Annotated in this window: 230 protein-coding genes, 1 tRNA gene, 1 rRNA gene and 1 pseudogene (1 of these 233 only partly in view); 103 read left to right on the top strand and 130 right to left on the bottom strand. The window is 69.7% G+C overall.

Features of this window, described 5'->3' with window-relative positions:
- From AVW09_RS05475 to AVW09_RS05455, 5 genes are all read right to left on the bottom strand, one after another.
- Positions 1-1,019, bottom strand: the 5' portion of a protein-coding gene (locus AVW09_RS05475; protein ID WP_063257046.1) for an ABC1 kinase family protein. 679 nt of this gene lie to the left of the window's left edge; 1,019 of the gene's 1,698 nt are visible here — the first part of the coding sequence; the start codon lies at positions 1,017-1,019; its stop codon lies beyond the left edge, outside the window.
- A gap of 52 nt (positions 1,020-1,071) precedes the next feature.
- Positions 1,072-1,650: a PadR family transcriptional regulator gene (locus AVW09_RS05470; protein WP_063257045.1), complete on the bottom strand. Its 579-nt coding sequence runs from the start codon at positions 1,648-1,650 to the stop codon at positions 1,072-1,074.
- Positions 1,651-1,738: 88 nt separating this feature from the next.
- A complete protein-coding gene (locus AVW09_RS05465) occupies positions 1,739-2,683 on the bottom strand; it encodes a phospholipase (protein ID WP_231901776.1) in 945 nt (314 codons plus the stop codon).
- Between the two features lie 385 nt (positions 2,684-3,068).
- The gene (pgi, locus tag AVW09_RS05460) at positions 3,069-4,748 is read right to left on the bottom strand and encodes a glucose-6-phosphate isomerase (protein ID WP_063257068.1); all 1,680 of its coding nucleotides are present in this window, start codon (positions 4,746-4,748) and stop codon (positions 3,069-3,071) included.
- Between the two features lie 63 nt (positions 4,749-4,811).
- Positions 4,812-5,525, bottom strand: coding sequence for an NUDIX hydrolase (locus AVW09_RS05455; RefSeq protein WP_063257043.1), 714 nt, complete (start codon positions 5,523-5,525; stop codon positions 4,812-4,814).
- 79 nt (positions 5,526-5,604) lie between these two features.
- On the opposite strand from AVW09_RS05455, the gene AVW09_RS05450 reads away from it, so the two are divergent.
- The 3 genes from AVW09_RS05450 to AVW09_RS05440 are packed head-to-tail and all read left to right on the top strand — an operon-like array spanning position 5,605 to position 7,570.
- Positions 5,605-5,916 carry a hypothetical protein gene (locus AVW09_RS05450; protein WP_063257042.1) on the top strand — a complete coding sequence of 104 codons (312 nt, stop codon included), beginning with the start codon at positions 5,605-5,607 and terminating at the stop codon, positions 5,914-5,916.
- Positions 5,880-6,590, top strand: coding sequence for a response regulator transcription factor (locus AVW09_RS05445; RefSeq protein ID WP_331709251.1), 711 nt, complete (start codon positions 5,880-5,882; stop codon positions 6,588-6,590). Before AVW09_RS05450 ends, AVW09_RS05445 begins: the two co-directional genes overlap by 37 nt.
- Positions 6,587-7,570 (top strand): sensor histidine kinase, encoded by a 984-nt coding sequence (locus tag AVW09_RS05440; RefSeq protein WP_063257041.1) that lies wholly within the window; start codon positions 6,587-6,589, stop codon positions 7,568-7,570. The genes AVW09_RS05445 and AVW09_RS05440 overlap by 4 nt, the downstream gene beginning before the upstream one ends.
- Here AVW09_RS05440 and AVW09_RS05435 read toward each other — a convergent pair.
- The 4 genes from AVW09_RS05435 to AVW09_RS05420 form a co-directional block, all read right to left on the bottom strand.
- Positions 7,523-8,377 carry an FAD:protein FMN transferase gene (locus tag AVW09_RS05435; protein ID WP_082822830.1) on the bottom strand — a complete coding sequence of 285 codons (855 nt, stop codon included), beginning with the start codon at positions 8,375-8,377 and terminating at the stop codon, positions 7,523-7,525. The genes AVW09_RS05440 and AVW09_RS05435 overlap by 48 nt on opposite strands.
- The gene (locus AVW09_RS05430) at positions 8,374-8,889 is read right to left on the bottom strand and encodes an FMN-binding protein (RefSeq protein ID WP_063257040.1); all 516 of its coding nucleotides are present in this window, start codon (positions 8,887-8,889) and stop codon (positions 8,374-8,376) included. The genes AVW09_RS05435 and AVW09_RS05430 overlap by 4 nt, the downstream gene beginning before the upstream one ends.
- 22 nt (positions 8,890-8,911) lie before the next feature.
- Positions 8,912-10,342: a ferredoxin reductase family protein gene (locus tag AVW09_RS05425; RefSeq protein WP_063257039.1), complete on the bottom strand. Its 1,431-nt coding sequence runs from the start codon at positions 10,340-10,342 to the stop codon at positions 8,912-8,914.
- A gap of 81 nt (positions 10,343-10,423) precedes the next feature.
- Complete coding sequence (locus AVW09_RS05420) at positions 10,424-11,251, bottom strand: SDR family NAD(P)-dependent oxidoreductase (RefSeq protein WP_063257038.1); 828 nt, start codon at positions 11,249-11,251, stop codon at positions 10,424-10,426.
- 185 nt (positions 11,252-11,436) lie between these two features.
- Here AVW09_RS05420 and msrB point away from each other — a divergent pair, with 185 nt between their 5' ends.
- The 6 genes from msrB (at position 11,437) to AVW09_RS05390 (ending at position 15,998) form a co-directional block, all read left to right on the top strand.
- Positions 11,437-11,895 carry a peptide-methionine (R)-S-oxide reductase MsrB gene (gene msrB, locus AVW09_RS05415; RefSeq protein ID WP_063257037.1) on the top strand — a complete coding sequence of 153 codons (459 nt, stop codon included), beginning with the start codon at positions 11,437-11,439 and terminating at the stop codon, positions 11,893-11,895.
- A 38-nt stretch (positions 11,896-11,933) separates the two neighbouring features.
- Positions 11,934-12,488 (top strand): peptide-methionine (S)-S-oxide reductase MsrA, encoded by a 555-nt coding sequence (msrA, locus tag AVW09_RS05410; RefSeq protein ID WP_063257036.1) that lies wholly within the window; start codon positions 11,934-11,936, stop codon positions 12,486-12,488.
- 83 nt (positions 12,489-12,571) lie between these two features.
- Positions 12,572-12,934 carry a GntR family transcriptional regulator gene (locus tag AVW09_RS05405; protein WP_063257035.1) on the top strand — a complete coding sequence of 121 codons (363 nt, stop codon included), beginning with the start codon at positions 12,572-12,574 and terminating at the stop codon, positions 12,932-12,934.
- A 50-nt stretch (positions 12,935-12,984) separates the two neighbouring features.
- On the top strand, positions 12,985-14,217 hold the full coding sequence (locus tag AVW09_RS05400; RefSeq protein WP_063257034.1) for an NAD(P)/FAD-dependent oxidoreductase: 1,233 nt from the start codon (positions 12,985-12,987) through the stop codon (positions 14,215-14,217).
- 43 nt (positions 14,218-14,260) lie between these two features.
- Positions 14,261-14,587 carry a YciI family protein gene (locus AVW09_RS05395; protein WP_063257033.1) on the top strand — a complete coding sequence of 109 codons (327 nt, stop codon included), beginning with the start codon at positions 14,261-14,263 and terminating at the stop codon, positions 14,585-14,587.
- A 1-nt stretch (position 14,588) separates the two neighbouring features.
- Entirely contained in the window at positions 14,589-15,998 is a 1,410-nt protein-coding gene (locus tag AVW09_RS05390) for a hypothetical protein (RefSeq protein WP_063257032.1), read from the top strand.
- Between the two features lie 3 nt (positions 15,999-16,001).
- Here AVW09_RS05390 and AVW09_RS05385 read toward each other — a convergent pair whose 3' ends face one another.
- Genes AVW09_RS05385 through AVW09_RS05375 form a run of 3 tightly spaced genes read right to left on the bottom strand, consistent with a single transcriptional unit; the run spans position 16,002 to position 18,192 of the window.
- The gene (locus tag AVW09_RS05385; RefSeq protein ID WP_063257031.1) at positions 16,002-16,499 is read right to left on the bottom strand and encodes a GNAT family N-acetyltransferase; all 498 of its coding nucleotides are present in this window, start codon (positions 16,497-16,499) and stop codon (positions 16,002-16,004) included.
- A complete protein-coding gene (locus AVW09_RS05380) occupies positions 16,496-17,449 on the bottom strand; it encodes a dipeptidase (RefSeq protein ID WP_063257030.1) in 954 nt (317 codons plus the stop codon). Before AVW09_RS05380 ends, AVW09_RS05385 begins: the two co-directional genes overlap by 4 nt.
- On the bottom strand, positions 17,449-18,192 hold the full coding sequence (locus AVW09_RS05375; protein WP_063257029.1) for a sulfurtransferase: 744 nt from the start codon (positions 18,190-18,192) through the stop codon (positions 17,449-17,451). The genes AVW09_RS05380 and AVW09_RS05375 overlap by 1 nt, the downstream gene beginning before the upstream one ends.
- Positions 18,193-18,259: 67 nt before the next feature.
- Between AVW09_RS05375 and AVW09_RS05370 the strand changes: the two genes are divergently transcribed.
- From AVW09_RS05370 to AVW09_RS05360, 3 genes are read left to right on the top strand one after another with little or no spacing between them, the layout of a single operon-like run.
- Entirely contained in the window at positions 18,260-18,994 is a 735-nt protein-coding gene (locus tag AVW09_RS05370; RefSeq protein WP_063257028.1) for a glycosyltransferase family 2 protein, read from the top strand.
- Positions 18,994-19,821: an endonuclease/exonuclease/phosphatase family protein gene (locus AVW09_RS05365; RefSeq protein WP_156495973.1), complete on the top strand. Its 828-nt coding sequence runs from the start codon at positions 18,994-18,996 to the stop codon at positions 19,819-19,821. The genes AVW09_RS05370 and AVW09_RS05365 overlap by 1 nt, the downstream gene beginning before the upstream one ends.
- Positions 19,818-20,405: a hypothetical protein gene (locus AVW09_RS05360; RefSeq protein ID WP_063257026.1), complete on the top strand. Its 588-nt coding sequence runs from the start codon at positions 19,818-19,820 to the stop codon at positions 20,403-20,405. The genes AVW09_RS05365 and AVW09_RS05360 overlap by 4 nt, the downstream gene beginning before the upstream one ends.
- 24 nt (positions 20,406-20,429) lie before the next feature.
- Here the strand turns inward: AVW09_RS05360 and AVW09_RS05355 are convergent, their stop codons facing one another.
- Positions 20,430-21,959: a catalase gene (locus tag AVW09_RS05355; RefSeq protein WP_063257025.1), complete on the bottom strand. Its 1,530-nt coding sequence runs from the start codon at positions 21,957-21,959 to the stop codon at positions 20,430-20,432.
- Between the two features lie 171 nt (positions 21,960-22,130).
- Between AVW09_RS05355 and AVW09_RS05350 the strand changes: the two genes are divergently transcribed.
- Positions 22,131-22,346, top strand: coding sequence for a DUF2945 domain-containing protein (locus tag AVW09_RS05350; RefSeq protein WP_063257024.1), 216 nt, complete (start codon positions 22,131-22,133; stop codon positions 22,344-22,346).
- On the opposite strand, the gene AVW09_RS05345 is transcribed toward AVW09_RS05350, so the two are convergent.
- A complete protein-coding gene (locus AVW09_RS05345) occupies positions 22,343-23,785 on the bottom strand; it encodes a cryptochrome/photolyase family protein (protein WP_197462566.1) in 1,443 nt (480 codons plus the stop codon). The genes AVW09_RS05350 and AVW09_RS05345 overlap by 4 nt on opposite strands.
- Positions 23,782-23,937: a DUF2256 domain-containing protein gene (locus AVW09_RS17170; protein WP_082822829.1), complete on the bottom strand. Its 156-nt coding sequence runs from the start codon at positions 23,935-23,937 to the stop codon at positions 23,782-23,784. Before AVW09_RS17170 ends, AVW09_RS05345 begins: the two co-directional genes overlap by 4 nt.
- A 777-nt stretch (positions 23,938-24,714) precedes the next feature.
- On the opposite strand from AVW09_RS17170, the gene AVW09_RS05340 reads away from it, so the two are divergent.
- Both AVW09_RS05340 and AVW09_RS05335 read left to right on the top strand, forming a co-directional pair.
- Positions 24,715-24,918: a cold-shock protein gene (locus tag AVW09_RS05340; protein ID WP_026095524.1), complete on the top strand. Its 204-nt coding sequence runs from the start codon at positions 24,715-24,717 to the stop codon at positions 24,916-24,918.
- Positions 24,919-25,138: 220 nt separating this feature from the next.
- Complete coding sequence (locus AVW09_RS05335; protein WP_442922734.1) at positions 25,139-26,266, top strand: fatty acid desaturase family protein; 1,128 nt, start codon at positions 25,139-25,141, stop codon at positions 26,264-26,266.
- A gap of 6 nt (positions 26,267-26,272) precedes the next feature.
- Here AVW09_RS05335 and AVW09_RS05330 read toward each other — a convergent pair whose 3' ends face one another.
- Together AVW09_RS05330 and AVW09_RS05325 are read right to left on the bottom strand one after the other, a co-directional pair.
- On the bottom strand, positions 26,273-26,881 hold the full coding sequence (locus AVW09_RS05330) for a M15 family metallopeptidase (RefSeq protein WP_063257021.1): 609 nt from the start codon (positions 26,879-26,881) through the stop codon (positions 26,273-26,275).
- A 66-nt stretch (positions 26,882-26,947) separates the two neighbouring features.
- Positions 26,948-27,451, bottom strand: a complete 504-nt coding sequence (locus tag AVW09_RS05325; protein WP_063257020.1) for a metallophosphoesterase family protein — start codon at positions 27,449-27,451, stop codon at positions 26,948-26,950.
- A 51-nt stretch (positions 27,452-27,502) separates the two neighbouring features.
- On the opposite strand from AVW09_RS05325, the gene AVW09_RS05320 reads away from it, so the two are divergent.
- Positions 27,503-28,171, top strand: coding sequence for a response regulator transcription factor (locus AVW09_RS05320; protein WP_063257019.1), 669 nt, complete (start codon positions 27,503-27,505; stop codon positions 28,169-28,171).
- Positions 28,164-29,270, top strand: coding sequence for a sensor histidine kinase (locus AVW09_RS05315; protein ID WP_063257018.1), 1,107 nt, complete (start codon positions 28,164-28,166; stop codon positions 29,268-29,270). Before AVW09_RS05320 ends, AVW09_RS05315 begins: the two co-directional genes overlap by 8 nt.
- Here the strand turns inward: AVW09_RS05315 and AVW09_RS05310 are convergent.
- Positions 29,254-29,679, bottom strand: a complete 426-nt coding sequence (locus tag AVW09_RS05310) for a VanZ family protein (RefSeq protein ID WP_063257017.1) — start codon at positions 29,677-29,679, stop codon at positions 29,254-29,256. The genes AVW09_RS05315 and AVW09_RS05310 overlap by 17 nt on opposite strands.
- A gap of 124 nt (positions 29,680-29,803) precedes the next feature.
- On the opposite strand from AVW09_RS05310, the gene AVW09_RS05305 reads away from it, so the two are divergent.
- Positions 29,804-30,193, top strand: coding sequence for a DUF3054 domain-containing protein (locus AVW09_RS05305; protein WP_063257016.1), 390 nt, complete (start codon positions 29,804-29,806; stop codon positions 30,191-30,193).
- Here AVW09_RS05305 and AVW09_RS05300 read toward each other — a convergent pair.
- A complete protein-coding gene (locus AVW09_RS05300; protein WP_063257015.1) occupies positions 30,177-30,686 on the bottom strand; it encodes a glycine cleavage system protein R in 510 nt (169 codons plus the stop codon). The two genes, AVW09_RS05305 and AVW09_RS05300, sit on opposite strands and share 17 nt — an antisense overlap.
- A 65-nt stretch (positions 30,687-30,751) precedes the next feature.
- On the opposite strand from AVW09_RS05300, the gene AVW09_RS05295 reads away from it, so the two are divergent.
- On the top strand, positions 30,752-31,039 hold the full coding sequence (locus tag AVW09_RS05295; RefSeq protein ID WP_063257014.1) for a DUF6412 domain-containing protein: 288 nt from the start codon (positions 30,752-30,754) through the stop codon (positions 31,037-31,039).
- Positions 31,040-31,124: 85 nt separating this feature from the next.
- Positions 31,125-31,883 carry a YidC/Oxa1 family membrane protein insertase gene (locus tag AVW09_RS05290; RefSeq protein WP_063257013.1) on the top strand — a complete coding sequence of 253 codons (759 nt, stop codon included), beginning with the start codon at positions 31,125-31,127 and terminating at the stop codon, positions 31,881-31,883.
- On the opposite strand, the gene AVW09_RS05285 is transcribed toward AVW09_RS05290, so the two are convergent.
- The 3 genes from AVW09_RS05285 to AVW09_RS05275 all read right to left on the bottom strand — a co-directional run bounded on the left by AVW09_RS05285 (position 31,838) and on the right by AVW09_RS05275 (position 33,775).
- The gene (locus AVW09_RS05285; protein WP_063257012.1) at positions 31,838-33,085 is read right to left on the bottom strand and encodes an MFS transporter; all 1,248 of its coding nucleotides are present in this window, start codon (positions 33,083-33,085) and stop codon (positions 31,838-31,840) included. The genes AVW09_RS05290 and AVW09_RS05285 overlap by 46 nt on opposite strands.
- A 111-nt stretch (positions 33,086-33,196) precedes the next feature.
- Positions 33,197-33,412 carry an SCO4848 family membrane protein gene (locus AVW09_RS05280; RefSeq protein WP_063257011.1) on the bottom strand — a complete coding sequence of 72 codons (216 nt, stop codon included), beginning with the start codon at positions 33,410-33,412 and terminating at the stop codon, positions 33,197-33,199.
- Between the two features lie 21 nt (positions 33,413-33,433).
- Positions 33,434-33,775 (bottom strand): TraR/DksA family transcriptional regulator, encoded by a 342-nt coding sequence (locus AVW09_RS05275; protein WP_063257010.1) that lies wholly within the window; start codon positions 33,773-33,775, stop codon positions 33,434-33,436.
- 75 nt (positions 33,776-33,850) lie between these two features.
- Between AVW09_RS05275 and AVW09_RS05270 the strand changes: the two genes are divergently transcribed.
- A complete protein-coding gene (locus AVW09_RS05270; protein WP_063257009.1) occupies positions 33,851-34,201 on the top strand; it encodes a DUF2834 domain-containing protein in 351 nt (116 codons plus the stop codon).
- Between the two features lie 18 nt (positions 34,202-34,219).
- Here the strand turns inward: AVW09_RS05270 and AVW09_RS05265 are convergent, their stop codons facing one another.
- Positions 34,220-35,077 carry an SDR family oxidoreductase gene (locus AVW09_RS05265; protein ID WP_063257008.1) on the bottom strand — a complete coding sequence of 286 codons (858 nt, stop codon included), beginning with the start codon at positions 35,075-35,077 and terminating at the stop codon, positions 34,220-34,222.
- Positions 35,078-35,169: 92 nt separating this feature from the next.
- On the opposite strand from AVW09_RS05265, the gene AVW09_RS05260 reads away from it, so the two are divergent.
- Genes AVW09_RS05260 through AVW09_RS05250 form a run of 3 tightly spaced genes read left to right on the top strand, consistent with a single transcriptional unit; the run spans position 35,170 to position 37,330 of the window.
- On the top strand, positions 35,170-35,538 hold the full coding sequence (locus AVW09_RS05260; protein WP_063257007.1) for a winged helix-turn-helix transcriptional regulator: 369 nt from the start codon (positions 35,170-35,172) through the stop codon (positions 35,536-35,538).
- 26 nt (positions 35,539-35,564) lie between these two features.
- Positions 35,565-36,620: an FUSC family protein gene (locus AVW09_RS05255; protein WP_197462565.1), complete on the top strand. Its 1,056-nt coding sequence runs from the start codon at positions 35,565-35,567 to the stop codon at positions 36,618-36,620.
- Between the two features lie 50 nt (positions 36,621-36,670).
- The gene (locus tag AVW09_RS05250) at positions 36,671-37,330 is read left to right on the top strand and encodes an LON peptidase substrate-binding domain-containing protein (RefSeq protein ID WP_063257006.1); all 660 of its coding nucleotides are present in this window, start codon (positions 36,671-36,673) and stop codon (positions 37,328-37,330) included.
- 12 nt (positions 37,331-37,342) lie between these two features.
- On the opposite strand, the gene AVW09_RS05245 is transcribed toward AVW09_RS05250, so the two are convergent.
- The 3 genes from AVW09_RS05245 to AVW09_RS05235 form a co-directional block, all read right to left on the bottom strand.
- Positions 37,343-38,017, bottom strand: a complete 675-nt coding sequence (locus AVW09_RS05245; protein WP_063257005.1) for an SDR family oxidoreductase — start codon at positions 38,015-38,017, stop codon at positions 37,343-37,345.
- 1 nt (position 38,018) lies between these two features.
- Positions 38,019-38,402 carry a PPOX class F420-dependent oxidoreductase gene (locus tag AVW09_RS05240; protein WP_063257004.1) on the bottom strand — a complete coding sequence of 128 codons (384 nt, stop codon included), beginning with the start codon at positions 38,400-38,402 and terminating at the stop codon, positions 38,019-38,021.
- 72 nt (positions 38,403-38,474) lie between these two features.
- A complete protein-coding gene (locus AVW09_RS05235) occupies positions 38,475-38,873 on the bottom strand; it encodes a YchJ family protein (protein ID WP_082822826.1) in 399 nt (132 codons plus the stop codon).
- A gap of 43 nt (positions 38,874-38,916) precedes the next feature.
- Between AVW09_RS05235 and AVW09_RS05230 the strand changes: the two genes are divergently transcribed.
- Positions 38,917-39,843: a 5'-3' exonuclease gene (locus tag AVW09_RS05230; RefSeq protein WP_063257002.1), complete on the top strand. Its 927-nt coding sequence runs from the start codon at positions 38,917-38,919 to the stop codon at positions 39,841-39,843.
- Between the two features lie 2 nt (positions 39,844-39,845).
- Here the strand turns inward: AVW09_RS05230 and AVW09_RS05225 are convergent, their stop codons facing one another.
- Together AVW09_RS05225 and trpD are read right to left on the bottom strand one after the other, a co-directional pair.
- Complete coding sequence (locus AVW09_RS05225; protein ID WP_082822825.1) at positions 39,846-40,838, bottom strand: PHP domain-containing protein; 993 nt, start codon at positions 40,836-40,838, stop codon at positions 39,846-39,848.
- A gap of 2 nt (positions 40,839-40,840) precedes the next feature.
- The gene (gene trpD, locus AVW09_RS05220) at positions 40,841-41,902 is read right to left on the bottom strand and encodes an anthranilate phosphoribosyltransferase (protein ID WP_063257000.1); all 1,062 of its coding nucleotides are present in this window, start codon (positions 41,900-41,902) and stop codon (positions 40,841-40,843) included.
- A 169-nt stretch (positions 41,903-42,071) separates the two neighbouring features.
- Between trpD and ctaE the strand changes: the two genes are divergently transcribed.
- From ctaE to AVW09_RS05195, 5 genes are all read left to right on the top strand, one after another.
- Complete coding sequence (gene ctaE, locus AVW09_RS05215; RefSeq protein ID WP_063256999.1) at positions 42,072-42,707, top strand: aa3-type cytochrome oxidase subunit III; 636 nt, start codon at positions 42,072-42,074, stop codon at positions 42,705-42,707.
- Positions 42,708-42,722: 15 nt separating this feature from the next.
- Complete coding sequence (gene qcrC, locus AVW09_RS05210) at positions 42,723-43,532, top strand: cytochrome bc1 complex diheme cytochrome c subunit (protein ID WP_022878542.1); 810 nt, start codon at positions 42,723-42,725, stop codon at positions 43,530-43,532.
- Positions 43,533-43,571: 39 nt separating this feature from the next.
- Positions 43,572-44,630, top strand: coding sequence for a cytochrome bc1 complex Rieske iron-sulfur subunit (gene qcrA, locus AVW09_RS05205; protein ID WP_063256998.1), 1,059 nt, complete (start codon positions 43,572-43,574; stop codon positions 44,628-44,630).
- Positions 44,627-46,465, top strand: coding sequence for a cytochrome bc1 complex cytochrome b subunit (qcrB, locus tag AVW09_RS05200; protein WP_063256997.1), 1,839 nt, complete (start codon positions 44,627-44,629; stop codon positions 46,463-46,465). Before qcrA ends, qcrB begins: the two co-directional genes overlap by 4 nt.
- Positions 46,466-46,612: 147 nt before the next feature.
- Positions 46,613-47,032 (top strand): rhodanese-like domain-containing protein, encoded by a 420-nt coding sequence (locus AVW09_RS05195; RefSeq protein WP_063256996.1) that lies wholly within the window; start codon positions 46,613-46,615, stop codon positions 47,030-47,032.
- A 116-nt stretch (positions 47,033-47,148) separates the two neighbouring features.
- Here AVW09_RS05195 and AVW09_RS05190 read toward each other — a convergent pair whose 3' ends face one another.
- The 6 genes from AVW09_RS05190 to AVW09_RS05165 all read right to left on the bottom strand — a co-directional run bounded on the left by AVW09_RS05190 (position 47,149) and on the right by AVW09_RS05165 (position 53,010).
- Entirely contained in the window at positions 47,149-47,937 is a 789-nt protein-coding gene (locus AVW09_RS05190; RefSeq protein ID WP_063256995.1) for a PP2C family protein-serine/threonine phosphatase, read from the bottom strand.
- A 4-nt stretch (positions 47,938-47,941) separates the two neighbouring features.
- A complete protein-coding gene (locus AVW09_RS05185; RefSeq protein WP_063256994.1) occupies positions 47,942-48,358 on the bottom strand; it encodes a cytochrome c oxidase subunit 4 in 417 nt (138 codons plus the stop codon).
- A gap of 3 nt (positions 48,359-48,361) precedes the next feature.
- Complete coding sequence (ctaD, locus tag AVW09_RS05180) at positions 48,362-50,125, bottom strand: aa3-type cytochrome oxidase subunit I (RefSeq protein ID WP_063257065.1); 1,764 nt, start codon at positions 50,123-50,125, stop codon at positions 48,362-48,364.
- Positions 50,126-50,127: 2 nt separating this feature from the next.
- Positions 50,128-51,009 (bottom strand): aa3-type cytochrome oxidase subunit II, encoded by an 882-nt coding sequence (ctaC, locus tag AVW09_RS05175; protein WP_082822824.1) that lies wholly within the window; start codon positions 51,007-51,009, stop codon positions 50,128-50,130.
- A 168-nt stretch (positions 51,010-51,177) separates the two neighbouring features.
- Positions 51,178-51,543: an iron-sulfur cluster insertion protein ErpA gene (gene erpA / locus AVW09_RS05170; protein WP_022878533.1), complete on the bottom strand. Its 366-nt coding sequence runs from the start codon at positions 51,541-51,543 to the stop codon at positions 51,178-51,180.
- Between the two features lie 72 nt (positions 51,544-51,615).
- Positions 51,616-53,010 (bottom strand): dipeptidase, encoded by a 1,395-nt coding sequence (locus tag AVW09_RS05165; RefSeq protein WP_063256992.1) that lies wholly within the window; start codon positions 53,008-53,010, stop codon positions 51,616-51,618.
- 46 nt (positions 53,011-53,056) lie between these two features.
- Here AVW09_RS05165 and AVW09_RS05160 point away from each other — a divergent pair, with 46 nt between their 5' ends.
- Positions 53,057-53,629: a DUF3043 domain-containing protein gene (locus AVW09_RS05160; RefSeq protein WP_022878531.1), complete on the top strand. Its 573-nt coding sequence runs from the start codon at positions 53,057-53,059 to the stop codon at positions 53,627-53,629.
- Between the two features lie 94 nt (positions 53,630-53,723).
- On the opposite strand, the gene AVW09_RS05155 is transcribed toward AVW09_RS05160, so the two are convergent.
- The 5 genes from AVW09_RS05155 to dnaE all read right to left on the bottom strand — a co-directional run bounded on the left by AVW09_RS05155 (position 53,724) and on the right by dnaE (position 61,478).
- A complete protein-coding gene (locus AVW09_RS05155; protein WP_063256991.1) occupies positions 53,724-54,749 on the bottom strand; it encodes a quinone-dependent dihydroorotate dehydrogenase in 1,026 nt (341 codons plus the stop codon).
- Between the two features lie 10 nt (positions 54,750-54,759).
- A complete protein-coding gene (nrdR, locus tag AVW09_RS05150; RefSeq protein ID WP_063256990.1) occupies positions 54,760-55,251 on the bottom strand; it encodes a transcriptional regulator NrdR in 492 nt (163 codons plus the stop codon).
- A 12-nt stretch (positions 55,252-55,263) separates the two neighbouring features.
- Entirely contained in the window at positions 55,264-56,565 is a 1,302-nt protein-coding gene (gene hisD / locus AVW09_RS05145; protein WP_063256989.1) for a histidinol dehydrogenase, read from the bottom strand.
- A 63-nt stretch (positions 56,566-56,628) separates the two neighbouring features.
- Positions 56,629-57,915: a hypothetical protein gene (locus tag AVW09_RS18190; RefSeq protein ID WP_231901775.1), complete on the bottom strand. Its 1,287-nt coding sequence runs from the start codon at positions 57,913-57,915 to the stop codon at positions 56,629-56,631.
- 98 nt (positions 57,916-58,013) lie between these two features.
- Positions 58,014-61,478 (bottom strand): DNA polymerase III subunit alpha, encoded by a 3,465-nt coding sequence (gene dnaE / locus AVW09_RS05135; RefSeq protein ID WP_063257063.1) that lies wholly within the window; start codon positions 61,476-61,478, stop codon positions 58,014-58,016.
- Between the two features lie 110 nt (positions 61,479-61,588).
- Here dnaE and AVW09_RS05130 point away from each other — a divergent pair, with 110 nt between their 5' ends.
- Positions 61,589-62,062: an NUDIX domain-containing protein gene (locus AVW09_RS05130; protein ID WP_063256988.1), complete on the top strand. Its 474-nt coding sequence runs from the start codon at positions 61,589-61,591 to the stop codon at positions 62,060-62,062.
- A 6-nt stretch (positions 62,063-62,068) separates the two neighbouring features.
- Here AVW09_RS05130 and AVW09_RS05125 read toward each other — a convergent pair whose 3' ends face one another.
- From AVW09_RS05125 to AVW09_RS05035, 19 genes are all read right to left on the bottom strand, one after another.
- Positions 62,069-62,992 carry an RluA family pseudouridine synthase gene (locus tag AVW09_RS05125; protein ID WP_063256987.1) on the bottom strand — a complete coding sequence of 308 codons (924 nt, stop codon included), beginning with the start codon at positions 62,990-62,992 and terminating at the stop codon, positions 62,069-62,071.
- A gap of 1 nt (position 62,993) precedes the next feature.
- Entirely contained in the window at positions 62,994-63,578 is a 585-nt protein-coding gene (gene lspA / locus AVW09_RS05120; protein ID WP_063256986.1) for a signal peptidase II, read from the bottom strand.
- A 9-nt stretch (positions 63,579-63,587) separates the two neighbouring features.
- On the bottom strand, positions 63,588-64,199 hold the full coding sequence (locus AVW09_RS05115; protein ID WP_063256985.1) for a DivIVA domain-containing protein: 612 nt from the start codon (positions 64,197-64,199) through the stop codon (positions 63,588-63,590).
- A 123-nt stretch (positions 64,200-64,322) separates the two neighbouring features.
- Positions 64,323-64,625 (bottom strand): YggT family protein, encoded by a 303-nt coding sequence (locus AVW09_RS05110; RefSeq protein ID WP_022877736.1) that lies wholly within the window; start codon positions 64,623-64,625, stop codon positions 64,323-64,325.
- 6 nt (positions 64,626-64,631) lie between these two features.
- Positions 64,632-65,102 (bottom strand): cell division protein SepF, encoded by a 471-nt coding sequence (locus AVW09_RS05105; protein WP_063256984.1) that lies wholly within the window; start codon positions 65,100-65,102, stop codon positions 64,632-64,634.
- Positions 65,103-65,133: 31 nt separating this feature from the next.
- A complete protein-coding gene (locus tag AVW09_RS05100; protein ID WP_063256983.1) occupies positions 65,134-65,817 on the bottom strand; it encodes a YggS family pyridoxal phosphate-dependent enzyme in 684 nt (227 codons plus the stop codon).
- 64 nt (positions 65,818-65,881) lie between these two features.
- A complete protein-coding gene (gene ftsZ, locus AVW09_RS05095) occupies positions 65,882-67,060 on the bottom strand; it encodes a cell division protein FtsZ (RefSeq protein WP_063256982.1) in 1,179 nt (392 codons plus the stop codon).
- 150 nt (positions 67,061-67,210) lie between these two features.
- Positions 67,211-68,134 carry an FtsQ-type POTRA domain-containing protein gene (locus AVW09_RS05090; RefSeq protein WP_082822822.1) on the bottom strand — a complete coding sequence of 308 codons (924 nt, stop codon included), beginning with the start codon at positions 68,132-68,134 and terminating at the stop codon, positions 67,211-67,213.
- Between the two features lie 3 nt (positions 68,135-68,137).
- Positions 68,138-69,544, bottom strand: coding sequence for a UDP-N-acetylmuramate--L-alanine ligase (gene murC, locus AVW09_RS05085; RefSeq protein WP_063256981.1), 1,407 nt, complete (start codon positions 69,542-69,544; stop codon positions 68,138-68,140).
- A gap of 73 nt (positions 69,545-69,617) precedes the next feature.
- Positions 69,618-70,694: a UDP-N-acetylglucosamine--N-acetylmuramyl-(pentapeptide) pyrophosphoryl-undecaprenol N-acetylglucosamine transferase gene (locus AVW09_RS05080; RefSeq protein WP_063256980.1), complete on the bottom strand. Its 1,077-nt coding sequence runs from the start codon at positions 70,692-70,694 to the stop codon at positions 69,618-69,620.
- 174 nt (positions 70,695-70,868) lie between these two features.
- Positions 70,869-72,107, bottom strand: a complete 1,239-nt coding sequence (gene ftsW, locus AVW09_RS05075; protein WP_063256979.1) for a putative lipid II flippase FtsW — start codon at positions 72,105-72,107, stop codon at positions 70,869-70,871.
- 17 nt (positions 72,108-72,124) lie between these two features.
- Positions 72,125-73,645, bottom strand: coding sequence for a UDP-N-acetylmuramoyl-L-alanine--D-glutamate ligase (murD, locus tag AVW09_RS05070; RefSeq protein ID WP_063256978.1), 1,521 nt, complete (start codon positions 73,643-73,645; stop codon positions 72,125-72,127).
- On the bottom strand, positions 73,642-74,748 hold the full coding sequence (gene mraY, locus AVW09_RS05065) for a phospho-N-acetylmuramoyl-pentapeptide-transferase (RefSeq protein WP_063256977.1): 1,107 nt from the start codon (positions 74,746-74,748) through the stop codon (positions 73,642-73,644). The genes murD and mraY overlap by 4 nt, the downstream gene beginning before the upstream one ends.
- The gene (locus AVW09_RS05060) at positions 74,745-76,157 is read right to left on the bottom strand and encodes a UDP-N-acetylmuramoyl-tripeptide--D-alanyl-D-alanine ligase (protein ID WP_063256976.1); all 1,413 of its coding nucleotides are present in this window, start codon (positions 76,155-76,157) and stop codon (positions 74,745-74,747) included. Before AVW09_RS05060 ends, mraY begins: the two co-directional genes overlap by 4 nt.
- A 52-nt stretch (positions 76,158-76,209) precedes the next feature.
- On the bottom strand, positions 76,210-78,018 hold the full coding sequence (locus AVW09_RS05055; RefSeq protein WP_063256975.1) for a peptidoglycan D,D-transpeptidase FtsI family protein: 1,809 nt from the start codon (positions 78,016-78,018) through the stop codon (positions 76,210-76,212).
- 4 nt (positions 78,019-78,022) lie between these two features.
- Positions 78,023-78,625, bottom strand: a complete 603-nt coding sequence (locus AVW09_RS05050) for a hypothetical protein (RefSeq protein WP_063256974.1) — start codon at positions 78,623-78,625, stop codon at positions 78,023-78,025.
- Entirely contained in the window at positions 78,622-79,575 is a 954-nt protein-coding gene (rsmH, locus tag AVW09_RS05045; RefSeq protein ID WP_063256973.1) for a 16S rRNA (cytosine(1402)-N(4))-methyltransferase RsmH, read from the bottom strand. The genes AVW09_RS05050 and rsmH overlap by 4 nt, the downstream gene beginning before the upstream one ends.
- Before the next feature lie 97 nt (positions 79,576-79,672).
- Complete coding sequence (gene mraZ / locus AVW09_RS05040; RefSeq protein WP_022878852.1) at positions 79,673-80,104, bottom strand: division/cell wall cluster transcriptional repressor MraZ; 432 nt, start codon at positions 80,102-80,104, stop codon at positions 79,673-79,675.
- A gap of 329 nt (positions 80,105-80,433) precedes the next feature.
- On the bottom strand, positions 80,434-80,820 hold the full coding sequence (locus AVW09_RS05035; RefSeq protein ID WP_063256972.1) for a DUF3040 domain-containing protein: 387 nt from the start codon (positions 80,818-80,820) through the stop codon (positions 80,434-80,436).
- 65 nt (positions 80,821-80,885) lie between these two features.
- Between AVW09_RS05035 and AVW09_RS05030 the strand changes: the two genes are divergently transcribed.
- Positions 80,886-81,977, top strand: coding sequence for a polyprenyl synthetase family protein (locus AVW09_RS05030; RefSeq protein ID WP_063256971.1), 1,092 nt, complete (start codon positions 80,886-80,888; stop codon positions 81,975-81,977).
- 70 nt (positions 81,978-82,047) lie between these two features.
- Here AVW09_RS05030 and AVW09_RS05025 read toward each other — a convergent pair whose 3' ends face one another.
- Complete coding sequence (locus AVW09_RS05025) at positions 82,048-82,392, bottom strand: Rv2175c family DNA-binding protein (protein WP_022878844.1); 345 nt, start codon at positions 82,390-82,392, stop codon at positions 82,048-82,050.
- Positions 82,393-82,531: 139 nt separating this feature from the next.
- On the opposite strand from AVW09_RS05025, the gene AVW09_RS05020 reads away from it, so the two are divergent.
- A complete protein-coding gene (locus AVW09_RS05020; protein WP_063256970.1) occupies positions 82,532-83,509 on the top strand; it encodes a LysM peptidoglycan-binding domain-containing protein in 978 nt (325 codons plus the stop codon).
- Positions 83,510-83,563: 54 nt separating this feature from the next.
- Complete coding sequence (gene pknB, locus AVW09_RS05015) at positions 83,564-85,510, top strand: Stk1 family PASTA domain-containing Ser/Thr kinase (protein WP_063256969.1); 1,947 nt, start codon at positions 83,564-83,566, stop codon at positions 85,508-85,510.
- 49 nt (positions 85,511-85,559) lie between these two features.
- On the opposite strand, the gene AVW09_RS05010 is transcribed toward pknB, so the two are convergent.
- From AVW09_RS05010 to AVW09_RS05000, 3 genes are read right to left on the bottom strand one after another with little or no spacing between them, the layout of a single operon-like run.
- Positions 85,560-86,897, bottom strand: coding sequence for a class II 3-deoxy-7-phosphoheptulonate synthase (locus AVW09_RS05010; RefSeq protein ID WP_063256968.1), 1,338 nt, complete (start codon positions 86,895-86,897; stop codon positions 85,560-85,562).
- A 9-nt stretch (positions 86,898-86,906) separates the two neighbouring features.
- On the bottom strand, positions 86,907-87,620 hold the full coding sequence (locus AVW09_RS05005; protein WP_063256967.1) for a lysophospholipid acyltransferase family protein: 714 nt from the start codon (positions 87,618-87,620) through the stop codon (positions 86,907-86,909).
- Between the two features lie 2 nt (positions 87,621-87,622).
- Positions 87,623-88,558 carry an ROK family glucokinase gene (locus AVW09_RS05000; protein WP_063256966.1) on the bottom strand — a complete coding sequence of 312 codons (936 nt, stop codon included), beginning with the start codon at positions 88,556-88,558 and terminating at the stop codon, positions 87,623-87,625.
- A gap of 169 nt (positions 88,559-88,727) precedes the next feature.
- Here AVW09_RS05000 and AVW09_RS04995 point away from each other — a divergent pair, with 169 nt between their 5' ends.
- A complete protein-coding gene (locus AVW09_RS04995; protein ID WP_063256965.1) occupies positions 88,728-90,554 on the top strand; it encodes an AMP-dependent synthetase/ligase in 1,827 nt (608 codons plus the stop codon).
- A gap of 78 nt (positions 90,555-90,632) precedes the next feature.
- Here the strand turns inward: AVW09_RS04995 and AVW09_RS04990 are convergent, their stop codons facing one another.
- The 3 genes from AVW09_RS04990 to AVW09_RS04980 are packed head-to-tail and all read right to left on the bottom strand — an operon-like array spanning position 90,633 to position 96,616.
- Entirely contained in the window at positions 90,633-91,124 is a 492-nt protein-coding gene (locus tag AVW09_RS04990; protein ID WP_063256964.1) for a peptide deformylase, read from the bottom strand.
- Positions 91,121-93,160: a MinD/ParA family ATP-binding protein gene (locus tag AVW09_RS04985; protein WP_231901774.1), complete on the bottom strand. Its 2,040-nt coding sequence runs from the start codon at positions 93,158-93,160 to the stop codon at positions 91,121-91,123. The genes AVW09_RS04990 and AVW09_RS04985 overlap by 4 nt, the downstream gene beginning before the upstream one ends.
- A gap of 48 nt (positions 93,161-93,208) precedes the next feature.
- Entirely contained in the window at positions 93,209-96,616 is a 3,408-nt protein-coding gene (locus tag AVW09_RS04980) for a pyruvate carboxylase (protein WP_063256963.1), read from the bottom strand.
- 69 nt (positions 96,617-96,685) lie between these two features.
- Here AVW09_RS04980 and AVW09_RS04975 point away from each other — a divergent pair, with 69 nt between their 5' ends.
- A complete protein-coding gene (locus AVW09_RS04975) occupies positions 96,686-97,498 on the top strand; it encodes a ParA family protein (protein WP_022878003.1) in 813 nt (270 codons plus the stop codon).
- A 130-nt stretch (positions 97,499-97,628) separates the two neighbouring features.
- On the opposite strand, the gene AVW09_RS04970 is transcribed toward AVW09_RS04975, so the two are convergent.
- From AVW09_RS04970 to AVW09_RS04960, 3 genes are all read right to left on the bottom strand, one after another.
- A complete protein-coding gene (locus tag AVW09_RS04970) occupies positions 97,629-98,171 on the bottom strand; it encodes a MerR family transcriptional regulator (protein WP_022878004.1) in 543 nt (180 codons plus the stop codon).
- A 96-nt stretch (positions 98,172-98,267) separates the two neighbouring features.
- The gene (gene ftsR / locus AVW09_RS04965) at positions 98,268-98,954 is read right to left on the bottom strand and encodes a transcriptional regulator FtsR (RefSeq protein WP_063256962.1); all 687 of its coding nucleotides are present in this window, start codon (positions 98,952-98,954) and stop codon (positions 98,268-98,270) included.
- Entirely contained in the window at positions 98,954-99,448 is a 495-nt protein-coding gene (locus AVW09_RS04960; RefSeq protein ID WP_063256961.1) for an FHA domain-containing protein, read from the bottom strand. Before AVW09_RS04960 ends, ftsR begins: the two co-directional genes overlap by 1 nt.
- A gap of 252 nt (positions 99,449-99,700) precedes the next feature.
- Between AVW09_RS04960 and AVW09_RS17885 the strand changes: the two genes are divergently transcribed.
- On the top strand, positions 99,701-100,342 hold the full coding sequence (locus tag AVW09_RS17885; protein ID WP_197462564.1) for a copper resistance CopC family protein: 642 nt from the start codon (positions 99,701-99,703) through the stop codon (positions 100,340-100,342).
- Positions 100,343-100,351: 9 nt separating this feature from the next.
- On the top strand, positions 100,352-101,749 hold the full coding sequence (gene lpdA / locus AVW09_RS04950) for a dihydrolipoyl dehydrogenase (protein ID WP_063256960.1): 1,398 nt from the start codon (positions 100,352-100,354) through the stop codon (positions 101,747-101,749).
- A 59-nt stretch (positions 101,750-101,808) separates the two neighbouring features.
- On the opposite strand, the gene AVW09_RS04945 is transcribed toward lpdA, so the two are convergent.
- Both AVW09_RS04945 and AVW09_RS04940 read right to left on the bottom strand, forming a co-directional pair.
- Positions 101,809-102,450 carry a CYTH domain-containing protein gene (locus AVW09_RS04945; protein WP_063256959.1) on the bottom strand — a complete coding sequence of 214 codons (642 nt, stop codon included), beginning with the start codon at positions 102,448-102,450 and terminating at the stop codon, positions 101,809-101,811.
- Positions 102,447-102,674, bottom strand: a complete 228-nt coding sequence (locus AVW09_RS04940) for a hypothetical protein (protein ID WP_063256958.1) — start codon at positions 102,672-102,674, stop codon at positions 102,447-102,449. Before AVW09_RS04940 ends, AVW09_RS04945 begins: the two co-directional genes overlap by 4 nt.
- 68 nt (positions 102,675-102,742) lie before the next feature.
- On the opposite strand from AVW09_RS04940, the gene AVW09_RS04935 reads away from it, so the two are divergent.
- Positions 102,743-103,498 carry a glutamine amidotransferase gene (locus AVW09_RS04935; protein WP_063256957.1) on the top strand — a complete coding sequence of 252 codons (756 nt, stop codon included), beginning with the start codon at positions 102,743-102,745 and terminating at the stop codon, positions 103,496-103,498.
- A gap of 13 nt (positions 103,499-103,511) precedes the next feature.
- Here AVW09_RS04935 and AVW09_RS04930 read toward each other — a convergent pair whose 3' ends face one another.
- From AVW09_RS04930 to AVW09_RS04910, 5 genes are all read right to left on the bottom strand, one after another.
- Complete coding sequence (locus AVW09_RS04930; RefSeq protein WP_063257060.1) at positions 103,512-104,219, bottom strand: NAD(P)H-hydrate epimerase; 708 nt, start codon at positions 104,217-104,219, stop codon at positions 103,512-103,514.
- Between the two features lie 10 nt (positions 104,220-104,229).
- Entirely contained in the window at positions 104,230-105,249 is a 1,020-nt protein-coding gene (locus AVW09_RS04925) for a YhjD/YihY/BrkB family envelope integrity protein (RefSeq protein WP_063256956.1), read from the bottom strand.
- 135 nt (positions 105,250-105,384) lie between these two features.
- A complete protein-coding gene (locus tag AVW09_RS04920) occupies positions 105,385-105,837 on the bottom strand; it encodes a prepilin peptidase (RefSeq protein WP_063256955.1) in 453 nt (150 codons plus the stop codon).
- Between the two features lie 17 nt (positions 105,838-105,854).
- The gene (locus tag AVW09_RS04915) at positions 105,855-106,151 is read right to left on the bottom strand and encodes a DUF1905 domain-containing protein (protein WP_063256954.1); all 297 of its coding nucleotides are present in this window, start codon (positions 106,149-106,151) and stop codon (positions 105,855-105,857) included.
- Positions 106,152-106,229: 78 nt separating this feature from the next.
- The gene (locus AVW09_RS04910) at positions 106,230-106,799 is read right to left on the bottom strand and encodes a mismatch-specific DNA-glycosylase (protein ID WP_063256953.1); all 570 of its coding nucleotides are present in this window, start codon (positions 106,797-106,799) and stop codon (positions 106,230-106,232) included.
- Positions 106,800-106,856: 57 nt separating this feature from the next.
- On the opposite strand from AVW09_RS04910, the gene AVW09_RS04905 reads away from it, so the two are divergent.
- Entirely contained in the window at positions 106,857-107,654 is a 798-nt protein-coding gene (locus tag AVW09_RS04905; protein ID WP_063256952.1) for an alpha/beta fold hydrolase, read from the top strand.
- A gap of 33 nt (positions 107,655-107,687) precedes the next feature.
- Here AVW09_RS04905 and AVW09_RS04900 read toward each other — a convergent pair whose 3' ends face one another.
- The 3 genes from AVW09_RS04900 to AVW09_RS04890 all read right to left on the bottom strand — a co-directional run bounded on the left by AVW09_RS04900 (position 107,688) and on the right by AVW09_RS04890 (position 113,249).
- Complete coding sequence (locus AVW09_RS04900; RefSeq protein ID WP_063256951.1) at positions 107,688-109,775, bottom strand: glycosyltransferase family 39 protein; 2,088 nt, start codon at positions 109,773-109,775, stop codon at positions 107,688-107,690.
- A gap of 80 nt (positions 109,776-109,855) precedes the next feature.
- Positions 109,856-111,529, bottom strand: a complete 1,674-nt coding sequence (locus tag AVW09_RS04895; protein WP_063256950.1) for a cellulase family glycosylhydrolase — start codon at positions 111,527-111,529, stop codon at positions 109,856-109,858.
- 64 nt (positions 111,530-111,593) lie between these two features.
- Positions 111,594-113,249, bottom strand: a complete 1,656-nt coding sequence (locus tag AVW09_RS04890; RefSeq protein ID WP_082822821.1) for a helix-turn-helix domain-containing protein — start codon at positions 113,247-113,249, stop codon at positions 111,594-111,596.
- 100 nt (positions 113,250-113,349) lie between these two features.
- Between AVW09_RS04890 and AVW09_RS04885 the strand changes: the two genes are divergently transcribed.
- From AVW09_RS04885 to AVW09_RS04875, 3 genes are read left to right on the top strand one after another with little or no spacing between them, the layout of a single operon-like run.
- Positions 113,350-114,837 (top strand): CoA-acylating methylmalonate-semialdehyde dehydrogenase, encoded by a 1,488-nt coding sequence (locus AVW09_RS04885; protein WP_063256948.1) that lies wholly within the window; start codon positions 113,350-113,352, stop codon positions 114,835-114,837.
- Between the two features lie 28 nt (positions 114,838-114,865).
- Positions 114,866-116,239: an aspartate aminotransferase family protein gene (locus tag AVW09_RS04880; RefSeq protein ID WP_063256947.1), complete on the top strand. Its 1,374-nt coding sequence runs from the start codon at positions 114,866-114,868 to the stop codon at positions 116,237-116,239.
- A gap of 5 nt (positions 116,240-116,244) precedes the next feature.
- On the top strand, positions 116,245-117,660 hold the full coding sequence (locus AVW09_RS04875; protein ID WP_442922733.1) for an aminobutyraldehyde dehydrogenase: 1,416 nt from the start codon (positions 116,245-116,247) through the stop codon (positions 117,658-117,660).
- Positions 117,661-117,666: 6 nt separating this feature from the next.
- Here AVW09_RS04875 and AVW09_RS04870 read toward each other — a convergent pair whose 3' ends face one another.
- Positions 117,667-118,392: a HEAT repeat domain-containing protein gene (locus AVW09_RS04870; protein ID WP_082822820.1), complete on the bottom strand. Its 726-nt coding sequence runs from the start codon at positions 118,390-118,392 to the stop codon at positions 117,667-117,669.
- A 170-nt stretch (positions 118,393-118,562) separates the two neighbouring features.
- On the opposite strand from AVW09_RS04870, the gene AVW09_RS04865 reads away from it, so the two are divergent.
- The 7 genes from AVW09_RS04865 to AVW09_RS04835 all read left to right on the top strand — a co-directional run bounded on the left by AVW09_RS04865 (position 118,563) and on the right by AVW09_RS04835 (position 129,791).
- Positions 118,563-119,033, top strand: a complete 471-nt coding sequence (locus AVW09_RS04865; protein WP_022878024.1) for an Lrp/AsnC family transcriptional regulator — start codon at positions 118,563-118,565, stop codon at positions 119,031-119,033.
- On the top strand, positions 119,030-120,424 hold the full coding sequence (locus AVW09_RS04860; RefSeq protein ID WP_063256945.1) for an aspartate aminotransferase family protein: 1,395 nt from the start codon (positions 119,030-119,032) through the stop codon (positions 120,422-120,424). Before AVW09_RS04865 ends, AVW09_RS04860 begins: the two co-directional genes overlap by 4 nt.
- 215 nt (positions 120,425-120,639) lie before the next feature.
- Entirely contained in the window at positions 120,640-121,995 is a 1,356-nt protein-coding gene (locus tag AVW09_RS04855; protein WP_063257059.1) for an APC family permease, read from the top strand.
- A 215-nt stretch (positions 121,996-122,210) separates the two neighbouring features.
- Positions 122,211-124,193, top strand: a complete 1,983-nt coding sequence (locus tag AVW09_RS04850) for a glycosyltransferase family 39 protein (protein ID WP_063256944.1) — start codon at positions 122,211-122,213, stop codon at positions 124,191-124,193.
- 45 nt (positions 124,194-124,238) lie between these two features.
- Entirely contained in the window at positions 124,239-125,714 is a 1,476-nt protein-coding gene (locus AVW09_RS04845; protein WP_063256943.1) for a DUF3375 domain-containing protein, read from the top strand.
- Positions 125,707-126,447, top strand: a complete 741-nt coding sequence (locus AVW09_RS04840) for a DUF4194 domain-containing protein (protein ID WP_063256942.1) — start codon at positions 125,707-125,709, stop codon at positions 126,445-126,447. Before AVW09_RS04845 ends, AVW09_RS04840 begins: the two co-directional genes overlap by 8 nt.
- Complete coding sequence (locus tag AVW09_RS04835) at positions 126,444-129,791, top strand: ATP-binding protein (protein WP_063256941.1); 3,348 nt, start codon at positions 126,444-126,446, stop codon at positions 129,789-129,791. The genes AVW09_RS04840 and AVW09_RS04835 overlap by 4 nt, the downstream gene beginning before the upstream one ends.
- 128 nt (positions 129,792-129,919) lie before the next feature.
- On the opposite strand, the gene AVW09_RS04830 is transcribed toward AVW09_RS04835, so the two are convergent.
- From AVW09_RS04830 to AVW09_RS04820, 3 genes are all read right to left on the bottom strand, one after another.
- Positions 129,920-131,356, bottom strand: a complete 1,437-nt coding sequence (locus AVW09_RS04830; RefSeq protein WP_063256940.1) for an HNH endonuclease signature motif containing protein — start codon at positions 131,354-131,356, stop codon at positions 129,920-129,922.
- Positions 131,357-131,448: 92 nt separating this feature from the next.
- A complete protein-coding gene (locus AVW09_RS04825; protein WP_063256939.1) occupies positions 131,449-131,769 on the bottom strand; it encodes a hypothetical protein in 321 nt (106 codons plus the stop codon).
- A gap of 95 nt (positions 131,770-131,864) precedes the next feature.
- Complete coding sequence (locus tag AVW09_RS04820; RefSeq protein ID WP_063256938.1) at positions 131,865-132,554, bottom strand: TetR/AcrR family transcriptional regulator; 690 nt, start codon at positions 132,552-132,554, stop codon at positions 131,865-131,867.
- Positions 132,555-132,613: 59 nt separating this feature from the next.
- Here AVW09_RS04820 and AVW09_RS04815 point away from each other — a divergent pair, with 59 nt between their 5' ends.
- The 4 genes from AVW09_RS04815 to AVW09_RS04800 all read left to right on the top strand — a co-directional run bounded on the left by AVW09_RS04815 (position 132,614) and on the right by AVW09_RS04800 (position 136,641).
- On the top strand, positions 132,614-133,405 hold the full coding sequence (locus AVW09_RS04815) for an SDR family NAD(P)-dependent oxidoreductase (RefSeq protein ID WP_063256937.1): 792 nt from the start codon (positions 132,614-132,616) through the stop codon (positions 133,403-133,405).
- Positions 133,406-133,834: 429 nt separating this feature from the next.
- Positions 133,835-135,577: a Na+/H+ antiporter gene (locus AVW09_RS04810; protein WP_063256936.1), complete on the top strand. Its 1,743-nt coding sequence runs from the start codon at positions 133,835-133,837 to the stop codon at positions 135,575-135,577.
- A gap of 72 nt (positions 135,578-135,649) precedes the next feature.
- A complete protein-coding gene (locus AVW09_RS04805) occupies positions 135,650-136,417 on the top strand; it encodes a potassium channel family protein (RefSeq protein WP_063256935.1) in 768 nt (255 codons plus the stop codon).
- Positions 136,414-136,641 (top strand): hypothetical protein, encoded by a 228-nt coding sequence (locus tag AVW09_RS04800; RefSeq protein WP_063256934.1) that lies wholly within the window; start codon positions 136,414-136,416, stop codon positions 136,639-136,641. Before AVW09_RS04805 ends, AVW09_RS04800 begins: the two co-directional genes overlap by 4 nt.
- Positions 136,642-136,720: 79 nt before the next feature.
- On the opposite strand, the gene AVW09_RS04795 is transcribed toward AVW09_RS04800, so the two are convergent.
- Positions 136,721-137,167 carry a MarR family winged helix-turn-helix transcriptional regulator gene (locus tag AVW09_RS04795; RefSeq protein ID WP_063256933.1) on the bottom strand — a complete coding sequence of 149 codons (447 nt, stop codon included), beginning with the start codon at positions 137,165-137,167 and terminating at the stop codon, positions 136,721-136,723.
- A 115-nt stretch (positions 137,168-137,282) separates the two neighbouring features.
- Between AVW09_RS04795 and AVW09_RS04790 the strand changes: the two genes are divergently transcribed.
- Positions 137,283-138,482, top strand: a complete 1,200-nt coding sequence (locus tag AVW09_RS04790; RefSeq protein ID WP_063256932.1) for an MFS transporter — start codon at positions 137,283-137,285, stop codon at positions 138,480-138,482.
- A gap of 78 nt (positions 138,483-138,560) precedes the next feature.
- Here the strand turns inward: AVW09_RS04790 and AVW09_RS04785 are convergent, their stop codons facing one another.
- Together AVW09_RS04785 and AVW09_RS04780 are read right to left on the bottom strand one after the other, a co-directional pair.
- Complete coding sequence (locus AVW09_RS04785) at positions 138,561-139,226, bottom strand: response regulator transcription factor (RefSeq protein ID WP_063256931.1); 666 nt, start codon at positions 139,224-139,226, stop codon at positions 138,561-138,563.
- Entirely contained in the window at positions 139,223-140,431 is a 1,209-nt protein-coding gene (locus AVW09_RS04780) for a sensor histidine kinase (RefSeq protein WP_082822834.1), read from the bottom strand. Before AVW09_RS04780 ends, AVW09_RS04785 begins: the two co-directional genes overlap by 4 nt.
- 131 nt (positions 140,432-140,562) lie before the next feature.
- Between AVW09_RS04780 and AVW09_RS04775 the strand changes: the two genes are divergently transcribed.
- Positions 140,563-141,270 (top strand): ABC transporter ATP-binding protein, encoded by a 708-nt coding sequence (locus AVW09_RS04775; protein WP_063256929.1) that lies wholly within the window; start codon positions 140,563-140,565, stop codon positions 141,268-141,270.
- A complete protein-coding gene (locus AVW09_RS04770; protein ID WP_063256928.1) occupies positions 141,267-142,571 on the top strand; it encodes an ABC transporter permease in 1,305 nt (434 codons plus the stop codon). Before AVW09_RS04775 ends, AVW09_RS04770 begins: the two co-directional genes overlap by 4 nt.
- Positions 142,572-142,624: 53 nt before the next feature.
- Here AVW09_RS04770 and AVW09_RS04765 read toward each other — a convergent pair whose 3' ends face one another.
- Entirely contained in the window at positions 142,625-143,437 is an 813-nt protein-coding gene (locus tag AVW09_RS04765) for a shikimate 5-dehydrogenase (protein ID WP_063256927.1), read from the bottom strand.
- Between the two features lie 117 nt (positions 143,438-143,554).
- Here AVW09_RS04765 and AVW09_RS04760 point away from each other — a divergent pair, with 117 nt between their 5' ends.
- Together AVW09_RS04760 and AVW09_RS04755 are read left to right on the top strand one after the other, a co-directional pair.
- Positions 143,555-143,869, top strand: a complete 315-nt coding sequence (locus AVW09_RS04760) for a hypothetical protein (RefSeq protein WP_063256926.1) — start codon at positions 143,555-143,557, stop codon at positions 143,867-143,869.
- 199 nt (positions 143,870-144,068) lie between these two features.
- The gene (locus AVW09_RS04755; RefSeq protein ID WP_063256925.1) at positions 144,069-144,326 is read left to right on the top strand and encodes a hypothetical protein; all 258 of its coding nucleotides are present in this window, start codon (positions 144,069-144,071) and stop codon (positions 144,324-144,326) included.
- A gap of 20 nt (positions 144,327-144,346) precedes the next feature.
- Here the strand turns inward: AVW09_RS04755 and AVW09_RS04750 are convergent, their stop codons facing one another.
- Entirely contained in the window at positions 144,347-144,631 is a 285-nt protein-coding gene (locus AVW09_RS04750; protein ID WP_063256924.1) for a helix-turn-helix domain-containing protein, read from the bottom strand.
- A gap of 547 nt (positions 144,632-145,178) precedes the next feature.
- Here AVW09_RS04750 and AVW09_RS04740 point away from each other — a divergent pair.
- The 4 genes from AVW09_RS04740 (at position 145,179) to AVW09_RS04725 (ending at position 150,779) form a co-directional block, all read left to right on the top strand.
- A complete protein-coding gene (locus AVW09_RS04740) occupies positions 145,179-147,413 on the top strand; it encodes an ATP-binding protein (RefSeq protein ID WP_063256922.1) in 2,235 nt (744 codons plus the stop codon).
- An 83-nt stretch (positions 147,414-147,496) separates the two neighbouring features.
- Entirely contained in the window at positions 147,497-148,213 is a 717-nt protein-coding gene (locus AVW09_RS04735; protein ID WP_063256921.1) for an alpha/beta fold hydrolase, read from the top strand.
- A complete protein-coding gene (locus AVW09_RS04730; protein ID WP_082822818.1) occupies positions 148,210-149,682 on the top strand; it encodes an aldehyde dehydrogenase family protein in 1,473 nt (490 codons plus the stop codon). Before AVW09_RS04735 ends, AVW09_RS04730 begins: the two co-directional genes overlap by 4 nt.
- On the top strand, positions 149,679-150,779 hold the full coding sequence (locus AVW09_RS04725; RefSeq protein WP_063256920.1) for an NAD(P)-dependent alcohol dehydrogenase: 1,101 nt from the start codon (positions 149,679-149,681) through the stop codon (positions 150,777-150,779). The genes AVW09_RS04730 and AVW09_RS04725 overlap by 4 nt, the downstream gene beginning before the upstream one ends.
- A 42-nt stretch (positions 150,780-150,821) precedes the next feature.
- Here AVW09_RS04725 and AVW09_RS04720 read toward each other — a convergent pair whose 3' ends face one another.
- A complete protein-coding gene (locus tag AVW09_RS04720; RefSeq protein WP_063256919.1) occupies positions 150,822-151,598 on the bottom strand; it encodes a helix-turn-helix transcriptional regulator in 777 nt (258 codons plus the stop codon).
- 49 nt (positions 151,599-151,647) lie between these two features.
- Here AVW09_RS04720 and AVW09_RS04715 point away from each other — a divergent pair, with 49 nt between their 5' ends.
- The 3 genes from AVW09_RS04715 (at position 151,648) to AVW09_RS04705 (ending at position 153,746) form a co-directional block, all read left to right on the top strand.
- The gene (locus AVW09_RS04715) at positions 151,648-152,088 is read left to right on the top strand and encodes a DUF2000 family protein (RefSeq protein WP_063256918.1); all 441 of its coding nucleotides are present in this window, start codon (positions 151,648-151,650) and stop codon (positions 152,086-152,088) included.
- A gap of 169 nt (positions 152,089-152,257) precedes the next feature.
- Positions 152,258-153,277 carry a zinc-binding metallopeptidase family protein gene (locus AVW09_RS04710; protein WP_063256917.1) on the top strand — a complete coding sequence of 340 codons (1,020 nt, stop codon included), beginning with the start codon at positions 152,258-152,260 and terminating at the stop codon, positions 153,275-153,277.
- A 10-nt stretch (positions 153,278-153,287) separates the two neighbouring features.
- Positions 153,288-153,746, top strand: a complete 459-nt coding sequence (locus AVW09_RS04705) for an acyl-CoA thioesterase (protein ID WP_082822817.1) — start codon at positions 153,288-153,290, stop codon at positions 153,744-153,746.
- 21 nt (positions 153,747-153,767) lie between these two features.
- Here AVW09_RS04705 and AVW09_RS04700 read toward each other — a convergent pair whose 3' ends face one another.
- Both AVW09_RS04700 and AVW09_RS04695 read right to left on the bottom strand, forming a co-directional pair.
- Positions 153,768-154,160, bottom strand: a complete 393-nt coding sequence (locus AVW09_RS04700; RefSeq protein WP_269454548.1) for a VOC family protein — start codon at positions 154,158-154,160, stop codon at positions 153,768-153,770.
- The gene (locus AVW09_RS04695) at positions 154,157-154,441 is read right to left on the bottom strand and encodes an ArsR/SmtB family transcription factor (protein WP_063256916.1); all 285 of its coding nucleotides are present in this window, start codon (positions 154,439-154,441) and stop codon (positions 154,157-154,159) included. Before AVW09_RS04695 ends, AVW09_RS04700 begins: the two co-directional genes overlap by 4 nt.
- 135 nt (positions 154,442-154,576) lie before the next feature.
- Here AVW09_RS04695 and AVW09_RS04690 point away from each other — a divergent pair, with 135 nt between their 5' ends.
- Complete coding sequence (locus AVW09_RS04690) at positions 154,577-155,365, top strand: dienelactone hydrolase family protein (protein WP_063256915.1); 789 nt, start codon at positions 154,577-154,579, stop codon at positions 155,363-155,365.
- A gap of 112 nt (positions 155,366-155,477) precedes the next feature.
- Complete coding sequence (locus tag AVW09_RS04685; protein ID WP_063256914.1) at positions 155,478-155,879, top strand: hypothetical protein; 402 nt, start codon at positions 155,478-155,480, stop codon at positions 155,877-155,879.
- 4 nt (positions 155,880-155,883) lie between these two features.
- Here AVW09_RS04685 and AVW09_RS04680 read toward each other — a convergent pair whose 3' ends face one another.
- From AVW09_RS04680 to AVW09_RS04670, 3 genes are all read right to left on the bottom strand, one after another.
- Complete coding sequence (locus tag AVW09_RS04680) at positions 155,884-156,141, bottom strand: hypothetical protein (protein WP_063256913.1); 258 nt, start codon at positions 156,139-156,141, stop codon at positions 155,884-155,886.
- Positions 156,142-156,261: 120 nt separating this feature from the next.
- Entirely contained in the window at positions 156,262-156,885 is a 624-nt protein-coding gene (locus AVW09_RS04675) for an NAD(P)-dependent oxidoreductase (RefSeq protein WP_063256912.1), read from the bottom strand.
- On the bottom strand, positions 156,882-157,688 hold the full coding sequence (locus AVW09_RS04670) for an inositol monophosphatase family protein (protein ID WP_063256911.1): 807 nt from the start codon (positions 157,686-157,688) through the stop codon (positions 156,882-156,884). The genes AVW09_RS04675 and AVW09_RS04670 overlap by 4 nt, the downstream gene beginning before the upstream one ends.
- Positions 157,689-157,787: 99 nt before the next feature.
- Here AVW09_RS04670 and AVW09_RS04665 point away from each other — a divergent pair, with 99 nt between their 5' ends.
- Positions 157,788-158,669, top strand: a complete 882-nt coding sequence (locus AVW09_RS04665; protein WP_231901773.1) for a LysR family transcriptional regulator — start codon at positions 157,788-157,790, stop codon at positions 158,667-158,669.
- A 10-nt stretch (positions 158,670-158,679) separates the two neighbouring features.
- On the opposite strand, the gene AVW09_RS04660 is transcribed toward AVW09_RS04665, so the two are convergent.
- Complete coding sequence (locus tag AVW09_RS04660; RefSeq protein WP_063256909.1) at positions 158,680-158,904, bottom strand: hypothetical protein; 225 nt, start codon at positions 158,902-158,904, stop codon at positions 158,680-158,682.
- Between the two features lie 168 nt (positions 158,905-159,072).
- Here AVW09_RS04660 and AVW09_RS04655 point away from each other — a divergent pair, with 168 nt between their 5' ends.
- Entirely contained in the window at positions 159,073-159,486 is a 414-nt protein-coding gene (locus AVW09_RS04655) for a nitroreductase/quinone reductase family protein (protein ID WP_063256908.1), read from the top strand.
- Positions 159,487-159,531: 45 nt separating this feature from the next.
- On the opposite strand, the gene AVW09_RS04650 is transcribed toward AVW09_RS04655, so the two are convergent.
- The gene (locus AVW09_RS04650) at positions 159,532-161,229 is read right to left on the bottom strand and encodes a glycoside hydrolase family 3 protein (RefSeq protein ID WP_063256907.1); all 1,698 of its coding nucleotides are present in this window, start codon (positions 161,227-161,229) and stop codon (positions 159,532-159,534) included.
- 231 nt (positions 161,230-161,460) lie between these two features.
- On the opposite strand from AVW09_RS04650, the gene AVW09_RS04645 reads away from it, so the two are divergent.
- From AVW09_RS04645 to AVW09_RS17575, 6 genes are all read left to right on the top strand, one after another.
- Complete coding sequence (locus tag AVW09_RS04645) at positions 161,461-162,177, top strand: ATP-binding cassette domain-containing protein (RefSeq protein WP_051038818.1); 717 nt, start codon at positions 161,461-161,463, stop codon at positions 162,175-162,177.
- Positions 162,177-163,250: an ABC transporter permease gene (locus AVW09_RS04640; RefSeq protein WP_063256906.1), complete on the top strand. Its 1,074-nt coding sequence runs from the start codon at positions 162,177-162,179 to the stop codon at positions 163,248-163,250. Before AVW09_RS04645 ends, AVW09_RS04640 begins: the two co-directional genes overlap by 1 nt.
- A 43-nt stretch (positions 163,251-163,293) precedes the next feature.
- The gene (locus tag AVW09_RS04635; protein WP_063256905.1) at positions 163,294-164,301 is read left to right on the top strand and encodes a sugar ABC transporter substrate-binding protein; all 1,008 of its coding nucleotides are present in this window, start codon (positions 163,294-163,296) and stop codon (positions 164,299-164,301) included.
- Between the two features lie 66 nt (positions 164,302-164,367).
- The gene (locus tag AVW09_RS04630; RefSeq protein WP_063256904.1) at positions 164,368-165,210 is read left to right on the top strand and encodes a cyclase family protein; all 843 of its coding nucleotides are present in this window, start codon (positions 164,368-164,370) and stop codon (positions 165,208-165,210) included.
- A gap of 31 nt (positions 165,211-165,241) precedes the next feature.
- Entirely contained in the window at positions 165,242-165,913 is a 672-nt protein-coding gene (locus tag AVW09_RS04625) for a TetR/AcrR family transcriptional regulator (RefSeq protein WP_197462563.1), read from the top strand.
- A 239-nt stretch (positions 165,914-166,152) separates the two neighbouring features.
- On the top strand, positions 166,153-166,431 hold the full coding sequence (locus tag AVW09_RS17575) for a hypothetical protein (protein WP_156495971.1): 279 nt from the start codon (positions 166,153-166,155) through the stop codon (positions 166,429-166,431).
- A gap of 75 nt (positions 166,432-166,506) precedes the next feature.
- On the opposite strand, the gene AVW09_RS04620 is transcribed toward AVW09_RS17575, so the two are convergent.
- The 5 genes from AVW09_RS04620 to AVW09_RS04600 form a co-directional block, all read right to left on the bottom strand.
- Positions 166,507-169,482, bottom strand: a complete 2,976-nt coding sequence (locus AVW09_RS04620; RefSeq protein ID WP_063256902.1) for a TrlF family AAA-like ATPase — start codon at positions 169,480-169,482, stop codon at positions 166,507-166,509.
- Positions 169,479-172,409, bottom strand: coding sequence for a DEAD/DEAH box helicase family protein (locus AVW09_RS04615; protein ID WP_063256901.1), 2,931 nt, complete (start codon positions 172,407-172,409; stop codon positions 169,479-169,481). Before AVW09_RS04615 ends, AVW09_RS04620 begins: the two co-directional genes overlap by 4 nt.
- The gene (locus AVW09_RS04610; RefSeq protein ID WP_063256900.1) at positions 172,406-174,457 is read right to left on the bottom strand and encodes a site-specific DNA-methyltransferase; all 2,052 of its coding nucleotides are present in this window, start codon (positions 174,455-174,457) and stop codon (positions 172,406-172,408) included. Before AVW09_RS04610 ends, AVW09_RS04615 begins: the two co-directional genes overlap by 4 nt.
- 524 nt (positions 174,458-174,981) lie before the next feature.
- The gene (locus AVW09_RS04605) at positions 174,982-175,479 is read right to left on the bottom strand and encodes a DUF3846 domain-containing protein (RefSeq protein ID WP_063256899.1); all 498 of its coding nucleotides are present in this window, start codon (positions 175,477-175,479) and stop codon (positions 174,982-174,984) included.
- Positions 175,480-175,629: 150 nt separating this feature from the next.
- The gene (locus AVW09_RS04600; protein ID WP_063256898.1) at positions 175,630-175,899 is read right to left on the bottom strand and encodes a hypothetical protein; all 270 of its coding nucleotides are present in this window, start codon (positions 175,897-175,899) and stop codon (positions 175,630-175,632) included.
- A 284-nt stretch (positions 175,900-176,183) separates the two neighbouring features.
- On the opposite strand from AVW09_RS04600, the gene AVW09_RS04595 reads away from it, so the two are divergent.
- The 4 genes from AVW09_RS04595 to AVW09_RS18180 all read left to right on the top strand — a co-directional run bounded on the left by AVW09_RS04595 (position 176,184) and on the right by AVW09_RS18180 (position 179,743).
- Entirely contained in the window at positions 176,184-178,097 is a 1,914-nt protein-coding gene (locus AVW09_RS04595; RefSeq protein WP_063256897.1) for a hypothetical protein, read from the top strand.
- 68 nt (positions 178,098-178,165) lie between these two features.
- On the top strand, positions 178,166-178,888 hold the full coding sequence (locus AVW09_RS04590; RefSeq protein ID WP_231901772.1) for a hypothetical protein: 723 nt from the start codon (positions 178,166-178,168) through the stop codon (positions 178,886-178,888).
- Between the two features lie 45 nt (positions 178,889-178,933).
- A complete protein-coding gene (locus tag AVW09_RS18185; RefSeq protein WP_231901771.1) occupies positions 178,934-179,317 on the top strand; it encodes a hypothetical protein in 384 nt (127 codons plus the stop codon).
- Positions 179,318-179,422: 105 nt separating this feature from the next.
- Positions 179,423-179,743, top strand: a complete 321-nt coding sequence (locus tag AVW09_RS18180) for a GIY-YIG nuclease family protein (RefSeq protein WP_331709250.1) — start codon at positions 179,423-179,425, stop codon at positions 179,741-179,743.
- Here AVW09_RS18180 and AVW09_RS04580 read toward each other — a convergent pair.
- The 3 genes from AVW09_RS04580 to AVW09_RS04570 form a co-directional block, all read right to left on the bottom strand.
- Complete coding sequence (locus AVW09_RS04580; protein ID WP_063256895.1) at positions 179,740-180,903, bottom strand: helix-turn-helix domain-containing protein; 1,164 nt, start codon at positions 180,901-180,903, stop codon at positions 179,740-179,742. The genes AVW09_RS18180 and AVW09_RS04580 overlap by 4 nt on opposite strands.
- Positions 180,904-180,923: 20 nt before the next feature.
- Positions 180,924-181,562 (bottom strand): hypothetical protein, encoded by a 639-nt coding sequence (locus tag AVW09_RS17570; RefSeq protein WP_063256894.1) that lies wholly within the window; start codon positions 181,560-181,562, stop codon positions 180,924-180,926.
- 759 nt (positions 181,563-182,321) lie between these two features.
- Positions 182,322-182,540 (bottom strand): hypothetical protein, encoded by a 219-nt coding sequence (locus AVW09_RS04570; protein WP_156495970.1) that lies wholly within the window; start codon positions 182,538-182,540, stop codon positions 182,322-182,324.
- 20 nt (positions 182,541-182,560) lie between these two features.
- Between AVW09_RS04570 and AVW09_RS17880 the strand changes: the two genes are divergently transcribed.
- The 4 genes from AVW09_RS17880 (at position 182,561) to AVW09_RS04550 (ending at position 184,875) form a co-directional block, all read left to right on the top strand.
- Positions 182,561-182,860 carry a hypothetical protein gene (locus AVW09_RS17880; RefSeq protein WP_197462562.1) on the top strand — a complete coding sequence of 100 codons (300 nt, stop codon included), beginning with the start codon at positions 182,561-182,563 and terminating at the stop codon, positions 182,858-182,860.
- A gap of 156 nt (positions 182,861-183,016) precedes the next feature.
- Entirely contained in the window at positions 183,017-183,529 is a 513-nt protein-coding gene (locus AVW09_RS17875) for a hypothetical protein (RefSeq protein WP_197462561.1), read from the top strand.
- Positions 183,526-184,065: a GIY-YIG nuclease family protein gene (locus AVW09_RS04555; protein ID WP_063256890.1), complete on the top strand. Its 540-nt coding sequence runs from the start codon at positions 183,526-183,528 to the stop codon at positions 184,063-184,065. Before AVW09_RS17875 ends, AVW09_RS04555 begins: the two co-directional genes overlap by 4 nt.
- A gap of 297 nt (positions 184,066-184,362) precedes the next feature.
- Positions 184,363-184,875 carry a hypothetical protein gene (locus tag AVW09_RS04550; RefSeq protein WP_156495969.1) on the top strand — a complete coding sequence of 171 codons (513 nt, stop codon included), beginning with the start codon at positions 184,363-184,365 and terminating at the stop codon, positions 184,873-184,875.
- 390 nt (positions 184,876-185,265) lie between these two features.
- Here the strand turns inward: AVW09_RS04550 and AVW09_RS04545 are convergent, their stop codons facing one another.
- From AVW09_RS04545 to AVW09_RS04530, 4 genes are all read right to left on the bottom strand, one after another.
- Positions 185,266-185,763 carry a DUF3846 domain-containing protein gene (locus AVW09_RS04545; RefSeq protein WP_063256888.1) on the bottom strand — a complete coding sequence of 166 codons (498 nt, stop codon included), beginning with the start codon at positions 185,761-185,763 and terminating at the stop codon, positions 185,266-185,268.
- A 171-nt stretch (positions 185,764-185,934) separates the two neighbouring features.
- Positions 185,935-186,282, bottom strand: coding sequence for a hypothetical protein (locus AVW09_RS04540; RefSeq protein WP_063256887.1), 348 nt, complete (start codon positions 186,280-186,282; stop codon positions 185,935-185,937).
- Positions 186,283-186,553: 271 nt separating this feature from the next.
- Positions 186,554-187,324, bottom strand: coding sequence for a hypothetical protein (locus AVW09_RS04535; protein ID WP_063256886.1), 771 nt, complete (start codon positions 187,322-187,324; stop codon positions 186,554-186,556).
- A gap of 121 nt (positions 187,325-187,445) precedes the next feature.
- Complete coding sequence (locus AVW09_RS04530) at positions 187,446-188,447, bottom strand: hypothetical protein (protein WP_063256885.1); 1,002 nt, start codon at positions 188,445-188,447, stop codon at positions 187,446-187,448.
- A 138-nt stretch (positions 188,448-188,585) separates the two neighbouring features.
- Between AVW09_RS04530 and AVW09_RS04525 the strand changes: the two genes are divergently transcribed.
- On the top strand, positions 188,586-188,819 hold the full coding sequence (locus AVW09_RS04525; RefSeq protein WP_063256884.1) for a DUF2188 domain-containing protein: 234 nt from the start codon (positions 188,586-188,588) through the stop codon (positions 188,817-188,819).
- A 976-nt stretch (positions 188,820-189,795) separates the two neighbouring features.
- Here the strand turns inward: AVW09_RS04525 and AVW09_RS04520 are convergent.
- Positions 189,796-190,140 (bottom strand): histone-like nucleoid-structuring protein Lsr2, encoded by a 345-nt coding sequence (locus tag AVW09_RS04520; protein ID WP_063256883.1) that lies wholly within the window; start codon positions 190,138-190,140, stop codon positions 189,796-189,798.
- A gap of 205 nt (positions 190,141-190,345) precedes the next feature.
- Positions 190,346-191,566 carry a hypothetical protein gene (locus tag AVW09_RS17565; RefSeq protein ID WP_156495968.1) on the bottom strand — a complete coding sequence of 407 codons (1,221 nt, stop codon included), beginning with the start codon at positions 191,564-191,566 and terminating at the stop codon, positions 190,346-190,348.
- A gap of 142 nt (positions 191,567-191,708) precedes the next feature.
- Between AVW09_RS17565 and AVW09_RS04510 the strand changes: the two genes are divergently transcribed.
- Entirely contained in the window at positions 191,709-191,990 is a 282-nt protein-coding gene (locus AVW09_RS04510; protein WP_156495967.1) for a helix-turn-helix domain-containing protein, read from the top strand.
- Positions 191,991-192,021: 31 nt separating this feature from the next.
- Here the strand turns inward: AVW09_RS04510 and AVW09_RS04505 are convergent, their stop codons facing one another.
- Entirely contained in the window at positions 192,022-192,630 is a 609-nt protein-coding gene (locus tag AVW09_RS04505) for a hypothetical protein (protein WP_063256880.1), read from the bottom strand.
- A gap of 388 nt (positions 192,631-193,018) precedes the next feature.
- Here AVW09_RS04505 and AVW09_RS18425 point away from each other — a divergent pair.
- From AVW09_RS18425 to AVW09_RS17560, 3 genes and pseudogenes are all read left to right on the top strand, one after another.
- Positions 193,019-193,234: pseudogene (locus tag AVW09_RS18425) on the top strand (uL30 family ribosomal protein); the annotation flags it as partial.
- Positions 193,235-193,240: 6 nt separating this feature from the next.
- Positions 193,241-193,789 (top strand): hypothetical protein, encoded by a 549-nt coding sequence (locus tag AVW09_RS04500; RefSeq protein ID WP_231901770.1) that lies wholly within the window; start codon positions 193,241-193,243, stop codon positions 193,787-193,789.
- Positions 193,790-194,201: 412 nt separating this feature from the next.
- Positions 194,202-194,750, top strand: coding sequence for a hypothetical protein (locus tag AVW09_RS17560; protein WP_156495966.1), 549 nt, complete (start codon positions 194,202-194,204; stop codon positions 194,748-194,750).
- Positions 194,751-194,918: 168 nt separating this feature from the next.
- Here the strand turns inward: AVW09_RS17560 and AVW09_RS17555 are convergent, their stop codons facing one another.
- Entirely contained in the window at positions 194,919-196,376 is a 1,458-nt protein-coding gene (locus tag AVW09_RS17555) for a hypothetical protein (protein WP_156495965.1), read from the bottom strand.
- A 91-nt stretch (positions 196,377-196,467) separates the two neighbouring features.
- Between AVW09_RS17555 and AVW09_RS04490 the strand changes: the two genes are divergently transcribed.
- From AVW09_RS04490 to AVW09_RS17150, 11 genes are all read left to right on the top strand, one after another.
- Positions 196,468-196,992, top strand: coding sequence for a hypothetical protein (locus AVW09_RS04490; protein WP_063256877.1), 525 nt, complete (start codon positions 196,468-196,470; stop codon positions 196,990-196,992).
- A 181-nt stretch (positions 196,993-197,173) separates the two neighbouring features.
- Positions 197,174-197,353 carry a hypothetical protein gene (locus AVW09_RS04485; RefSeq protein ID WP_063256876.1) on the top strand — a complete coding sequence of 60 codons (180 nt, stop codon included), beginning with the start codon at positions 197,174-197,176 and terminating at the stop codon, positions 197,351-197,353.
- A gap of 60 nt (positions 197,354-197,413) precedes the next feature.
- On the top strand, positions 197,414-197,722 hold the full coding sequence (locus tag AVW09_RS04480; RefSeq protein ID WP_063256875.1) for a hypothetical protein: 309 nt from the start codon (positions 197,414-197,416) through the stop codon (positions 197,720-197,722).
- A 10-nt stretch (positions 197,723-197,732) separates the two neighbouring features.
- Positions 197,733-198,017 (top strand): hypothetical protein, encoded by a 285-nt coding sequence (locus AVW09_RS04475; protein WP_156495964.1) that lies wholly within the window; start codon positions 197,733-197,735, stop codon positions 198,015-198,017.
- 326 nt (positions 198,018-198,343) lie between these two features.
- Positions 198,344-199,018 (top strand): MT-A70 family methyltransferase, encoded by a 675-nt coding sequence (locus AVW09_RS04470; RefSeq protein WP_082822810.1) that lies wholly within the window; start codon positions 198,344-198,346, stop codon positions 199,016-199,018.
- 50 nt (positions 199,019-199,068) lie between these two features.
- A complete protein-coding gene (locus tag AVW09_RS04465; RefSeq protein ID WP_063256873.1) occupies positions 199,069-199,263 on the top strand; it encodes a hypothetical protein in 195 nt (64 codons plus the stop codon).
- A 28-nt stretch (positions 199,264-199,291) separates the two neighbouring features.
- Entirely contained in the window at positions 199,292-199,543 is a 252-nt protein-coding gene (locus AVW09_RS04460) for a hypothetical protein (RefSeq protein ID WP_063256872.1), read from the top strand.
- Positions 199,536-201,710, top strand: a complete 2,175-nt coding sequence (locus AVW09_RS04455) for a type IV secretory system conjugative DNA transfer family protein (RefSeq protein ID WP_063256871.1) — start codon at positions 199,536-199,538, stop codon at positions 201,708-201,710. Before AVW09_RS04460 ends, AVW09_RS04455 begins: the two co-directional genes overlap by 8 nt.
- A gap of 217 nt (positions 201,711-201,927) precedes the next feature.
- The gene (locus AVW09_RS04450) at positions 201,928-202,785 is read left to right on the top strand and encodes a replication-relaxation family protein (RefSeq protein WP_063256870.1); all 858 of its coding nucleotides are present in this window, start codon (positions 201,928-201,930) and stop codon (positions 202,783-202,785) included.
- Positions 202,782-203,228 (top strand): hypothetical protein, encoded by a 447-nt coding sequence (locus tag AVW09_RS04445; protein ID WP_063256869.1) that lies wholly within the window; start codon positions 202,782-202,784, stop codon positions 203,226-203,228. Before AVW09_RS04450 ends, AVW09_RS04445 begins: the two co-directional genes overlap by 4 nt.
- A 126-nt stretch (positions 203,229-203,354) precedes the next feature.
- Entirely contained in the window at positions 203,355-205,172 is a 1,818-nt protein-coding gene (locus AVW09_RS17150) for a recombinase family protein (protein ID WP_082822809.1), read from the top strand.
- On the opposite strand, the gene AVW09_RS04435 is transcribed toward AVW09_RS17150, so the two are convergent.
- Positions 205,135-205,211 (bottom strand) — tRNA-Pro (locus AVW09_RS04435). The two genes, AVW09_RS17150 and AVW09_RS04435, sit on opposite strands and share 38 nt — an antisense overlap.
- Before the next feature lie 203 nt (positions 205,212-205,414).
- Here AVW09_RS04435 and AVW09_RS04430 point away from each other — a divergent pair.
- Both AVW09_RS04430 and AVW09_RS04425 read left to right on the top strand, forming a co-directional pair.
- A complete protein-coding gene (locus AVW09_RS04430) occupies positions 205,415-205,993 on the top strand; it encodes a GNAT family N-acetyltransferase (protein WP_063256867.1) in 579 nt (192 codons plus the stop codon).
- 38 nt (positions 205,994-206,031) lie between these two features.
- Complete coding sequence (locus tag AVW09_RS04425; protein ID WP_063256866.1) at positions 206,032-206,415, top strand: RNA-binding S4 domain-containing protein; 384 nt, start codon at positions 206,032-206,034, stop codon at positions 206,413-206,415.
- Between the two features lie 367 nt (positions 206,416-206,782).
- Here the strand turns inward: AVW09_RS04425 and AVW09_RS04420 are convergent, their stop codons facing one another.
- The 18 genes from AVW09_RS04420 to rrf all read right to left on the bottom strand — a co-directional run bounded on the left by AVW09_RS04420 (position 206,783) and on the right by rrf (position 224,135).
- Entirely contained in the window at positions 206,783-207,682 is a 900-nt protein-coding gene (locus AVW09_RS04420; RefSeq protein WP_063256865.1) for an NUDIX hydrolase, read from the bottom strand.
- Between the two features lie 234 nt (positions 207,683-207,916).
- A complete protein-coding gene (gene der, locus AVW09_RS04415; protein WP_022880111.1) occupies positions 207,917-209,440 on the bottom strand; it encodes a ribosome biogenesis GTPase Der in 1,524 nt (507 codons plus the stop codon).
- Entirely contained in the window at positions 209,430-210,143 is a 714-nt protein-coding gene (cmk, locus tag AVW09_RS04410) for a (d)CMP kinase (RefSeq protein WP_063256864.1), read from the bottom strand. The genes der and cmk overlap by 11 nt, the downstream gene beginning before the upstream one ends.
- Positions 210,136-211,269, bottom strand: a complete 1,134-nt coding sequence (locus tag AVW09_RS04405; protein WP_063256863.1) for a prephenate dehydrogenase — start codon at positions 211,267-211,269, stop codon at positions 210,136-210,138. Before AVW09_RS04405 ends, cmk begins: the two co-directional genes overlap by 8 nt.
- Positions 211,270-211,321: 52 nt before the next feature.
- Positions 211,322-212,083, bottom strand: coding sequence for a pseudouridine synthase (locus AVW09_RS04400; RefSeq protein WP_063256862.1), 762 nt, complete (start codon positions 212,081-212,083; stop codon positions 211,322-211,324).
- Positions 212,080-212,688 carry an SMC-Scp complex subunit ScpB gene (scpB, locus tag AVW09_RS04395; RefSeq protein ID WP_063256861.1) on the bottom strand — a complete coding sequence of 203 codons (609 nt, stop codon included), beginning with the start codon at positions 212,686-212,688 and terminating at the stop codon, positions 212,080-212,082. Before scpB ends, AVW09_RS04400 begins: the two co-directional genes overlap by 4 nt.
- On the bottom strand, positions 212,678-213,541 hold the full coding sequence (locus AVW09_RS04390; RefSeq protein ID WP_063256860.1) for a segregation and condensation protein A: 864 nt from the start codon (positions 213,539-213,541) through the stop codon (positions 212,678-212,680). Before AVW09_RS04390 ends, scpB begins: the two co-directional genes overlap by 11 nt.
- Entirely contained in the window at positions 213,525-214,427 is a 903-nt protein-coding gene (locus tag AVW09_RS04385) for a ParA family protein (RefSeq protein WP_231901769.1), read from the bottom strand. The genes AVW09_RS04390 and AVW09_RS04385 overlap by 17 nt, the downstream gene beginning before the upstream one ends.
- Before the next feature lie 79 nt (positions 214,428-214,506).
- Positions 214,507-215,436 carry a site-specific tyrosine recombinase XerD gene (gene xerD, locus AVW09_RS04380; RefSeq protein WP_063256859.1) on the bottom strand — a complete coding sequence of 310 codons (930 nt, stop codon included), beginning with the start codon at positions 215,434-215,436 and terminating at the stop codon, positions 214,507-214,509.
- Between the two features lies 1 nt (position 215,437).
- On the bottom strand, positions 215,438-216,016 hold the full coding sequence (locus AVW09_RS04375; RefSeq protein WP_063256858.1) for an NUDIX domain-containing protein: 579 nt from the start codon (positions 216,014-216,016) through the stop codon (positions 215,438-215,440).
- Position 216,017: 1 nt separating this feature from the next.
- Positions 216,018-217,727, bottom strand: coding sequence for a CTP synthase (locus AVW09_RS04370; RefSeq protein WP_063256857.1), 1,710 nt, complete (start codon positions 217,725-217,727; stop codon positions 216,018-216,020).
- Positions 217,728-217,859: 132 nt separating this feature from the next.
- Positions 217,860-219,560: a DNA repair protein RecN gene (gene recN / locus AVW09_RS04365; RefSeq protein WP_063256856.1), complete on the bottom strand. Its 1,701-nt coding sequence runs from the start codon at positions 219,558-219,560 to the stop codon at positions 217,860-217,862.
- The gene (locus AVW09_RS04360; RefSeq protein WP_063256855.1) at positions 219,557-220,477 is read right to left on the bottom strand and encodes an NAD kinase; all 921 of its coding nucleotides are present in this window, start codon (positions 220,475-220,477) and stop codon (positions 219,557-219,559) included. The genes recN and AVW09_RS04360 overlap by 4 nt, the downstream gene beginning before the upstream one ends.
- Complete coding sequence (locus AVW09_RS04355) at positions 220,474-221,274, bottom strand: TlyA family RNA methyltransferase (RefSeq protein WP_063256854.1); 801 nt, start codon at positions 221,272-221,274, stop codon at positions 220,474-220,476. Before AVW09_RS04355 ends, AVW09_RS04360 begins: the two co-directional genes overlap by 4 nt.
- Entirely contained in the window at positions 221,271-221,432 is a 162-nt protein-coding gene (locus AVW09_RS17870) for a hypothetical protein (protein ID WP_197462559.1), read from the bottom strand. The genes AVW09_RS04355 and AVW09_RS17870 overlap by 4 nt, the downstream gene beginning before the upstream one ends.
- A 19-nt stretch (positions 221,433-221,451) precedes the next feature.
- A complete protein-coding gene (locus AVW09_RS04350) occupies positions 221,452-222,489 on the bottom strand; it encodes an HAD-IIA family hydrolase (protein ID WP_063256853.1) in 1,038 nt (345 codons plus the stop codon).
- Complete coding sequence (locus AVW09_RS04345; protein WP_231901768.1) at positions 222,486-223,145, bottom strand: hypothetical protein; 660 nt, start codon at positions 223,143-223,145, stop codon at positions 222,486-222,488. The genes AVW09_RS04350 and AVW09_RS04345 overlap by 4 nt, the downstream gene beginning before the upstream one ends.
- 873 nt (positions 223,146-224,018) lie before the next feature.
- Positions 224,019-224,135 (bottom strand): 5S ribosomal RNA (rrf, locus tag AVW09_RS04340).
- Positions 224,136-224,211: the final 76 nt, after the last annotated feature.

Here is a 224,211-nt window from a genome sequence, read left to right as displayed (position 1 = left end):
ATGAGCACCCGTCGCAGACCTCGCCGCAGGCCCGGGGGGACCTCGCCCATCATCCCGAAGTCGATGAAGGTGAACCGCCACGCCGGGGAGGTGGCATCCACGGGTCCGGGAAGCGGAGTCACGAAGACGTTGCCCGGATGCGGGTCGGCGTGGAAGAACCCGTCGTCGAAGAGCTGGTCGAACATCACCGTGGCGAAGCGCGCCGCCACCTCGGACGGGTCGATGCCCGCCGCGCGGAGCGCGTCGACGTCGTTGATCTTGATCGCCGTGACGTCCTGGAGGGTCAGGACGCGCCGGGTCGTGCGCTCCCAGACGACCTCGGGGACGGCCACTCCCCCGTCGCCGCCGAACTCCTCGGCGAAACGCTCGGAGTTCGCGGCCTCGTGGAGGTAATCGATCTCCTCGAGGCTCGTCGCGGCGAACTCCTCGACGAGCGCCGGCATGTCGACCCGGTCGCGCACGAGGGCGACCCGGCTGAGCCACACGCCGACCTTGCGCAGCGCGCGCAGGTCGACGTCGACGATCCGGTCGATGCCGGGACGCTGGATCTTCACCACGACCTCGCGCAGACCGGTGTCGGCGGCGAGATCGTCGGTCAGCACGGCGCGGTGGGCCTGCCCGAGCGAGGCGGCCGCGAGCGGACGCTCATCGACCGACGCGAAGGCGCGCTCGAGTGGCATCCCGAGCTCTTCCTCGGCACGGGCACGCATCTGCGCGAACGGGACGGAGGGCACCTCGTCCTGGAGCCCCTCGAGCTCCTTCGTGATGACCGGCGGCAGAACGTCGAGGCGCGACGACATGAACTGGCCGACCTTGATCATCAGGCCGCCCAGGTCGATCGCGAGGGCGTGGAACCGGCGGGCGATCAGCTGCAACCGCCGGGTCCGGCCCCGAGCGGAGATGCGCTCGAGGCCGAGCCGCGGCAGGAAGAGTTCGTACCACCACGCCTGGACGAGGTAACGCGCGGCGAACCGCGTGATGCGCCGATAGCGGGCGCACAGAAGGGCGTCGTCGGTCATCGGATCTCCGGGATGCCGATGACCCGGCGATTGCCGTCGGGCTCGGGCACCCTCAGCTCTGGGCGAGGATGGAGTAGAGCTTACGACGCGCGTCGTCGAGGATCTCGACGGCCTGGGCGATCTGCTCCTTGCTGCCCGAACGCGCGACCTGCGCCGTCGCCTGCGCGAGCTCGACGCCCGCCTTCGGCAGCGCGGTCATGCGTCCGCTGTCGCGTGCGGTCGCGGACTCCCAGGGCGCGGTGCGCTCGGTGGTCTCCTCGCCGGCTGCGGCGCGACCCTCCTCGGTGAGCGAGTACGTCTTGCGACCGCCCGATTCCTCGGCACGCACGAGACCCGCGTCGGTGAGCAGCTGCAGCGTGGGGTAGACCGAACCGGGGCTCGGCTTCCACGAGCCGCCGCTGCGCTCCTCGATCTCGCGAATGATCTGGTAGCCGTGCATCGGCTCTTCGAGCAGCAGCGAGAGGACGGCGGAACGCACGTCGCCCTTGTTCATCCGCGAGCCGCTCGACGCCTTCTGCTCGAACTGCGCGCGCAGCTGCTCGACCGCGTCGAGGATGTTCGACATCGGCCAGCCCTGACCGGCGGCACCACCGCGGGCGCCGAAGGCGTCTCCCAGGAACGAACCACTCATGATGACCTCCCGAAAAGCGGACCCCGGATGGGTCCAGCGATATACAACGATATATCGCTGAGAAGGTGTGCGGGCTGAGAATTCGCTCTCAGTACCAGTTCGTCGCCTGGGAGTGACCCCATGCCGCGCACGGGGTCCCGTAGCCGCGGGAGATGTAATCCAGACCCCACTTGATCTGCGTGGCGGCGTTGGTCTGCCAGTCGTCGCCGAACGTCGCCATCTTGCTCCCGGGGAGCGACTGCGGGATACCGGTGGCACCGCTCGGGTTGTACGCCTGGTAGTTCCAGCCGGACTCCTTGGTCCACAGCGACACGAGGCACGAGAACTGGTCGGAGCCCCAGCCGTACTGCTCGGCGGCGTAGGTCGCGGCGAAGTCCTTCGCGCCGTCGGGTGTGTTGACGCGGGCGAGAGCCTCGGCCGCCTCCTTCTGCCGCTGCGCCTCGGCCGCAGCCGCCGCCTCGGCCTGACGCTTCGCCTCCGCGGCGGCATCGGCCGCGGCCTTGGCGGCCACCGCGTCGTTGAGGCTGCCGCGGAGCTCCGTGACGCGGTCGGCGACCCGCTCGGTCTCGGTCGCCGCGTTCTGGCTGAGCGCCGGAACCAGCACGACGGGGAGCAGATCGGATGCCGACAGGCGGTCGGCCGCGGTCTGGAGTGCGGAGGTGTCGACCGAGGTGTCCCCCACCGACAGCGGGAGTCCGGTCTTGGCGATGTCGGCTTCGACCGTCGCGGCATCCGTCAAGGCCGTCTGCGCCCGGGTGAGCGCGGAGTTGGCATCGCCGACCACACCGTCGAGCGTGACCGGGCTGCCGCTCGCGGACACCGCGCGGAACACGGGAGCGGAGAACGAGGATGCCGCAGCCTCGGGCAGCGACACGGGGGCGGCCGCGGCGACGCCGGTCGTGGCGACGATACCCAGCGCGACACCGGCGCACGTGGCGGCGGTGACGAGCGACCGGCGGGCGGAATGGACGTGGCGGAGCTTCTTGCGGAGCTTCAGATCGGAACGCAGCAAAACGGGTGAATCTTTCGTCATCGGCGCGCCTCGTCGGGTACGAGCGCGGGAGCCGTGCCGTCGGGTCGACACGAGTCCCCGAGTGTGGGTGGCCGTTCTGAGCGTTATCTGTTCGTTACCTGGGAGGGCCGTGGATGCGGACGTCACCGCTGCATCACCCGCGCGGGCCCGACGGACCCGCGAACGTCTTCGAACGCAGCGCCACCGACCTGCGCCCGGATATAGCTGCTGGTCAGGCGTTTAGATCTTCGCGCCTACCGCCGCTCCCCAGCCTGGCGCGGGGCGGGAAAGATCTCATCCCGCGCACGAACGACGAACGGGCCGATCCGGCGAGAAAAATCTTGCGAATCGACCCGTTCGTCGCGTTCCACGGCCGCGGCGCCCGCGCGAGGAGCGGCGGGCGCCGTCAGGACCGGTGTGCGCGGTAGTAGTTCAGGAGCGCTGCGGTGGAGGCATCCTGAGACGCGAGAGCGTCGTCGTCGCCCTCGATCGCGGGAGCGATCTGCAGCGCGAGCTGCTTGCCGAGCTCGACACCCCATTGGTCGAAGGAGTTGATGCCCCACACGGTGCCCTGCGTGAACGTGATGTGCTCGTACAGCGCGATGAGCTGGCCGAGCACCGCGGGCGTCAGGGCCGGGGCGAAGATCGACGTCGTCGGCCGGTTGCCGGGGAAGGTGCGAGCGGCCACCAGGGCGCCCGTGGTGCCCTCGGCCTCGACCTCCTCCGCCGTCTTGCCGAAAGCGAGGGCCTTGGTCTGCGCGAGGAAGTTCGCGAGGAACAGACCGTGCACGTCACGTCCGCCGTCGGCGAGCGGGTACGCGGGGTTCACGAACGCGATGAAATCGGCGGGGATGAGGCGCGTGCCCTGGTGGATGAGCTGGTAGAAGGCGTGCTGGCCGTTCGTCCCAGGCTCGCCCCAGAAGATCTCGCCCGTGTCGGTCGTGACCGGCGAGCCGTCCCACCGCACCGACTTGCCGTTGGACTCCATCGTGAGCTGCTGCAGGTACGCGGCGAAGCGGCTCAGCTGCTGCGCGTACGGCAGCACCGCGTGCGACTGCGCGCCGAGGAAGTTGGTGTACCAGACGTTGAGCAGCCCCATGAGGACCGGGACGTTCTGCTCGACCGGCGTGGTGGCGACGTGGACGTCGACGGTGTGGAAGCCGCTCAGGAGCTCACGGAACGCGGCCGGACCGAACGTGATCATGAGCGAGAGCCCGATCGCCGAGTCGACGGAGTAGCGCCCGCCGACCCAATCCCAGAACCCGAACGCGTTCGTGGGGTCGATACCGAAGGCCTCGACCTTGTCGAGAGCCGTGGAGACCGCGACGAAGTGGTGGGCGACCGCGTCGACCCGGGCCGCGTCGGTGTCGTCGATCGCGCCGGCCCCGGCGAGACCGGACCACAGCCAGTCGCGTGCGAGGCGGGCGTTGGTGAGGGTCTCGAGCGTCGTGAACGTCTTCGACGCGACGATGAAGAGGGTGGTCTCGGGATCGAGGTCGGCGGTCTTCTCGGCGATGTCGGTCGGGTCGATGTTGCTGACGAACCGCGCCTGGATGCCGGCATCCGCCAAAGGCTTGAGGGCCTCGTAGACCATCACCGGGCCGAGGTCGGAGCCGCCGATGCCGATGTTGACGACGTGCGTCACCTTCTTGCCGGTCACGCCCTGCCACTCGCCGCTGCGCACACGGTCGGCGAACGCGGACATCGCGGACAAGACGGCCTGGACGTCGTGGTCGACGTCCTGCCCGTCGACGTGCAGCGCGGGCGTGGCGTCCGCGGGACGACGCAGCGCGGTGTGCAGGACCGCGCGGTCCTCCGACGTGTTGAGGTGGGCGCCGCTCAACATCTCGGCGAACCGATCGCGGACACCGGTCTCGTCGGCGAGCGCCACGAGGGCCTCGAGGATCTCGGGCGTGACGAGGTTCTTGGAGAGGTCGACGTGCAGATCGCCCACGGTGCGGGTGAGGCTGTCGACGCGACCCGGGTCGGCGGCGAACCATCCGCGCAGATCGGGGTCGAAGCTCTCGCGCAGGGCCGTGAGGCGGGCCCAGGCGGACGTGGTGGTGGGATCAACGGGAGCAGTCACGGACACCACGCTAGCGACCCCCGGGGGCAGGGGTGCGCGGGGTGACGAACGGAAAGGAAAACGCTAGGGAATGGATGCCTGGGGAGGAGGAGCGCTCACCGCGGGCAGGGGGATCTCGCGCGTCCGATCCCACGGCTCCGTCCAGCCCAGTCGGTCGAACATGCCGTTCAGGAGCATCGCGGTGAAGCCCCACACGACGTGAGCGCCGGCCGCGTGCGGCACCACGAACGCGGGGCCGCGCCACTCGCGGCCGTCCCGCCGGATCACGGTGACTCCGCGACGCTCCGGGTCGAGGAGATCGGCGACCGGAGCGCGGAACACGGCGGCCGATTCCGCGGCATCCACCGCCCGCACCGGGGTCGGCCGCTCCCACCAGGCCACGACCGGGGTGACGAGATGACGGGAGTAGACGAGCGGAACGGGCGGAAGCGTTCCGATGACGCCGACGCCGGCGGGATCCAGGCCCGTCTCCTCGCGGGCCTCGCGCAGGGCCGCGGCGACCGGCCCGTCGTCGCCGGGGTCGACCCGACCACCGGGGAAGGCCACCTGTCCGGGGTGGGCTCGGAGGGTGTCGGCGCGGGCGAGGAGCAGCACGTCGAGGTCGGACGGGACGGCACGCGAGACGTGCGCGCTGGGCACGGCATCCAGGGTTCCGAAGAGGATCAGCACCGCAGCGTCGCGCGCGTCGCCGTCGACGGGGAGCGCCCGCAGCTCCGCGAACATGTCGTCCGTGGCGCCGTCGACGAGGGACTGCAGGTCGTCGCGGGGGGAACGCATGGGGTCGAGGGTAGTCCCGGCGCGCGTTCCCCGCCCGTGTGCGGGTCGCGCGTGTGAGGATGATCGCGGGAGGTGCCCGATGACCGAAGAACTCCACGCCGTGACCCTCGTCGTCGACATGCCCGTCACCAAGATCGACGCGCTCGATGTCATCGCGTTCGCGGCGGACGGCGGGGTCGACGACGCCCGTACGTCGCACCCCCGCGTCTGGCTCGCTCCGCACGCGTGGGCGGAGGTCGAGATCCCGAAGTTCGCCGACCCGCCGCCGTTCGCGATCGATGTCTACTCCGATGTCTCGGGCGAGATCGCGTGGGCGCAGGCGCGTCGCCTGCATGCCGCGCTCGAGCGTCTCGGGTGGACCGTCGAACCGCCGCGCGCGGGCGTGCGATGACCCTCGACCACACGCGACGCCCGCGACTGCTGTACGTCGAGGATGACGGCGAGATCTCCGCCATGACGATCGAGGTGCTGGGCGAGGTCTACGACGTCGCGCACGAGAGCGACGGGCTCGCGGCGCGTGATCGCGCCCTGCGGGAGCGGGTCGACCTCATCGTGCTGGATCGGCGCCTGCCGGGGCTCGACGGCGAGCACGTCGTCGCGGCACTGCGCACGGCGCGCATCACGACGCCCGTCCTCATGCTTACGGCGCTCGGGTCGATCGCCGACCGCGTCGACGGCCTGGACGCCGGGGCCAACGATTACCTGGTGAAGCCGTTCGATTACGACGAGCTCCTCGCGCGCCTGCGCGCCCTCCATCGCGGGTTCCGCGCGGAGGGGCGACGCCGCGCGGTGGCGGAGTGGACGTACGTCCCCGACGCCGCGGCGGTGTACTCCCCCGGCGGCGCGCGCGTGAGCCTGACGACGACCGAGAACGCTCTGCTCGACCTCCTCACGTCCAGCCCCGACCACGTCTTCTCGCGCGAACAGATCGCGCGCGACGTGTTCGCCTCCGCCGACGCCGTCACCACGGTCGACACGTACGTCCACTACCTCCGCCGCAAGTGCTCCCCCGACATCGTCGAAACGGTCCGCGGCCGCGGCTACCGCGCGGGAGGTGCCCGATGACGGCGGCGGACGACCGCCGGGTCGTGCGGCGCGCCGCGGCGCGGGTCGGTCTGCTCGTCGGCGGCGGCTCGGCCATCGCGCTCACGGCGGGCGTCGGCATCCTCGTCGCCGTCCTCCTCTCCAACGCGCGCCGCGAGGCGGGTCATCACGGGGTCCCGGGCGCCGCCCCGGGCGGGCTGCCGGGCGACCGGGTCGTGGTCGACTTCGACGACGTGCTGCCGTGGGTGCTCGGCCTCGGCCTGTTGGGCGTGGTCGTCATGGGGCTCGTGGGGTGGGCGGCATCCCGGTGGTCGGTCCGTCCGCTCGACGACGCGCTCCGCCGTCAGCGCGCCTTCGTCTCGGATGCCAGTCACGAACTCCGCACTCCGCTCACGGCCCTCAACAGCCGCGTGCAGATCGCCCAGCGGCGCCTCGCGCGCGGCGAGCCGCTGGAGGACACGCTCGACCGGCTGCGCGGGGACGCGGACCTGATGGACGACATCCTCACCGACATGCTGCTGTCGGCGGAGGGCGCGGCGTCGGCCGACGGCACCGCGGCGGTCGCCGAGGGCCTCCGAGCCGCGGTGACGGTCGTCGGGCCGCTCGCCGCCGAGGCCGGCGTCGCGATCGACCTCGACAGCGGACCTGCCGGACTCCGCGCCGCGCTGCCGCCGGTGACGCTCACCCGCGTGGGCACCGCGCTGATCGACAACGCCGTGAGTCACGCGCCGAGCGGGAGCACCGTCTCGGTCACGGCACGCGTCGAGGGCGACACGGTCGAGATCCGGGTCGCCGATGCGGGAAGTGGCATCCGTCCCGAGGATCGCGAGCGGATCTTCGAGAGGTTCGCCCGCGGCGCGGAGTCGGGCCGGCGGCGGGGCTTCGGTCTCGGGCTCGCCCTCGTCCGCGAAGCGGCGACCCGTCACGGCGGCACGATCGCGGTGAAGAACACGTCAGCGAGCGGGACGGTTTTCCTCCTGCGGCTCCCCCGCGCGCGCTGACGCGGGGACGGGATCGCGGAAGCGGTCGACCTCGACGCCGCTCGCCCACCGGCGGACGCGTCCGTCGCTCCAGACGATCCCGGATGCCACGGGCGCGGCGCGCACCTCGTCGAGGTCGTCGATCCCGGTGACGGCGGCCACGGTGGCCCAGACGTCCGCGACGGTGAGCGTGTCGGCGACGACCGTCGCGGACACGAGGCCCCGGACCGGACGCTCCGACCGCGGGTCGATGAGGTGCGGCCCGCGCTCGGCGGTGCCCGACGTCGCGACGGCCCCCTCGGGCAGCGAGATCGTGGCCAGGACGCCGGAAGCATCTTCGGGGTCGGCCACACCGACGTTCCACACGTGATCGCTCCCCGGTGCGCGGAGCAGGCGCATGTCTCCGCCCGCGTTGACGGCGGCCGCCTCTATCCCCGGCACGGTCAGCAGCTCGCCGAGTGCCGCCGATGCGGCATCCACCGACCAGCCCTTCACGACCCCGGTCGGGTCGAACCACCCGCGCCACCACGCGTCGAAGACGCCGCCGGTGTCGTCGCGGAGCCGGCGGCACAGCGCCTCGACCTCGCGGACGCGGGGGTCGACGTCGTCGAGGCCGCGCAGTCCGTCGCGCAGCAGACTCACGTCGGAGTCGGGGCGGTAGGTCGAGAAGACGCGTTCGTCGTCCCGCATCCGGGCGACCACCGCCGCCATCGCGGCATCCACCCGCTCCCGGACGGCCGGATCGTCCGTGGCGCGTCCCCGTACCTGCACGGTCACGACGGTGCCCATCACGGGTTCGACCACCGTGGCGGCGGGGAGGCGGGTCATGCGTGTGCCTCGTTCAGCGCCGACTGCAGCGACGTGAGGTACCCGTCGGACGTGTAGGTGGCGCCCGACACCATGTCGATGTCCGCCGACTGCGCGGCGAGCGTCTCCTTCACCAAGACCGGCAGCGCGCGGGAGTTGATCTGCTGGTCGCGACCGTTCTCGGACGGGTACACCGGCACCTGCACGTCGGTGACGACACCACCGGACACCGTGATCTGCACCTGCACCGGGCCGTAGCGCGTGTTCGCGGCGGAGCCGGTGTAGGTGCCGTCCGCGAGACCGGACGACGCGGGCGCGGCCTGCGTCTGGGTCGCGGCAGCAGAGGACGGCGAGGCCGACGCCGACGCGGAGGGCGAGGCCGACGGCGTCGCGCGCTGCGCCGACGCGGGCGCCGGTGTCGTGGCCGGGAGGGCCGCCGCGGTCTCGGTGCCCCCGCCGAGCGAGGTCCGGTAGCTGAACAGCAGCACGAGGCCCGTGACGGTCGCCATCAGGGCGTAGAAGATCTTCTTCATCTCTGTCTCTCCCCCTCGGATCTCAGACGGTGAACGATTCGGCGTGGACGCGGGTGGACGGGACCCCCGCGCGACGGAGGTCGGTGCGCACGGCATCCATCCACGGGCCCGGTCCGCACAGGTAGACGTCGTGCTGCTCGAGGTCGGGGGCGACGTAGCGGAGCAGGTCGGGGCCCTTCCACCCGGAGTGTCCGACCGGCAGCCACGGCGAGGCTCCGGGAGCGCGCGGCCCCACGAGGGCGCCGTAGCGGAGGCCGCGGTCGCGTTCGAGGCGCGCGATGGCGTTGAGACGGAGGGCGTCGCCCTCGGTGTGGTCGCGGACGAGCAGCGTCGCCTCGCCCGGCGCCCACCCGGCCTCTTCGGCGAGCGCGACCAGCGGTGCGACGCCGGCGCCGGCGCCGATGAGAAGCAGTTTGCGACCGGTGCGGGCGTCGGCGGTCATCTCTCCGTACGGTCCCTCGATGAGGACGCGGGTACCCGGACGGACGGATGCCAGCCGTTCGGTGCCGTCGCCGACGAGTCGCGCCGCGATGGTGAGGGAGCCGCCGTCGGGGGCAGCGGCGAGCGAGAACGGGTGGCCGCGGGTCCAGCCCGGGCCGTCGAGGAACCGCCACACGAAGAACTGCCCCGCGCGCACCGGCATCCGGTGCAGTGCCCGTCCGGTCATCGTGACCGCGACGCCGCGGTCTCCGTCGCGCGTGACGGCGGAGACGCGAAGGCCGTGCCGCAGCGACCGCACGAGCGGCAGACCGACGCGGAACACGAGGACGGCGGCGGCCGTGGCGCCCCACAGCAGCCACCAGTACACGGATGCGAGGGAGTGCGCGGTGAAGTCGGCGCCGGTCCACAGCATGTGCGGAACGGCGAGGCCGACCCCGAGGTAGCCGTAGAGGTGGAGGAGGTGCCACGACTCGTAACGCAGCGCGCGGCGCGCCTTGCGCACGGAGGTGGCGACGACCAGCAGCAGTAGACCGGTCCCGGCGGTGGCGAGCAGCATGCCCGGGTAGTCCCAGACGAACTCCCACAGCTGCACGATCGGGTTCACGCTCGCGGCCGCCGCGTAACCCAGGGTCTGCAGCACGATGTGCGCGGAGAACAGCGCGAAGGACCAGAACCCGACGAGCCGGTGCATCCGGGTGATCCCGTCCCGTCCGAAGCCGCGCTCGAACACGGGCACCCGGGCCATGAGCAGCACCTGGTACAGCAGCAGGTTCGCCGACACCAGACCGCACAGGCGTCCGAGGGTGTTCAGGGTCTCGGCATCCAGAGCGAGAAGGGCCTGGATGCCACCCCCCGCGACCCACAGCGCCACCACCGCGAGGCTCGAGAGCCAGATGAGCGCGGTCGCGGCGAGGTTCCAGCCGAGCCGGGCACGCGGACGCACGACCCGGGCGCGGCGCGGCCGCGAGGCGGGGAGCTCCACGGGGAGGGGAACGGTGGTGGTGGCGGTCATGCCGTCAGAATGGCGGCCGCCCTCCCAGAGTTCGCCAAGAATCCGGCATCCTGGGTCATCCCATAGGAAACGGACAGCTCGTCAGGGGGCGAGACCGACGAGTTCGGCGCTGCGATCCCACAGCAGCCGGGCCAGCGCGGGGTCGTCCGCGCGTCGGTGCGTGCGCGCGGGCTTGTTGTTCGCGTAGAAGCCGCCGGGCTGCCAATCGACGCCGGGCTTGCCGAGCGCGAGCCAGGTGAGGCGGGCGCCACCGACGTCGGTGGAGGTCATGAACCGTTCGGCGAGCGGGCCTCCGTACAGGAACTTCCACGATCCGCTGCCGGTCGACCCGAAGCTCGAGGCGATCACCCCGGGGTGGTAGGCGACGGCGGAGAGTCCCGCGTCACCGAAGCGCCGGTTCAGTTCCTTCGTGAACAGCACGTTCGCGAGCTTCGCGTTGCCGTACGCGCGCGACGCCGAGTAGTGCCGCTCCCCCTGCAGATCGTCGATGTCGAAGCGGGAGAAGAGGCGGGCGGCGGCGCTGGAGGTCTGGATCACCGAGGCGCGCGACTCCAGCAGCGTCTCGCGCAGCAGGTTCGTCAGGAGGAACGGGGCGAGGTGGTTCACCTGGAACGTGACCTCGAAGCCGTCGCCCGTGAGCTTCCGATCGCCGAAGATCCCGCCCGCGTTGTTGGCGAGGACATCGATCCGGGGATACTCGGCGCGGAGCGACTGCGCGAGCTCGCGCACCTGCGCCAGCTCGGAGAAGTCCGCGGTGAACGAGCGCACCCCGAGCGCGTCGGCGACCCGCCGCGTCTTGTCGGGATTACGGCCGACGACGACGACCTCCTCGCCGATCTCGTGCAGCTGGCGGGCCGCGGCCGCGCCGATTCCGTCGCTGGCTCCGGTGATCACGATCGTGCGGGCCATGGGTCCTCCTGAAGGGTCGAGGTCACGGTAGCGAGCGCACCTGTGCCGGGCGCGGGGCTTGCCCTCGGCATCCGGAACTCCTGAGAACTCACAGCGCGCTCCCAGCCCCGCGGGACCAAAACCGCAGCGCCCCGCGTTCTCCTCAGTGATGCCCGAACCGGCATCGCAGGCGAAAGGATCACACCGTGACCACGGAGTACCGCAAGACGTCGGAGGCGCTCGGGCGTCTCACCGACCGCCAGTTCGCCGTCACGCAGGACGACGCGACGGAGCCGCCGTTCCGCAACGAGTACTGGGACAACCACGAGGAGGGTATCTACGTCGACATCGTGTCGGGGCAGCCGCTGTTCTCCTCCACCGACAAGTTCGACAGCGGGTCGGGCTGGCCGAGTTTCACCAAGCCCATCGACGCCGCCGCCGTCGTCGAGAAGACCGATCGGACGCTGTGGATGAAGCGCACCGAGGTTCGTTCCAGCGGCGCCGACAGCCACCTCGGCCACGTCTTCGACGACGGCCCCCGCCAGGCCGGCGGGCTGAGATACTGCATGAACTCGGCGGCGCTGCGGTTCGTGCCCGTGGCGGAGCTCGAGGCGCAGGGCTACGGCGACTTCCTGTCCCTGTTCCGCGAGACCCGAGCCTCATGAACCTCTTCCCCTTCCGCAACAGCAAAAGGAGCAACACCATGACCAGCGGACCCACCGACTCAGGCGAGATCACCCGCCGTCCCGGCACCGAGACCGCCGTCCTCGCGGGCGGCTGTTTCTGGGGCGTCGAGGACCTCATCCGCCGCCAGCCCGGCGTGCTCGACACGCGCGTCGGCTACACCGGCGGATCGAACGACCACGCGACCTACCGCAACCACCCCGGCCACGCCGAGGCGGTCGAGATCGTGTTCGACCCGACCAAGACGTCGTACCGCGACATCCTGGCGTTCTTCTTCCAGATCCACGACCCGTCGACCCTGAACCGTCAGGGCAATGACATCGGGACGAGCTACCGTTCCGCGATCTTCCCCCTCTCCCCGGAGCAGGAGCAGGTCGCGCGCGACACCATCGCCGACGTCGACGCGTCGGGCATCTGGCCCGCCAAGGTCGTCACGACCATCGAGCCCGAGGCTCCCTTCTGGGAGGCCGAGCCCGAGCACCAGGACTACCTGATCCGCATCCCCAACGGCTACACGTGCCATTTCGTGCGCCCCGGCTGGGTGCTGCCCAAGCGCGAGGACGCGACCGCGTAAGACTCGGGAGGGGGCCCGGATGCCATGGCATCCGGGCCCTTCGTCGTTTCTGGCGCGCCCACGGTTGGTACGGTGGCGGCACCATGGACATCCGCGTCGATCCCGCCTCCGCCACGCCGCCGTTCGCGCAGGTGCGTGCGCGGATCATCGCGCTGATCGACAGCGGCGAGCTGCCGACCGGGACGCGCCTCCCTCCGGTGCGCACGCTCGCGACCGAGCTCGGCCTCGCCGCGAACACCGTGGCGCGCGTCTACAAGGAGCTCGAAGAGGCGCGCTTCGTCGAGACCCGCGGCCGCGCCGGGACGTTCGTCTCGGCGGGGACGGATGCCACGCGCGCCCGCGCGGCCGATGCCGCCGCCGCATTCGCTCGCGCCATGCGCGACCTCGGTGTCGCGCCGTCGGAGGCGCTCGACCTGGCGCGAGCGGCGTTGGGGAACGAGAGCTGACGGGCCGCAACCCCCGACCACACCGGAATCCGGATGCCTACGCTCCAAGCATGAGCGAATACGACGTCGTGGTCATCGGAGCGGGGCTCGCCGGATTGCGGTGCGCGACGCGGCTCGCGGAGGCGGGGCGGGACGTCGTGGTGCTCGAGGCGGAGGACGCCGTCGGCGGACGCGAGCGCACCGACGTCGTGGACGGGTTCCGCCTCGACCGTGGCTTCCACGTGCTCAACCCGGCGTATCCGGCGGTGCGGCGATGGGTCGACGTCGGCGCGCTGGCGCTGCGACGGTTCCCGGTGGCCCTGTCCGTGCGGCTCGACGACGGCGTGGCCCGCATCGCCCATCCCCTCCGCCACCCGGCGACCATTCCGGCCTCGCTCGGGAGCGGGCTCGTCCGACCCGCCGACCTGCTGCCCCTCGCGCGGTGGGCGCTTCCCGTCCTCGCGAATCCCCGCGCGGTCAAGCGCGGACCGGATCGCCGGCTCGCCGAGGCGTGGGATCGCGCGGGCCTCCGCGGCACCCTGCGCGAGAGCGTGCTCGAACCGTTCCTCGCGGGCGTCCTCGCCGACGACGAGCAGGAGTCCTCCGACGTGTTCGTGCGCCTCCTCGTCCGCAGCTTCGCGCTCGGCGCTCCCGGGGTGCCCGCCGCGGGGATCGGCGCTCTCCCCGCGCAGCTGGCCGACACCGCGCGGCGGGCGGGAGCCGGCATCCGTCTCTCCCATCGGGTGACCGCGACCCGGCCGCACGGTCGGGGATGGCGCATCGAGATCGAGAACGCGGATGCCATCGACACCCGCGCCGTGGTGCTGGCCACCGGTCTGACCCCCGGTCTGGACGTTCCCCTCCCCCGCCCGCGAGGCTTGCAGACGTGGTGGTTCGCCACGGACGAGCGGCATCACGACGACGGCGCGCTCCGCGTGGACGGGCTCCGACGCGGGCCGATCGTGCACACGGCGATCGTCAGCAACACCGCGCCCACGTACGCGCCACGCGGCCGGCACCTGGTCGAGGCGACGGTCGTGCTGCCCACCACGGCGACGGAGGCCGACGTCCGCCGGCACCTCGAGGAGCTGTGGGGCACCGATACCCGACCCTGGCGACTGCTGCGGCGCGACGACATCGCCGCGGCGCTCCCCGCGCAGGACCCGCCGCTGCGTCTGCGGCGTCCGGTCCGCCTCGGCGACGGGCGATACGTCGCGGGCGACCACCGCGACACCGCCTCGATCCAGGGCGCGCTCGTCTCCGGGCAGCGAGCGGCCGAGGCTGTGTTGCACGACCTCGGGTGACGCGCCCCTTTCCCGTGTCGGAGGTCGGTGTCAGAGTGGCCGCATGCGATTCCTCCTGAACGTCATCGACGACCGCAGCTCCTCCGCGACCGACGACGAGGGCGAGGCGATCGACGCCTTCAACGATCGCCTCGTCGCGGAGGGGCACTGGGTGCTCGCCGCGGGCGTCGCGCACCCCGCGGATTCGCTCGTCATCGACGCGCGATCCGGGGAGTCCGTCGTCACTCCCGGGCCCGCGAACGACACCGCCGAGTGGGTCGCCGGATTCTGGATCATCGAGGCCTCCGACCTCGACACGGCCCGAGACCTGGCGATCGACGGTTCGCGTGCGTGCGGTCGCCGGGTGGAGCTGCGACCGTTCCTCGGCTGACATGGCCACCGCCGCAGAACACATCGCCCGGCTCAACACCCTCGGCCCCCGCCGTTCGGGGAACGAGGCCCATCGGACCCTGATCGACGAGGTCGCCGCCGAACTCGTCGCCCTCGGCTATCACCCCGAGCGGGATACGCACACCTTCGAGCGGTGGGACGTCGACGAAAGAGATGTGTCGCTGACCGTGGAGGGGCGCACGGTTCCCGTCGCGTCGGCGTGGCCGTACTCCGGCGAAACCGGATCCGCGGGCGTCACGGCTCCCCTCGTCCGCCTCGCGGGACGTCGACCGCGATGGAAGGACGCCCGCGGCCGGATCGCCCTCGTCGAGGTCGCGAACGTCGAGGTGCCGGCATCCCTCCTCGTCGATTCCTGGGACGGACCGATGCCGTTCGACGCGGTCGCGAACCCGGTCATCTCCGCCGAGTTGGCGGGCATCGACCTGGTCGCCGCCCGAGCGGCGGGAGTCGTCGGCGTGATCGCCGTCTGGCGCGGACTCGCCGACGTCGAGGCACACGGCCAGTACCTGCCCTTCACCCGGCCGTACGCCGGACTCCCGGCCGTGTGGGCGCCCGAGTCGGAACGCGAGCGGCTCCTCGAGGCAGCGGGTCGCGGCGGGTCCACGACCCTGGTTCTGGATGCCACGCGGCACGACAGCGGGACGATGGACACGGTGTGGGCAGTGTCGCCGGGGAGTGGCATCCATGCCGACGAGAGCGTCCTCGTCGTCACGCACAGCGACGGCGGCAACGCCGTGGAGGAGAACGGGTTCATCGGCCTGCTCGAGCTGGCCCGCGACGCGGCCGAGACCCCGCACGATCGAACGCTCGTGTTCGTGCTGGTCGCCGGGCACCTGCGGATCCCGGCGGTGACCGCGCACGGCCAGGCGACCACGGCGTGGCTGCACGCGCATCCCGAGCTGTGGTCGCCCGTCGCCGAGGGGCCGACCGCGGTCGCCGGCCTCGTCATCGAGCACCTCGGCGCGAAACACGGGCGCGACGACGACCCGTCGACGGAGGCCGGAACCGACGACGTCGAACCCGAGCTGCTCGACGCCACGACCCCGGAGTTCGCCGCGCTCGTTCGGGCCGAGTGGCGGAATCCCGCGGTGCGCCCGGTGCGGCCGGGCGCGGTGGTGCACCTCGGCGAGGGCGAGCCGCTGTGGGAGAAGGGCATCCCGGCGATCGCCCTCGTCACGGGCCCCGCCTCCCTCCTCGCGGAGACGGCGCACGCGGGAGTCGATCTCGATCTCCTCGCCCGGCAGGTGGACAGCTTCCGCGCCCTCCAGCGCCGCCTCGCGGATGCCCCCGACCGCGCCCACTTCGGCACGGTGCGCCGCCCCGGGCGGCTGCGGAAGCTCCTCGCGGTCGCGCGGATCGCGGGGTTCCTCGCCCGCCGGGCCGGGCGGTGACGCTCAGCCCCGCGCCGCCAGCGCCTCCAGCGCCGCGCCGGTCACGCGGCGCGTCGTCCACTCCTCCATCGCCTCGGCACCGAGGGCGCGGTAGAAGCCGATCGCGGGTTCGTTCCAGTCGAGCACCGTCCACTCCAGCCGCGGGTACCCCTGCGCGAGGCACTCGGCGGCGAGCGCGGACAGCAGCGCCACCCCGTAACCGTTCGAGCGATACCGCTCGTGCACGAAGAGGTCCTCGAGCCAGATGCCGTGCTTCCCGGTCCAGGTCGAATACGTGAGGAACCAGATCGCGATCGCGCGGATCTCCCCACCCTTCTCGACCACGAACGCGAAAGCCCGCGGGTCCTCCCCGAACAGCGTGGCCGTCAGCATGTCGACGGTGTTGTCGACGGCATCCGGTTCCTTCTCGTAGTCGGCGAGCGCCTGGATGCACGCGAGAATCCCGGCCTCGTCGCCGGGACGGGCGGGGCGCAGGACGGCGCCGTCGGTCAGTTCGGTCATGGCTGAGGCTCCCAGCTGTCGAGGGCGACGCGGCGGAAGTTCCCGCCGAGGACCGCCGCGATATCGGCATCGTCCCACCCGCGGTCGCGGAGCGCCGCGCCCAGGCCGACGAAGGTCTCGGGTGGCATCCATTCGACCGGGCCCCACGCGGTGTAGCTCGCGTCGTACAGCGCGGGGCTCTCGGCGAGGGTGGTCTGGAACGTCTCCCAGTCGAACGAGAAGTCCGTGCTCACCCCGACGTGCCGGATGCCGACGACCTCCACGGCGTACTCGATGTGGCGCACCATCGCCTCGAGGGTGGGGGTGTTGGGCCCGAGGAAGATGCCGACGCCGGTGATGCCCACGACTCCCCCGGTGTCGGCGGCCGCGCGGGCCTGGTCGTCGGTGATGTTGCGGGGGTGGTCCCACACGGCGCGCATGCACGAGTGACTGAAGACGACGGGCCGGGTCGACACCGCGCACATGTCGAGCGACGTCCGGGGCCCGACGTGCGAGCCGTCCGGAACCATGCCGCGCCGATTCAGCTCGGCGACGAGGTCGCGGCCCCAGCGCGAGAGCCCGGGGTCCTCGGCATCCAGGCATCCGCCCCCGGCCGCGTTGGTGTAGTTGTACACCGGGCCGAGCGTGCGGACGCCTCGAGCGACGAGCGTCGCCACCGCGTCGAGGTCGCCGCCCAGCGGCGCGCAGTCCTCGAGGTCGAACACCACCGCGGTGTCGCCGGCGGCGGCGATCCGGTCGACCTCGGTGACCGTCGCGGCGAGCTCCAGCCCGTCGATCGCGGTCACCTGGGCACGGAACGCGCGAAGGACGGATGCCATGACCTCGGGGCCGTGCGGGGCGTAGCCGACGTTGAGCGAGACGAGCCCGCCGCCGGCCGGACGGTAGCGGCGCAGCTCCGTCAGGTCAGCGGTCTCGACGAGTTCGGCGCACGCGTGCTGATCCCACAGCATCAGGCGACGCCCGCGCGGGCGGCGAGCGCCGGATCGAGGGCTTCGCGCTCGTCGAAGACGAAGCAGTCACCGTCCCAATGCGCGTCGCCCTCGGCGGCGAACCAGCCGAGGATGCCGCCGTCGAGCTGGTACGCGTCCAAGCCCTGGTCGCGCAGGTAGAGGGCCGCCTTCTCGCACCGGATACCACCGGTGCAGAAACTCACCACGGTCTTGCCGACGAGTTCGTTGCGGTGGGCGCTCGCGGCATCCGGGAACTGCGTGAAACGCTCGATCCGCCAGTCGCGGGCACCGGAGAACGTGCCGTAGTCGACCTCGAACGCGTTGCGCGTGTCGACGAGCACGACCTCGCGGCCGTCGTCGTCGGCTCCCCGGTCGAGCCAGCGACGCAGCGTCGCCGGCGACACCGCGGGCGCGCGGCCGTCCTGCGGACGCACCTCGGGCCGGTCCATGCGGATGATCTCGCGCTTGACCTTCACCAGGAGTCGGCCGAAGGGCACGGCATCCGACCAGCTCTCCTTGGTCTGGAGAGCCGGAAAGTCCCCGCGCAGCCCGTCGACGAACTCCCGCACCGCGTCCGGCTCACCCGCGAGGAACAGGTTGATGCCCTCTTCGGCGAGCAGGATCGTCCCGCGCAGCCCGGCGTCCGTGGCGCGCTCGCGCAGCACGGGCCGGAGCGCCACGGGGTCGTCGATCGGCGTGAACAGATACGCCGAGACGTTGAGGACGGATGCCGCGGATGCCATGGCATCCAGGGTACGCAGAGCGCAAGGCACCGCGTGCCGGAGGCGTCGCCCGCTAGCGTGACACACGATGACTCTCGCCGCCCCGACCGTCTCGGTCGTGATCCCCGTCCGCGACGACGCCGTGCCCCTCGCGGCCTGCCTCGAGGCCCTCGCCGCGCAGACGCACCCCGCGGACGAGATCGTCGTCGTCGACAACGCCTCCACCGACGACAGCGCCGAGGTGGCGCGTGCCGCGGGCGCACGCGTCGTCTTCTGCGGCGAGCGCGGAATTCCCGCCGCCGCGGCCGCCGGCTACGACGCCGCCATTGGTGACGTCATCCTGCGACTCGACGCCGACAGCCTCCCCGCGCCGGGCTGGATCGCGCACATGACCGCCGCGCTCTCCGACCTGGACGTGGATGCCGTGACTGCTCCCGCCGTGTTCCACGACGGGCCCACGCGGCAGCGTCGGCCGATGGCGTGGGCGTTCCTCGGCACGTACACCGCGTTCGCCTATCCGGCGCTGGGTCACGCGCCGCTGTGGGGGTCGAACATGGCGTTCCGACGCACCGCCTGGGTTGCGGTCCGCGACCGCGTGCACCTCGACCCCGGGCTGCACGACGACCTCGACCTCGCGTTCCACCTCGGCGAGCGCCACCGCATCCGGATCGTGCCGGGGCGGGCGCAGATGCGGGTCTCGTCGCGCACGGTCCGCCCGCGCCGGTTCGCGAAGAGCTTCTCGCGCGGCATGGGAACCGTGTTCGCGCACTGGCCGCGCGAGATCCCGCCGCTGCGGTGGGCGCGGCGGCTGGGGCGGCGCTGATGGACGCGGTGCTGTTCCCGAACGTCGAAGCCCCCGACCTGCACGTCATGAGCTTCAACATCCGCCGCCGGTTCGAGCGGCTGACCTGGCCGCCCGAGGACCGCTGGGGGCTCCGCAAGGAGCGCCTGCGGGTGTTCCTCGGCGCGAACAAGCCCCACCTGCTCGGGTCGCAGGAAGCGCGACCCGACCAGGCACGGTGGGTCCAGGAGTCGCTCGGCAGTCGCTACGGCCGCATCGGCCACGGGCGCGGGAAGGACCGGGACGGCGAGGGCACGCCGATCTTCTACGACCGCGACCGGGTCGACCTCCTGGACTGGACGCAGGTCGCCCTCTCCGACACCCCGGCGATCGACGGCTCCGTGGGCTGGGGGAACACGATTCCGCGCATCGCCGTCATCGCGCGGTTCCGCGACGGCGCGACCGGCGCCCCCTTCGTCTTCGTCAACAGCCACTTCGACGCGTTCTCGCGCCGTGCGCGCCGCCGCTCCGCCCGCTGGCTCGCCGAGCTCGTCGCCACGGAAGAGCTGCCCCTGCTGTTCACGGCCGACGTCAACGCCCCGATCCGGTCGGCTGAGCTCGCCGACATGTTCGCCGACGGCGGCCTCGTCGACACGTGGTCGTACGCTCCCACTCGCCGTACCGTCGAATGGGGCACGTTCAACAACTACCGGAGGCCGCGCGCCGGTGCCCGGCGCATCGACGCGGTCCTCGTCACGCCCGACGTCGACGTCCGCGCCACCGGCATCGACCCGCGCCCGACGGGCACGAGTTGGCCGTCCGACCACCTGCCGGTGCAGGCCGTCGTGCGGATCCCGGGATCGCGATGATCCGCGCGCTGTACGCCCATCTGAAGCGGCCGCCGCGGACCGCGACGGAGTGGACCACGGATGCCGTGCGCGCCATCGCCATCGTGGGCGTGCTCGTCGCAGCGATCACGCTCCCCGCGACCGACGCAGCGGTGCTGTCGATGACGCTCCCCGCCGTCATGCTCTCCCGGATGCTGGGCCTACGGTCGGGCCTCGATCTCACCGTCTGCGTCACCGTGATCATCGCGGCCGGGAGCAACGTCATCGACCTGTACCGCGCCTGGACGGGATGGGACCTCGTCGTGCACGCGGTGTGCACCGGAGTGCTCGCGGCCGTCGCGCTCGTCGTGCTCGAGGACACCGGGGTCGTGGCGCGAACGGGCCGACGCCGTGCACCGATCGTCCTCGGGACTGTGGCAGGACTCGCGCTCAGCGCCGTATGGGAGATGGTCGAGTGGTTCGGCTATCGGTTCATCACCGACAGCATCTTCGTCACGTACGACGACACGATCGGCGACATGGTCGCGGGCGGGTTCGGAGCTCTGATCGCCGGGGTGCTGGCATCCCGCTTCCGGTTGACCCGGCGGGACCGCGCCACGGTGTGAGGCACGGTCCCGCCGCAACCGCGGTCAGACGCGCCCCGCGACGTCCCGCCCGACGAGGTCGCCGTCGGGGTTCGGTTCGCTGAGCTGCTCGCCGGGGGCGGTCGATCCCTCGAGCGGCGGGAGCCCGGCCTCGACGCGCGCGCCGATCTCGGCATCCACGTTCTTCCAGTACTGCACGGCGCGGTCCCGGACGTCCGCGCGCGTCACCCCGCCGACGTGGCCGGTGATCGTCTCGATGAGACGGTCGCGGGCATCGGCCGACATGACCTCGCGTACGAGGGCGCCCGCCTGACCCCAGTCGTCGTCCTCCGGGTGCAACGTCGCGGCCGAGCGGACGAGCTCCCCGTCGCTCTGCCAGCCGCCGTCACCGGCGCGTCGCGGATCGGCCGCGGGACCGCCGACGGAGTTCGGCGCATAGACCGGGACCTCGGGCGGGTTGTACTCGTAGCGCATCGCGCCCTCCTTCGAGTACGAGTGCACCTCGGTGCGCGGCCGGTTCACCGGCAGCTGCTGGTAATTCGTGCCCACGCGATAGCGGTGCGCGTCGGCGTAGCTGAAGATGCGGGCCTGCAGCATCTTGTCGGGGCTGCCGTCGATGCCGGGAACGAAATTCGACGGCTCGAACGCGGCCTGCTCGATCTCGGCGAAGTAGTTGCCGGGATTGCGGTTCAGCTCCATCGTGCCGACCTCGATCTCGGGATAGTCGCTGTGCGGCCACACCTTCGTCAGGTCGAACGGGTTGAAGCGGTAGGTCTTGGCATCCTCGTAGGGCATGATCTGCACCTTGAGCGTCCACGTCGGGAACTCGTGCCGCTCGATCGCGGCGTACAGGTCGCGGATGTGGAAGTCGGCGTCCTGACCCGCGATCTGGTCGGCCTCGTCCTGCGTCAGCGTCTTGTGCCCCTGGTCGGTGTGGAAGTGGTACTTCACCCAGAACCGCTCGCCGTCGGCGTTGATCCACTGGTACGTGTGCGAGCCGTAGCCGTTCATGTGGCGCCACGAGGCCGGGATGCCGCGGTCCCCCATGAGCCAGGTGACCCGGTGGGCGCTCTCGGGGGACAGCGTCCAGAAGTCCCACTGCATGGTGTTGTCGCGCAGGTGACTGCCGGGCAGACGCTTCTGCGAGCGGATGAAGTCGGGGAACTTGATGCCGTCCTTGACGAAGAAGACGGGGGTGTTGTTGCCGACGAGGTCGTAATTGCCCTCGGTCGTGTAGAACTTCAGCGAGAACCCGCGGGGGTCGCGCCACGTGTCGGGGCTCCCCTGCTCGCCGGCGACCGACGAGAACCGCGCGAGCATCTCGGTCTCGACGCCGGGCTGGAACAACGCCGCACGCGTGTACGCGGAGACATCGCCGGTCGTACGGAACCTGCCGAACGCGCCACCGCCCTTCGCGTGCACCACCCGCTCGGGCACGCGCTCGCGGTTGAACTGCGCGAGCTTCTCGATCAGATAGTGGTCGGTCAGGGCGATGGAGCCGTCGGCCCCGACGCTCTGCGAGTGCTCGTCGCTGGCGACCGGCGCTCCGTTGTTGGCGGTGGTGGGATCGGACATGGCGCTCCTCACGTGGGGATCCGGGGGACGCTCTCGACGCTACGCACGGTGTTCCGACCCGACGAGGCATTGCGCTCGCCGTCCCGAACGCGTACCGTCCGGCGGCTGTCAATCCCCGGCTCCGCTCCGGTACGGCTCGCGACCATGGCGAGACCGAACGGAAGGAATGACATGTCGAAGGATCTGTCGAAGGGCGACCGCGTCAGCTGGGACACGCCCCAGGGCCGCACGCAGGGTGAGGTCGTGGAGAAGAAGACGAAGGACTTCCAGCACGACGGCCAGAAGTTCACGGCATCCGAGGACGAGCCGGCCTACATCGTGAAGTCGGAGAAGACCGACGCCACCGCCGCCCACAAGGGCTCGGCGCTGAACAAGCTGAAGGGCTAGGAACCGGCCGCGTCCCTCCGCTTGCGCATCTGCGCGAGCGCGAGGGACAGCCGGTGGTTGCCCGCGAGCACGTCTTCATGCCGCTCGAGGAATGCCCAATACGCGTCGGTGAACACCGAGTCCTTGGCATCCTGAGCCGACGGCCACCACGACCCCATCTTCTGCAGGTACGCCCCGCCCGACACGTACGGCTTGGTGGCGACGAAGCCGCCGTCGGCGAACTGGCTCATGCCCATGACATTGGGCACCATCACCCAGTCGTACGCGTCGACGAACAGCGCGAGGAACCACGCGTTCACCTCCCGCGGGGCATACCCCTGCAGCAGGAACCAGTTGCCGAGCACCATGAGCCGCTCGATGTGGTGCGCGTACCCCCACCGATGCACGCGGTCGAGCACCGTTCGCACCGGCACCGGCAGATCGGACGGCATCCGTTTCCCGGAGTACCAGTACTTCTCGACGCGTCCCTCCAGGTGCAGCGCATTCACCCGCTCGAGCTTCGGGTGCGCCCGGTACATCCCGCGCATGTACTCGCGCCAGCCGATCACCTGGCGGACGAACCCCTCGATGGATGCCAGCGGCGCGGCGGTCCGCGTGACCGCGGCGATCACCTCCCCGACGGTGAGCAGCCCGATGTTGAGCATGGGCGAGATCACCGCGTGGAAGAGGAACGGCTCGTCGGCCTTCATGGCGTCCTCGTACCGGCCGAAGTCGCCCAGACGCTCGGCGACGAAGACGTCGAGCCACGCGCGGGCGTCCTCCGGCGTGACCGGGAGCCAGAAGTCCGTCGCGGCACCGGGGTGCTCGGGGAAGCGGTCGTCGACCTCGGCGATGACGGCGGCGGTGATGTCGTCGTGCGCGAGCGTCGGCAGCGCCGGGATCTCGACGCCCTTCTTCGGCAGCGGCTTGCGGTTGTCGGCGTCGAAGTTCCATCGGCGACCCGTGGGCTTCCCGCCCTCCATCAGGATGCCGGTGCGCCGACGCTGCCAGTGATAGAAGTCCTCCATCACCGGCGTGGGGTGCTCCGCGAACCACCCGTCGACCTCCTCTTCCGGGGTGAGGAACAGGCCGTCGGGGAGGATGTCCGTCTCCACGCCCTGGGCGGCGCAGATCGCCGCGATGCGCTCGTCGACCGGCCGGTTGGGGTCGCTCATCCATGTCAGCTCGGTCACGCCGTGCTTCTCCAGCAGGCGCTCGAGACCCGCGCGGAACGTGAGGTCGTCGGACAGCGCGATGCGCCGCACGGTCCGTCCCTCGGCCTCGAGCCGCGCTGCCGTGTGCCGCATCGCGGAGAGCAGCAGCACGATCTTGTGCCGGTGGTAGGGCAGCTTCGCGAAGCGCGGCGCGGACTCGATGAAGAAGAACTCCTCCACGCCGTCGTCGGCGAACGCCGGATGCTCCGCGAACTGCTGCGTCGCGAGGATCAGCGCCGCCCTCACGCGCGCCGCCGCTGCTTCGCCGCGTTCGCGCGGCATCCGCGCGAGCAGTACAGGACCTCGTCCCACTGGTCGCGCCCACTCCAGCGCTTGCGATCGGAGAACGGGCGGCCGCAGTAGGCGCACGGCTTGGTGCGCAGCGGAGGTCGTGACATGGCGTCATGGTGCCAGCGGGGTGCGGTCCGGATCGGGGGCTTGCGCCGTGCACACCGACCGCTCTCGCGCAAGGGACCTGCGCCCGCCCGCGATCGTTGGTCGAGTGGATGCCATGACCTCCACACCTGACACCGCCGACCAGCCCGACGAGCTCGAGACGGCCGACCTCCCCGAGATCCCCGACGGCACGGATGACGACGACGCGCCCATCGACAACCCCTCCGGCGGCTGAGGTCGCGGCGATTCCGGCCCGACGGCGCACGGTGCGGTCGGGCCCCGCGTTGTGCCCGTAGGCCGCGGGGGCCATCCGTGCTACCGTGGAGTATTCGTTCTGGGATTAGCTTCATCGACGTCCGCCTCATCGCTGAGATGCCGGGCGCACGGCACCGAGCCGTGATCGATGCCACTCCCTCCTCATCTCCGCGCGGTCTGCGTGGGCGCGACCCCCGGTCGCCCATCGGCCGCGGAAAGTTCGCGTGTCTCCTCTCCTCCCCCCGCCTCTGTCGTGGCGCCAGGCCGATCTCGACGTGTTCGTCGCGACGGTCGATTCGGCGTACGCCGGTTTCGTCGGCGCCGCCCCCTCGGGCTTCGAAGCCCAGGGGGCGCGCGGTGAAGATCTCGGCATCCACGACTCCGTCGCAGCGGCCCAGTCCGCCGTCGACGTCCACCGCGTTCGCACGACCCTCCCGGTCGCGCGGCGTCCCCGTCCGCTCCGCATGCGTCGGAGCGGCGCACCCGGCCGCAATCGCGGCCCACGAAGAAAAAGGAAGAACACGATGGCCACTGGCACCGTGAAATGGTTCAACTCCGAGAAGGGCTACGGGTTCATCGCACCCGACGACGGCTCGGCCGACCTGTTCGCGCACTTCAGCGCGATCCAGGGCAATGGCTTCAAGGAGCTGCAGGAAGCACAGAAGGTCGAATTCGACGCTGAGCAGGGCCCCAAGGGCATGCAGGCGGCGAACATCCGCCCCCTCTGAGCTCACGCTCCTCAGCGAAGGCCGGGAGGGCCGCTTCGGCGGCCGCCCGGCCTTCGCCGCGTTCACGCAACGCGATACCCGGCGAACGATGCAGCGGTGTCCGCGAGGTACCGGGTTCCGGTGAATATGCCGTGCATGAGGGCGTATACCGACACGCTTATGGACTCCCCCGTAGTGTGAGCCTCAGCCCGGGTAAACGCCTCGGTTCCCGACTTCGGTCATCATCGCGAGGAGCATCTTCATCGCCTCCACCATCGTCGAGTCCCGACTCGGCCCCGTCCGTCAGACCTATTCCGGCACCACCGAATTCCCCCCGATCGCCAAGGCCTACACGGAACTCTCGCAGGTCGTCCGCGAGAGCGGGTTCCTGGCCCGCACCCCCGTCTTCTACTCCCTCGTCGGCGCGGCCATCGTCCTCGGCTTCGGCGGGGCGATCACCGGCTTCGTCCTCCTCGGTGACAGCTGGTTCCAGCTCCTCATCGCCGCGGCCCTCGGCATCCTGTTCACCCAGGTCGCCTTCCTCGCGCACGAGGCGAACCACCGCCAGATCTTCGCGTCGGGGCGGGCCAACGACCGCCTCGCGCTGTGGATCGGGAACGGCGTCGTCGGCATGAGCCAGTCGTGGTGGGCCACCAAGCACACCCGCCACCATGCCAACCCCAACCGCGTCGGCAAGGACCCCGACATCGAGATCGACACCATCTCGTTCCTCGACGAGGATGCCGCCAGGGCTCGCGGCATCCAGCGCTGGATCACCCAGCGGCAGGGCTGGCTGTTCTTCCCCCTCCTCACGCTCGAGGGCCTGAACCTCCACGCGCTGGCGATCCGCCACCTCGTCTCCCGCGGCGAGATCAAGGGACGCTGGACCGAGCTGGGCCTCCTCGCCCTCCGCATGGCTCTCTTCGTCGCCCCGGTGTTCGTGTTCCTCCCGCTGGGGATGGCGTTCGCGTTCCTCGGTGTGCAGCTCGCCGTGTTCGGCGTGTACATGGGCGCGTCGTTCGCCCCCAACCACAAGGGCATGGCCGTCATCGCGCCGGGCGCGAAGCTCGACTTCTTCAGCAAGCAGGTGCGCACGTCCCGCAACATCTCGGGTGGCTGGTGGGCGACCTGGCTCATGGGCGGCCTCAACTACCAGATCGAGCACCACCTGTTCCCGAACATGCCGCGGCCGTACCTCAGCCGCGCGCGGGAGATCGTGCGCGAGCACTGCCAGACGCTGCAGGTGCCGTACGTCGAGACGACGCTCCTCCAGTCGTACGGGATCGTCATCGCGTACCTGAACCGAGTGGGACTCGCCGCGCGCGATCCGTTCGAGTGCCCGCTGACCTCGGCGGCGCGACGCGTCTGACGCGGGTCAGCCGCGGGCGTCGAGATGCGGGGTGGGGCACTCTCCCCCGGCATCCGTCGCCCGCTCGAAGTGCCAGCGTTCGTTCGCGTAGGTCTGGCACAGTCCCCACTCGCGTCCGTGGTCGGCGAGCCAGAGCTGCGCGTCGAGCGGGCCGATGTCGACGGCGTGACCGGTGACGTGACTCGAGACCTCGGGCGCGGCGACGTACTGCTCCGCGATCTCCCGGCTCCCGTACGTGCGGATGGCATCGGTCAGGAGCCACCGCTGGTAGGCGTCGCTGCGCCACCCGCTCGTGACGTCGAACGTGATCCCGTCCGCCGAGGCGGCGGCCTGCGCCGCCCGCAGCGCGTCCCGCAGTGCGGGGTCGAGCCGGGTCATCGCGGGGTGGTCGTGGTCGTCGACGGTCAGCGGAGCGTCGGCGTCGATCACCCCGTCGTCCGCGGTCGGCGGCGCCGCCGCTCCCGCCAGGATGCGCGCCGTGAAGCCCGACATCGTCGTCGACGCCGCGAGGAAGAGCACCGCGGCGAGGACCACGATCGCCAGGCCGCACCCGGCGAGCAGGGCGATCCGACGTCGACGGAGGTGACGGGCGAGAAGGGATGCCGAGGTACTCACGCCCCCAGTCGAGTCCGGGCCGCGTTGCCAGCGCGTATCCGGGCGAGGATATGCCGGCGATACGCCTCAGTCCCGCGACACCGCGCGGAGGCGGACGTCGTGGACGACGCCGCCGGCGAGCGTGGCGGTCATGAGGGTGCAGTCGGGCTGGCGGCGCCGGTCGGTCGGCGACCCCGGATTGAGGAGGCGGAGCCCGCCCGGCGTCACCGTGTCCCACGGGATGTGGCTGTGCCCGAACACGAGGAGACCCACGTCCGGGAAGGTGGCATCCATCCGTTTCTCGCGACCCGCGGCCGGACCGGTCTCGTGGATCACCGCGATGCGGACCCCGTCGATCTCGGCGCGGGCGACCTCGGGCAGTCGCGCGCGGAGAGCCGCTCCGTCGTTGTTGCCCCACACGCCCAGCACCGGCGCGAGAGCGCTAAGGCCGTCGAGAACGTCGACATCCACCCAGTCGCCGGCGTGGACGATCAGATCGACCTCGGCCGCCGTGAGCAGGAGCTCGCGGGGCAGGTGCCGCGCCCGCTTCGGAACGTGGGTGTCGGCCACGAGGAGCACGCGGGTCGCCATCCCGCCACGCTACATACACTCGCGATACATCGGCGCGCCTACGATGACGGGATGCGCGTGCTGATCGTCGAGGACGAGCCCTTCCTCGCCGAAGCGATCCGCGACGGACTGCGGCTCGAGGCGATCGCCGCCGACATCGCCGGGGACGGCGACACCGCCCTGGAGCGCCTGAGCCACACCGGCTACGACGTGGTCGTCCTGGACCGCGACATCCCGGGCCCGAACGGCGACGAGATCGCCCGGCACCTCTCCGGGCAGCCCGGCGCGCCGCGGGTGCTCATGCTCACCGCCGCCGATCGCCTGGACGACAAGGTCACCGGCTTCGCGAGCGGCGCGGACGACTACCTGACCAAGCCGTTCGTGCTGCGGGAACTGGTGCTGCGCCTGCGGGCGCTCGAGCGCCGCCGCACGGCCGCGACGCCTCCGGTCCTCGAGCAGCACGGCATCCGTCTGGATCCGTTCCGCCGCGAGGTCTTCCGCGACGGTCACTACGTCGCGCTCACCCGCAAGCAGTTCGCCGTCCTGGAGGTGCTCATGACCGCCGCCGGCGGGGTCGTCAGCGCCGAGGCTCTCCTCGAGCGGGCGTGGGACGAGAACGCCGACCCCTTCACCAATGCGGTGCGCATCACGATCTCCACGCTGCGCAAGCGCCTCGGCGAACCCTGGCTCATCCAGACGGTCGCGGGCGTCGGGTATCGCATGGGGCCCGCGGATGCGTGAGCGTCCGCCAGGTCTGTCCGTCCGGGTGAAGCTCACGCTCAGCTACGCGGTCTTCGTCGTGCTCGTCGGCATCGCGGTCTTCACGCTCGGGTTCCTCGTCCTGCGCTTCCTCCCCGACGGCAACCTCTTCGCCGACAGCGGCGAGTTCACTCCCGCCCGGCGCGACCTCATCGCGGCGTTCGTCCGTTACGCGTGGTGGACCGTCGCCGGCCTCGCGGTCGTGGGCCTCGGCGGCGGGTGGATCGTCGCCGGGATCATGCTGCGGCCGCTCACGCGGATCACGGATGCCGCGGGCGCGGTGCGCGACGGTGACCTCGGGCAGCGGGTCGACCTGCCCGGGCGTCGCGACGAGCTCACCGATCTGGCCGACACGCTCGACGCGATGATCGCGCGCCTGAGCGAGACCCTCGAGGAGCAGCAGCGGTTCGCGGCCAACGCGTCGCACGAACTGCGGACGCCGCTCGCGACGACGCGGACTCTGCTGGAAGTCGCGCGCGCCGACCCGGGCGGCGTCGACCTCGCCGTCCTCCTCCCCCGCCTCGAGGCCACGAACGAGCGCGCGATCCGCCTCACGGAGGCCCTGCTGACCCTCGCGCGCGTGGGGCGGCGCGGGGGCGTCGGCCCGGGACCGGTCGACGTCGCCGCCGTCGCCACGGCCGTGGTCGAGGAGGAGCGCGACGCGGAAGCGGGCGCCCACGTCGAGTTCGCGGTCACGACCTCGACGAGCGACCCGGTCGAGGGCGACGAGCTGCTCGTCCGCCAGGCCGTGGCGAACCTCGTTCGCAACTCCGTCGTGCACAACGTCCCGGGCGGGTGGGTGCGGGTGGACGTGCGCGGGACGGCGACCGCCGTCGTCGTCGAGGTCGAGAACTCCGGCCCGCTCCTGACGCGCGAGCTGGTGGCAACGCTGCCGGAACCCTTCGTCCGCGGTGCGGGCCGCGCCCGCGGATCCCGCGACGGCGCGGGGCTGGGACTCGCCATCGTCGTGTCGATCGCGCGGGCGCACGGCGGACTCCTCGAGCTGTGGCCGCGCGAGGACGGTGGGCTGCGGGCGCGCCTTCACCTCCCGCGTCGCGCCTCGTTCACAGCCGCGCGATGAGCCTCACGGCCAGGACGAGCACGGTGCCCACGAGCGCTCCCGCGGTGTTGGCGACGATGTCGGCGACGTCGGGGACACGACCGGGAATGACCGTCTGAGCGATCTCGACGGCGCACGAGATCGCGAACCCCACCCCCACGGATGCCGGCACCCAGCGCAGCGGGAGCAGCGCGGCGATCGCGGCCCCCAGCGGGACGAAGATCACGATGTTCAGCGCTCGATCCGCGTCGCCGCCGAGCAGGAAGTCGGCCCACCGCGTCGGCAGGAGCGCGACGGCTTCGAGTGCCCACGAGCGCGCGGGCCAGGCCCACGACCGCGGGGCCAGGGTGAGCCCGGCGACCGCGGCGACGGCGAAGGTGGCGGCGAGAATGCGACCGACGGTGAACGTCGGAGCGGGACGGGCGGACATCTGGCCTCCAAGGATCGGAAGACTCCATCGGATCGCGCGCGACGTTGTCCCACCGTCTGCACGAACCGATACGTCCGCGATACACGGCGGCCGGGCGGGCGACCCGCGGGTGCGAGGATGGAGCGTGACGATCCGCCGCGCAGCCTTCCTCGCCCTGCTCCTCGATGTCGTGCTCGTGGTGGTGTTCGCCGCCATCGGGCGGGCGACCCACGACGGCGGCATCCTCGGCCCGGGCGGATCGGGCCTCGCCACGACCGCGTGGCCCTTCCTCGCGGGGCTCCTGCTCGGCTGGGTCGTGAGCCTCGGCTGGCGGCGTCCCGCCGCGCCGCTCCGGACCGGACTGCCCGTGTGGGCCGTCACGCTCGTCGCCGGAATGCTGCTCCGGGCGCTGAGCGGTCAGGGCGTCGCGGTGGCGTTCGTCATCGTCGCGGGAATCACCCTGCTGCTGTTCCTCGTCGGGTGGCGCGCGATCGCGGCGCTCGTCGCGCGCCTGCGGGTCAGTCGATCAGCGTGACGTCGACCTGGATCTCCGCCGCGAGACCCTGAAGGTCCTCCACCAGCTCGTCGACCCGGCCGCCCTCGGGCAGCGTCGCGGTGACCGACGCCTCGAACAGGCGACCGCCCGCCATCGCGGCATCCGTCGTCTCGGTCGACATGCGCGCGATGCTGGCGCCGCGGGCGTTCAGCGCCCCGGTGATCTCCCGCACGATCCCCGGACGGTCGTTGCCCATCACCGTCAACGCGACGGTGCGGGCCGGGTTCGTCGCCACGGGCGCCGGACCGTGCACCGTGACGCGCAGCGTGCCGGCCGCGGCTTCGAGCGCGGCCCGGAGGTCGTCGGCGCGATCGGGCGCCACCGACACCTCGACGATTCCGGCGAACGCGCCGGCCAGTTCCGCGAGCTCGCTCGTCTCCCAGTTGCCGCCGTGCGCGTCGACGATGTCGGCGAGGGATGCCACGAGCCCGGCGCGGTCGTCGCCCACCACGGTGATCACGAGAGTCATCATGCTCGAAAGCGTAGCCACCGGGCCGCTGGTAGCGTGAGGGCTGGACCGGCGAGAGGGGGCACGGAATGATCGCGTCCTTCCTCAGCGCACTGAACCTCCTGCTCGTCGCCGCGGAGCTCGCGCTCGTCCCCGATGGCGGGTCGTCGCCCGCTCCGCTGCTGGCCCTCGCGCTGGCGGCCGCGGTCGTGCTCACCGTCGCGATCGCCGTGGTAGTGTTCCGGCTCCTGTCCGGCTCCCCGCCGGTCGCGGCGACGCGCCCCATCGACCCCTCCGCTCCGCTCGCACAGAGCGATCCCGACGCCGCCGGCCACCCGCGCCCGCGAGCTCCCGGACGCGCGGCCGCGGCCGCGTAGCACGCCCCCGCGCCCTCGACGGCGCCGCGGTGGCCTCCCTTCGTGGCCGATCACGCCCTGATCGCTTCCACGAACGGACACTTCCTTGGATTTCTTCGCCCTGCCGCCGCTCGCGGCCCTGCTCGACCTGACCACCCAGGGCCTCCTGGCTCTTACGTCCTTCCTCACCCCGCTCGCGGGTGCCGCGGCGGCCGCGCTCGCCGTGGTGCTCGTGACCCTCGTCGTCCGCGCCGTGCTCATCCCCGTCGGGGTGTCGCAGGCCCGCGCGGAACGCGACCGCGCGCGGCTCGCCCCGCGCTTGCGCGTGCTGCGCGAACGCTGGGGCAAGAACCCCGAACGCCTCCAGCGCGAAACCATGCAGCTGTACCGGGACGCGGGCGTCTCCCCGTTCGCGGGATGCCTCCCCGTCCTGGCGCAAGCGCCCGTCGTCGGGCTGCTCTACGCCGTGTTCCTGCATCCGACGGTGGCGGGACACGCCAACGCCCTGCTCACGCAGCAACTCGCCGGCGTCCCGCTCGGCACGAGCCTCCTCGCCGCCGTCACCGGAGGGGGCGCGGATGCCACGACCGTGCTGCTCCTCGGGATCCTCGTCGCCGTGATCGCCGGTGCGGGCGAACTCACGCGCCGCTTCCTGCGCCCGCCGTTCGATCCGGCGACCCCGCGCGCCGTCGTCGTGATGACGGCGGTCCTGCCCTTCACCACCGCGGTCGTCGCGCTGTTCGTCCCGCTCGCCGCGGGGCTCTACCTCGCGGTGACGACGCTGTGGACGTTCGGGCAGCGCTTGGTCCTGCGGCGGATCTATCCGATCGACGACGGGCGGGCGGCATCCCACCGGCCCGCGTGAACGAGGTTGACCGCGGCCATGGCGAGCACGATCAGTGCCGCCCCCGCGGGGAACAGCATCGCCGTCTCGACCGACACGCGCTCGGCGACGGCACCGGTGACCGCGGACGACAGCGCCTGCGCGAGGGTCAGCGCCGAGGCGAGCACCGTCATCGTCGTGGCGGTGCGCCCGGCCGGGGCTCGGTGTCCCGCGAGGCTGAACAGCGTCACGAGCGACGGGCCCACACCGACGCCCATGAGGCACAGCACCGCCGTCACGGTGACGACCGACCCGCCGACCGAGTACGCCCCCGCCGAGGCGAAGAGCAGGATCGCGAACGTCACGAGCCGCCACCGCAGCGAGAACCGAGCGGGGAGCACCGCGACCGCGAGCGCGAGCACCGCCGAACCGACGCCCATCACGCCGTACAGCAGGGCGCCGGCCTCGGCGGCTCCCCGCGCTTCCATGAACGCGGTGAGCGAGGTGAGCGTCGAGCCGAAGAACGCGCCCACGCCGATGACAGCCACGACGAGCATGAGGATCCGCGGCCGGAGCAGTTCGCGCGCGGGTGCCATCGCCCCGCGCTCGGCCGCGACGGGTACCACGCGACCCGTCGGGTGCAGCGCGAAGGCCGTGACGAAGATGAGGCTGAGGACCGCGGCGGCGACGATCGGCGCCCACGGCGCGAGAACCGCCGCGAGCACACCCACGACGAACGGGCCGACGACGAACGCGGTCTCGTCGGCCGCGGACTCGTAGGCCATGGCGCGAGAGAACGTGCGCTCCCGGCGGTCGGGGGCGACCCGGTCGCCGATCAACGCCATGACGCGGCTCCGCGACATCGCCGCCGTCTGCGGACCCGTGAGGCCGATCGCCACCGCGGCGGCGAGCACGAAGCCGTCGCCGATCGGCGAGCCCACGACGACCGGGAAGAGAGCGAGCAGGATGCCGTTGGCCAGGCCCGTGGGAACGAGCACGCGCGACTGCCCGAACCGGTCGGCGAGGTCGCCCAGGATCGGCCCCGCCACGACGACGCCGATACCGACGGCGGCCGACGTGAGTCCGCCGAGCGCGACGGAACCGCGCACCGCGACGACGAGCGCCAGCACGCCGACCGTCATCATCGCGAACGGGAGTCGCGCGACGAACGCGACGGGGAAGAACCAGAACCCCGTGTGGTGGATCAGCGAGCGGTGCGCGACGGTCGGGGCAGGGTGGTGCATGAGGATCTCCGGGGCAGGGGGCGGTGCCGCCTTGCCGGTCCGGTAGGTAGATGCACGAGGTGCGACGGGCGAACCCGCCCCTTCATTCTACAGAAGCGCCGCGCGAGCGGCTCAGGAGACGATCGCCGCGATCGCGGCGATCACCGACGCGAGCGCGAGCACGAGGGCGATCGCGATGAGCACCGTGTGCACGATGAGGAACGGGGTCGGCTTGCCCGCGGCATCCCGCGCCCGGGGGTCCTTCGCGATCCGCGGGTAGAACCGGGGCCACACGACCGCGTTGAAGACGGCGTTGGCGAAGAGCAGGACGATGAGCAGCGGTTCCACCCTCCGAGCCTACGCGGGGGTTCAGGTCGCGCAGGCGATGCACCGTCGCGCCGTCGGCCGCGCCTCCAGGCGTGCCTCCGCGATGGGACGGCCGCACACCTCGCACACCCCGAAGGTCCCGGATGCCACGCGCTCCCGCGCCGCGCGGATCTCGTCCCGCTCCGCGCGCGCTTCGCGGGCCAGAGCGTCGACGTGCGCCCACTCCCCCGACAGCGTCGACCCCTCGGGGTCGTGCTCGTCGTCGGCCGTGGCATCCGCCCGATCGTGCCGCAGGCTGTCGGCATCGGCGGTCAGGTGCCGGAGACGCCGCTCGACGGCCCGGTCGAGCTCGTCGAGGAGCGCGGTGGCTCGGGTGGCATCCATCCCCCGACGGTAGCGCGGGGCTCCGACACCGGGGCGGGGCTGGATCGGGGGCGGGTGGACCGCCACGATCGTTCCATGGCTGACCTCACCAAGCACTGGACCCCGCTGTCGATCGCGTTCCTCGTGCTGTCGTTGCTCGGACTCGTCGGAACCTGGACCTTCAACGTCCTGGCCGTGGTGCAGATGGCGGATTTCCTCGGCGACCTCGTGACCAGCGGCCCGGCGGTGTCGTCGATCACCGTCGACCTGCTCGTCGTGGCGGTGGCCGGAAGCATCTTCCTACTCGTGGAGGCTCGGCGCCTCGGCATGCGGCACGCGTGGCTGTACGTCGTGCTGTCCGGGCTGACCGCGTTCGCCTTCACGTTCCCGCTGTTCCTCGCGATGCGCGAACGGAGGCTGACGGCCCGGGCCCGCGCGAGTGCGTGAGCCCGGGCCGGACCGGGGTCAGCGGCCGAGCGCGGCGCGCAGACCGTCGACCAGCGGCGTGGTCGGGTGGCCGATGACGCGGGCGAGGGTGCCGTCGGTCTGCGACAGCGCGCCGCGGGCGATCGCGTCGTCGATGCCGGCGACGAACGCCGCGGTCCCGGCATCCAGGCCCGCCTGCTGCAGGCCCGCGGTCAGCTGCTCGAGCGTCACCGACTGGTAGACGACCTCGCGCCCGAGCACCTCGGAAGCCGCAGCGGCGAGCTCGTCGTACGTCCACGTCACGTCGCCCGCGAGCTCGAGCGTCTGGCCCGCCAGGTCGTCGGTCGTCAGGGCGACGGCGGCGGCTTCGGCGTAGTCGCGACGGTTCGCGCTGGCGACCCGTCCCTCCCCGGCCGCGGCGACGATGACGCCGGACTCCGCCGCACGCGAGACGGCGTCGAGGTAGTTCTCGGTGTACCAGTTGTTGCGGAGGATCGTGGCGGTCATTCCCGACTCGGCGATCGCGCGCTCCGTCGCGAGGTGATCCGCGCCCAGGGCGTACTCGACCTCGTCGACGCGCGGCGCGCTGGTGTAGACGAGACGCTCGACGCCCGCGGCCCGCGCGGCCTCGACGACGTTGCGGTGGCCGGTGGCGCGGTCGGGGTCGGTGCCCGAGATGAGCAGGACGCGCGTGACGCCCTCGAGCCCGGCGGTCAGGGTCTCGGGCCAGGAGTAGTCGAACTCGACCACGCGGATGCCGCGGGCGGCGACGTCGTCGGCCTTGGCGGGGGTGCGGACGCCGGCGACGATGTCGGATGCCGGGACCCCGCGCTCGATCAGAGCGTCGAGGACGTGGCGTCCGAGGTGGCCGTTGGCGGCGGAGACGAGGAGGGTCATGGTGTGTCCTTTCGGTCGGTACGCCCAAACCAACGCGCCCGTTCGAGACACATTCCGGAATGTCGGTACCCACTTTGGAGTTAGGTACTGGCGTGATGGTGAGTCTTGCGGAAATGCGGGCCGAGCGGCCGGGAACGTTTTCGGACGGATGCCCGACCCGGACGGTTCTCGACCATGTGATGGGCAAATGGGGCGTGCTCGTCCTCGTCGCGCTGTCCGACGGGACGCAGCGCTGGGGCGAACTCCGCCGGAACATCTCCGGGATCAGTGAGAAGATGCTCGCGAGCACCCTGAAGACGCTGGAGACCGACGGCCTCGTCCGGCGCACGGCCTACCCCGAGGTGCCACCGCGGGTCGAGTACGCCCTGACCGACCTCGGAGCCGACCTCATGACGCATGTGCTTCCGCTCATGGCGTGGGTCGCCGATCATGCCGCCACGATGGTGGAGCGACCGGCCTGAACGTCACCGCGCCCTACGCTCGTTTCATGCGCCTCCCGCTGCGACTCCCGCGTGAAAGCCTGAGTTTCCGCGCCCCGCGCCGGGGGCCGTTCCTGCAGGTGGCCAAGACGGCGGTCGCGATGATCGCGGCCTGGGTCGTGGCCGACCTCCTCGTGCCGGGCCCACCCCCGATCTTCGCCGCGATCGCCGCGGTGCTCGTGGTCCAGCCCAGCATCAACCAGTCGTTCACGCGCGCGGTCGAGCGCAGCGTCGGCGTGATCGTCGGCGTCGTGATCGCCTCGGTGCTCGGCATCCTCCTCGGCTCGCCGACGTGGGTCATCCTGCTCGCGGGCGCGGTGTCGCTCGTCGTGGCGTGGGCGCTGCGCATGTCGCCCGGCGCGACGAACCAGGTCGCGATCAGCGCGGTGCTGGTCCTGGCCCTCGGAACGGCGACCCCGAACTACGCCCTCGACCGCGTCCTCGAGACGGTGATCGGCGCGATCATCGGCATCCTGGTGAACACCGCCCTCGTCCCGCCCGTGCTCGTGCCCGATGCCCGGTCCAAGGTCGACATCCTGGGCCGCGAACTCGCGGCGGCGCTCGAGCGTCTCGCCGACGCCCTCGAGACGCCGCAGACGCGCGAGGCCCTCGAGGGGCTCCTGCTCGAGGCGCGCCTGCTCCGGCCGGTTCGGGATGCCGCGGCCGACGCGATACGCGACGGCGCCGACTCGCTGTCCCTCAACCCCCGCAGCTCGCGTCACCGCGCCGACCTCGCCGAAATGCAGGCGCGGCTCGATCGCTTCACCCCCGTCGTCACGCAGACCGTCGGGATGACCCGCGCGGTGTACGACGGGTACACGTCCTCGATCGTCGAGGACCCGTCGGTGCGCGCGATCGCCGAGCAGCTGCACCGCGCCGCCCACGACGTGCGTCTCGATTTCCACCTCGAGCCCGACACCGAGCGTGCCGCGGTCACCGAGGAACCCGCGCTGACGCGCCCGCTCCAGATCCGCACGCCGTCGGCCGAGCACTGGGTGCTCATCGGCTCGCTGCTGATGGATCTCCATCGCATCCACGAGACGCTGAGCGAAGATCCCGCGTGAACCCGACGCCGACGACCCTCGCCCGCCGCAGCGCTGGTTGACTGGTCGGCATGGGTACCGCGATGTTCCCGTTGGGAGCCGTTCTCTTCCCGCACACGCCCCTCGCGTTGAGGATCTTCGAGGAGCGCTACCTCGTGATGCTCGGCATGCTGCTGGACGAAGTGGACCCGGAGTTCGGTGTCGTGCTCATCGAGCGCGGTGTCGAGACCGGCGGCGGAGACCAGCGCTTCGCCCTTGGGACGATGGCGCGGCTCAGCCACGTCGTGCCGCAGGCCGGCCAGATGTCGATCGTCGCACGGGGTGCCGAGCGATTCGAGATCGTCGAATGGCTCGACGACGCCCCGTATCCGCGGGCCGAGGTGCGGCCCCTTCCCGAGCTGGAGTGGAACGAGGCGTTGGAGCCCCTGCTCGACGAGGCCGAAGGCGTGGTCCGGCGGGTCCTCGGTCGCGCGCGGGAGTACGGCACCACCCGCTGGGACCCCGAAGTCGAGCTGTCGGACGACCCCCTCGAACGCGCCTGGCAGGTGGCGGCCATCGCGCCGCTGGGCGAACTCGACCAGATGGAGCTGCTGCGCTCGGCCACGATGGGCGGGCTGCTGCGCGCGACGATCGACCTCACGCTCGCCGCCGAACCGCTGCTCGGAGACCCCATTCCCGACGGCGTCATCGTGGTCGTGGACGATCCCGATGACAACGCCGAGGACGACTGAGCCGTCCTGACCTCAGGACTCGGGGTCGGCGTCGAGCTCCGGATCGGCCACGAGCGCCTCGGGGATGAGCGTGTCGCCCGAGCCGAAGCGGATGAACCGGCCGATCGTCGCCGACTGCACGAGGGTCGCGGCGATCACCGCGGCGACGTCCGCGCGCCCGACCTCGCCCTTGCCCTGTGGCGCGGTCGTGATGCGCCCCGTCGGTGGGTCGAGCGTGAGCGTCCCGGGACCGAGGATCGTCCAATCGAGGTCGCTCGCGCGCAGGTGGTCGTCGGCCGCGAGTTTGGCGTCGGCATACGCGAAGAACGGATCGTCTTTTGGGATGCCGTGATCCGGTGTCGACCCGATCCACGAGACCATCACGAATCGACGAATGCCGGCCTTCGCCGCCGCGTCCACCGCGCGCTGCGCGGCATCCCGGTCGACCGCGTACGTGCGTTCGGCCGATCCCCCGCCCGCGCCGGCCGACCACACCACCGCGTCGGCGCCGTCGAAGGCGTCCGCGAGCGCGTCGACGTCCGCCTTCTCGACGTCGAGGACGAGCGGGTGCCCGCCCGCGGCCTCCACGTCGGCCCGATGGTCCGGGTTGCGGACGATCGAGACCGCCTCGTCCCCGCGCTCCGCCAGGAGACCCGCGAGGTGCAGCGCGACCTTGCCGTGCCCTCCGATGATCACGATGCGTTCCATGTCACTGACCTCCGACCTTCTCGACCGACATCTTCAGGATCACGCGGTTCGCGCGATCCGGCGGCGGCTGCTGTCCCGCGTTGCCATAGCGCTGACCGAGGCGGACGTAGAACGCCCCCTCGGGATCGGGGACCTCGTCCACCAGCCGTCCCCGCACTTCGATGTAGCGGTACGGCTGGTCGGGGTCGAAGACCATGAAGCTCATCGACGGATTCGCCTGCAGGTTGCGGTACTTCTGCCGGGTCGTCGTGTGCGTGAAGAGCACGTGCTCGCCGTCGAACTCGAACCACATCGGGTTGACCTGGACCGTGCCATCGGGACGGACGGTGCCCAGCGCACCGTAGTTCGGGTTCTCGAGCAGGTCGCGAAGCGCATCGGGGATCATGCGTGTCCTCTCGTCGGGTGTTGCTTCGCGAGCCTACGCACCCCCTCCGACACGCCCTCGGGGCTTGACGCGTCAACCGACGTCGCCGTCGACGTACACCCAGCGCCCGCCCCGGCGGACGAACCGGCTCCGCTCCGCCAGCACGCCCCGCTCCGCGCCGCGCCGCCAGGACGCGCGGAACGTCACCGTCGCGGCATCGCCGTCCTCTCCCGCCTCCTCGACGACGAGCCCCTCCCACACCGTGCCGTCGTCGAGGTCGACCTCGTCAGGGCGGGTCCGTGGATGCCACGTCCGCGCGAGGTGGTTCGCGTCGCCGAGCGCGAACGCGGTGTACCGCGACCGCATGAGCCGTTCCGCCGACGGCGCGGCGGCACCGTCGAGGAGCGGCCCGCAGCACTCGCCGAACGCCGCGCGCCCGCACGGGCACGGCGCCGAGGCCGCCGGTCGAGGGGATCGCACGCCGAAGGACATTCCGTCACTCTAGGTTCCCCGACGGCATCACTACCCTGAGCACATGGCATCCCGTCCGGAAAAGCTGCTCCTCCTCGACACCGCGTCGCTCTATTTCCGCGCCTTCTACGGCGTGCCCGACAAGGTCAAGGCCGACGACGGCACGTCCGTCAACGCCGTGCGGGGACTGCTCGACATCATCGCGAAGCTCGTGACCACGTACGAGCCGACGCGGCTCGTCGCCTGCTGGGACGACGACTGGCGCCCGGGTTGGCGCGTCGACCTCCTCCCCACCTACAAGGCTCATCGGGTCGTCGAGGCAGTGGACGGCGCGCCGGACGTCGAGGAGGTGCCGGAGGCGCTGACGGCGCAGATCCCGCTGATCCGCGAAACTCTGGAGACGCTCGGCCTCGCGATCATCGGGGCGCCCGAGCACGAGGCCGATGACGTGATCGGAACCCTCGCCACACGCGCGGACGTGCCCGTCGACATCGTCACCGGCGACCGCGATCTCTTCCAGCTCGTCGACGACGACCGTGGCATCCGCGTGATCTATACGGCTCGGGGAATGAGCAACCTCGAGATCATCGACGACGCGGCCGTCCAGGCCCGCTACGGCATCCGTGCGGCGCAGTACGCCGATTTCGCGGCGCTGCGCGGCGACCCGTCCGACGGCCTCCCGGGTGTGCCGGGCATCGGCGAGAAGTCCGCGGCTGCGCTCCTGACTGCGGGCGGCGACCTCGCCGGCATCCGGGCCGCCGCGGCGGAGAGCACGGTGGGCTCCCCCGCGCAGCGGGCCAAGATCCTGGCCGCCGCGGACTACCTCGACGTCGCGCCGACCGTCGTCCGGGTCGTGCGCGACCTCGACCTCGCGCCCGCCGACGACTGCATCGCCGTGGACGACGCCCGCGCGGAGGCCGCCACCGAGCTCGCCACGCGCTGGAACCTCGGTACGTCGATGACCCGGGCACTGGCCGCGCTGCGCGCCTGACCTCAGCGCTCGCGCGCGAGCCACTCCCGCAGCCGCGGAAGCGGCCATGTCGTGATGATCCGCTCGGCGGGTACACCGGCCGCTTCCGCGCGCGCCGCCCCATGGTCGAGCAGCGAGAGCTGCCCGGGCGCGTGCGCGTCGGAGTCGATCGAGAACAGGCATCCCTCCGCGAGGGCCAGCGCGAGAAGGTCGTCCGGCGGATCCTGACGCTCCGGCCGCGAATTGATCTCGACCGCGACCCCCGACGCCGCGCACGCGGCGAACACCGCCCGCGCATCGAACTCGGACGGTGGACGCGTTCCCCGCGCGCCCTCGACGAGCCGCCCCGTGACGTGACCGAGCACGTCCACCCGCGGATCACCCGCGGCTGCCACGAGCCGCCGCGTCATCGCCGGCGCCTCCATGCGCAGCTTCGAATGGACGGATGCCACGACCACATCGAGTTCGCGCAGGAGCGCGTCCTCCTGGTCGAGATCACCGTCGTCGAGGATGTCGACCTCGATGCCCGTCAGCAGGGTGAACGCGTCGTCGGAGAATCCGCGGACGACCTCGATCTGAGAGCGGAGCCGCTCGGGTGACAGACCGTTCGCGACGGTCAGACGCGGTGAGTGGTCGGTGAGGGCGAGGTACTCGTGACCGAGCCGCCGCGCGGCCTCCACCATCGGCTCGATCGGCGTCAGACCGTCGGACCAGTCGCTGTGGCTGTGGAGGTCGCCGCGGAGCGCGGCCCGCAGCGCTCCCCCGCCGCCGAGGCCCGCCTCCGCCCGGAGCGTCGCCAACCGTTCCGGCACACCGCCGTCGAGCGCCTCGCGGATCACCGCGTAGGTCGAATCCCCGATGCCCGGACGCCGTCGCAGTCCCGGGTCGCGCAGTTCTTCGTCGCTCAGCCCCTCGATGGCCGCAGCCGCCGTGCGGAACGCCTTCGACTTGTAGCGCGACGACCTCTCCCGCTCGAGCAGGTACGCGATCTCGGTGAGCGCGTCGAGCGGGTGCACGCTCAGCCCGCCAGGTCCTGCGTCGCCGCGACCCAGTCGTCGAGCTTGGCCAGCGCGCGTCCGTCGTCCACGGCCGCCGCCGCGTCGGACATCGCCTCCGCGAGACGCTCCAGGATCGGACGCTGCACCTCACCGGCATCCTGGAACAGCCGGTACGAGACGATTCCGGCCGCGGCGTTCAGCAGCACGATGTCGCGCACGGGGCCGGTCTCGCCGGCGAGCGTGCGCCGCACGACGGCGGCGTTGTGATCGGGCGTGCCACCGAGCAGGTCGTCGATGTCGGCGAGCGGGATGCCGAGATCCCGGGGATCCAGATTGTGCTCGTGCACGTCTCCCCGGCTGATCTCCCACACGCGGCTGTGTCCGGTGGTGGTCAGTTCGTCGAGACCGTCGTCCCCACGGAACACGAGCGCGGTCGCGCCACGCGTGCGGAAGACGCCCGTGATCAACGGCACCCGGTCGAGGTGTGCGACGCCGACCGCGTTGGCCTCGGCGCGCGCCGGGTTGCAGAGCGGACCGAGGAAGTTGAACACCGTCGGCACGCCCAACTCGGCCCGCGTCGCCGCGGCATGGCGGAAGCCGGGGTGGAAAGCGGCGGCGAACGCGAACGTGATCCCCGTGCGATCAAGCGTCTCCGCGACCGCTTGCGGGTCGAGCGTCAGCGCGATCCCCAGCGACGACAACACGTCGGAGGATCCGGATGCCGAGCTCGCGGCGCGGTTGCCGTGCTTGACGACCGGGACTCCGGATGCCGCCGCCACCACGGCCGCCATCGTCGAGACGTTCACCGTTCCGTACCGGTCTCCGCCGGTACCGACGATGTCGAGCACCTCCGCGCGAACCGGCAGCGGGACCGCGGCCTCGAGGATCGCGTCGCGGAACCCGATGATCTCCTCGACGGTCTCGCCCTTGGCGCGCAGCGCGATGAGGAATCCCGCCAGCTGCGAGGGGGTCGCCTCGCCCGCCATGACACGGCGCATGGCCCACGTCGACTCCGACACGCTGAGGTCGTGATCCTGCAGCAGCGAGGTGAGCAGATCGGGCCAGGTGAAGCGTTCCGCCATGCCACGATCCTTCCATATCCGGCGTGTCGCGCCGTGTCGTCCGCGGCCCCGCGGGAACCCGTTCCGCACCGGGGATTCCTTGTGGTTTCTAAGGCTTCCCTAAGTCTCGATGATGGAATATCTCAGGCGGGCGGTGGGAATATCGCTGCGCAGGATCGCGCATAATGGGATGGTGACGACACCAGCGACGTATTCCCAGGCCGTGCGCGCCGTGAAGCGACCCGATCCGGTCGCCGTCGGCACCATCGTGTGGCTGGGCAGCGAGGTCATGTTCTTCGCCGGCCTGTTCGCGATCTACTTCACTCTGCGCAGCACGTCCGCGCCCCTCTGGGCCGAAGAGACGCAGCTGCTCAACGTCCCCTTCGCCGGCGTGAACACGTTCATCCTCGTGATGTCGTCGGTCACGTGTCAGATGGGCGTCTTCGCCGCCGAGCGGTACCAGCCGTACACGGTCAAGACCAACAGCTTCTGGCAGCGCTGGGGCATGGTGGAGTGGTTCTACCTCACCTTCATCCTCGGCGCGGTCTTCGTGTCGGGTCAGGTGTGGGAGTACGCGACCCTGGTGACCGAGGGCATGCCCATCAGCGCCAACCCCTACGCTTCGGCCTTCTACCTGACCACCGGCTTCCACGCCCTGCACGTGACGGGTGGCCTCATCGCCTTCCTCCTCGTCATCGGCCGCGCCTACGCCGTGAAGAACTTCGGTCGCAAAGAGATGACCACGTCGATCGTCGTGTCCTACTACTGGCACTTCGTCGACGTCGTCTGGATCGCGCTGTTCTTCGTCATCTACTTCCTGAAGTAAGAGAGCTGTACCCACATGGCACGAGAGAAGAAGCCGCGTCGCTCCAACGGACGCCGTAGCCCCCTGGCCGCCGCCGCGCTGATCGGCATCGGTCTGCTGCTCACGGGCGGCATCTACGCCGGTGCGTCGGCGGCAATGGCAGCCACCGATACGCCCACGAGCGCCTCGAACTCGGCCAGCACGGTCGACGAGGGCAAAAAGCTCTTCCAGGCGAACTGCGCCACCTGCCACGGCCTCGACCTCCAGGGCAGCCAGCAGGGTCCGTCCCTGTTCGGTGTCGGCGAGCTCGCCGTGCACTTCCAGGTGTCGACAGGCCGCATGCCTTTGCAGGCACAGGGCCCGCAGGCTCCGCAGAAGCCGGTGCAGTTCACCGACGAGCAGATCAATGCGATCGCCGCCTACGTCCAGTCCGCGGCTCCCGGCCCGACCTACCCGTCCGACGAGATCGTCGACGGTCAGGGTGACGTCTCGCACGGTGCCGAGCTGTTCCGCATCAACTGCGCCATGTGCCACAACGTGGCCGGTGCCGGTGGCGCACTCACCGAGGGCAAGTGGGCCCCCGACCTGCACTCGGTCACCCCGGTCAACATGTACGCGGCGATGGTCACGGGCCCGCAGAACATGCCGGTCTTCAACGACCTCAACCTCACGCCCGAAGACAAGCGCGACGTCATCTCGTACCTGATGTTCCTTCAGAAGTCCGAGTCCCCCGGCGGCTACGCTCTCGGATCGCTCGGTCCGGTCTCGGAGGGTCTGTTCATCTGGATCTTCGGCATCGGAGCGCTCATCGCGCTCACCGTGTGGATCACGGCGAAGTCCAACTGATCGTCGTCATCGACATTACGTAAACGTACGAGGAGCACCATGGCACACGAGGAAGACGCACTCGAGCACGAGAGGGCTTCATGGAAGCCCGGCTCCGGGCTCGCCGTCGCGGTTCCCGACCCCGTGCAGAACCCCGGCCTCCCGGGGCACCGCCAGCGGATGACCGACCAGGACCCGCAGGCGATGAAGCGTGCGGTGCGCACGGTCTACACGCTGTTCTACTTCTCGGTCGCCGCAAGCATCTGGGCGAGCATCGCCTACATGATCTTCCCGATCGAGTCGGGCGCGCTGATCGACATCCGCTACAACAACCTCTTCATCGGTCTGGGCATCGCGTTCGCGCTGCTCGCGATCGGTATCGGTGCGATCCACTGGTCCAAGGCCGTGATGTCCGACAAGGAGCACATCGAGGACCGTCACGCCACGCGTGGCCGCGACACCACCCGCGAGGGTGCGGTCAACGTCTTCGTCGAGGCCGAAAAGGACTCCGGCTTCGGGCGTCGCGAGATCATCCGCAACTCGTTGTTCGCGGCCCTGCTGGCCTCGGTCATCCCCGGCATCACGCTGTTCCGTGGTCTGGCTCCTCAGGATGCCGACCCGGTCAAGCTCCTCAGCCACACTATGTGGAAGAGCGGAATGCGTCTCGCGCACGACCCGTCCGGTCGCCCGATCCGCGCTGCGGATGTCACGCTCGGCTCGGCCTTCCACGTCATCCCCGAAGAGCTCGCCGGCGTCGGTCACGACGAGGGCTACCTCGAGGAGAAGGCGAAGGCGATCGTGCTGCTCATGCGTCTGCAGCCCGACCAGCTGAACCCCGAGACCAACCGCATGGACTGGACGTACGACGGCATCGTCGCGTACTCCAAGGTGTGCACGCACGTCGGTTGCCCCGTGGCCCTGTACGAGCAGCAGACCCACCATCTCCTGTGCCCCTGCCACCAGTCGCAGTTCGACGTCGCCAACGGCGCGGCCGTCATCTTCGGCCCGGCAGCCCGTCCCCTGCCGCAGCTCCCCATCACGGTCGACGCCGAGGGCTACCTCGTCGCGCAGAGTGACTTCGAAGAGCCCGTCGGCCCCAGCTTCTGGGAGCGCTCATGAGCACCGCCACCCACCCCACGGAGAACGTGACCACCGAACCGGCGGTCTACTCGGGACCCCCGAAGGCCGACCTCAACGGCAAGCCGCTCGGTGGCCGATTCGTCGGTGCTGCGGCGAACTACCTCGACGAGCGCACGAGTATCTCGGGCATCGTCAAGGAGCTCGGCCGCAAGATCTTCCCCGACCACTGGTCGTTCATGCTCGGCGAGATCGCGCTGTGGAGCTTCGTCGTCGTGCTCCTGTCCGGCACGTTCCTGACGTTCTTCTTCCAGGCCTCGATGGTCGAGACGCATTACAACGGTGCGTACGAGCCGATGCGCGGTATCGCGATGTCGGCGGCCATGGAGTCGGCCCTGCACATCTCGTTCGACCTTCGCGGTGGCCTGCTGGTCCGCCAGATCCACCACTGGGCCGCGCTGGTCTTCGTGGCCGGCATCGGCGTCCACATGCTGCGCGTGTTCTTCACGGGTGCGTTCCGCAAGCCGCGCGAGCTGAACTGGGTCGTCGGCTTCATCCTCTTCATCCTCGCGATGGCCGAGGGCTTCACCGGGTACTCGCTCCCCGACGATCTGCTCTCGGGTAACGGTCTCCGCATCATCGACGGCATGATCAAGGGCCTCCCGCTGATCGGCACCTGGACCTCCTTCCTTCTCTTCGGTGGGGAGTTCCCGGGCACCGCGATCGTCGGGCGCCTGTACACGCTGCACATCCTGCTGCTCCCGGCGATCCTCGTCGCGCTCCTGGCCGTGCACCTCATGCTGATGATCATCAACAAGCACACGCAGTTCGCCGGCCCGGCCCGCACGAACAGCAACGTCGTGGGCTACCCGATACTCCCGGTCTACGCGTCCAAGATGGGCGGCTTCTTCTTCATCACGTTCGGTGTCATCGTCCTGATCGCCGCACTCGTGACGATCAACCCCATCTGGAACTACGGCCCGTACGACCCGTCCCCGGTGTCGGCCGGTACCCAGCCCGACTGGTACATCGGCTTCGCCGACGGCATGCTCCGTCTGATCCCGCCGCACCTCGAGTTCGTGCTCTGGGGCCACACCTGGTCGTGGAACATCATCATCCCCGTGGGTGTGCTCGGCCTGTTCATCGTCGTCGTCCTGATCTACCCCTTCATCGAGGCGTGGATCACGGGTGACAAGCGTGAGCACCACATCGCTCAGCGTCCCCGCAACGCCGCCACCCGCACGGCGATCGGTGCCGCGGGTGTCACGTTCTACGCGGTGATGTGGGCGGCGGCGTCGTCCGACATCGTGGCCACGCACTTCAAGCTCACGATGGAGGGTGTCATCCACACGCTCCAGGTCCTCCTGATCGTGGGGCCGATCATCGCCTACTTCGTCACGAAGCGCATCTGCATCGCGCTCCAGAAGAAGGACCGCGAGATCGCTCTGCACGGGTACGAGTCCGGCCGCATCGTCCGCCTCCCCGGTGGCGAGTACATCGAGGTGCACCAGCCCGTCGACGAGTACGAGCGCTGGAAGCTGGTCGACAACGAGACGTACGAGCCGCTCGTCGTGCGACCGAACGCCAAGGGCCAGATCTCGGCTCTCCAGAACTTCCGCGCCTCCGTGTCGCGCTGGTTCTTCGAGGACCGTCTCACCCCGCTCACCCAGGCGGAGCTGGATGCCGCTGTGGCGCACCAGCACCACGAGCTCGACCACATCGACCACGAAGAGGCCGACGAGATCGCCGGCGCCGACGCTCGGGCCGACGCCGAGGGGCGTCCGCACAACGCCGTCGGTGAGCGCGTCGAGGTCGAGTTCCCGACCCCCAAGGGTCTGCGCGACGACAACCGCTCCGAGAGCGACAAGAGCGAGTAACGTTCGCCTCGACAAGAGCCCCGGTGCCGCACGGCACCGGGGCTCTTTCGTGCTCGCGTCGTGCTGATCGCCGACCTGGCAGGATGCCGTGGGTCCGTGGCATCCCTCCCTCTCCCCCGCGCACGTCCGAGGGCCTAGCGTGAACGCATGACCGACGCACAGACCTACTTCGCCACCCGGCTCGCCATCGAGACCGACCCGTCCGACGTGTATGCCGCGCAGCGCGCCGGCGACGAGTTCGTGCTGGTCGACGTCCGTGGCGACGATGCGTGGAGCCAGGGCCGCATCACCGGCGCCATCCACATGCCGTACCGGCAGATCGCCGACCGCGCGCCCCGCGAGCTCGACCGCGACGTGCCGATCGTCGTCTACTGCTGGAGCCCCGGCTGCAATGCGGGTCAAAAGGGCGCGCTCGAGTTCGCTCGGCTGGGCTACCAGGTGCGAGAGATGATCGGCGGGTACGAGTACTGGGTGCGTGAGGGTCAGCCGTACGAGAACGACCAAGGACCGCTGAAGCGGGTGTTCGATCCGACGGTCATGGTCGTTCGTAGCCACGCAGAGGTGTAAGGCCGCGCGCCATAGCTCGATGGACGCCCTCAGAGAAGTACTGGGCGTTCGAACCCCACGTTCTCCAAGAGACGCACCCTAGCGGCCGCCAGAGTGGCCGTGGAAGGGTCCCGCTGTCAGGCGGTCTCGACGTCCTCGGTGAACCAGCGGGCAGCGGAGCCGAAGAACACCGGCTCCGTCTCGGAGGCGTCGTCGTCGACGACGTCGCATACGACGACCGTCACGTTGTCACGCGTGCCGGCCTCGAGCGCCAACGCGACCGCCGAAGCCGCCGCGGCCTGCGGACCCTCCGCCTCGGCGATGAGGCGCGCGACGTCGGCTTCGGGAACGTAGTCGGTCAGGCCGTCACTGCACAGGACCCAGCGGTCGCCGACCCGCAACGGATGTGCGGCGACGGAGACGACGTCGCCCTCCGAGCCACCGAGCGACGCCGTGATGATGTTGCGTCGGGGGTGAGCCGCCGCCGCCTCGGCAGAGATGATGCCGTGGTCGACGAGCGCCTGAACGTAGGAGTCGTCGCGCGTCTGCCGCGCGAACACGCTGTCGCGAAGGAGGTAGGCGCGCGAGTCTCCCGCGTGGGCGAGCAGGAGTTCCGGACCGACGCCGAGGAAGACACCGGTGAACGTGGTGGCCATGCCCTCGAGAGCCGGGTCGCGCTCCACGTGGGCTCGGATGTCCCAGTTCGCCTCGCGGATCCGCACCAGCAGGCCGTCCGCGTCGAGACCCGAGCCGCGGGTGGCGACCAGTCGGTGGACGAGCGCCGCGGAGGCCAGGTCTCCCGAGGGGCCTCCCCCGACGCCGTCTGCGACCGCCGCACCCCAGGACGCCGCGAAGGCGGCGTCCTGGTTGGTGGGACGGTGCGCGCCGGCGTCCGAGACGGCGGCGGTGTTCAACCGAAGGGGCACGAGATCAGCGCGCGAAGTACCCGCGGTAGTACTCGTAGACCCAGCCGGTGATGGCGATCACGAAGATCGCGAGGGCCACCGGGACGAGCCAGCTGCCGACCGCGAGGCCGATGACCGCGATCGCGGCCGAGCCGGCGAGCACGATGGGCCACCACGACCACGGGCTGAACTCGCCCATCTCGGGGTCGCCGTCATCGATGTCCGCCGTCAGCGAGTCTTCCGGCAGTTCGCCGCGCTGAGCCTTGACCACGCGTCCGATGTAGAACGCGATCATCGAGGACATCAGACCGAGGAAGACGAGGGCGATCGTTCCGACCCACTCGACGCCACCGTGCTGGATGAGGCTCCAGAACGTGTACACGGCAGCGATGAAGAAACCGAAGACTGCGAGCAGCCACCAGAGTCCGACATTGGTACGCATGGGTTACTTGACCTCTCCAGCGGCCGCGTCGACGACGGGCGCGTCGGGGGCGTCCTTTGCCGGCCCCACACCGACCGGGATACCGGCCTCGGGGTGGTTCAGGTCGAACGCGGGACGCTCACTGCGGATACGCGGGATGGACGTGAAGTTGTGACGCGGCGGCGGGCACGAGGTCGCCCACTCGAGCGAGGCACCGTAACCCCACGGGTCGTCCACGGTCACACGCGGAGCCTTGCGGGCCGTGATCCAGACGTTGAGCAGGAACGGGATCATCGAGGCGCCGAGGATCATGGATCCGATCGTAGAGAGCTGGTTGCCCCACGTGAATCCGTCCGCGGCGGCGTAGTCGGCGTACCGGCGGACCATGCCGTCGACACCCAGCCAGTGCTGGATCAGGAACGTCATGTGGAAGCCGATGAACAGCATCCAGAAGTGCACCATGCCGAGACGCTCGTTCAGCATCTTGCCCGTCCACTTCGGCCACCAGAAGTAGAAGCCGGCGAACATCGCGAAGACGACCGTGCCGAACACCACGTAGTGGAAGTGGGCGACGACGAAGTACGAGTCCGACAGGTGGAAGTCGAGCGGCGGCGACGCGAGGATCACGCCGGTCAGACCACCGAAGACGAAGGACACCAGGAAGCCGAGCGCGAAGACCATCGGCGTCTCGAACGTCACCGAACCGCGCCAGAGCGTACCGATCCAGTTGAAGATCTTCACGCCGGTCGGCACCGCGATGAGCATCGTCATGAGCGCGAAGAACGGCAGGAGCACGCCGCCCGTGACGTACATGTGGTGGGCCCACACGGCGACCGACAGGGCCGCGATCGCGATCGTGGCGTAGACGAGCGTCTTGTACCCGAAGATCGGCTTGCGGCTGAACACGGGGAAGATCTCGGACACGATGCCGAAGAACGGCAGCGCGATGATGTACACCTCGGGGTGACCGAAGAACCAGAACAGGTGCTGCCACAGCAGCACGCCACCGTTCTCCGGGTTGTAGATCTGGGCGCCCAGCACGCGGTCGGCGGCGGCGGCGAAGATGGCCGCGGCGAGGACCGGGAAGGCGAGCAGGATCAGGATGCTCGTGATGAGCGTGTTCCACGAGAAGATCGGCATCCGCCACATGGTCATGCCGGGCGCGCGCATGGTGAGGACCGTGGTGATGAAGTTGACCGCACCGAGGATCGTGCCGAAACCGCTGATGCCCAGACCGAGCATCCAGAGGTTTCCACCGACGCCCGGCGAGAAGCTCGCATTGGCCAGCGGTTGATACGCGAACCAACCGAACCCGGCCGCACCCTGCGGGGTGAGGAAGCCGGACACCGCGATCGTTGAGCCGAAGAGGAAGAGCCAGAACGCGAAGGCGTTCAGACGCGGAAACGCCACGTCGGGCGCACCGATCTGCAGCGGCAGCAGCGCGTTGGCGAAGCCCGCGAACAGCGGGGTCGCGAACATCAGCAGCATGATCGTGCCGTGCATCGTGAAGAGCTGGTTGTACTGCTCCTTCGTCGCCACGATCTGCATGCCGGGCTCGAAGAGCTCAGCGCGGATGATGAGCGCCATCACACCGCCGAGCATGAAGAAGAGCACCGACGAGATCAGGTACATGTACCCGATCGTCTTGTGGTCGGTGGAGGTGATCCACTTGACGACCAGGTTGCCCTTCTGTTCGACCCGGGTGCTGCTCAGCAGAGCGGCCTGCCGGGGCGGCAGCGTCGTGGGGCGCGAAGGACCCGTGCCCTGGAGCGGAAGCGTCGTGGCCATGATCACTTGTTCCCTTCGGCACCGGCCGTGTTGAGGTTCTGCAGGCGGGACAGGTCGCTGATGTCGCCCACGTCGCCGGCGGCGCGGAGCGAGTCGAGGTACGACTCGTACTCTGCCTCGCTCACGACCTTGACGTTGAAGAGCATCGCGGAGTGGTACTCACCGCAGAGCTCGGCGCACTTGCCCTCGTAGGTGCCCTCACGAGTGGGTGTGAACGACCACTCGTTCTCGCGGCCGAGGTACATGTCCTTCTTGTAGAGGAAGTCGATGATCCAGAAGGAGTGAATGACGTCGCGCGAGCGGAGGTCGATCTTCACCGTCTTGTTGACGGGGAGGTACAGCGTCGGCACGTCCTGCAGGTCGTAGCCGTCGGAGGTCGCCTTGGCCTGGACGCCCATCGAGTAGACGGCGTCGGAGTTGTCTTCGTTCTTGCCGTTGTACTGGAAGTCCCAAGCCCACTGCTTGCCGTAGGCCGTGATCGACACGTCGGGGTTGTCGTACTGGGTCTCGAGCGTGTTCTGGTCGCGGGCCGTGAAGGCGAAGAACCCGACCACGAGGATCAGCGGGACGACCGTGTAGAAGATCTCGACGGGCATGTTGTAGCGCAGCTGCACCGGCAGCCCCGTCTGGCCCTTGCGGCGGCGGTAGGCGATGACGGCCCACAGCATGAGGCCCCACGTGATGACACCCACCGCGAGCAGCACGATCCACGAGTTGACCCACAGACCGGCGACCATGTCGGTGTGGTTCGTCGCGGGCGTTCCGTCATCCACGAACCCGGGGAGGAACCCGTGAAGCTGCGAGGTGCTGCAGCCGGCAAGGAGTGCGACGGAAGCGATCCCGACGGGGACGGCTGCCCAACGAAGGCGACGTTTGGAGGGCACAGTGCACCTTTCCGGGTCGTGGATGTTGCTCTCGACAGTCTAGAGCAACCTCTTACTGTTCTCTGGCCAATCGTCCAGTGCCGAACAATCGAAAACCCCCGGTTTTCGCGGTGTGATCCGCCAAAACCGGGGGCATCGAATTCGGTGCCGGAGCGTCGTGTCGAAGCGTCAGTGGAAGCTGTCGCCGCACGCGCAAGAACCCTGCGCATTGGGGTTGTCGATGGTGAAGCCCTGCTCCGAGATCGTGTCCTTGAAGTCGATGCTCGCACCGTCGAGGTACGGCACGCTCATGTCGTCGACGATGACCTCGACGCCGTCGAAGTCGGCAACCTTGTCGCCGTCGAGGTACCGCTCGTCGAAGTAGAGCTGGTAGATGAGGCCCGAGCATCCGCCGGGCTGGACGGCGACGCGCAACCGGAGGTCGTCACGGCCCTCCTGGGAGAGCAGGCTCTTCACCTTGTCGGCGGCGGCGTCGGTCAGGGCGACTCCGTGCTCGCGGGTGACGGCGTTCGTCGACAGTGTGGTGTCGGTCATGGCGTGGCCCTTCGGGTCGTTCGGTCGCGGGGACGGGACGATTCTACGCCCGCCTCGCCCCCGCGGGTCCGATCAGACGGTGCGGCGATTCAGCCGCTCGAGCAGCAGCGCCTCCGAGACGAGGGCGTTGCTGAAGGTCTCGAGGTGCAGCGACTCGTTGGGGCTGTGTGCGCGGGCGTGCGGGTCCTCCACACCGGTGACGAGGATCTGGGCCTCGGGGAACTCGCGGACCAGGTCGGCGATGAACGGGATCGATCCGCCGATACCGACGTCGACGGCATCCACCCCGTATCCCTCGGCGAAGGACGCGCGCGCGTCCTCGACGGCCCACCCGCCGGTGTCCACGAGGAAGGCGTCGCCGCAGTCGATGTCGCTGAACTCCAGCTGCGCGCCGAAGGGAGCGTGGGCGCGGAGGTGTGCCTCGATCGCGGCGAACGCCTCGTGCGCCGACTGCCCGGGCGCGACGCGCGCGCTGATGACCACCCGCGTCTCGGGGGCCAGAGTGTTGGATGCCGCCTCGGTGGGGGTGGCATCCCATCCGGTGATGGTGACGGAGGGCTTGTTCCAGATGCGGCTGAGGATGCTGTCGCGCCCGATCGGCGAGACGCCGTCGAGGAGGCCCGACTCGGCACGGAGAGTCGCCTCGTCGTACTCGGGGGTCTCGGCGTCGCGGACCGCGAGCCCCTCGACCGCCACGGCGCCGTCGTCGTCCCACAGCGTCGCGAGCAGCTTGACGGTGGCGAGCATGGCATCCGGGACCGCGCCGCCCATCATCCCCGAGTGGGACGCGTGCGCGAGGGTGCGCACCGTGAGCGTGAAGCGCGCGTTGCCGCGCAGCGACACCGTGAGACCGGGCGTGCGATCGTCCCAGTTGCCCGAGTCGGCCACCACGATCACGTCGGAGCGGAGGACGTCGGCGTGGTCGACGAGGAACTGCGCGAACGAACGCGAGCCGTACTCCTCCTCTCCCTCGATGAACACCGCGATGCCCAGGTCGAGGTCGTCGCCGAGCGCCTCCGCGAGAGCGCGAATCGCGCCGACGTGCACCATGACGCCGGCCTTGTCGTCCGCGGCACCGCGTCCGTACAGGCGGCCGTCGCGGACCGTCGGCTCGAAGGGCGGCGAATCCCAGAGCGCTTCGTCGCCCGGGGGCTGGACGTCGTGGTGGGCGTACAGCAGGACGGTCGGTCGGCCGTTGCGAGCGGGACGGGATGCCAGGACGGCGGGCTGTCCGAGCTCGTCGCCGTCGGCGATCGTGGAGCGCGCCACCTCGACGCGCTCGAAGACGCCGGTGCCGCGCAGCAGCTCGGCGACGGCGTCGGCGCTGCGCACCACCGCGGACTGGTCGAACGCCGGCCAGGCGATGGAGGGGATGCGCACGAGCGCACCGAGATCGGCGAGGGCTGCGGGGATGCCGTCGGACGCGGTGGCGCGCACGGCATCCTGCCGGGACAGGTCAGGGGTCATGCGGGTAATCTTAAGTCTCCGATCCAGTGAGCTCTCGAGGTTATCCGTGGCCAAGTCCCCCGCCCCCGTCCCGAACGACGCCCCCGTCGCGTCGGATGTCACCGCCTCGGGCAAGGGGCGTGCGACGCCGTCTCGGGCCGAGCAGGAGGCCGCTCGCAAGCGTCCCCTGGTGGCCGACACCAAGGAGGCGAAGGCCCGCGCCCGCGCCGAACTCGCCGCTCAGCGCGAGAAGGCCCGCGTCGGCATGGCCGCCGGCGACGAGCGGTACCTGCCCGTGCGCGACAAGGGTCCGCAGCGTCGGTTCGCGCGCGACTTCGTCGACGCCGGGTGGCACCTCGGCGAGGGCGTCATGCCCTTCATGGTGCTCGTGATCGTGCTCACTCTCATCCCGAACGGCTTCTTCCAGTACTGGTCGTTCGTGGCGCTGTGGATCTTCATCCTCTTCGTCATCGGCGACATGATCATCACGTCGATCCGCGTGAAGCGCGCCGCGAAGGCGAAGTTCGGCGAGAGCAAGGTCGAGAAGGGTCTCGGCTGGTACGCGGCGATGCGCACCGTGCAGATGCGCTTCATGCGCCTGCCCAAGGCGCAGGTGAAGCGCGGCCAGTACCCGGCCTGACGTTTCCCTACGGCGGCGGCGTGGTCCCTCGGGATCCGCCGCCGTCGGCGTCTTTCCCGGGCGTGCAGTACGACGTGCCGCGCCCCGGTGGGCGTCACCGGCGCGGAGCCAGCCCCCGGTTGATCTGACGCGCCCAGAGAGGGCCGCGGTAGAGGAACGCCGTGTAGCCCTGGACGAGCGTCGCGCCGTGTGCGAGCCGTTCGCGGACGTCGGCGGCGGTCTCCACTCCCCCGGCCGAGATGACGACGAAGTCCGCCGGGACGGCGGCGCGCACCAGGTCGAGGACGTCGAGCGCGCGCTGCTTCAACGGCGCCCCGGACAGCCCACCGCCACCGGCGGCCTCGACGGCCGCCGCCGGGGTGCGCAGACCCTCGCGGCCGATGGTCGTGTTGGTGGCGATGATTCCGGCCAGGCCCACGTCGACGGCGAGTCGCGCGATGTCACCCACCTCGTCGTCGGCGAGGTCGGGAGCGATCTTGACCAGCAGCGGTGTGGTGCCGGCCGCGTCGAGCACGGCCGTCAGCAGCGGTCGCAGGGTCTCGACGGCCTGCAGGCCGCGGAGGCCGGGCGTGTTCGGCGACGAGACATTGACGACGAGGTAGTCGGCCAGGGGCGCCAGCAGTCGCGCGCTGCGGACGTAGTCGGTCGTGGCATCCTCGACGGCGACCGCCCGGCTCTTCCCGATGTTCACGCCGATGACGGGGCGACGGCGGGAGCGGCGCAGCGCGCGGAGCCGCCGAGCCGCGGCCTGGGCACCCTGGTTGTTGAAGCCCATGCGGTTGATCACCGCGCGGTCGGCCACCAGACGGAAGAGGCGCGGCTTCGGATTGCCCGGCTGCGGAAGTGCGGTGACGGTCCCCACCTCGACGTGACCGAAGCCCAGCGCGCGCAGCCCGCGGACCATCGTCACGTTCTTGTCGAAGCCCGCCGCGACGCCGAACGGCGACTCGAACTCGAGGCCCAGCGCCCGGACGCGCAGCGACGGGTCGGCCGCCGTGGCCGTGCGGACGAGGGATGCCACCGGCCCGACGCCCGCGGCGCGGATGACGAGGGCACCCAGATGGTGCGCGAACTCGGGGTCGAGGCGGCTCAGGACCGAGCGGAAGAGAAGGGGATACATCCCCGCCAGGCTACTGGACGTCGTCCGCCGCGACGGGCGTCGCGGAGGGACGTGCGGCATGATCGGCCCGCAACTGCGCGATCGCGGCGTCGAAGTCGTCCAGCGATTCGAAGGCCTGATAGACGCTCGCGAAACGCAGATACGCCACCTCGTCGAGTTCGCGCAGCGGCCCGAGGATCGACAGGCCGATCTCGTTCGCCTCGATCTGCGACGATCCGGTCTGACGGATCGCCTCCTCGACCTGTTGCGCGAGCATGGCGAGATCGGCATCCGTGACCGGCCGCCCCTGGCAGGCCTTCCGGACGCCCGACATGACCTTCTCGCGGCTGAACGGTTCGACGACGCCGGAGCGCTTGATCACGTTGAGACTCGCGGTCTCGACGGTCGAGAAGCGACCGCCGCACTTCGGGCACTGCCGACGGCGACGGATGCTGAGGCCGTCGTCGCTCGTTCGCGAATCGATGACGCGGGAGTCGGGGTTGCGGCAGAACGGGCAGTGCATGGGAAACCTCGATCAGTCGGCGAAGCGTGCCGTGACGGCCTCGCCGTGGGCGGGCAGGGCTTCGGCCTCGGCGAGGGTCACGATGGATTCGTGCACCGCCGCCAGCGCGGCGCGGTCGTACTCGACGACCTGCTGGGGGCGCAGGAACGTCGCGGCCGACAGCCCCGAGCCGTAGCGCGCCTGACCGCCGGTCGGTAGGACGTGGTTGCTGCCGGCGAGATAGTCGCCCAGGCTCACCGGGGTGTAGGGGCCGACGAACACGGCGCCCGCGTTGACGAAGTCCTCGGGGCGGGGATCGGCGAGGTGGAGCTCCAGGTGTTCGGGCGCATAGGCGTTGCTGAATGCCGTCGCCTGCGCGATGTCGTCGACCAGCACGATCGCGGACTGCGGACCACCGAACGCCGCGCGCACACGCTCGGCGTGGCGCGTCGTGGCGACGCGTGGCTCGAGCGCCGCGCGCACCGCCTCGGCGAGCTCGGGACTGTCGGTCACGAGCACGGCCGAGGCCTGCTCGTCGTGCTCGGCCTGGCTGACGAGATCGGCGGCGACCAGCGCCGCATCGGCCGCGCCGTCGGCGACGATGAGGATCTCGGTCGCTCCCGCCTCGGAATCGGTCCCGACCCGGCCCGCGACCGCACGCTTCGCGGAGGCGACGAAGTTGTTGCCCGGCCCCGTGACGACGTCGACCGGGTCGAGCCCGAGCGAGGAGACCCCGAAGGCGAACGCGCCGATCGCGCCGGCACCGCCCATCGCGTAGACCTCCGTCACACCGAGGAGCTTCGCGGCGGCCAGGATCACCGGGTGGACGCGACCGCCGAACTCGGCCTGCGGCGGGGACGCGAGTGCGACCTCGCGCACACCCGCGACCTGCGCGGGCACGACGTTCATCACGACGCTGGACGGGTAGACAGCCTTGCCGCCCGGCACATATAGCCCGACACGGCGCACCGGCTGCCAGCGCTGCGTGACACGCGCACCCGGACCGAGCTCGGTCACCGTCGGCGCGGGGATCTGGGCCGCGGACGCGGCACGCACGCGGCGGATCGCCTCGTCGAGCGCGTCCCGGATGCCGGGATCGAGCTCGGCGAGGGCTTCGTCGAGGTGTGCGGCGGGAACCGCGATGGCGTGGTCGCTGACGCGGTCGAATCTCTCGGCCTGCTCGCGCAGCGCCTCCTCGCCCCGACGGGCGACATCGTCGACGATACGGGCGGCGGTGGCGAGGGCCTCGTCACGGGCTGCATCAGCCCGGGGTACGACGGCGAGGAACTCGGCCGGCGAGAGCACGCGGCCGCGCAGATCGATGGTGCGGAGCATGGTTCCAGGCTACCGGTCGACGACGAGCCGCCCGCCGTGGCGCGGGCGGCTCGCAGGGGGTGCTCAGCCGCGCGTGACGCCCCGGACGTCGTGCAGGTAGCCGATCCGACCGTCGTCGTGACGGATCACGAACGTCTCACCGCGGTCCTCGATCACGAGCGCCCACGCGGTGGGTCCGACGCGGAAGATCGGCGTGCCGTAGTCGTCCACGACCTCGCGTTCGTCGGGTGCCAGCGCCCAGAACGCCTGGGGCTGCGGGTGACGCGGCGCGGCGTCGTGTCCGGAGTGCTCCGAGACGTGCGCGGAGTCGGCCGACGCGCCGATCACGTCGGTGTCGTGCGCGTCGCCGTGCGTCGGGAAGACGGACGTCGCCGGCTCCGCCTCGTTCGCGTGGGGCAGATCGGTGGAGCCGGTGTAGCTCCCGGGAACCGGGCCGCGCTCGGCGGCCGCGTCCTGCTCGTACGCCGTGTGCTCGTGAGCCTCGTGACCGTGCTCCGCGTGCTCGTGTCCGGCGGGTGCGACGGCCGGGGTCGACCGCACGGGACGCGGACGCGCCGGGCGCTTCACGACCGCACGGACAGGCCGCGCGTTGCGGTGCGCGGCGACCTCTGGGCGGCCCTGGAAGTCCTGCTCGAACGGCGGGATGATCGGCGCGAAGACCGTCAGGACGACGCCGGCCAGGGTGAGGACGGCCCCCACCCAGACCACCCAGGTGCGCGACCAGAGCCCGGTGTCGGCGGCGATGGACACGGTGTCCCACACCCACGCGACCCACACCAGCGCCGCGACGGAGAACGCCACCGAGGCGAACTGGTCGATACCGAGCGAGCCGACCCGACGGATGCCCTGCGGGGAGAGACGGCGCAGAGCCAGGAGACCGACCGCGATCGTGGGGAGAGCCACCGTGGGGATCCACCACAGGTTGGAGAGCCAGACGTTCGAGCCGCCCCCGAGCACGCGGACGTTCGGGGGGAGGTTGTTGAGGGGGAAGAACGAGACGATGAAGAGCACAGCCCAGATGCCGAGCAGCGACACCTCGCGCACCGAGAACGGCCCGACGCCGTACTGCGGCGCGTCGCCGTCGCGTGGCGCCGGCGCCTCGGACTGCGCGTGGGCGTCGGCATCCGGCAGTTCGGTGTGCGTCGCGCGGCGCGCGTTGACGTGCGCCCGTGCGTCGACGCTCGGCGTCGGGGCGAAGACGTCGTCGATGTCACCGGTGTCGGTGGCGGAGCGTGAAGCACGCGGCTCGGATGCCGCGGCCTCGGGGGCCGCGGGGTCGGGCCAGCGGGCGGATTCCTCCGCCGGCGAGCCCGCGTTCTCCACGGGCGAGTCGTCGTAGCGATCGGTCACGATGGTCCTTTCGTTCGGGCGCCTCGGCACCCGTCGTCATTGTGAGACTGACGTCGTCGAGTCGGGAAGCACCCCGGGTTGACAACGCGCGCCACGCGTCAGCCCAGACAGTTGGGACCGAGGAGTCCCTTGAGTTCTCCGAACAGGTCAGCCGTCACACGCACCGGCATCGGCACCTCGAAGACCTTGGCGGTCCCACCTTTGTGCAACTTGAGAGTCACCTCCGTGTCACCGGCATGCCGCCGCAGCATCTGGGCGAGTTCGCTCACGAGCGTCTCGTTCGCACGCTGCTCGGGGACGACGAGTGTGAGACCGCTCAGGGCGTCGAAGCCCTCGAGATCGGGGGTGAAGGCCGACTGCGCGTGCAGGTTGAGTCCGTCGTCGCGGCGGGACACACGCCCGCGGACGACGAGGATCGAGTCGGCCTGCAGCACCGGGGCGAACTCCGCGTACGTCTTGCCCATGAACATCACGGTCACCTCGCCGTTGAAGTCCTCCACGGTGACCATGCCGTACGGGTTGCCGCTCTGCTTCGCCACCCGGTGCTGCACGCTGGTGAGAAGGCCCGCGACGGTGACCTGATCTCCGTCCTGCACGTCGTCCGAGGCGAGCAGGTCATGGATCGACGTGGACGCGTGCTTCGCGAGGGGGACCTCGAGCCCCGCGAGCGGGTGATCGGAGACGTAGAGGCCGAGCATCTCGCGCTCGAACGCGAGCTTGTCCTTCTTCGTCCACTCGGGCCGCTCGGGCACCTTCTCGACCTGCTGCGGCTCGTCCCACAGCGAGTCGAAGTCGAAGCCGACCTCGCCATTGGCCTCGCGCCGCTTGTCGAGCACGGCGCCCTCGCAGGCATCCTCGTGGATCTCGATCAGTGCGCGACGCGTGGAGCCCAGCGAGTCGAAGGCCCCGGCCTTGATCAGCGATTCGACCGTGCGCTTGTTCGCCACGTGCAGCGGCACCTTGGCCAGGAAGTCGTGGAACGACGTGTACTTGGCATCCTGACGCGCCGCGACGATCCCGTCGACGACGTTCGCACCGACGTTGCGGACCGCGCCGAGACCGAAACGGATGTCTTCACCGACGGCCGCGAAGAAGCGGATCGACTCGTTGACGTCGGGCGGGAGCACCCGGATCCCCATGCGGCGGCACTCGTTGAGGTACACCGCCATCTTGTCCTTCGAGTCGCCGACGCTGGTGAGGAGCGCGGCCATGTACTCGGCGGGATAGTGCGCCTTGAGGTACGCCGTCCAGTACGACACGAGTCCGTACGCGGCGGTGTGCGCCTTGTTGAAGGCGTAGTCGGCAAACGACTCGAGCACCTTCCACAGCGTCTGCTGCGCCTCCTCGCCGAAGCCGCGCTCGGTCATGCCGCCGAAGAAGATCTCCTTCTGCTTGTCGAGCTCGGATTTCTTCTTCTTGCCCATCGCGCGCCGGAGCAGGTCGGCCTGACCGAGCGTGTAGCCGGCGACGCGCTGCGCGACGGCCATGACCTGCTCCTGATAGACGATCAGACCGTAAGTCGTGTCGAGGATGTCGGCGAGCGGCTCCTCGAGCTCGGGGTGGATCGGCTCGATCTCCTGCTGCTTGTTCTTGCGCAGCGCGTAGTTGATGTGCGAGTTGACGCCCATCGGGCCCGGGCGGTAGAGCGCGAGCACCGCCGAGATGTCCTCGAAGTTGTCGGGGCGCATGAGGCGCAGCAGCGACCTCATGGGTCCGCCATCGAGCTGGAACACGCCCAGCGTGTCGCCGCGGGCGAGCAGTTCGTAGGACTCGGCGTCATCGAGCGCGAGGTCTTCCAGCACCAGCGGGTGCCCGCGGTTGGCCTCGATGTTGTCGAGCGCGTCGTTGATGATCGTGAGGTTGCGCAACCCCAGGAAGTCCATCTTGATCAGGCCGAGCGACTCGCACGCCGGGTAGTCGAACTGCGTGACGATCTGGCCGTCCTGCTCGCGGCGCATGATCGGGATGATGTCGATCAGCGGTTCGCTGGACATGATGACGCCGGCGGCGTGGACACCCCACTGGCGCTTGAGGTTCTCGAGCCCGAGCGCCGTGTCGAACACGGTCTTGGCCTCGGGGTCGGTCTCGATGAGCGTGCGGAACTCGCTCGCCTCTTTGTAGCGCGGGTGCTCGGGATTGAACATGCCGTCGAGCGGCATGTCCTTGCCCATCACCGCCGGGGGCATGGCCTTGGTGAGCTTGTCGCCCATGCTGAAGGGGAAGCCCAGCACACGACCGGCATCCTTGAGCGCCTGCTTGGCCTTGATCGTGCCGTACGTGACGATCTGCGCGACGCGCTCGTCGCCGTACTTCTCGGTCACGTACTGGATGACCTCGCCACGACGACGATCGTCGAAGTCGACGTCGAAGTCGGGCATGGAGACGCGGTCGGGGTTCAGGAAGCGCTCGAAGATCAGGCCGTGCTGCAGCGGATCCAGGTCGGTGATCTTCATGGCGTACGCGACCATCGAGCCGGCACCCGAACCACGTCCGGGACCCACCCGGATGCCGTTGTTCTTGGCCCAGTTGATGAAGTCGGCGACCACGAGGAAGTAGCCCGGGAACCCCATCTGCAGGATGACGTCGGTCTCGTACTCGGCCTGCTTGCGCACGGCATCCGGGATGCCGCCCGGGTAGCGGTCGTGGAGGCCGTTCTCGACCTCTTTGATCATCCAGCTGCCCTCGGTCTCACCCTCGGGGACCGGGAAGCGCGGCATGTAGTTGGCCGAAGTGTTGAACTCGACCTCGCAGCGCTCGGCGATGAGGAGCGTGTTGTCACAGGCTTCGGGGTTGTCGCGGAAGACCTGCCGCATCTCGGCGGCGGACTTGACGTAGTAGCCGTCGCCGTCGAACTTGAAGCGCTTGGGGTCGTCGAGCGTCGAGCCGGACTGCACGCAGAGCAGAGCCGCGTGGCTCGTGGCGTCGTGCTGGTGCGTGTAGTGGAGGTCGTTGGTGCCGACCAGGGGGATGTCGAGTTCTTTCGCGATCCGGAGCAGGTCGGACATGATCCGACGCTCGATCGACAGGCCGTGATCCATGATCTCGGCGAAGTAGTTGTCTTTGCCGAAGATGTCCTGGAACTCGGCCGCCGCCGCCTTGGCGGCGTCGTACTGGCCGAGCCGGAGGCGCGTCTGGACCTCGCCCGAGGGGCACCCGGTCGTCGCGATGAGGCCCTTGCTGTACGTCTGCAGCAGCTCGCGGTCCATGCGGGGCTTGAAGTAGTAGCCCTCCATGCTCGACCGCGACGAGAGCCGGAACAGGTTGTGCATGCCCTCGGTGGTCTCGGACAGCAGCGTCATGTGCGTGTACGCGCCGGAACCCGACACGTCGTCGCTCTGCTGCTCGGGGGTTCCCCACCGCACGCGGGACTTGTCGGAGCGGTGGGTGCCGGGGGTCACGTAGGCCTCGATGCCGATGATCGGCTTGATGCCGGCATCCTTCGCCGTCTTGTAGAACTCGTAGGCCGCGAACGTGTTGCCGTGGTCGGTCACGGCGATCGCCGGCATGCCCAGTTTGACCGCCTGCTGCACCATGGGACCGATGCGCGCGGCGCCGTCCAGCATGGAGTACTCGCTGTGCACGTGAAGGTGAACGAAGGAGTCTGCTGCCACCCGTCGAGTGTACGTTCCCCCTCCGACATCCGATCGAAGGCGGCCCGGGCTAACGTGGGCGCGTGCCCACACCCGACTTCGTCCTGGAGCTCCGCCGTCACGTCGGCACGAGCCCGCTCCCCCTCGTCGGCGTGACCGCCGTGATCGTGCGCGGCGACGACGTGCTGCTGGGTCGCCGCAGCGACACCGGCCGGCTCACCCCCATCACCGGCATCGTCGACCCGGGCGAGGAACCGGCCGATGCCGCGGCGCGCGAGGCCGAGGAGGAGGCCGGCGTCCGCATCCGGGTGGAACGTCTCGCGTGGGTGCACCAGATCCCCCGCGTCACCTACGCCAACGGCGACCAGAGCGATTACCTCGACCTGACCTTCGCGTGCACGTGGATCGACGGCGAACCCGAGCCGGTCGACGGCGAGATGACCGAGGTCGGGTGGCATCCGATCTCCGGGATCGACGGGATCCTGGATGCCGAGATGTCGGCGCGCGTGTCCGCGGCGCTGACGCCCGGGCCGGCGAGGTTCGAGGGCGGACGCTGACCCGCGTCAGACGCCGTCGCGCAGGACGTCGAGTGCGTGCTGCAGATCCGCCGGATAGGGCGACTCGAAGCCCACCCACTCCCCCGTGGCGGGGTGCGTGAAGGCCAGCCGATGCGCGTGCAGCCACTGCCGCGTGAGACCGAGCCGCGCCGACAGCGTGGGGTCCGCGCCGTAGAGCGGATCGCCCGCGCACGGGTGGCGGTGCGCCGCCATGTGCACGCGGATCTGGTGCGTGCGGCCCGTCTCGAGATGGATCTCGAGCAGCGACGCACGCGGGAACGCCTCGAGCGTCTCGTAGTGCGTGACGGAATCCTTGCCGTCGGGAGTGACGGCGAACTTCCACGAGTGGTGGGGGTGCCGCCCGATCGGGGCGTCGATGGTGCCCGCAAGCGGATCCGGGTGCCCCTGGACCACGGCGTGGTAGATCTTGTCGACCGTCCGGTCCTTGAACGCCGCCTTGAGCAGCGTGTACGCGCGCTCGGTCTTCGCGACGACCATGAGGCCGCTCGTGCCGACGTCGAGCCGATGCACGATCCCGCGGCGCTCCGCGGCACCGCTCGTGGCGATACGGAAACCGGCGGCCGCGAGGGCACCGAGCACGGTCGGCCCTTCCCATCCGACGGAGGGGTGCGCCGCGACGCCGGCGGGCTTGTCGACCACGACGATGTCGTCGTCGTCCCAGACGATCCCGAGGTCGGGGACCTCGACCGGGATCACTTCGGGGTCGCGCTTCGGTTCCCACTCGACGTTGAGCCAGGCCCCCGCGCGCAGGCGGTCGGAGCGTCCGACGGTGCGGCCGTCGACGCTCACTCCCCCGGCGTCGGCCACCTCCGCCGCGAACGTGCGCGAGAAGCCGAGCATCTTGGCCAGGGCCTGATCGACGCGCGCTCCCTCGAGCCCGTCGGGAACGGGCAGACTCCGCGAGTCCATGTCAGCGCGCGCCCTGCTCGCCGGGCGTCTCGACCGGCTCGTCGGCGGCGACCTCGGCGTCGCGGGAACCGCGCTTCTCTCGCGTGCCGTCGAGCCGCAGGCCCAGGAGCACGAGGAGGGCGACGGAGATCATCATCGTCACGATGAACATGTCGGCGACGTTGTAGATCGCCGGCATCATCCACGGCGTCGAGATGAAGTCCACGACGTGACCGACCGGGAAGCCCGGCGCCCGCAGGAGACGGTCGCTGAGGTTGCCGAGCACACCGCCCAGCAGCAGCCCGAGCACGACCGCCCACAGGCGCGAACGCACCCGGGTCACGGCCAGGAACAGGATGATGACCGCCACGACCGCGAGCGCGATCGTGAAGATCCAGGTGACGCCCTCACCGAGCGAGAACGCCGCCCCCGGGTTTCGGACGAGATAGAACTGCAGGAAGTCGCCGAGGATCGGCACCACCCGCTCCGGGGGAAGGCCGGCGATGGCCGCTGCCTTCGCCAACTGGTCGGCGGCCAGCACCGTCGCCGCGAGAATCGCGACGAGGGCGCCGGCCGCCGCCGAACGCAGAGGAGATCGACTGCGCAAAGAGTCGGCCTACAGACCGATCGCCGAGACGGGCGTCGAGCCCGACGACGAACCGGCCGTGTCGAGGTCGCGGAGCTGACCCTCGATGTAGGAACGCAGCTGCGAACGGTAGTCGCGCTCGAAGTTGCGCAGCTCGGTGATGCGGCCCTCGAGGACCGTGCGCTCCTTCTCCAGGCGGGCACGCTCTTCGCGTCCCTGCTTCTCAGCGTCGGCGACGATGGATGCCGCCTGCGCCTGGGCCTCGGAGATGAGCTGGTCGCGCTGCGCCTTGCCCTCGGCGACGTGCTCGTCGTGCAGGCGCTGGGCCAGCTCGATGATGCCGGCGCTCTGCGTGGCGGGGGCCACGTCGGACTCGGCGGCCGGGGCCGCAGCCGGGGCGGGCACCTCGGAGACGACGGGCTCTTCGGCCTGGGGCGCCTCGGCGACCGGCGCCGCGGGGGCGGCTTCACCGGACTCGAACGCGGCGAGCTTGGCCTTCAGCTCCTCGTTCTCGGCGATCGTCTTGCGCCACTCGACGACGATCTCGTCGAGGAAGTCGTCGACCTCGTCGGGGTCGAAGCCCTCCTTGAAACGCACATGCTGGAACTGCTTGGTGACGACATCATCGGGGGTCAGTGCCATGGTGTTTCCTCTTTCGAGAGCTCTGAATCGGAACGTGGGGGGGTGTCGCACCGGGGCACACCGCTTCGGAACAGCATAGCCGCCGCCCTTCTTCGGTGTCGAAGGGCGACGGCTATGCGGGGGTCACAGAGCGGCGAGCGACCGCGTGACACTGAGGAGCAGGAAGCACGCGAACATCGTGATGGCGAACGCGAAATCGATCGCGATGCCGCCGATGCGCAGCGGCGGAATCACCCGCCGGAGGAGCCGGATGGGTGGGTCCGTCACGGTGTAGACGATCTCGGCCACCACCAGCATGGCGCCTCGGGGACGCCACTCGCGGTTGAACATCGGGATGTACTCCAGGACCAACCGGGCCAGGAGCAGAACGATGTAGATGAAAAGCAGCGCGCTGAGGATGGAGCCGACCAGGCTCAGGACGGCCACGATCGCTTACTGGGACGCGAAGGGCGAGCCCTCGGGGTCGGCCTGCGCGATCGCACCGTCACCGGAGACGGCGATGTTCTCGGGAGAGAGCAGGAAGACCTTGCTCGTGACCCGCTCGATGCGTCCGTACAGACCGAGCGACAGGCCGCTCGCGAAGTCGATCAGGCGGCGCGCGTCGGCGTCGCTCATCTGCGACAGGTTGATGATGACCGGGATCCCCTCGCGGAAGTTCTCGGCGATCGTCTGCGCGTCGCGGTACTGCTTGGGGTGCACCGTGAGGATCTCGCTCACCGGGCCGGCGGCCGGCTGGCGCACCACGGCGGGGCGGTGCAGCGGGGTCACCGGAGCGGCCTTCTCGACCGGCGCGGGCTGCACGGACTGCTTGCGCGCGACCGGCTGCGGGGCGGTCTCCTCATAGGTCTCCTCCTCGTCGGCGAGGCCCAGGTACACCATCGTCTTCTTGAGCGGGTTCGACATCGCATCCTCCGTTCGCTCGTCTGTTTCGAGGCTAGTCGCGAGGGGGTCGCGGACCCGTGATTGCCGAACCGATCCGTAGGTGTGTCGCGCCCATCGCGATCGCCTCGGGGAAATCGCCCGTCATTCCGGCCGAGATCCAGGTCGCGTCGGGAACGACACGCCGCACGGCGTCGGCGCAGTGCCGCAGACGCTCGAAGGCACGGGCGGGGTCCTCGTCGAGCGGCGCGACGGCCATGACGCCCCGCACGCGCAGGCTCTCGAGAGCGGCGACGTAGGCGGCGAGAGCCTCCACCTCGGACTGCGCGACGCCGCCGCGACCGGGGTCGTCGGTCAGGTTCACCTGGAGCAGCACGTCCAGGCGGGAGCCGTCGTCCGCGGCATCCAGGGCATCCGCAATGCGGGTGCGGTCCACCGAATGGACCGCGTCGGATGCCGCTCGCACGGCGCGCGCCTTGTTGGTCTGGGCCTGGCCGATGAAGTGCCAGCGGAGGCCGTCGAGGCCACCCACCTCGTGATGCTTGGCGGTGAGCTCCTGCTGGCGGTTCTCCCCCACGTCCCGGACGCCGAGCGCGTAGAGGTCGGTGATGAGCGAGACCGGGTGGAACTTCGTCACCACGATGCGGGTGATCTCGGCGGGGTCGCGTCCGGCGGAGCGGGCGGCGTCGACGATCCGCGCGTCGACGTGGGCGAGGCGGTCGGCGAGAGCGGCATCCATGGGTCCTCCTTCGACGACGCAGCGGGCCCGGTGTCACCGGACCCGCTGCATCAGTCGTTCGTCGTCACTTGAGGAAGTCGGGCACGTCCAGGTCGTCGTCGGCGAAGCCGGAGTCGTAGGACGTGTCGGGGACGCGAGCGGCCACCGGTGCCGGCTCGGGCGTGCGCTCCGGCGTCTGCGCCTTCTGCTCCTCGGCGGCGCTGAGGTCGCGCGCCACGTCGTCGGCGGGGATCGCCGGCACCGCGGGAACGGCCACCGGACGCTGGGCACCGACGGGGTCGATGCGCAGCGACGGCTCGCCGCCGTCGAAGCCGGCCGCGATGACCGTGACACGGACCTCGTCGCCGAGGGTGTCGTCGATGACGGTTCCGAAGATGATGTTGGCCTCGGGGTGCGCGGCCTCCTTCACCAGCTGGGCGGCGTCGTTGATCTCGAAGATGCCGAGGTTCGATCCGCCCTGGATCGAGAGCAGGACGCCGTGCGCTCCCTCGATGGAGGCTTCGAGGAGCGGCGACTCGACGGCGAGTTCCGCGGCCTTGATCGCACGGTCCGCGCCGCGCGCGGAGCCGATTCCCATGAGCGCGGAGCCCGCGCCCTGCATGACCGACTTGACGTCGGCGAAGTCGAGGTTGATGAGACCGGGGGTCGTGATGAGGTCGGTGATGCCCTGCACACCGGCCAGGAGCACCTGGTCGGCCGTCGCGAACGCCTCGATCATCGAGATGCCGCGGTCGCTGATCTCGAGGAGGCGGTCGTTCGGCACCACGATGAGCGTGTCGACCTCCTCCTTCAGGCGTCCGACACCGGCCTCGGCCTGGCTCTGACGACGACGGCCCTCGAACGAGAACGGCTTCGTGACGACACCGATGGTCAGGGCCCCGATCGACTTGGCGATCTTCGCCACGACCGGTGCGCCACCCGTGCCGGTTCCGCCACCCTCGCCCGCGGTCACGAAGACCATGTCGGCGCCGCGCAGCGCCTCCTCGATCTCCTCCGCGTGGTCCTCGGCGGCGCGACGGCCCACCTCGGGGTCGGCACCGGCACCCAGGCCGCGCGTGAGCTCGCGCCCGACGTCGAGCTTGACGTCGGCGTCGCTCATCAGCAGCGCCTGTGCATCGGTGTTGATCGCGATGAACTCCACGCCGCGCAGGCCCAGCTCGATCATGCGGTTGACGGCGTTGACGCCGCCTCCGCCCACACCGACGACCTTGATGACGGCGAGGTAGTTCTGGTTCTGGCTCATGCCGGCCTCCGTTATCCCCGAACCTGAAACTCTAAACCTCATGTTGAGGGTTAAAGAATTGCCCGGTATGCAATTCCTTAGCTCGAAGGTAGGCGGCGGTTCCGGCTCGGCCGGACCGACACGCGGCGTGTCGGGTTATCCCGTCGCGGATCAGCGGATGACGCCGGCCTCGGGCGACGTGACGTCGTATTCCTTGGTGCGATCGGGCGGGCTCTTCTGCATCAGCAGGTCGAGGACACGCGCCTTCTCCGCCGAGCGGTCGGCACTCCCCCACGCGACCTTCGACCCGGTCGCCCCGAGGGTAAGGGTCACGTCGTCCGGCGTCGAGGCGGAGACAGCCGTCACCTGGGAACGGATGCCATCGGGCAGAGCGCGCACGACGCGGCCGGCCGCGCGGAACGCGTCGGATTGCGTTCCCCCGGAGATGTCGAGGACCGGCTGGCCGGCCGGGGCGGTGGGAGTCGTGGACAGCACGACGCCGGCGGCATCCACGAGGGTGAAGCCCGCGGGCGTCTGGACGACGCCGACGGGGGTGCGCTCGACGATCCGCACGATGAGGTCGTGGGGCGGCCGCGCCTCGAGCGTGTACGACTCCACGAGCGGGAACCGCACGAGCGCAGCCTTCACCGCGCTGTCGTCGACCATCGCGAGAGGCGTGCCGACCTGGCCCTTGAGCGCGTCCGCGACGGCGGCGGCATCCAGCTGGGACGTCCCCACGACGTCCACGCGCTCCACCGCGAACAGCGGGCTGTACGCGGCGCCCGCGGTGCCGAGCACCATCACGACGAAAGCGATCGCGACGCCGACCCAGATCCGCCGGCGACGACGCTGGCGGACGGTGAAGCGCCGCACCTCGGCACGCAGCGCCCGACGCCGCGCCCGCGAGGCGCGCCACACGTCCCGGAGGCCCGTGTCAGCGGCATCCGGTTCGATCGACGGCTCGTCCGCGAACGGGAGCGGCAGAGGGACGACGTCCGCGGGGCGTTCACCGCGAGCGGGGGCGTCCCGCGGCGCGAGGGGCGGCTCGGCGGGGTGCGACCCCGGCGTCGGGGGCAGGGGCGAGGGCCGGCGCACGGCTCAGACCGCCGCGGCCTCGGTGCGGGAGAGCGCCTCGAGCACCTGCGGGATGATCTGGTACACGTTCCCGCAGCCGAGGGTGATGACGTAGTCGCCGGGACGCGCGATGCGCGCGGTGTAGTCCGCGGCGCTCTGCCAGTCCGGGACGTAGTGCACGTGCTCCGGGTCGGCGAAGGCGTTGCTCACCAGCTCGCCGGTGACCCCGGGCACGGGGTCCTCACGCGCGCCGTACACGTCGAGCATGACGGTGTGATCGGCCAGCGACTCGAGGACCTCGGCGAACTCGCGGTACATCTCCTGCGTGCGCGAGTAGGTGTGCGGCTGCTGGATCGCGATGATGCGTCCCTCGCCCACGACCGTCCGCGCGGCCGACAGAGCGGCCGCCACCTCCGTCGGGTGGTGCGCGTAGTCGTCGTACACGCTGACGCCGCGCTCGACGCCGTGGAGCTCGAACCGGCGGACGGTTCCGCCGAAGTCCTCGACCGCGCGGGCGGCCTCGACGAGGCCGTAGCCCAGCACGCGCAGCACCGCGACGGCACCGGCGGCGTTCACCGCGTTGTGCGCGCCGGGCACCCGCAGCTGCACGTCGACGCTCTCGCCGCCCGCGGTGAGGGTGAAGGCGACGGGACCCTCGGTGCGGATGCCGGTCAGGCGCACGTCGGCCGCGGCATCCTGGCCGAACGTCACGACGTTCGGGTGGGTCAGACGCGCGGTCACGGCCCGAGCCCCGGGATCGTCGGCGGACACGACGACGGCCTCGCGCGCCGCGTCGGCGAAGCGGGCGAACGCCGCATCGAAGGCCTCACGGGAGCCGTAGTGGTCGAGGTGGTCGGGGTCGACGTTGGTGATCAGCGCGACGGACGTGTCGTACAGCAGGAACGTGCCGTCGGACTCGTCGGCCTCGATCACGAACAGGTCGTCCGCCCCCGTGCCGCTCGAAGCGCCGAGGTCGGCGATGACGCCGCCGTTCACGAACGTCGGGTCGGCGTCGAGCGTCCGGAGGGCGGTGACGATCATGCCGGTCGACGTGGTCTTTCCGTGCGCGCCGGCGACCGAGACGAGACGTCGCCCGCCGATGAGCCAGTGGAGCGCCTGGGACCGGTGGATCACGTGCAGGCCGCGCTCCTTGGCCGTCACGAACTCGGGGTTCTCGGGCCAGATCGCGCCCGTGTGCACCACGGTGTCGGCGTCGCCGAGGTGGGCGGCGTCGTGACCGACGTGGACCGTCGCGCCGCGAGCCGCGAGGTCGCGCAGCGCGGCGCTGTCGGCGCGGTCGGAGCCGGAGACCCGGATGCCGCGGTCGAGGAACATGCGCGCCAGTCCGGACATCCCGGAGCCGCCCACGCCGATGAAATGCGCGGACGTGATGGTCTCGGGGATGGGGAGGCTCAGGTCGGGTCTGATCATGACCTTGCGATCCTACGTCGCGCGGGTGACGGCCCGGGCCCGGCGCGCCCGGTGCGACGGCCTGCCCCGCGCCTCAGCGCCGGTCGAGCGCCGCGTCCAGGAGGGCGATGACGTTCTCCGTGCCGGCGCGGGTCCCCGTCCGCGCCGCCGCGGCGCGCATCGCCTCGCGCGCGTCGGTGTCGCGCAGGAGCGGCACGATCTCACCCCGTACGCGATCGGCGATGAACTCCGCGTCGGCGATGAGCCGCGCCGCGCCGGCGCGCACCGCGGAGGCCGCATTGAGGCTCTGCTCGCCGTTTCCCACGGCGTACGGCACGTACACGGCGGGGATCCCCAGCGCGCTGATCTCGCTCACCGTGGCCGCCCCCGAGCGCGACACGATGAAGTCCGCGAGGGCGAACGCCAGATCCATCCGGTCGACGTACCGCACGAGCGCGTACCCGGGGACCCCGGGGTCGGCGAGGTCGGACTTCTCCCCCGTCACGTGCAGCAGCTGCCAGCCGGCGTCGAGCACGTCGCGCCACGCACCGCCGAACGCCTCGTTGAGACGTTGGGCCCCGAGCGACCCGCCGAACACGAGGAGCGTGGGGGTGGTGGCATCCAGTCCGAAATGCGCGGCGGCCTCGGCGCGCAGGGCCGCGCGGTCGAGGTCCACGATCTCGCGGCGCAGGGGCATGCCGACGACCCGGGCACCGCGCAGCGGCGTGCCCTCGAACGCCACGCCGACCCCCGCCGCGGCGCGCGCGCCCAGGACGTTGGCGAGGCCCGGCTTCGCGTTGGCCTCGTGCACGACGAACGGCACGCGCTCCCGGCGCGCCGCGACGTACGCGGGAGCTGCGGCGTAGCCGCCGAACCCCACGACAGCGTCGACGCCGCGCTCGCGGATGATGCGCCGGACCTGCGCGACCGCGCGGCGGAACCGGCCCGGGAAGGCCGCAGCGGCGCGGTCGGGACGGCGCGGGAACGGCACCTTGTCGACGAACAGCAGCTCGTATCCGCGCAGGGGCACGAGACGGGCCTCGAGCCCCTCACGGGTGCCGAGCACCAGGACCTCGTCGGCGGCGTCGCGGGCGCGGAGTCCGTCGGCCACGGCGAGCAGGGGGTTCACGTGCCCGGCGGTCCCGCCGCCGGCCAGAAGGGTGGTCGTCACCCTTCGACCCTAACCAGCCCGACGGATGACACCGCCCCGGCGCCCCGCCCCAGGCCCCCGGGGTACTGCGTCAGATCACGTGATCCGGCCGAGATCACGCGGCAAGACGCGCCACGGCGTGTGCGCTCCGCCAGACCACGTGATCTGGACGTCGGACGCGCCGCCCCGCCGGGCTCAGCGCTGGCGGCGACGCGCGGCGCGCGGCGGGGCCGCGGCGACGGGGCGGCGATCCGGCAGCGTGCGCGCGCACGACAGCAGGACGCCGCACGCGATGAGGACCGACAGCAGCGACGTGCCGCCCTGCGACATGAACGGCAGCGGCACGCCCAGCACCGGAAAGATGCGGAGCACCACACCGACGTTCACGATCGCCTGGCCGACGATCCAGAGGGTGACCGAGCCCGCGACGATGCGCACGAACGTGTCGTCGGTGCGGCGGACGATGTGGAACGCGCCGACCGCGAACAGCGCGAACAGGGCCAGGACGACGAGGCATCCGATGAGCCCGAGCTCTTCGCCGATGATCGCGAAGATGTAGTCGTTCGCGGCCGCGGGGAGCCAGTCGTACTTCTCCTTCGAGTTGCCGAGGCCGAGCCCGAACACTCCCCCGCTCGCCAGGCCCCAGATCCCGTGCAGCGACTGATAGCACGAGGTGTAGTAGCACGAAGCGTCGTCGGGGTCGAAGAGGTTGGCGATGCGCGCCATGCGGTTCTCGCTGCCGAACGCCGACGCGAGGACGACCACGAGCGACAGCACGGCCGGGACGATGAACATCCGCAGCTTGATCCCGGCGAAGAACAGCGCACCCAGAACGACCAGCACGAGGATCATCACCGTGCCGAGGTCCCTGCCGCCGAGCACGGTGCCGATCACGATCACCGCGACGGGCACGACCGGGATGAACACGTGCTTCCACGACGTCAGCAGGCGGCGCTTGCGGTACAGCACCGCCGCCATCCACAGCGCGAGGGCGAGCTTGAGGAACTCGGCCGGCTGGAACTGGAACCCGGCGATCTGCACCCAGTTGCGGTTTCCGTACGACTCGATGCCCAGGCCCGGCACGTAGACGAGCAACTGGAACAGGGTCGCGAAGATCAGCACCGGCCACGCGATGCGCTTCCAGAACTGCATCGGCGCGCGGCTGAGCACGAACATCAACGGGATGCCGATGACGGCGAAGATCCCCTGCTTGAGCACGTGGTCGAAGGGGTTCTGGCCGCCGTCCGTCGCCGAGGTCGCCGACAGCACCATCACGAGGCCGAAGCCCGTGAGCAGCAGCGCCGCCGAGGCGATGAGGAGGAACTCGCTCGGCACGGGCTGGAACGCACGGCCCAGGGACACGCGCGCGGCGAGTCCGGAACGTGCCGGCTCGCCCTCGGGCGCCTGGCGGGGCGGGGGTGCGGTGGTGGTCACGCGGTGATCCCCTCGTCCTACGGTCGGTCGGTTCCCTCGTCCTGGCCGGCGATCCACGCCCGCACCGCCTCGGCGAAGCGATCACCGCGATCGGCGTAGGAGGCGAACTGATCGAACGACGCCGCCGCGGGGGCGAGGAGAACGGTGTCTCCGTCCCGGGCCACATCGGCCGCCAGTTCGACGACCCGTGCCATGACGTCCTCAGTCTCCGTGTGGTCGACCTCGAACAGCGGAACCGTCGGGGCGTGTCGCTCGAACGCGGCCACGATCTCGCCGCGGTCGGTGCCGATGACGATGGCGGCCCGGGTCGCCGCGCCGCGCGAGCGCACGAGGTCGGCGAGGTCGACGCCCTTCAGCAGGCCCCCGACGACCCAGACGGCACCGGGGTACGCCGCGAGCGACGACCCCGCGGCGTGCGGGTTGGTGGCCTTGGAGTCGTCGACCCACCTCACGCCGCGATGCGCGGCGATCACCTGGATGCGGTGCGGGTCGAGGCGGAAGCGGTCGAGCGCGTCGTGGATGTCGCCCGGCGCGACGCCCAGGGAACGCGCGAGCGCGGCGGCGGCGAGGATGTTCGACACGACGTGCGGTGCTGCGAGGCCGTGCTCGGCGAGGTCGGCGACGGTCGTGAGCTCCAGCGCCGAGGTGGCGCGCTCCTCGAGGAACGCGCGGTCGACGAGGATGCCGTCGACGAGGCCCAGATCGCTCGGACCCGGGACGCCGAGGTCGAAGCCGATCGCGCGGGCGCCCTCGACGACCTCGGCCTCCTCGACCATCTCGCGCGTGACGAGATCGGCCTTGTTGTAGACGCACGCGACCCGGGTCCGCGCGTATACGCCGGCCTTGGCATCCCGATAGGCGGCGAAGCTGCCGTGCCACTCGAGATGGTCGTCCGCGAGGTTGAGGCAGACGGCCGCGTGCGGCGAGAGCGCGTCCGGGCCGGTCTGCAGGTTGAGGTACCAGAGCTGATGGCTCGAGAGCTCGACGACGAGCGCGTCGAAGCCGTTCGGGTCGCGGACCGCGTCGAGCACCGGCGTGCCGATATTCCCGACCGGGACGGCGCGCAGGCCGCCGGCGACGAGCATCTCGGCGGTGAGCCGCGTGGTGGTCGTCTTGCCGTTCGTGCCCGTGATGAGGATCCAGTCGGCGGGGCGTCCGTCGGGCCGCACCACCTTGTCGCGCACGCGCCACGCGAGCTCGACGTCACCCCACAGCGGGATGCCGTTCTCCCGCGCCCACACGATGAGCGGGTGCGAGGGCGGGAAGCCGGGCGAGGCGATCACGACGTCGGGTGCGAAGTCCGTGAGGACGGCCGGCACCGCGTCGAGCGGACCGACGTGCAGTTCCGCCCCGATCACCGGCAGGAGCCGCGCGTACTCGGGATCCGCCTTCTCGGTGACGACGAGCACCTGTGCGCCGAGCTCCGCGAGGGTGTCGGCGGCGGAGAAGCCCGTGACCGATAGACCGAGCACCGCGACCTTCAGGCCGCGCCAGTCGGCGTACCAGCTGGTGAGGGATGCCACCCGTTCCGCGCTCATACCCGCGACAGCCATTCCACGTAGAAGAATCCGACGCCCGACACGGCGAGGAGGCCCGCGATGATCCACATGCGCACGACGATCGTGACCTCGGGCCAGCCGCGCATCTCGAGGTGGTGGTGGAGGGGGCTCATGAGGAAGAGGCGCTTCCCGCGCGTGATCTTGAAGTAGATCCGCTGCAGGATCACCGATCCGGATGCGATGACGTAGACGCCGGCGATGAGGATGAGCAGCAGCTCGGTGCGCGTGAGGATCGCCATCGCCGCGATCACCCCGCCGATCGCCATCGACCCGCAGTCGCCCATGAAGACCTTCGCCTTGGGAGCGTTCCACCACAGGAACCCGACGAGCGCGCCGACGAACGAGGCCCCCACGATCGCGAGGTCGAACGGATCGCGGACGGCATAGCAGCCGCCCTGGACCGACGCGTCGAGCACGTCCGCGCACATCTGCTTGTTCTGCCAGAACGCCATGAGGCTGTAGGCACCGACGACGAAGATGCCCGAGCCGGCCGCGAGGCCGTCGAGTCCGTCGGCGACGTTCACCGAGTTGGACGTCGCCGTCCCGATGAGCGAGATCCAGGCGAGGTACAGCAGCCACCCGAGGATCGGACCCAGCGCGAACAGCGAGAGCACCTGGATGTCGCGGAAGATCGAGATGTACCCCGACGCCGGCGTCTGACCGATCGCGTTCGGGAAGTTCAGCGCGACGATCGCGAACGGCACCGTCACGATCACCTGCCCGGCGATCTTGCGCCACCCGGAGAGGCCGAGGCTGTTCTGGAAGCGGACCTTCATGTAGTCGTCGATGAACCCGACGACGCCGAAGCCGAGCATGAGCCACAGGACCAGCAGCCCCGACACGGTCGGGGGGTTGTTCCCCGCGAATGCGCCGATGAAGTAGCCGATGATCGTGCCGAGGATGAAGATCGTGCCGCCCATCGTGGGCGTGCCGCGCTTGGCCCCGTGCGAGGGGTTGTGCACGTTCTCGGGCGTACGGATGACCTGTCCCCAGCCCCACTTCCGGAATCCCCGCAGGAACACCGGAGTGAGGAAGAGCGTGAAGGCCAGAGAGATCCCCGCGGACGTCAGAAGTGATCTCACGCGAACGATTCTCCCAGACGGTCGCCGAGGAACCGCAGCCCGGCGGAGTTGGACGACTTCACCAGCACACGGTCGCCGTCGCGCAGTTCGCCCAGGAGGTAGTCGTACGCGGAATCGGCATCCGGGAAGAAGACGGCCTCGCCGTCCCACGAGCCCTGGGCGATCGCCTCGAGGTACATGCGGCGCGCCTCCTGGCCGATCACGACGATCCGCTGGATGCGGAGCCGCACCGCCAGGAGACCGACGCGATCGTGCTCCTCGTCGGCGTACTCGCCGAGCTCGCTCATCGCGCCGAGCACCGCGACGGTGCGCTCGTCGGGGCCGGTGATCTGCGCGAGCGTGCGCAGGGCGGCGGCCATCGAGTCGGGGCTGGCGTTGTACGCGTCGTTGATGATGCGCACGCGGTCGGAGCCGAGCGGCTGCATGCGCCAGCGCTCGGCGATCTCGACGGTCTCGAGGCGCGCGATGGCATCGGCTGCCGACACGCCCAGCGCCGTCGCCGCGGCGATGGCCGCGAGGGCATTCATGACGTGGTGCTCGCCGAGCACGCGCAGCGTCAGCGTGTGCGCGACGCCGTCGACGAGCAGGTCGGCGCGGGTCCCGGATGCCGAGACCTCGACGTCCACGGCGCGCACGGCCGCGCGTTCCCCGCGACCGAACCAGCGCACGTCCTGACCGCGCTCGCGCGCGATCGGCTCCATGGCCGCCACGCGGGGGTCGTCGGCGTTGAGGACGGCGAGACCGCCCTCGCGGGTCGCGCGCACGAGCTCGCTCTTCGCGTGGAACGTCGCTTCGATGCCGCCGAAGCCGCCCGCGTGGGCCATGCCCACCATGAGGACGACGCCGATGTCGGGGGTCACGAGGCCCGCGAGCCGCGCGATGGCGCCGGGGCCGCTCGCGCCGAACTCGCTCACGAGGAACCGCGTGTCCTCGGTCACCCGCAGCATCGTGAGCGGCGCACCGACCTCGTTGTTGAAGGACGCGCGCGGGGCCACGGTGGGGCCCTCGTCCTCGAGGATGCGGGCGAGGAGGTTCTTGGTGGTCGTCTTGCCGTTCGAGCCGGTGATGCCGACGATCCGCAGGTCGCCCGCCCCGCGGACGCGTGCGACGACGTCGCGGGCGAGAGCCCCGAGGGCCTCCACGACGTCGGGGACGACCACCTGGGTGACCGGCTCGTCGAGTTCGCGCTCGACGAGGGCGAGAGCCGCGCCGCGTTCGATCGCCGCGGGGACGAAAAGGTGTCCGTCGGTGGTCTCACCCGGTTTGGCGACGAAGATGCCGCCCGGCTCGATGAGGCGGGAATCGGTGTCGACGAGGCCGTCGACGGTGGTGTCCGGCGTGTTGTCGCCGTGCAGCACGAGACGACCGCCGAGAACGGCGGCGATGTGGGACAGGGTGGTGGAGATCATTGCGCTGTACGGACGCCCTTTCCGTGTCGGGAGGAGACCGGCATCCGGCGTCTCAGCCGAACTTGGGCAGTTGGGGGCTGGTGGATCCGGAGGGGATCACCCGGTAGTTCTTGAGCACCTGGGTGAGCGCCTTCTGGAACGCGGGGGCGTTGGCCGCAGACGACTTTACCGTCCGAGGTTCGTCGAGGTTGACCGCGACGATGTACTGGGGGTCGTCCGCGGGGGCGAATCCGATCATCGTCGTGAAGTACGCGTCGGGCTTGTACGCACCCGTGTTGGGGTCGGTCTTCTCACCCGTACCGGTCTTGATCGCGATGCGGTAGCCCGGGATGGCGACCTGGGATGCCAGAGTGCCCTGGGTCGCGACGTTCTCGAGCATCTGCGACACCTTCTGCGCGGTGTCCGCGGAGACGACGCGCTGGCCCTGCTCGGACGGGACGTCGGTGACCGTACCGTCGGCCGCGGTGCAGCTCTCGACGAGCGAGAGCGGGATGCGCACTCCCCCGTTGGCGATCGTCTGGTACGCGCCGACGAGCTGCGGGATCGTCACCGCGAGGCCCTGACCGAACGACGTGTTGTAGAACGTCTGGTCGCCCCAGTCCTGGACGGGGTGCAGGATGCCGCCGGACTCGCCGGGGAAGTCGATCGCGGTGGGCGAGCCGACTCCGAACTTCTGCAGGTAGTCGTACCGCGTCTGCGCGGGAATCATCTCGGCGAACTTCGAGATGCCGACGTTCGAGGAGTCGATGAGCACGCCGGTGAGGGTGTAGTCGTTGGGCCCGTGCACGAACGAGTCCGAGACGCGCGCGCCGCCCTTGAGGGTCTCGGTCGAGGACGCCGTCACCGTGGTGTCGGTGGTGAAGGAGCCGCTGTCCAGTCCGATGGCGGCCGTGAGCGCCTTGAACGTCGAGCCGGGCTCGTTGGGGTCGCTGAAGGCCCAGCTGCCGCGCTCGGTCGCCGGGGAGGCGGTGGGGTCGTTGGGGTCGACCGTCGGGTACTCCGCGAGGGCGCGCACTTTGCCCGTCTTCGCCTCCACGACCGTGATGGCACCGCGCAACGCGCCGGTGTTCTGCACCTGCTCGGCGATGAGCTGCCCCATGTACCACTGCAGGTCGCGGTCGATCGTGAGCTTGAGCGTGCCACCGTCGACGGCGGGCTCGGTCTGGACCTCCGTGCCGGGCAGGACGTTGCCGTCGCGGCCCTGCTGGAACACGACCTTGCCGTCCCGCGAGGACAGGCAGTCGTTGTCGGCGAGTTCCAGCCCGGCGAGCGCCTGCCCGTCGCCGCCCACGAAGCCCAGCAGGTTCCCCCCGACCGCGCCGTCCGGGTACACGCGGCCCGCCTTCGGCGGGAAGGTGAGGAACGGCAGTCCGAGGTCGGCCAGTGCGCGGTACTGCTCGGTCGAGACGTCGCTCGCGATGATCGCGTAACGGGAACCCGGATCGGCGGCCACGGCATCCGTCACGACCTTCTCGACCTCGACGGGATCCTTCCCGAGGATGCCGGCGATCTGCGCCGCGATGTCGGTCCACGTCTTGGTGGTCGTGGTCGTGCCGTCGTCGTTGCGGTCGGTGAGCCCTTGCGCCGCGAGCATCGGGTCGACCTGCACGTCGTAGCGGTGGACGCTGGATGCCAGCGTCACCCCGTTCTCGTCGACGATCGAGCCGCGCGAGCCGTACTCGATCCGCGAGTTCTGCAGACCCATGGACAGGGACTCGTCCACGTGCTCGCGGGCGCTCACGACCTGGATATCGACCAGTCGGATCACGAAGGCGACCAGGACGATGAGCACGATGGACAGCGCCACCAGGGTGCGCCGTCGGGGGGAACGGGAAACCGGCGTCGTCTTCGGCGTGGCCATGTGCTTATCGTGTCGCAGGGGTCGGCAGACCGTCGCTGATCGGCGGGGGTGTCGCGGAGGCGGCCGGCGCGGAGGGCGCGTCGGTCGCAGCCGCGTCGGTCACCGGAGCCGGCTCCGCGGCCTTCTGAGGGTCGGTCACGAGGGGCACTCCCGAGATCAGGGCGTTGCGGACCGATCCTCGACCCATGGCATCCACCGACGAGGTGCCCTCGGCGGGCTTGCCCGCGCCGACCACGGCCCCATCGCTCAGACGCAGGTACGTCGGCGTCTCGTCGATGACCATGCCGAGCGCGGCGGCGTTCGCGGCGAGGTACTGCGGCGAGTTCAGCCCCGCGACGTCGTCGTACAGGATCTGCTTCTGGTAGGTCAGGTCGCGCTGCTGCTGCGTCAGCGAAGCGATCTCGAACGAGCTCTGGGTGGTCAGGATCGACACTCCCATCTGCACGAGCGCGATGAGCACCGCCCCGAGGACGGCGACGACGCCGAACGCCCGCCGCGGAACGCGCCGGCGTGCCGGCGCGTCGACGACGTGCAGGCGCCGGGGCTCGCGTACGGGGACCGGGAACTCCGGCAGGAACGCCGCGTCGATGGTCTGGGGAGCGCTCATGCGTCCTCCTGGATCCGCTCGGCCGCGCGCAGTCGCACGGGGGTGGCGCGCGGGTTGACCGCACGTTCTTCGTCACTGGCGAGCTCGGCCCCCCGCACGAGCAGGCGAAAGGTGGGTGCGTGCTCGGGCAGCTCCACCGGCAGCCCGCGCGGGGCGGTGGAGGTCGACGCGTCCGCGAAGACCCGCTTGACCAGCCGGTCCTCGAGCGACTGGTACGACAGCACGACGATGCGGCCCCCGACCCCGAGCACGCCGAGGGCGGCCGGAATCGCGCGCTCGAGCACCGACAGCTCGGCGTTCACCTCGATGCGCAGCGCCTGGAAGACGCGCTTGGCGGGATGCCGCTCGCGCAGCACCGCTGCCGGCGTCGCGGCCTGCAGCACGTCGACGAGCTGACCGGAGCGCTCCAGCGGCGCCTGCTGGCGCGCGGCGATGATGGCCCGGGCGTAGCGGGCGGCGAGCTTCTCCTCGCCGTACCGCTCGAAGATGCGGCGGAGGTCGCCCTCGCCGTACGTCGCGAGGATGTCGGCGGCGGTCACGCCCGACGTCTGGTCCATGCGCATGTCGAGCGGGGCGTCCTGCGCGTAGGCGAACCCGCGCGAGGCCTCGTCGAGCTGCAGGGACGAGACACCGAGGTCGAACAGGATGCCGTCGACCTTGTCGACCCCCGCGGAGGCCACGGCATCCGCGATCCCGTCGTAGACGGTGTGGACGAACGTCGTGCGCCCCTCGAACCGGGCCAGGCGCTCCCCCGCGATGCGGAGGGCGTCGGTGTCGCGGTCGAGGCCGATGAGACGGGTGCCCGGGAAGCGCTCGAGGAACGCCTCGGAGTGCCCGCCCATGCCGAGCGTCGCGTCGACGAAGACGGCGCCGTCGCGCTGCAGGGCCGGCGCGAGCAGTTCGGCGCAGCGCTCGAGCAGCACGGGGGTGTGGATGTCGCGGATGTCCATGATGTCGGGGTGGGATCGTGGGCTCTGATCCCCATCCGCTCGACCTGGCACCGGGGAAGTGGCGTCAGGGCGTGCGGCTGGGAATCACAGCCGGCGATCAGAACAGTCCCGGGATCACCTCCTGCTCCATCTCGGCGTAGGTCTCTTCGTTGCTTTCGGCGTAGGCGTTCCAGGCCGCGGCGTCCCAGATCTCGGCGTGGGCGCCGACACCCGTCACGACCAGTTCGCGGTCCAGCCCCGCGTAGGCGCGCAGCGCCGGGGGGACCGTGATCCGGTTCTGCCCGTCGGGCTTCTCGGCGCTGGCCCCCGAGAGGAACATGCGCAGGAAGTCGCGGGCCTGCTTGTTGCTGAGCGGCGCCTCGCGGATCCGCTCGTGCACGCGCTCGAACTCCTCGGTGCTGAACACGTAGAGGCAGCGGTCCTGCCCCCGGGTGATCACCACTCCGGCGCCGAGATCGTCACGGAACTTCGCGGGCAGGATGACGCGCCCTTTGTCGTCGAGCTTGGGAGTGTGCGTGCCGAGCAGCATTCGGGCGTCCACCCCCTTCGTCCGGCCTGCGAAGTTTCCCCCACTTTACTCCACCACCCTCCACTTTGCTATCGAAACGTGGCCCTTTCCCAGGGATGCCGGGGCGTGTATGGTCCGCTCCTCCTCGACCGAGTCGTCGCGAGAACCGCGGAATCACGCGGCGCGGGCCCACGGGGGTGCCGCCGGTGGAGGGAAAGGGAGGGATTCTGGCCTCACCCGAGGGCGGGGGCGTCTCGCCCGCCGGCATCCCTCTTCCTCCCCGCGCTCACGCGGGCACAAAAAAACACCGGCTCCGAAGAGCCGGTGTTCTCGAGAAGAAGCGGAGGGTGTCAGTGTCCGTCGTTGCGGCGGTCCCAGCGGTCGTTCATGCGGTCCATGAAGGAGCCGCCCGATGCGCGCGCGCTTCGCTTGGTCGACGCCGACCGGGCAGAGGGCAGACGCGACGAGTTGCGGGTCGGGGTGACGGCGAAGACGACCCCGCCGACCATCACGAGGAACCCGACGACGCCGACGGCGATACCGAGGACACCGGTGTTGAATCCGATCGACACGCCCGCGATGAGAGCACCGAGACCGGCGAGCACGAGGATCGAGCCGAGGACGATGTTCCGATAGCTGAGCGCGCGACTGGGGGCCGTGACGACGTCGGCGTCGTTACTCATGAGATGGCGCTCCATCTCATCCAGCAGACGCTGCTCCTGTTCGGAGAGTGGCATGCCTTCCCCCTCTATTGCTGAGTACGGTCGATTCTACGCGGGGCGAGGATCACTAGGCTAGGCCCGTGCCGACCTCCCCGGAACCGATCGAGGCTGTTTCCCAGCGACTCGACAAGTTCGTATCTGAACAGATATCGTACGCCTCCGGCCTGGGGGAAGAGGCCGAGAAGATGGCCCGCGCGGGCGCTTCTTCGCTGCGCGGAGGAAAGCGCCTCCGCGCCCGCTTCCTCCTCACCGGGCGCCGCGCCGTGGAGGAGATCTCCGGCGACGCCGCGACCGCTCCCGACGCCGCCGCGATCGGCGTCGCCGCCGCTCTCGAGGTGTTCCAGGCGGCGGCCCTCGTGCACGATGACCTCATCGACAACTCCGACACCCGGCGCGGACAGCCCGCCGCCCACCGCGCGCTGCAGACGGTGCACACCGACGCGCTCTGGGCCGGGGATTCCGAGGCTTTCGGGCGCTCCGCCGCCATCCTGCTCGGTGACCTGCTCGTCGCATGGAGCGACGATCTGCTCGAGGAATCCCTCGAGGGTGTCGCCACCGCGGCGGCCACCCGGCGGCAGTACGCGCACATGCGTCGGGACGTGACGATCGGGCAGTTCCTCGACGTCGCGGAGGAGTCGGCCTACGCCGTCCACGCGGACGCGGACCACGCCGATCGCGCACTGCGCGTCGCGTCCTACAAGTCGGCGCGTTACAGCATCCAGAAGCCGCTGCAGATCGGGGCCGCTCTCGCCGGTGCCGACGACGCTCAGCTCGATGCCCTCGGTCGGTTCGGACACGACATCGGGATGGCGTTCCAGCTGCGCGACGACGTTCTCGGCGTCTTCGGCGACAGCGCCGTCACGGGCAAGCCCTCCGGCGACGACCTGCGCGAGGGCAAGCGCACGGTGCTCGTGGCCTACGCGCGCCAGGCGCTCCCCGACGACGCGCGCGCCGACCTCGACGCGATGCTCGGGGATCGGACCCTGGATGCCACCCGCATCCGGGACCTGCAGCAGACGATCGTGGCCACGGGCGCTCTCTCTCGGACGGAGGAGCTGATCGCCGAGTACGAGCGGCAGGCCGAGCAGGCGCTCGAGGGCGCGCGACTCGGCTCCGGAGCCGTCGAGGAGCTGCGCGCGCTCGCGCGCGCCGCCACGCAGCGGACGTCCTGAGGCGTCCTCCGCCCGAATTCGGGCGGGCGCTCAGGCGCTCAGGCGCTCAGGCGCTCAGGCGCTCAGGCGCTCAGGCGAGCGTGGCCGCGACGCGGCGCACTTCGCTCTTGCGCCCCGCGAGGAGCGCCTCGATCGGGGCGACCCCGATGGTCTCTTCCGGCGTGAGCAGCCAGTCGATCGTCTCGTCGGCGTCGAACCCGGCGTCGTGGAGCACGATGATCGTGCCGCGCAGCGACGGAAGCGGACGGCCGTCGACGATGAACACCGCGGGAACACGCAGCACGCCGTCCCGACGCGAACCGACCAGGTAGTTCTCGTCGAGGAGGCGGCGGACGCGTCCGAGCGGCTCCCCCAGCACGTCGACGAGGTCGGGGAGCGTCAGCCATTCGGTAGGGAAGCGGGGCGTGTCGGTCACCTTGCCACTATCTCATCCCGCGGCCGCCCGAACGATGTCCGAGACCGCCCGTCACATCCGTCACAGCGGCCCCACGCGTTGACATCCGCCCCGCACCGTGCGACCGTGGCGGGCAGTCGGAAGAACGGAATCCCCCACCATGCGACGACTCCCTGCTCCTCTCGCGCGCCCGCGCGCCCTCACCGTCTGGCCCGCCGCGGTCGCCGGCACGATCGCCCTCGCCCTGTCGGGTGAGAACGCCGCGCACGCCGCGCCGCCTTCACCCGCGCTCGCCGCCGTTCCGCCCGCGCCCCGGACGCTCGGCCTCCCCGTCCTCGCGGCCGCACCCGCCGCCTCCACCTACACGGTGCAGCCCGGCGACACCGTGTGGGCGATCGCCCGCGCACACGACCTCGACACCGCCGCCGTGCTCGCGGCCAACGGCCTCGACGCCGGGAGCGTCATCCGTCCGGGCCAGGTGCTCGCGCTCGTCGCCGCCGAGGCGGCCCCGACGCCCGCCCCCGCCGCCGTCCGCACCCACGAGGTGCAGCCCGGCGACACCGTCTCCGCGATCGCTTCCGCGGGCGGCGTCTCCGTCGACGCCGTCCTGACCGCCAACGGCCTGACCCGGGAGTCGATCATCTACCCGGGTCAGACGCTGGATGTCCCGGCGCCCGACGCGGCCGCGTCCACCGCGAACGTGGCATCCGCGGGACCAGCGACGGCTGCAGGGCTCGACGCCGAGCAGTCCGACAACGCTCGTCTCATCATCCGCGTCGGCCGCGAGCTGGGCGTGTCCGATCGCGGGATCGCGATCGCCCTCGGCACGGCGATGCAGGAGTCGTGGCTGCGCAACCTCGGCTGGGGCGACCGCGACTCGCTCGGCCTGTTCCAGCAGCGGCCGAGCAGCGGCTGGGGCAGCCCCGAGCAGATCCTCGACCCCGAGCGCGCGACCCGCGTGTTCTACGGCGGTGCAGGGAACCCGAACGGCACGGCCACCCGCGGCCTCCTCGACATCCCGGGCTGGGAGGGCATGGCCTACGCCGACGCCGCGCAGGCCGTACAGATCTCCGCCTACCCCGACCGCTACGCGCAGTGGGAGTCCGCGGCATCCGTCTGGCTGTCCGTTCTCGGGTGATGCGAAGGTGAGCCGCTCCCCGGGCTCACAGGGGGCGCTCCGTAGACTCGACCCGTGAGCACGAGTCAGCAGGCCGACCCGCTGATCGGCCGTCTCGTCGACGGTCGATACCGGGTCCGTGCGCGCATCGCGCGCGGCGGCATGGCGACCGTGTACGTCGCCACCGACCTGCGTCTCGAGCGACGGGTCGCGCTCAAGGTCATGCACGGCCACCTCAGCGACGACACCGTGTTCCAGAGCCGGTTCATCCAGGAGGCGCGGTCGGCCGCGCGCCTGTCGGACCCGCACGTCGTCAACGTCTTCGACCAGGGCCAGGACGGCGACATGGCGTACCTCGTCATGGAGTACCTGCCGGGCATCACGCTGCGCGAACTCCTGCGCGAGCACAAGCGCCTCACGGTCGACCAGACCCTGACGATCATGGATGCCATCCTCTCGGGGCTCGCCGCGGCGCACCGGGCGGGCATCGTGCACCGCGACGTCAAGCCCGAGAACGTGCTCCTGGCCGAGGACGGCCGCATCAAGATCGGTGACTTCGGCCTCGCCCGGGCGACGACCGCCAACACCGCGAGCGGCGCGCAGCTCATGGGCACGATCGCCTACCTCGCGCCCGAGCTCGTGACGCGGGGAACCGCGGACGCCCGCAGCGACATCTACTCGCTCGGCATCATGCTCTACGAGATGCTCGTGGGCGAGCAGCCGTACAAGGGCGAGCAGCCCATGCAGATCGCCTACCAGCACGCCACCGACTCCGTACCGCGTCCGAGCGCGAAGAACTCCGGCGTCCCCGAGCAGCTCGACGAGCTCGTGCTGTGGGCCACCGAGCGGGAGCCCGCGGAGCGACCGCTCGACGCGGGCGCCATGCTCGCGCGGCTCCGCGAGATCGAGAAGGAGCTGGGGCTCGCCCCCCAGGTCGCCCGCGCCGTCTCGGTCGGAACGGTCACCGCGAGCGCGTCCGAGTCGCGCGAGCTCACCAAGGTGCTGCCGCAGACGGCCGTGGCCCCCGCCGCTCCCGTCGACGACGTCGACAACGCGACACGTCTGCGTCAGCGGACGCGCCGACGCACGACCCGCGGGATCTGGCTGTTCGCGCTCGTGCTGCTGCTCGCCGCGGGAGCGTCGGGAGTCGGCTGGTGGTTCGGCTCGGGTCCGGGATCCCTCGTCGCCGTGCCCGACGTCTCACGCATGAGCTACGCGGATGCCGAGACCCTGCTCACCCAGCAGCAGCTCGCCTCCACACCGCAGGAGGTCAACGACCGCGAGATCCCGGCGGGGACGACGGTCGGCTCGGACCCCGAGGTGAACACGCGCCTGGACAAGGGCACGGTCGTCACCGTCTTCGTTTCGATCGGACCCGCGTCGCACGACCTCCCCGAACTCGCCGGCAAGAGCACGGAGGAGGTCAACGGCATCCTGGAGTCGGTCTACGTCGGCGTGTCCGGGACGACGCAGGAGTTCACGGATGCGGGCGCGGGAACCGTGCTCGGAGCGTCCGTGACCCCGCGCGCGGGCGGCGACGCGATCGACTGCACGAAAGGCTGCACCGTGCACGAGGGCGACGCGGCCGCGCTCGTCGTCTCCCTCGGACCGATCCCCGAGGTCGCGGGACTCACGCAGGCGCAGGCCGAAAAGGCGATGAGCGACGTACAGCTGAAGACCCAGACGTCGGAGCAGTACAGCAACTCCGTCCCGTCGGGCACGGTCATCGGGATCAACGACCGCGAGGGCGGCGGGAACTGGCGCCCCGGCGACACCGTCACGATGAACGTCTCGATCGGGCCGAAACCCGTCCTCATCCCCGAGAACGTCGTTGGCATGACGATCCGCGAGGCGGTCACCACGTTGAAGGGCCTCGGGTTCGATGTGAACGCCGGCATCGACGACGGCACGCTCCCCCTCGGCTTCAAGTACTGGGACATCTACAAGGTGCGCTCGACCAACCCCAAGGCCGGGACCACGGCGCCGCAGGGCAGCACGGTCACGCTGACCCCCACCCTCTAGAAACGAGGACGCCCCCGACCATGCGGTCAGGGGCGTCCTCCGATTCGGGTCAGCGGTTCTCGAGCTCCTCGGCGACGAGGAACGCCAGTTCGAGGCTCTGACGGTGGTTGAGACGAGGGTCGCACAGGCTCTCGTAGCGGGTCGCGAGCGTGGCCTCGTCGATCATCTCGGAGCCGCCGAGGCACTCGGTCACGTCATCGCCGGTCAGTTCGACGTGGATGCCACCCGGGTGCGTGCCGACCTGGCGGTGGGCCTCGAAGAACCCGCGGACCTCGTCCACGACGTCGTCGAAGCGGCGCGTCTTGTAGCCCGTCGGCGTCGTGATCCCGTTGCCGTGCATCGGGTCGGTGACCCACAGGGGCGTCGCGCCCGACGCGCGCACGGCCTCCAGCAGCGGGGGCAGGGCGTCACGGATCTTGCCCGCGCCCATGCGCGTGATGAACGTGAGGCGGCCGGGCTCGCGCTCGGGGTCGAGCTTGTCGATGAGGGCGAGCGCCGTCTCGGGCGTCGTCGTCGGGCCCAGCTTCACACCGATCGGGTTGCGGATCTTGGAGAAGTAGTCGACGTGCGCGCCGTCGAGCTCGCGCGTGCGCTCGCCGATCCACTGGAAGTGGGACGACGTGTTGTACGCGAGGCCCGTGCGCGAGTCGATGCGGGTCATCGGGCGCTCGTAGTCCATGAGCAGACCCTCGTGGCCGGTGTAGAACTCCACGCGCGTCAGCTCGTCGAAGTCGGCTCCGGCGGCCTCCATGAACTTGATGGCCCGGTCGATCTCGGCCGCCATGCTCTCGTACGCCTGGTTGGCCGGGTTGCTCGCGAAGCCCTTGTTCCAGCTGTGCACTTCGCGGAGGTCGGCGAACCCGCCCTGCGTGAAGGCGCGGATGAGATTCAGGGTCGACGCGGCCGTGTGGTAGCCCTTGAGCAGACGCGCGGGGTCGGCCTTGCGCGACTCCTCGGTGAAGTCGTAGCCGTTGACGATGTCGCCGCGGTACGCCGGCAGCGTCACGTCGCCGCGGGTCTCGGTGTCGCTGGAACGGGGCTTGGCGAACTGCCCCGCCATGCGGCCCATCTTCACGACGGGCATGGACGCGCCATACGTGAGGACGACCGCCATCTGGAGCACCGTCTTGATGCGGTTGCGGATCTGCTCGGCGGTCGCGCCGGCGAACGTCTCGGCGCAGTCACCGCCCTGGAGGAGGAACGCCTGACCCGCGGCGGCCCGAGCGAGCCGGTCACGGAGGATGTCGACCTCGCCCGCGAAGACGAGCGGAGGGAGGGTGGCCAATTCGGCGGATGCCGCGGCCACAGCGGCCTCGTCATACCACTGGGGCTGCTGCTTGATGGGCAGGGTCCGCCAGTGGTCGAGGTCGTGGAGCTGCTGATTCACCCCTGAAGTCTAGTGGCGGGCCGCGGGCGCCTTCGCCGCCCGGGCACTGGCCAACCGGTCCTTCACCGTCGACGCGTAGACGTCCTCGTAGCGCTGTTCTCCGAGGCGCTGCAGCGCCACCATGATCTCGTCCGTGACCGAGCGGAGGATGTAGCGGTCGCCCTCCATGCCCTGGAACCGGGAGAAGTCGAGCGGTTCGCCGATGACGATCCCGACGCGCCCGACGCGCGGCAGCCGCTGGCCGATGGGCATGACTGCCCCGGTGTCGACCATCACGACGGGGATCACCGGCACGCGCGCCTCGAGCGCCATGCGCGCGATGCCCGTGCGGCCGCGGTAGAGCGTTCCGTCGGGGCTGCGTGTGCCCTCGGGGTAGATGCCGAGCAGCTCGCCGCGCCCGAGCACGCCGAGACCGGTGTTGAGGGATGCCTCGGACGCCTTGCCTCCGGAGCGGTCGATCGGCAGCTGGCCGGTGGCGGTGAAGAACAGGCGGGTCGCCCAGCCCTTGAGGCCCTTGCCGGTGAAGTAGTCGCTCTTGGCGAGGAACGCCATGCGGCGGTCGATCATGAGCGGCAGGAAGATCGAGTCGGAGAACGACAGGTGGTTGCTGGCGAGGATCGCCGCGCCCTCGCGCGGGATGTTGCGACGGCCCACGATCCACGGGCGGAACACGGCCTTGATGACCGGTCCGATGACCACGTACTTCATGAGCCAGTAGAACATCGTCAGCGCTCCATCCCCGCGAGGTCGGCGACCCCGATGAGACCGGCGTCGTTGCCCAGTCGCGCGATCGTGAACTCGGCCACCGGACGTTCACCGTACCCCGGAAGGGAGGTCTCGTACGCGAGCTTCACCGGGACGAGGAGGTCGTCGCCGAGCTGCGCCACTCCCCCGCCGATCACGAACAGTTCGGGGTCGAGCACGGCCTGGAATCCGCCGCACGCCTCACCGAGGGCGGTGGCCACGCGGCGCAGGGCCTCGACCGCTCCCGGATCGCCCGCGAGGACGAGACGCGACACGGCGGGGCCGGGGATCGCCCCCTTCTCGGCCCGCACCGCGGCCAGGGCCGCTCCGATGCCGCCCTCGTCGGCGATGGCGTTGGCCTCGCGCTGCAGCGCGCGTCCCGAGGCGTACTGCTCGAGGCATCCGTTCTGTCCGCACCCGCACGGGTGACCGCCGCGCACGAAGCGCAGGTGGCCGAGCTCGGCGCCGATGCCGTGGCCGCCGCGGAACAGCTCGCCGTTGGTGACGACGGCGCCGCCGACGCCGGTACCCATCGTCAGCATGACCATGTCGTGCACGCCCTGTCCCGCGCCGAAGCGGTACTCGCCCCACCCCGCGGCGTTGGCGTCGTTCTCGATCGTCACCGGCGTGTTCAGCCGGCCCTCGAGCCGCGCGCGCAGGGGCTCGTTGCGCCAGTCGATGTTGGCCGCGTAGATGACGGTACTGCGGTCGCGGCTGATGAATCCGGCCGCGGCGACGCCGATCGCGTGGACGTCGTGGCCACGCCGGAGGTGCTCGGCCATGTCGACGACGGCATCCACCAAGGCGACGGGATCGATGGGGGTGTCCACCCGGAGCTTCTCGACGATCGCGCCGTTCTCGTCGACCACCCCACCGGCGATCTTCGTGCCGCCGATGTCGATACCGATGTTGAGCACCGCACTCCCCTTCTCGGCCCGCCCCGCGGCTCGGCCCGCAGCAGTCTAGCCACCGGGGCGTGACGACGCGGACCGCCCGGCGCGCCCGGGGCGGTCGGAACCTCCGACGAGACACGCTCTAGAGTGGATGGACCGCTGAACGCTCTTTCCGGTACACAAAGGAGTTGCCGTGATCCAGTTCGACCATGCCCCCGTCGTCCCCGCCGATCCGACCGCGAACGTTTCCGATCTGCTCGCCGAGCGCGTGGCCGCCACGCCCGACCGGGCCCTCTTCGCCGTCCCCGACGGCTCGGGGTGGCGCGAGGTCTCGGCGCGCGATTTCGAGCAGCAGGTCATCGCTCTCGCGAAGGGCTTCGTCGCCGCCGGCATCCAGCCCGGCGAGAAGGTCGCCTTCATCGCCCGCACCACCTACGACTGGACGCTCGTCGACTTCGCGCTGTTCTATGCCGGTGCGGTGATGGTGCCGGTGTACGAGACGAGCTCGCCCACGCAGATCTCGTGGATCATCTCCGACTCCGGCGCGATCGCCGCGCTCGTCGAGTCGCCCGAGCACGGTCAGCGCCTCGACGAGGTGCGCAGCGACCTCCCGCTCGTGCGCGACGTCTGGGCCATGCACGCCGGCGACCTCGACGCCCTCGTGTCCCGCGGGAAGGAGATCGAGGATGCCGAGATCGCCCGCCGCCGCGCGATCGCGAACAGCTCCGACATCGCCACGCTCATCTACACCTCCGGGTCGACGGGCCGCCCCAAGGGCTGCGTCCTGACGCACGGCAACTTCGTCGAACTCGCCCGGAACTCCGCCAAGGCGCTGCACGAGGTCGTCGAGACGCCGGGGGCGTCCACGCTGCTGTTCATCACGACCGCGCACGTCTTCGCCCGCTTCATCTCGCTGCTGAACGTCCACGCCGGCGTGAAGACCGGCCACCAGCCCGACACCAAGCAGCTGCTCCCGGCGCTCGGGTCCTTCCGGCCGACCTTCCTCCTCGCCGTCCCTCGGGTGTTCGAGAAGGTCTACAACTCGGCCGAGCAGAAGGCCGAGGCCGGCGGCAAGGGCAGGATCTTCCGCGCCGCCGCCGCGGCCGCCGTGGAGCACTCCGAGCGCGAGCAGCAGGGGAAGCCGATCCCGCTCCTCCTCAAGATCAAGTTCGCCCTGTTCGACCGGCTCGTGTACTCCAAGCTCCGCGAGGCCATGGGCGGCCGCATCGTCTACGCGGTGTCGGGATCGGCTCCGCTCGGCCCCCGGCTCGGACACTTCTTCCGCAGCCTCGGCGTCGTGATCCTCGAGGGCTACGGCCTCACCGAGACGACAGCTCCTGCGACGGTGAACCTCGCGACGAAGTCCAAGATCGGCACCGTCGGGCCCGTGTTGCCCGGTGTGAGCGTGCGCCTCGCCGACGACGGCGAGATCCAGGTGCGCGGCATCAACGTGTTCTCCGAGTACTGGCGCAACCCCGAGGCCACGGCCGAAGCGTTCGACGGCGACTGGTTCAAGACGGGCGACATCGGCGCGTTCGATTCCGACGGGTTCCTCTCCATCACCGGGCGCAAGAAGGAGATCATCGTCACCGCCGGCGGCAAGAACGTCGCTCCCGCGGCGCTCGAGGACCCCATCCGCGCCAACCCGATCGTCGGCCAGGTCGTCGTCGTCGGCGACCACAAGCCGTTCATCTCGGCGCTCGTGACCCTTGACCCCGAGATGCTGCCGACGTGGCTCGCGAACAACGGGCTGCCGGCCGACATGTCCCTCACCGAGGCGGCGACGAACGAGAAGGTGCGCGCGGAGGTGCAGAGCGCGATCGACCGCGCCAACACGCGCGTCTCGCGGGCGGAATCCATCCGCAAGTTCACGATCCTCCCGACCGAGTGGACCGAGGCGAGCGGGCACCTGACGCCGAAGATGAGCATCAAGCGCAACGTCATCGTCAGCGACTTCGCCGACGCCATCGAGGACATCTACGCGGTGCCGATCAACACCACCAACGTGTCGCTGCCCTGACCGGCAGCGAGAACAGGCGCTGAAACGAGAACAGGCCCATCCGTGTGGATGGGCCTGTTCTCATGGACGGGATGCCGCTCAGAACCAGTCGCTCTCGCGGATCTGCCGCATCGCCTCACGGCGCGTCTCCGCGGGCAGCCGCGAAAGGTAGAGCTTGCCGTCGAGGTGATCGGTCTCGTGCTGCAGCGCCTGCGCGAGCAGGCCGTCGCCCTCGAGCACGACCTCGTTGCCGTCGAGGTCGATGCCGACGACCTTCGCCCACGGGTAGCGCAGCGCGTCGTGCCAGAGGCCCGGAACCGAGAGGCATCCCTCGCCCACGAGCTCGGGCTCGCCGCGCGTCTCCACGAGGACCGGGTTCAGCACATAGCCGATGTCGCCGTCGATGTTGTAGCTGAACGCGCGGAGCCCCACGCCGATCTGCGGCGCGGCCACGCCGGCGCGGCCGGGCGGCTCGACGGTGTCGACGAGATCGCGGACGAGGGCGCGGATGCCGTCGTCGATCTCCTCGATGGGCGCGCTGGGGGCGCGCAGGACGGGGTCGCCGAACAGGCGGATCGGACGAACCGTCATGCCACGGCCGCCGGAACGCGCAGGCCCTCCACGACGGCCGCGGCGAGCTCGCGCGCGGCCAGGCGCGTACCGGGCTGCAGGTCGCGGAACGCGATCGCGCTGCCGGCGGCGACGTGGGCGTCGTACGGCATCCGGATGACGGCGCGGACGCGCGTGCGGAAGTGCGCCTCGAGCTCGCTCTCGCGCACCAGCGGCGCACCGGGACGAGCGGAGTTGAGCACGACGACGGCGTTGCGGACGCGGTCGGCGTAGCCGTTGGTCTCGAGCCACGTCAGGGTCTCGGATGCGAGGCGCGCCTCGTCCACCGAGAGTCCCGCGACGACCACGAGAGAGTCGGCGAGCTCGAGCGTCGCCTCCATGACCGAGTGGACGATCCCCGTGCCAGTGTCGGTGAGCACGATCGAGTAGTAGTGCGCGGCGACGTCGGCGACACGACGGTAGTCCTCGTCGCTGAACGCCTCGGAGACGCGCGGATCGGCGTCGGATGCCAGCACGTCCAGCCGCGTCGTGTCGCGGGCCACGATCGACGACACGTCGCTGTATCCCTCGACGTCGTCGTGCGCGCGCACGAGATCGCGGACGGTGCGCCCGTTGGGCCGTCCCACGCGATCGGCGAGCGTGCCGCGGTCGGGGTTCGCGTCGACCGCGATGACGCGGTCGTCCCGGGCATCGGCGAGGGCCATGCCGAGGAGCGCCGTGACGGTGGTCTTGCCGACACCGCCCTTGCGCGACAGCACGGGCACGAAGCGCGCCTCACCGGACAGCGGGGCGGCGATCCGGCGGTCGAGGTCCTTGCGCGCGCGGGCGCGGCGTCCGTCGCCGAGGTTGATCCGGTGGCGCGACACCGAGTACACCAGCTGCTGCCACAGGCCCTCGGGCTCGGGGCGGGAGATCTGGCGCGGGTCGAGCAGACGGTCGGCGGTGAGGAGGTCGGGGCTCTCCCGGGAGTCGTCGATCTCGCCGAGACGCTTGGATGCCAGGGTCACGTCGCTCCCCGGAGTGCGGACGCGCTCGCTCGCGTGGACGCGCACGGAGCGCGCGGCCTCGTCGGCCTGGTGCACCTCGCGGCGCGTGAGCGGCACGGTACCGATCACGCCGGTCGCGGCGAGCTCGGCGCGGGTGCGCGGCACGGGCCCGGTCGTCGGCGCGGGCTCGTCCTCGACGGGCGCGGGCACGGGCTCGCCCTCGACGGACGCGGCGGGTTCAGGCTCGGCGGCCGGCTCGGGCTGAGCGGCGGCCACGGCGGCGGGCTCGGGCTCGGCCGCGGACTCGGGCTCGGCCGCGGGCTCGGGCTCGGTCGCGGACTCGGGCTCGGGCTCGGCCGAGGACTCGGGCTCAGCGACGGGTTCGGGCGCCGTCTCCTCCGATTCCTCGGATGCCGGGAGCTCGACGTCGGCATCCACCGGATCGTCGTCCGGGGTCTCGACGTCGTCCGCCGCGGGCTCGTCCGCGATGAGTTCCACCACGGGCTCCTCGGCCTCCGCGACGTCCGCCACCTCGACGTCGGCGACCTCAGCGGTCTGGACCATCTCGTCGGGCGCAGCCTCGGCGTCGTCGTCGGCGCCGTCGGTCTCGGCATCCACGTCTTCGGTCACGGCATCCGCGTCGGACGCGTGGTCGTGCTCGTTGCCCTCTTCGGGCTCTTCGGGCTCGAGCTCGGCCTCGTGCACCTCGGCGTCGGCGTCCCACGCGTCGGTGTCGTCGTGCGGCTCGAGGACGAGCTCGGACTCCTCCGTCGGCACCTCGACGACCTCGGGGTCGGGAACGTGGGTGAGGAGCGGGGGCTCGTCGGCATTCGGCAGATGCACGATCCCGACGACCTCGAAGGCGCGGGATTCGGCGTCGATGACGGGCATCTCGTCCTCGATGACGTCATCGTCGACGTCGTCTTCGTCGGACACCGGGAGGTCGACGCTGACCTGTGCGATATGTCCGCCGAGGATGTGGATGCTGGACGTGTCGAGCGAGCCGCTGTCGTCGAGGACACCGTGTTCGGCGCCGTCGTCGGGGTTCTCGTCGGTGCGGTCGGGGGTCACTGCAGTCTCCAAAGGAAAAGGGGGCGCGAAAGAGCGCCCCCTTTCAGGCTACTGCGCCGGACGGACCACGAGCAAAAGGTCTCCGGCCTCGACCTGCTGCGTGGCACCGACCGTGAGCCGCTCGACGACGCCGTCGACGGGGCTCGTGATCGCCGCCTCCATCTTCATGGCCTCGATGGAGGCCACCGGTTGACCGGCCGCGACGCGATCGCCGACGGCGGCCTTCAGGGTGACGACTCCGGAGAAGGGAGCAGCGACCTGACCCGGCTTCGACGTGTCCGCCTTCTCGGCCTGCCGCGCCTCGACGTCGATCGAGCGGTCGCGGACGAACACCGGCCGCAACTGTCCGTTGAGGGTCGTCATGACGGTGCGCATGCCCTTGTCGTCGGCGTCGCCGATCGCTTCGAGGCCGACGAACAGCTGCACGCCGCGCTCGATCTCGACGGTGTGCTCCTCCCCCGCCCGCAGGCCGTAGAGGTAGTCGGCGGTGTCGAGGGCGCTGAGGTCGCCGTACGCGGCCCGGGTTTCGAGGAAGGTGCGCGTGGGCGCCGGGAACAGGAGGGCGTTGAGCCGTCCGCGCCGCGTCCCGGAGTCCCCGTCGAGCGCCGCGAGGTCGTCGGCGCTGAGCGGCGTGACCGACGTCTTGACGTCGCGGCCGGCGAGCACCTTCGACCGGAAGGGCTCGGGCCAGCCGCCCGGCAGGTCGCCGAGTTCGCCCGCCATGAACGACACCACCGAGTCGGGGACGTCGTACTTCTCCGGGTTGCGCTCGAAGTCGTCGGGGTCGGCCTTGACCGCCGCGAGGTGGAGGGCGAGGTCGCCCACGACCTTGGACGACGGCGTGACCTTCGGAACCCGCCCGAGGATGCGGTTCGCCGCGGCGTACATGTCCTCGATGAGCTCGAAGTCGTCGGCGAGGCCGAGAGCGATCGCCTGCTGCCGGAGGTTCGACAGCTGCCCGCCGGGGATCTCGTGGTGGTACACGCGCCCGGTGGGGCCCGACAGCCCGGACTCGAACGGGCGGTACAGGTGACGGACGGCTTCCCAGTAGGGCTCGAGGTCCGAGACCGCGGTGAGGTCGAGCCCCGTGTCGCGGTCGGTGTGCGCGAGCGCGGCGACCAGGGCCGACAGCGACGGCTGGCTCGTCGTGCCCGACATGGGAGCTGCGGCGGCGTCGACGGCATCCGCTCCGGCCGCCGAGGCCGCGAGGAGCGTCGCGAGCTGGCCCCCCGCGGTGTCGTGCGTGTGGACGTGCACGGGGAGGTCGAACCGCTCGCGGAGCGCCGCGACCAGGCGCGCCGCCGCCGCGGGACGCAGGAGCCCCGCCATGTCCTTCACGGCGAGGATGTGCGCGCCGGCCCCGACGATCTGCTCGGCGAGGCGCAGGTAGTAGTCGAGCGTGTAGAGGTCTTCGCGGGGGTCGAGCAGGTCGCCGGTGTAGCAGACCGCGACCTCGGCGACCGCGGTCCCGGTCGCGAGCACCGCGTCGATCGCGGGCCGCATCTGCGACACGTCGTTGAGCGCGTCGAAGATCCGGAAGATGTCGATCCCGGATGCCGCGGCCTCGGCGACGAAGGCGTCCGTCACCTCCGTCGGGTACGGGGTGTATCCGACGGTGTTGCGGCCGCGCAGGAGCATCTGGATCGCCACGTTCGGCAGCGCCTGCCGCAGCACGTCGAGGCGTTCCCAGGGGTCCTCGCCGAGGAAGCGGAGCGCGACGTCGTACGTCGCACCGCCCCAGGCCTCGACGGAGAGGAGCTCGGGCGTCAGTCGCGCGACGTACGGTGCGACGCGGGCGAGGTCGCGCGTGCGGACGCGGGTCGCCAACAGCGACTGGTGGGCGTCGCGGAACGTCGTCTCGGTGACGGCGAGGGCCGTCTGCTCACGCAGGGCCCGCGCGAAGCCGGCCGGGCCGAGCTCCTGCAGCCGTTGCCGCGACCCCGCAGGCGCGGGGGCCGCGAGGTCGACGGCGGGGAGCTTGCTGCCGGGGTCGACCGAGAGCGGGTTGTCACCGTTCGGCCGGTTGACCGTGGTGTCGACGAGCCACGACAGGATCTTCGTGCCGCGGTCCTTCGACTCGCGCCCGCGCAGCAGCTCGGGTCGCTCGTCGATGAACGAGGTGCTGAGATCGCCCGCGACGAAGGCCGGGTCGTCGAGCACCGCCTGCAGGAAGGGGATGTTGGTCGAGACGCCGCGGATGCGGAACTCGGCGAGGGCACGACGGGCGCGGGCGACCGCGGCACCGAAGTCGCGACCGCGGCAGGTGAGCTTTGCGAGCATCGAGTCGAAGTGCGGGCTGATCTGCGACCCCGCGGCGGTCGTGCCGCCGTCGAGGCGGATGCCGGCCCCACCGGGCGAGCGGTAGGTCGTGATCTTGCCGGTGTCGGGGCGGAAGCCCTGCGTCGGGTCCTCGGTCGTGATGCGGCACTGCAGCGCCGCGCCGCGCAACCGGATGTCGCCCTGCGTGAGCTGCAGGTCGGCGAGGGTCTGTCCCGCGGCGATCCGCATCTGCGACTGGACCAGGTCGACGTCCGTGACCTCCTCGGTGACGGTGTGCTCGACCTGGATGCGGGGGTTCATCTCGATGAAGACGACCTCGCCCGCGCGGGGACCCGCGGTCTCGAGCAGGAACTCGACGGTTCCAGCGTTCTGATAACCGATCGACCGGGCGAACGCGACGGCGTAGCGGTGCAGGTCCGCCCGCACCGCTTCGTCGAGGTTCGGCGCCGGAGCGATCTCGATGACTTTCTGATGGCGCCGCTGCACCGAGCAGTCGCGCTCGAACAGGTGGACCGTCTCGCCCGTGGCATCCGCCAAGATCTGCACCTCGACGTGACGCGGGCGCTGCACGGCCTGCTCGAGGAACATCCGCGGGTCGCCGAACGCGCTCTGCGCTTCGCGCATCGCCTCGGCCAGCGCCGGGGCGAGCTCGCCGATCGACTCGACGCGGCGCATCCCGCGCCCGCCGCCGCCGGCGACCGCCTTGGCGAACAGCGGGAAGCCGATGTCTTCGGCCTGCGCGACGAGCGCGTCGACATCGTCGGATGCCGCGGTCGAGCGCAGCACCGGCACTCCGGCTGCGATCGCGTGCTCCTTCGCGGTGACCTTGTTACCGGCCATCGACAGCACCTCGGCGGGCGGTCCGATGAAGGCGATGCCGTTCGCCGCGGCCTTCTCCGCCAGTTCGGGGTTCTCCGAGAGGAAGCCGTAGCCGGGGTAGATGGCATCCGCTCCGCATTCCCGGGCGACGCGGATGATCTCGTCGACGTCGAGGTAAGCGCGCACGGGGTGGCCGCGCTCGCCGATCTGGTACGCCTCGTCGGCCTTCAGCCGGTGGAGCGACGCGCGGTCCTCGTAGGGGTACACCGCGACGGTGCGGGCTCCCACCTCGTAGGCGGCGCGGAACGCTCGAATGGCGATCTCTCCGCGATTGGCGACCAGGATTTTCGAGAACATGCGCACCCTTACGTCAAGCCGACGGAGCTGAATGTGCTCACAGCCTAGGGGAAGGTAACGTAGACGCTCGTGCACGTACTCTCCGTCAGCTCTTTGAAAGGCGGGGTCGGCAAGACGACCGTGACGCTCGGGCTGGCATCCGCCGCCTTCGCACGTGGCGTTCGCACTCTCGTCGTCGACCTCGACCCGCAGTCCGATGTGTCCACCGGTATGGACATCCAGGTCGCCGGTCGGCTGAACATCGCCGACGTCCTGGCCAACCCGAAGGAGAAGGTCGTCCGTCAGGCGATCACCTCGAGCGGTTGGGCGAAGGTCCACCCCGGCACGATCGACGTGCTCATCGGCAGCCCCTCGGCCATCAACTTCGACGGTCCGCACCCGAGCGTGCGCGACGTGTGGAAGCTGGAAGAGGCTCTCGCCACGATCGAGGCCGACTACGACCTCGTCCTGATCGACTGCGCCCCCTCGCTCAACGCACTGACCCGCACTGCGTGGGCCGCGAGCGACCGCGTGATCGTCGTGACCGAGCCCGGGCTGTTCTCCGTGGCGGCCGCCGACCGCGCGCTCCGGGCGATCGAGGAGATCCGTCGCGGCCTCTCCCCCCGCCTGCAGCCGCTCGGCGTCGTGGTCAACCGCGTGCGCCCGCAATCCATCGAGCACCAGTTCCGCATCAAGGAGCTGCGCGACATGTTCGGCCCGCTGGTTCTGAACCCGCAGCTGCCCGAGCGCACGTCGCTCCAGCAGGCGCAGGGCGCCGCGAAGCCGCTGCACGTCTGGCCCGGCGACTCCGCGCAGGAACTGGCCGCCGACTTCGACGCCCTTCTCGACCGGATCGTCCGCACCGGGCGCATCCCGGTGGCGTCCGACTCCCCCCAGGCGTAACGCCGCGCGCGTGAGGGGTCGATTTTTGTCGCCTGCGGGCGCCCGTAGGCGACAAAAATTGACCCCTCACGCGTAGGGAAAGCAGAACCCCGGATGCCACGGCATCCGGGGTCTTTCGTATGGGGGCGCGTCAGGCGGTGCGCGCGGCGCGACGGGCGGCGAGCTCGTCGACCGCCTCGGTCGCGGACTCGAAGTCGACGAGCGTCGACTCGACCTCGCGCAGGACCTTGCCGACGGCGATGCCGAAGACGCCCTGGCCGCGGCTGACGAGGTCGATGACCTCGTCGTTCGAGGTGCACAGGTACACCGAAGCGCCGTCGCTCATGAGCGTCGTGCCGGCGAGGTCGCGGATGCCCGCGGCGCGCAGCTGGTCGACGGCGGTGCGGATCTGCTGCAGCGAGATGCCGGTGTCGAGCAGACGCTTCACGAGCTTCAGGACGAGGATGTCGCGGAAGCCGTAGAGCCGCTGCGAACCGGAACCGCTCGCCCCGCGCACGGTGGGAACGACGAGTTCGGTGCGGGCCCAGTAGTCGAGCTGACGGTAGGTGATGCCGGCAGCGCGGGCCGCGACGGCGCCACGGTAGCCCGTGTCGTCGTCCATCTCGGGAAGTCCGTCGGTGAAGAGGAGTTCGGTGGCGAACCGGGGTTCACCGAGTGCGTCGCCAGCGGTCATGCTCGCGTCCCTCCTCATCGGCTCGTTGTTCCCACGCTAGATCAGCGGAGGTCCCCCGGCAACGACATCCGGGCCGAGGGGGTCGGCGTGTCGCGATCAGGACAGCATCCGGTCGATGGCTTCGCGCACGAACAGCGTCCGGACCTCGTCCAGACGCGCCGCGAGCTCGGGCGCGAGTTCGCTCGCGCGCGCCCGCGATGCCGCGTCCGGACGGCGGAGCAGCGCCGCGAGGGCGGATTCGACGAGGGAAGCCTCGCGCTCCGCGCTCTGCCGGAGCGAGCGCACGTGACGCGGCTCGATGCCGTGGCGGTCGAGGGCGACGAGCGTGCGCAGCAGCGACACGGTCTGCTCGCCGTACGTCTCGGCGCCGGTGATCACGCCGGTGCTGATCGCGTCGTTGAGGAGCTGCGGTGCCGCCCCCGCCGCCGAGAGCAGCTCGTCGCGGCGGTAGCGGCGCGGGGCGTTCGTCATGGATGCGATCGCCGTGGGCGGCGCGGGATTGCGGCCCGCGTCGACGTCGGCGAGGTACTCGCGGATCACGGCGAGCGGCAGGTAGTGGTCGCGCTGCAGCGTCAGCGCGAGGCGCAGCCGCTCCAGATCGGCGGGCGAGAACTTGCGGTAGCCGGAGTCGGTGCGGGTCGGCGAGACGATGCCCTGCACCTCGAGGAAGCGCAGCTTGCTGGACGACAGCGCGGGGAACTCGGGAGTGAGTCGCGCCAGCACCTGTCCGATGCTCAACAGCCCCGAGGCCGCCGGACGACCGCGGGCGGGGGCTGCCGCCATCAGTGCTCTGCCGGCGGGAGGTCGACGGGCGAACCGAAGAAGTTCAGGCGGAACTTGCCGATGCGCACCTCGGCGCCGTTGAGCAGCGCCGAACGGTCGACCCGCTCGCCGTTGACGTAGCTCCCGTTGAGCGAGCGCTGGTCGACGATCTCGAACGCGCTGCCCGAGCGGGTGATCTCGGCGTGGCGACGGGAGACCGTGACGTCGTCGAAGAAGATGTCGGCCTCGGGGTGGCGGCCGACGGTGGTGACGTCGGTGTCGAGCAGGTACCGGGCACCGGTCGTCGGGCCGGAGCGGACGATCAGGAGGGCGGCACCCGAGGGGAGGGCGTCGATCGCCTCGAGCTCGGCTTCGGTGAGGTCGGCCCCGAACGGGACGAAGGACAGATCGGCGTCGTGGCCGAACGTCTGGGTCGTGTCGTGCGAGCGGTCGGACGCGGCGGCGTCGGCGGCGCGTCGAATGTCGTCGCGCTCGAATCTGCGGGTCTCGTCCACGGCTTCTCCTTCATTTCCACCATAGCCGACCGTCTCCGAGCCGGAGGGGCCGATCGACCTCGTGCAGGCCATGGGGTATACGTCTGTCCGACGTCGGGACGCGCACCACTTCGGGTAGCGGATTGCAGTGACGGGGGGACACTCGAACCTACCGATCCCGGTCCGCCCTGTCGAGTCCGGATCACCCCGCGCGTCATCCCTCCGCGCACGGCTCACCGGTCCGGTGCAGGCGCCCTCGGTAGGGTCGGTGGCGTGATCACGACTTCCGCGCCGCGTCGGCGCTCCCTGCCCGCCGTCCTGGCCGCCGCGGCCGTCGCGCTCGCGGCCCTGGTCCTCCCGGCCGCTCCCGCGTTCGCCCACGACGAGTTGGTGTCGTCCGACCCGTCGGCCGACGCTGTGCTCGACGCGGTGCCGGCGCAGATCACGCTCACCTACAGCGCGGACATCCTGGATGCCGCCGGCGCGACCGTCATCCAGGTCACCGACGCGACCGGGACCGCACTGACCGACGGCGCCCCCACCGTGTCGGGCCCGGTCGTCACGCAAGCGCTGGCGGGACCGGCATCCGGGGTCGTCACCGTGGTGTGGCGCGTCGTCTCCGGCGACGGACACCCGATCGACGGGACGTTCTCCTTCACCGTCCCGGCGGCGCCCACCCCGACGCCCACCCCCACCCCGACGGCGACGCCCACGAGCGCCTCGACCCCGCAGCCGACCGTCACGGTCACCGAGACTCCGGCCCCGGTCGAGACCACCTCGGAGGCCTCTCCCCTGCCCTGGATCCTGCTCGCCGTGGCGCTCCTCGTCGTCGTCGGACTGGTGGTCTGGCTGTTCGTCGTGCGCGGCCGCGGGGGCACCCCCGGAAGCGGCTCCGCGGGCACCACCGGACGATAGGCTGAGACCATGCCTCATTACGATCTGGTCATTCTTGGTGCGGGTCCCGGCGGGTACGTCGCAGCCGTGCGCGGCGCGCAGCTGGGGCTGTCGGTCGCGGTCATCGAAGAGAAGTACTGGGGCGGTGTGTGCCTCAACGTCGGCTGCATCCCCTCCAAGGCTCTGCTGCGCAACGCCGACCTCGCGCACACGTTCCACGCGAAGGCCGACCTGTTCGGCATCTCGGGTGACGTGCACTTCGACTTCGGCACGGCCTTCGACCGCTCGCGGTCGGTCGCGGCCGGCCACGTCAAGGGCATCCACTACCTGATGAAGAAGAACAAGGTCACCGAGTACGAGGGCCGCGGCCACTTCGTCGATGACCACACCCTCGACGTCACCAAGGCCGACGGATCGAAGGAGCAGGTCACCTTCGACAACGTCATCATCGCCACCGGTTCCACGGTCCGCCTCCTCCCCGGCGTGACCCTGTCCGAGAACGTCGTCACCTACGAGGAGCAGATCCTCAACCGCGAGCTCCCCGGCTCCATCGTCATCGTCGGCGCCGGCGCGATCGGCATGGAGTTCGCGTACGTGCTGACGAACTACGGCGTGAAGGTCACGATCATCGAGTTCCTCGACCGCGCCCTCCCCAACGAGGACGCCGAGGTCTCCAAGGAGATCCAGCGCCAGTACAAGAGCTACGGCGTGGACATCCTCACCTCCACCAAGGTCGACTCCGTCACCGACCACGGCGACAAGGTCACCGTCGCCTACACCGGCAAGGACGGCGCCACCGGCTCCATCGACGCCGACCGCGTGCTCATGTCGATCGGTTTCGCGCCCAAGGTCGACGGGTTCGGCCTCGAGAACACCGGCGTGAAGCTCACCGAGCGCGGCGCGATCGACATCGACGACCACATGCGCACCAACGTCCCCCACATCTACGCCATCGGTGACGTCACCGCGAAGCTCCAGCTCGCGCACGTCGCCGAAGCGCAGGGCGTCGTCGCGGCCGAGACCATCGGAAACGCCGAGACCCAGACCCTCGGCGACTACCGCAACATGCCCCGCGCCACGTTCTGCAACCCGCAGGTCGCCTCCTTCGGTCTCACCGAGCAGCAGGCCCGCGACGCCGGACACGACATCAAGGTCGCGAAGTTCCCCTTCTCCGCCAACGGCAAGGCCAACGGCCTGGGCGAACCCGTCGGCTTCGTCAAGCTCGTCGCCGACGCCGAGACGCTCGAGCTCATCGGCGGCCACCTCATCGGCCCCGATGTCTCCGAACTGCTCCCCGAGCTGACGCTCGCGCAGAAGTGGGACCTCACCGCGCTCGAGGCCGCGCGGAACGTCCACACGCACCCGACGCTGTCGGAGGGTCTGCAGGAGGCCTTCCACGGCCTCGTCGGCCACATGATCAACCTCTGATCGCCCTCACGACGAAAGCCCGCCCGGTTCGCCGGGCGGGCTTTCGCGTTGAGAAGAGGTCAGCGACCGAGAGTGCGGGCGAGTTTGGAACCGGATGCCGCGGGCCGACCGCCGGCCGCGAAAACGGCCGCATCGACCGCGGCGAACAGCGTCTCCCGGCCGGCGTCGTCGGCGGGACCGGCGGGCCCGAGTTCGACCTCCCACTCGCGCCACTCGGACTCCACGCCGCGCCGCTCGTCGCGTGCACGGACACGGTCGTCGACGAACTCGGCAACGACACCGCCCTCCGCGTCGAGCAGGGCGTAGGCGGTGCGGTGGTTCCGCACGCGCGCGAGCGGCAGGAACGGTCCGCGCGCCCAGGGCGCCACGGCATCCTGGATCTCGTCGGGGACGACCGGGTCGGCATCCGGATCGCCGAGGTCGCCGAGCGGCCACTGCGTCTCGGAACGTCCACCCTCGGCGGGCGCCTTGATGTGCCAGCCCTCGTCGGGGCCGCCCTGACGTCGCCGCACGGCGACGCCGTTGCGCGCCAGGTCGGCTCCGGCCGTGTCGACGTACCGCGCATCGAGGTCGCGCGGCTCGGCCTCACCCACGCGGGCGACGCCGGGCACCCCCGACCAGTCCGGGAGGGGCGTGTCGGTCTCGACGTCGTATTTCGACTCGACCTCGACCGACGACGAGCCCGGCGCGCTCTTGCTCAATCGTCGCGTCCGTCGACGTCCGGGTTGATGTCCTCGGTCTCCTCGACGTAGACGAAGACCGCCTGGGTCGGACCGTCGGACTCGCCCGTGTGCTCGAGCCCGCCCTCGCGGCGGTAGACGAGCTGGCCTTCGCTGTAGGGAAGGATCAGCGAGTCGTCGGACTCGTTCTCGAGCGGGATCACCTGCCCGTCGAGCGGGCCTCCGGTCAGTCGTGCAATAGCCATGGCTCCAGCGTAGACCGGGCCTCCGCGCACCGCCCGCGCCTTGACACCCCTCGCCTAGACTCGCTCGGGTGACGAGCGCGGACCTCCCCGGCGACAAGCCGTTCGTGCTCCTCGCGACCCGCGCGCAGGACCTCCCCGCGGACGAGGAATACGCGCTGTTCCTGCGGTTCACGGGCCTGCCTCCCGAGCGGCTGCGGAGGGTCCGGCTCGAGCGCGAGCCGATGCCCGACATCGACCTCGACGACGTCGCCGGGATCCTCGTCGGCGGGAGCCCGTTCAACGCGTCCGATCCGTGGGAGAGGAAGTCCGCGGTCCAGCGGCGGGTGGAGGCCGAGATGGCGGCGCTCGTCGATCGCGTCGTCGCGCGGGACGCGCCGTTCCTCGGCGCCTGCTACGGCGTCGGCACCCTCGGCACGCACCTGGGCGCCCCGATCGACGGCACGTACGCCGAGCCGATCAGCGTCGTGGACGTGTCGCTGACGGATGCCGGCCGCGCGGACCCGCTCCTCGTGGGCCTCCCCGACACGTTCCCGGCGTTCGTGGGCCACAAGGAGGCGATCGCCGCCCTCCCCGCGGCGGCGACGCTCCTGGCCTCGTCCGCCACGTGTCCCGTGCAGATGTTCCGCGTCGGTGAGAACGTCTACGCGACGCAGTTCCACCCGGAGCTCGACGTCGACGGCATCGTCACGCGGATCCACGCGTACGCGTCGTACGGATACTTCGCGCCCGACGAGCTCGACCTGACCCTCGCGGCGGTCCGGCGGGCGCCCGTCACCGAGACGGGACGCATCCTGCGGGCGTTCGTCGAGCGTTACGCCCGCTGAACGCGACCCACGGCTAGGGCTGCGACGCCGGCGCGGTCCGCACGATCGGCACGGCCGCGGTGACCGCGGGGCGCACGCGCCGCAGCTGCGGCTCGAGCCCGAGATCGACGAGGACGATGCGCCCGGCGAGCTCCGGTCCGCGACCCCGCACCAGGCCCGCCTTGACGGCCCCGAACGTGACGGTGGTCGCGGCGGGGAGGACGGCGGCATCCGCTTCGCCCGTGTCGGGGTGCAGACCGCTGGGGATGTCCACGGCGAGGACCCGGACGCGCCCCGCGACCACCGCCGGGCGGAGCGCCTCGACGACCGCGCGCGCGGTCCCGCGGAGCCGCGGGTCGGCGGAGGCGCCGATTCCCAGGATGCCGTCGACCACCAGGACGTGATCGGCTACGGCGGCGCAGATGTCCGAGGCATCCCGGATCCGGGCGCCCGCGGCGAGGGCCGCGTCGAGGCCCTCCCGGTGCACGCGGTCGCGCGTGAGCACGATGTCGACGCGGGTCGCGGAGGCGGCGAACTCGGCCGCGGCGAACAGCGCATCGCCGCCGTTGTCGCCGGACCCCGCGAGCACGAGGACGGGTCCGCGCGTGCCTGCCAGCTCATCGGCGACGAGGGCGGCGAGGGCGTGAGCGGCCTCACGCATGAGCGGACGGCCCGCGGCGAGCAGCGGTGCTTCCGCGGCCCGGACCGCGTCGGCAGTGTACGCGGCGGTGCGCTCGGTCATGGCCCCCACCCTAGGCTCGCGCCGCGGCCGCCGCCGCCTCGCGCTCCTTCGCCTCCGCCTCGCGGGCGGCATCCAATTCGCCGACGTCCGCCTGCACGGCCCGCTCGGCGCGCTGCACGCGGAACTGCGCGAGCGTCGTCGCCCCGAACTTCGCGCGCTCGCGGTCCTCGTCCTCCTCGTGCCCGACGGTGATGTAGGCGCCGGCGAGGAGGATCACCTGGCTCGAGAGGTTCAGCCACAGGAGGAGCGCGATGAGGGCGGCGAACGTCGCGAGGAGCGGGTTGCTGCTCGCTCCCCCGACGAACAGCCCCGACAGCTGCTGCAGCGCCACCAGGCCGACGCCGCCCAGCACGGCACCGCGGAGCAGCGTCCCCCGCCGGACCCGCAGGCCCGACAAGAGCGCGAAGGCCGCGGCCACGACGGCCGTGTCGAGCGCGAGGACCACCAGGGTCGAGAGGAGCCACGTCAGGATGCCGGTGACCCACGAATCGGCCGAGATGCCGAGGAGACCGCGCACCCACGTCAGTCCCGCCGTGGCGAGGAACGTCACGCCCGCGGCCGCGGCGAGCGCGACTCCCACACCGATCGCGAGCGCGAGGTTTCGGAGGATCACCCAGACGATGAAGGTGTCCTCGGTGGTGACGTCCGCGATCTGGCGGAGCGCCGAGCGGAGCGAGCCGATCGCGCCGATCGCGGCGCCGACGAGACCGAGCGATCCGAGAATGCCCGCGACCGTGAATCCGGCGGGCGCTTTGATCGAGGCGACGTCGATGAGGCCGTCGGGCCCGACGAGACCGGGGATCGCGCTGTTGACCGCGCGCGTCAGGGCGGCGAGCCCGTCGGGGTTGTCGGCGAGCCAGACGGCGGCGAACGAGAACCCGATGAGGACCCCGGCGAAGACGCTGAAGAGCGTGCGGTACGTCACGCTGTCGGCGAGCATCGGTCCGCGCCGTCCCGTGTACACGAGATAGCCGCGCACGAGTCGCCGCTGCAGGGCCCAGGCGGTGACGCGACGGAGGAGGTCTGCCATTTCCTCAGGCTATGCGGCCCCGGCGGATTCCCCCCGCGGGGTTGACCGCGCACCGGAATTCGCAGAATGGCCCCGATCTCGCAGGATCTCGGGCGGATTCTGCGAGAAACGTCGGATTCTGCGAACCTCGGCCGCTCACACCAGCGCGCGGAGCAGCGCCCACCACGTCCCGAGCAGCAGGGGCGGGCCGAACGCGAACTCCGCGCGGCGGCCGGCGGCGAGGAGGGCGCCGAGTCCCGCCGCCCCGCCGCACACGAATCCGGCCGCCAGCCCCGAGGCCACGGCATCCGATCCGAACCAGCCGAGGTGGGCGCCCGCGAGGGCCGCGAGCGTCACGTCTCCCCCGCCGAACGCGGCGGGGCGGGCCGACCGCAGCGCGAGGCACAGGAGGAACGCGGATGCCGCTCCGCCCCACACTCCCGCGATCCGTTCGGCCTGGCCGGCGGCGAGCGCCGCGGAGGTCAGGAGCGTCAGCGCGAGCGCGAGTCCGGGGAGGACGAGGGCGTGCGGGAGCCGGTGGTGGCGGTGGTCGATGACGGCGAGGACGACGCTGAGGACCGCGAACACGGCCAGCGCGGCGGAGAGCATGGCGGCGGCCAGGCGGGTCAGGCGTCGAGGACCGACAGCTGCACGAGGACGATGCCGTCGGGGGCGATGTCCTCCCGGTCGCGCACGGCGCGCTTGAGCGGCAGAACGTACTCGCCCGTGGACTGCGGGAACACCGAGGTCCGCCAGGTCGACGATCCGATCGTCGCCTCGACCCGGACGCCCCCGAAACCGCGCCGGAAGGTCTGCGTCTCGCAGACGGCCTCGCTCAGCTCGAGCGGCAGCGCGACGAAGTACCAGTCGCTGTCGAGCCGCGCGGCCCAGCGGAAGACCTCTCCCTCGAACTCCACGATCACACGCGTCCCCTTCCGACCCGGTCCACCGTAGCCCGGTGCCGGCGACCGCGGTCGACGTTCTCCCCTGGGGAGGAGGGGTCAGTCCGCGAGGATCCCCGCCGCCCGCGCGGGCTCGGCGTACGCGCGGGCGAGGGAGGCGACGGTGTCGTGCGCGTTGAGCCCGCTGGGGTTCGGCAGCACCCAGGTGGGCGCTCCCCCGATGCTCTCGTCCTGCCGCCCGGCCCGCGCCTTGGGGCGGTCGAAGCCCTGCCGGTACGCGGTGAGACCGACGACGGCAACGGCACGGGGCGCGAGCGCGGCCACGCGGGTCTCGAGACTCCGCGCGCCGTCGCGCAGCTCTTCGCGCGCGAGCTCGTCGGCGCGCGCCGTGGCCCGCGCGACGAGGTTCGACACCCCCACCCCCGCCGCGAAGATCATCGCGCGGTCGGCGTCGTCGAGCGGCCCGCTGTACGCGGGGAGCCGCGGCAGGATCCCGGCCTCGACGAGCGCCGGCCAGAAGCGGTTGCCCGGCCGCGCGAAGGGCGTCCCGGTGGCCGCCGTCCAGAGCCCCGGGTTGATGCCGACGAAGAGCAGCCGCAGCCCCGGTCCTGTGAGGTCGGAGATCGTGGCATCCCGGAACGACTCCAGCTCGGCGCGCGAATAGCCCATGCGACCACTATGACCACATCCGCGCGGGCGATGCCCCGTTGTGCCAGGATCGGCGGAATGGATGCCGTGCCCGCCCTCACCGAGGTCCCCCCTGCGCAGTTCGTGATCGTGGGCGACAACATCCGCCTCGCGACGTACTCGTGGGGCGACCCCGAGGCGCCGCCGGTTCTGTGCGTGCACGGCTTCGGCTCGTCGACGCGCGACAACTGGGTCAACACCGGCTGGGTGCGCGACCTGCTGCGCGCCGGGTTCCGCGTGCTCGCGGTCGACCAGCGCGGACACGGCCTCAGCGACAAGCCGCACGACCCCGCGTCGTACGAGATGACCGCTCTCGTCGCCGACCTCGTCGCCGTCCTCGACACCTACCTTCTCGACCAGGTGCGCTACCTGGGCTACTCGCTCGGCGGGCGCGTGGGCTGGCAGCTCGCGGTCGATGCGCCGGAGCACGTCGAGCGCGCGGTGCTCGGCGGCATCCCGGACGGCCGTCCGCTCGCGCGCCTCCAGGTCGATCAGGCCCGGGCGTTCCTCGATCACGGCGAGCCGGTTCAGGATGCCACGACCCTGCGCTACATGTCGCTCGCCGACCGCGTCCCGGGCAACGACCTGCGCGCGCTCGTCGCCGTCGCGGAGGGCATGCGGCTCGGGCAGACCGATCCGGATCCCGCGTCGCCGCCGCAGCAGCCGGTGCTCATCGCCACCGGGACCGAGGATCCGATCCACGATCAGTCTGCGCGGCTGGCCGGGCTCCTGCCGCGAGGCGAGTTCGCCGACATCCCGGGCCGGCACCACGTGAACGCGCCGGGCGCTCGCACGTTCCGCGAGGCCGGGATCGCGTTCCTCTCCCGCGACCTCTGACGGGAGGGACGCGGGAACGGACCCGGACCCGGGTCAGGCGCCGCCGCCGGCGGCATCCGCACTGCAGACGTACACCGTCGTGGGCGCGTCGGTCGCCGTCTCGCAGTTCTCCTGCACCCACGCGCGGATCTGCTCCGAGACCGTGTTCGTCGACGTGGTCGCGGCGCCCGAACCGCTGCCACCTCCGAGGGCTCCGCCGGTGGGGCCGCCCATGCGGTCCTGACCGCCGATGACGTAGCGGAGCTCACCGCTCTGGACCAGCGAGATGAACGTCTCCAGGGTGGGAGCGGCATCCGTGCCGTTGAAACCGCCGATCGGCAGGACCGACTGGCCGTCCGACGCGACGATGAGCTGCGCCGCGGTCTGCGCGCCGAACGTCGCCGCGAGATAGGACGCGCCGCCCCGGTTCGTCTCGAGCCACGACAGCAGCGCGCTCGTGTCGCCCCCGAAGCCGCCCGCGCCGGCGCCGAATCCGCCGGTTCCGCCGCCGGCGCCCCGGCCGTCCGTCGACCCGGAGGCGAAGCCGCCCCCGCCGCGACCGTCGCGTGTGCCGCCCTGGGCTCCCGTGCCGCCGTTCGGCGCCCCGGCGAAGCCGCCGGCGCCTGGGCCGCCGTTCTGCGCACCGGGGAACCCGCCGCCGTTCTGCCCACCGGGGAACCCGCCGCCGCCCGTGCGACCGCCGAAGCCCGCCCCGCCGAAGCTCGACGCCATCTCCGACACTCCCCCGGCCACCGGGTTGATGGAACTGGGGTGCGCGATCGTCACCGCCGACCAGACCGCGGGCGTGAGCAGCAGGCCCACCAGCATCGCCGCGGTGGTCACGAGCCGTGCGCGGTGCCGACTGAGCAGCAGCACGATCGCGACGATCGCGACGACGGCCTGCGCCAGCGCGACGGGCACACTGTACCCGCCGACCGAGATGCCGATGCCGACCGCGGTGGCCGCACCGACGCCCACGATCGTGACGGCGGGCCATGTCCGGCCCTGCCGCGCGCTCCACGCGAGCGCGGTCGCCACCGCCAGGCCGAGGGGCACGGCGAGAGCCGCCGTGTAGAACTGGTGCATTCCGGCGACGACGGAGAACATCGCGGCGAACGTGAGGGTCCACACCGTCAGCAGCACCGTCAGGGCCCGCGGGAAGCGCAGGATCCACAGCACGATGAGCGCGATCAATGCCGCGGGGATGAGCCACGCGATCTGGCCCGCAAGCTGTGCGTTGAACAGGCGCAGCACGCCCGGGCTGCCGGAGAACGGCGGGGTGAACGACTCGTAGGACGAACTGTCATCCGTCGCTCCGAAGCGCCCCAGCCCGTTGTAGCCGAACACCATCTCCCAGGGGTTGTTCCCCAGCGTGCTGCCGATGTACGGGCGACTGCTCGCGGGGATCAGCGACACGATCGCGACCCACCAGAGCGAGGCGACCGCGCTGACCGCTCCGGCCACCAGCAGGTGCCCGACGCGGCGTCTCCACGACTGCGCGGTGCACAGGTATGCCGCAGCGAGCGCGGGCCAGACCGCCCACGCTTCGAGCATGTAGAACTGGAACGACAGGCCGATCGCCGCGCCGGCGACCACGAGCCATCCGAGGCTGCGGGCCTGGATCGCGCGCACCGCCGCCCACGCCGTGATCGACAGGCCGAGCACGAAGAACGCCTCGGGCTGGTTCGATCGCGCGACCGCGACGAGGATGGGCGTGACCGCGACGACGGCCCCCGCGATGAGCCCCGCGCGCACGCCGGCCAGGCGCCGGGCCGTCACCGCCGTGATGAGCGCCGCCCCGACTGCCGCGAGGGCGTTGGGCAGGATCACCGTCCACGCCGAGTACCCGAACGCCTTCACGAACAGCGCGGGGATCCAGAACGACCCGGGGATCTTGTCGAGCGTGACCGTGCCGGCCGGGTCCATCGAGCCGAAGAAGAAGTTCGACCACGACTGACTCATCGACACCGCGATGGAGGCGTAGTAATCCGACGGCGCGCCGTCCCACACCTGCCACGCCGTCAGGACGAGCGCGAGCGCGGCGACGGCGGCGAGGCCCCACGGCCACGCGCGGTGCTTCGGTGGCGCGGCGGCGGCGGGTCGGGCGATCGGGGTCTGCGGGATGCTGAGTGCGGCGGTCACCGGCGCATCGTAGGCAGCCGACCACTAAGCGGCGCCGAGCAGAGCCTATGGGCGAGCTATGGATGCCACGACGAGCCGGATCACCGGGCGGTGACGGTCAACCGCGGGCTGCTCGGCGCCGAGGGGGCCGCGACCTGCAGACCGACCCGGACCGTCTGCCCGGGCGCGAGGGCGGCCGCCCACGCATCCCCCCGGCACGTCACGGTGGACGACTGGATGCCGCACGCCATCCCCCACGCGTTGACCACGGACGTGGCGCCCGGCGAGGACCACGACACCGTCCACGCGGTCACGGGACCGCCGGTCGCGGTCACCGTCAGTTCGGCGACGTACCCCTCGCCCCACGTGCTCTGCGGGATCCAGGTGGCCGCGATCGTCGCGGGAGCGGAGACGCCGGTCGGCTTCGGTGTCGGGGAGGGCGTGGGCGTCGGCGTCGGGGTCGGGGTCGCTGCCGGCTTCGGCGTGGCCGTCGCCGTGGGTTTCGGCGTCGCCGTCGGCTTCGGCGTGGCCGTCGCCGTGGGTTTCGGCTTCGGCGTGGCCGTCGGCTTCGGCGTCGCTGTCGCCGTGGGCTTCGGAGTCGCGGTCGGGGTCGGCTGCGCGACCGGGGTCAGGATCGGCGCCAGCGCCCGCAGCTTCGCGGTCTGCGGGGTGCGCCAGTCGTCGGCGACCAGGCCACCGGTGTCTCCGCTGTTGGGGTTGAACGACCAGTAGGCGTAACTGATCCCGCGATCGGCGAGGTAGGCCACGAGGGTGGACAGCCACTTCTGGTCGCTCGCGGTCTCGAGTTTCGTGCCGAACTCCCCCAGGAGCACCGGAGCGATGTTCTCCTTCGCGAGGTAGCCCCAGTTGGCATCCCACAGCGCTTCCAGGTTGGCGGGGTACCGAGGGTCGGCGAACCAGGACTGCGCGAACACGGAGGCCGGATAGTCGTGCGGCGAATAGACGACCCGGTTCGCGACCGAGAGCGTGACCGGTGCAGAGCGGGCATCCTTCAGGCCCCCACCCCACCACGTGCTCGACCCGTCGTTCTGCCGCTCGACGCCCTCGACGATGATCAGCAGCCGCGGGTTGACCGCCAGCACGGCGTTACCCGCGCGGGTGGCGGCCGCACGCCAGTCCCGGGCGGGGTCGCCGCAGTTCCAGCACGCCGGTCCGTGCGGTTCGTTGTGGAGGTCGACGCCGATGACGGTGGGGTCGTCCTTGTAGCGGGACGCGAGCATCGTCCAGTCGTCGATCCAGCGCTTCTCCGAGTACTGCGCGGTGTACCAGAGCTCGCTCTGCGCGCCGGAGTCGGGACGGTGTCGGTCGAGGATGACCGACAGCCCGTGGGCCTTCGCCCGCGCGATCACGGTGTCCAACAGCTGGAGGGGCGTCAGCTTGTCGAGCCCAGGATTGACGTTGGCGTTGATGGAGGTCGTCGTGGACGCCGAGAGACACTCGTTCGAGAACGGCAGCCGGAGGGTCGTGAACCCCATTCCGGCGATGGTCGTGAGGCCCTCGTCGAGCGAGATCGACCACAGCCCGTGCGGGGCGCAGTTCGACGTCTCCATTCCGAACCACGCGGCAGCCTTGATCGTGTACGGCGCCCCGGTCGAGGTCACGATGGTGGAGCCGCGGGTGGACAACCATCCCGGTGGGCTCGCCGCCGAGGCCGCGGGAGCCGTCACCGCGCCGACCACGAGCAGACCGACGATCGACGCGAGGGCCACCGCGCGCGTCCATGCACGCCGTGGCCACGTCCGGTCTTCCGCCATGCCTGCCCCTGCCCGTTCGGGCCATCGTATCGGTCGGGCGCGTCGACCCGGCGAGCCCGCCCGCTCATCGTGCGTCCACCGCCCCGGGAGAGCGGTGGGCGCGATGCACGACGAGTGCGAGGTGGAGAGCAGCGAGGACCTCACCGTCGTCGAGGTCGACGCCGAGCACGCGCTCCGCGAGATCGAGGCGCTGGTAGAACACGGAGCGCGAGACGTGGGCCGCCGCGGCGGCGGCCGTGCGATTACCGGGGTGCGCCACCATCGCGGACAGGGCCGCGAGCAGGTCGCGGCGCCGCGCCGGCGGGGCGGCGAGGATCGGGGCGAGGAGGTTCTCGCCGTGCTCGAGCAGACGGTGGTCGCCGCGCAGCGCGGAGACGAACCGGACGAGCGGATGCCGCACGACCCAGTGCACCTCACCCTCCGGCAGATCGCCCACTTCCGCGAGATCCAGCGCCTGCTCGAGGGAATCGAGCAGACGCGGCACGGCGGCTTCGTCCGTCGCCCCCTCCACGCGGGGGCCGACGGACAGGCGCGCCGGCGGCCCGTCGCCGCGCGAGCGCGCGAGAAAGCGGTCGGCGGCCGCTCCGGCGAACGTCGTCGACGAGGGAAGAGCCGCGAGGACCGGCATCCATCCCGCCGCTCGCTCGGTGGACCCGCGAGGCGTTCCGCACAGGGCGCGGCCGCCGAGCTCGGACGCCGCGGCCTCGACGGCGGCGACCGTGGCGCCGTCGGTCGCGAGACCGAAGAGGGCGGCCCGGCCGAGATCCACGCCCGCGGCACCGAGCAGGGCGACCACCTCTTCCGCCGAGCCGTAGCGTCCGCCGAGGAGCGCGTCCATGAGCCGCCGACGGCCGAGGCGCGCCCAGTCGTCGCCGTCCGGGTCGGCCAGGCGCCCGAGCGCGAGCGCGGTCGCGCCCTGCTCGAGCACCGCGCGACGCCCCGCCGGATGCCCGGGCCCCGCGAGGGCCACGAGCGTCGCCCAGCGGATGCCGCGGGCTTCGACGGGCACGATGGAGCGGCCGTCGTCGCCGTCGTCGCCGAACCGGCGCGACCGCTCCTGCCAGTCGTCGAGCACCGCGGGAGTGGCATCCGCGAGTTCGGCGACGATGACCTCGTGCGCGAGCGACTCCAGGACGACGGGGGCGCGGAGCGTGTGGGCGAGGCGTTCGACGACGTAGTCGGCGGGCGCCCCGCGGAGCGCGAGGGAGGTGAAGAGTGTGCGCACCTCGTCGCGGGCGCGCAGGGCGGCGGTCTGGTCGTCGATGATGCGCCGGTGCACCTGCTCGGTGACGGAGACGAACTTGATCTCGCGGTGCAGGGCGATGAGCGCGAGACCCGCGGCGGTTGCGGCCTGAACCACGACGGCGGGGACGTAACGGTAGTGCGCGCCGAGCTCGATGACGATCCCGACCAGGCCCGCGCGGACGAACTCGGCGACGAGGGCGCGGAGGTCCGCCGGTTCGGCCGGCCACGCGGACGCCGTCGTCAGGAGCAGCTCGCCGCCCTCGAGGAGCCGCGCGACTCCGGGACTGTCCGACACGTGCACCCACCGCACGGGCGTCGACAACGCGTCGCCGCCGACGAGCACCTCGGGCGCTCCCGCGCTCAGCGCCGGCGACTCGAGCACCTCGGCGAGCGTGGGGAGCCCGCGGTCGAGCACGGCATCCGCGGCATCCGGACGATCTGTCCGGTCCGGACGTTCTTCGCGACGATCAGCCATGCGCGCCAGCCCCTCCCCGTGCCGCAGAATCGGCAGTGAACACCCTACGGCGCTCCCGGTCGATCTGTCCGGACGGCCGGGAATCTCGAGGAGGATCCGCATGACCGTCATCCACCACCACATCAACGGCGAAGCCCGCGGTGCCGCGGAGCGGACGGGCGACGTGTTCGACCCGGCCACCGGACGCGTCCAGGCGCAGGTCGCGTTCGCGACCACCGCCGAGGTCGACGAGGCCATCGCCGCCGCCAAGGCCGCCCTTCCCGCGTGGCGGGCGACGAGCCTCATCAAGCGCGCCGACGTGTTCTTCCGCCTCCGCCACCTCCTCGTCGAGCGCACCGACGAGCTCGCCGCCATCATCACCGCCGAGCACGGCAAGGTGCTCTCGGACGCCAAGGGCGAGATCAGCCGCGGCATCGAGAACGTCGAGTTCGCCGCCGGTCTCGTGCACCTGCTGAAGGGCGAGCACGCCGAGCAGGTCAGCCGCGGCGTCGACGTGCACTCCGTGAAGCAGCCGGTCGGCGTCGTCGCGGCCATCACGCCGTTCAACTTCCCGGTCATGGTGCCGCTGTGGATGACCGCCTCGGCGATCGCGTGCGGCAACACCGTCGTCCTGAAGCCGAGCGAGAAGGACCCGTCGGCGTCGCTCTTCCTCGCCACGCTGTTCGAGGAGGCGGGTCTCCCGGCCGGCGTGCTCAACGTCGTGCACGGCGACAAGGTCGCGGTCGACGCGCTGCTGGACTCCCCCGACGTCCGCGCGGTGAGCTTCGTCGGCTCGACGCCGATCGCGAAATCGATCTACTCGCGCGCCGCCGAGAACGGCAAGCGCGTGCAGGCCCTCGGCGGGGCCAAGAACCACATGGTCGTCATGCCCGACGCCGACCTCGACTCCGCGGCCGACGCCGCCGTCTCGGCTGCTTACGGCTCTGCCGGCGAGCGCTGCATGGCCGTGTCGGTGCTCGTGGCGGTGGGCGACGACGTCGCCGATGCGCTCGTCGAGAAGGTGGCATCCCGCATCCAGGGCTTGAAGATCGGCCCCGGCACGGATGCCACGAGCGAGATGGGTCCGCTCATCACGCGCGAACACCGCGACAAGGTCGCCTCGTACGTCACGGGGGCCGCCGCCGAGGGCGCCGAGGTCGTCGTCGACGGCACCACGCAGCAGTTCGAGGGCGACGGCTTCTTCATCGGCGTCTCGCTCGTCGACCGCGTCGCCCCGGGCATGAAGGTGTACGACGACGAGATCTTCGGACCCGTGCTCTCGGTCGTCCGCGTGAAGACCTACGACGAGGCCGTGGCACTCATCAACTCCAGCCCCTTCGCCAACGGCACCGCGGTGTTCACGCGCGACGGCGGCACGGCACGCCAGTTCGAGTTCGACATCGAGGTCGGCATGGTCGGCGTCAACGTGCCGATCCCCGTCCCGGTCGGCGCGTTCTCGTTCGGCGGGTGGCGCAACTCGCTGTTCGGCGACTCGCACATCTACGGGCCGGAATCGATCCACTTCTACACCCGCAGCAAGGTCGTCACGACCCGCTGGCCCGACCCGAGCGAGAGCCAGATCAGCCTCGGCTTCCCGAGCAACCACTGACCGCACGGCATCCGGAAAGGAACGCATCATGACGCTCACCTCCCCCGACCTCGCCGCCGACGCGCAGGTCCGCGCCGACGACCGCGCGCACGTCTTCCACTCCTGGAGCGCCCAGGCGCTCATCGACCCGCTGCCCATCGCCGGCGGCGAGGGCGCGACGTTCTGGGACTACGCCGGCAACGGCTACCTCGACTTCTCGTCGCAGCTGGTGAACCTGAACCTCGGCCACCAGCATCCCGACCTCGTCGCCGCCATCCAGCGGCAGGCGGGCGAGCTCGCCACGATCCAGCCCGCGATGGCCAACGGCACGCGCGGCGAGCTCGCGCGGCTCATCGCCGAAGTCGCGCCCGAGGGCTTCTCGAAGGTGTTCTTCACCAACGGCGGAGCGGATGCCAACGAGAACGCGGTCCGCATGGCGCGCCTGGTCACGGGCAAGCGCAAGGTGCTCGCGATGTACCGCAGCTACCACGGCAACACCTCCACGGCGATCACCCTCACCGGCGACCCGCGCCGCTGGGCGAACGAGCCCGCGGACGCCTCGGTCGTGCACTTCTTCGGCCCGTACGCCTACCGCTCGGCCTTCCACTCGGCATCCGAGGAGGAGGAGACCGCCCGCGCGCTCGAGCACCTCGAGCAGACGATCATCCTCGAGGGCGCGTCGACGATCGGCGCGATCATCCTCGAGACCGTGGTCGGCACCAACGGCGTGCTGGTGCCGCCGCCCGGCTACCTGCCCGGCGTCCGCGCCCTGTGCGACAAGTACGGCATCGTCTACATCGCCGACGAGGTCATGGTCGGTTTCGGCCGGATCGGCGAGTGGTTCGCGGTCGACGCGTTCGACGTGGTGCCCGACCTCATCACCTTCGCCAAGGGCGTCAACTCCGGCTACGTGCCGCTCGGCGGAGTGGTGATCTCGGATGCCATCGCCCACCACTTCGACACCGTGACGTTCCCGGGCGGCCTGACGTACTCGGGCCACCCGCTCGCGTGCGCGCCCGGCATCGCAACGTTCGAGGTGTTCCGTCGCGACGGGATCCTCGCGCGCGTGCGCGACCTCGGCGAGCGCGTCGTCGGTCCGCGCCTGCGGGAGATGGCCGAGAAGCACCCGTCGGTCGGCGAGGTGCGCGGCCGGGGCCTCTTCTGGGCGATCGAGCTCGTGCGCGACCGCGAGACGCGCGAGCCGCTCGTGCCGTTCAACGCTGCGGGAGCCGACGCCGCTCCGATGGCCGCGTTCGCCGCGGCGTGCAAGAAGGCCGGGCTGTGGCCGTTCACGCACTTCAACCGCGTGCACGTCGCCCCGCCGCTGGTGATCACCGAGGACGAGCTCGTCCGCGGCCTCGACATCATCGACGAGGCCCTGTCCGTCGCCGACGGTTTCGCCGATGAGGCGGCCGCGGCGTGAAGACGTTGACGAACCTGGTCGACGGCGTCCTCACGCCGTCGACCGGGCGGCTGCTCGACCTCGTGAGCCCCGTGACCGGCGAGGTGTACGCCCAGGCTCCGTGCTCGACCGAGGAGGAGGTGGATGCCGCGTTCCAGGCGGCATCCCGGGCCTTCGCGTCGTGGCGGCTGACGACCCCGGCCGCGCGCCAGCTCGCGCTCTTCCGCCTGGCCGACGCGCTCGCCGACCACGCGGAGGAGTTCGCCGACCTGGAGTCCGAGGACACCGGGAAGCCCCGCGTGACGCTCGTCGCCGACGAGATCGACCAGTCGGTCGACCAGCTGCGCTTCTTCGCCGGCGCCGCGCGCGACCTCGACGGCCGCGCGGCCGCGGAGTACGCCGAGGGGTTCACGTCGTACGTGCGGCGCGAGCCCATCGGCGTCGTGGCGCAGGTGACGCCGTGGAACTATCCGCTCAACATGGCGATCTGGAAGATCGCGCCGGCGATCGCGGCGGGGAACACCGTCGTGCTGAAGCCCAGCGAGACGACGCCGCAGACGACCCTGCGGCTGGCCGAGCTCGCCGCGGAGATCCTCCCGGCGGGCGTGCTCAACGTCGTCCTCGGCGATCGCGAGACCGGTCGGGCGCTCGTGGAGCACCCCACCCCGCAGCTCGTGGCGATCACCGGGTCGGTGCGCGCGGGCATGCAGGTCGCGGAGTCGGCGGCGCGGCAGGTGAAGCGCGTGCACCTCGAGCTCGGCGGCAAGGCGCCCGCGATCGTCTTCCCGGATGCCGACCTGGATGCCGCGACCGCCGGGATCGCGCAGGCGGCCTTCTTCAACGCCGGGCAGGACTGCACGGCCGCGACCCGCGTGCTCGTGCACGCGTCGCTGCACGACGCCCTCGTCGAGCGTCTGGTGGCGTACGTCGCGGAGAGCGTGAAGGTGGGCGCACCGGACGATCCCGACGCCTTCTTCGGTCCGGTGAACAACCCCGACCAGCTCGCCCGGGTGCAGGGCTTCGTCGATCGCCTGCCGCCGCACGCGCGCGTCGCGACCGGCGGACATCGCGTCGGCGACACCGGCTGCTTCTTCGCGCCCACGATCGTCACGGGCCTCCGCCAGGACGACGAACTGGTGCAGCAGGAGGTGTTCGGTCCCGTCCTCGCGGTACAGGCGTTCGAGGACGACGCCGAGGCGCTCGAGATGGCGAACGGCGTGCCGTACGCGCTCGCGGCATCCGTCTGGACCCGCGAGCACGGCCGCGCGCTGCGGTTCAGCCGCGACCTCGACTTCGGGTGCGTGTGGATCAACGCCCACATCCCGTTCGTGTCGGACATGCCGCACGGCGGGTTCAAGCACTCCGGCTACGGCAAAGACCTCTCGGTCTACGGCTTCGAGGACTACACGCGCCTCAAGCACGTGATGTCGAGCCTGGCCTGACGCGGCTCAGGCGTCGGGCGTCCCCGTCTCCTCGGGGGCGTCCGGCGTCGGCTGTTCCGCATCCGTACCCGCAGCCGGGGCGTCCGGCGCGTTGCGCTGGGCGTTCACGCGCCGCGCGTAGTCGACGGCGCCCTCGAAACCGGCATCCGGATCGTCCATCAGCGCCCGCGTCGCGAGGGCGTGCACGCGAACGGCCTCGTCGTCCGACTCCGCCGCCGCGTCGACCGCGGCCCGCGCCTCCTCGCCGATCATGACGAACGCGCGGCTGAGGCTGCGGCGCGTCTCGATGTCGCCCTGACCGAGGTGACGTGCAAGCGCGCCGGCGAGGGCGGCCCGCTCGGCGTCCGGCACGAGTCCCGCCGCCGCCCGCCACGCCGCGCGCGCCACGGCGGTCTCCTCGTCGTGAAGCAGGGCGGGGGTGATCGCCGACCACGTGGCCGGGTCGCCGATCTTCGACAGCGTGTGCAGGCCCTGGCTGCGGGCCTGGGGGAACGGCGATCCCAGTTCGGGCACGATCGCGGCGACGACGAGTTCGGGGTCGTGCCGCGTCAGCGCCCACGTGAGCATGTCACGGACGAAGAAGTCCGGCTCGACGGCGCAGCGATCCACCAGCACGGCGATGAACGCGTCGTTCGGGCGGGTCCCGGCATCCATCGCCGCGCGCAGGCGCAGCGACGCGTCGTCCCGCTCCAGTGCCGTCCGAAGACCCGCCGTGATGTCGCCGTCGGCCATGCTGCGGCCCTCCCGTTCGTCGCCCCGCCCAGCTTGACACGCGTCGGGACTCCCGGCCCCGTTTCGACGCCGAAGAGGCCACGAACGACGGTTTCCGCGGTGTTACCGCGTAATAAGTCTCGATTTCATCATTGAGTAACCGATGTGAGCGCTGATACCGTCGCCACATCATGAGCATCTCCGCGGAACGGCGTCCGGTCCTCGACAGCGTGTCGAAGGCCATCGTCGAGCAGCTGCAGGAAGACGGCCGCCGCTCGTACGCCGAGATCGGCAAGGCGGTGGGTCTCAGCGAGACCGCCACCCGGCAGCGTGTGCAGAAGCTGCAGGACGCCGGCGTCCTGCAGATCGTGGCCGTCACCGATCCCCTGCAGCTCGGCTTCGCGCGGCAGGCGATGATCGGCGTCCGGGTGTCGGGAGACACCCGCGTGATCGCGGCCGAGATGGCAGAGCTCCCGGGCGTGATCTACGTCGTGTCCACGGCCGGGTCGTTCGATCTCCTCGTGGAGGTCGTCTGCGAGAGCGACGACGACCTCATCGACCTGCTGAACGACCGCATCCGGTCGCTGCCCGACGTGGTCGCGACCGAGACGTTCGTGTATTTGAAACTCCACCGACAGCTCTACAACTGGGGAACGCGATGACGCTTCACGAAATCGACCTGCAGTCCGACCTCCAGACGAAAGCGCGCGATCACCTCTGGATGCACTTCGCGCGCCAGTCCGTCATGACCGAGGGCCCGGGCGTTCCCATCATCGTCAAGGGCGAGGGGCACCACATCTGGGATGCCGCGGGCAAGCGCTACATCGACGGCCTCGCGGGCCTCTTCGTCGTCAACGCGGGCCACGGACGCCGCCGGATCGCCCAGGCCGCCGCGAAGCAGGCCGAGGAGCTGGCGTTCTTCCCGCTGTGGTCGTACGCGCACCCCGCGGCGATCGAACTGGCCGACCGCATCGCGCACCTCGCTCCCGGCGACCTCAACCACGTGTTCTTCTCCACCGGCGGCGGCGAAGCCGTCGAAACGGCGTTCAAGCTCGCCAAGCAGTACTGGAAGACCCAGGGGAAGCCCACCAAGCACAAGGTGATCTCCCGTGCGATCGCCTACCACGGGACCACGCAGGGCGCCCTCGCCATCACCGGGCTCCCCGTGATGAAGCACATGTTCGAGCCGGTCACCCCGGGCGGCTTCCGCGTCCCCAACACGAACTACTACCGCGCCGCGGACTCCGGCTTCGGGGGCGGGACGCCCGAGGAGTTCGGCCTGTGGGCGGCCGATCGCATCGAGCAGATGATCCAGTTCGAGGGTCCGGAGACCGTGGCCGCGGTGTTCCTCGAGCCCGTGCAGAACGCCGGCGGCTGCTTCCCCGCCCCGGCCGGGTACTTACAGCGGGTGCGCGAGATCTGCGACAAGTACGACGTGCTGCTCGTCAGCGACGAGGTCATCTGCGCCTTCGGCCGCCTCGGCTACTACTTCGGCGCGGAGGCGTACGACTACCAGCCCGACATGATCACGTTCGCCAAGGCCGTCACCAGCGGGTACTCGCCGCTCGGCGGCACGATCGTGAGCGACCGCGTGTACGAGCCGTTCGCGCACGGCGACGCTTCGTTCCCGCACGGCTACACGTTCGGCGGCCACCCCGTCTCGTCCGCCGTCGCGATGGAGAACCTCGACGTGTTCGAGGAGGAAGGGCTGCTCGAGAACGTCCGCACGAACTCCCCCGTCTTCCGCTCGACGCTCGAGAAGCTCCTCGACCTCCCGATCGTCGGCGACGTGCGCGGCGACGGGTATTTCTTCGGCATCGAACTCGTCAAGGACAAGGTCACCAAGGAGACCTTCGACGACGACGAGTCCGAGCGGCTGCTGCGCGGCTTCCTCTCGAAGGCGCTGTACGACGCCGGGCTGTACTGCCGCGCCGACGACCGCGGCGACCCCGTGATCCAGCTCGCTCCGCCGCTCACCATCGGTCCATCGGAATTCGACGAGATCGAACAGATCCTCCGCTCCGTCCTCACCGAGGCCTGGACGCGCCTCTGACCCGGAGCGGATGCCACCCCACCCCGGTGGCATCCGCTCCCGCCCCACCCGCTCCCGAACGGAGCGGTGCACCGCCGCACCACCCCGACACCACTCGCCCGGTCGGATCCACCCGATTCCGACCCTCCCTCCTAGGAGAAGCCACGAACGAGAACATCGGCGCCGCCGTGGCGCCCCCGTCCCACTCGGGAGCCAAGCTCGCCCGCACCCTCGGCCTGTGGTCGATCGTGGGGCTCGGCCTGGGGTACATGACCCCGACCGTCGTCTTCGACACCTTCGGCCTCGTCGCCGACAAGACCAACAACGTCGTCCCCGCCGCGTATGCGCTCGCCCTCGTGGTGCTCGTCTTCACCGCCATCAGCTACGGCAAAATGGTGCGCGTCATCCCGAGCGCCGGCTCCGCGTACACCTACGCGCGCGAGTCGATCCACCCGGGCGTCGGCTTCGTCGTCGGGTGGACCGCCCTCATCGACTACATGCTCCTGCCGATGGTGAACGCGCTCATCCTCCGCAGCTACATGGAGGCGCTCTTCCCCGACGTCCCGGGCTGGATCTGGGTCGTCGTCTTCACGGCGGGCGTCACCGGCGTCATCTACCTGACGATGCGCGGGACGTCGAACGTCAACATGATCCTGCTGGTCTTCTCGATCCTCGTGATGACCGTCTTCGTGGTCATGGTGATCGTGCAGCTCGTCGGCGGTGCCGGCGCCGGGACGCCCGTGTCCCTCGCGCCCTTCGCCCACAGCGACGTGCAGTTCGGCGCCGTGCTCGCCGGCGCGACCGTCGTCTGCTTCTCCTTCATCGGCTTCGACGCGGTGTCGATGTACTCCGAAGAGGCCAAGACGCCGAAGATCATGCCGCGCGCGATCCTCTTCACCCTCATCGCCGGCGGCGTCATCTTCCTCGTCGCGGCGTACTTCACGCAGCTGCGGTTCCCCGACTCGACGGCCTTCCCCCAGGAGGCGATCGAGGACAGCACGCTGCCCGAGATCGGCGTCCAGGTGGGCGGCCCCGTGCTGCAGGCCGTGCTGACCGCCGCCGGCTTCGCCGCGACGCTCGCCTCGTGGCTGGCCTCGCACGCCTCGGTCTCGCGCATGCTCATGGTGATGGGCCGGAACAACGTGCTCCCCCGCCGGATCTTCGGGTTCATCAACCCGAAGACGCACACCCCGACGATCTCGATCATCATCGTCGGCGTCGTGAGCCTGCTCGCCATCGCGTTCACGCTGGAACAGATCTCCGCGTACATCAACTACGGCGCGCTCATCGCGTTCACGTTCGTGAACATCTCGGTGATCGCGTGGTTCGCGATCCGCAAGGGCCTGCGCAAGACGCCGGGCGACATCTTCCGCTACATCGTGATGCCCGCGATCGGCATGCTGCTCACGGGTCTGCTGTGGGTGAACCTCGACGCGCACGCGCTGATCGGCGGTCTCATCTGGACCGGCATCGGCGTCGTCTACCTCGTCATCCTGACCCGGGGCTTCCAGCGCCCGATCGCCTCGTTCGACGAGAACCAGCCCGTCACGGGTGTGAACAAGACCGTCCCGGGTCCGCGCTCGGAGATCTGACCCGCACCGCTTCGGCCGCGGCATCCCCTCTTCCGGGTGGGATGCCGCGGCCTTCGCGTTTCCGGCTCGGCCAGCGCCGCACAACTCCTGCAGAACACGCCCCGCACCGCGTTGGCGACGGATGCCACCGCGGTCCGCCGGAGTCGTGCAGAGTCACAGCGCCCTCATAACCGCTCCCTATGCCGCCCAGGAGCGCCGGCTCGATCCTGAGCGGCGTGACTCCACCCGTCCCTCTCGCGCGCTGGTGGCGCGAACCCTGGTGGGCGCGGCTCACCCTCCTCGGCATCGTCGTCGCCGCCACGGTCCTCATGACCTGGAACCTGTCGAGAGGCGGCGACTTCTCGTTCTACGAGGCCTCCGCCCGCTCGATGTCGGAGTCGTGGCGAGCGCTCCTCTTCGGCGCGTTCGACCCCGCGGCCACCGTCACCCTCGACAAGCTCTCGGGGTTCGCGGTGCCGCAGGCGCTCGGCATCGACCTGTTCGGGATGTCCACGTCGTCGGTCGCGCTGCCGCAGGTGGTCGAGGGCATCGTCACGATCCTCGCGTGTGCGGTCGTGGGACTGCGCTGGGGTGGCCGCGGGATGGGCCTGGTCGCGGCCGCGGCGGCGGCCTCGACGCCGATCTTCGTGTCGATGTTCGGTCACCCCATGGAGGACGGGCTGCTCACGATGGCCCTCGCCGTCGCCCTGGTGTGGTGGCAGCGGGCGATCCTGACCGGACGGTGGTGGCCGCTGCTGGTGGCGGGACTGTTCATCGGGGTGGGGTTCCAGGCGAAGATGATGTCCGCGTGGTTCGTGCTGCCGGGGCTCATCGTCGCGACGGTCCTGGCCGCCACCGGTGCACGGCGTGCGTGGGGTCACGCGGCGGCGCTCACGGTGTCGAGCGTCGCCGCCTCCCTCTCCTGGATGTTCCTGCTCGCCCTCACCCCCGCGGGCGCTCGGCCCTTCATCGACGGCTCGACCGACAACGACGTCTTCGCGATGGTGTTCGGCTACAACGGCCTCGACCGCCTGGTGCCCAACGCGGTCGCGGGGGCGGTGGGGTCGCACGCCACCGAGGGCGGCATCCTGGGTGCGCTGATGCTCGCGGCGCAGAGTTCCGCCGCGAACGGGGGAAGCGGCGGCGAAGCGGCCTCCGTCACGAAGCTCCTCGAATCGCCGCTCGTGACGCAGATCGGGTGGCTGTACCCCGCGGCGATCGCGGGAATCGTCCTCGGGGCGGTGCGGTGGTGGCCGCGGCGTGCGCGCACCGCCGCCCCGCGCCGGGAGGCCGCGTCGCGAGTCGACCGCGCGATGCTCGTCGCCCTGCTGCTGTGGACGGTCGTCTCGGCGGCGTTCCTCAGCGCGGCGCGTGTCCCGCACACCGCGTACGTCGCCGGACTCGGCGTGCCGCTGGCGCTGCTCGCGGCTCTCGCGTGGCGGGAGGTCGTCCGGTTGCGGTCGGCGGCGCGGCTGTGGCCGAGGCTCGCCGCTCCCCTGCTCCTGGTCGCCCAGGGCGCGTGGTGGACGTACCTGTCGATCGAGGGACGGATGCCGGTCGTCCTCGTCGCCGCGACGGTCGCGGTCTGGGCGGCGGGGCTGATCGCCGCGATGGTCGCGGCGGCACGATCGTGGCATCCGGTCCGGGGCCCGCGGGGCGCGGTGATCCCGGCGCTGCTGGCGTCGGCGGTCCTGTGCGGTCCGATCGCGTTCAGCACCCAGGTCATCGACTCCACGCGCGACGGCAGCGGCGGCGACGCCTCCGTGGGGGTCAGCGCGAAGTCGCCGCACCCCGACGAGGCGTTCATCCCGTCGGCGTGGTCGCCGTGGGGCGGGGAACCGTCGATGTCCCCCGCGCTGACGCACCTCGTCCAGACCGCCCAGAAGGACGGCGGCGGAGTCGACGGACGTCCGCTGTTCGTGAGCGATTCGTGGGCGCTCTCGGCACCGGTCATCGTCGCGACCGGCGACAGCGTGCTCACGGACGGCGGGTATTCGGGGTCCGCTCCGGTCTTCACCGAGAGCGCTCTGCGCTCCCTGGTCACCAGCGGTCGCGCTCACCTCTTCGTCATCGGGTCGAAGACGAAGAAGGGCGACCCGGTGCGCGCCCTCGTGCGCGACGACCACTGCCGCAGTGAGAACACCTGGGACCTCACCGCCCCGAAGGAAGGCGGCGAGACGTTCGGGGTGACGTCGTTCACGCTCTACTCCTGCACGTGAGTCCTCGACGCGGGGCCGCTCCGCCCCGCCGGTAGACTCGAGCCAGTGACCACCACCCGCGCCGAAGCCGCTTACCTGCGCTCGGTCACGGCGTTCAAGAACCCGATGCTCGACCTGCTGCACGGGCGGTTCGCACCGTTCGTCGTGGCCGTGCTGTCGAACGTTTTCTCGCCCGACCGTCCCGCGGTCGCGGTCGCCGACGCGCACGTCGAGGTCGCCGAGGCGATGGACGAGCTGCGCGCCGCGGGGTACGACACCGAGGACGACCGGCGCATCCCCGCCGGGTCCGCGCGCGACATCTGCCGCGGGTGGGTGCGCGTGGGCTGGCTGAGCCTCCAGATCGAGGACGACGTCGAGGTCTACCGCCTCTCCGCCCACGCGGTTGGGGCCCTCGAGATCGCCGGGCGTGCGGGCGGGGGCCGCGCCCGCGTCTCCCGTTCCCGCGTGCGGACGCTGCTCGACGCCGTCGAGCGGCTCGCGCGCGACGCTGAGACCGATCCCGAACGGCGCCGCGAGACCCTGCTCGCCGAGCGGGCGGCCCTGGATGCCGAGATCGCGGCGCTCGACGAGGGCGTCATCGAGCCACCCGACGACGAGCACCTCCTCGAGGAGGCGGAGAACGTCATCCACCTCGCCCGCGAGCTCCCGGCGGACTTCTCCCGCGTCGCGGAGTCGATCACCGCGATGCAGCGCGACGTCGTCGCCGAGCTGCGCCGCGATGCGCGTCCCACCGGCGACGTGCTGCGCGAGTACCTCGAGCGCGGCCGGCACGTCATGCAGGCCACGCCCGAGGGGCGGGCGTTCCAGGGCGCGCTGCGCCTGATCGGCGACCCCGAGCACATCGACGACCTCACCGAACAGCTGCACGCCGTGCTCACCCAGCCCTTCGCGCGGCTCATGACCCCCGAGCAGCGCGGAGAACTGGATGCCATCGCCCGCCGGGTCGAGGCGGGTGTGCTGGAGGTGCTCACGGCGCAGCGGCGCGCTTCGCACGTCATCACCGTGCAGGTGAAGACGCACGACCCGGTCCGCGACCGCCAGGTCGACGACCTGCTCCGCTCGGTGATGGCAGGGCTGCACCGATGGAGCCAGACCAAGGCCCCGGGCCGCGTCGAGCCGGTGCGCACCCTGCCCATGGCCGACATCGGCCACCTGCGGCGCTCGCTGAGCGATATCCGCCCGGCCGGCGCGCCCGCACCCCTCTCGACCGACGAGGCCGATGTCGAGTTCGTCGACGCCGACACCCGCGCGTGGGGCGGTCCGCACTACGCCGAGCTGGAACGCTACGTCGAGACGCTCGGCGAGCGGTTCGACCTGGCCGAGGCCTTCGCCGGAGCGGAGGAGTACACCCGCCGCCCGGTCGATCTCGTCGGCCTGCTCGAGATCGCCCACCGTCGTGGACTCGCCGAGGGCGACGAGGTCTCCGTGGTCGAGGCGGTCCGCCCCGACGGCACGACCCGCCGCTTCGCTTTCACGGCGGTCACCGCCGTCCGCCCGACAGAAACGGATGCCGATGACTGACGTCGACACGTCCGCGGTTGCTCCCGACGTGACCATTCCCGACGACGACACGCCCGCCTTCATCGCCCCCGTCGCGATGGAGAACGACCCCGACGCGCTGTTCGCCGGGGATCGCGGCATCCTGGATGCCGATGTGCGACGGGTGCTCGTGCGGATCCTGCAGCGCCGGTTCCTGCTCGCCGAGAACTCCCCCGCCGAGTGGAAGCTGCTGCTGGAGCACCAGCAGATGATCGAGTCGCGCCTCAACGACCTGTTCGTGCGGCTCGTCGTCGACCACGAGCGCGGCGTCGCCTACAAGGAGCAGGTCCGCAGCGACGAGGTCGACGTGCCGATCCTCCTCAAGGACGAGGCGTACTCGCGCGCCGAGACGCTCGTGCTCGTCTACCTGCGCACGGTGTTCCAGCGCGAGACGACCGCGGGGGCGCCGTCGGCCCGCGTCGACGTCGAAGAGGTGGAGCAGACGGTCCTCACGTACTTCGCCGAGTCCGACGGCACGCGCGCAAGCCAGCAGCGCGCCGTGCGCACCGCGATCGCGCGCCTCGACCGCGAGGGGATCATCGAGGAGGAGTCCGAGGGGCGCTACCGCATCGGACCGCTCATCGAGATCGTCCTCAGCGCCGACGTGCTGCGCGAGCTGCAACGCTGGCTGGACGAGCAGACACCGGATGCCGAGCCCGCGACGTCCGGCGACGTCGAGGCCGTGGCATCCCTTCGCGAGGAGCAGAACGCATGACGATGCTCGAGACGCTGTTCGGTCTGATCCCCGCCGCGTCGCGGGGTCAGCAGTGGGTCGCCGAGGAACTGCAGCTGATCAACTGGGGCGGCTACGACGGCGAGCACCGCGTGCGCTTCGCGCCCACCGCGACGCTGCTGTGCGGCGGATCCGGGTCGGGCAAGTCGACGCTCATGGACGCCTACGTCGCGCTCATGATGCCGCACACGACCCCGTTCAACGGCGCCTCCAACGGCGCGGTGGTCGGCCGCCCGCGCGGGCAGGAGCAGCGCAACATCCTGTCGTACGGCCGCGGCAAGCTCGACGAATCGCGCACCGACGAGGGCACGAAGGTCCGGGTGCTGCGCGGCGACGGCACCGACACGTGGACAGCGATCGCGATGACCTGGGTCGACCACGACGGCGCCCGCTTCACCGCGGTGCGCGCCTGGTACATCCCCGCGGCCGCACGCGTGCTCGACGACGCCGTGAAGGTGCGGGGCACGATCCACGGGGCCTTCGACCTGCGCGCGCTCGAGCGGGCGGCATCCCAGCACCTGTCCGACTCCGCGGTGCGCGCGACGGGCCTCGACACGCTCGCCACCGACCGCGAGTTCGCCGCGCGTCTCCACGCCGTGCTCGGGATCGGCGCGGCCGGCGCCGGATCGAAGGCGATGAGCCTGCTCGCCCGTATCCAGGCCGGACAGCAGATCACCACCGTCGATGACCTGTACAAGCGCATGGTCCTCGAAGAGCCCGAGACCCTCGCGACCGCCGAGGCCGTCGTCGCGCACTTCGACGGCCTCGAGTCCACGCGCACCCGCATGCTCGAGGCGCGCCAGCAGGTGCGGGCACTGCAGCCGATCCGCACCATCACCACCCGCATCGACGACGCCGCCGAGCGCGTGCGCATCATCGAGGCGCTCGGGCGCTTCGGCGACCCCGCGTCGCGCGCGTCGCTCTGGCGCGCGCAGCGCCGCATCGACCTGCTCGGTGCCGTCGAGGACGAGCTGCGCGACCGCACCCACGCCACCGACGCCCTCGTACGCGAACGTCAGGCGCTCGCCGACGCCGCCGAGGCGGAGCGCGACGGCCTCGTCGACGTCCTGCGTGCCGCGGGAGGCGATCGACTCGACGCCGCCCAGCGCGAGCTGCGGGGGCTCGAACGCCGCCGCTCCGGGATGCAGCGCGACCGCGACCGCTTCGACGCCGCGCTCGCGACGCTCGGCACGGACGTCGCCGACGCGAAGGGCTTCGCGGCGCTCGTCGACGAGGCGCGCCGGACCCTCGGCGACACGGATGCCAAGTCCGCCGTGCGCGACGCCTTCGTCGCCGCCAGCAGCCGGCACACGGCCTCGCGCCAGCAGCTCGCGGCGCTCGAGGCCGAGCACCGCCGCACGCAGACCCGCGACGACAACATCCCACCGCGCCTGCACGAGGCGCGCGAGGCACTGGCGGAGGCGGCGGGTCTCACCGCGGCCGAGCTGCCGTTCGTCGCGGAGCTCGTGGACGTCCGCACCGAGTTCGAGCCGTGGCGCGGAGCGTTCACGCTCGCGCTGGGGGGCTTCGCCACGACGATCCTCGTCGACGCCGCGCACCTGGCATCCTTCCGGGCCGCGATCGACGGCGTGCGCCTGTCGGAGCGTCTGCGCTTCGAGGGCGTGACGACCGGACTTCCCGAGCGCACCGGCCTCGACCCCGCCACGCTCCCCGGTCGCCTCGACTACCGTCCCTCCCCCTTCACCGGCTGGCTGCAGGACCGGCTCGAGCAGCAGTTCGCGTTCGTGTGCGTGGATGCCGCCGGCGAGTTGTCGCAGCACCGACTCGCCCTCACGATCGCCGGCCAGACCAGCCAGGGAGCGCGCGGCGCGCACGGCGGTTCGGTCCGTCACAGCATCCTCGGTTTCTCCAGCCGCGTCCGTCTGACCGAGCTCGGCGATGAGATCGCCGCTGTCCGCCGCGACCTCGCCGCTGCCCAGGCCGCTGTCGACGAGGCCGCGGCCGCCCTCGACGCGTTCGACGATCGCCGCAGCGCCCTCGAGAAGATCGCCGACCTCGCCTGGGACCAGGTGGACACGGCATCCGTCGATCGCGAGATCGAGCGATGGACCGAGACGCTCACCGAGATCACCGCCGGGAACCCCCGCATCGCCGAGCTGCAGGAGCAGATCTCGGGCACGCGCGCCCGCGCCGCGCGGCTCCGCGAAGAGATCGGCGGCGCGAAGACCGAGCAGCAGCGTCTGGCCGCCCGCTGGGCCGAGGTCACGGACGAGGTGGATGCCGCGCAGATCCTGCTCGAACGCGCCGAGGACGCGGGGCTCACGCTCACCGAAGAGGAAGCCGCGTATCTCGACGCGCTGTTCGTCGCGCCTTCCGGGGACGACGCGTCTCCCTCGCAGCGCCTCGCCCGGTTCGACGCGGCACTCGAATCCGCGTCCAAGCGGCTGCTGGAAGACCAGCGCATCGCGCAGGAGACCTGGAGCGAGCAGCGCGAGAGTCTGCGCCGCACGCTCACCGCGTTCCTCGACCGGTGGCCGAGCCCGAACCTGCTCGCCGATCCCGACGCCTCGCTCGGCGACTTCGAGCGGATCCTCGCCGACCTCGAGGCCAGCGGACTGCACGAGCTGGAGGCCGAGTGGCGGGACAGCCTCCTGCGGCTCTCCGGCAACGACCTCACGAACCTCGACGCCTCGCTCACCCGCGCGCTCCGCGAGATCCGCGACCGCATCGCGCCGATCAACGACATCATGCGCGACCTGCCGTTCTACGACGACGAGCACCGCCTGCAGATCGTGCCGCGCGAGAGCCAGTCCGAGGTGCGGCGGCGGTTCCGCCGCGAGCTGCGCGACGTGCGCGCGGCGATCGACACCGCCTCGACCGACGAGGAGCGCGAGGCCGTGTACGGCCGGATGGCGCGGCTCATCGGCCGCATCCGGCCCACCGCGCCCGACTTCGCCGACCTCGTCGACGTCCGCAACCACGTGCGGGTGAGCGCCGAGCGCTTCCGCGCCGCGACGGGCGAGCACGTGGCCCTGTACGACCACATCGGCGAGAAGTCCGGCGGCGAGTCGCAGGAGCTCATCGCGTTCATCGTCGGCGCGGCTCTGCGCTACCAGCTCGGGGATGCCGGTGCCGAGCGCCCGCGCTACGCCCCGGTGTTCCTCGACGAGGCGCTCATCAAAGCCGACGCGCACTTCACGAAGCGCGCTATCGGCGCGTGGCGCGGCCTCGGGTTCCAGCTCGTCATCGGCGCCCCGAACGACAAATACAGCGCGATCGAGCCGCACGTCGACGTCGAGTACGACATCCTCAAGGACACGCGCGGGCGCTCGTGGGCGAAGGCGAAGGTGGCGCTGCCGGCTTGAGCGTGAGGAGGGCGCGCCGGACCGAGCCACCGAGAGGCTCCCGCGAGACGCGAACGCCCGAGCGCACTGATCCCAGCGCATGAACCCCGCGTCGCAAGAGATCCCGGCGCCGCGAGAGACTCGACACGCTAGAACGGTGGCGGGTCGGCATCCACTTCGCGACCGAGCGGCGAGATCCACCGATACTCGCCGTCGGGGCCGACGGACGGGTGCCACCGCGTCTCGTGGCGGACACGGTGGTGATGTCGGCACTCCGGGGCGAGGTTGTGGTCGTCGGTGGGGCCGCCCTCCGCCCAGGATCGAAGGTGGTCGAGGTCGCAGTCGCGCGCCGCGCGGCCGCACCCGGGGAAGATGCACGTCGGTGACGTGATGCCGAGCCAGCGACGCAGCGCCGTCGGCACGCGGTACCGGGCCCGGTCGAGCGCGAGAGGCACACCCGTCACCGGGTGCGTCAACACGCGGATCCACGACGTCGCCTCGCCAGCCAGGCGCCGAGCGGTGTCGAGGTCGATCGGGCCATAGCCGTCGAGGGTCGCGGGTGCGTCGTCAGCTCCGAGAAGGGTGAGCGCGGGCACCGTCACGACGACGGCCGCGCGGCCGCGGGCGCGCCCTCCGTCGCTGTCGGGCGCCGCGGACCCGACTGACAGCAGATCGGCGAACGCGTCCGCCCGGAGTTGCGCGAGGGTCCGTTCCTCGTCGGTCCGGGTACGGAGGTGACGAGCCGCGCGGTCGACGCGCGCCATCACCTCGGACGCCTGAGCGGCGGGCAGGAACGCCGTGAGGGTCGCCATGCCGTCGAGTTCGGGGGTGAGCCAGACCCCTCGGTCTTGTGCCGCACGACGATGCCGCGATTCGCGGGACTCCGCGTGCACTCGCTCCCGCAGGGCTCGCGCGGACGCGACGAATCGTGCCGGCGCGAGCCGCAGGGCGCGGTCGACGACGCCCGCGTCGAATTCCGCCCAGGATGCCGGATCCTCCGGCAGCGACGCGGCGAGCCGAGCCGTCTCCGTGGCGTGCCGTTCGGAGACGTTGCCGTCGGCAAAAGCCCGCCACAGGTTGGGGCACCGCCGCTGCAGGATCTCGGTCTCGGCGGCCCGCGCACGGACCGTCTGCTCCGACAGGCGCAGCCGCACGGCGATCTCCGCGACGACGGCTCGTACAGCCATGTCTTCGCGATCGCGCCGAACCGCGGCCACCCTGCGGCCCCGCCCGTCGATCCACCCCGGGTCGAGCGTGGGGTCCTCGCCGACCCACGAGGCCGGATCCGCACGCGCGGCATCCAGGAGGCGCCGGATCAGCGCCGACTCTGCCGCGGCCGCGCGATGGCGATCCTGCGAGCTCACGGCGAGGGCGCTCATCATGCCGACCAGCCCCGCGGGTTCTTCCTCCTGCGCCGAGTCCGGCTCGCCCATCCACGGATCACGCTCGTCGGCGTCCAGGAGACCGAGGTCGACGGCCCAAGCCGTGTCGGCGTCCGCCTGAAGGTCATCATCGCTGCACCAGGGCGCCTCTCGCCCCGCGCCGGTCACGGACGACCGGTCGGCGAGAGGTGCGAGGGATGCCATATCCGGAAACTACCGAGGGCCTCCGACATCGCGGGATGCGGCCGCGCTCGGTGCATGTCCACCGAATTCCACATCGCCGGCGGGCTGGACACTCACACCGCCACGAGGAGCCGGTCGGCCGCCTCCGCGGCCCCCTCGTCGTCCGCTCCGGTGACGATGTCGCCGAGGCGCAGCTCCCCCAGAGTGGGCACCTCCGCGACACGCAGCGCGAGAGACCTCACGAGGACGACCGTCGAGCCGACGCCGGCCGGGACGGCGCCCAGCGCACGGTCGATGGCATCCAGGAGATCGTCGAGACGCGTGTCATGGCAACGCCCGTCGTCGGCGGCGATCCAGTCGAGAAGGCCATAAACGGTCCAATCCGGTCGTATTGGACTGGTAAGTTGCGGCGATTCGCGGACATCTGCGCTCATTGGACCAGAATGGATCTCGATGGTTCGCCCCGATAGAGGCCACCTGCGGATCTGTGGACGGCACCGGCGACGCGATCGCCGATAATCCACTCAGCTCAGCGCAGGTCGGGACCCAGAACGAGGTCGAAGACCATGCGCTCCCACACGCGTCCCGCCGACACGAGCGCCTCGTGCGCGGCATCCGGATCGTCGGAGTGCAGCACCGCGGCGGTCGTCTTGAGGCCGTCGAAGCCGCCGACGACGACTGTCGCCACGGCGGACGCGTCGATGTTTATCCCCTTCTCACGCGCGGCGTCGCGGACGATCTCCGCCACCACGTCGATCCATCGACGGGTGAGGGATGCCGCGACGTCGCGAGTCTCGGGCTGGTCGGCCAGGGCCCAGGTCAGCCGCGAGATGACCCACGCGTCGGGGTCCCCGTCGTGGAGGGCGAGCACGGCGGGGAGAATGGCGCGCAGGCGCGCTTCCCCTGATTCGATCTCGTCGAGCGTGCGCCGGACGTCGGTGATCCACCGGTCGTGCCGCGCCGAGAGGACGGCGACCGCCAGCGCTTCCTTGCTGTCGAAGTGGAAGTAGACCGAGCCCTTCGACAGACCGCTCGCGTCGACGATGTCGGCCATGCGAGCCCGGTCGTAGCCGAGCCGTGCGAACACCTTCGCGGCGGCGTCGATGATGCTCTCTCGCGACGCCGCCCCCTGCGACGTGCGCCCCCGGGGCCGTCCGACGCGACGCACCGAGGCCTCGGGCGACAGGGCCGACTCGGAGACGCCTGGACGTGCGGACATTCCGCCAGTATAGTTCCTATTTATATAGACCGACTGGTTTGTTTAATTAGGAGGACCTCATGCGCGCGATCGGCCGTGGAACCACCACCCTCATCACCGGCGCCTCGTCCGGGATCGGGAAAGCCTTCGCCGAGCGGATCGCCGCCGACGGTGGCGACCTCGTCCTCGTCGCCCGGAGCGCGGGCGCGCTCGACGCCCTCGCCGACGAGCTTGCCCGGCGACACGGCATCCGTGCGCTCGCCATTCCTCACGATCTCGACGTGCCCGGGGCCGCGGCGGCCCTCGTCGCGAAGCTCGACGACCACGATCTGCAGATCGACGCCCTCGTCAACAACGCGGGACTCGGCATCCACGGCGACCTCACCACCCAATCACCGTCCTCGGTCAGCAGTCAGATCTCGGTCAACGTCACCAGCCTCACCGAGCTCACCGCCCTCCTGCTCCCGGGCATGCTCGAGCGCCACCGCGGCGCCGTCGTCAATGTCGCGAGCACCGCGGCCTTCCAGCCGCTGCCGCACATGTCGGTCTACGGCGCCACCAAGGCCTATGTGCTGTCGTTCTCCCGCGCCTTATGGCGGGAGACCCGCGGAACCGGGGTCGACGTCGTGGCCATCTGCCCCGGCGCGACCGCGACGCCCTTCTTCGCCACCGCGGGGGACGACGCGTCGTTCGGCCCCCGCCGCACACCCGAGGGCGTCGTCGACAGTGCGCTGCACGGGCTCCGGCGGGGACGACCCACGGTCATCGACGGGGCGGCGAACGCGATCTCGTCCCGCCTCGCCGCGATCCTGCCCGAACGCGCCGCCATCGCGATCGCGGAGCGCGCGATGCGCCCATCGAGGCGCGCCTGACATCGGCGCAACCTCAGCGATCCGCACAACCTCAGCCGCAATCCCCGGCGCGCGACCGACATCCCGCGAATCACTGAGCCAGCGCCGCGCGACGCCGCAGCGCGCCACCCGGCCACCGCGCCTGCACAACCTCAGCCATCCGCACAACCTCAGCCACAATCCCCGGCACGCGACCGACATCCCGCGAATCCCTGAGCCAGCGCCGCGCGACGCCGCAGCGCGCCACCCGGCCACCGCACCTGCACAACCTCAGCCATCCGCACAACCTCAGCCGCAATCCCCGGCACGCGACCGACATCCCGCGGATCACTGAGCGAGCGCCGCCGAGCGCCCCACCCCGCGCCCGCACGCTCACAGCGAACGCGGCGTCGGGAATGTCCCACCCCTTCTCTACGCTGTGTGCTGAGGGCGCGGGAAAGGCGGTTGCGGATGCAAGGACTCGAGGTCACGGTTCTGCTCGGGCTCGCGATGCTCGTGGGGACGGTGCTGGCCCCGCGGCTGCGGGTCGCCACGCCGCTCGTGCTCCTGGTGATCGGGCTCGCGCTGGGCTTCGTGCCCGAGCTGCGGCAGATCGAGCTGCCGCCCGAGACGGTGCTGCTGCTGTTCCTCCCCGTCCTGCTGTTCCGCGAGGCGTGGACGACGTCGCTGCGCTCGGTCCGCCGGTCGCTGCGCTACATCGTGCCGATGAGCACGCTGCTGGTCGTGGCATCCGCCTTCGCCGTCGCCGGCGTCGCGACGTGGATGGGCGTGCCGTGGGAGGCCGCGCTCGTGCTGGGCGCGGCGGTCGCGCCCCCGGACGCCACCGCCGTCGCCGCCCTCGGCCGCCTGCTTCCCGAGCGCACGTTCATGAAGCTGAAGGCCGAGAGCCTCACGAACGATGGAACGGCGCTGGTGCTGTACTCGATCGCGGTCTCGCTCCTCATCGGCGACCAGGTCACCCCGTGGCAGATCACCGGCATGGTGGCCCTGTCCTACGTAGGCGGTGCCGCCGCGGGTGTCGCCGTCGCGGCGCTGGCGTACCTCGCCCTGCGCCGCATGGAGTCGACGCTCACGATCAACCTGACCCTCGCCCTCGTCCCGTTCGTGGCCTTCCTCGTGGCCGAGGTCGCCCACGCGTCGGGGGTGCTCGCGGTCGTCTTCGCGGGACTCATCGTCGCCTGGATCGCTCCCCGCATCACCACGGCGATGTCGCGGAGAGCGGCGGATGCCACCTGGCCCTTCGGCGTCTACCTCCTCAACGGTGCGCTGTTCGTGCTCATCGGCCTCGAGATCCAGCTGGTGCTGCACGAGATCTCGCCCTCCGAGATCGGCATGCTGCTGCTCATCACGGTGGCCGCCTGGATCGTGCTCGCGATCGTGCGGTACCTGTTCCAGTGGTTCTTCTCGCCGTTCTCGCGGCCCGGCGCCGGATCGTCGCGGTCCCTGCGACATCGGTCCCGCGTGGTCAGCACCGTGGCCGGTTTCCGCGGCGCAGTCTCCCTCGCGATCGCCCTGTCCGTTCCCCTGACGACGGCCGACGGCACCCCCGTGGCCGGACGCGACGCGGTCGTCTTCGTCACCGCCGGCGTGATCGTGCTGACCCTGCTCGTGCAGGGCCCGCTCCTCCCCGCCGTCATCCGGTGGGCCAAGCTCCCCACCGACGACGCGGCGATCGAGGAGTTCGAGCTCGCCCAGCGCGCGATCTCGGGTGCCGCGCTCACCGCCCTCGACGATCTCGCGGCCGAGCACGGCGTCAGCGACCTCGTCCGCGACCGGGCGCGACAGGAGGGATACGAGCGCCTCGAACTCGCGAACGCCCGCGCGGTCGCGCGTCAGCGGGCGGCCGAAGAGCGCGACCGCGAGAACGACGACATGGATGCCGGCGGCGACGACGCCGCGTCCCGGATGGGGCCGATCCCCCCGGGCATGGACGGCGACGACGACGGCCGCAAGCCCGCGGGGCAGCTGGAGATGATCGCCGTGAGCGACGACATCGACCTCACCCAGCGGTCGCCGATCCTCCGCCACAAGGAGGCGACCCGCCTGCGCCTGGCGATCCTCGACCGCAAGCGCGAGGTGCTGCTGCGCCTGCGCCGCGAGGGCACGATCGACGACCTCGTCGCCCGCCGGATCCTCGCCGATCTCGACATCGAGGAGATCCGCGCGCGGGGCATGGAACGCGCCACCGACTGAGCCCGGAGCTGCCGGTGAAAGCCGCGGAAACCCGCGGTCAGCGCCGCCCCGAGGCTGCGCCATAATCACCCCATGTACGGAGAACGTCTCGCACGCTGGGAACGTGCGGCGCAGTGGCCGATGGTCGTGGCGGCCGTCGTCTTCCTCGCCTCGTATGCCGCGGAGATCCTGGCGCACCCGGGCGGCGTGGTCGGCACGATCGCGGAGATCCTGCAGCGGATCACGTGGGTGGCCTTCGCCGTCGACTACGTCGTGCGCATCGCGATCGCCGAGAACCGGTGGCGCTGGTTCTGGCGCCACCTCCTCGACCTCGCGATCGTCGCGCTGCCGGTGTTCCGGCCGCTCCGCCTCCTGCGGTTCTTCACGATCATCGCGCTCATCCAGCGCAACACCGAGTCGATGCTGCGCGGCCGCGTGGCGATCTACACGATCGGCGCGACCGCGCTCACGGTGTTCGTGGCGGCGCTGGCCGTGTACGACGAGGAGAAGGGCAGCAACGGTCCGATCTCGTCGTTCGGGGATGCCGTGTGGTGGTCGTTCGAGACCATCCCGACCGTCGGCTACGGCGACTACTTCCCCGTCACGATCGGTGGCCGCATCGTCGCCGTCGGGCTGATGATCGGGGGGATCGCGCTCATCGGTGTCGTCACGGCCACCCTCGCGTCGTGGATCGTGCAGCGCGTCTCGATGGAGAACGAGCAGGCGACGGCGGCGACCGAGGCGCAGGTCGAGGCGATGCGGGCGGAGATCGCGGAGCTCAAGGACCTCCTCCGCGCGGGGCAGCCGTCACCCGCAACCCCTGTCCCGCCGGCCGAGCCCGACCCTAGGCTCACGGCATGAGCGAGCCCACGCAGGACCAGCTGGAAGCCTCCGACAAGGTCGAGAAGCGCACGATCGGCGGCGAGATCCGCTACTACCTCAAGGACATCAGAGCCCACTGGCCCGCCGTGGTCGAACAGCTCCCGGATGCCGCCGGCCACGAGGCCTGGTGGACGGCCGACGGGAAGTTCCACGCCACCCACGATCAGCTGCGACGGGATGCCATGATCGGCGGCATCGTCTGACGCCGGCGCCGCTCACCCTCGCCTGACGACCGCGGCGGCCGCCGCCGGACGACCGACCCGGGCCCCGCCGGAACGGGCGTCAGGCCGGGAGGGCCACCCCGTGCAGCGCGTCGACGACCGGCGCCAGTTCGGGTTGCTTCTCGGCATCCGCGAGCACGCGCTCGAGCGCCTCGTCGTGGACCGGACGCGCGCGCTCGTACAGTGAGCGCCCGGCCGCGGTGAGTTCGGTGTAGATCCCGCGTCGATCGTCGGCGCACAGGACGCGCGTGAGCAGGCCGCGGTCCTCCAGCCGGTTCACAAGTCGCGTCGTCGCGCTCGGGCTGAGCGCCGCCGCCCGCGCGAGCTGCTGCATGCGCATGTGCCACCCGTCCTGGCGGTCGAGCGCGTCCAGCACCGTGTACTCGACGACAGACAGCTCGACGACACCGAGCGCGCGCTCGAGTTCGGTCTCGATGAGCCCGTGGAGCGCCGCCAGGGTGCGCCAGCCGCGTGCGCGGATCTCGACGGCGTCGTCAGCGATTCCCATGGGCGCACTCCTCCTCGATACTTGCTTGCGCGCTTTACTTGCGTGTGCAATTATTTTCCTCGCCGCTGCAAAAGAGCGCGCGTGCAACTATCTCGAGTGTATCAGGAGACCCCTCATGCCCCTAGGACTCATCGCCCTCGCCGTCGGCGCATTCGGCATCGGACTCGCGGAGTTCGTCATCATGGGGCTGCTGCCCGAGGTCGCGACGGACTTCGCCGTCTCCGAGTCCTCGGCCGGCTGGCTCATCTCCGGGTACGCCCTGAGCGTCGTGGTGGGCGCCCTCGGCCTCACCGCCGCGACGACCCGACTCCCGCGGAAGCCCGTGCTCCTCGGCCTCCTCGTCCTGTTCGTCCTGGGCAACGCGCTGACCGCGCTCGCCCCCGATTACGGCGTCGCGATGGCCGGTCGCATCATCGCCGCGCTCTGCCACGGCGCGTTCTTCGGTATCGGCTCTGTCGTCGCGGCGAGCCTCGTCGCCCCCGAGAAGCGCGGCGGTGCCATCGCGCTCATGTTCACCGGCCTCACCGCCGCGAACGTGTTCGGCGTGCCGTTCGGCACGTTCCTCGGCCAGCAGTTCGGCTGGCGCTCGACGTTCTGGGTCATCTCGGGGATCGGCATCCTGGCCTTCATCGGCATCCTGACGCTCGTCCCGAAGCTCCCCCGACCGGATGCCGCAATCCGCCTGCGCCACGAGCTGCGGGCGTTCCGCTCGGGGCAGGTGTGGATCTCGCTGGTGGTCACGGTCCTCGCCTACGGCGGGATGTTCGGCGCCTTCACCTACATCGCCTACACCCTGACCGAGGTCAGCGGGTTCGACAGCGGCGCCGTGCCGTGGCTGCTCGTGCTGTTCGGGATCGGTCTCGTCATCGGCAACGGGCTCGGCGGACGCCTCGCGGACCGGTCCATAGACGGCACGCTGCTCGTCGCCGTGTCGGCGCTCCTCCTGGTTCTGGTCGCCTTCGCGGCGCTCGCGGGATCGAGCGTCGCGACGATCGTCGCGCTCTTCCTCATGGGCGGATTCGGGTTCGCGACGGTCCCCGCGCTGCAGAGCCGCACGATGGTCTTCGCCGGCTCAGCGCCCACCCTCGCCTCGGGTGCCAACATCGCCGCCTTCAACGTCGGCAACGCCCTCGGGGCCTGGGCCGGCGGCATCGGCATCGCGGCCGGCCTCGGGTACACGTCCCCGCTGTGGATCGGTGCCGGAATCACCACTGCGGCGGTCGTCGTGCTCGCCGTGACCATGCTTCGCCAGCGCGGCCGGGACGCCGCGCCGCGGACGACGCCCGCCCCCGAATCCGTGGCCTCGTCCCGCTGAGCGGCGGTCCGGCCGGAGCGCCGAGTCAGCGCCCCGGCTGGACCAGGCGCTGAGCAGTGGTCCGGCCGGAGCGCCGAGTCAGTGCCCCGGCTGGACCAGCCCGCTCTCGTACGCCGCGATGACGAGCTGCGCCCGGTCGTGAGCGCCCAGCTTGATCATCGTGTTCTTGACGTGGGTCTTCGCGGTGTGCGGCGAGATGAACAGGTCCGCGGCGATCTCGTCGTTGGAGCGCCCGCGACCGACCAGCCGCAGCACCTCCCGCTCGCGCTCGGTGAGGACGTCGAGGGCGGGCGACGGACGGGGGACCTCGGATGCCGCACCCCGCACGTACTTCTCGATCATCGCTCGCGTGGCCGCCGGCGACAGCAGCGCGCCGCCGTCGTGCACGGCGCGGACGGCCTGCACGATGTCCTCGGGCTCGGCACCCTTCCCGATGAAGCCGCTCGCCCCGGCGCGGAGCGCCGCGACGACGTAGTCGTCCTCCTCGAACGTCGTGAGGATGAGCACGCGGGTGTCGGTCAGAGCCGGATCACCGCAGATGAGCCCGGTCGCCTCGATGCCGTCCATCCGTGGCATCCGGATGTCGCACACGACGACGTCGGGGCGCAGAGTGCGGGCGAGGTCGACGGCCGCCTCACCGTCCGCGGCCTCCCCGACGACCTCGACGCCGGGCGCCGCGTCGAGGAGATCGCGCACCGCCGAGCGGATGAGGGCCTGATCGTCGACGACGAGCACCGTGGTCACGCGACACCTCCGGCCGCGGGGCGGGCACCGGTCGACGGGGCCGCCAGAGGGAGGCGCGCGGCGAGCCGGAACCCGCCGGGCGCGGGACCGGCCTCGAGGACACCGCCCACCGAGTCGACGCGTTCGCGGAGCCCGACCAGACCGAAACCCGACAGCGGGAGCCCGGCGTCCGCGGGAACGTGGTCCAGAGGGTTGGTCACGACCACCTCGAGCGCGTCGCCGTCCCGCCGCAGGAGGACGTGGACCCGGCGCGCCGTGCCGTGCTTGAGGGCGTTGGTGAGGCCCTCCTGCACGACGCGGTAGGCGACGATGTCGACGCCGAGCGGCACCGGCTCCCCCGCGGTCTCGTCGCGCACGACGACATCCCACCCGGCGACCCGGACCGATTCCACGACGTCCGACAGACGCGCCAGCCCCGGCTGCTCGCGGACGCCGACCTCGTCGGGCGTGCGCAGGACGGTCAACATCGACCCGATCTCCCCCAGCACGTCGCGCGATGCGGTCCGGATGGTGGCGAGCGCCTCGCGCGCCCGCTCCGGGCGCGTCTCGAGCGCCGACGACGCGACCCCCGCATTGAGGCTGATGACCGAGATCTGGTGCGCCACGGCGTCGTGGAGGTCGCGCGCGATGCGCAGCCGCTCCTCGGTGACGCGGCGGCTCGCCTCGGCCTCGCGCGTCTGCTCCGCGCGGCGGGCGCGCTCGATCACGGCCCGCACGTAGGCACGGCGCGAGCGCGTGGCATCCCCCAGCGCTCCGGCGAGCGCGACGGAGAGTCCGATCTGCAGGAAGCGCGTGTCCATGCCCGTCGTGACCTCGACGACGACGCTCGCCGCGACGACGACCCCGACCGCGGCGATGCTCACCGGGAACGCGGCGCGACGATCCAGGCGGTCGGGCACGCCGTACGCGGCGATGACGACGGCGAGGGCCGCCCCGGGCGCGAGGGTGCCGAGGGCGAGAGCCGCGACGTACAGCGCGATGCATACCGCGAGGGCCGAGCGGGGCCAGCGGCGCCGGAAGGGGAGGACGGCCGCGGGCAACACGGCGAGCGCGAACACGAGGGGGCTCGACGGGCGCAGCTCGGAAAAGGGCACGGGCGCGAACGCCGGGACGATCACGAGCACAGCGGCCACGACGTCGCGCACCCACACCGGCACGGAGGGCAGCAGGCGCGGGGCCGCGTCGATCGTGGGGGCGGGTCGCATCGTCCCAGTCTGACGGTCCGCGTGCCGCGGGGCCATCACCGCAGCGGGGCAGAACGGGATCCCCCCGTGGGGGTAGGCATCCACCCCTCCGACGGGACGCGCGGGGCCGCAGGCCCGACGAAGGTGGAGCCATGACACCCGACACCCCACCCCCGCTCCTCTCGGTCGTCGACCTGCACAAGTCGTACGGCCGCGGATCCGCCCGCTTCGACGCCCTGCGCGGCGTCTCGCTCGACATCCGGCGCGGCGAGAGCGTCGCCATCGTCGGCAAGAGCGGCTCCGGGAAGTCCACCCTCATGCACCTGCTCGCCCTGATGGACGCCCCGACGACCGGCACGGTCGCCCTCGACGGAACGGATGCCGGCACCCTCCGCGGCCGCCGCCTGAACCGCACGCGCAACAAGACGTTCGGCTTCGTCTTCCAGCAGTTCTTCCTCACCCCGAACGCCACGGTGCTGGAGAACGTGGTCCTGCCCCTCAAGATCGCCGGGGTCGGACGCGCCGAGCGCAAGCGCCGCGGTCTCGCCGCCCTCGCCGAGCTCGACATGCAGGACAAGGCCAAGAACAAGGCGACGGCGCTCTCCGGCGGTCAGAAACAGCGCGCGGTCATCGCCCGCGCGCTCGTCAACGACCCGCAGGTGATCTTCGCCGACGAACCCACCGGCAACCTCGACTCCCAGACGGGAGCGGTCGTCGAGGACATCCTCTTCCGCCTCAACCGGGAGCACGGGATCACCCTCATCGTCGTGACGCACGACGACGACCTGGCGGCGCGCTGCGACCGCCGCATCCAGATCCGCGACGGCGTCATCGTCTCCGAGGAGGGACGCGCAGCATGAAGACCACGGACCTGATCGCCACCGCGTTCTCGAACACGTTCCGATCGAAGACGCGCACGATCCTCACGGTGCTGGCGATCTTCGTCGGCGCCTTCACCCTGACCCTGACCAACGGCCTCGGCACCGGCATCAACCGGTTCATCGACTCGACCGTGTCGTCCATCGGCGCGTCGAACGTGCTGACGGTGTCGAAGACGTCGACTGCCGACGCGACGTCGGACACGCCTCAGAAGTACGATCCGGATGCCATCGCGACGGCGCAGACCAGCCCGGGGCGCCCCGGTGCCCGCAGCGAGGTGTCGGCTCTCACCGATGCCGACGTCACCACTCTCGAGGGCATCGCGGGGGTCGAAAGCGTGACCCCCGTCCGCTCCGCGACCGTCGATTACGTCCAGTACGACGGCGGCGACCGCTATGTCGCGTCGGCCGGTGGTCTCATCGGCGGACAGACGCCGCAGCTCTCTGCCGGCGACGCCCCCGACAACGCCGCCGATACGCTGCAGGTCGCTCTCCCGACCGCCCTGGTGGGGCCGCTGGGTTTCTCCGACGACGCCGACGCGGTGGGGAAGACCGTCACGATCGCCGTCACGGATCCCCTGCGGACGCAGCACCTGGTCGAAGCCACCGTCACCGGCGTCACCGAGGCGGCGTTCACCACGACGACCGCCCTCACGACCAACACCGCGCTGCAGGACGCCCTGTACACCGCGCAGAACACCGGGGTCCCGCAGGATCAACTCGACCGTTACGCCACCGCGAACGTGACCGTCGCCTCGTCGGCGACTCCGGCGCAGATCGACGCGGTCAAGGCGGCGCTGACGGATGCCGGCTACACCGGCCGCACGGTCGCCGACCAGCTCGGCACGTTCCAGGCCGTCATCAACGGCATCGTCCTGGTGCTGAACGCGTTCGCCGTCATCGCCCTCCTCGCGGCGAGCTTCGGCATCGTCAATACCCTCCTCATGTCGGTGCAGGAACGGACGCGAGAGATCGGCCTCATGAAGGCGATGGGGATGGGCAGCGGCCGCGTCTTCTCGCTCTTCAGTCTCGAGGCGGTCGTGCTCGGCCTCCTGGGCAGCGTGCTCGGCGCGATCGTGGCGATCGCGGTGGGGGTGCCCGTGAGCGCGGGGCTCGCCCGCACCCTGTTCAGCAACCTCCCCGGTCTGCAGCTGATCGCGTTCGACCCCGTGTCGATCGTCGTGACGTCGCTGGTCATCATGGGCATCGCGTTCCTCGCCGGCAGCCTCCCCGCCGCCCGCGCGGCACGGGCCGACCCGGTGGAGTCGCTGCGGTACGAGTGACCGTCGCGCACCTCAGGCCCCGCGGTCGGCGACGATCGCGGGGCCTCGCCGCGTCAGGAGCGCGAGTGGGCGGACGCGCGGGCGACCTGGTCAGGCGTCGGGGTGACGCCGGTGTACCGCGCGAACTGCCCCGCAGCCTGCAGGGCGATCACCTCCGCGCCCGTGATGACGTCCCGTCCAGCCGCGCGTGCGGCGCGAATCAGCGGAGTCTCGGCCGGGAAGGCGACCACGTCGAACACGGTGGTCGCCGCGTCGATGTGCGCGGGCGAGAACGCGAGCGCCTCGGCATCCGGTCCGGTCATGCCGAGCGGCGTGACGTTGACGATGATGTCCGCGCCGGGTGCGGGATCGTCGGCCACCCACCGGACCCCGTAGGCCTCGGCCAGAGCGGGGCCGGCGACCGCGTTGCGGGCGACGACGGTCAGGTCGCGGAACCCGGCGCCGTGGAACGCCGCCACCACGGCCTTCGCCATGCCTCCCGAGCCTCGCACGAGGACGGATGCCGCGGGGTCGAGTCCGTGACTCTCGATGAGGCTCGCGATCGCCTCGTAGTCGGTGTTGGACGCGGTGAGGACACCCCCGTCGTTCACGATCGTGTTGATGGACCCGATCGCCGCGGCCGAGGGTTCGACGTGATCGACGAGCGGGATCACGGCCTCCTTGAACGGCATCGACACCGAGCATCCCCGGATGCCGAGGGCGCGAACTCCGCCGATCGCCGCGGCGATGTCGGTTGTCGTGAACGCCTTGTAGACGAAGTCGAGACCGAGTTCGGCATAGAGGAAATTGTGGAAACGCGTCCCGATGTTGGATGGACGACCGGCGAGCGAGATGCAGACGGTGGTGTCCTTGCTCAATTCGGGCATGAAGGCCTCCGGGGGGTGTGGACGGTCCTTCGATCGTACGAGGAGGCCCACGCGGCGCGTGTCCCCGCACGGGTTGCCGAATTGAGGAGGCGCGACATTCCTCCCTACCATGCATACATGGTGAACAATGCGCGGGAACTTCCGACCGAGATCGTCGCGCGCGAAATCGACGCCACTCTTCGAACGGCGATCGGACGCGCTCTCAATGAGTGGGGGCGGTCCCAGCGACTTCCTCCCCTGTCCTGGTCCGTCGACCATTGGGAGGGATACGTCACGGTCATCGGAACCCCCGACCGCAGGTCTCTGCGCAAGAAGTCGGCGGCGAATCGCTGGGCCACGAGCATGAACCTCGAGCCGGTGAGTGGTCGGACGTCACGGTGGCACCTCACGACCGGCGAGTGGCACGTGGAAATCCGCGGGTGGGACAATTGACGGCCCGATAGCGCAATTCCGACACCATGTATGCGTGGTATTGTCCCCCCAAAGCGCTGGGGGGCCTCACGGTGGCGGCGCGCGACCGACGGCACGACCCACCCGGCAGAGATGCCCGCGAGATAGGTGCACCATGCATGCAGAGCCGTCGCCGTCCGAAGCGACCTGCCCGAAATGGTGCAACGGCATACATGACCACATGGACGAACGGGTGGCGTCGCACCGCAGCGACGCCTCCTTCGTCCCCGCCGTCGAACGACGCCCCGGGTCGGACGGCGTGACCTTCGATCGCGTCGCCGCCGGCGACCTCACCGTCGGGCTCGAACAGTGCTGGGGCGACACGTGGGTCTGGATCTCGCCCGAGGACAGCGTCCGACGCAGCCTCGTGCTCACCCTCGAGAGCGCACATCGCCTGCATCGCACGCTGGCGAAGATCTTCGAAGACCTGGTCCCCTGACTCGACCGATCAGCTTCCGCTCAGTTCCCGCCGCGCAGGAGCTCCAGCGTCGGCACCGGCAGGAGGTCACTGATGGTCACCTCGAGGACGAGCGAGAGCGACACCAGCGTCTGCATCCGGGGATTGGCCGCGGTGCCCGGATTGGATTCGCCCTTCTCGAGCTTCTGGTAGGTGAACGTCGAAAGTCCGGCCGCGTGCGCCACTCGTTCCTGCGTGAGACCGGCGCGAAGGCGCGCGTGCTGGAGGTTCACCCCCAGGACCCGCGAGTACTCCGCCCACGGGTCGGTCGAGCCGCCGCCTACCACGAGACCAGGTTGTCGGAATTCCACGTACACATCGCCACGCCAGTGTGGCACGTTAACGATTCGTAATCGCGCGCTCCCTGCCGTCGCTATGATTCGCCAGACCCCTCGCATGACGAATCGATCGGAGGGCGCGCGGCAAGAGGAATCCCGCGAACTCGCTGCTCAATTCCGCCACGACACTCCGGGGCAATTCGGCACGCGAGGCCGCTTCCGTCAGCGACAGATCGCCCGTCATGTAACGCAGCACGCTGAGGATCGCCGCATTCGCCTCCATGCGCCTCGCGTCCAACTGCGGCGCACCCGCGCCGATCCGCGAGGAATTCGCTCCCTCCTGCATCCGGCCCCTCTCGCAGCAGTATCGTCGCCCCCTTCAGGTATACCACGTATACATGGTCGACCCTCGTTGCGGAGGAAGGAGCGCACGAGCGGTGCCCCGCGCCCCGATCCGTCCCGTCTATCCGTGAAATGACGTAATCGGCCCCGGATCCCCACCGGTGGACTCCGCGCACGCACATAATGAGAGCCACCGAGAGCAAGGACGCCCGTCGTGATCAGAGAGCCGCGCAGCGAGTTCGTGGGGCGTCGCCGAGAGCTGGCGGCGCTCGCCGACGAGCTGACCCACGCGCGCCTGATCACCCTCACCGGCGTCGGGGGTGTCGGCAAGACGCGCCTGGCCGTCCGCGCCGCGAACGCCCACGCCCGGCGCACCTCCACCCACGCGGTCTTCGTGGGCCTCGACGCCGTGAGCGACCCGCGCCGCGTCACCGACGCGATCGCGCAGGCGCTGCCGTACGGCGAGCTGTCGGCGCGCGAACCGCTCAGCTTCGTCGTCGACGTGCTCAGCGGCGAGAAGTCGCTGATCGTGTTGGACAACTGCGAGCACCTGATCGACGCTGTCGCCTCCGTCGTCGACGAACTGCTCGACGCGCTCCCCGACGTCACGATCGTGGCGACGAGCCGGCGCCGCCTGGACGTCGACGGCGAACAGGTGTTCGCGGTCCCGCCGCTGGCCACCGACACCGCGGGCGACGAGCCCGCCGACGCCCTCGCCCTGCTGCTCGCGCGCGCCCGCGCGGGGGACGCGGGCTTCACGCTCGCGCGGACCGACCTCGCCGCCGCGGCGCAACTGTGTCAGGCGTTGGACGGCCTCCCGCTCGCGATCGAGCTGGCCGCGGCACGGCTCCGGACGCTGTCCGTCACCGAGCTGGGGCGGCGGCTGTCGCAGCGGTTCACCCTGCTCCGGTCGGGGACGCGCGCCCCCGTGTCGCGGCAGCGGACGCTCCGCGCCGTCGTCGACTGGAGCTACGAGCTGTGCACGCCGGCGGAGCGCTCGCTGTGGGCGGCGCTCAGCGTGTTCGCCGGGCCGTTCGATCTGCCGGCGGCGATCGCGGTGGCCGGGGGCGACGACGCGTCGACGGTCGACACCCTCGATCAGCTCATCGAGCAGTCCCTGGTGGAGGCCGACCGCGACTCGGGCCGGTTCCACCTGCTCGAGACGATCCGCAGCTACGGGCGCGACCGGGCCGAGGAGTCCGGCGATCAGCCGCAGCTCGTCCGCCGCCACCTCGACCACTACACCGGTCTCGCGCACCTGGCCCGGACGAACTGGTACGGCCCCGCCCAGCGGAAGATCCTGCGCGGACAGCGCGCGGACCGGGCGGAAATGGATGCCGCTCTGCGCACGGCCGTCACCGTCGACACCGACCGCGCCCTGGAGCTGTTCTCGGACCTCCGGTACCACTGGGGCGTCGGCGGGTTCCTCACCGAGGGACGGCGGTGGGGACGGCGCGTGCTCGCGCTCCCCGGCGGCGCACCGAGCGTCCGCGTTCCGGCCCTCCTCGTCTCGGCGTGGCTGTGCGTGCTGCAGGGGGCGCTGGAGGAGACGCGCGCCCACCTCGACGACGCACGCGCCCTGCTGCCGCTCGTGCCCGAGGACGAGGCTGCGCTCTGCGAGGTGGAGCTGCGTCGATGGAACGGCAGCCGGGCCCTGTTCTCCGGCGAGGGAGAACTCGCCCGTGACGAACTGCTGCGATCGATCGGTCTCGCGCGATCCATCGGGCACCCCGAGGAGGCGCTGCTCGCGCAGTTCCAGCTCACGGTGACGCGCACCCAGTTGGGACTTCCGGATGCCGCCACCCCGGCGCGCGAGGCACTGCGCTTCGCCGAATCGATCGACGAACGGTGGCAGCGGTCGCTGTCCCAGTGGGCCATCGCGCTCGCCCTGTACGCCGACGGCGACCTCGACGAGGCGGAGCGCAACGCGCGCGACGCCCTCGCGCTGGAGGAGGGCATCGACGATCCCGTCGGCGACTGCCTCGTGCTGGAACTGCTGAGCTGGATCGACGCGGCCCGTTCCCCCACCGAACGCACCGCCGTCCTCCTCGGCGCCGCGCGGAGCTGGTGGCGGCGCATCGATTCGGGCATCGCGGTGCACGGCCCGCACATGGTCGCCCAGCACGACCGGTGCGTCGCGATCGTGCGCCAGCAGCTCGGCGACGAGGCGTTCGAGCGACTCTCCGCGATCGGGGAAGGGCTCTCCCCCGCCGAGGCCGCCGCGTTCGCGGGGGCACCCGGGCGCCCCGCGACGGGGCTCAGCGCCCGGGAGAGCGAGGTGGCCGCCGGCATCCGCGAGGGACTCAGCAACCGCGAGATCGCGGACCGGCTGGTCCTGTCGGTGCGCACCGTCGACACGCACGTGCAGCGGATCCTCGCCAAGCTCGGGTTCGCCTCCCGCGCGCAGATCGCCGCCTGGTACCAGTCGACGCTCGCCGCTGTTCGGTAGTCCTACGGATACCGTCCCGGTCGGACGCGTCCGACACTGGGGCCGACGACGCCGAGGTCGTCCCCCATCCGAGGAGCGCACGCATGACCCTTTCCCCACCTCGCATCCTTCTCGTCCACGGGGCCTGGGCGGGCCCGTGGGTGTTCGACCGTCTCGCCGACGCCCTGCGCGGTCGAGGGTTCCCGGTCGACGCCGTGGCCCTGCCGAGCATCGGCAGCACCGCCGACATGTACGCCGATGCGGCCGCGATCACCGAGTACCTGGATGCCGCGGACGGGCCCGTGACCCTCGTGGCGCACTCCTACGGCGGCATCCCCACGACCCAGGCGGGCAACCACCCGGCCGTCGCGCAGATCGTCTACGTCGCGGCGTTCGCGCTGGACGCCGGAGAGACGCTGCAGCAGGCCGTCGGCGGCGGTGTGCCCGACTTCTGGGGCATCGCCGACGGCATGGTCTCGATGGGCCGATCGCGCGAGGAGCGCATCGCCATGGTCGCCGCGGATCTCCCGGCCGACGCGCCGGCCGGTCTCGCCGAGACGATCGCGGACACGTTCCGGCCGCAGTCGCTCGGGGCCTTCACCTCACCCGTGACCCGCGTCGCCTGGCGCGCGAAGCCGACCGCCTACGTCCTCACCGAGCAGGACGCCCTGGTGCCGACCGCGTTCCAGGAGCACCTCGTCGCCCGCTCGGGCGCGACGGTCGTCCGGGTCGCCACCGGACACACGCCGTTCGAGGACGACCCGGTGTGGTTCGCCGGCGTCCTCGCCGACGTCATCGCCCCCGCGGAGGTGACCCGGTGAGCATCGTCGACACCACCGTGATCGCGCCCGGCCGCCTCTTCATCGACGGACAGTGGCGGGATGCCGTCGACGGCGGCCGCATGGACGTCATCGCGCCGTCCACGGGTGCGGTCATCACCGACGTCGCCCGCGCGACCGTCGCCGACGTCGACGCGGCCGTCGCCGCGGCCCGCGCGGCCTTCGACCACGGCCCCTGGCCGCGGATGTCCAGCCGCGAGCGGGCCCGCATCCTGCAGCGCGCCTACACGCTCATGCGCGAGCGCACCGAGGAGCTGGCGCAGGCCGAGAGCCTCGACGTCGGCAAGCCCATTACGTTCGCCCGCGTGGTCGACGTGAACAACGCGGCCGAGCTGTACGAGTACTACGCGGCGCTCGGCCACCGCCTCGACGGCGACGTGCGCGAGATCACCGCCGACGCGCACGCGTACGTGCGTTCCGAGCCGCTGGGCGTGGTCGCCGCCATCACCCCGTTCAACTTCCCGCTGATCCTCTCCAGCACGAAGATCGCCCCGGCGCTCGTCGCCGGCAACACCGTCGTGCACAAGCCCGCGAGCGACACCCCGCTGAGCGCGCTGCTGATGGCCGACATCCTGCGCGAGGCCGGCGTCCCCGACGGCGTGTTCAACGTCGTGACCGGCCCCGGCTCGGTCCTCGGCGACCACCTCGTCAGCCACCCCGACGTCGACAAGGTCGCGTTCACGGGCTCGACCGAGATCGGCGCGCACGCGGCGGCGCTCGCGGGGCGCACGCTCAAGCCGTTCACGGCGGAGCTCGGCGGTAACGCGGCGAACATCCTGTTCGCGGACGCGGACCTCGAGCGCGCGATCCACACGGTGATATCGGCGTTCGTGTTCAACGCCGGCCAGTTCTGCATGGCGGGGCCCCGGCTTCTCGTCGAACGCCCGCTGTACGGCGTCGTGCTCGGCATCCTGAAGGACGCGGTGCCGCAGGTGCCGTTCGGCGACATCGCCGACCCGGCCACCGTGATCGGTCCGCTCGCGAGCCGGACGCAGCTCGACAAGGTCGCCGCCCTCGTGGAGCGGGCGCGCGCTGCCGGCGCCCGCGTCGTCACCGGCGGGCACGTCGTCGAACGCGACGGCGGGTTCTTCTACGCCCCCACGGTCCTGGCCGACCTCGAGCCGGACGCGGAGGTCGTCGTCGACGAGGTGTTCGGTCCCGTGCTGACCGTGCAGCCGTTCGACACCGAGGACGAAGCCGTCGCGCTGGCGAACGGCACGCGGTACGGCCTGGCCAGTGGCATCCAGACCTCCGATCTCGCCCGCGCGCATCGTGTCGCGGCGCGGCTGAAGGCGGGGATCACGTGGATCAACGGCTGGGCCGTGCTCGACCCGGCGGTGCCGTTCGGCGGTGTGAAGGCGTCGGGATGGGGACGCGAAGGCGGACCCGAGGCGCTGCAGTCGTACCAGAAGTCCCACTCGATCGTGTTCGACCTGGGCGGTCGGGCATGACCGCGGGGCGCGCGGCCATCGTCGAAGCGCCGTCGACGATCTCGGTCGCCGACGTCGAGTACGGCGACCCGGGTCCGGGCGAGGTGCTCGTGCGGCTCACGGCGACCGGCCTGTGCCACACCGATCTCGGGGTGTTGGCCGGTGGCATCCCGTTCCCCGTCCCGGGCGTCATCGGGCACGAGGGTGCCGGACACGTCGAGAAGGTGGGGCGCGGGGTCACCGCGGTCTCCCCCGGGGATGCCGTGCTCCTGAGCTTCACCTCGTGCGGGGGATGCCGGGCCTGCGCGACGTCGCATCCGGCGTACTGCGACTCCTGGCTCCCGCGGAACCTGCTGGGCGGCATCCGCCCCGAGGGATCGGCGGGGATCACCCGCGGCGGCGAGGCGGTCTCAGCGCACTTCTTCGGACAGTCGTCCTTCGGGACGTACGCGATCGCCGACGAACGGGCGCTCGTCCGCGTCGCCGACGACGCCGACCTCACCGTCCTCGCCCCGCTCGGGTGCGGCGTGCTCACCGGCTTCGGATCGATGTGGAACGTCCTCGACCCGGGACCCGACGACGTCGTCGCCGTGTACGGGGCGGGCGCGGTGGGGCTGTCGGCGATCATCGCGGCCTCCCTCCGTGGAACCGCGCAGCTCATCGCGATCGACCGGGTCGCGGCGCGGCTGGACCTCGCCCGCGAGCTCGGCGCGACCGACACGATCGACGCGTCGCACGAGGACGTGGCGGCACGCCTCGCCGAGCTCACGGGCGGAGCGGGTGTCTCGCTCGGCTTCGACACGACGGGCCACCCCGGCGTGGCCCGGACCGCGCTGGATGCCGCGGCCGTCCGCGGCACCGTCCTCGTGTGCGGTGCGCCGCCGCCGGGCACCGAGATCGCCGTCGACATCCAGGGCATCCTCACCGGCAAGGTGCTCCGCGGCGTCACGATGGGCGACTCCGAGCCCCGGGAACTCATCCCCCGGCTCGTCGCGCTGCACGCCGAAGGACGGCTGCCGCTGGAGAAGCTCGAACGCCGCTACGCGCTCGACGACATCCAGAGCGCGGTCGACGACATGCACAGCGGCGCCACCGTCAAGCCGGTGATCGTGTACTGACCGCGCGGGGCCCGCCCCTCGACGACGTCGGACGGGCGGGCCCTATCCGCGCGCGAACGCTCCCGGCGTCACGCCCCAGACGCGGCGGAAGTGGCGGCCCAGGTGCGCCTGGTCGTGGAATCCGGTCCGTGCCGCGACGTCGGCGGGGCGGCATCCGTCCACCAGGAGGCGGCGCGCCGCGTCGACCCGGCGCGCGACGAGATACCGGTGCGGGGCCAGGCCGTACGCGCGGGAGAACTCCCGCACGAGGTGGCTCGGGTGGGCACCCAACAGCGCCGCCGCCTCGGCGATCGTGAACGACTCGGTGAAGCGGTCGTCGAGCAGCGCGCGCAGGCGCCGGGCGAGCGGCGCGTCGCGGACGCCCGCGACGGCGGTGCCGGTGTGCGCGAGGATCGCGTCGCGCACCGCGAGCAGGGCGTGCTCGGCGGCCATCTCCTCCCCCGGGAACCGGAGCGCGGCGTGGACGCGTCGGGCCGCGGCCTCCGCGGGTCCGCGCCCGAGGGTCGACCGCCGGGCGACGCGGTCGGCCGTGTCGCCCGGGAGCCAGTCGCGGCGCAGATACAGCACCTGCTTGCGGTACCCGGTGCCCGCGACCGCCGAACGCCCGTCGTGCGGGATGCCGGGCGGCAGCACCGTCAGCGCCCCGGGCGCCGCCCGGTGGGCGACGCGGTCGAGATCGTAGGTGACCGCACCCCGGTCGACGAGCATCACGGCCCAGTCGTCGTGCGTGTGCAGCGGGTACGCGTGGTCGAAGCTCGCGTGGTAGACCTCGCGGAGGAACGGCACGTCGGGGTGCCAGGCCCGCACCCGTTCGATCATGCAAGAAACGTACAAGACGGAACGGATGCCACGGGCCGAGGCTGAAGGCATGACCGAGCCGACACCGTCCCCCGCGCCGACGTTCGACACGAAGATCGTCGTGATCCTCGGCGACGACCTGGCCGCCTGGCAGGAACTCAACGTCACGGCGTTCCTCACCGCCGGCATCGCCACGAGCGCCCCGGGCCTCGTCGGCGAGCCGTACCGCGACGCCGACGGCACCGAGTACCTCCCGATGCTGCGGCAGCCGGTCATCGTGCTCACGGGGGATGCGGCGCTGCTGGCGCGCGCCCGCGCGAAGGCCGCGGCGCGCGACGACGTCGCCCTCGCGATCTACACGCGCGAGCTCTTCGCCACCATGCACGACGACGCCAACCGCGCCGCCGTCGCGGCCGTCCCCGCCGCGGCGCTCGACCTCGTCGGCATCGCGCTGCGCGGCCCGAAGAACGTCGTCGACCGCATCGCGAAAGGCGCGGTGTTCCACGCCTGACCCCGCTCGGGCAGGGGCGCCCCCGCGAGCCCGCGACCGGGAACTGCACTTTCTGCGCACGGCGATCACGCTCAGGGTGGCGACGACGATCGCGACACGGGGCGAAAGACCCCGGGCCGCGGTACGCAAAACGCGGTCCGCTCGTGCCCGGCCCTGACAGGCTGGACGCGTGAAGGCCTTCCGGTGCCGCGTGTGCGGCAATGCCCTGTACTTCGAGAACTCGGTATGCGTCGCGTGCGGGACCAGCCTCGGCTTCTCGCGCGGGGAGGCGGAGATCGTGCCCGTCGACGCACAGGGTCGCTACATCGACTCGTCCGGACTCGTGTGGCATGTCTGCCGCAACCTGAACCTGTCCGGCTGCACGTGGCTCGCGCCCCTCGAGGGCGGTCAGTGCGCGGCGTGCGACCTCACCCGCGTCCGCCCCAACGACGCCGACCTCGCCGGTCTCGCGCAGTTCCCCGTCGCCGAGCGCGCGAAGCGGTGGCTGTTGTTCGAGCTCGATCGCTTGGGGTTCCGCGTGGAGAGCAAGGCACAGAACCCCGAGCGCGGCCTGTGCTTCGACCTGCTCTCGAGCGTCGCCGAGAACGTCGTCATCGGGCACGACGAAGGCGTCATCACGATCGACCTGGCCGAGAGTGACGACGCGTACCGCGTGAAGGTGCAGAACCAGCTCGGCGAGCCGTACCGCACGATGCTCGGGCACTTCCGACACGAGGTCGGGCACTACATCGAGTGGGTGATGGTCGAGGGGACGGAGCGCATCGCAGAGGCCCGCGACCTCTTCGGCGACGAGACCGCCGACTACCAGGCCGAGATCGACCGCCACTACTCCGAGGGGCCGCCCGCCGACTGGCCCGAGCGCTACATCTCGACGTACGCGACGATGCACCCGTACGAGGACTTCGCCGAGACCTGGGCGCACTTCCTCCACATCACCGACACGATCGAGACCGCGACCGCGTACGGCCTCCTCACCGTGGGCGGGATCGACGCGTTCTCGCGCTTCCGCGACCTCGTGACGGGGGTGTGGATGCCGCTGACCACCTCGCTCAACATGATCAACCGGTCCATGGGCAAGGCCGACCTGTACCCCTTCGTCATCCCCGAGCCGGCCCTCGACAAGCTGGAGTTCGTCGCGTCGCTGCGGTTCGATCGCTGTGCACGGAAGGCCGGGACCACGGGCGGGTAGCGTTGTCGGGGTGACGCATCCGCAGTGGCATCCCTCAGACGACGGCATCAACTTCCACACCCGCAAGTGGGTCAAGCCGGAGGATCTGAACGCCAACGGGACGCTCTTCGGGGGCAGCCTGCTGCGCTGGATCGACGAGGAAGCGGCGATCTACGCGATCATCCAGCTCGGCAACTACCGCGTGGTGACGAAGCTCATCTCGGAGATCAACTTCGAGGCATCCGCTCTCCAGGGCGACCTGATCGAGATGGGACTCACCGCGACGCACTTCGGACGCACGTCGCTGACGATGCGTGCGGTCGTGCGGAACATGATCACCCGCAAGCGCATCCTCACGATCGAACGGCTCGTGTTCGTGAGCGTTGACGAGGACGGCAGGCCGAAGCCGCACGGCTACACCGACATCACCTACGACCGCGACCGGATGCCGCACGAGCACCCCGCCACGGGGAGCATCCGGCTCGATTGAGACGCGCTCGCCGGGCTGCGCTCAGGCGGGGCTGGTGATCTGGATGAGGTTGCCGCAGGTGTCGTCCAACGTGGCGGTGATGACGGGGCCCATCGACGTCGGCGCCTGCGTGAAGCGCACGCCCTCCGCGACCAGGCGCGCGTGCGTCTCGTGCACGTCGTCGACTCCGAACGACGCGGCCGGAATGCCGTCGGCGACCAGCGCCGCGGCGTAGGCCTTCGCCGCGGGGTGCTCGTCCGGCTCGAGGAGCAGTTCCACGCCGTCGAGGTCGTCGGGTCCGACGACGGTGAGCCACCGGTGCTCTCCGAGCGGCACATCGTTCTTCACGACGAATCCGAGCGTGTCCGTGTAGAAGGCCAGAGCCTTCGCCTGGTCGTCCACGAAAACACTGGTGACGGTGATGCGAATGCTCATGGTTCACTCCTTCGGTCGATGGCCCAGCGTTCGACGATCTCGCGGAGGGGCCCGGTGTGCAGGTGATGGATCTTCGTTCGCCCTGATCGTTCGGAGCTCACCAACCCCGAGTCCTCGAGGACGGCGAGGTGCTGCGAGATCGCCTGCCGCGACGACGCGACACCGTGCCGCATCGCCAAACGACTGCACAACTCGAAGAGGCTCTGGCCGTCGCGCTCCGAGAGCTCGTCGAGGATGAGCCTCCGGGTCGCGTCGGCGAGAGCCTGGTAGACGTCGCCCACACCGCGAGTATAGGCAAGTAATGACTTGCATATCAAGGGCGATCGCGGCTCATCCCGGTGGGGCGATTCGCGCGATCCACGTGCGCAGATCCGTCGAGCGGCCGCGATCGTCCACAGTGGTGATCTACTGAGTCCATGACCACGGATCTCTTGGCGGGTTGGCACGTCGCGCCCTTCACGTACGACGGCATCACGCACGACGTCTACCGCTCGGGGGATGGCCCCGGCGTCATCCTGATCCCCGAGATCCCCGGGGCGACACCCCAGGTGATCGCGCTCGCCGAGCGGCTGGTCGCCGCCGGCTTCCACGTCGCCCTCCCCTCCGTCATCGGCACTCCCGGCCGACCGGTCAGCGCCGGGTACCTCGCCGGTTCGTCTCTGCGCATGTGCGTGTCGCGAGAGTTCGCGGCCTTCGCCCGTCGCGCCGACCGCCCGATCGCCGGATTCCTCCGCGCCCTCGCGCGCGACGTGCACGCCGAGCGCGGCGGTCCCGGTGTCGGCGTGATCGGGATGTGCTTCTCGGGCGGGTTCGCGCTGGCGACGGCCGCCGACGAGAGCGTTCTCGCCCCCGTCATCTCTCAGCCCGCGCTGCCCCCGGCGATCGGAGCGGGGCGGGCGGCGACGGGGCTCAGCCCCACCGAGGAGGCGGCCGTCCGCCGACGCGCAGGCGACGGGCTCTGCGCGCTGGGCCTGCGGTTCACGAACGACCGCAGCGTTCCGGCGGAGCGCTTCGCGGCGATGGAGCGACTGCTGGGCGACGGATGGCGGGCGTTCGAGATCGACTCGTCTCCCGGCAATTCCGACGGCATCCCGACGAACGCGCACTCCGTGCTCACGGATGCCTCGGCCAACGTCCCGGGGCACCCCACGCATCGGGCGAACGAGCTCGTCGTCGAGTTCCTGCGCGAGCGACTGGCCGCCTGATCACTTCCCTGAGAATGCCGTGGCCGCGCGATCCGGCGGGCGTAACATTCCGTCATACGAGCGCTCGCCGCGCCGGCGGACCGCGATCCACTCGAGAACACGGGAGACACCGATGGACACCATGATGATGATGAAGTCCATGCCCATGGGCGAGATGACCATGGACATGGATGCCATGCAGGAATGCGTGCAGTCCCTCAACGCCTGCGCGATGGCGGCGGCGATGTGCGCCGGCAGCGACATGATGCACGGCGCCGAGATGGCGAAGTGCTGCGCCATGTGCTCGAACATGGTCGAGATGGCCGAGGCCACGATGCACATGATGATGCGTCCCGCCGGCATGGACATGGACGTGATGAAGGCCATGATGATGGCCTGCGTGACCATGGGCAAGGCGTGTGCCGCCGAGTGCCGCATGCACGCCGACATGGACGAGATGTGCCGCTACTGCGCCATGGCGTGCGACGACATGGTCATGAAGTGCGAGGCCATGATGGCCTCGATGTCCGCCTGAGGAGTCAGGCGACGCGCGCGGTCGTGAGGACGGCCGACGCGCTCAGGAGTTCCGCGACCGGGTGGTAAGCCACCGGCTCTCCCGACGCGATGTCGACCGCCGGGCCGACGATCCGCACGCGGACGGCCGCGCCGTTCAGCAGCGCGATCGTCGCCTCGGCGCCGTCGACGTGCGTGACAAGTCCGTCCCACCACGCCGCGGGGTTGGCTGCGGCCATGCAGCGCTGGATCGGGTGGACTGTCGACGAGATCGTGCGGGACATGGCTTCACCTGCCTTCGTAGGGTGCGATGAAACGACGGTACGGGATGCCACGCCGCGGGGCGCCGGAGGGCGTAGCGGGGCGTAACACCGGGAACATCGGCTTTGCGCGTTTCCGCGTACTCACCGGCGCTGGACGAGGTAGACACCGGGCTGAGGAAACGCCTCGGCGTCAGCGAGCCCCAACATCAACCGAGCGACAGAGACACGAGAGGCACCGAAAGGGAAGAAGCGCCGATCCACGCGGTCGACGTGCTCGGCGGCGACCTTCGCGTCGTCCGCCTTGTCACTCAGCGGCCCCGAGTGGAGGATGACGCCGCCCGCGGCGAGCACGAGTTCCTCGCTGGCGGTCTTGTCGTCGTATTCGGCCCCGAATCCCTTCTTCAGCGCCCACGCCACAGCGCCGCTGACTTTTTCGCTGGAAGGACCCGTTCCCGCCGCTCCGAGCCACACGATCCGCGCGGGACGTGCCGCGACCACAGCCGACGCGCCTGCTTCGAGCGTTCCCAGCCGGCGCCTCGAAGAGACGCCCAGCCCCGACAGCACGATGTCCTCCGCGTCGATCGCCCCCGTCACGCTCGCCGCGTCGTGGACGTCGGCGCGCACGACCTGAAGGCGCGGGTGAACCGGGAGATCCGCGGTTGCCGGGTTCCGGACGAGCGCTCGCACATCGAGACCGGAGGCGAGAGCGCGAGCGACGAGCTGACGCCCCGTTCCCCCGGTCGCACCCAGGACGACCGTCGTCATGCGGACGTCTTCCGAAGGAGGGCGAGCGCGTCGCGAACGGCGGGGTGCACGCCCGGGGCGCCGACGAGGATGGTGTCATCTCCGGGGGCCCACGGGTCTCCGGAAATGGTCGTCACGACTCCGCCGGCTTCCGTGACCATCAGCGAGCCGACCGCGACGCCGGGCAGGACGGGTTCGTACTGCCAGAAAGCATCCATGTGTCCGGCCGCCACGAGCAGCATCGGGAACGTCGAGGGCACCGTCGCTTTCACGAGGAAAGCCGCCCCGAGGAGCGCCGTCATCGATGCGCCGATGGCCGAATACGTTGCGGCCTGCTTCGCCTCCGCCTGGCCGGTTCCCACGATCGCGATCTCGAGACCCTGCTTCGCCGACACCGCGAGAGGGCGTCCGTTGACGAAGGCACCCCCGCCGAGGGTCGCCGTGTAGGTGAGATCGGGAACGGGCTGACGAAACACCGCGAGCACGGGCCTTCCTCCGCGGACGAGCGCAATGCTCACCCCCCAGTCCGGAAGACCGTGCACGTGGTTCACACTGCCCTCGGCGTCGTCGATCACCCACCAGTCCCCGTCGTCCGGTAGCGCCGCGGTCTCGTTCTCGCCATCGACGAAACGGGCGTCGGGGAGCAATTTCCTCAGCGCATCACGCGTGCCGTCGCTCGAGACGCGTTCGTTGCGGCGGGCGGCATCCAGCATTTCCTGCATGTTCGCCGGGCGCGCGTCCGGCGAGTAGACCGCGAGGAGGCGCTCCCCGGCCTGCGTCGCGATCGTGGTCATCATTTGCAGCAGCGAGGTTTCGTCGATCATGTCTGTCCCTTTCCGTTGACACGATCGACGCTAAAGAGCGTTCTCCATTAACTCCAGTGCATTATCGACATCTATCGCATTACTCTCAGTCATGTGGACATGAATCTTCTGCTCGGGTTGGACGCGCTCCTGGAGAACCGCAGCGTGCAGGATGCCGCGACACAGATGCGGCTGACACCACCAGCGGTCAGCCGCATCCTGTCGCGACTGCGCGCCGCGACGGGGGATGACATCCTCGTTCGGAACGGCCGCCGAATGGTGCCGACCGCCCGTGCGCTCGAGCTGCAGAGCGAAGTGCGCGACCTCGTCGCTCGAGCAGAGGCCGTTCTCACTCCCGCGCGGGACTTCCGCCTCGCGGACCTCCACCGCACGTTCGTCGTGCGCTGCCACGAATCCCTGGTCGCTCCCGTAGCGACGCGTCTCTCCGCCATCGTCGCGAGCGAAGCCTCAGGACTGCAGGTGCGGTTCGTCGCCGAGAAGGCCGACGACGATCGCGACCTGACCCGCGGGCACCTGGACCTCGAGATCGGCGACGCTCCCGCCCCTTCCGCAACGGTGAGATCGCGGGTGGTGAGCACCGACACGATGCGACTGATCGTCCGCCGACACAGCGAACTCGACGTCGACCATCCGACCGCGGAGGCGATCGCGGGTGCTCTTCATGTGAACATCTCCCGCCGCGGGAGAACACACGGACCGATCGATGATCGCCTGTTCGACCTCGGGCTGCGTCGGCGGGTCATCGCGACGGTTCCCGCGGTCGGCGCCGCGCTGTCCATCCTGGAGACGGTTCCCGCGGTGACCGCTCTGCCCGAACGAGTCGCCCAGGACCTGCCATCGTCGCTCGTCTCCCGACCGTTCCCGTTTCCCCTGTCGGCAGCGCCCATCGCGCTGAGCTGGCACGCGCGCCACGACAACGACCCGGCGCACTCGTGGCTGCGCGGGGTGTGCACGCAGGCGCTCGCACCGACGACTGTGTGAGTCTCGAGCGTCAGTCGACCTCCGGCGTGATCGCCAACCGCGTGCCCCACGGGTCGGCGAGCCGCAGCGTGCGGCCGTCGTCCGCCGCGACGATGCCGTGATCGCGCACGCGCTCGCCGAACGCCTCCACGTCGTCGCGCGTGGGTACGACGATCCGCACGTCGCCAAGGCCCAGGGTCGCGCGGGGCCCCGCGCACGTGCGCGCGCACGGGTCGTCCTTGGTTCCCTCGGCCATCGCTGGCTCCCTCCGTCGCTGCGGTTTGCTGTACCGCTGAGGAGATCATGCCCCGCAGGGCCGCCTCTCCGCGAAGCTCCCACGACCTCGACGACTTCGACGGGACCTATCGTGACGGCTGAGGTGATGCGGCTTCCGCCCAGGCCGGTCGGCGGGTAGGAACGAGACATGGATGCCGAGATCGCCACCGCCCTTGCCCTGACCCCGGCCTCGACCGTCGAACAGCGCACGGTCGACATCACCACCGTCGGCGCCCGGACTCAGCAGCCCCGGCGCATCGAGATCTGGTTCCACAACGTGAACGGAGAGGTCTACATCACCGGCACGCCGCCGCGCGCCCGCTCCTGGTACGCGAACCTGCTCACGCACCCCGAGTTCACGTTCCACCTGAAGAACGGCGTCCACGCCGATCTCGCGGCGACGGCGACACCCATCACAGATGCCGACGAGAGGTCGGCCGTACTCAGCGCCATCCTGGACGGCATCGATGCCCTCTACGCCGGGAGCGCGTCGCGACCGGCGTTCCCGCCGCTCGAGGAATGGGTCGCGGGGAGCCCGCTCGTGCGGGTGTCCTTCAGCTGACGGCGGAGGACCACGCTCCCGGAGCCCCTCGCCCGGCGCTCGCGATCAGAGCGCAGCGTCCCAGTGCCCGACGAACGGGTCCACGGGGCTCACGCCCCGCGGTTCGATCTCGCCGAACAGCACTTCCAGGGCGGCATCCACCGTCGCGGACGTCGGCGTGTAGCCGTTGAGCGCGGTGCGCACCATCGCCATGTCCTGCAGCAGGTACGGGTCGGCGATCGACACCAGCACGGTCGGGAAGGAGGACGGATGCCGCGGCGCGTCCGGCCCCTGCCACGGCGCCCACGCGACCCGCAGGCTGTTGGAGTTCCCCACGAATCGGACGTTCGCGAAGTAGATGCAGAGGTCGAACGCGTCCACTTCGGCCGAGGGCGACTGCGCGAGGGGCGACCGACGCACTTCCACCTCGCAGCCGCGTGCCCGCAGGCCCGCGACGAAGTGCGGCGCGAACGGGCCGGAGGGATCGTAGAAGGTCGGCTCATCACCCACCACCACCACGAGCACGCGCCGGCGCTCCGCGGCTCGCAACGGCAGCAGGTTCGCGGCATCCTTCGTCACCGTGATCGACCGGCGCGCGAGCACCCGCCGTGCCTCCAGGTCGTCGGGGTGATCGAAGGCGGGTTCGCCGAAAGCATCGCCGAACGGACTGAGGTGCAGGCCGAGCGACGCCTTCGTCGCCAGCACCCGGCGCACCGCCTCATCGAGCCGGTCGTCCGTGAGGATGTCGACGGCCTGCACCAGCGCGGCGAAGTCGGCGGCGACGTCGACGTTCCCGAGCACCACGTCCACACCCGCGGCGACCATCTCGGGCAGCGTCCGATCGCGACGTCCGGCGGTGGTGAAACCGGCCATCGCGGTGTTGTCCGACACGACCAGGCCCTCGAAACCCAGCCGTCCCCGCAGCACGTCGCCGATCAGCTCGGCGGCGAGCGACCCGGGACGTACGTCCGCATCGGAGAAGTCCGGACGCACCGACTTCGACAGGGCCCGCTGGCGGATGTGCCCGACCATGATCGACCGCGCGCCGGCGGCGATCACCGCCGCGTAGACGGCGCCGAAGGTGCGGGTCCACTCGTCGACATCGAGATCGTTGGATGAGGTCACGAGATGCTGATCCCGGTCATCCACGCCGTCACCGGGGAAGTGCTTGGGGCTTGTCATGAGCCCGGCCCGCTCGAGCCGCGACACGTAGTGAGAGCCCAGACGCGCGACGAGTTCGTGATCGGCGCCGAACGACCGCGTGTTCGTGATCGGGTTGGCGGGATTGACGGCGACATCGACGACCGGCGCGAACGCCCAGTTCATGCCGAGCGAGCGGGCGACGCGGATGCAGTGATCGGCGAGCGCGTCCACCGCGGCCTCGTCACCGGCGGCCGCGACCTGCATCGGGTTCGCGAACGCCTCGACGCCGGTGAGGAAGTTCACCGCGCCCGACTCGAGGTTTCCGGCGACGAGGAGCGGAATCCGGCTCCACTCCTGGAGAGCGGCGACGTCCCGCGCTGCGGCGGCCGGACTGCGCGGCAGCATCATCACCGCGCCGGGCGCGACGCCCAGGCGATCGAGATCCGACGTGAAGCGGGCCATATCGTCGCCGCGAAGGTACAGGCACAGCAGCTGGCCGACCTTCTGTTCGCGCGTGAGTCCCGCCAACGTCTCCTCCACCCAGGCGAGCCCGCGTCGATCGAGGCCGAACAACGGTGCCGACAGATCGACGGGTCGGGGCGGTGCGGGCGTCGCGTTCATGGGCAGACTTTCGGTCTCAGCGTCGAGAGGTCAGCACGAGGGTATACCAATACCATCGCATGCGTTGGTGTTCGTTTTGTTATACAGCGAGTGAGCATCAAAGTCTGGACACGAAACGTTACTCATGTGATAGTTTTCGTGCGTCGACACCGCGATGTCGATCCTCTGGACCTCGATGGAGAGAAAATGAGTCCCGCCCCTGCACCCGAATGCGTCGTGGGTTGCCGTCACGTGGCGAAGAGCTTCGGTCACGTCGAAGCCCTCCGCGACGCGAACGTCGCGGTTCGACCCGGCGAGGTCGTCGCACTGGTCGGCGACAACGGCGCCGGCAAGTCGACGTTGATGAAGACGCTCCTCGGCATCAACCGCCCCGACCGCGGCGACGTCATCATCGACGATCGTCCGGTGAAGCTGTCGTCCGTCCGGGACGCGCAAGCGCTCGGGATCGAGGCGGTCCACCAGGACCTCGCGCTCGCCCCGCACCTGTCGGTCGTCGACAACATGTACCTCGGCCACGAGGTGACGACCGGTCCGTTCGGCGTCCTCTCGCGCCGCTCGATGATGGAGAGGGCGGATGCCGCGCTGCGCGACCTCTCGATCGCCCTGCCGTCGCTCACGGTGCCCGTCCGTGATCTCTCCGGCGGCCAGCGTCAGGCGGTCGCCGTGGCGCGCGCCGTGATGTGGGCACGCACCGCGGTGCTCATGGACGAGCCGACCGCCGCCCTCGGTGCCCGGCAGTCCGAGATCATCTGCGAACTCATGCGCACCGTGGCATCCCGAGGCCTGGGCGTCCTGGTGATCTCGCACGACCTCCCCCGCATCCTGAAGGCCGCCGACACCATCACCGTGCTGTGGCGCGGCGAGACGGTGCTCGTGTCCCCCTCGGCCGATCTCACCGTGCCGGACCTCGTCGCCACGATGGTCGGCTACCGGAAGGAATCCGCCTGATGACCACCACCGGAACCGGCACCGCCCCCGCATCGACCGTCGATGATCGGGCGCGGCGAACCGCCCCCGCGATCGTGCGCTGGGTGAAGACCCGCGCGGCGTGGATCCTGGTCCTGAACATCGCGCTCGTCGCGCTGTTCACCGCGCTGTCGCCTCAGCACGTGTTCTGGTCGGTGGCGAACGGGCAGGCCCTGATGCTCGGCATGTCTCAGGCGCTCATGCTCGCGCTCGGGCTCGCCATGATGCTCGGCGCGGGGATCTTCGACCTCTCGCTGGGGGCCAACCTCGTGCTGTCCTCCGTCGTGGGGGCGCTCGTGATGCGCTCTTTCCAGACCACCCCGGGGGATGCCACGTCGTACCCCGATCCGGTCCTGGCGATCAGCGTCGGCCTGCTGGCCTGCGTCGCCACCGGCCTCGTCTTCGGTCTGGTCAACGGCTTGCTCATCGCCGTGGGCGGGATCAATTCGCTGATCGCGACGCTCGGGACGCTCGGAATCGGTACCGGGATCGCCTACCTGCTCTCCGGCGGAACCGACGTCGGCTCGCTGCCGCCCGCGCTGCAGACGAACATCGGCCTCAAGACGATCGGCCCGCTCCCCGTGCCGGCGATCCTCGCCGGGCTGATCTTCGCGGCGCTGTGGTTCACCGTGCGGTACACGCGGTTCGGCATGCGCGTGCAGGCGATCGGCTCGTCGCGCCCGTCGGCCGAACGTGCCGGCATCCGGGTCCGCAGCTACCTCATCACGCTGGCGCTGCTCGGTGGCGCCCTCGCCGGACTCGCGGGATTCATCGACCTCTCGCGCTTCGGATCCACCGCCATCGCCGGGCACGCGAACGATGCCCTCGGCGCCGTGACCGCCGCGGTGATTGGCGGCACGCTCCTCGAGGGCGGCTACATCTCGATCACGGGGACGCTGTGGGGAGCGGCCCTGGCGATCATCCTTCAATCCGGTCTCGTGCTTCTCGGCGTCTCGTCGTTCTGGCAGCTCATCGTCGTCGGCGCCGTTCTCCTGATCGCCGTTCTGCTCGACCGGTTCGCCTCGCTCCGGCGCAGCCGCCGGACCACTCCCTGACCCCTTCCCACCCCTCACCCGAAAGAGCCCACAGGAGCCAACGATGTCCCCTTCCTTCTCCACCCGAATCCTGGCCGCCGCTGCCGTGACGGTCACCGCCGCCGCCGCGCTCACCGGCTGCGGAGCGTCGTCGACGCCTTCCGCCAGCGGATCCGGCGCGACCGACATCCGCCTCGCCGCCGTCCTCCCGAACACCTCCGACCCGTTCTTCGCGACGATCTCGTGCGCGGCCGAAGCACAGGCGAAGACGCGCGGAGTGGAATTGAAGACGTACAACACCACCAACACGGACGCGAACGCGCTGGCCACGAACTTCCAGACCGCGACGCTGACGCAGCCCAACGGCATCCTCGTCACGCCCTTCAACAACAACCAGTTCCTCGCGCAGTACACCGACCTGATGAGCAAAGGCGTTCCCGTCGTCACGGGTTCGCCGAGCGAGCCGCAGGCGGAGTACAAGTCCATCTACAGCGACACGGACACCGCTCCCCTCGCCGCCGACATCGCCAGCCTGATCCCGGCCGGCGGAGGGTCGATGGTCTTCCTCGGCGGTGCTCCCGGCATCCCGCCGCTCGAGCAGCGCACGCAGCCGTTCGTCGACGCCGTGACCAAGGCGCACCCGGAGCTCGCCGCTCTGCCGACCGAGTACAGCGGCTTCGACGTCAACAAGGCCACGACCACGGTGTCGGCGCTGATCCTGGCGCACCCCGACCTGAAGCTCATCATCGCCGCCGACGGCCCCGACGGCCTCGGCGCGGCCGCCGCCATCTCGCAGGCCGGCAAGGCCGGTCAGATCGCGCTGGTCGCGTTCGACGCCGTGCCCGGTGAGGTCGACGCGCTGAAGGCCGGGACGATCACGGCCCTCATCGCGCAGAACCCGACCGACATCGGAGCGAAGTCGATCGACGCGCTGGTCGACTACCTGCAGGCGCACCCCGACGGCGGGGCCATCTCCCCCGACGGCACGGTCGCCGTGCCCAACAAGGTGCTGACCAAGGACACGGTCGGTTCGCCCGAGAACGCCGGCTTCCTCTACAAGGCGAGCTGCTGAGTCGCTGCCACAATTCCGAGTGGGGCGCTGACCTGGTCAGCGCCCCACGACCCGTTCGGAGGACCCATGTCGCGCACGCCCCGCGCCTCGTTCACGCGTGACGAGTTCGAGCGGCTCCTCCAGCGGGTCGCGGGATCGCGCGACACTCCGCGAAACCCCGCGTCGGGGATCGAGGGTCTCCCCCTCACCGGCGTGAGCGTCAGCGCGGCCGCCCCGCCCCCGATCGGCGACGACGAGCGGGCTTTCCGCCTCGAGCAGTGGGTGGACCGCGCCGAGACCTGGCACGCCCGGAACGAGCGGTTCTCGCTCGACGTGCACGGGTCTGCCGCGATGACGCACATCGACGCGCTGTCGCACTTCGGTCGTCCCGGCCTCGCGCCCTCGGACGACGTCCGCGCCCTGCGCGACGGCATCGTCGGCCGCGGCGTCCTCATCGACCTCCCCGCGCTGCTCGGACGCAGTATCCGCCCCGGCGAGGCCGCGACCCCGTTGATGCTCGACGACGCCCTCGACGCCCAGCGGGTCGGCATCCATCCCGGCGATACGGTCTGGATCCGCCTCCGACGGACGACGGATGCCGAGCCCCGCACGCCGTCCGCCGAGGTCGCGGACGAAGCCGCCCCCGGCGTGAGCTTCGCCTGCGCGGAACAGGTCGCCTCCTGGGCGCCGGCGGCGATCATCACCGACGCCGGGATGGACCCGTTCCCGAGCGAGGTCGCGGATATCCCCGTCCCGTGGCACATCCTGCTGCTGACCGCCCTGCGCGTGCCGCTCGTCGACTTCGCGGATCTCGATCGCGTCAGCGCCGAATGCCGTGAACGCCGCCGGTGGGAGTTCGTCTCGGTCCTCGCGCCGCTCCCCCTTCCCGGCGCGTCGGGTTCGCCGGTGAACCCGCTCGCGCTGTTCTGATCGCCCACCCCGCACCCGGAGAATGAGTGTCATGGCCGCCAGTAGACGCCCCGCCCAATACGCACCCGGCATCGCGCGCAAAGAGGCGATCATGGATGCCGCTTTCGTCGCCTTCGGCACCGTGGGGTACTGGAACACGACCATGAAGCAGATCGCCGACGACTGCGACGTGACACGCGCCGGACTCCTTCACCACTTCCCGACCAAGGAGGCGCTGCTCGAGGCGGTCCTCGGGCGCCGTGACGAGCTGAACCGTGCGCGGTTCTTCCAGGACAGCTGGCCGCCGGGACGCGATGGACGGCACTTCCTCATCCGCATGGTGCGGCTCGTCCTCGCCAACGCCGCACAGCCCGGCATCATCAACCTCTTCGCCGTCCTGTCGGCCGAGGCGATCGCCCCGAATCATCCAGCCCACTCGTACTTCGCCCACCGGTACGAACGCACCAAGGGCTGGATCCGCGAGGCCTTCCTCGACCTCCGCGCCAAGGGTCAGCTGCGTCCCGGCGTCGACGTGGGCACGATCGACATCGATCTCGTCTCGCTCCTCGACGGCCTGCAGGTGCAGTACCTGTACTGGCCCGATCAGGTCGACATGGCCGAGCGCTTCCGCGCCGCCCTCGCGCAGGTCCTCGTCGAACCCCTCACCGACGAAGAGATCGAGGCGGATGCCGCTTCCTCGACGCCCGAGGTGGAGTCGGTCTGAGACGGGGGGCTCTCGACTGCGCGCCGACGACAAGAGGCCCGGGCCCCCGCATTTCTGCGGGGATCCGGGCCTCGACTGTCGACCTTGTCGACCTCTGTTCAAACAATTCGGCGACCCCTGTTACGGCCGACAAGAGCAGGCAGATCCTGAAGGCGTCCGGGGCAGGTGAAGGGGCTCCAGTCGCCGCAAACTGTAGGACGCGGCCATGGACTCGACTCTCCGCATCTGAACAAGTTGAGGTGGTGCGGCTCTACTCGAGCGGTGCGACTTCTACGGCGCTCGCCGGAGACTTCAAGGTCGCGAAGTCGACCATCCTCCGGATCTTGCGCGAGAACGGCGTCGTGGTTCGACGCCAGCCGCTGACCGCCAAGCAAGTGAAAGAAGCCAAGCGGCTTTACGGATCTGGCTTCTCTTTGTCCGAAGTAGCGGAGCAGATGAAGGTGAACCAGGAAACGATGCGCGTCGCCATCATCAAGGTTGGGGTCGAACTACGAGCGCCGGCAGGTGGGCGAAAATGATCAGCGCTGGGTCAAGCCTATTCTTCTGCGGCGACGGGCTGGCCGGTTGCGGATCACTTGGCATTCGACTACGCCCTACCTCTGCGCGAGACGAATTCGCAGTCGCTTCGCACGTTCCTCGAATGCAGGCTTGCCGCCCTCGAGGATCTCGCACACCTCGTCGCGCACCTTCGGATTCTCAAGTCCGCCGCTGAGGTACGAGAGGGTGGGAAGGCCACCGGGAACGTGCGCTCCCGCGCCTGCGATGATTACCTGGTCAGCGTCGGTGTTCACAACGAGGTTCGCGTTGTGGGTAACGATGATGATCTGGCGACGACGACGCGTCTCCACGAAGCGGCCGACGAGCTCGTCGAATATCGACTTCGGGTCCAGGTTCTCTTCCGGCTGATCAATAATTAGCGGTCGATCGTCGCTTTGATCGATCGCCAGGTAGAGCAGGAGCAGAACAATGCCGCGCGTACCCGGTGAGAGCTGTTCGATGTCGACGCCGTCATACTGCACGCCGTAGCTCACGGTGATGTGCTCGGTGCTGTTCAGCCAGGCAGAGACCTCTTTGCCCCACGCCCAGTACGCCTTGGCATCGGTGCGCGGGACTCTCGCCTGCGCCATGAGGTGCTGGTCGTGATCGGCGCGGAACGTGTTCATTGCCTCAGCGACTTCGTTGCTCGCGCCGTTCTCCCACGCTGGGAGTAACGTCTCGGTCGCGACGCGCAGCAACTCCCCGCGGCCGCGGAACTCACCCATGCGTAGATCTAGCAGGCTCTCGCCCTGCGCTGCCCACGCCTCGACATCGACGAGGCGACGAACACTGAAGCTCAGCTTTCCGAGCGTACCGAGCTCCGTCTCGAGCATCTCCTTGAGCGGCGAGTACATCTCGGTCAGCTGATCTTGCTCCGAGGCGAAGCCATCGAACAGGGATGCGTAGGCCTGCTTTCGCTTGAGTTGGAGCGCCTTCATGCGGTCGCTCGCACCCTCGGCATTCGTAATCTTCTTGTCGGCCGCAGTGAGGAGGGACTCGTTTCGCGAGATGCGCGTGTTCAGCGCCTCCAGTTGCTTCTGCTTCGCACTATCCAGACCGATGAGCTGACCCAATCGCCACGCTTCTGTCCGGAGTACGTTCAACGACTCCTTCGACAGATCCGCGTCATCGGCGACGAACGCTGGCATCTCAACCGGCGGCACGTCTGGTCGTGCTGGCATCTCTCCCGTGTGAGCGGCAATGGCAGTCTTGGCCGCCGCCAACCTGACATCGATGGTCGCCACGGGATCCCCCGCGAAGGTAATTGCGAAGACCTTCCACTCTTCAGCGCTGAGGCCGGCGGCCTCATGTGTTCGCTCCAGGTTGGCGGTGACGCCAGGCAGACGGCGATCGCGCAGGTCAAGAGTGGTTGAGCGAAGTTCTCCCAGCGCCTGCTCGCGGCGACGAAGCCCATCGATTGCCGCCTGTCGGGACGCGAGTTCCGCGTTGATCTCGTCGAGTCGCTGTGAGCGAGCTTCGCCGCCGACGATAACGAGCTTGCTGCGCGCACCCTTGTCCTCTGTCAACAGCTTGGTGAGTTGCGCCTGCTCGACCCTGAGAGCAGGGAGCTGGTCCAAGGTCGCGCGCTCAGTGTCGATCTCATCCGAAAGGTCGTCGATCTCCTGTTTCGCATAGGCGCGCAGTCCGCGGCCATGGTTGGCCCGGATGTCGAGAAGTTCCCGGAAGGTAGAGGCGCCAAGGCGGTCCTCGTATGGGTGCGCCTCGAAGATGACGCGCTCTATCTCGTCGAGTAGCTCATCGGTGATGCCTTCTGACGAGCACAGCCTCTCAACGAACTGCTGGGAGAGGTACTGGACGGCGGGAGTCTCGTCAGGATCAACAACGGGAGGGAGCGCGGCGTAAGTCGTGCGACGGTCCGCCCAAGTCAGCTCGACAGCGGCACCTTGGACGTGACGCTTCGCTCGCTGCAAGAAGGTCTTGTCGGTCGCGTCGTCGCTTGCGGCGCCCGCACCCGCCGCGATGAGGTCTGCCAGGGCCGTCTTTCCAGAGCCACGGGCTCCGATGATCGCGACAAGTCCGGACGACAGGGGAACGCTACCGTTACTGAACCAGGGAGCGCCGCTGACCGAGATCTCCTGAATGACACGATGCGGTAGTGCGCCTGACGGCGGTGTGTCGGCGACGATGGCGCGCTCACGAGGCTCGAGGCACGCCTGACGAAGTGACTCAAACGTCGCATCGCCCTTGATCCACGAGTAGCGATTCTCGGCTGGCTTGCCGACAGCGGCGAGGCCATGTGCGTCGCTCCCGTGGAGGCACACCTTTACGCCGTCGTACTTCTCGTTGAGCTTGTCGACTGATTCGACACCATCGCCGATCCAAAAGCTTCGCTGCTTCGGCGAACTGGCGAATATGACCCGAGCGACTCGCTCGATCTCAGTCCGCACTGCAGCAAGAGACGCACCGTCATCGCGAACGCCGGAGGTTCCGTCAGTAGAACTGCCGGCGACCGCGACGATGATATGTTGCTGCGCCCAGGCGCTCTCGGAGAACGACTTCTTCAAGTTCTCCATCGTCACCTTGAACAGGTTCGAGCCGACGCTCAGCGCAGCCCCGTTGTCGACGATCTTGGGGTCGGACTTCTTTCCAAGCCGTATCAGGTCTGCCGGGTTGCAGGCGTACGTCTCCGAGCCGTACTGAAAGGTCAGCGTATTGAGGAAGCGCTTGGCCTCCTCGACGTGATCGGGATCTTCCGGCGAGATAAGGAGGTGGATGTTGACCGGGTTCGTTGCGGTGGCCGTCGGAAGGCGCATCTCGACGTTGGCAAACACGAGTCCGACGTCTGCTAGGCGACCCGCGACTTTGTACGCGACGACCTTCTCGTAGTCGGCGATGCTGTAGTAATCCGTGACACCGAGCGCCTCGATGCGCGGCTCGGAGTTCTCGATGAGCGTGAGGTACTCATCCCAGTCGTCCGCACCAAACTGATTATTCAGCGCCGTGCCGGGCGCATGAATGTGCGGATCCCATCGTCTCCAGATGGAACCGCGAGGATCCGCCGTCGAGTTCACAGGAGCTTCTCCTGCCGCGCCGTGCTCGAACGACGGAGACGCGCGTAATCGAGCAACTCGCTCGCCCGAGCGTTCTTCTTCTTCCAGTCCTTCACGATCGTCTCGCCGAGTAGGACATAGTGCCACAGGCGGCCATCGCGCTGATCTTCGGGCAGCTCGTTGATCTGCTCGCACCAGGCGAGCGCCGCCCGCTGCTTGCGCTTGACGTTTTCATCGCTCAGCGCAGACTGCGCCTTCGTCTCGACGACGTAAATGTCGTCGCCGGTGCGTACAAGGAAGTCCGGCGAGTACTGCGCAGGCATGCCGTCCGCCTTCAAGTACGGACGTCGCAGGAAGTCGTGGCGGTATTCGTGCACTTTGGCGAGCGCCTCAATGGCAGTGTCACCGTCGGCCCAGTGGATGAACGTGCGCTCGAGGCCGCCGGCCTTCGTTGGGATCGGCAGGCGCTCGTAGATGCACTTGTTGACGTCGGCGGCCGAGCTGGCTCGCACGGGGATCGTCGCGACGTCAGAGAGCTTCCGGTACTGCACGACCGCGGAGTCGACCTCTTGGTTCTCCTGCAGCTCGACGAGCATGGTGGCGAAAGTGCCGGCCAGCTCGTGGGCGACATCGTCCAGCATAAGAACGCGCCAGTTCTCGCCTTCGAGCGGGTCGAAGGCAGCACCGAACATGCGCTTGCGGATGTAGGTATCGATCCAGCCGAGAAGGAGCGGTCGGTACGACTGGAGAATCGGGAACTGACTGATCTCGCGGTACTTCTTCGCCGAAGTCGTCATGTTGCGACCAAGCGCCTCGGTGACGCGCGTGGTCATCCGCGAGAGGTAGTCGTTGTAGCCGGTCGCTGTCAGCACGCCTCCGTCGACGCGGTAGTCGCCGAACTGGGTGCCGGTCTGTTGGTCTTCGGAGACGAATCGGTCACCCTTGCCGACCTGCTTCAGGATGAGGTCGAGTGGGAAGCGGCTTACTGGCAGCTCCAGCGGGTTGATGCTCGGCTCTCGCAGCTCCTCGTCGGCGTCGCGGATAATAATCGGGATCTCGAAGTCGTATGCCTGATAGCCCGGGCGAAGGTCGACGAATTCAAGGTCACCCGTAGCGGAGGTGTTCTTCTCGTCCTCGTCGCCGACCTCGACGGCCAGTCCGCCGTTGAGTAACTCTTCGTAGAAGTTCGAGAAGGCCGGGTGCTCGACGACGAAGAGCACGTCGAAGTAGTTGGTCGGCTCCATGCGCTTGGCCATACGCTCACGCGTTTCAGCCTTCAGCTCGTCAATAGCATCGTTGCCGCGCCACATGAGACGGAGACCGCGACCGATGGTCTGCTCGAGCAAGATCGAAGCCTGCGAAGACCGCAGCGGGACGATGACGCAGATATTGCTGACGTCGAAGCCCTCGCGGAGCATCAGGACGGAAACAATGACCTTCGGCTGCGCGTGCTTGTCGACGTCGAAAAGCTTCTCGCGGACCGGCTCCCAGTCTTTGGCGCCGAGCTCAGACTTGCGGCCCGAGTCCACACGGAGGATGTCGTCCTCGGAGAGCCCGGCCGTCCTCAGGAACTCCTCGACGTGCGGAGACACGGTCGTGTCCTCACAAATCACGAGTAGCTTCGGGTGCTTGTCCGGGTCGGCGTCTTTGAACTTGTCCTCGAGGATCTGCAGCTTCTTGAGGCCGGCGCGCAGCATGACGCGTTGACCGTTCGATAGACCTGTGACCGCGTTCTGTTCATCACGCTCGGCGCGGAAGTCGAGCGGGAGGGCGGCGACCTCCTTCCGCTTGTCGAGTGCCAGTGCCTTCACGAGACCGGCCTTCATGGCGGAGGTCAAATCAAAGTCGACGACGATGTGCGGGAAGTAGGCCTTGTTCTTGTTCCGGCCCGAGCCCACCTCGTTATAGGGCGTCGCCGAGAAGTCGAACTGCATGAAGCGGGCGCCCTTGGTGGAAGCAATCTCCGTCAGGCTCTTCTGCCACTCGACGTCGGTGACCTCTTCGGACTTCTTGACCTCGTGAATGTGGTGTGCCTCGTCGTTGAAGACGACCAGGCTCGGCAGATCCTTCAGCGCTTCGAGCGGGCCGCCGCGTGCGAACCGGCGATCAAGGGTGTCGAGTGCGTTTCCAGCCGACGTGCCTGGCGTGAGCGGGAAGATGCTCTGCACCGCGTCCTTCGCACTGATCTCTGCGCCCGGTGCGTCAATCTCGTCCTCGTCGTGGAGGAAGTCCGGATCTTCCTGCCCGGCGAGCAGGTGCCAGTTGGTAATGGCGATGAGCCCCGAGCCCGTGACCTTGCGCCCGATCTCCGTCTTCGTCACGACCGAGGACTGGAGGAAGGCAAAGACCTTCGTGCGGTAGTTCTCCGGAACGAAGAGGTCACGCTGCGAGTAGATGTCGCTGGTGGAGAAGTCCCGTTCGCCGGCGTGCTCCTTGCCCATGAAGGAGTCGAGCAGGCGCTCGTAGACGATGAGGCCGGGCGCCACGAGAAGGAAGTTGCTCGAGAAGCGCGGGTCACTTGGGTTGGCGGCGTTGTTCAGGTGCTGCCAGAGCATGAGGGCGTTCAGCACCCAGGTCTTGCCCGTTCCGGTCGCCATCTTGGCGGCGTACTTCGGATAGTCGTGGCGCTGGCGCGTCACCTCACCGAGGACACCGCCCTGGAGCAGGTAGTCCCCAGCGACGGCGTCGTAGAGATCGCGCAGTCGTGTTGTCTTCAGTACCTCGTGCGCGTAGATGATGTTGAGGATCGCCTGGCGCTGGCCCTCGTGAAAGTTCAGGAAGCGGGTGTCGCAGTAGTCCTGCTCGAACCAGAAGCGCAGGAGCTCAGCTGTGACCGGCGTAACTTCTTCGAGCAGCGGTGCGCCGAGCCCTCCAATCAGATCCGGGATCTGAGGACCGAGAAGGGTACTTAGCCCCTTGGCGAGCGGGAAGTCAGCGAAGCCACTCATGCCGACACCTCGACGTCGCGGATGACTACCTCTGACTCGAAACCGAAGACGTCGACGGCACGGATGCAGATCGTACGTGCGCCCTCCTTGCGTCCGAGGTCAAGCGTGGCGGTCGTGACAACGCGCAGCGGGTCCTCGTCGTTATCGGTGTTTCCGCGGTAGTCCTGCCAGACCGAGCGGAAGACCTCACCGTCGTAGTCGGGATCAACGGCCCAATACTCGATGAGCGCGAGCGGCTCGTTGTTCATAACGTTCTGCAGCGCCGCGCGGTTCTTCTCGTCGAGATTGATCGCATCAGGAGAAAGCAGAACGTAGTTCTGCAGCGTGACCCCAAGCGATTCGCCCGTGGCGTCTCGAGTGCGAGCCACGACATCTGCCTGCAGGTACTGGAGACTCGAGAATCGCACCTCCGACGCAAGCTTGTCGGCGCCCTTCTTCTTGAGACGGTCGAGAAGGTCTGGTGGGATGACCAGGACTTCGAGCTTGTCATCGTTGAGGTCGGAGATGTCCTGACCGATGCCGGCGGCGAAGTTCCACCCGAGCACGATGACTTTGTCGAAACCGCCCATCTTTACTTCGCGGAAGCTCTGCGCTCGCCGGAGGGTCGACGTGGTCGTGAGACGCGCGGGACTGTCGACCATGACGAGTGTTCGCGTTCCCGGCAGGCGGCCGAGGCTCCCGTTGACGTTTTCTTCGGGAGGGAGCGGTAGCGCTCCGTAGACATCGAGAACGACCCGCGAGAGGTCGCCGACGCGGAAGCTGCGACCGAGAGTCGACCGAGCCTGCTCGACTTGGTAGTCGCCGATGGCTTGGTAGAGGAACGGCTTGGCCTCCTGGTCGATCAGGCGCTTGCGGGTGATCATCGTGGATGGCTTGCCGAGGTCGCTCACGACCCATCGCCGACCAAGCTTCTCGGCCGCCGCCGCCGTGGTGCCGGACCCCACGAAGAAGTCCGCGACAATCGAGTCTTCGTTGCTCGACAGCTTGATGATGCGATTGAGGAGCGCCTCAGGCTTCTGCGTCGCATAGTTGACGATCTCGGCATTTCGCCCTTTGAGAAGCGAAATGTCGGTCCAGAGGTTCGTGACGAGCTGACCAGGGTAGGTGTCGAGGTACACCTTCCTATAGATCTGCTTCTTCTTATCCTCGGGGAAGTAGAGGAGGCCGGCTGCGTCCAGCTCCTCCATCTTGGGGCGTGAGTAGCGCCAACCATTTGGTGGCGTCTTGTAGCCCTTGTAGTCGTAGATCAGGTTCTGGCGATAGGTCGGACTGCTGCAGACGTTGAGCATGAACCGGCGACCATCCTCGTCCTCGTGCCGGAACATCTGCTCGACATACTCCGGGTCGGGGTCCATGTAGACCTTGTTGAAGATGTAGTTGTCAGTCTTTGAGTAGTGGAAGATCGTGTCGGTATTGACCGACATCTTGCTCATCGTGCTCAGCGCGGAGCCGCCCTTCCGCTTCCACACCACCTCGTTCTGGAAGTTGCCCTTGCCGAACACCTCGTCGAGCAGGATCTTGACGTAGTGCGCGACGTGGTAGTCGAGATGCACGTAGATCGCCCCAACGTCGGAGAGGAGCTCACGCATGAGGACGAGCCGCGACGCGATCATCGCAAGGTAAGAGGCGGTGCCGTCGGACCAAGTGTCTGAATAAGCGAACTGCTCCAGCACCGTTGGCTTCTGGTCGAGTGTCACGCCCGGAAGAGTGATCTTCGTGCGGTAGTCGGCCTTCGAATCGAACGGAGGGTCGATGTAGATCAGATCAACCTTGCCCCGCATGCTCGGAGTGACGTCGTCGCCGGCGAGCAGAGCCGCAATCGCGAGGAGGTTGTCGCCGTAGATGAGCCGGTTCGGAGCGGTCGTCGTCTCCTCGTCTGCGCGGGAGCCCCAGAGGTTGAACCCGGCCCTGTCCTTGGACGGGATCACGAGCTCCCGGGTTTGCAGACTGACCTTGTTCTGGCCCTCCAGCTGCTCGAGGATCTGCGCCGCCTGTCGCTTGCCTGCAGCGACGATGCTGGGCAGTTGCTCGAGTAGTGATTTGGCCATACGGGTGAGGTCTCCTTCGCGCGGCAATGCGCGGATTAGTAGTGAAGCGAACGGGCACCTAAACGATATCGGCGTGCCCCGACTTCCGAACGGAGACGGGGCCGTTCGAGGCGCCACAGGAAAGCAGCGAGACCTCGGGTGCGGTCTCCTTACTTATACCATGACCAGGGCTTTTCGCGAATGGTATGTGTCTCAGAAACTCACCTTGAGGTCGTGCGAGGAACCCAGAAACGGCGCGCTGAGTCATCCCACGGAGCCGCGTCGGCATGCTCGGTGTCCGAGGTCGCGGAAAGTATCTTGCTATGCCCAGGTGCCAGAAGGTTCGCTACCACGCTCGGTCGCTGCACTCCTCGCCCTAGCCTGGGCGGAACACAAGTACGGGTCACATCGCGCCAAGACGGAATCTCGCGCCTACCGATGCCCCGACTGCGGCGGTTGGCATCTGACCTCTAAGAAGTACGGGCGGCAGCGGCTCGGAACGTGAAGAGCGGCGACCACAAGCGGCTGAAGTGGCCGCCGCCGAATCAGTCGGACGAGATGGCATTGGTGGCGGTCGCCGTGAACGGAGCGAGCCGGACGTTCTTCACCTTCGGCGAGCGCTCGAGGAGCACCATTCCCCAGACGATCGCTTCCCGAACGTCGTCGTGCCCAACATCACCTTGTCGCCAACGTGCATCGGACTCGGTCAGGTACTCGACGCGCCGGCGTCGGCCGGATGACGTCAGGTCGAGAACCGTCTCCGGCACATCGGTGCTGTCGCCTCGCCGATTCGGTATCCCGACGATCACGGCGTCACCGACGAGCAGCGCCTTCTGGCGAGCCGCCGGAACGTGGAACCACCACAGGAACGTGGCGCGAGGGTTGAGTGGCAGCTGCCGAATCAGACCCACCTCATTGATGTAGATAGACACGCCGAGCGACGGAATGTCGACCGGCTCGATCCAACCGCCGACCGCGCTCTGGTAGTCGTGGAGCTGTGCGAACTCACGCGGCTCGATCGGTGCCGCGTCGTCGACAGGCACGAACAGGCCTAAGCTATCCGGTCCTCCTTGATGCGGGCGGCCGGGAACCTGATGGTTCCGCTGAGAGCCGCTGAGCACCAACGAGGGGTAGGTGCGCTTGCCGCTCTCAGGGAGCTCGGACAGCCCGAAACTCAAGGCAGCACGCGTCGCTCAGGCGGAAGCCCGCACGACGGAGCGCAGACGGATCTGCACGCCCGACCGGGTGGATCGGCTGAGAAGCATGCACCAGACGGCCGCGTCGAAGACGTTTCTGAATTGGGCGCGCGTCTCGCTCCACATGCGGCCGGCGTGACTCCGCGCGTCGATGAAGAACGTCGTCGCCTCGAACACGTCGCGCACGAGCTCCTCCGGCACGTCGCCGTCGTTCTCGTTGCCGGAACCCGAGAACACCACATCGCCGAAGAGCAGCGGTCGCCGCATCGGGTCGACGGGGCCGGCACCTCGGGCAGTTCGTTCTCACTCACGAGTGGGCCTCGTCATCGGACGCGGCCGACGAACCCCGCATGGGTTCCTCTTGGTGAAGCCGCATCCCGGCGAGGAGGACTGCTGAGTATGACGAACAGAATCGCGACGTCAATGCGCCGGTCGCGCTCGTTGTGAAAAGCACAACGCGTGGGCTGTTCTCGTCGCGGACGAGTTCGGTCATAGTGCTAGACAGACATGACGAAACTCCACCCGATCCCGAACTGCTCCCGAGGTCACCGATGATGATCGACTACAACGTCCGAGACGACTGGCCGGAGAACACTCCGGACTGGCTCAAGTCGCTGGTGTCCTCGCTCGACCGCCGCCATACGTTCTCGACCGTGCTTCCACTCACCGTGGTGGCGGAGGAAATCGTGCAGTGGATTGAGCTGGCGAGTGGTGTCGATGCCTGGAGGAAGGGCGCAAACCGCGACTCGCTCGACCGAGACATCGCACAGTCCGTCGCGAGCATGGGGACGCATCTCAGCACCCACGTCGCTTCCGAATTGGCAGCGTTCCGCGCCGCGTTCGCTGCGCTGTCCGCGAGTGGTAATGCGGTCTTGTCCGAGCCACCAGGCGCCACCCGCGTCGCCCTTGAGTGGCACGCACTGCTCGGTGCGGCACGAGACCTCCTCACGGCGCTGGAGTCGGACGATGCCGTGCGCGCGAGCTGGGACGACCTGGTCGACGTAGCCCAGGACCGGACGCTCCACCATCGCGAGTACGCGCCCATCGCCGACCTGCTGTTCGAGCAAATACGACGCAGAGGCGTGGAACCTGACTCGGCATTTCGTGGGCTCGTGTCGATCATGGCGTTCGGCCGTGACGCGGACGACAACCTCATTGGCGAGGCCACAATCGTACTCGCTGATCGGGTCGACGCGGCGCGCACGTTCATCGCGACGCCAGCGACGATCGAACCGGTGGCCGTCTGGCTTGGTTACAAAGGGCGCGCGCACGTGCAGCTCACCGCCGGACACGTGTCGTTCTACGAGCCACTCTGGGCGGTGCCGAACGCCGAGCCGGGTCGGCAAGACTTCGAGCACAAGGAAGAGCTCTGGGAAATCGTGAAGGGCGGCTACACCTTCCGCGTTCCAGAGAAAATGGACGAGAAGCGCCACGTCGAAACGCTCATCCGCGTCGACCTGGGCAACACCACTGCGGCCGGCGCCGTCGAACGAGCCATAGCAATCGTCGAGGTGATCTTCAACGTGGCGCTGCACCGATCAGGTGGGATTCGCCCCCAGCTTGCGGAGCATGTTGTCGTGCTCTCCGGAGTCCCTGCCGGCTCCGGCCTTCGCGCGGTCTGGGATCACACGGGATTCCCTGACGACACCTATGGCGCAGGCATGACGTCGGACGCGATCGAAGAGCACGGCCCACGGATCGCCGATGCTCTGGCGCGCGAAGAGCTTCCGCGGTTCTTGGCGGCTGCGATTGAAGTGCAGACCACGCTGGATCACCCCTTCAGCCGGGACATGGCGCTCCGTAAGCCCTCCGAAGCGGACATCAGCAGTGTCATCCCGCTCTCCGACCGGGTCGTTCAGCACGTGGCTGCGCATGCCGCGATGGATCCGAATACGCTCTTCCCCCTGCTTGGTGAGCGGTGGGCGCAAGCCCGGTGGCTCGGCGATCTCCAGCGGGCAGCGGGGATGTGCTTGCTGGGCGGCGGAGAAGACCGTGACCTGCAGCATGAGTTGACTGTCGAGTGGATGTCTAGCCGTCCAAAGCAGCCCTGGATTCTTCTCTTGGCAGATCGGGCGCGCGACTTCATCTCGCTCTGCCGACTCGAACACGAACGCGCCTGGATCGAGCGCATGTTTGCGAGCATCAGCGATCACGCGACCTACAGCGCCCTGATTGCTGAGCACGAGGCAGAAGGCGAGGTGCTCGAGGCCCGTCGCCGGCGAATCCGCAATGCCCTCGTCCACGGCAATCCGGCCACGTTCGCAGTAGTGCAATCGGCGCGCGACTACGCCGAGTTCCTTGGCGGCACGGCGCTCTACATCGCTCTGGAATCGTTCGTCGACGTGACCGATCCGCAGACAGCACTTGCTAAAAGGACCGATGAGTTCATCGCTCTGAAGTCCGGGAAGGACGCCGCGACATATTGGCGTGAGCGCATTGCAGCCGAGGGCTGGCCGCTGCCCTAAGCCAGAGCCCGTTTCGATTCGATGTTGGAAGCCACTGCCACTCTAAGAGGGTGACTGAGCTTGCTTACATGGTGCGCGAAGACTGGGGACAGCACGGCACCGCAATGATTCCGCAGAGCGCCGTGATCCGAGACTGGATCGGCGATCCGCCGTATCTCTTTGCAGTCACCGACGTGAAGAAGTTCAACCACGACGACCGCGGCGCCGACGTCGAAGCCGCCGAGTTCATCGCACCCGAGAAGGCGGATCGGATCGTCTTCAACATCCGCGAGCTCGGCAGCCTGGAGCGCGAAGACGAGGTCATCGACCACGCGGTCGTCGTGCTGCACCCGTACGAGCAACGTGAGCTTGAGACCATTCGTCGTGCGGTCGAGGCCGACTCGACCGGCAGGCTCTTCGTACTCATCTGGTCGCGATATGACCTGGTGCGCACCTGGCTCGATGGCCTCGGCGCGCTTAATCTTCACCCCGGCGAGTCGGTCCCGCTGAGCGATCCGCTCCTGCTCGCTGCGGCTGAGATGATCCACAATGAGGACTACACCGGCCTCAGCTCCGGCCGCGGCAAGGACGCCGTCGTCCAGCTTATTCGGGCCTTCGCCGCCGAGGGGTACCCCGTCGATCCCGACTCCGGGCTACGCGCCTACTTCGCGGTCGGCGGCAGCTTCCATCACGCCGAAACGATCGAGAAGCTCGTCAAAGAGATGACGGCAGGAACTCGCCACCGCGTAAAGCCGCGCTACCGCGACAACATCGTCGAGATCATGCGCGGGCAGCTCGCCGCGAAACAGTAGACGAGCCTAACCACGGGTGCGCGGGAAAGACGTCACGATCGACTCATGGCTTTGACTCTCGGCCCGCTCCTCATCGACGCTGGCATCGACCCCGCACAGGCGCTTGTCATCCGCCACGCCTTCGTGACCGACCCAGAGGAGAGCGGGCTACAGGGACTGCACGCGGACTCCACCGACGCCGAGATGTTGCCCTACACCGCGACGCGATCCTCGGACACGCGACGGTTTCCCGCAGTGCCGCCACGGTTCTGGGTGGTGTTCATCAAGGAGGGCGGAGACCAGGCGCGGTTCTGGTCCGTGGTGGAGAACCGCGGCCAGATCGCCTACGACGACATCCGGCGTACCTTCGACGTCGTCGAGTCCAATCACATGGCAGACCTTCGCAAGCGGCTCGTGATGGGTGGAGGTCGCTACGCACCTGGCGGATGAACGCGAGCACGACGGCGAGCTATCCCGTGATCGGCATTGCAGACGGAGCCGATTCCGTTCCCCGGCTTCGATCGCCTCGTCCTAAGCCATGTACAGCCTCAGGCGGTGATGCGCGAGCATCGCTACGCCTCGTGGCGCACTGCGCTCTCGCCTGTCGTCGGCGTCTACCTCATCACCGACACCTCGGACGGCCGGCATTACGTCGGCAAGGCAGACGGCGCCGAGGGTATTCGACAGCGCTGGAACGGCTACGCGACCAACGGGCTCGGCGGCACCGTCGAACTGCGCCGCGTTGAGCCCAAGAACTTCCGCTTCACTCTGCTGCGTGTTTTCGATCCGTCCACATCAACGCGGGACATCGACATCGCGGAAAGCCACTTCAAGGACGCGCTCGACAGCCGACGCCACGGGCTCAATCGGAACTAGCTCGAGCCGCGCCGGGCATTCAGGTCGGCCACCGGCGCCAGGGAAGCATCACGGAGATCGGCCGTGCTCCTCGAGCGCACGGCGCCGTCGCCCTGAATGGCGAAGGTCACGATGCCCAGCATGAGGTCCTGGACGTCCTGCGCTCGCACGTTCAGGGCGCGCGCGATGTCGGAGAATCCTTCTCCGCGCGCGCGCATGTCGCTCATGACCTGAGTGAGCAGACTCGAGGACTCGACCCGCAGATCGGATCCTGGCTCACCGCGGCGGAAACCAGCCATCGAAAGCTGCCTCGCAAGCGTGCTATAGGTCCACTCCGAAATCACGCCCAGGCGATGAGCACGCAGATTGAGGGCCATCGCGCTGACACGCCAACGCCGCTTGAGAACGAGAACGTCCTCGAGCATCAAGTTGCCGCGGATGGATCCCAACACGTCCGAGCGCGGCATGAGGAACGAGCTGGCGAAGTCATTCGCCGCAAGCTCCTTCTCCTTGCCGGGCTCGATGTGCAGTGACCCACCATGCATGACGAGGTGCCCGAGCTCGTGGGCGAGGTCGAAGCGCAGTCGCTCGGCGGACTTATGAACGTTGAGGAAGATGACCGGCGTCGCTCCATGGCGGAACGAGAAGGCGTCGATGGCTTGCAGCGGCCCTCCGGCCGAGTAAATCTTCGCGCCCTTGGACTCGAGCAGCCGCAGAAGGTTTTTGATCGGTGCCACGCCGAGCCCCCAGGCGCCGCGAAGGGCTTCCGCAGCCTGCTCGGGTGCGACCTCGTCGTCTGAACCGATGAGGTCCTGCAGCTCGGGCACCGCTGGGTCGGGCGCTCGGTAGGTGTCTTCGATCCAGTCCGAAAGCTCCATGGCGAGAGCTGACAGCGCCCGCGCGGTGTCCTCGTCCTTCTTGGCGAGTCGCGACGTTGCTCGGAAGTGGAAGGCATCCGAGGGCGGCAGCTGCTCAAGCGGCCGGTAGAAGAAGTCGACCGGGAAGTTGAGGACGCGTGCGAACTCACGGATCAGCTCTGGGCTGGGCGTTTCTTTGCTGCGCTCGGACTGCGACACCCACGGCGGAGTAGTACCGGCTTCAGCCGCGAGAGCGGTCGCGGTCATCTGGCGAATGGCACGCGCCATCTTGAGGCGCGCGGGAACGAAGGTGGTGGTGCTCATGGCCTGGGAACAGACGCGTCTCAGCGACGCGTCACGGTGAAGCCGACGTCGCCCTCGTCTTCGTCGTCGATCTCCTCGAAGGAGAACGCACCGAGCGCCAGGTCGAACGGCGGGAAGATGATCCGCTCCGACCATGTATCGATCTTCTTGCCGGTCATCGACATCGGGTGCGACAGCTCGAGGTAGACCATGCCGTCGCGCTCGTTGTAGAGCAGGATCCACAGGTCGTCGACCACGAACGAGCCGCCGTCACCCGTTGGCTGGTCGAAAAGGGCGACCTGGCCGTTGAGATCCACGCGACGAGCGAAGGCGACGCCCTTGTCGTTCTTGGTGCTGGGGTTGCCCCAGGCCACGCCCGTGAACTTGCCGCCGCTGCTGGCGACGAGGCCGAGCCGTAGCTGCGGGTGCGAGAAGTAGGGAAGGTTGTCCGGGTCGTCCCGCCGCCATCCACGGCGGAGCAGCATCAGCCCTTCGTGCAGCGCCTCGACCGTGCGCATCCAGCGTGTGTACTCAGGACCAGACTTGGGTGCTGCCGGCGAGACGGTGCGCTTCTCGGCGGCACCGACCGCGACGGCATGCTCGAACGGAGTCGCCTCGAGACGCATGGGGTCCAGCAGGCGCGCGAGATCCTCGCGGGTCTTCGGGGTGTGGATCGCCATCTGCGGTTCCTCTCGTCGCTGCCGTGATCAGAATGAGCATAGCGCGGCGACTTAAAGAACTGCCACATCGACTTAGGTGCGGCGTGTCTAGGCAGTCAGTCCGGGAACAGAGGCTCGTCGCCTTACGTCGCGGAGGCCGCGCGGTTGGTGCTCGCACTCCCGGCGCGGTTCGCCGAGACAGACGGGCTCGAAATATGGGCCGAGTGCGTTGAACGGAAAACGACCCGCTCCCCCACGATGATGCCTGCGTGGCGGCCCGACGGGTCGAAGACGTAGTCGCCCTTGATCTTGCCCACGTACGTCCCCGAGCGCGCAAACTACTTGGCACCGCCGCGCCGAAGCGGACGGCCGTTCTTCGTACAGAGGTCCGCCACGCGATCAGTGTGCGCCAGGCCTCGGACATCGAGAGGAGCGCCGGATGCCGAAGCTGACGGATGAGCAGAAGGCAGAGCGTGCGGCCAAGCGTCAGATGACGAACGCGCTCAATGAGGAGGCGAGAGCGCACCGCGGCGAGGCGAAGCGGCGCGAGTAGCGAGAGAATGGGATGTATTTGACCCACGAGCAGGCAGTGGCCGACGAGCCATGTCGAGGCTGGGGGCTACCCGTGATCGACACCCTCGGCAACTGGCCAGGCACAATGTACCTCATACCGGAGCAAAAGGTTGAGTATGACGCCGATCAGGCGAAGTACAAGGAGATGCGTCCGGCCTGCGACGCGCACCGCTGGAGCATGTCGGGATCTCGCGCCACCCACTGCGGCTACTGCTGCCCGCCGATCCCGATGTCGCCGGAGCAGTACGAGAACATCAGCCGACAACGTCGCTCCGCGGCAGCGAAGGGCGGATCCGAGGTCGCCGCGAGCGCCGGTCGCTGGGTGAAACTCACTGAAGAGTCGGCCAAGGCGCTCAAGCTCGGGAACGCAATGAAGGGCTCGTCGGACAGCGTCAGCCGGGCCATCGTGACCACGAGCAAGGGCAAGATCGAGCATCCTCGAGTTTGTGAAGCCCGGCACGGTCGGCTCAATGCTCGCCAACCCGGCGATGCTGGCGGGCGCCGCGGGCATCATGGCCCAGCTCGCCATGCAGCAGACCATGCAGGAGATTACGGATCACTTGGCTGTGATCGACGAGAAGGTCGACGACACCTTGCGGGCACAGAAGGACGGCGCGCTCGCCCGCATGATCGGCGTTGGGCTCGCGATCGACGACGCCATGCTCAAGCGCGAGCGCGTCGGCCGTGTCTCCGAAGTGACGTGGTCGAGCCTGCACGGTGCCGCACAGATCATCGCGGAGACGTAGTCCTACGCCCTCCGCCGTCTCGATGCTCTGGCCGAGAAGCTGGAGAAGAAGTCACCCGTCGGCGATATCGCCGAGGTCGCGAAGTACGCCGAACGCGAGGTTGAGGAGTGGCTGGCCGTTCTGGCACGCTGCTTCCAGCTCCAAGACGGTCTGGCCGTGATAGAGCTCGACCGTATGCTCGACTCCATCCCAGGCGATCTCGACCGGCACCGCGAAGCCATCCAGGCTGGCCGCGCGAAGCGCCGTGATCTGATCGCGAAGAGTACGGAGCGGCTACTGGCGCGAATGGATGCCGCAGCGGTCACGGCGAGCAACAAGGTGCTCTTCCATCCGTTCAAGCCCGGCGAGGTCGTGCGTTCCAGCAACGAGGTCGGTGCCGACGTGCTGGTCTTCCACGAGACGCTTGGCATCACAGACAGCCGCGTGGACATGAAGAAGAAGCGCTGGGGCACCGCGGCCATCGAAGCGCGGGAAGCGGCGGTCGAGGCCGGCGCTGCGAGAGTTCAGACGGTCGGGAGGCTCGGCGCAAGTAGAGCAGAAGCGGTCGCGTCCTTGAGCGTCGATTTTGCGCACAACGTGAAGGACACCGCGGGCAAAGTATCGAGCACCATCGCGTCGAAGATGCGTCGCGGCAACAGAGACGATTCGACGGACGCCGACGCATCATGAACCTGCTCAAAGAGAGCTCGTTCCGGCCCGCAGGTGACATCGACGCCGACGTGCCGAACGAGTTTGGCGTCTACGCCATCCGCCTTCGCGTGGGCTCGTCGCTGCCCGAGCCGTTCGAGTCGCACCTGGCGTCGCGCCGATCTCGACTCGTCTACTTAGGAAAGGCGACCTCGCTATCGAAGCGCATGCTCGGCAACGAGCTACGCGGCCGCGGTCACGGCACCTTCTTCCGGAGCATAGGCGCCGTGCTGGGCTACCGCCCAGCGGCGGGATCGCTGGTGGGCAAAGCGAACCAGTACAACTTCAGCTTCGTGGCCAAGGATCGCGCGCGAATCGTGGCCTGGATCAACGCGCACCTCGAAGTGAGCTGGGCGATAGTCCCCCAGACGGATGTCCGCGCGGTGGAGAAGGCGCTAATCCTGGAGCATCTGCCGCTGCTCAACCGTGAAGGTAATCCCTTGGCGCTGGCCGAGCTCGACACGCTTCGCATTGAGTGCCGCACCATCGCCGGTGGGCTGTCCACTTCCGCGTTGTAATTTCTACGTCGGCGAGCGTCTTGTCAGCATTGTGCTCATGGTTCATAGTCGTGCGCAGATATTGCCTTGGGCGATTCGAGAAGCTTCCGACCACATCAGCATCTGCTTTGACAGCGGAACGACAACTGTCGCGAACTGCAGTCGGCCGGAGGCTCGCTTACCGAGTTGCAGGAGGCGCGCGCTGTGCGTCCTGGTGGGCGTCCAGCAGATCTTGACCGTTGCGCCGGACTGAGCCTGCAACTTCCGCTTTGCCACCACGGGGTGGCGATGTCGGAAGGGCTCCGTAAGCTGACCTTCATGAGGAAGAAGCGCGACGCAATCACCGCTGCGGAGTCCGCGGCGCGTCGCATGCGTTTTGATCGCGTACGCCTTCTCAACGAGGAGCTCGATCGGTTGATGACCGACGCCGCGACGCGTGTCAGCGGTGTCACCAATAAGGCGTCCTTCCTCGCTGTGTCTGCGGGCGTCCTGATCACGGCAGCGACGGCGCAGCTTTGGAGCTTCGCGCGCGGGTTCGGGGTTGCCTCGCTCGTGCTCGCGTGTCTGGCAATGGCGTGTGCCGCGGTGGCATTGAGACCCGGCAAACGGCCCGGCATCGAAGCGCGTCGCCTAGTCGATCGGCACCTGGACTGCACGCATTCAGCGGGCTTTGTCGAGGCCGAGCTGGTGCGGGACAAGGAGACGGTGCTGACCGCGATCGAGCGCGACATCGCCAATCGCGGCCGCTGGGTCTGGGCAGGGTTCGGTGTCTTGGCGGCTGCAGCCGGTTCGCTCGCCGTCGTATTCAGCTTTGAGCTACTAGGGAGGTAGCAAGTGGGACGACCGGATTTTGATGAGAAAGCCTACGACAGCACAGGCGGTGAATCCCCGGGTACATCGATCGATAGCGCCTACTTCGGCGCACGCACCGGAGAAAGCAGCACAGGTGTCCTCTTCCATGGGGACACCAACATTCGCAACGTCTTCGGCACACGAGTGGAGGATGCAGATGGGACGCCCTGACTACGATGAAAGCCCCGACACGAGCGGAGGCAACGAGAGTTCTACTGAGACCAACATTGGGGTGCACTACAACAGCCCTCCCCCTGGCGACATCGAGTACCGCTAACGCCTCGTCGCGGGTCGCGATGCGTCGTTGACTCGAGCATTTGCGTTGCTGCATTCAAGTGGTGGCGGTCTACTGAGACCGCCACCACTCCGTCAAGGTTGGTCACTCTCGTCCTCTACGCGCTCGATCCGCACCTCCAGGGCAGGTGACATCTCCTGCAACAGCGCCGCCCACACCACCGTTTCGAGGTAATCGTCACGGTCGATCGGCTCCTCATGCCATCGGCTACCGCCATGCTCGCGAGTCCGGACGCGGTAGACGCCAGGCTCGACCAGTCGGCGCCCAAGTTCGATCGGTAGCTCCGTGTTCTCGCCCTCATCGTCGGTAAGCCCGACGACTGCGACGTCGCCGACGAGGCGGGCATCGCGTGCCTGTGGGACGTGGAACCGCCACAGGAACGTGGCGCGGCGGTTGAACGGCAGATCGCGAATGAGCCCTTCATCGTTGACGTACATGGTGACGCCGAGGTCGGGGATGTCGACGGCTTCGATCCAGCCGCCGACGGCCCGCTGGCAGTCCTCGAGCGAATCCAACATGCTCGTTCTGAGGGGTGCGGTGTTATCTGCCGGGATGATGATGCCCTGCACCATGGTGGTGTTCCTCCTTTGTGCGTGCGACCGGGAACCGGGATGGTTCTCGTGGAATCGCAGAACACAAACGAGGGACGTTCATCGCTCGAGGCGGGGGTGAGGCGGGGCGGCCGGCGAGCAAGCGTCCTAGTGGGCGTCGCTCGAGCCGGCCGCCCGGGTGGAGTGGAGCCGTCAGGTTCCCTGGGGCTTCGGCGGGGTGCGCGGGCTCTTCGGCGCCGGGGTGGCGTCGAAGATGGCGGCGATGGCGTCGCGTTTGCCTGCTGCTTCGCGTTCGATTTCGTCGCGCACATCTTTAGCGCGGCGTTGGATCGCCGGATCGGCTTTGGTTTTGTCGATCCAGGCTTCGATGGCGAGGCGGACTTCGTCGGTGACGGTCCGGTCGTTGAGCTGGGCGATGATGTCCAGCTGGGTGCGGGTGGACTCGTTGAGTCTGACCGCGAGGGGTTTAATCGCGCCGTAGCCGAGTCCGTTCGCGGACGCAGCCGAGGCGGGCGGGGTGTTGACGTTGGACTCGCTCATGAGGGCGGGTCACCTCCTTGACGGGTGCGGCCGAGAACTCGATTGGTTCTCTACGAGACCGCAGACCAGCAACGAGGTTGGAGCCGGTGCCAGGGTTGAACCGAAGCACCCGCTGGCTCTAGTGAACGACGAGGAGTGCGTGATGCCAACCGTCCGATCGGACGATCCCAGACAGAGATCTACTGGCAGATTCTTCGCTCGGCGCAAACGGCGAAGACTCGTCAGCAAGGGGCCTTAACCCGAGCTGGACGCGGTGGCGGATCGGCGGCGATCAAGAGTTCCCGTCGTCATGAGCGGTCGTATTGAGCTTCACGAGTTCCGCCTGGCGGCGAGCCTCACGTTCTTGCTGAGCAACGAAACGACGCTGACGGTCGGATCTCCTACGCGCGCGGCTGTCGATTACCCGCTCAGTCGCTTCAAGATACTCGTGCAGCGAGTTAGCAGCTTTCGCGAGTTCCGCGTCGGCACTCTTCTGATTGCTGGCCGCATCGGCAAGCTTCTTCAAGCTGGCCGCAACTTTCTCGATAGGTGCCTCCTGGACCATCGTTTCCGCCCACTGGTCCAGATCCAGGAGAGACTGACTCGTCCACGTGCGCGCATCGCCACTGCCTTCACAGATCGCGGTGACCATCAAGCGCCGCTGCATGGTCTCCTCGTAGTCATCTCTGAAGATTCCGAACCAGAAGAACATCGAGCGACCCGGGGCCAAGAACGGGATTCCGTCTCGGACAAGAGTCCGATCGATCGCGGCCTGCGCAACCTCGTCGTCCGCGACAGGTAGAGGCGACCACTCGAACCGAATGTTCCGCGCTGCGGTGAGACCCACGTTCTTCACTTCCAGCAGGATGGCGGCGCCGCCCTCGAACGAGAAGTCGACGATGACGTACGGTCGGGCCTGCTCGAGCTGCGACCCAACTGAGGACCGGTGTTGCCGAAGAGCGAGCCATGCCGCGACCACTGCGACGATCAGGGTTGCGAGTGCCCAGAGAGCCTGCCACTCGTCTGCCGTAGGCCAGCCGTCTACGCGCCACCACTCGTTCATGGTCGCGACTGTAATCGGAACCTACGACAGCCAGCCCGCTCGACGCCACCCACTGACGGAGTTCGGACAACAGGCCTCTCCCTGACGCGACACGCGCACCCATGTCGCCGCTCCATCAAGATCACGCGGTGGCGGCACGCTGCAGGACGGCAGTCAGATCGGCAATACTTCGAAGGATGGTGGTGCCGTACCGAGCCTCGATCTTCGCCTGCGTGTACCGGTGTGCCCACTGCTTCTCGGTGACGACCACGTCGCAGTACGCCGCTGCTACGGGAAGCCCAAGGATGTCGTTGAGGTCGTGAAGCTCCCACCTTTGCTCTGTCTGACGGAGCTTTGCTCCTCGCATCACGTTCGTGACATGCCGCGTCGGCAGATCGTCCATGAACTCGACCACTCCTGCAGGACCGAGGTCCTCCACGAAGCGGTCCCACGTGAGACCGATACTTTCGACCGCCTCGGTGACCGCGGGCCTGATATCACCGAGGTCGGATGCGCGCACGGCGAGATCGAGAATGGGTCCCGACAGCCCTCTTGCCCTGATCTCCGAGGCGATCTTGTTCTCGTGATCGATATATTGCTGATCGAGATGGCGGGTGTCCGCATCCACGCCCGCGAGGCGTGCCATCGCCGGACCGACCCGCAGCAGTTCCGCTTCAAGAAGCTTCGAGTAGCTCTCCTGGACCTTGGGGTAGTTCGAAGCGTCAATATTGTTCCCGGAGCTATGGAGCAGACTGATGTCGAGTTCGGGCAACACGACCTGACAGTTCGTTACGTGCTGGATCCCGGTTCCGAAAACTGCAGGATGGCGCGGCTCCTCGGGGCGACCGTAGCGAGCCTTGAGCGCGCGGTCCAGTTCGGCGGGCAGCACGTATCGTCCGGGCGCCATTGTGTGTCGATTTGAGAGTTCGATCATCACGTTGGCGACGTCGTTCCGGGACCGGTCATTGGAGCGCTTGCCGGTCTCGACATAGCGAATCATGTCGAGCGGAAATGATGCCGTGCCCGCCGCGACGGCAGTGCGGGCGGCGTCTAGCGCCTCTGTGTAGCGGTCACCTGCTGGATGGCCGGTGGCCGCACGGGCAAGGTCGATCCACTTGTTTTGGTCGAGATAGACGCGCAGCATGAGGTCATCATTGCGCCGCTCGGGTGCTCAGAGGGGCGCGAGGTGCTCTGTGGGTCTATGTCGGCTCGGTCGAACCGCCAAAATGTCGGGGGTCTGTCCTACCATCGGCACTCCAGCAATTACCTGAAGGAGGCCACGATGGCTGATTACGACGTGCAGTACGACAAGGACAAGGGCGACTGGAGCGCCAAACGAGAGGGTGCCTCGCAAGCGGCCGGCCGCTACGGCACGCAGGCTGAAGCGCACGACGCTGCGGTGGGGTTCGCAACCCGTAGCGGCGGCGGTGAGGTCCGCGACCACCGCAAGGACAACAACCAAATCCGAAACACGGACACTGTCGGCAAGAAGGATCCGTACCCGCCGAAGGGTTGAGTGCATGAGTCGAGTCCACCTTGAGCATCACGAGGTGGGCTCGACTCGTCCGGACATGGCTATCTCGATCGCCAGGAGAGTTACGGGAGGCGTCTCGCAACTCCGGGATTAATACGTGCTGCCCCTCCGCTGGGAGCTTGGTGCTGTACTTCGGTGGGCCATGCCCCTGCGCCGTTACCACCCTTGAGGTACACGCGTCCGTTCGCGCCGATGCTGGACACGACGGCCAGTTCGGGACGTGTTTCCGCAGTGCAGATCACTCGGTAGCTTCGGCTTACTTGGACGACGTCACCGCTCTTCAGCTTCAACTTCTCATGCGCAGTGATAGTGGCACGCGCGAGGTAGTGGCCGATCCAGGCAGAGATCTCAGCGCGACTCTCGTCACGCACACTGAAATTAGGACAGAGTTCGGTGAGGAACCGCATCTGTCGTTCTGTCGGTGCTGCCGCGGCATGATTGGTCCCCCGGATCCTCGGCTCGAGGAACGCCTCAAGTCGCGCCGTTGCCACGTTGAAAGGCAGGTCGGCATCGAGGGTGCATCCAACCAACGTGGCGAGCGCCAGCTGATGCGCAGCGGCAGGCGTAAGGCTGAGTCTGAGTAGGCGAACAGGTTCGCGCCAATCTGCGTGTGCCATGGGAGACATCGTCGACCACACCTCCGACATCGTCATCGGCTTTCCGCGCTCGTGTCCGGGACCCACGCGCGGGGCGAGGCTAGTCCTGGGCGAATCGAGGCGGAGGTACCGTTGCGCCGCGAGGGCAACTTGCTGGTGTCCACCCTCTTTGGCTGGAGCGCACCGCCGTCGGGATTCCCGCGACGAGAATTCATCGGAGGTGGCGCTACGGCGATGTGCGCTGCCTCTACGGCAACGATTCCGGCCGCCCCAGGCATAGAACGACGCCTCCGCGAAGAAGGCGGAGGCGTCGTGCTCGCAGTTGGGGGTCGGCGAGTAGTTAGCAGCGTACCAACGAGCCGTCAGGCGGTGGCGGCCTTATAGGCGTCGACGACAGTGGCCGGAATGCGGCCGCGGTCACTGACGGTGTGCCCGTTGGCGCGTGCCCATTCCCGGACAGCCGCGAGATCCAGGTCGCTCTTCGCCCGGGGCGCGCGGGCGGTGGACTGGCGGCCAGCGGAGCCGATCGAGCGGGCGGCGTCAACAAACTGCGCGAGAGCGCTGTAGAACTTGTCGGCGTTGGCGTCGGAGAGGTCGATCTCGTAGGAGCGGCCCTCAATCGAGAAGGTGACCTGTTTTCCTTCGCCTTCTTCGAGAACGGTGCCGTCGAGATCGTCGATGAGCTGGGCAATGTGTCGGGTGGCCATATGCCTACCGTACCTTTGATTCCATAACTGAGCTGGCGCTATCCCCGCATTTGGTCCTTGTGTATTGCGAGGAATGTTCGTCAAGCCTTTGCGGGACCGCACGGTGCGCGCGTTCGGAACGCTTCTTCCATTCCGGAATGCAAAGGAACCGGCCCGCCGCCTGACGAAGACGACGGGCCGAGCTGATCATGCGGCTGGGGCTCGGCTACGAGCCGGTCTTCGCCCGGCGGCGAGCGATCAGCACGACGACGATGCCACCGAGGAGCAGCATGCTCGCCCCGATCCCTGCCGGGGTCGTGGCCGTAGTGTCGAAGCCCGTCACGGCGAGGCCGTCGATCACGGTAAGGGCGGCGTAGACCGACCCGCTGGTCGTGCCGCGCACCTCGATCTTGTGGGCGCCGATCTCCGTCTCGGACGGGATAGTCACGGTCGCGGACACCGTTCCGTCGGCGCTGGCCGTGGTCGAGAGCAGCTTGACCGGTGTGGAGTGGAGCCAGATCTCGACCGGCTCATTGGCCGCGAAGCTACTGGCGCTCACCGTCAGCTGGGAGCCCCGGGTGACCGTGCCTGCGGACAGGGAGACCGAACTAGCAGACGCCGAAGCGGTCGGCGACGGAGAAGCGGTATCGGTCGGCTCCGGAGTGGGCGTTGACGTCGGCTCGGGGGTTGAAGTCGGAGTCGGGGTCGGTGTGGGGCTTGGGCTGGGGGTGTTGCAGTCCTCGGGGAGCGTGTAGACGTGCTCGTCGACGGGCGCGGTGAGTGTGGGGCGGTAGTGCTGGACGATGCTGAGCGTCGTCGCACCCTCGGTGGCGAGCGGGATGTCGAAGTGGACCTTCCCGCTTTCGCCGGCCGGGCGGTCGGTGTAGGTCGTGGTGCCGTCCGCGGACTCGGCCGTGACGGTGAAGTTCAGGGTCTCGCCTTCGCGGGTGGTGATGTCCACGGGGGCGGTGGCGGTGGAGTCCGTGCAGATCGGGTCACCGAACGTGGCGGTCGCCTCGACGGGCTGCGGGTTGCAGGAGGTGAGGTAGGAGAAGCTGCCGGAGGCGACGGTCGTGCCGTTGACGACGATCTCCACGGTGTGGGTGTTGTCGTCGTCGAGCCAGGGGCCTCCGAAGTCGAGCGGGAAGTAGTCGTCGTCGGATGCCGTCGGGCGGGTCTTGGTCTCGGTGCGGTAGGTCTGGCCATCGACGACCAGGCTGCCTTCGATCGAGTCGCCTACACCGAGCTTCGCGTAGCCGCTCGATTCGATGCGGAGGAAGTTGAAGTAGCAGCTCGCCCCGACGGCAGGGTCCGTGATGACGGGTGCTGCCTGAGCGGGCGTGGCACCCACGATCACGCCTACGAGGGCCAGGGCGGCGACGGAGAGTGTTGAGAGGAGCCGCGCGAGACGGCTTCTCCAGGCGGAGTGGTGACGAGTACGGGTCATGGCGGATCCCCCAGGATGTGCGGAATGGACGCCGGACACGGCTGGCCGGCGTGCGCCTGTCCAGGACGGCAGGCAGGGTACGTCCGGAGATTACCAATTTCTATTGGTTACCACCAACTCTTCTTGCTTTCAGGCTTGAGCGGTGAGCACCAATCCCGCAAGCACGCCCGAATGGGCGGAGTTCTCACGGGCGCTCGGGATGAACCTACGGCGGCGACGCGACGTGCTGGGGCTCACGCAGGAAGCCGTGGCGGAGCGGGCGGGGATCTCGCTGTACGCGTATCAGCAGTATGAGCGGGGCGCGGTGACGAAGGGTGGCGCAGCGACCAATCCCCGACTGGCTACTGTGCTTGCGATCTGCGGCGTGATCGACGTGATGATTGAAGAGATCTTGCCTCCGCCGCCGCGATTTGACTGGCGCTAACGCCGCCCGGTCGTTAGCCGCGCTTGAGCTGCTAGCTGTCGTCCCTTTTGCGAAGCAGGCGGGGGTCGCGTCGAATTTCGTCGAGATTCCGAAGCGACGATTTGCTTTGCAGTTCGATTAGCCATTCAGCCGGAGTTGTTTCGTAGTCGGCGTCGAGGCCGGCGGGGCCTTCGGAGAAGCCTGGAAGGGGTAGCAAGGTCTCGGTCGTGCGCAGTAGCTCGCCATCGTCGGTCACGACGGCAAGTTGGCGATCGGCTCGCGTGCGGAGCGCGCCACGCGATCCAGGCTTTTGTGTCCAGAGAAGCATCCTGCGGTGGGTGGCCGCTTCCAGATCGCCATCAGGTACTGCGACAGACGCAAAGTCGTGAAGCACGGACGTCTGTCGGTATAGGCGTCTCCAGATGTTCGCGATGCTGACGTTGCGCAGTGCATCGCACAACTCCCAGTAGCGGACCGCCCCATTGGCGGGAGGGACATCTTGAGTGATGGAGTCTGTCGCCTCGCGCTTGAAGTCGATCGACGGAAGCAGGATACGCAAGCGGACGTGTCGGTCGAAGCTCTGCCGCGATAGGCCCGTGAGTGGCATGAGCGTCGCTGCGCTGACAACGCGCGCGATCTCATCCCCGCTCGTGACCTCCACGTCGTCATGGTACGGAGGTCATCGCGGTTCGCTCAACGCAATGCTCATTTTCGGAAATGAGCATTGCGACACGCCGACATTATCCCGCTGTCGGCGCGCGCCACAGCTAGCCTGAACGCACTGAGAGTTCGCGACTTCAGGCACTAAAAGGGCTGATCAGGAACCGATTCTTGACGCCAGGAGAGGTCTGTGAGACCATGAGTGTAGTGCATCATGCTATAACTGAACCCCGAACGCTGACTGCAGTTGCGCCGACCGCGCCAACTCTCTCTTCGCTTGGGGGCACCGGGGGAAGTTTCGGCGGAGAGGTTCCGTGGTCTGATGGGGATGAGTCTTCGCGGAAAAAGTCAGGCGGAGTGATGATCGCTCCGTTCCGATACCTCGCGGCGTGCGACGTCCGCTACGTGCCGCTGAGCAGAGACGACATCTCAATCGAGCCCGCAGGTCGGCGGGGGGACAGGATGTCCTGGTCGTGCTCGTTAAGAGTTCGATTGGTTCGTCGTGGCGTGAGAAGAGGGTCCTTCAGTCGCTTGGGCTCCGAAAGAGGCGCCGGGCTGTTGTGGGCCCCCGCGAGGGATGGTTCGTCGGCCAGGTCCGGAAGGTGCAGCACTTGGTCAACGTCTACCCCGTTCTCGATGTTCAGCGGGCGGAACCAGAGGGTGACGTATTCATGAGCGGCGCCATTGAGAACGAGATGCGGAAGCGTGAGGCGGGCTCCAAAGTCCTCAAGGATGGCCAGTACTTCGAGTGGAGCAAGGGCGACAAGGGCACCTCGCTTCTGTGGTCGAGCGACAAAACTTTGCCCGAACTTATCACCGCAGCTGACTCTGTACTCGGTGCGGCGGACAGCCACCATCGCGGGCTCGTCGATTTTGACGACAAGCCGTCCTTGCCGGTGACTGCGGCGCGGGCCCGTGAACTCGCGCTTTCGAAGCCGCAAGCCGTGACGTTCCTCCGAATCGAGTATCAGTCCGGACTGGCGTTGGTGTGGACGCCATCCCCTGGAACGGAAGAGCTATCGCAGCTGAGTACTTTCTCCGAGGCTTCGGTCTTCTTTTCGCCCGATCAATCTGGAGTGGTAACTCGGGCTATCGGCGCAATGGCGACGAATTCAGTCGTCCAGATGGCTGATAAGATCGTGAAGTCCGTGGCGGGGTAGCTGCTGCGAGGTAGCTACCGGGGGGAAGTATGGCATCACGTCCGCGATTTACGCTTGAACTTGCGCTTCGGGGCACAACGGGAGTTGCTCTGTCGCACCTCTCTGACAACTCGGTCGCACATCAAGAACTGACTGTTCGGAACGAAACCAACCGCCCGTACCATGTGCAGGCCTGGTCTCGATCACAGGACTCGCGCGTATGGTATCCGCAAAGCGCGGAGCCGGAAGCCAAGACCGTCGCTCACCTGCAACCGAGTGGTGTGCACATTGGCATCGAGGAGATTCAGTATCAAGCGGGCGGGCATCCCACTCCACTCGTCGTGGAAATCGCGTTGAACATTGATTGGCGCTTTGGCGCGCGGGGGGCGTGGGATACGACACAGCTTGACTCTGCATACATCACCTGCCAACCGTGAACATAGATGTGGTCAAGGCTTTGCCTTTTCTCGCCGCAGCCTTGGCGCAGATACTGTCGGCTCTAGTGCGAAGGCTAAGCGGACACATAACCAGCGCTCATTTCGAGGCGGCTGAGGCTGCGGAGGCGGTGCCTCCTTTCGAGGCCCATATATCTCCACATCTACGGCCCAAACGCCTCGCCCGCGACTTGATACCCGACGGCTATAAAGCCGATGCAATCGCGCGTGTTAATTCGAAGAACGCAGAGGGAGCCAATGCCCTCACAGGGAGTATCACTCTCCTTTCGGCGGTCCTCGGGAGCGGTCTTGTTGTCGAATCCGTTTGGTACTCAATACTGGTATTTCTTTCCGTTGGAGTGGGGCTTGCTTTCGCGGTTGCATTGTGGACACGAAGTTCGTCCGATTACGTAGACTCGCGCTGGCTCGGCATCAGTCGTTCCGCGGTAATACTTGCCGGCCTCAACGTCTGTGCCGCGCTCGGTATCGTGTGCGTGGGCGCGCTCCTAGGCACCTCACCTGCGCCCGCGGTTCCTGGAGTCCCCTAACCAGGATCAGGGTCGGGTAGTGACGACAGGCGAAGCGGCTGCGAATCCGCGGCCGGCGCCAGTGCTTGCAATCTGCGAGGTGATCGAGATTCCTTCGACCAGATTTTGCCGTTCATCCCGAGCATCTCTGCGCGCTGATCGGGGCGCATGAGCGACCGTCGCCGCAATCTAGAAGTACGCCGCTGCTACTTCAACTTCGCCGTACACCCCGTCCGGGCCGTCAGGCGCACGCACCGTCCATACGGGCTTGGATTGATCAAGGTCGAAGACGATGGTTGAGTCGCCGGTGAAGTTCAACGTCGCGCCCCGATCGGTGCCATCGATGAGTGCCTCGATGTCGAGGGCGTACCTCGTCTCCCATTTGACGCACGCGAACTTCACAGGAAGCGGACTGAGGATGTCGTCGTACTTCGCGATACACACCCGATTGCCGCCACTGAGCGGGTCTTTCAGTGCAATTGCCCACGGGCGCGACTCGTGTACGGCGGCGTCGATCGAGAGTTGTCGGTCCACCGGGTAGTTCCGCCTCTGCACATTTTCAATGACGGGGCGGATCCGGTCATCGACGACGTAGGAGGCTTGCCCACGATCGGATAGAGCAGGATCAGGGCACGATACGTAGTGTTCGTCGATCTCGAAGCAGGGGTCGAAAACTGGTCCGAGGTTCACGGTGACGCAGAGCCGAGCGTCTCGACGAGGTGATGTGTTGGACTCCATGCACGTCAGGTCGGTGTAACGAGAGCCCCTTGCTTCAGGGAGCGTCGTGGGGAGAGTCGGTCTGTACACGACAACGTCCGTGCGGGTCAGGGGTGGGGGGCCTCCAAATGCTGCATTAGCAACGAGTCCTGCGATGACGAACGCCAACACCGCGAGTCCGACGACGGTGGACGTGATCACTCGTCGACGTGTCGATGCCCACGTTAGATGCGCGATCTTCTGCTTCCACGTGAGGGATTCCGGCTTGGAAGGCGATGACGGTGCGTCTCCTCTCCACGCCATGCGACGCTGACGAAGCTTCGCTGGACTGGACCTCAAGTCGTTGAATCTCTCGTCAAGTGCCTCAGCTAGAGCGGACGCAACTGCACGCGTGCGAGGGGTATGGCCGTCTTCTCCAGGCTGAAACGCCGTTCGCGGCTCCTTCAGTGGCTTAGCCGCCCACTGCTCCGACCAGCGCTCCAAGCAGAGCGCGGCAACGTGCCGGAAGGCGGACGTAGTCTTCTTCTCTAGTCCTTCGTCGACCTTCCGTGCGGACATCGATCCGGCACCGACTGCTCGGCCCCCGAGATCTTTTTGTGCCTGGTCCAGGTCATGCGCTGGCCGCATGCGGAGAAGCCAACCCGCCGCGAGGAGTTCGCCGCGGCCGGCGAGCGGCTCCGACAAGATCACTGTCAGCTCGCTTCGAAGGACGGACTCCGCATCGACGTCTTCTACGCCGACGCTTTGCAGCCAGCTTTCCGCAGCCCGCTTCACATTGCGCCCTTGCTGCAGGCGAAAGCTTGGGTACCTGGCAAGAAGGTCCTGCAGATCCTGGGCGACAAGGCCCGTCCTCATCACGCCAGCCGGTGGGATCTCAGCTTCCGAGCCGGCACGTGCGGCGCTATCGTCCGAATCGTTCGCGCCCACCATGGCGGCATTCTATGGGTCGCCAAACTGCTTGACAAAAGTCAAGCAATATGTTAACATGCTACTGGGTTGGCCCCCATTGAAGGAGGCCACCATGGCCCGCGACAACACAAACGACCAGAACGATCCAGGTGAGCTCGCGACGGAACACATGCGGTTCCTCTACTCACCTGGCTACAGCACCTACTTCCCTCTGCAAGCGAGCGACGCGATCCGCGGCTTCGACAACTTCGCGTACGGACGAGTGACAGAACTCGTCCAAGAAGGCGTCGTCCGCTGCTTCGCTGATCTCCTGCTCGCCTGGCTTATCTACGGCAATGCAGTGCTCGCGTGTCCCACCTACGACCTCTATCTGCTCACCGTCATCCGCGCAATCGGCCTGTGGGTCGGCGATGACAGAGCCGAAGAGCACGTGCAGATCGAATTTCTCCCGCGCAGGGAACCGACCGACGACCAGCGCGCACGCTGGTCCGTCAACGGCATCTACATGATGGGCACCCTTGTAAGGGAAGGGTCGGAGGCAGACCTCTTCGCTCATCCCGCCTTCGACCGTTCCAACTACGAACACGCGAAGGCTACAAGAGCCTTGCCGGGATGGAAGGAAGAAAGCTTCCTCTGAAACCTGGCGCTAACAAGCATCAACACACACCAGTCAGCTGGGCCAACTCACGCCTGCTCGCACCCCCGCGAGCAGGCGTTTTTCCTTTCCCTCGAAAGAAAAAAATCCTCGCGGTTGCCGAGGGAATGAGGACAGGGAACGTGGGCGATGTCCGCTTCCGCCGTCCCTCACTGGAGCCCTGGTGAACCACAACGAACTGATCGCAAATCTCATCTCCGCCATTCGGGCGCTAACCGCCGCCGTCGAAGCCCTAAACGGGGACAGCGAAGCCGAAACGCCGAACGCTGACGTCCTGCAGGACGCGAACGAACATTTCGACGAACTCGAGGTGCTCATGCGCCTCATTGCCAAGCTTCTCTAGGTCGACCGGTCTAGAGAGTACCGCGGCCGGAGGCCGCCTCTAAGGAAGGAAGAACTGAGAATGATCGGTACCAAGAACGAGCTCGCGCAACTGGGTGCAGCCTTCACCTCCACTGGGCTTGCTCAGATGAGCGCTGGCATGCAGCGGCAGACGAGCCGCGAGGCGGAGCGTGTTCAGGCGCAGGCGATCGTGGCGGAGGTGAAGGAGCAGGGGCGTGCGTTCCTGACAAACTCCGTGCTGCAGAACGTCGGTGCTCTCACGGCACTGGAGCAACACCTCATCCAGGTCGCCCCGCTCGGCGAGGCCCGCTACAAGCACGTCGTCGACGCCTTCACTATTGGCGCCGCGCAGGCGATCTCCCGGCTGTGATGACGTGCCCGTGGTCGAAGTGCTCAGCATCCTCGGTGTCTATGCCGTCATCTTCGCGGTCTACGTCGCGGTGGTCCTCGTGATCGCCTTCGGCCGGCAGCCGCTGGAGCAGTGGATCGGCCGACGCCGGGACCGTAAGCGTGCCCGTATCGAGGCGGAGCTCGACCGCACGCAGGCCGAGCTCCGCCAGACGATCCTCCAGCTCGCTTCCGCTTTGAACGGCAACGCGCTGGAGGCCCGCAAGGCCCTGATCCGCGAGTCGTACCTGGCCCGCGGCGAGGTACCGAAGGAGTAGGTCCCCGAACCGACCGGGGCGGGTTATCCGCTACCGCAGGACGGTGCTACACGGCCCGCCCCGGTCCTCCTCTCTACAGCCGCTGGCCGAGTTCGTGCCGGTGGCCGTCGTCATCTGTGGAGGCGTGGTTGTGGTTTTCGCAACACGCTCACGCTTATCCACACCCCCACCTCTGTGGGCCGCGACCACGGCATCGGCGGGTGCGCGATCGGACGGTTGCTGAAGCCCGGCTGAGAGCGCATAACCAGGGGGCAGCCCCCGCACGGCCCCGATAGTCGCCGTCATTCCCAGCGGGTAACAACCGCTGCGGGAAGGAGCACATTCTCATGCACACCACCAACACCAACGCCGAGCCGTTGAAGAACGTCGGCATCTCCGACGGGACGCCTCCGGACGACTCGGCGCGCTACACGACGATCCTCGTCGACCCGCCCTGGCCGACCGGTCAGCAAGGGAAGTACGGCGCAGCCTCCAAGTACGCCCTCATGACCCTCGAGCGCATCAAAGCGATGCCGATCGGCGCCCTAGCTGCCGACAACGCCCACCTCTACCTCTGGTGCTACCCGGCTACGCGTTACGTCGCCGAGGACGTGATGCGGGAGTGGGGGTTCGAGTTCAAGGACGAGTTCGTCTGGGGCAAAGACCAGATGGGCCTCGGCCAGTACTTCCGCCACGCCCACGAAACGCTGCTGCTCGGCGTGAAGGGCAAGCTGCCGGTGAAGTTCCGCGGCCAGCGATCGTTCACGATGCTGCCCCGCCAGGACCACTCCCATAAGCCGGAGGAGGTCCACGTCATGATTCAGCGACTGAGCCCTGGCCCCTACCTGGAACTCTTCGCCCGTCGCCCCGCCCACGGGTTTCACGTCTGGGGCAATCAGGTCGACTCCGACATCACCATCCCTGGCTACCCCGTGCCCAGCGACATCAAGACCAAGACCAACACCAACACCAACACCAACACCACGAAGGTCGCCGTCACCGAGGAGGCAGCCGATGCCTAGCCGCCTGCGCCAACTCGACCTTCTTCTCCGCCTTCTGAATGGAGCCCCTCATGTCCTCCTCCGACCGCGGCCCACTCGAGGCCGCCAAGGCTTTCGCCTGGACCGTCTTCTTCATCGCCCTGCTGCTGTGGGCGGCGGTCTGGCTGATCCAGCAGATCTGGGTCTGGCTGCTCGTCCTCCTCGCCGTCGTCCTGCTGGTGGGCGGGGTGGTGTGGTGGCTGCGAGCACGCCGCGACCGCTGGTGACGCACTCGATCGTGAAGGGGGCCCGCTTATGAGCCGGTCATCGTCACCGAAGCGGGGACGGGGACGTCCGCGCCGCGAGTACCGCATCCGTGTCCGCGGGGAACGACGTGAGCACCCGGACTACGACAAGCTCGCCCGCGCCCTCCTCGAGCACGCCGCCATGGAAGAAGCCAAGCGCCGCGTCGACAACAACGACGGCACCACCACGACGAACACGGAGATCGACGGCGTCAGCGTCCCGTCGACGGACGACGAGAACGACGGGGACGCCGATGACTGACACCTGGCGTCAACTGCACTGGCGGCGTCCCTTCGAAACGGCCACCGCCCTCGGGTTCCTCGAGACCCTGGCCGCCGACGAGTCCCGCGGCCCGGTCGTCTTCGAAGCCCGCGCCGAAGGCGGCACCATCCGTCACCTCATGGGTGGGCACCGCACCACGCTCTCGGGGATCAGCAGCAGCCTCAAGCGGCTCCTGCCCGGCGTCGCCGTCACCGACCTCGACGCCGACCGTGTGCCGGTGGAGCGGTCGGGGCGAGTGCGGATTCGGCAGCGCAACCTCGGCCTCAGCCTCGACACCACCGGCGCTGCCCTCCGCGCCCTCTACGCCGCTCTCTCCGGGGCGGTCGGGAAGGGCGACGTGCTGGTGCTGCAGGTCATCCTCGGCGCCAGCGTCCCACCCGCTGCACTGCCAGCCTCCACCCCGGATCCGAACCTCAGCCTCTTCGACCTCATCACCAAAGGCAGCCGCCCCGCACCCCTGGAAATCCGGGCAGATCTGCGGGACAAGCTCGCCCAGTACCGATTCCGCGCCACCATCCGCATCGGCGTCACCGCGCCCAGCCCCGTCCGTCGCCGTCTCCTCGTCCACGCCGTCCTCGCGGCCCTCCGTCAGCTGCAGACCGGCTCAACCCGCATCGATCTCGTCTCCGACCGCCCAGAGCTGGTCGATGAGGCGGTGATCCCGGCGAAGAAGCCGCTGCGCCTGACCGCCGCCGAAGCCCTCTGCCTCCTCGGCTGGCCCACGGGCGAGACGGTACTTCCCGGGATGCCACCTATCTACCCACGCCTGATCGCTCCACCTGCTGGCTACACGCCGAGCAAGGAGCGTGTGTTCGCCACCACCAGCGCCCCCGGCCCGAGCCTGCCGGTCGGGATCTCGATGAAGGACGCCGTCCGCCACACCCACGTCATGGGACCCAACGGCGTCGGCAAAAGCACCGTGCTGCTCAACCTCATCGCCGCCGACATCGCCGCAGGCCGCAGCGTCGTCGTCATCGACGCCAAACGCGACCTCGCCATGGACGTCCTGACCGTCATCCCCGAGCACCGCGCCGAGGACGTTGTTGTCCTTGACCCGATTACCCCGGACCCGGTCGGTCTGAACCCGTTCGCCGGGGCGAGCGAACAGGCACCGCTGGTCGCCGACCGGCTCCTCGCCGTCTTCCGGAGCCTGTTCCCGTCAGCGTTCGGCCCACGCACCAGCGACGCCGTCCACGCCTCCCTTCTCACCCTGGCCGGGAAGAAAGGATCGACCCTCGCTGACCTCCCGCGGCTGCTGACAGACGACCGCTACCGGCGCAGCTTCACGAAAGACGTCACCGACCCGTCGCTCGCCGAGTTCTGGGCGCAGTACGACGCCGCGACCCCCGGCGCCCGCTCCGCCATGATCGGCCCCGTCCTCACCCGACTGCGCCAGTTCCTCTTGCGTCCCTCGATCCGGGCGGTACTGGACCAAGCTGCACCGCGCTTCGACCTCCGCGATCTCTTCGATAAGCCCCGCATCCTCGTCGCCCCTCTCAACCGCGGCCTGCTCGGTCCCGTCGCGGCCGAGCTGGTCGGGTCGCTGCTCGTATCCCAGCTGTGGCAGCTGACGCTCGCCCGGGCGGACGTGCCGAAGGCAGAGCGCCGTCCGGTGTCGATCTACCTCGACGAGGCGCAGATGTTCGTGCGTCACGAGTCCGACCTCGGCGAAGCCCTCGAACAGTCACGGTCCATGAACGTCGCCTGGCACCTCGCCCACCAACACCGCGCCCAGATGCCCACGAGCCTGCTCGCCGGGATCGCGGCCAACGCCCGCAACAAGATTCAGTTCCAAGCCGACCCCGTCGATGCCGCCGCCGTCACCCGGCACTCCGCCCTCACCCCGGAGGACGTGATGAAGCTGCCACCCTTCCACGTCTACGTCGACCTCATGGCGGGCGGGGTGCAATCCGGCTGGTTCTCCGCCGCCACCCTGCCGCCACCGGCCGCCATCTCCGACCCCGACGCTGTCCTCGCTGAAAGCCGTGCCCGCTACGGAGCCATCACGCTCACGGGCGAGCAGACCACACGGGCCGCTGACGGGGAGGGTGACGCCGACAGGGTGATGCTTGAACGACAGCAGGGTGAAGAGGGTGACGCCGCGACCGATGAGCCCATCGGGCGACGCCGAAAGGCCCGCCCATGACTGCCGAACTTCGCTCCATGAGAAGAGGGAACGGATGTCCGGTCGGTCGTCCATTCGACCGTCCGATCGCTGACGCTTCCACTCCGCGTTTCCCGCGTGATTCTGCGGCTCCTGGCCTCAGTTGGGAGCGGACTACTCCGCCCCTGGCGGAGTCCCAGACCGCCCACCAACCCGCAGGACCGTCACGTAGACGGGCTAGCCATGGAGGGAGGCACTCATGACGATGCGCCTGCCTCGCACTGGTGCGGGACCGTCGAAGCTGCTCCTGCTGCGCTCGGAACTCTCGCCCCGCGACGACGACATCCTGACCTTCCTCAATCGACACCGCTACGCCACTACTACTCAGCTGAGGGATGTCTTCTTCGCCGAGCACGCCACCCCCACCGCCGGTACCCGGGCCTGCATCCGCGTCCTCCACCGGCTCCTCCACAACCGGCTTGTTGCTCGCCTGGAGCGCCGCGTCGGTGGCACCAGCCGAGGATCCGCCGCCAGCATCTGGTATCTCGACGCTCCCGGCGAACGCCTCACCCGACCAGAAGGCGCCCGCAGACGCCGCTTCGCCGCCGTCTCCACCCCGTTCCTGACCCACACGCTCGCCGTCACCGAAGCCCACGTCGCCCTCATCCGCCAGGCCCGCACCGGCGCCGTCACCATCGAACGCATCGACGTCGAACCCGACTCCTGGCGACCGTTCCTGACGCGAGCAGGCACTTCGACCATCCTCAAGCCCGACCTCTACGCCCATCTCGCCACCCCGGAGTACGACGACCACTGGTACCTCGAAGTCGACCTCGGCACCGAGAGCATCCCCGTCCTGCTCGCCAAGAGCCGCACCTACGCCGCGTATAGGGCCACCGGCCGCGCCCAAGCCGAACACAAGGTCTTTCCCCGCGTGTTGTGGCTCCTGCCCGCACAGGCCCGCGTGGACCGCCTCCACGCCGCCATCCAGACTGCCCCGGAGCTCGACGGTCGGCTGTTCGTCTGTGCGACGACGGGGCAGCTCTCGGAGGTGCTCGAGGACCCCGATGCCTTCGCTACGCAGCCGACCGATCCCGAAGGAAGGAGGAAGCCGTGAGCCCCGAGCTCCCATCCCCAGCTGACCGTGAACCATCCGACTCGGGCGAGAAGGCGCCGTTCGGGCCGGAGGCGGCCGCGTCCGTCGAGCGCTCGCTCGCCAGTCTCCGTGACCCCGACGACGCCCTGAGGATCCTCCAAGGCGTTAAGGAGAGTGGCTCGGCCTTCGCCGCGTACCTGCTACTCCCGGACACCAACGTCGCGGCTCCGGACATCCTGGAGCGCTTCTACGACAGCTACGCCGACGCCTGGGAAACCTTCGCCGAGTTCCGACGCGACGTCCTCGACGGCCTCGGCTGGCTGGAGGCGCTGGAGAAGGTCCTGAGTGAGCAGGGCATCCCCGACGATCACCTCACCTGGAACCACGCCGCCGTCGACAAGAACATCCTCGACACCTACGACGTCGTCCACCTCGACGGCTGGTGGCACGTCTTCAACAAGTAGCGGAAGCAAGTTTTCCCCAGGTCAGTGGGGACAATTCCACAACACCAAGCATCTCGACTTAAGAGGTGAAGTGAGCGTAAATCAAGGAGCCAAGTCCGCCCGAACGATGGGCAGAAAGGAGCAACTATGACCATCACCAACACAACGAGTTCCACGTTCGAGGACAACTCGTGGCCAGCGCCACCTCCTGCGGCCGTCGGTTCGATCAACACGATCGCCGGGCTCGAACACCTCGCACTCGACACGGCTGCGCAGCCCCGAGCTTCCAAGCAGGGCACTGCCGTGCTCTACCTCCGCGTGTCCACGGTCCGGCAGCTCAACACGGGTGCCGACGTCGACGCGGACGGCAACAGCATCGCCACTCAGCGGCAATGGGCGAGGGACGCAGCCTGCGAACTCGGAGCCACGGTCGTGGAGGAGTTCGTCGACCCAGGTCACTCGGCGCAGTCGATCGAGAAGCGCCCGGAGTTCAAGCGCATGATGCGTTACATCGACGAGCACCCCGACGTGCGGTATGTGGTGATCTACATGCGCTCTCGCGTCTTCCGCAACCACCTCGATGCCGCCGTCACCAAGATCCGACTGAGGGAAAAGAACGTCACACTCGTCTCCGCGAAAGAGAAGTTTGGCGACGACTACATGGGCGACGCCATGGAAGCCATCACCGACATCATGAACGAGGTACAAGTCCGCCAGTCTGGTGAAGACATCAAGGTCAAGATGGCCCATAAGGTCCAACGAGGCGGCAGCGTCGGGCGGGCGAAGCTCGGCTACCTCAACGTCCGCAAGGAGTTCGACGGCCGCCTAGTCAACACCATCGACCTCGACCCTGACCGCTACCCAATTCTGCAGTGGGCGTTTGCGCAGTACGCGACCGACCAGTACTCCATCTGGCAGTTGTGCGGCCTCCTCGAGGAGCAGGGACTGACCACCCGCCCATCATCGAAGCGACCCGCCCGACCGCTTTCACCCAGCGCTCTCGCGAAGATCCTCCGCGACCCGTACTACGCAGGCACCATCCGGTACAAGGGTGCACTCTACGCGGGACGCCACCAGGCAATCATCGACAAGACGACGTTTCTTACGGTCCAGAAGATCCTCGACCGACGCAACCGCAAGGGCGACCGAGACATCACCCACTTCCACTACCTGAAAGGTCTCCTTGCGTGCGGACAGTGCGAATCCGAAGGCCGCACCAGCCGGCTCGTCTACAGCCAGAACGTCGGCAACGGTGGCACGTACGAGTACTACCTCTGCGCAGCCAAACAACGCGGAAACTGCACCATCGGCACCATGAGACTGGACGACATCGAAACGGCCGTCGCCCGCGCCGTCGCCGCCGAACGCTTCCACACCGAATCCGTTGACACGATCCGACGCGAGGTCACTCGCGCCATGGAGACGTTGCAGGCCGCCGACCGCGAACTCAAAGACAGCCTGCGAAAGCAACTGACCACCCTCGAAACGCAAGAAGACCGACTCATCGACCTCGCAGCAGACGGCACCATGCCCAGCGACAAGCTCCGCGGCAGACTCAACGACATCACCCTCCAGAAAGCCTCGATCAAGGAGCGTCTCGTGAAAACGGAGACGCACCTTCGATCAGGCGCCGAACGAGTACTCGCCTACGTCGACCTCCTCGAGAACCCCGGAGACCTGTACGTCAGCCTCGCAGGCAACACACGACGTGACCTCCTGGCCGCGTTCTTCCAGCGCCTCATCGTGTACGTCGAAGACGACGGTCTCCACATTCGCCCCATCCGCACCGACGTCAACGAAGCTCTCCACGACTGGCAGACGAACACCCACGCCGCAAACGAAAGAGCCTCCCGCGTTTCCGCGGAAGGCTCTCCGTTTTCGACCACCCAAAGGGACTCTTCGTCCAATGGTTTGAGTAACAGTCAATTGGTCGGGATGACAGGATTTGAACCTGCGACCCCTTGACCCCCAGTCAAGTGCGCTACCAAGCTGCGCCACATCCCGTCGCCCGCGAGCGGGCAACTCGATTATCTTACCCGCTCCACGCACGTCCCGCGAACCGGCGCCGTCCCGGGCGTGTGCCGGGCGCTCGGCATCCGTTCCGTCGCGCCGAAGTGCTCGTCGGACGCTTTGGTCGTGCAACCTCGCGCGATCGACCCCCGCTGGCATCCCTTGCCCGTGTCCGACCCCCTCGCTACGGTCGCGGCATGGCCATCGAGATCCTTCCCGCCACCGGCGACCGCTTCGACGACACCGAGCGCGCGCTCGACAGCGGCGACGGGTCCGAGTGCCAGTGCCAGTGGTGGCTGCTGCCCAATGGTCCGTGGAAGGACGCGTCGATCGCCGACCGCACCGAGATGTTCCGCACCGAGCTCGACGGCGACCTCCCGCCGGGGCTCATCGCCTACGTCGACGGCGAGCCGGCCGGGTGGGTCCGCGTCGGCCCGCGCACCGCGCAACCCCGGCTCGCCCGGACGCGCGACGTCACGGCATCCACTCCGGAACCCCTCGACGACCCCTCCGTCTGGGCGGTGACGTGCTTCGTGGTCCGAACGGCGCACCGGGGCGGCGGGCTGATGAAGAGCCTCCTGGATGCCGCGGTCGAAGCCGCCCGCGACGGCGGCGCCCGCGTCGTCGAGGGGTACCCGCTCGACCCCACCGCCGCGAAGAGGTCGTCGAACCAGCTCTTCCGCGGCACGGTCGCCGTCTTCGAAGACGCGGGCTTCACCGTGATCGACCGGCCGAAGCCCGACCGCGCGCTCGTGTCCCTCACGCTCCGCGACTGATCCCCCGACCTACGATGGAGGTTCCCGAAGGAGCCTCGATGACGGATGCCACACCCACCGCGCGCGTCGACGCGTGGCTGTGGGCCATCCGCGTCTACAAGACCCGGTCGGCCGCGACCACGGCGTGCCGCGCGGGGCACGTGCGCGTCAACGGTGAGCGCGCGAAGGCAGCCCAGCCCGTGCGCCCGGGTGACGAGCTGCGCGTGCGAATCCAGGGCTTCGACCGCATCCTCGTCGTGAAGAAGACCATCGCGAAGCGCGTCGGCGCGGCCCTCGTCGCCGAAGCGGCCGACGACCGCACTCCCCCGCCGCCGCCCCGCGAGAGCATGCCCTTCGTGCCGGTGCGCGACCGCGGCGCGGGACGTCCGACAAAGCGCGACCGCCGCGAGATCGAGAAGCTGCGCGGCCGCGACCTCGACTGAGCCCGGAGACCCTCCGCGACTGCCGCGCTCACCCGGTCCTGCACAACCTCAGCGATCCGCACAACCTCAGCCCAACTCCGTCCTGCGCAACTGAGCGAGTGCAGATCACTGACCGACCGCCGCGCTCGCCCCGCGAGGCACAACCTCAGTGATCCGCACAAGATCAGCGATCCGCACAATCTCAGCCCAACTTGGTCCCTCGCGACTGAGCGAGTGCAGATCACTGACCGACCGCCGCGCTCGCCCCGCGAGGCACAACCTCAGCGATCCGCACAAGATCAGCGATCCGCGCAACCTCAGTCGGAGACCGCCCACTCCCACTGAGCGACCGCGGATCGCCGACCCACGGCTGCAGCCACCGCCGGACTCAGCCCAGCTGCTCCCGCAGCCACCGCGCCCCGCGCACCGAAGCTCCCAGCTCCTCCACGCGCGCCGCGAGCCCCCGATCGCTGGTCACGACCGCGACAGGATTCCGCGACTCGATCAACCGATGCGCGACCGCGACGATCTCGTCGTCCCCCGAACCGGGCGCCCGGACCACATCGACGTGATCGACCTGCTCCGCCGCGCGCGCGTCCCCCTCGAGCACCGCCGCGACGAACGGGAACCAGCGCGTCGCCGAAAGACCGAGTTGCTCGGCATCCACACCTTGCGTCGCGAGCTGTGACAGCTGGGCGAGTAACCGGGATGCGGCTCCGGCGCGGTCCTTCCACCATCCGTCCGGCACCGACCCCACGACGTTCGCGACGTCGACGATCACGGCCGGGCGCACCCCCAGAGCCTCGCGCAGCTTCGGCCACGCGGCCGCGAATCCCGGGTGCAACGGACGGGATGCCACGTCCTCGACCGGCACCCATTCCAGCGCCACGCTCTCCGGGTCGCTGATCACGGGTTCGAACGGCGTCGTCACATCGGCGACGAGCGTGGAGTACGACCAGATGCCGAGGTCCAGGACGCTCTCGAACCGGGGTTGCACGGCATCCACGGGGACACCCGCCTCCTCCGCCGACTCGCGCAGCGCGCCATCACGGGCGGACTCACCCTGGTGCCGCGCCCCGCCAGGGAGCGCCCACGTGTCACCGAAGTGACTCCACGACACGCGGTGCTGCAGCAGCACTCCGCGGTCGGCATCCACCGCGAGAAGACCCGCGGCGCCGAATCGTCCCCAATACCGCTCGCCCGTGGGCGCTTCGACCCAGGCGTCGCCCGGATCGCGGGGCCCGTGCGGGCGCCGCGGCTCACCGGGGGCCGGGGGTTGGATCGTCATCCTCCCCAGCCTGGCACAGCCCGGACCCCTCACTGCCCGTCGGCGTCACATGAGGCCAGAATCGTCGACCCGACACCCGAGGGCCCCCGGCGGCGCACCCGATCGCCGAAACGGCATCTGCCTGACAAATCCCACGCAGCCTGCAACCGACTGCCAGCCCACTGCAGTCTCGTGGCCAGTGCCGTCCGGACAGCGCGAGCGCCCCGGCCGAAACCGGGGCGTTCGCGGGCCGACTCAGCGCTGGCGCTTCTCGCGGATCCGCATGTTGAGCACGATCGGCGTGCCCTCGAAGCCGTAGATCTCGCGCAGGCGCCGCTGGATGAACCGGCGGTAGCCCGGGTCGAGGAACCCGGTCGTGAACAGCACGAAGGTCGGCGGACGCGTCGACGCCTGCGTCCCGAAGAGGATGCGCGGCTGCTTTCCGCCGCGCAGCGGGTGCGGGTGCTCGGCGACGAGTTCGGCGAGGAACGCGTTGAACTTGCCGGTCGGGATGCGCTGATCCCACGACTCCAGCGCCGTCTCGAGCGCCGGCACGAGCTTGTCGAGGTGACGACCGGTGCGCGCGGAGATGTTCACGCGCGGCGCCCACGTCACGTGCGCGAGGTCCTGCTCGATCTCGCGCTCGAGGTACCGGCGCCGGTCGGCGTTCTCCATGTCGTCGTCGTTGAGACGGTCCCACTTGTTGAACGCCAGCACGAGCGCGCGCCCCGACTCGAGCACGAGGTCGATGATGTTGAGGTCCTGCACGCTGATCGACTGCGAGACGTCGAGCACGACCACCGCGACCTCGGACTTCTCCAAGGCGGTCGAAGTGCGCAGCGACGCGTAGAAGTCGGCGCCCTGCTGCAGGTGCACACGACGACGGATGCCGGCGGTGTCGACGAGCGTCCAGAGCTTGCCGCCGAGCTCGACGACCTCGTCCACCGGGTCGCGGGTGGTGCCCGCGAGCTCGTTCACGACGACGCGTTCTTCGCCCGCCGCCTTGTTCAGCAGCGACGACTTCCCCACGTTCGGTCGTCCCAGGATCGCGACGCGACGCGGACCGCCGATCTCGTACTTCGCGACGGCCGAGATCTCGGGCAGCACCTTCATGAGCTCGTCGAGGAGGTCGGCGACCCCGCGGCCGTGGATGGCCGAAACGGGGTGCGGCTCGCCGAGACCGAGGTTCCACAGCGCCGCGGCCTCCGGCTCCTGGCGCGCGTCGTCGACCTTGTTGGCCACGAGGAACACCGGCTTCTTGGTCTTGCGCAGCAGCCGCACGACGTGCTCGTCGGTCGCGGTGGCGCCCACGGTGGCATCCACGACGAACAGGACGACGTCGGCGAGGTCGATCGCGACCTCGGCCTGCGCGGCCACCGACCGGTCGATGCCCTTCGCGTCGGGCTCCCAGCCGCCGGTGTCGACGAGCGAGAAGCGCCGGTCGAGCCACTCGGCCTTGTAGGTGACGCGGTCGCGGGTGACGCCCGGGGTGTCCTCGACGACGGCCTCGCGGCGGCCGAGGATGCGGTTCACGAGCGCCGACTTCCCGACGTTCGGACGCCCCACGATCGCCACGACCGGCAGCGCCGGCAGGAACTCGATGCCGTCCTCGCCCGAGGCCAGCCCCGCGAGGAGCGCGGCATCCTCCTCGTCGAGGTCGAAGTCCTCGAGGCCGGCGCGCAGCGCCTGCGCGCGCTGTTCGGCCAGGACCTCGTCGAGCTCGGCCATCTTCTCGGCGAGCTGGTCGGGCCCGCCTTCGTACTCGTCGTCAACGCCCATCGCGGGCTCCCATCGTGGAGTCGACGACGTCCAACACGGCGTCGACGGTCTGTTCGAAATCGAGGTGGGTCGAGTCGACGACCTGCACGCCGGGGGCGGCGGTGAGGAAGTCGACGACCGCGGAATCGGCGGCGTCGCGCTTGTGCAGCGCGGCTGCGACGGCCGCGGCGTCCTGCGAGGTCAGCTCGGCGCTGCGGCGGGCGGCGCGCACCTCGGGCGCGGCGGTCAGGAGGATGCGCACGGGCGCATCGGGGTACACGACCGTGGTGATGTCGCGGCCCTCGACCACGACACCGCGCAGACCCGAGGATGCCACGAGCCGACGGAACAGGTCGTTCACGGCCTGCCGCACGGCGGGGACGCGGGCCACACCGCTCACGGCATCCGTCACACGGGGCTCGCGGATCGCGGCGGTCACGTCGGTCCCGCCCACACGGACCCAGCGGTGTTCCGGGTCGAGCGAGATGGCGTAGTCGAAGTCGCCGAAGACCTCGAGCACCGCGGTGGCATCCGAGGTGTCGCTGCCGTGCTCGAGCGCGTGCCACGCGAGGGCGCGGTAGGCCGCTCCGGTGTCGAGGAATCCGAAACCGAGACGTGTGGCCACGGCCTTCGAGACGCTGGACTTGCCACTGCCGGCGGGGCCGTCGATCGCGACGACCGCGACGGGCGCCACGGCCGGGGGCTTGGTGAGGGGTTCAGTCATGGGTGGTGCTCGCAATCCGCCATCCGCGCTGCTGGAGCCCGTCGACGGCTCGGTGGACGGCGTCGGGGACGACGCTGATCTCGGCCAGGCCGAAGGGTGCCCCCGGCGAGTGCTCGAGACGCAGGTCTTCGACGTTGACGTCGAGTTCGCCCAGCTCGCCGAAGAGGCGGCCGAGCTGCCCGGCGGTGTCGTCGACCATGACGACGAAAGTGTCGAACCGGCGGTTCTGGCCGTGCTTGCCCGGCAGGCGCTCCACGCCCTCGTTGCCCCGGCGGATCGTGTCGGCCACGGCCCGACGGGCACCGGGCGCATCGGGGTCGCGCAGCGCCGCGGCCACGTCCGCGAGGTCGGCGGCGAGCGCGTCGAGCACCTCGACCACGGGGGCCGCGTTGGCGCCGAGGATCTGCACCCACAGTTCGGGAGCGGATGCCGCGATGCGGGTGGTGTCGCGCACACCCTGTCCCGCGAGACGGAGGGACCCGTCGGGCGCCGAGACGAAGCGGCCCGCGAGAAGGCTCGCGACGAGCTGCGGAACGTGCGACATGAGCGCGACGGACTCGTCGTGTTCCTCGGGCGTCATCTCGATGAGGGTCGCACCGAGGTCGAGGGCCAGGCCCTCGACGAGGGACAGGTCGTGGGCCGAGGTCTCGCTGTCGCGGCAGACCACCCAGGGCCGCCCAACGAAGATGTCGGCGCGGGCGGAGATCGCTCCCCCGCGCTCGCGTCCGGCCATGGGGTGCGACCCGATGTAGTGGGTGAGGTCGACGCCGCGCGCGCGGAGCGTGCGCAGCGGCTCGAGCTTGATGCTCGCGACGTCGGTGACGACGGCATCCGGGTAGGCCGCGAGCTCGCGCTGTACGACGTCCGCGACGACGTCCGGCGGCACGGCGACGACGATGAGCGAGGGACGGTCGTCCTCGCGCTCGGCGCGCCCGGCGCCGTAGTCGATCGCAAGACGCAGCTGCGACGGCGACGTGTCGGACAGCACGACGTCGACGCCGAGAGCGGTGAGCGCGTGGCCGACGCTCGCCCCGAGGAGGCCCGACCCGACGACGCGGACGGTGCCGCTCGTCCGGGTCGCCAACGGCGCCTCCGCGCGCGCGGACGTTCCGTTCGGTTCGATCATCGGGTCTCCTGCTGCCCTGGCGGTGGCGTTCGCACCGCGCGGCGCCCGGGGGTCACTCGGCCGGAGCGGCCGGAGTGTCGCCGTCTCGACGAGACAGCGTGAGCAGTGCGCCACGTTCTACTGTAGTCAACTCGCGGGCCTTCCCCACCGGGAGAGTTCCCAGGTGGAGGGGTCCGAACTGCCGCCGGACGAGTTCGACGACCGGGTGACCGACCTCGGCCATCATGCGCCGCACGATCCGGTTCTTCCCCGAGTGCAGCGTCAACTCGACCAGACTCTCCCCGCGCGAGGAGTCGAGGAGCCGCGCCTTGTCGGCCGCGATCCGCCCATCCTCGAGTTCGACGCCCTTGATCAGTCGCTGGATCGTCTGGGGCAGCACCTGTCCCTCGACCTTCGCGATGTACACCTTCGTGACACCGAACGACGGATGCGCGAGCACGTGGGCGAGGTCGCCGTCGTTGGTCAGGACGAGGAGGCCCGAGGTATCGGCATCCAGGCGTCCGACGTTGAACAGACGCTCGTCCCAGTCCTTCGTGAAGCGGCGGAGGTCGGGGCGCCCGCGGTCGTCGCTCATCGAACTGACCACGCCGGTGGGCTTGTTGAGGATCACGTAGCGCTTCGACGTGTCCAGCTGCACCGCGACGCCGTCGACGTCGACGAGGTCGCTCTCCGGGTCGATGCGGGAGCCGAGCTCGGTGACGACTTGGCCGTTCACGCGCACGCGCCCGGCGGCGATCATCTCCTCCGACACCCGGCGCGACGCCACCCCGGCGTTCGCGAGCACCTTCTGCAGGCGTACGCCCTCTTCGCTCATCTGAGCACCTCTCCGTCGAATCCGTCCGCGCCGTCGTCGAGCAACGGCGAGATGTGGGGCAGCTCGTCGAGCGAGTTGATGCCCAGGTTGACCAGCAGCTGGTCGGTCGTCCCGTAGTGGATCGCCCCCGTGTCCGGGTCGGTGAACACCTCGGTGATGAGCCCGCGGGCGAGGAGCGTCCGGACGACCGAGTCCACGTTCACCGCGCGGATGGATGCCACCTGCCCCCGCGTCACAGGCTGCTTGTACGCGATGACGGCCAGGGTCTCGAGTGCGGCCTGCGACAGGCGCGAGGGCGCCTGCGTGTTGACGAACTCCCCCACGACGTCGTCGTACTCCTCGCGGACGTAGAGTCGCCACCCGCCGCCGACCTCGCGCAGCTCGAAGCCACGGCGGGGGCCACCGGTCTCGCCGTCGTAGTCGGCGACGAGGCCCTCGATCGCCTGGCGCACGGCCGGGACGGGTGCGGCGACGGCCGCCGCGAGCGACACGAGGCTCTGCGGCTCGTCGAGGATCAGCAGAATCGCCTCGAGGCGCCGAGCGACGGATGCCGTATCGTTCGGGCGCGGGGCGGGCGCGGCGGGCGCGGTCGTGTCATCGGTCATAGTCGGCTCCCAGGGCGGCGAGGTTCTCTTCCGACCACCTCTCGGCGGTCCAGCGCAGGGTCAGCTCCCCCAGCGGTTCGAGCTGCTCGAACGACAGCGCGGCGTGACGGTACAGCTCGAGGATCGCGAGGAACCGCGCCACGACGACCCCGGTCTGTGTCACCCCGGCGACCAGGTCGCGGAAGTTGAGCGTCCCCGATCCGCGCAGCAGCGTCACGACGATCGCGGCCTGCTCGCGGATGCTCACGAGCGGCGCGTGCAGATGATCCAGCCCCACGGTCGGCGGCTGCTTCGGCGCGAGCGCGACGACGGCGAGCGCCGCGAAGTCCTCGGCGCTGAGCGTCCACACGAGCTCCGGGACGGCGCTGCGGTACTTCTCGTCCAGCCGCACGTTCCGCGTGTGGCGACGGTCCTCCCGCTGCAGGCAGCGCGCGAACCACGCCGACACCTCCTTGAAGGCCCGGTACTGCAGCAGTCGCGCGAAGAGCAGGTCGCGCGCTTCGAGGAGCGCCACCGACTCGGCATCCACGAGTTCGCCCTGGGGCAGCAGCCCGGCGATCTTCATGTCGAGCAGCGTCGCCGCCACGACGAGGAACTCGGATGCCTCGTCCAGATCGCCCGCCGGACCGAGGGCGCGCAGGTACGCGATGAACTCGTCCGTGACGCGGCTGAGCGCGACCTCGGTGATGTCGAGTTCGTGCGCCGAGATGAGGTTCAGCAGCAGGTCGAAGGGACCGTCGAAGACGGGCAGCGAGACGCGGAACCCGGTGTCGGGCGCGGCGGGCGCATCGACGGTGGAGTCCGCGCCGTCCGGCGTCGTGGCGGGCGAGCTGTCGTCAGGCGACGGCGCCACGGGCGACCAGCTCCCGCGCCAACCGCATGTAGGCCTGCGCGGCGGCGTGCTCGGGCGCGAACTCCGTGATCGGCATGCCCGAGACCGAGGCATCCGGGAACTTCACCGTGCGCCCGATGACCGTTTCGAGGACGTCGTCGCCGAACGCCTCGACCACGCGCTCCAGCACCTCGCGCGAGTGCAGCGTGCGCGGGTCGTACATCGTGGCCAGGACCCCGTCGAGTTCGATCGCGGGGTTGAGGCGATCACGGACCTTGTCGATCGTCTCGATGAGGAGCGCGACACCGCGCAGCGCGAAGAACTCGCACTCGAGCGGGATCAGCACGCCATGCGCGGCGGTGAGCGCGTTGACGGTGAGGAGGCCGAGCGACGGCTGGCAGTCCACGAGCACGACGTCGTAGTCGGCGGCGACCTTGCGGAGCACCCGGGCGAGGATCGTCTCGCGCGCGACCTCGTTGACGAGGTGCACTTCGGCGGCCGACAGGTCGATGTTGGCCGGGATCAGATCGAGGCCCTCGACGCGCGTGTGCACGATCGCCTCGCGCGGGTCGCGCTTGGTGTCGAGCAGCAGGTCGTAGATGGTCGGGACGTCGTGCGTCTGGATGCCGAGACCCGCCGACAGCGCACCCTGCGGGTCGAAGTCCACGGCGAGCACGCGGCGGCCGTAGCCCGCGAGCGAAGCCGCGAGGTTGATGGTGGTCGTCGTCTTACCGACGCCGCCCTTCTGGTTGCACAGGGCGATGATGCGCGCGGGCCCGTGGCTGTCGAGCTTCGCGGGCGTCGGGAATCCGCGATACGGCCGTCCGGTGGGTCCGAGAATGACCTCGTCCGCGCTGTTCGCCGTCCCCTTCGTGCTCGCCGACACCGAGTCTCCCGCCTTCGTCATAACGGGGTCGAGTCTACTCGCCGGCCCGCCGCCCGCCGGGAGACCACGCGGTACGCACGGCCTTCCGGGCCGCCCACGCTCACCGCGCCCGCGGGTGTGCCGTGGCGTACACGTCGCGGAGAGCGTCGACCGAGACGTGCGTGTAGATCTGCGTCGTGGCCACCGAGGCGTGCCCGAGGAGTTCCTGTACCACGCGGACGTCCGCGCCGCCCTGCAGCAGATGCGTCGCGAAGGAGTGGCGGAGCGTGTGGGGCGAGACGTGCGCGGTGAGCCCCGCCCGCTCGGCGGCGGCCTGGATGATCAGCCACGCGCTCTGGCGCGACAGTGGCGCCCCGCGGACGCCGAGGAAGAGTCGCGGTGTGGCCCGGCCCTTGGCCGCCCAGGCAGGCCGGACCCGCGTGAGGTACGCCTCCACCGCGGCGCGGGCGTACGAGCCGACCGGGACGATCCGCTCCTTCGCGCCCTTGCCCCGCACCCGCAGGACGTCGCCGTGCGCGGTGTCGTCGACGTCGAGCTGCACGATCTCCGAGACGCGCGCGCCGGTGGCGTACAGCAGCTCCAGCAGGGCACGGTCGCGGACGGCGGACGGATCCGCGGCGGTCGCATCCGCCGAGCCCGGCGCGGGGCCGGCGGCATCCAGCAACCGTTCGACCTGCCCGATCGACAGGGCCTTGGGGAGCCGTCGCGGTGCCTTGGGCGGACGCAGCCGCCCGCTCGGGTCGTCGTCGGACCGCCCCTCGCGCACGAGGAACCGGTGGAGCCCACGCACCGACGACTGCAGCCGCGCGAGCGACGACGCCGCGGGCGGCGGTTCAGCGCCGGCGCGCTCGGCGGCGAACTCCGCGACGAGCGCCGAGGTCACGGCATCCGTGTCGTCGATGCCCCGCTCGGTGAGCCAGGCCGTGTAGATCCCCAGGTCGCGCCGGTACGCGGCGACGGTGTGGTCGGACAGCCCGCGCTCGAGCGCGACGTGTCGCAGGTACGTCTCGACGGCACGCTCGAGCTTCACGTCACGCCGACGCGGCCTCGCGGCGCAGCACCTCGGCGGCCGCCAGCACGCCGGTGGCCAGGATGCCGTTGCGCAGACGTCCGGCGAGCACTCCGTCGATCACATCGGCCAGGGGCACGCGCTCGACGCGCATGTCGGACTCCTCGTGCTCACGCTCGTAGTCCGTCTCGACGTCGGAGAGGCCGCGCGCGAGGAAGAGGTGGACGACCTCGTCGTTGCCGCCGGGGGTGGTGTGGATCGAGACGAGGTGCTGCCACCGCTCGGCCGCGAGGTCGACCTCTTCGCTCAGCTCGCGCTTCGCCGTCTCGATCGGCGGCTCCCCCGCGACATCGAGGAGGCCCGCCGGGATCTCCCAGTCGCGCTCCTTGATGGGCTGCCGGTACTGCTGGATGAGCACGACCCGGCCGTCGTCGTCCAGGGCGACGACGGCGGCGGCGCCCGGGTGCTCGACGTACTGACGGGTCATCTCGCCGTCGCCGTACTGCACGGTGTCGGACCGGACGTCCCACACCGCTCCCTGGTACACGAGGTCGCTGGCGACGACCTCCAGGTCGACGGGCTCGTCACGCAGCGACTCCATGTCAGTCCTCCTCGACGGCGAACAGCTCGCTCGAACGGTGGCGCTCGAGCGCCGCCCCGACGAGTCCGCGGAACAGCGGGTGCGGCTGGGTCGGACGCGACCGCAGCTCGGGGTGCGCCTGGGTGGCGATGTAGTACGGGTGCACGTCGCGCGGCAGCTCGACGTACTCCACGAGGTCGAGGTCGGGGTTGAGGCCCGAGAAGACGAGGCCCGCGTCGCTGAGCTGCTGGCGGTACGCGTTGCTGACCTCGTAGCGGTGGCGGTGGCGCTCGAACACGCGGTTCGCGCCGTACACCTCGGCCGCGAGCGAGCCCTCCGCGAGGTCGGCCGGGTACAGGCCCAGGCGCATGGTGCCGCCGAGGTCTCCGCTCTGCAGGATGTCGACCTGCTCGGCCATGGTCGCGACGACGGGGTGCACGGTGTCGGGGTCGAACTCGCTCGACGATGCGCCCTCGAGCCCGGCGACGGTACGCGCGTACTCGATGACCATGCACTGCAGCCCCAGGCAGATACCGAGCGTCGGGATGCCCTGCTCGCGCGCGAAACGGAGCGCGCCGAGCTTGCCCTCGATCCCTCGGATGCCGAAGCCGCCGGGAACGATGATGCCGTCCACCGTCGACAGGGCCTTCGCCGCGCCCTCAGGCGTCTCGCACAGGTCGGACGGGATCCACGTGATCTTGACGTGCGTCTCCTGCGCGAAACCGCCGGCCTTGATGGCCTCGGTCACCGACAGGTAGGCATCCGGGAGGTCGATGTACTTGCCGACGAGGCCGATCGTGACCTCGTGCTTGGGGTTGTGCACCGCCTGCAGGACCCGCTGCCAACGCGACCAGTCGACGTCGGCGGCCTTGTCGATGCCCAGCGCATCGACGATGTAGGAGTCGAGACCCTGATCGTGCAGCATCGTGGGGATGTCGTAGATGCTCGGCACGTCGACCGCGTTGACGACGGCGTCCTCGTCGACGTCGCACATGAGCGCGATCTTGCGCTTGTTCGACTCGGTGACCGGGCGGTCGCTGCGGAGCACGAGAGCGTCGGGCTGGATGCCGATCGACCGCAGCGCCGCGACGGAGTGCTGCGTGGGCTTGGTCTTCTGCTCACCGGAGGCGCCCATGAACGGCACGAGCGACACGTGCACGAAGAACACGTTCTTGCGGCCGAGCTCGTGGCGGATCTGACGCGCGGACTCGATGAAGGGCTGGGACTCGATGTCGCCGACCGTGCCGCCGATCTCGGTGATGATCACGTCGGGCTGCGGAGTCTCGGTCGCCTGCAGGCGCATGCGGCGCTTGATCTCGTCGGTGATGTGCGGGATGACCTGCACGGTGTCGCCCAGGTACTCGCCACGCCGCTCGCGCGCGATCACCTGCGAGTAGATCTGGCCGGTCGTGACGTTCGCGGCCTGGCTCAGCTCGATGTCGAGGAAGCGCTCGTAATGACCGATGTCGAGGTCGGTCTCGGCGCCGTCGTCGGTGACGAACACCTCGCCGTGTTGGAACGGGTTCATCGTCCCCGGGTCCACGTTGAGATAGGGGTCGAGCTTCTGCATCACGACGTGGAGTCCACGCGCCGTGAGAAGGTTGCCGAGGCTTGCCGCCGTCAGGCCCTTACCGAGTGACGAAACCACTCCTCCGGTCACGAAGATGTGCTTCGTCGTGAAGGTCGATGCCGTGGTGTTGTCGTCTGAATGTCCCGCGTCCGAAGTCTGCATCACGGGCTTCGATCCTATCAGTCGTCTCGGAGGGTGGCGGCGCGGCGCACGCCGCGCGTTGGAGGAAGTCTGGCATCGACCACCGACACGCATGTCACTCCGGCATGACGATTCCGTGTCTTCCGGGCGGGATCAGCGCACCGAGCGGCCGGTCTCCAGCAGCTCTCGCGCGTGGGTGAGAGCCGCCTCGGAATCGCTCAGTCCCGACAGCAGACGCGCCATCTCGGCTTCCCGTTCTGCGCCCTCGAGCCGGCGGACACTGGATGCCGTCACCGCGCCGTCGTTCCCCTTCACGACGGTGAGATGGTTGCCGGCGAAAGCCGCGACCTGCGCGAGGTGCGTGACCGCGATCACCTGCGAGGACTCCGCCAGCCGGGCGAGTCGCCGCCCGACTTCGATCGCCGCGGCGCCGCCGATCCCGGCATCCACCTCGTCGAAGACGAACGTCGGCACGGGGTCGACGCCGGCGATGACGACCTCGATCGCGAGCATCACGCGGCTGAGCTCGCCGCCGGAGGCCCCGCGCGATACGGGCCGCGGGTCGGCGCCCGGGTGCGGGGCCAGCAGGATCGCGACGTCGTCGCGCCCGTGCGACCCGGGCGTCGGCGACGGCGTCACCGCGACGGTGAGCTTCGCGTCGGGCAGGGCCAGGGCGTGCAGCTCTTCCGTGACGGCCGCCCCGAGCCGCGCCGCAGCCTCGATCCGCGCTGCAGTGAGCGCCTCCGCCGCGGCATCCAGTTCCGCGGCGGCGTCGTCACGCTGCGCGCCGAGCCGCTCGATGCGGTCGCCGTCGTCGTCGAGTTCGAGCAGCCGGGCCGACCCGGTCTCGAGCAGCGCGATCGCGGCATCCACCGATCCGTGGGCACGCGCGAGCCCGGCCAGGACCCCGCGCCGCTCGTCCACCGCGGCCAGCTCGTGCGGCCCCGATTCGTCGAGGTCCGCGAGGTACCCCGACAGGGCGACGGAGACATCCGTTGCGCGGTACCCGAGGTCGGCCACCTGCTCGCCGATCGCCGCGAGTTCGGCATCGCTGCCGGAGACGCGCTCGAGCGCCCTGCGGGCCTCGGCGAGCAACGTCACGATGTCGGGGGTGTCGTCGTCGCTGGAGAGCACGGCGTGAGCGCTGACGGCGGCGATTCGGAGCTCTTCGGCGTTCGCCAGACGCTCCGCGCGGCGCTCGAGCTCCTCCTCCTCGCCGGCGATCGGCGCGGCCGCCTCGATCTCCGCGATCGCGGCCCGCAGCTCCTCCGCCTCACGCGCACGGTCGTCGCGGTCGGCCGTGAGCGTCGAGAGCTCGGCATCCAGCGCTCGGAAGGCGTCCCAGGCCGCACGGTACGCGGCACGGGCGGTCGTCACGGGATCGCCGCCGAAGCGGTCGAGCGCATCGCGCTGAGCGGATGCCGAGCGCAACCGCAACTGATCGGATTGCCCGTGCACCACGACCAGGTCGTCCGCGAGGTCGGCGAGCACGCCCGCCGGCGCCGTGCGGCCGCCCACGGTCGCGCGGCCGCGGCCTTCGCTCGAGACCGTGCGCCCGAGATACAACTCCGCGGCGCCGTCACCGAGGGGCTCGACGTCTCCCCCGGCCTCCCGCACGCGCGCCGCGACGGGCCCGTCCTCGGGGACGAGCCACACGCCCTCGACCGCGGCCTGGGCCGCACCCGAGCGAACGGCGCCCGAATCGGCGCGCTGTCCGAGCAGCAGGCCGAGACCGGTGACGACCATGGTCTTCCCCGCGCCGGTCTCGCCGGTGATGGCGGTGAAGCCGCGTCCGATCGGCAGCGTCGCGTCGGCGATCACCCCGAGATCGCGCAGCCGCATCTCCTCGATCACGGCATGCCTCCCAGCGCGCCGCGCCAGCCGGTCACCGGGAGCCGGAACTTGCGCACCAGCCGTTCGGTGAACGCGGCGGGGTGGAGGCGCGCGAGACGCACCGGACGCGACGACCGCCGCACCACGACGCGCGCGCCCGGCGGCAGTTCGTGCGAACGTCGACCGTCGCACCACAGGATGCCGCTCCCGCTCGTGCGCTCGAGCACCTCGACCGCGACGGTGGCGTCGGGGCTCACGACGAGCGGGCGCGCGAACAGGGCGTGCGCGGACAGCGGTACGACGGCGATCGCCTCGACGGTCGGCCAGATGACGGGGCCACCGGCGGAGAAGTTGTAAGCGGTGGAACCGGTGGGGGTCGCCATCACGATCCCGTCGCATCCGAACGACGACAGGGGCCGCCCGTCGACCTCCATGACGACCTCGAGCATGCGCTCCCGGCTCGCCTTCTCGACCGTGGCCTCGTTCAGGGCCCACGTCTCGAAGATGACCCGATCGTCGGCGTCCAGCACCTTCACCGCGAGGGCGAGGCGCTCCTCGACACGGTAGTCGCGGTCGATGACGCGGCGTACCGCGTCGTCCATGTCGTCCCGCTCGATCTCGGCGAGGAAGCCGACGTGGCCCATGTTGATGCCGAGGATCGGCGCGCGTCCACCGCGGACCGTCTCGGCCGCGCGCAGGATCGTTCCGTCGCCGCCCAGGACGATCGCCAGCTCCAGGTCGTCGACACCTACGTCGACGCCCAGGGTCTCGACGCCGTCGAGCGACAAGCGCTCGGCGAGCTCGGGCCGGTCCTCCGCGGAGACGACGGGAATCGCCCCCGCCGCGCGCACGGCGGACAGCACGCGCTGCGCCGCTTCGACGGTGTCGTCGCGGCGGGCGTGGACGACGAGCAGGATTCGGCGTTCGCTGGGGGTCATCGGCTTCCGGTCAGTCGGGTCACGGTGCTCTCCCATTCTGAGGGGTCGGTGCCGCGGGTGTCCGAGAACCACGCCACGTACTCCTGGTTGCCGTGCGTTCCGACGATCGGCGAGGCGATGAGGCCGGCGGTCCGCAGGCCCACGTCCCACGCGGCCCAGAGAACGCCGTGGACGGCATCCGAACGCAGCGCCGGGTCGGTCACGAGACCGCCCTTCACGGCGGTGCGGCCGACCTCGAACTGCGGCTTGATCAGCAGGATGACGTCGGCGCCGGGAGCGGCCGTGGCGACGACCGCGGGCAGGACATGGTGCAGGGAGATGAAGGACAGATCGCCGGTGACGACGCTCGGGCGCTCGGCGACACCGGTCGCGGCGGCGAGGTTCTCAGCGCTCATGAACCGCACGTTATACCCCTCGACCGACACGACCCCGGGGTCGGCCGCCACGGTTGGGGACAACTGCCCGTGCCCCACGTCGACGGCCAGCACCGGCCGGGCACCGCGCTCCCGCAGGACCTGGGTGAAGCCCCCGGTTGACGCCCCGAGATCCACGGCGACCCGCCCCGCCGGGTCGAGGTCGAACGCGTCGAGTGCCGCCACGAGCTTGTGCGCACCGCGGCTCACGTAGTGGTCGGCGACGGCGACCTCGATGCGCGCGACGTCCTCCACCCGCACCGAGGGCTTGACCACGCCGCGACCGTCGACGGTCACAAGACCGTCGGCGATCAGCTGCGCCGCGTGCGTGCGCGATCGCGCGAGACCACGTGCGGCGAGCTCGGCATCCAGTCGGCCGCTCATCCGTCCGCCGGCGTCGCCGCGCCCGATTCGAGGCGCCGCGCGAGCTCGTCGTGCAGGGCGGCGTAGGCGTCCGCGCGCGCGTCCAGCGGCTGCTCCTCGATGATGCGCAGGCGGTCGATCAGTCCGGCGTCGGCATCGGTCTCGCGGTCATCCGACATGGAGGCCATCGTATCGGCGTCAGCGCACGCGGAACGGGTCCGCGTACAACTGCTCCGGAACCCGGAACCCGAAGATCGCACGGCCCGAGTTCCAGATCGCCGCGGCTCCGGCTCGGAGGAGGTCGATCTGACGGTTCCCCGCCGAGACGATGCGCAGATCCACGCCGTCGATCTCGACCACCGCGTCGCCGACGCGCGTGCGGGCGCCCTTGACGATCGTCGCCGGATACGGCTCGAACAGCTGACGCAGGTCGGCGACGATGTAGTCCGGACGCTGGTTCGGCGACGCGGCGAGGAGCTGCTTGGGTCGGTCGATCCCCGTGAGGACGTGCACCGACCTCATCTCCGCCCCGCGGGCACCCTGCACGTCCGTGTCGAGTCGGTCGCCGATGAACAGCGGCGACCGAGCGCCCGTGCGCGCCACGGCGACGTCGAAGATCGGACGCTCGGGCTTCCCCGCGACCGTCGCCAGACGGCCGACGGCGGTGTGCACCGCTGACACGAGGGTGCCGTTTCCCGGCGCGATCCCGCGCGCCTGCGGGATCGTCCAGTCGGTGTTCGTGGCGATCCACGGGATGCCACCCTCTTCCACCGGAGTGGCGAGCGCATAGGCCGCCTCGGCGAGCTGCTTCCATCCCACCTCGGGAGCGAAGCCCTGGACCACCGCCGCCGGAGAATCCTCGGCGCTCCGGGTCACGACGAAGCCGGCCTTCTCGACCTCGACGACGAGACCCTCTCCCCCGACGACCAGCAGCGTGGAGCCGGCCGGCACGAGGTCGGCGAGCAGGCGCATCGCCGCCTGCGGACTCGTCACCACATCCTCGGGTGCGACGTGGAGCCCCAGCGAGGTCAGGTGTTCCGCGACCGAGGCGTCCGTCCGCGACGCGTTGTTGGTGATGTACCCGAGGCGGTGTCCCTCCTCGGCTGCGCGGTTCAGGCCCTCCACCGCGTGCGGCAGGGCTCCCGGTCCGGCGTAGACCACGCCGTCCAGGTCGGCGAGCACGACATCGACACCGTCCAGAGGAGTCGGTTCCGGCTTGCTCCGCCCGAAGATCATCGCGTCTCGTCCCCGTTCCCGTCCTCGTCCTCGTCGGCTTCTTCGACAGGGACGACGCCGGATGCCACGTCCACGCCGCCGTCCTCGTCGATGAGGTCGATCTCCTCGACGACGATGACCTCGCGATCGGCGACGCCGGCAGCCGCGTCGAGGGCATCCGCGGCGATGTCTGCGCGACGGAACCACTCGGCTGCCTCGTCATCGCGCCCGAGCTCCTCGAGCACGGCGGCGCGGGCCGCGAACAGCGCGGGGCTCCACTCGAAGGCGCGGTCCGGGTCGGCCTCCGGGATCTCCAGCTCCTGCAGCGCGCGCTCCGGGTCGCCGAGGTCGAGGCGGGCACCGGACATCGCGATCGCCAGCTGCGCGCGGACCGCGGTGGGCAGCGTCGAGCGGTCCACCGAACGCCCCTCCTCGAGGGCGCGGTCGGGACGGCCGACACCGCGCTCGCTGTCGACGATCAGGGGAAGCTGCTCGTCGGACCCGGAGATACGACGGTGCGTGCGCAGTTCGCGAAGAGCGAGCGCGAAATCCCCGATGGCATAGGCCGTGATCGCGACGGTCTCGCGAACGATCGCGACGCGACCCGCGCTCCGGGAGGCCGCCAGCGCGTGCTGGTGCGCCAGCTGCGGATCCTCCTCGATGAGACGGGATGCCATGACGAGGTGTCGGGCGACGTTCTCGGCGTTGTCCTTGCTGAGAGTCTTCAGCTCGTTGCGCGCTGCGCCCGGAAGATCGCGGGCGGTGACGTCCTCGGGGACGACCGGCCCACGCTCCCGCTGATCCTGCGGGGGCCGAGTCGCGCGACCCTCGGAGCGGTCGAAGCGGCGGGGTGCGCCGGCGCCCGGCCGCCGGTCACCGGAGGGACGCCGGTCCCCACCCTCGGCGCGCGGGCGGTACGGACGCGAGTCACCGGACGTCGGCCGCCCCGGACGCGAGTCACCGTCACGGCGCGGACGGAAGTCCCCGTCGCGGCGGGGGCGTCCTGCCGAGTCGCCATCCCGACGCGGACGGAAGTCCCCATCACGATGCGGGCGACCCGTAAAGTCACTGTCCCGACGCGGGCGGAAGTCCCCCTCGCGACGCGGTCGACCAGTAGAGTCGCCATCCCGACGCGGACGGAAGTCCCCATCCCGACGTGGACGCTCGGAGCTGTCACCGGCACGACGGATAGGACGGGCGTCTCCGCGACGCGGTCGACCGTCGCCACCCGTCGGGCGCGAATCGCCGTCGCGGCGAGGACGATACGGGCTGTCGCTTTCACGCCGGGGCGCGCGATCGTCACCATCGCGGCGGGGGCGCGCGGTGCGCTCTCCGTCACGACGGAACGGACGCGATGACGCGTCTCGAGCCGGGCGCCCTGCTCCCGAAGCCCCACGTTGCGATCCGGGTCGTGAACGGTCGTCGGAACGACCTCCATTGACGTTGCGCTCGTTGGAGTCGTCGCTCGACATGACGATCCTTTCCCCGGAAATGTGTCCGTATATGCGAAATGGCCACCCAGCGTTGGGTGGCCATTTCGTGGAAAGGAAGTCCGGCGGTGTCCTACTCTCCCACAGGGTCCCCCCTGCAGTACCATCGGCGCTGAGAGGCTTAGCTTCCGGGTTCGGAATGTAACCGGGCGTTTCCCTCTCGCTATGGCCGCCGAAACACTATTGATGTTTCAAAAACCAACAACGAATGTCATTGTTGTTTTCCCGACCGTACATCGAGAACCACTCAGTG

The sequence above is a fragment of the Microbacterium sp. T32 genome (assembly GCF_001619615.1).
Lineage (GTDB): Bacteria > Actinomycetota > Actinomycetes > Actinomycetales > Microbacteriaceae > Microbacterium.
The sequence above is the reverse complement of the archived record's forward strand: the minus strand, read 5'-3'. Positions and strand labels throughout refer to the sequence as shown.

Bases quoted from the DNA above. Each gene is read 5' to 3' on its own strand.
- AVW09_RS05470 (WP_063257045.1), bottom strand. From the start codon at position 1,650: ATGAGTGGTTCGTTCCTGGGAGACGCCTTCGGCGCCCGCGGTGGTGCC.
- AVW09_RS05465 (WP_231901776.1), bottom strand. From the start codon at position 2,683: ATGACGAAAGATTCACCCGTTTTGCTGCGTTCCGATCTGAAGCTCCGC.
- AVW09_RS05455 (WP_063257043.1), bottom strand. From the start codon at position 5,525: ATGCGTTCCCCCCGCGACGACCTGCAGTCCCTCGTCGACGGCGCCACG.
- AVW09_RS05450 (WP_063257042.1), top strand. From the start codon at position 5,605: ATGACCGAAGAACTCCACGCCGTGACCCTCGTCGTCGACATGCCCGTC.
- AVW09_RS05440 (WP_063257041.1), top strand. From the start codon at position 6,587: ATGACGGCGGCGGACGACCGCCGGGTCGTGCGGCGCGCCGCGGCGCGG.
- AVW09_RS05435 (WP_082822830.1), bottom strand. From the start codon at position 8,377: ATGACCCGCCTCCCCGCCGCCACGGTGGTCGAACCCGTGATGGGCACC.
- AVW09_RS05430 (WP_063257040.1), bottom strand. From the start codon at position 8,889: ATGAAGAAGATCTTCTACGCCCTGATGGCGACCGTCACGGGCCTCGTG.
- AVW09_RS05425 (WP_063257039.1), bottom strand. From the start codon at position 10,342: ATGACCGCCACCACCACCGTTCCCCTCCCCGTGGAGCTCCCCGCCTCG.
- AVW09_RS05420 (WP_063257038.1), bottom strand. From the start codon at position 11,251: ATGGCCCGCACGATCGTGATCACCGGAGCCAGCGACGGAATCGGCGCG.
- msrA (WP_063257036.1), top strand. From the start codon at position 11,934: ATGACCAGCGGACCCACCGACTCAGGCGAGATCACCCGCCGTCCCGGC.
- AVW09_RS05405 (WP_063257035.1), top strand. From the start codon at position 12,572: ATGGACATCCGCGTCGATCCCGCCTCCGCCACGCCGCCGTTCGCGCAG.
- AVW09_RS05400 (WP_063257034.1), top strand. From the start codon at position 12,985: ATGAGCGAATACGACGTCGTGGTCATCGGAGCGGGGCTCGCCGGATTG.
- AVW09_RS05395 (WP_063257033.1), top strand. From the start codon at position 14,261: ATGCGATTCCTCCTGAACGTCATCGACGACCGCAGCTCCTCCGCGACC.
- AVW09_RS05390 (WP_063257032.1), top strand. From the start codon at position 14,589: ATGGCCACCGCCGCAGAACACATCGCCCGGCTCAACACCCTCGGCCCC.
- AVW09_RS05385 (WP_063257031.1), bottom strand. From the start codon at position 16,499: ATGACCGAACTGACCGACGGCGCCGTCCTGCGCCCCGCCCGTCCCGGC.
- AVW09_RS05380 (WP_063257030.1), bottom strand. From the start codon at position 17,449: ATGCTGTGGGATCAGCACGCGTGCGCCGAACTCGTCGAGACCGCTGAC.
- AVW09_RS05375 (WP_063257029.1), bottom strand. From the start codon at position 18,192: ATGGCATCCGCGGCATCCGTCCTCAACGTCTCGGCGTATCTGTTCACG.
- AVW09_RS05370 (WP_063257028.1), top strand. From the start codon at position 18,260: ATGACTCTCGCCGCCCCGACCGTCTCGGTCGTGATCCCCGTCCGCGAC.
- AVW09_RS05365 (WP_156495973.1), top strand. From the start codon at position 18,994: ATGGACGCGGTGCTGTTCCCGAACGTCGAAGCCCCCGACCTGCACGTC.
- AVW09_RS05360 (WP_063257026.1), top strand. From the start codon at position 19,818: ATGATCCGCGCGCTGTACGCCCATCTGAAGCGGCCGCCGCGGACCGCG.
- AVW09_RS05355 (WP_063257025.1), bottom strand. From the start codon at position 21,959: ATGTCCGATCCCACCACCGCCAACAACGGAGCGCCGGTCGCCAGCGAC.
- AVW09_RS05350 (WP_063257024.1), top strand. From the start codon at position 22,131: ATGTCGAAGGATCTGTCGAAGGGCGACCGCGTCAGCTGGGACACGCCC.
- AVW09_RS17170 (WP_082822829.1), bottom strand. From the start codon at position 23,937: ATGTCACGACCTCCGCTGCGCACCAAGCCGTGCGCCTACTGCGGCCGC.
- AVW09_RS05340 (WP_026095524.1), top strand. From the start codon at position 24,715: ATGGCCACTGGCACCGTGAAATGGTTCAACTCCGAGAAGGGCTACGGG.
- AVW09_RS05325 (WP_063257020.1), bottom strand. From the start codon at position 27,451: ATGGCGACCCGCGTGCTCCTCGTGGCCGACACCCACGTTCCGAAGCGG.
- AVW09_RS05320 (WP_063257019.1), top strand. From the start codon at position 27,503: ATGCGCGTGCTGATCGTCGAGGACGAGCCCTTCCTCGCCGAAGCGATC.
- AVW09_RS05315 (WP_063257018.1), top strand. From the start codon at position 28,164: ATGCGTGAGCGTCCGCCAGGTCTGTCCGTCCGGGTGAAGCTCACGCTC.
- AVW09_RS05310 (WP_063257017.1), bottom strand. From the start codon at position 29,679: ATGTCCGCCCGTCCCGCTCCGACGTTCACCGTCGGTCGCATTCTCGCC.
- AVW09_RS05300 (WP_063257015.1), bottom strand. From the start codon at position 30,686: ATGATGACTCTCGTGATCACCGTGGTGGGCGACGACCGCGCCGGGCTC.
- AVW09_RS05295 (WP_063257014.1), top strand. From the start codon at position 30,752: ATGATCGCGTCCTTCCTCAGCGCACTGAACCTCCTGCTCGTCGCCGCG.
- AVW09_RS05285 (WP_063257012.1), bottom strand. From the start codon at position 33,085: ATGCACCACCCTGCCCCGACCGTCGCGCACCGCTCGCTGATCCACCAC.
- AVW09_RS05275 (WP_063257010.1), bottom strand. From the start codon at position 33,775: ATGGATGCCACCCGAGCCACCGCGCTCCTCGACGAGCTCGACCGGGCC.
- AVW09_RS05270 (WP_063257009.1), top strand. From the start codon at position 33,851: ATGGCTGACCTCACCAAGCACTGGACCCCGCTGTCGATCGCGTTCCTC.
- AVW09_RS05265 (WP_063257008.1), bottom strand. From the start codon at position 35,077: ATGACCCTCCTCGTCTCCGCCGCCAACGGCCACCTCGGACGCCACGTC.
- AVW09_RS05255 (WP_197462565.1), top strand. From the start codon at position 35,565: ATGCGCCTCCCGCTGCGACTCCCGCGTGAAAGCCTGAGTTTCCGCGCC.
- AVW09_RS05250 (WP_063257006.1), top strand. From the start codon at position 36,671: ATGGGTACCGCGATGTTCCCGTTGGGAGCCGTTCTCTTCCCGCACACG.
- AVW09_RS05245 (WP_063257005.1), bottom strand. From the start codon at position 38,017: ATGGAACGCATCGTGATCATCGGAGGGCACGGCAAGGTCGCGCTGCAC.
- AVW09_RS05240 (WP_063257004.1), bottom strand. From the start codon at position 38,402: ATGATCCCCGATGCGCTTCGCGACCTGCTCGAGAACCCGAACTACGGT.
- AVW09_RS05235 (WP_082822826.1), bottom strand. From the start codon at position 38,873: ATGTCCTTCGGCGTGCGATCCCCTCGACCGGCGGCCTCGGCGCCGTGC.
- AVW09_RS05230 (WP_063257002.1), top strand. From the start codon at position 38,917: ATGGCATCCCGTCCGGAAAAGCTGCTCCTCCTCGACACCGCGTCGCTC.
- trpD (WP_063257000.1), bottom strand. From the start codon at position 41,902: ATGGCGGAACGCTTCACCTGGCCCGATCTGCTCACCTCGCTGCTGCAG.
- ctaE (WP_063256999.1), top strand. From the start codon at position 42,072: ATGGTGACGACACCAGCGACGTATTCCCAGGCCGTGCGCGCCGTGAAG.
- qcrC (WP_022878542.1), top strand. From the start codon at position 42,723: ATGGCACGAGAGAAGAAGCCGCGTCGCTCCAACGGACGCCGTAGCCCC.
- qcrA (WP_063256998.1), top strand. From the start codon at position 43,572: ATGGCACACGAGGAAGACGCACTCGAGCACGAGAGGGCTTCATGGAAG.
- qcrB (WP_063256997.1), top strand. From the start codon at position 44,627: ATGAGCACCGCCACCCACCCCACGGAGAACGTGACCACCGAACCGGCG.
- AVW09_RS05195 (WP_063256996.1), top strand. From the start codon at position 46,613: ATGACCGACGCACAGACCTACTTCGCCACCCGGCTCGCCATCGAGACC.
- AVW09_RS05185 (WP_063256994.1), bottom strand. From the start codon at position 48,358: ATGCGTACCAATGTCGGACTCTGGTGGCTGCTCGCAGTCTTCGGTTTC.
- ctaD (WP_063257065.1), bottom strand. From the start codon at position 50,125: ATGGCCACGACGCTTCCGCTCCAGGGCACGGGTCCTTCGCGCCCCACG.
- erpA (WP_022878533.1), bottom strand. From the start codon at position 51,543: ATGACCGACACCACACTGTCGACGAACGCCGTCACCCGCGAGCACGGA.
- AVW09_RS05165 (WP_063256992.1), bottom strand. From the start codon at position 53,010: ATGACCCCTGACCTGTCCCGGCAGGATGCCGTGCGCGCCACCGCGTCC.
- AVW09_RS05155 (WP_063256991.1), bottom strand. From the start codon at position 54,749: ATGTATCCCCTTCTCTTCCGCTCGGTCCTGAGCCGCCTCGACCCCGAG.
- nrdR (WP_063256990.1), bottom strand. From the start codon at position 55,251: ATGCACTGCCCGTTCTGCCGCAACCCCGACTCCCGCGTCATCGATTCG.
- hisD (WP_063256989.1), bottom strand. From the start codon at position 56,565: ATGCTCCGCACCATCGATCTGCGCGGCCGCGTGCTCTCGCCGGCCGAG.
- dnaE (WP_063257063.1), bottom strand. From the start codon at position 61,478: ATGCTGGACGGCGCCGCGCGCATCGGTCCCATGGTGCAGCAGGCGGTC.
- AVW09_RS05125 (WP_063256987.1), bottom strand. From the start codon at position 62,992: ATGGACTCGCGGAGTCTGCCCGTTCCCGACGGGCTCGAGGGAGCGCGC.
- AVW09_RS05115 (WP_063256985.1), bottom strand. From the start codon at position 64,199: ATGGCACTGACCCCCGATGATGTCGTCACCAAGCAGTTCCAGCATGTG.
- AVW09_RS05105 (WP_063256984.1), bottom strand. From the start codon at position 65,102: ATGTCGAACCCGCTCAAGAAGACGATGGTGTACCTGGGCCTCGCCGAC.
- AVW09_RS05100 (WP_063256983.1), bottom strand. From the start codon at position 65,817: ATGGATGCCGCTCTCGCCGACCGCCTCGCCCACGTCGACGCGCGGATC.
- ftsZ (WP_063256982.1), bottom strand. From the start codon at position 67,060: ATGAGCCAGAACCAGAACTACCTCGCCGTCATCAAGGTCGTCGGTGTG.
- murC (WP_063256981.1), bottom strand. From the start codon at position 69,544: ATGATCAGACCCGACCTGAGCCTCCCCATCCCCGAGACCATCACGTCC.
- murD (WP_063256978.1), bottom strand. From the start codon at position 73,645: ATGAGCGCGGAACGGGTGGCATCCCTCACCAGCTGGTACGCCGACTGG.
- AVW09_RS05060 (WP_063256976.1), bottom strand. From the start codon at position 76,157: ATGATCTCCACCACCCTGTCCCACATCGCCGCCGTTCTCGGCGGTCGT.
- AVW09_RS05055 (WP_063256975.1), bottom strand. From the start codon at position 78,018: ATGGCCACGCCGAAGACGACGCCGGTTTCCCGTTCCCCCCGACGGCGC.
- AVW09_RS05050 (WP_063256974.1), bottom strand. From the start codon at position 78,625: ATGAGCGCTCCCCAGACCATCGACGCGGCGTTCCTGCCGGAGTTCCCG.
- rsmH (WP_063256973.1), bottom strand. From the start codon at position 79,575: ATGGACATCCGCGACATCCACACCCCCGTGCTGCTCGAGCGCTGCGCC.
- mraZ (WP_022878852.1), bottom strand. From the start codon at position 80,104: ATGCTGCTCGGCACGCACACTCCCAAGCTCGACGACAAAGGGCGCGTC.
- AVW09_RS05035 (WP_063256972.1), bottom strand. From the start codon at position 80,820: ATGCCACTCTCCGAACAGGAGCAGCGTCTGCTGGATGAGATGGAGCGC.
- AVW09_RS05020 (WP_063256970.1), top strand. From the start codon at position 82,532: ATGCGACGACTCCCTGCTCCTCTCGCGCGCCCGCGCGCCCTCACCGTC.
- AVW09_RS05005 (WP_063256967.1), bottom strand. From the start codon at position 87,620: ATGTTCTACTGGCTCATGAAGTACGTGGTCATCGGACCGGTCATCAAG.
- AVW09_RS04990 (WP_063256964.1), bottom strand. From the start codon at position 91,124: ATGACGGTTCGTCCGATCCGCCTGTTCGGCGACCCCGTCCTGCGCGCC.
- AVW09_RS04980 (WP_063256963.1), bottom strand. From the start codon at position 96,616: ATGTTCTCGAAAATCCTGGTCGCCAATCGCGGAGAGATCGCCATTCGA.
- AVW09_RS04970 (WP_022878004.1), bottom strand. From the start codon at position 98,171: ATGACCGCTGGCGACGCACTCGGTGAACCCCGGTTCGCCACCGAACTC.
- ftsR (WP_063256962.1), bottom strand. From the start codon at position 98,954: ATGGCGGCAGCCCCCGCCCGCGGTCGTCCGGCGGCCTCGGGGCTGTTG.
- lpdA (WP_063256960.1), top strand. From the start codon at position 100,352: ATGCCTCATTACGATCTGGTCATTCTTGGTGCGGGTCCCGGCGGGTAC.
- AVW09_RS04940 (WP_063256958.1), bottom strand. From the start codon at position 102,674: ATGGCTATTGCACGACTGACCGGAGGCCCGCTCGACGGGCAGGTGATC.
- AVW09_RS04930 (WP_063257060.1), bottom strand. From the start codon at position 104,219: ATGACCGAGCGCACCGCCGCGTACACTGCCGACGCGGTCCGGGCCGCG.
- AVW09_RS04925 (WP_063256956.1), bottom strand. From the start codon at position 105,249: ATGGCAGACCTCCTCCGTCGCGTCACCGCCTGGGCCCTGCAGCGGCGA.
- AVW09_RS04920 (WP_063256955.1), bottom strand. From the start codon at position 105,837: ATGCTCTCCGCCGCGCTGGCCGTGTTCGCGGTCCTCAGCGTCGTCCTC.
- AVW09_RS04910 (WP_063256953.1), bottom strand. From the start codon at position 106,799: ATGGGCTATTCGCGCGCCGAGCTGGAGTCGTTCCGGGATGCCACGATC.
- AVW09_RS04905 (WP_063256952.1), top strand. From the start codon at position 106,857: ATGGATGCCGTGCCCGCCCTCACCGAGGTCCCCCCTGCGCAGTTCGTG.
- AVW09_RS04895 (WP_063256950.1), bottom strand. From the start codon at position 111,529: ATGGCGGAAGACCGGACGTGGCCACGGCGTGCATGGACGCGCGCGGTG.
- AVW09_RS04890 (WP_082822821.1), bottom strand. From the start codon at position 113,249: ATGGCTGATCGTCGCGAAGAACGTCCGGACCGGACAGATCGTCCGGAT.
- AVW09_RS04885 (WP_063256948.1), top strand. From the start codon at position 113,350: ATGACCGTCATCCACCACCACATCAACGGCGAAGCCCGCGGTGCCGCG.
- AVW09_RS04880 (WP_063256947.1), top strand. From the start codon at position 114,866: ATGACGCTCACCTCCCCCGACCTCGCCGCCGACGCGCAGGTCCGCGCC.
- AVW09_RS04870 (WP_082822820.1), bottom strand. From the start codon at position 118,392: ATGGCCGACGGCGACATCACGGCGGGTCTTCGGACGGCACTGGAGCGG.
- AVW09_RS04865 (WP_022878024.1), top strand. From the start codon at position 118,563: ATGAGCATCTCCGCGGAACGGCGTCCGGTCCTCGACAGCGTGTCGAAG.
- AVW09_RS04860 (WP_063256945.1), top strand. From the start codon at position 119,030: ATGACGCTTCACGAAATCGACCTGCAGTCCGACCTCCAGACGAAAGCG.
- AVW09_RS04840 (WP_063256942.1), top strand. From the start codon at position 125,707: ATGACTGACGTCGACACGTCCGCGGTTGCTCCCGACGTGACCATTCCC.
- AVW09_RS04835 (WP_063256941.1), top strand. From the start codon at position 126,444: ATGACGATGCTCGAGACGCTGTTCGGTCTGATCCCCGCCGCGTCGCGG.
- AVW09_RS04830 (WP_063256940.1), bottom strand. From the start codon at position 131,356: ATGGCATCCCTCGCACCTCTCGCCGACCGGTCGTCCGTGACCGGCGCG.
- AVW09_RS04825 (WP_063256939.1), bottom strand. From the start codon at position 131,769: ATGAGCGCAGATGTCCGCGAATCGCCGCAACTTACCAGTCCAATACGA.
- AVW09_RS04820 (WP_063256938.1), bottom strand. From the start codon at position 132,554: ATGTCCGCACGTCCAGGCGTCTCCGAGTCGGCCCTGTCGCCCGAGGCC.
- AVW09_RS04815 (WP_063256937.1), top strand. From the start codon at position 132,614: ATGCGCGCGATCGGCCGTGGAACCACCACCCTCATCACCGGCGCCTCG.
- AVW09_RS04810 (WP_063256936.1), top strand. From the start codon at position 133,835: ATGCAAGGACTCGAGGTCACGGTTCTGCTCGGGCTCGCGATGCTCGTG.
- AVW09_RS04805 (WP_063256935.1), top strand. From the start codon at position 135,650: ATGTACGGAGAACGTCTCGCACGCTGGGAACGTGCGGCGCAGTGGCCG.
- AVW09_RS04800 (WP_063256934.1), top strand. From the start codon at position 136,414: ATGAGCGAGCCCACGCAGGACCAGCTGGAAGCCTCCGACAAGGTCGAG.
- AVW09_RS04795 (WP_063256933.1), bottom strand. From the start codon at position 137,167: ATGGGAATCGCTGACGACGCCGTCGAGATCCGCGCACGCGGCTGGCGC.
- AVW09_RS04790 (WP_063256932.1), top strand. From the start codon at position 137,283: ATGCCCCTAGGACTCATCGCCCTCGCCGTCGGCGCATTCGGCATCGGA.
- AVW09_RS04780 (WP_082822834.1), bottom strand. From the start codon at position 140,431: ATGCGACCCGCCCCCACGATCGACGCGGCCCCGCGCCTGCTGCCCTCC.
- AVW09_RS04775 (WP_063256929.1), top strand. From the start codon at position 140,563: ATGACACCCGACACCCCACCCCCGCTCCTCTCGGTCGTCGACCTGCAC.
- AVW09_RS04770 (WP_063256928.1), top strand. From the start codon at position 141,267: ATGAAGACCACGGACCTGATCGCCACCGCGTTCTCGAACACGTTCCGA.
- AVW09_RS04765 (WP_063256927.1), bottom strand. From the start codon at position 143,437: ATGCCCGAATTGAGCAAGGACACCACCGTCTGCATCTCGCTCGCCGGT.
- AVW09_RS04760 (WP_063256926.1), top strand. From the start codon at position 143,555: ATGGTGAACAATGCGCGGGAACTTCCGACCGAGATCGTCGCGCGCGAA.
- AVW09_RS04755 (WP_063256925.1), top strand. From the start codon at position 144,069: ATGGACGAACGGGTGGCGTCGCACCGCAGCGACGCCTCCTTCGTCCCC.
- AVW09_RS04735 (WP_063256921.1), top strand. From the start codon at position 147,497: ATGACCCTTTCCCCACCTCGCATCCTTCTCGTCCACGGGGCCTGGGCG.
- AVW09_RS04725 (WP_063256920.1), top strand. From the start codon at position 149,679: ATGACCGCGGGGCGCGCGGCCATCGTCGAAGCGCCGTCGACGATCTCG.
- AVW09_RS04720 (WP_063256919.1), bottom strand. From the start codon at position 151,598: ATGATCGAACGGGTGCGGGCCTGGCACCCCGACGTGCCGTTCCTCCGC.
- AVW09_RS04715 (WP_063256918.1), top strand. From the start codon at position 151,648: ATGACCGAGCCGACACCGTCCCCCGCGCCGACGTTCGACACGAAGATC.
- AVW09_RS04700 (WP_269454548.1), bottom strand. From the start codon at position 154,160: ATGAGCATTCGCATCACCGTCACCAGTGTTTTCGTGGACGACCAGGCG.
- AVW09_RS04690 (WP_063256915.1), top strand. From the start codon at position 154,577: ATGACCACGGATCTCTTGGCGGGTTGGCACGTCGCGCCCTTCACGTAC.
- AVW09_RS04685 (WP_063256914.1), top strand. From the start codon at position 155,478: ATGGACACCATGATGATGATGAAGTCCATGCCCATGGGCGAGATGACC.
- AVW09_RS04680 (WP_063256913.1), bottom strand. From the start codon at position 156,141: ATGTCCCGCACGATCTCGTCGACAGTCCACCCGATCCAGCGCTGCATG.
- AVW09_RS04675 (WP_063256912.1), bottom strand. From the start codon at position 156,885: ATGACGACGGTCGTCCTGGGTGCGACCGGGGGAACGGGGCGTCAGCTC.
- AVW09_RS04670 (WP_063256911.1), bottom strand. From the start codon at position 157,688: ATGATCGACGAAACCTCGCTGCTGCAAATGATGACCACGATCGCGACG.
- AVW09_RS04665 (WP_231901773.1), top strand. From the start codon at position 157,788: ATGAATCTTCTGCTCGGGTTGGACGCGCTCCTGGAGAACCGCAGCGTG.
- AVW09_RS04660 (WP_063256909.1), bottom strand. From the start codon at position 158,904: ATGGCCGAGGGAACCAAGGACGACCCGTGCGCGCGCACGTGCGCGGGG.
- AVW09_RS04655 (WP_063256908.1), top strand. From the start codon at position 159,073: ATGGATGCCGAGATCGCCACCGCCCTTGCCCTGACCCCGGCCTCGACC.
- AVW09_RS04650 (WP_063256907.1), bottom strand. From the start codon at position 161,229: ATGAACGCGACGCCCGCACCGCCCCGACCCGTCGATCTGTCGGCACCG.
- AVW09_RS04640 (WP_063256906.1), top strand. From the start codon at position 162,177: ATGACCACCACCGGAACCGGCACCGCCCCCGCATCGACCGTCGATGAT.
- AVW09_RS04635 (WP_063256905.1), top strand. From the start codon at position 163,294: ATGTCCCCTTCCTTCTCCACCCGAATCCTGGCCGCCGCTGCCGTGACG.
- AVW09_RS04630 (WP_063256904.1), top strand. From the start codon at position 164,368: ATGTCGCGCACGCCCCGCGCCTCGTTCACGCGTGACGAGTTCGAGCGG.
- AVW09_RS04625 (WP_197462563.1), top strand. From the start codon at position 165,242: ATGGCCGCCAGTAGACGCCCCGCCCAATACGCACCCGGCATCGCGCGC.
- AVW09_RS04615 (WP_063256901.1), bottom strand. From the start codon at position 172,409: ATGAGTGGCTTCGCTGACTTCCCGCTCGCCAAGGGGCTAAGTACCCTT.
- AVW09_RS04610 (WP_063256900.1), bottom strand. From the start codon at position 174,457: ATGGCCAAATCACTACTCGAGCAACTGCCCAGCATCGTCGCTGCAGGC.
- AVW09_RS04600 (WP_063256898.1), bottom strand. From the start codon at position 175,899: ATGCGGCGACCGCTGCTCTTCGGCGATGTGGTGTTCTCGGGTTCCGGC.
- AVW09_RS04595 (WP_063256897.1), top strand. From the start codon at position 176,184: ATGATGATCGACTACAACGTCCGAGACGACTGGCCGGAGAACACTCCG.
- AVW09_RS04590 (WP_231901772.1), top strand. From the start codon at position 178,166: ATGGTGCGCGAAGACTGGGGACAGCACGGCACCGCAATGATTCCGCAG.
- AVW09_RS18185 (WP_231901771.1), top strand. From the start codon at position 178,934: ATGGCTTTGACTCTCGGCCCGCTCCTCATCGACGCTGGCATCGACCCC.
- AVW09_RS04580 (WP_063256895.1), bottom strand. From the start codon at position 180,903: ATGAGCACCACCACCTTCGTTCCCGCGCGCCTCAAGATGGCGCGTGCC.
- AVW09_RS17570 (WP_063256894.1), bottom strand. From the start codon at position 181,562: ATGGCGATCCACACCCCGAAGACCCGCGAGGATCTCGCGCGCCTGCTG.
- AVW09_RS04555 (WP_063256890.1), top strand. From the start codon at position 183,526: ATGAACCTGCTCAAAGAGAGCTCGTTCCGGCCCGCAGGTGACATCGAC.
- AVW09_RS04550 (WP_156495969.1), top strand. From the start codon at position 184,363: ATGAGGAAGAAGCGCGACGCAATCACCGCTGCGGAGTCCGCGGCGCGT.
- AVW09_RS04545 (WP_063256888.1), bottom strand. From the start codon at position 185,763: ATGGTGCAGGGCATCATCATCCCGGCAGATAACACCGCACCCCTCAGA.
- AVW09_RS04540 (WP_063256887.1), bottom strand. From the start codon at position 186,282: ATGAGCGAGTCCAACGTCAACACCCCGCCCGCCTCGGCTGCGTCCGCG.
- AVW09_RS04535 (WP_063256886.1), bottom strand. From the start codon at position 187,324: ATGAACGAGTGGTGGCGCGTAGACGGCTGGCCTACGGCAGACGAGTGG.
- AVW09_RS04530 (WP_063256885.1), bottom strand. From the start codon at position 188,447: ATGCTGCGCGTCTATCTCGACCAAAACAAGTGGATCGACCTTGCCCGT.
- AVW09_RS04525 (WP_063256884.1), top strand. From the start codon at position 188,586: ATGGCTGATTACGACGTGCAGTACGACAAGGACAAGGGCGACTGGAGC.
- AVW09_RS04520 (WP_063256883.1), bottom strand. From the start codon at position 190,140: ATGGCCACCCGACACATTGCCCAGCTCATCGACGATCTCGACGGCACC.
- AVW09_RS17565 (WP_156495968.1), bottom strand. From the start codon at position 191,566: ATGACCCGTACTCGTCACCACTCCGCCTGGAGAAGCCGTCTCGCGCGG.
- AVW09_RS17555 (WP_156495965.1), bottom strand. From the start codon at position 196,376: ATGGTGGGCGCGAACGATTCGGACGATAGCGCCGCACGTGCCGGCTCG.
- AVW09_RS04490 (WP_063256877.1), top strand. From the start codon at position 196,468: ATGGCCCGCGACAACACAAACGACCAGAACGATCCAGGTGAGCTCGCG.
- AVW09_RS04480 (WP_063256875.1), top strand. From the start codon at position 197,414: ATGATCGGTACCAAGAACGAGCTCGCGCAACTGGGTGCAGCCTTCACC.
- AVW09_RS04470 (WP_082822810.1), top strand. From the start codon at position 198,344: ATGCACACCACCAACACCAACGCCGAGCCGTTGAAGAACGTCGGCATC.
- AVW09_RS04465 (WP_063256873.1), top strand. From the start codon at position 199,069: ATGTCCTCCTCCGACCGCGGCCCACTCGAGGCCGCCAAGGCTTTCGCC.
- AVW09_RS04460 (WP_063256872.1), top strand. From the start codon at position 199,292: ATGAGCCGGTCATCGTCACCGAAGCGGGGACGGGGACGTCCGCGCCGC.
- AVW09_RS04455 (WP_063256871.1), top strand. From the start codon at position 199,536: ATGACTGACACCTGGCGTCAACTGCACTGGCGGCGTCCCTTCGAAACG.
- AVW09_RS04450 (WP_063256870.1), top strand. From the start codon at position 201,928: ATGACGATGCGCCTGCCTCGCACTGGTGCGGGACCGTCGAAGCTGCTC.
- AVW09_RS17150 (WP_082822809.1), top strand. From the start codon at position 203,355: ATGACCATCACCAACACAACGAGTTCCACGTTCGAGGACAACTCGTGG.
- AVW09_RS04430 (WP_063256867.1), top strand. From the start codon at position 205,415: ATGGCCATCGAGATCCTTCCCGCCACCGGCGACCGCTTCGACGACACC.
- AVW09_RS04425 (WP_063256866.1), top strand. From the start codon at position 206,032: ATGACGGATGCCACACCCACCGCGCGCGTCGACGCGTGGCTGTGGGCC.
- AVW09_RS04420 (WP_063256865.1), bottom strand. From the start codon at position 207,682: ATGACGATCCAACCCCCGGCCCCCGGTGAGCCGCGGCGCCCGCACGGG.
- der (WP_022880111.1), bottom strand. From the start codon at position 209,440: ATGGGCGTTGACGACGAGTACGAAGGCGGGCCCGACCAGCTCGCCGAG.
- cmk (WP_063256864.1), bottom strand. From the start codon at position 210,143: ATGACTGAACCCCTCACCAAGCCCCCGGCCGTGGCGCCCGTCGCGGTC.
- AVW09_RS04405 (WP_063256863.1), bottom strand. From the start codon at position 211,269: ATGATCGAACCGAACGGAACGTCCGCGCGCGCGGAGGCGCCGTTGGCG.
- AVW09_RS04400 (WP_063256862.1), bottom strand. From the start codon at position 212,083: ATGAGCGAAGAGGGCGTACGCCTGCAGAAGGTGCTCGCGAACGCCGGG.
- scpB (WP_063256861.1), bottom strand. From the start codon at position 212,688: ATGACCGATGACACGACCGCGCCCGCCGCGCCCGCCCCGCGCCCGAAC.
- AVW09_RS04385 (WP_231901769.1), bottom strand. From the start codon at position 214,427: ATGACGAAGGCGGGAGACTCGGTGTCGGCGAGCACGAAGGGGACGGCG.
- AVW09_RS04375 (WP_063256858.1), bottom strand. From the start codon at position 216,016: ATGGAGTCGCTGCGTGACGAGCCCGTCGACCTGGAGGTCGTCGCCAGC.
- AVW09_RS04370 (WP_063256857.1), bottom strand. From the start codon at position 217,727: ATGCAGACTTCGGACGCGGGACATTCAGACGACAACACCACGGCATCG.
- AVW09_RS04360 (WP_063256855.1), bottom strand. From the start codon at position 220,477: ATGACCCCCAGCGAACGCCGAATCCTGCTCGTCGTCCACGCCCGCCGC.
- AVW09_RS04355 (WP_063256854.1), bottom strand. From the start codon at position 221,274: ATGAGCGGCCGACTGGATGCCGAGCTCGCCGCACGTGGTCTCGCGCGA.
- AVW09_RS17870 (WP_197462559.1), bottom strand. From the start codon at position 221,432: ATGTCGGATGACCGCGAGACCGATGCCGACGCCGGACTGATCGACCGC.
- AVW09_RS04350 (WP_063256853.1), bottom strand. From the start codon at position 222,489: ATGATCTTCGGGCGGAGCAAGCCGGAACCGACTCCTCTGGACGGTGTC.
- AVW09_RS04345 (WP_231901768.1), bottom strand. From the start codon at position 223,145: ATGGCATCCCGTCTCATCGAGGAGGATCCGCAGCTGGCGCACCAGCAC.